Source organism: Pseudomonas sp. R45(2017) (genome assembly GCF_002112305.1).
GTDB lineage: Bacteria > Pseudomonadota > Gammaproteobacteria > Pseudomonadales > Pseudomonadaceae > Aquipseudomonas > Aquipseudomonas paraglycinae.
Genome location: NZ_NEHH01000002.1, coordinates 285,240 through 515,925 on the forward strand (window position 1 = coordinate 285,240; position 230,686 = coordinate 515,925).

The 230,686-nt window shown below is 59.7% G+C and carries 171 protein-coding genes, 1 tRNA gene and 5 pseudogenes (2 of these 177 only partly in view); 64 read left to right on the top strand and 113 right to left on the bottom strand.

The window, feature by feature from the left end; genetic code table 11:
- Nucleotides 1–33: the end of a tyrosine recombinase XerC gene (gene xerC, locus CAF74_RS05635; protein ID WP_139832893.1), read on the top strand. Its footprint begins 858 nt before the window's first position; the window shows 33 of its 891 coding nt (coding positions 859–891); its start codon lies beyond the left edge, outside the window; its stop codon occupies nucleotides 31–33.
- A 14-nt stretch (nucleotides 34–47) separates the two neighbouring features.
- Here xerC and CAF74_RS05640 read toward each other — a convergent pair whose 3' ends face one another.
- The 5 genes from CAF74_RS05640 to CAF74_RS05665 all read right to left on the bottom strand — a co-directional run bounded on the left by CAF74_RS05640 (nucleotide 48) and on the right by CAF74_RS05665 (nucleotide 6,313).
- Nucleotides 48–599 (bottom strand): membrane integrity-associated transporter subunit PqiC, encoded by a 552-nt coding sequence (locus CAF74_RS05640; RefSeq protein WP_085745604.1) that lies wholly within the window; start codon nucleotides 597–599, stop codon nucleotides 48–50.
- Between the two features lie 16 nt (nucleotides 600–615).
- Nucleotides 616–2,271 (bottom strand): intermembrane transport protein PqiB, encoded by a 1,656-nt coding sequence (locus CAF74_RS05645; protein WP_085745605.1) that lies wholly within the window; start codon nucleotides 2,269–2,271, stop codon nucleotides 616–618.
- A gap of 112 nt (nucleotides 2,272–2,383) precedes the next feature.
- Nucleotides 2,384–3,685, bottom strand: a complete 1,302-nt coding sequence (locus CAF74_RS05650; protein ID WP_085745606.1) for an FAD-binding oxidoreductase — start codon at nucleotides 3,683–3,685, stop codon at nucleotides 2,384–2,386.
- Nucleotides 3,682–4,770 carry a polyamine ABC transporter substrate-binding protein gene (locus tag CAF74_RS05655; RefSeq protein ID WP_085745607.1) on the bottom strand — a complete coding sequence of 363 codons (1,089 nt, stop codon included), beginning with the start codon at nucleotides 4,768–4,770 and terminating at the stop codon, nucleotides 3,682–3,684. The genes CAF74_RS05650 and CAF74_RS05655 overlap by 4 nt, the downstream gene beginning before the upstream one ends.
- A 184-nt stretch (nucleotides 4,771–4,954) precedes the next feature.
- Nucleotides 4,955–6,313, bottom strand: a complete 1,359-nt coding sequence (locus CAF74_RS05665; RefSeq protein ID WP_007951306.1) for a glutamine synthetase family protein — start codon at nucleotides 6,311–6,313, stop codon at nucleotides 4,955–4,957.
- A gap of 162 nt (nucleotides 6,314–6,475) precedes the next feature.
- Here CAF74_RS05665 and CAF74_RS05670 point away from each other — a divergent pair, with 162 nt between their 5' ends.
- Entirely contained in the window at nucleotides 6,476–7,384 is a 909-nt protein-coding gene (locus CAF74_RS05670; protein WP_085745609.1) for a helix-turn-helix domain-containing protein, read from the top strand.
- 114 nt (nucleotides 7,385–7,498) lie between these two features.
- Here CAF74_RS05670 and CAF74_RS05675 read toward each other — a convergent pair whose 3' ends face one another.
- From CAF74_RS05675 to rfaH, 15 genes are all read right to left on the bottom strand, one after another.
- The gene (locus tag CAF74_RS05675) at nucleotides 7,499–8,548 is read right to left on the bottom strand and encodes an acyltransferase (protein WP_085745610.1); all 1,050 of its coding nucleotides are present in this window, start codon (nucleotides 8,546–8,548) and stop codon (nucleotides 7,499–7,501) included.
- 90 nt (nucleotides 8,549–8,638) lie between these two features.
- On the bottom strand, nucleotides 8,639–10,117 hold the full coding sequence (locus CAF74_RS05680) for a family 16 glycosylhydrolase (protein WP_085745611.1): 1,479 nt from the start codon (nucleotides 10,115–10,117) through the stop codon (nucleotides 8,639–8,641).
- Nucleotides 10,117–11,172 (bottom strand): UDP-glucose 4-epimerase GalE, encoded by a 1,056-nt coding sequence (galE, locus tag CAF74_RS05685; protein WP_085745612.1) that lies wholly within the window; start codon nucleotides 11,170–11,172, stop codon nucleotides 10,117–10,119. Before galE ends, CAF74_RS05680 begins: the two co-directional genes overlap by 1 nt.
- A 29-nt stretch (nucleotides 11,173–11,201) precedes the next feature.
- On the bottom strand, nucleotides 11,202–12,620 hold the full coding sequence (locus tag CAF74_RS05690; RefSeq protein WP_085745613.1) for an oligosaccharide flippase family protein: 1,419 nt from the start codon (nucleotides 12,618–12,620) through the stop codon (nucleotides 11,202–11,204).
- Nucleotides 12,621–12,633: 13 nt separating this feature from the next.
- On the bottom strand, nucleotides 12,634–13,587 hold the full coding sequence (locus tag CAF74_RS05695; protein WP_085745614.1) for a glycosyltransferase family A protein: 954 nt from the start codon (nucleotides 13,585–13,587) through the stop codon (nucleotides 12,634–12,636).
- A 16-nt stretch (nucleotides 13,588–13,603) separates the two neighbouring features.
- Nucleotides 13,604–14,917 carry an O-antigen ligase gene (locus tag CAF74_RS05700; RefSeq protein ID WP_085745615.1) on the bottom strand — a complete coding sequence of 438 codons (1,314 nt, stop codon included), beginning with the start codon at nucleotides 14,915–14,917 and terminating at the stop codon, nucleotides 13,604–13,606.
- Nucleotides 14,914–16,026, bottom strand: a complete 1,113-nt coding sequence (locus tag CAF74_RS05705) for a glycosyltransferase (protein ID WP_085745616.1) — start codon at nucleotides 16,024–16,026, stop codon at nucleotides 14,914–14,916. Before CAF74_RS05705 ends, CAF74_RS05700 begins: the two co-directional genes overlap by 4 nt.
- Entirely contained in the window at nucleotides 16,023–17,099 is a 1,077-nt protein-coding gene (locus tag CAF74_RS05710) for a glycosyltransferase (protein WP_085745855.1), read from the bottom strand. The genes CAF74_RS05705 and CAF74_RS05710 overlap by 4 nt, the downstream gene beginning before the upstream one ends.
- 2 nt (nucleotides 17,100–17,101) lie before the next feature.
- Nucleotides 17,102–17,806: a WecB/TagA/CpsF family glycosyltransferase gene (locus tag CAF74_RS05715; RefSeq protein ID WP_085745617.1), complete on the bottom strand. Its 705-nt coding sequence runs from the start codon at nucleotides 17,804–17,806 to the stop codon at nucleotides 17,102–17,104.
- Between the two features lie 13 nt (nucleotides 17,807–17,819).
- Nucleotides 17,820–19,160, bottom strand: a complete 1,341-nt coding sequence (locus tag CAF74_RS05720; RefSeq protein WP_085745618.1) for a UDP-glucose/GDP-mannose dehydrogenase family protein — start codon at nucleotides 19,158–19,160, stop codon at nucleotides 17,820–17,822.
- A gap of 70 nt (nucleotides 19,161–19,230) precedes the next feature.
- Nucleotides 19,231–20,622 carry an undecaprenyl-phosphate glucose phosphotransferase gene (locus tag CAF74_RS05725; RefSeq protein WP_085745619.1) on the bottom strand — a complete coding sequence of 464 codons (1,392 nt, stop codon included), beginning with the start codon at nucleotides 20,620–20,622 and terminating at the stop codon, nucleotides 19,231–19,233.
- Between the two features lie 148 nt (nucleotides 20,623–20,770).
- Nucleotides 20,771–23,083, bottom strand: coding sequence for a Wzz/FepE/Etk N-terminal domain-containing protein (locus tag CAF74_RS05730; RefSeq protein ID WP_085745620.1), 2,313 nt, complete (start codon nucleotides 23,081–23,083; stop codon nucleotides 20,771–20,773).
- A gap of 2 nt (nucleotides 23,084–23,085) precedes the next feature.
- Complete coding sequence (locus CAF74_RS05735) at nucleotides 23,086–23,619, bottom strand: polysaccharide biosynthesis/export family protein (protein WP_085745621.1); 534 nt, start codon at nucleotides 23,617–23,619, stop codon at nucleotides 23,086–23,088.
- A gap of 12 nt (nucleotides 23,620–23,631) precedes the next feature.
- Nucleotides 23,632–24,792 (bottom strand): outer membrane beta-barrel protein, encoded by a 1,161-nt coding sequence (locus CAF74_RS05740; RefSeq protein ID WP_039768571.1) that lies wholly within the window; start codon nucleotides 24,790–24,792, stop codon nucleotides 23,632–23,634.
- A gap of 37 nt (nucleotides 24,793–24,829) precedes the next feature.
- Complete coding sequence (rfaH, locus tag CAF74_RS05745) at nucleotides 24,830–25,366, bottom strand: transcription/translation regulatory transformer protein RfaH (RefSeq protein WP_085745622.1); 537 nt, start codon at nucleotides 25,364–25,366, stop codon at nucleotides 24,830–24,832.
- A gap of 604 nt (nucleotides 25,367–25,970) precedes the next feature.
- Here rfaH and CAF74_RS05750 point away from each other — a divergent pair.
- Nucleotides 25,971–26,948: an NAD-dependent epimerase gene (locus tag CAF74_RS05750; RefSeq protein WP_085745623.1), complete on the top strand. Its 978-nt coding sequence runs from the start codon at nucleotides 25,971–25,973 to the stop codon at nucleotides 26,946–26,948.
- Between the two features lie 27 nt (nucleotides 26,949–26,975).
- Here CAF74_RS05750 and CAF74_RS05755 read toward each other — a convergent pair whose 3' ends face one another.
- From CAF74_RS05755 to CAF74_RS05785, 8 genes are all read right to left on the bottom strand, one after another.
- Nucleotides 26,976–27,431, bottom strand: a complete 456-nt coding sequence (locus CAF74_RS05755) for a TspO/MBR family protein (RefSeq protein ID WP_085745856.1) — start codon at nucleotides 27,429–27,431, stop codon at nucleotides 26,976–26,978.
- 58 nt (nucleotides 27,432–27,489) lie between these two features.
- On the bottom strand, nucleotides 27,490–30,435 hold the full coding sequence (locus CAF74_RS05760; RefSeq protein WP_139832889.1) for a hybrid sensor histidine kinase/response regulator: 2,946 nt from the start codon (nucleotides 30,433–30,435) through the stop codon (nucleotides 27,490–27,492).
- 163 nt (nucleotides 30,436–30,598) lie between these two features.
- A complete protein-coding gene (locus CAF74_RS05765; protein ID WP_085745624.1) occupies nucleotides 30,599–32,137 on the bottom strand; it encodes a cryptochrome/photolyase family protein in 1,539 nt (512 codons plus the stop codon).
- A gap of 8 nt (nucleotides 32,138–32,145) precedes the next feature.
- Nucleotides 32,146–32,688: a DUF3833 domain-containing protein gene (locus CAF74_RS05770; protein WP_085745625.1), complete on the bottom strand. Its 543-nt coding sequence runs from the start codon at nucleotides 32,686–32,688 to the stop codon at nucleotides 32,146–32,148.
- 376 nt (nucleotides 32,689–33,064) lie between these two features.
- A complete protein-coding gene (locus CAF74_RS29215) occupies nucleotides 33,065–33,226 on the bottom strand; it encodes a hypothetical protein (protein WP_176240472.1) in 162 nt (53 codons plus the stop codon).
- Between the two features lie 101 nt (nucleotides 33,227–33,327).
- Nucleotides 33,328–34,329 carry an NAD(P)H-quinone oxidoreductase gene (locus tag CAF74_RS05775; protein ID WP_085745626.1) on the bottom strand — a complete coding sequence of 334 codons (1,002 nt, stop codon included), beginning with the start codon at nucleotides 34,327–34,329 and terminating at the stop codon, nucleotides 33,328–33,330.
- Nucleotides 34,326–34,664, bottom strand: a complete 339-nt coding sequence (locus tag CAF74_RS05780; protein ID WP_085745627.1) for a carboxymuconolactone decarboxylase family protein — start codon at nucleotides 34,662–34,664, stop codon at nucleotides 34,326–34,328. The genes CAF74_RS05775 and CAF74_RS05780 overlap by 4 nt, the downstream gene beginning before the upstream one ends.
- A 10-nt stretch (nucleotides 34,665–34,674) precedes the next feature.
- On the bottom strand, nucleotides 34,675–36,111 hold the full coding sequence (locus CAF74_RS05785; protein WP_085745628.1) for an NAD-dependent succinate-semialdehyde dehydrogenase: 1,437 nt from the start codon (nucleotides 36,109–36,111) through the stop codon (nucleotides 34,675–34,677).
- Between the two features lie 192 nt (nucleotides 36,112–36,303).
- Between CAF74_RS05785 and CAF74_RS05790 the strand changes: the two genes are divergently transcribed.
- Nucleotides 36,304–37,230, top strand: coding sequence for a LysR family transcriptional regulator (locus tag CAF74_RS05790; RefSeq protein ID WP_085745629.1), 927 nt, complete (start codon nucleotides 36,304–36,306; stop codon nucleotides 37,228–37,230).
- A 122-nt stretch (nucleotides 37,231–37,352) separates the two neighbouring features.
- On the opposite strand, the gene CAF74_RS05795 is transcribed toward CAF74_RS05790, so the two are convergent.
- The gene (locus tag CAF74_RS05795; RefSeq protein WP_085745630.1) at nucleotides 37,353–38,471 is read right to left on the bottom strand and encodes an SMP-30/gluconolactonase/LRE family protein; all 1,119 of its coding nucleotides are present in this window, start codon (nucleotides 38,469–38,471) and stop codon (nucleotides 37,353–37,355) included.
- A gap of 240 nt (nucleotides 38,472–38,711) precedes the next feature.
- On the opposite strand from CAF74_RS05795, the gene CAF74_RS05800 reads away from it, so the two are divergent.
- The 3 genes from CAF74_RS05800 to CAF74_RS05810 are packed head-to-tail and all read left to right on the top strand — an operon-like array spanning nucleotide 38,712 to nucleotide 41,799.
- Nucleotides 38,712–39,533, top strand: coding sequence for an ABC transporter substrate-binding protein (locus tag CAF74_RS05800; protein WP_085745631.1), 822 nt, complete (start codon nucleotides 38,712–38,714; stop codon nucleotides 39,531–39,533).
- Nucleotides 39,530–40,375 carry an amino acid ABC transporter permease gene (locus CAF74_RS05805; protein WP_085745632.1) on the top strand — a complete coding sequence of 282 codons (846 nt, stop codon included), beginning with the start codon at nucleotides 39,530–39,532 and terminating at the stop codon, nucleotides 40,373–40,375. The genes CAF74_RS05800 and CAF74_RS05805 overlap by 4 nt, the downstream gene beginning before the upstream one ends.
- Before the next feature lie 35 nt (nucleotides 40,376–40,410).
- Complete coding sequence (locus tag CAF74_RS05810) at nucleotides 40,411–41,799, top strand: LLM class flavin-dependent oxidoreductase (protein WP_085745633.1); 1,389 nt, start codon at nucleotides 40,411–40,413, stop codon at nucleotides 41,797–41,799.
- A gap of 2 nt (nucleotides 41,800–41,801) precedes the next feature.
- Here CAF74_RS05810 and CAF74_RS05815 read toward each other — a convergent pair whose 3' ends face one another.
- Nucleotides 41,802–42,509, bottom strand: a complete 708-nt coding sequence (locus CAF74_RS05815; protein WP_085745634.1) for a cupin domain-containing protein — start codon at nucleotides 42,507–42,509, stop codon at nucleotides 41,802–41,804.
- A 61-nt stretch (nucleotides 42,510–42,570) separates the two neighbouring features.
- Entirely contained in the window at nucleotides 42,571–43,425 is an 855-nt protein-coding gene (locus tag CAF74_RS05820) for a GNAT family N-acetyltransferase (RefSeq protein WP_085745635.1), read from the bottom strand.
- Between the two features lie 592 nt (nucleotides 43,426–44,017).
- Here CAF74_RS05820 and CAF74_RS05825 point away from each other — a divergent pair.
- From CAF74_RS05825 to CAF74_RS05880, 12 genes are all read left to right on the top strand, one after another.
- On the top strand, nucleotides 44,018–44,686 hold the full coding sequence (locus CAF74_RS05825) for a haloacid dehalogenase type II (RefSeq protein WP_039768553.1): 669 nt from the start codon (nucleotides 44,018–44,020) through the stop codon (nucleotides 44,684–44,686).
- Nucleotides 44,687–44,718: 32 nt separating this feature from the next.
- Complete coding sequence (locus tag CAF74_RS05830; protein ID WP_085745636.1) at nucleotides 44,719–45,993, top strand: FAD-binding oxidoreductase; 1,275 nt, start codon at nucleotides 44,719–44,721, stop codon at nucleotides 45,991–45,993.
- Between the two features lie 94 nt (nucleotides 45,994–46,087).
- Complete coding sequence (locus tag CAF74_RS05835) at nucleotides 46,088–47,725, top strand: ABC transporter substrate-binding protein (protein ID WP_085745637.1); 1,638 nt, start codon at nucleotides 46,088–46,090, stop codon at nucleotides 47,723–47,725.
- 47 nt (nucleotides 47,726–47,772) lie between these two features.
- Nucleotides 47,773–48,729, top strand: coding sequence for an ABC transporter permease (locus CAF74_RS05840; RefSeq protein ID WP_039768548.1), 957 nt, complete (start codon nucleotides 47,773–47,775; stop codon nucleotides 48,727–48,729).
- Nucleotides 48,726–49,601: an ABC transporter permease gene (locus CAF74_RS05845; protein ID WP_085603597.1), complete on the top strand. Its 876-nt coding sequence runs from the start codon at nucleotides 48,726–48,728 to the stop codon at nucleotides 49,599–49,601. Before CAF74_RS05840 ends, CAF74_RS05845 begins: the two co-directional genes overlap by 4 nt.
- A gap of 1 nt (nucleotide 49,602) precedes the next feature.
- On the top strand, nucleotides 49,603–51,444 hold the full coding sequence (locus CAF74_RS05850) for an ABC transporter ATP-binding protein (RefSeq protein WP_085745638.1): 1,842 nt from the start codon (nucleotides 49,603–49,605) through the stop codon (nucleotides 51,442–51,444).
- A complete protein-coding gene (locus tag CAF74_RS05855) occupies nucleotides 51,441–51,749 on the top strand; it encodes a (2Fe-2S)-binding protein (protein WP_085745639.1) in 309 nt (102 codons plus the stop codon). Before CAF74_RS05850 ends, CAF74_RS05855 begins: the two co-directional genes overlap by 4 nt.
- A complete protein-coding gene (locus tag CAF74_RS05860; protein WP_085745640.1) occupies nucleotides 51,731–53,107 on the top strand; it encodes an NAD(P)/FAD-dependent oxidoreductase in 1,377 nt (458 codons plus the stop codon). Before CAF74_RS05855 ends, CAF74_RS05860 begins: the two co-directional genes overlap by 19 nt.
- The gene (locus CAF74_RS05865) at nucleotides 53,104–54,258 is read left to right on the top strand and encodes an FAD-binding oxidoreductase (RefSeq protein ID WP_085745641.1); all 1,155 of its coding nucleotides are present in this window, start codon (nucleotides 53,104–53,106) and stop codon (nucleotides 54,256–54,258) included. Before CAF74_RS05860 ends, CAF74_RS05865 begins: the two co-directional genes overlap by 4 nt.
- The gene (gene argE, locus CAF74_RS05870) at nucleotides 54,255–55,412 is read left to right on the top strand and encodes an acetylornithine deacetylase (protein ID WP_085745642.1); all 1,158 of its coding nucleotides are present in this window, start codon (nucleotides 54,255–54,257) and stop codon (nucleotides 55,410–55,412) included. Before CAF74_RS05865 ends, argE begins: the two co-directional genes overlap by 4 nt.
- A gap of 123 nt (nucleotides 55,413–55,535) precedes the next feature.
- Entirely contained in the window at nucleotides 55,536–56,993 is a 1,458-nt protein-coding gene (locus CAF74_RS05875; protein ID WP_085745643.1) for an NAD-dependent succinate-semialdehyde dehydrogenase, read from the top strand.
- 27 nt (nucleotides 56,994–57,020) lie between these two features.
- Complete coding sequence (locus CAF74_RS05880) at nucleotides 57,021–58,100, top strand: tartrate dehydrogenase (protein WP_085745644.1); 1,080 nt, start codon at nucleotides 57,021–57,023, stop codon at nucleotides 58,098–58,100.
- 54 nt (nucleotides 58,101–58,154) lie between these two features.
- Here CAF74_RS05880 and CAF74_RS05885 read toward each other — a convergent pair whose 3' ends face one another.
- A complete protein-coding gene (locus CAF74_RS05885; protein ID WP_085745645.1) occupies nucleotides 58,155–59,081 on the bottom strand; it encodes a glyoxylate/hydroxypyruvate reductase A in 927 nt (308 codons plus the stop codon).
- A gap of 286 nt (nucleotides 59,082–59,367) precedes the next feature.
- Between CAF74_RS05885 and gabT the strand changes: the two genes are divergently transcribed.
- The 3 genes from gabT to CAF74_RS05900 all read left to right on the top strand — a co-directional run bounded on the left by gabT (nucleotide 59,368) and on the right by CAF74_RS05900 (nucleotide 61,947).
- Nucleotides 59,368–60,660 carry a 4-aminobutyrate--2-oxoglutarate transaminase gene (gabT, locus tag CAF74_RS05890; protein ID WP_085745646.1) on the top strand — a complete coding sequence of 431 codons (1,293 nt, stop codon included), beginning with the start codon at nucleotides 59,368–59,370 and terminating at the stop codon, nucleotides 60,658–60,660.
- 96 nt (nucleotides 60,661–60,756) lie between these two features.
- On the top strand, nucleotides 60,757–61,413 hold the full coding sequence (locus tag CAF74_RS05895; protein WP_085745647.1) for a 2-haloalkanoic acid dehalogenase: 657 nt from the start codon (nucleotides 60,757–60,759) through the stop codon (nucleotides 61,411–61,413).
- A 45-nt stretch (nucleotides 61,414–61,458) separates the two neighbouring features.
- Nucleotides 61,459–61,947, top strand: coding sequence for an Lrp/AsnC family transcriptional regulator (locus CAF74_RS05900; RefSeq protein ID WP_039768527.1), 489 nt, complete (start codon nucleotides 61,459–61,461; stop codon nucleotides 61,945–61,947).
- A gap of 61 nt (nucleotides 61,948–62,008) precedes the next feature.
- On the opposite strand, the gene CAF74_RS05905 is transcribed toward CAF74_RS05900, so the two are convergent.
- Complete coding sequence (locus CAF74_RS05905) at nucleotides 62,009–63,472, bottom strand: aldehyde dehydrogenase family protein (protein WP_085745648.1); 1,464 nt, start codon at nucleotides 63,470–63,472, stop codon at nucleotides 62,009–62,011.
- 228 nt (nucleotides 63,473–63,700) lie between these two features.
- Here CAF74_RS05905 and CAF74_RS05910 point away from each other — a divergent pair, with 228 nt between their 5' ends.
- Together CAF74_RS05910 and CAF74_RS05915 are read left to right on the top strand one after the other, a co-directional pair.
- Nucleotides 63,701–64,816, top strand: coding sequence for an aromatic ring-hydroxylating dioxygenase subunit alpha (locus CAF74_RS05910; RefSeq protein ID WP_085745649.1), 1,116 nt, complete (start codon nucleotides 63,701–63,703; stop codon nucleotides 64,814–64,816).
- Between the two features lie 97 nt (nucleotides 64,817–64,913).
- On the top strand, nucleotides 64,914–65,114 hold the full coding sequence (locus tag CAF74_RS05915) for a YbdD/YjiX family protein (RefSeq protein WP_085745650.1): 201 nt from the start codon (nucleotides 64,914–64,916) through the stop codon (nucleotides 65,112–65,114).
- A gap of 48 nt (nucleotides 65,115–65,162) precedes the next feature.
- On the opposite strand, the pseudogene CAF74_RS29585 reads toward CAF74_RS05915, so the two are convergent.
- Nucleotides 65,163–65,318: pseudogene (locus CAF74_RS29585) on the bottom strand (short-chain dehydrogenase); the annotation flags it as partial.
- On the opposite strand from CAF74_RS29585, the pseudogene CAF74_RS05920 reads away from it, so the two are divergent.
- Nucleotides 65,289–65,798, top strand: a pseudogene (locus tag CAF74_RS05920) (GlxA family transcriptional regulator); the annotation flags it as partial. The pseudogenes CAF74_RS29585 and CAF74_RS05920 sit on opposite strands and share 30 nt — an antisense overlap.
- Before the next feature lie 20 nt (nucleotides 65,799–65,818).
- Here CAF74_RS05920 and CAF74_RS05925 read toward each other — a convergent pair.
- The 4 genes from CAF74_RS05925 to CAF74_RS05940 form a co-directional block, all read right to left on the bottom strand.
- Nucleotides 65,819–66,841 carry a transketolase family protein gene (locus CAF74_RS05925; protein WP_085745651.1) on the bottom strand — a complete coding sequence of 341 codons (1,023 nt, stop codon included), beginning with the start codon at nucleotides 66,839–66,841 and terminating at the stop codon, nucleotides 65,819–65,821.
- Entirely contained in the window at nucleotides 66,838–67,686 is an 849-nt protein-coding gene (locus CAF74_RS05930) for a transketolase (protein WP_085646564.1), read from the bottom strand. Before CAF74_RS05930 ends, CAF74_RS05925 begins: the two co-directional genes overlap by 4 nt.
- 18 nt (nucleotides 67,687–67,704) lie before the next feature.
- The gene (locus CAF74_RS05935) at nucleotides 67,705–69,003 is read right to left on the bottom strand and encodes an MFS transporter (protein WP_064596576.1); all 1,299 of its coding nucleotides are present in this window, start codon (nucleotides 69,001–69,003) and stop codon (nucleotides 67,705–67,707) included.
- Between the two features lie 97 nt (nucleotides 69,004–69,100).
- Entirely contained in the window at nucleotides 69,101–69,850 is a 750-nt protein-coding gene (locus tag CAF74_RS05940) for an SDR family NAD(P)-dependent oxidoreductase (RefSeq protein ID WP_085745652.1), read from the bottom strand.
- Nucleotides 69,851–70,048: 198 nt separating this feature from the next.
- On the opposite strand from CAF74_RS05940, the gene CAF74_RS05945 reads away from it, so the two are divergent.
- On the top strand, nucleotides 70,049–70,963 hold the full coding sequence (locus CAF74_RS05945; protein WP_085745653.1) for a LysR substrate-binding domain-containing protein: 915 nt from the start codon (nucleotides 70,049–70,051) through the stop codon (nucleotides 70,961–70,963).
- A gap of 42 nt (nucleotides 70,964–71,005) precedes the next feature.
- On the opposite strand, the gene CAF74_RS05950 is transcribed toward CAF74_RS05945, so the two are convergent.
- On the bottom strand, nucleotides 71,006–71,920 hold the full coding sequence (locus CAF74_RS05950; protein ID WP_085745654.1) for a LysR family transcriptional regulator: 915 nt from the start codon (nucleotides 71,918–71,920) through the stop codon (nucleotides 71,006–71,008).
- A gap of 214 nt (nucleotides 71,921–72,134) precedes the next feature.
- Here CAF74_RS05950 and CAF74_RS05955 point away from each other — a divergent pair, with 214 nt between their 5' ends.
- From CAF74_RS05955 to CAF74_RS05965, 3 genes are all read left to right on the top strand, one after another.
- Nucleotides 72,135–73,475, top strand: coding sequence for a nucleobase:cation symporter-2 family protein (locus CAF74_RS05955; protein ID WP_085745655.1), 1,341 nt, complete (start codon nucleotides 72,135–72,137; stop codon nucleotides 73,473–73,475).
- Nucleotides 73,476–73,505: 30 nt separating this feature from the next.
- The gene (locus CAF74_RS05960; RefSeq protein WP_085745656.1) at nucleotides 73,506–74,015 is read left to right on the top strand and encodes a nucleoside deaminase; all 510 of its coding nucleotides are present in this window, start codon (nucleotides 73,506–73,508) and stop codon (nucleotides 74,013–74,015) included.
- A 133-nt stretch (nucleotides 74,016–74,148) separates the two neighbouring features.
- A complete protein-coding gene (locus CAF74_RS05965) occupies nucleotides 74,149–74,808 on the top strand; it encodes a carbonic anhydrase (protein ID WP_085745657.1) in 660 nt (219 codons plus the stop codon).
- Between the two features lie 390 nt (nucleotides 74,809–75,198).
- Here CAF74_RS05965 and CAF74_RS29365 read toward each other — a convergent pair whose 3' ends face one another.
- On the bottom strand, nucleotides 75,199–75,519 hold the full coding sequence (locus CAF74_RS29365) for a hypothetical protein (RefSeq protein ID WP_085745658.1): 321 nt from the start codon (nucleotides 75,517–75,519) through the stop codon (nucleotides 75,199–75,201).
- A 52-nt stretch (nucleotides 75,520–75,571) separates the two neighbouring features.
- Nucleotides 75,572–76,069 carry a short chain dehydrogenase gene (locus CAF74_RS05975; protein WP_085745659.1) on the bottom strand — a complete coding sequence of 166 codons (498 nt, stop codon included), beginning with the start codon at nucleotides 76,067–76,069 and terminating at the stop codon, nucleotides 75,572–75,574.
- A 150-nt stretch (nucleotides 76,070–76,219) separates the two neighbouring features.
- Between CAF74_RS05975 and CAF74_RS05980 the strand changes: the two genes are divergently transcribed.
- From CAF74_RS05980 to CAF74_RS05990, 3 genes are all read left to right on the top strand, one after another.
- Nucleotides 76,220–76,468 carry a hypothetical protein gene (locus CAF74_RS05980; protein WP_176240473.1) on the top strand — a complete coding sequence of 83 codons (249 nt, stop codon included), beginning with the start codon at nucleotides 76,220–76,222 and terminating at the stop codon, nucleotides 76,466–76,468.
- A 176-nt stretch (nucleotides 76,469–76,644) separates the two neighbouring features.
- Entirely contained in the window at nucleotides 76,645–77,574 is a 930-nt protein-coding gene (locus CAF74_RS05985) for a ZIP family metal transporter (RefSeq protein WP_085745661.1), read from the top strand.
- Between the two features lie 73 nt (nucleotides 77,575–77,647).
- Nucleotides 77,648–77,962, top strand: coding sequence for an alpha/beta fold hydrolase (locus CAF74_RS05990; RefSeq protein ID WP_256578346.1), 315 nt, complete (start codon nucleotides 77,648–77,650; stop codon nucleotides 77,960–77,962).
- Between the two features lie 121 nt (nucleotides 77,963–78,083).
- Here the strand turns inward: CAF74_RS05990 and CAF74_RS05995 are convergent, their stop codons facing one another.
- Nucleotides 78,084–78,986 carry a bestrophin family protein gene (locus CAF74_RS05995; RefSeq protein WP_039768508.1) on the bottom strand — a complete coding sequence of 301 codons (903 nt, stop codon included), beginning with the start codon at nucleotides 78,984–78,986 and terminating at the stop codon, nucleotides 78,084–78,086.
- A gap of 561 nt (nucleotides 78,987–79,547) precedes the next feature.
- On the opposite strand from CAF74_RS05995, the pseudogene CAF74_RS06000 reads away from it, so the two are divergent.
- The 4 genes and pseudogenes from CAF74_RS06000 (at nucleotide 79,548) to CAF74_RS06015 (ending at nucleotide 83,901) form a co-directional block, all read left to right on the top strand.
- Nucleotides 79,548–81,602 (top strand): annotated as a pseudogene (locus tag CAF74_RS06000) (ATP-binding cassette domain-containing protein).
- A gap of 87 nt (nucleotides 81,603–81,689) precedes the next feature.
- Nucleotides 81,690–82,667, top strand: a complete 978-nt coding sequence (locus CAF74_RS06005) for a glycine betaine ABC transporter substrate-binding protein (RefSeq protein WP_256578354.1) — start codon at nucleotides 81,690–81,692, stop codon at nucleotides 82,665–82,667.
- Nucleotides 82,664–83,590, top strand: a complete 927-nt coding sequence (locus tag CAF74_RS06010; protein WP_085745664.1) for a homocysteine S-methyltransferase family protein — start codon at nucleotides 82,664–82,666, stop codon at nucleotides 83,588–83,590. Before CAF74_RS06005 ends, CAF74_RS06010 begins: the two co-directional genes overlap by 4 nt.
- A gap of 38 nt (nucleotides 83,591–83,628) precedes the next feature.
- Complete coding sequence (locus CAF74_RS06015; RefSeq protein ID WP_256578355.1) at nucleotides 83,629–83,901, top strand: peptide-methionine (S)-S-oxide reductase; 273 nt, start codon at nucleotides 83,629–83,631, stop codon at nucleotides 83,899–83,901.
- 358 nt (nucleotides 83,902–84,259) lie between these two features.
- Here CAF74_RS06015 and CAF74_RS06020 read toward each other — a convergent pair whose 3' ends face one another.
- From CAF74_RS06020 to CAF74_RS06030, 3 genes are all read right to left on the bottom strand, one after another.
- On the bottom strand, nucleotides 84,260–85,162 hold the full coding sequence (locus tag CAF74_RS06020) for a transporter (RefSeq protein ID WP_085745858.1): 903 nt from the start codon (nucleotides 85,160–85,162) through the stop codon (nucleotides 84,260–84,262).
- Nucleotides 85,163–85,309: 147 nt separating this feature from the next.
- On the bottom strand, nucleotides 85,310–86,884 hold the full coding sequence (locus CAF74_RS06025; RefSeq protein ID WP_085745665.1) for an arylsulfatase: 1,575 nt from the start codon (nucleotides 86,882–86,884) through the stop codon (nucleotides 85,310–85,312).
- A gap of 204 nt (nucleotides 86,885–87,088) precedes the next feature.
- On the bottom strand, nucleotides 87,089–87,880 hold the full coding sequence (locus CAF74_RS06030; RefSeq protein ID WP_256578347.1) for a transporter: 792 nt from the start codon (nucleotides 87,878–87,880) through the stop codon (nucleotides 87,089–87,091).
- A 240-nt stretch (nucleotides 87,881–88,120) separates the two neighbouring features.
- On the opposite strand from CAF74_RS06030, the gene CAF74_RS06035 reads away from it, so the two are divergent.
- Entirely contained in the window at nucleotides 88,121–89,731 is a 1,611-nt protein-coding gene (locus CAF74_RS06035) for a mechanosensitive ion channel family protein (RefSeq protein ID WP_085745667.1), read from the top strand.
- A gap of 21 nt (nucleotides 89,732–89,752) precedes the next feature.
- A complete protein-coding gene (aspT, locus tag CAF74_RS06040; protein WP_085745668.1) occupies nucleotides 89,753–91,444 on the top strand; it encodes an aspartate-alanine antiporter in 1,692 nt (563 codons plus the stop codon).
- Nucleotides 91,445–91,453: 9 nt separating this feature from the next.
- Here the strand turns inward: aspT and CAF74_RS06045 are convergent, their stop codons facing one another.
- From CAF74_RS06045 to CAF74_RS06090, 10 genes and pseudogenes are all read right to left on the bottom strand, one after another.
- Nucleotides 91,454–93,550, bottom strand: coding sequence for an HlyD family efflux transporter periplasmic adaptor subunit (locus CAF74_RS06045; protein WP_085745669.1), 2,097 nt, complete (start codon nucleotides 93,548–93,550; stop codon nucleotides 91,454–91,456).
- Nucleotides 93,550–94,896 carry an efflux RND transporter periplasmic adaptor subunit gene (locus CAF74_RS06050; protein WP_176240474.1) on the bottom strand — a complete coding sequence of 449 codons (1,347 nt, stop codon included), beginning with the start codon at nucleotides 94,894–94,896 and terminating at the stop codon, nucleotides 93,550–93,552. The genes CAF74_RS06045 and CAF74_RS06050 overlap by 1 nt, the downstream gene beginning before the upstream one ends.
- Complete coding sequence (locus CAF74_RS06055; protein WP_085745670.1) at nucleotides 94,893–95,666, bottom strand: efflux RND transporter periplasmic adaptor subunit; 774 nt, start codon at nucleotides 95,664–95,666, stop codon at nucleotides 94,893–94,895. The genes CAF74_RS06050 and CAF74_RS06055 overlap by 4 nt, the downstream gene beginning before the upstream one ends.
- Nucleotides 95,647–97,185, bottom strand: coding sequence for a TolC family protein (locus CAF74_RS06060; RefSeq protein ID WP_085745671.1), 1,539 nt, complete (start codon nucleotides 97,183–97,185; stop codon nucleotides 95,647–95,649). Before CAF74_RS06060 ends, CAF74_RS06055 begins: the two co-directional genes overlap by 20 nt.
- Nucleotides 97,186–97,236: 51 nt before the next feature.
- Nucleotides 97,237–108,542, bottom strand: a pseudogene (locus CAF74_RS29590) (VCBS domain-containing protein).
- Nucleotides 108,543–108,699: 157 nt separating this feature from the next.
- Nucleotides 108,700–109,926: an OmpP1/FadL family transporter gene (locus tag CAF74_RS06070; RefSeq protein ID WP_240871907.1), complete on the bottom strand. Its 1,227-nt coding sequence runs from the start codon at nucleotides 109,924–109,926 to the stop codon at nucleotides 108,700–108,702.
- Nucleotides 109,927–110,043: 117 nt separating this feature from the next.
- Nucleotides 110,044–110,565, bottom strand: coding sequence for a membrane integrity-associated transporter subunit PqiC (locus CAF74_RS06075; protein WP_240871787.1), 522 nt, complete (start codon nucleotides 110,563–110,565; stop codon nucleotides 110,044–110,046).
- Nucleotides 110,566–110,615: 50 nt separating this feature from the next.
- Nucleotides 110,616–112,271 (bottom strand): intermembrane transport protein PqiB, encoded by a 1,656-nt coding sequence (locus tag CAF74_RS06080; protein WP_085745674.1) that lies wholly within the window; start codon nucleotides 112,269–112,271, stop codon nucleotides 110,616–110,618.
- Nucleotides 112,252–112,902: a paraquat-inducible protein A gene (locus CAF74_RS06085; RefSeq protein WP_085745675.1), complete on the bottom strand. Its 651-nt coding sequence runs from the start codon at nucleotides 112,900–112,902 to the stop codon at nucleotides 112,252–112,254. The genes CAF74_RS06080 and CAF74_RS06085 overlap by 20 nt, the downstream gene beginning before the upstream one ends.
- Nucleotides 112,899–113,495 carry a paraquat-inducible protein A gene (locus CAF74_RS06090; RefSeq protein WP_085745676.1) on the bottom strand — a complete coding sequence of 199 codons (597 nt, stop codon included), beginning with the start codon at nucleotides 113,493–113,495 and terminating at the stop codon, nucleotides 112,899–112,901. The genes CAF74_RS06085 and CAF74_RS06090 overlap by 4 nt, the downstream gene beginning before the upstream one ends.
- A 249-nt stretch (nucleotides 113,496–113,744) precedes the next feature.
- On the opposite strand from CAF74_RS06090, the gene CAF74_RS06095 reads away from it, so the two are divergent.
- Nucleotides 113,745–114,416 (top strand): DUF3313 domain-containing protein, encoded by a 672-nt coding sequence (locus tag CAF74_RS06095; protein ID WP_085745677.1) that lies wholly within the window; start codon nucleotides 113,745–113,747, stop codon nucleotides 114,414–114,416.
- A 32-nt stretch (nucleotides 114,417–114,448) separates the two neighbouring features.
- Here CAF74_RS06095 and CAF74_RS06100 read toward each other — a convergent pair whose 3' ends face one another.
- The 10 genes from CAF74_RS06100 to CAF74_RS06145 all read right to left on the bottom strand — a co-directional run bounded on the left by CAF74_RS06100 (nucleotide 114,449) and on the right by CAF74_RS06145 (nucleotide 127,520).
- On the bottom strand, nucleotides 114,449–115,078 hold the full coding sequence (locus tag CAF74_RS06100) for a hypothetical protein (protein ID WP_085745678.1): 630 nt from the start codon (nucleotides 115,076–115,078) through the stop codon (nucleotides 114,449–114,451).
- Nucleotides 115,079–115,176: 98 nt separating this feature from the next.
- Complete coding sequence (locus CAF74_RS06105; RefSeq protein WP_085745679.1) at nucleotides 115,177–117,534, bottom strand: tetratricopeptide repeat protein; 2,358 nt, start codon at nucleotides 117,532–117,534, stop codon at nucleotides 115,177–115,179.
- Between the two features lie 99 nt (nucleotides 117,535–117,633).
- Entirely contained in the window at nucleotides 117,634–120,138 is a 2,505-nt protein-coding gene (locus tag CAF74_RS06110) for a fused MFS/spermidine synthase (RefSeq protein ID WP_085745680.1), read from the bottom strand.
- Between the two features lie 79 nt (nucleotides 120,139–120,217).
- Nucleotides 120,218–121,234, bottom strand: coding sequence for an HAD family phosphatase (locus tag CAF74_RS06115; protein WP_085745681.1), 1,017 nt, complete (start codon nucleotides 121,232–121,234; stop codon nucleotides 120,218–120,220).
- Entirely contained in the window at nucleotides 121,231–122,547 is a 1,317-nt protein-coding gene (locus CAF74_RS06120; RefSeq protein ID WP_085745682.1) for a BatD family protein, read from the bottom strand. The genes CAF74_RS06115 and CAF74_RS06120 overlap by 4 nt, the downstream gene beginning before the upstream one ends.
- A complete protein-coding gene (locus CAF74_RS06125; protein ID WP_085745683.1) occupies nucleotides 122,544–124,124 on the bottom strand; it encodes a VWA domain-containing protein in 1,581 nt (526 codons plus the stop codon). Before CAF74_RS06125 ends, CAF74_RS06120 begins: the two co-directional genes overlap by 4 nt.
- Nucleotide 124,125: 1 nt before the next feature.
- Nucleotides 124,126–125,118 (bottom strand): VWA domain-containing protein, encoded by a 993-nt coding sequence (locus tag CAF74_RS06130; protein WP_085745684.1) that lies wholly within the window; start codon nucleotides 125,116–125,118, stop codon nucleotides 124,126–124,128.
- Nucleotides 125,105–125,611 (bottom strand): DUF4381 domain-containing protein, encoded by a 507-nt coding sequence (locus CAF74_RS06135; protein WP_085745685.1) that lies wholly within the window; start codon nucleotides 125,609–125,611, stop codon nucleotides 125,105–125,107. Before CAF74_RS06135 ends, CAF74_RS06130 begins: the two co-directional genes overlap by 14 nt.
- The gene (locus CAF74_RS06140; RefSeq protein WP_085745686.1) at nucleotides 125,608–126,543 is read right to left on the bottom strand and encodes a DUF58 domain-containing protein; all 936 of its coding nucleotides are present in this window, start codon (nucleotides 126,541–126,543) and stop codon (nucleotides 125,608–125,610) included. The genes CAF74_RS06135 and CAF74_RS06140 overlap by 4 nt, the downstream gene beginning before the upstream one ends.
- Nucleotides 126,540–127,520 carry a MoxR family ATPase gene (locus CAF74_RS06145; RefSeq protein WP_085745687.1) on the bottom strand — a complete coding sequence of 327 codons (981 nt, stop codon included), beginning with the start codon at nucleotides 127,518–127,520 and terminating at the stop codon, nucleotides 126,540–126,542. Before CAF74_RS06145 ends, CAF74_RS06140 begins: the two co-directional genes overlap by 4 nt.
- 446 nt (nucleotides 127,521–127,966) lie before the next feature.
- On the opposite strand from CAF74_RS06145, the gene CAF74_RS06150 reads away from it, so the two are divergent.
- Nucleotides 127,967–128,482: a cupin domain-containing protein gene (locus tag CAF74_RS06150; protein WP_085745688.1), complete on the top strand. Its 516-nt coding sequence runs from the start codon at nucleotides 127,967–127,969 to the stop codon at nucleotides 128,480–128,482.
- Nucleotides 128,483–128,681: 199 nt separating this feature from the next.
- On the opposite strand, the gene CAF74_RS06155 is transcribed toward CAF74_RS06150, so the two are convergent.
- Nucleotides 128,682–129,293, bottom strand: a complete 612-nt coding sequence (locus CAF74_RS06155; RefSeq protein WP_085745689.1) for a dTMP kinase — start codon at nucleotides 129,291–129,293, stop codon at nucleotides 128,682–128,684.
- A 148-nt stretch (nucleotides 129,294–129,441) separates the two neighbouring features.
- On the opposite strand from CAF74_RS06155, the gene CAF74_RS06160 reads away from it, so the two are divergent.
- From CAF74_RS06160 to CAF74_RS06170, 3 genes are all read left to right on the top strand, one after another.
- Entirely contained in the window at nucleotides 129,442–130,575 is a 1,134-nt protein-coding gene (locus CAF74_RS06160; protein WP_085745690.1) for an aminotransferase class V-fold PLP-dependent enzyme, read from the top strand.
- Nucleotides 130,576–130,846: 271 nt separating this feature from the next.
- Nucleotides 130,847–133,252, top strand: a complete 2,406-nt coding sequence (locus tag CAF74_RS06165; protein WP_085745691.1) for a glucose/quinate/shikimate family membrane-bound PQQ-dependent dehydrogenase — start codon at nucleotides 130,847–130,849, stop codon at nucleotides 133,250–133,252.
- Nucleotides 133,253–133,336: 84 nt separating this feature from the next.
- Complete coding sequence (locus CAF74_RS06170) at nucleotides 133,337–134,635, top strand: carbohydrate porin (protein WP_085745692.1); 1,299 nt, start codon at nucleotides 133,337–133,339, stop codon at nucleotides 134,633–134,635.
- Nucleotides 134,636–134,702: 67 nt separating this feature from the next.
- Here CAF74_RS06170 and CAF74_RS06175 read toward each other — a convergent pair whose 3' ends face one another.
- The gene (locus tag CAF74_RS06175) at nucleotides 134,703–136,898 is read right to left on the bottom strand and encodes an OsmC domain/YcaO domain-containing protein (RefSeq protein WP_085745693.1); all 2,196 of its coding nucleotides are present in this window, start codon (nucleotides 136,896–136,898) and stop codon (nucleotides 134,703–134,705) included.
- Nucleotides 136,899–137,075: 177 nt separating this feature from the next.
- Between CAF74_RS06175 and CAF74_RS06180 the strand changes: the two genes are divergently transcribed.
- Nucleotides 137,076–139,697 (top strand): EAL domain-containing protein, encoded by a 2,622-nt coding sequence (locus CAF74_RS06180; protein ID WP_085745694.1) that lies wholly within the window; start codon nucleotides 137,076–137,078, stop codon nucleotides 139,695–139,697.
- A gap of 99 nt (nucleotides 139,698–139,796) precedes the next feature.
- Complete coding sequence (locus CAF74_RS06185) at nucleotides 139,797–141,080, top strand: OprD family porin (RefSeq protein ID WP_256578351.1); 1,284 nt, start codon at nucleotides 139,797–139,799, stop codon at nucleotides 141,078–141,080.
- A gap of 150 nt (nucleotides 141,081–141,230) precedes the next feature.
- On the opposite strand, the gene CAF74_RS28930 is transcribed toward CAF74_RS06185, so the two are convergent.
- The 6 genes from CAF74_RS28930 to CAF74_RS06215 all read right to left on the bottom strand — a co-directional run bounded on the left by CAF74_RS28930 (nucleotide 141,231) and on the right by CAF74_RS06215 (nucleotide 149,738).
- The gene (locus CAF74_RS28930; protein ID WP_139832890.1) at nucleotides 141,231–145,058 is read right to left on the bottom strand and encodes a hypothetical protein; all 3,828 of its coding nucleotides are present in this window, start codon (nucleotides 145,056–145,058) and stop codon (nucleotides 141,231–141,233) included.
- 203 nt (nucleotides 145,059–145,261) lie between these two features.
- Nucleotides 145,262–145,357 (bottom strand) — tRNA-Sec (locus tag CAF74_RS06195).
- Nucleotides 145,358–145,363: 6 nt separating this feature from the next.
- Nucleotides 145,364–147,274: a selenocysteine-specific translation elongation factor gene (gene selB, locus CAF74_RS06200; RefSeq protein ID WP_085745697.1), complete on the bottom strand. Its 1,911-nt coding sequence runs from the start codon at nucleotides 147,272–147,274 to the stop codon at nucleotides 145,364–145,366.
- Nucleotides 147,271–148,677, bottom strand: a complete 1,407-nt coding sequence (selA, locus tag CAF74_RS06205; protein ID WP_085745698.1) for an L-seryl-tRNA(Sec) selenium transferase — start codon at nucleotides 148,675–148,677, stop codon at nucleotides 147,271–147,273. The genes selB and selA overlap by 4 nt, the downstream gene beginning before the upstream one ends.
- Nucleotides 148,678–148,728: 51 nt before the next feature.
- The gene (locus CAF74_RS06210) at nucleotides 148,729–149,409 is read right to left on the bottom strand and encodes a DUF3313 domain-containing protein (protein WP_085745699.1); all 681 of its coding nucleotides are present in this window, start codon (nucleotides 149,407–149,409) and stop codon (nucleotides 148,729–148,731) included.
- A 17-nt stretch (nucleotides 149,410–149,426) separates the two neighbouring features.
- Nucleotides 149,427–149,738 carry a hypothetical protein gene (locus tag CAF74_RS06215; RefSeq protein WP_085745700.1) on the bottom strand — a complete coding sequence of 104 codons (312 nt, stop codon included), beginning with the start codon at nucleotides 149,736–149,738 and terminating at the stop codon, nucleotides 149,427–149,429.
- Nucleotides 149,739–149,887: 149 nt separating this feature from the next.
- On the opposite strand from CAF74_RS06215, the gene CAF74_RS06220 reads away from it, so the two are divergent.
- Both CAF74_RS06220 and CAF74_RS06225 read left to right on the top strand, forming a co-directional pair.
- A complete protein-coding gene (locus CAF74_RS06220; protein WP_085745701.1) occupies nucleotides 149,888–150,613 on the top strand; it encodes a response regulator in 726 nt (241 codons plus the stop codon).
- The gene (locus CAF74_RS06225) at nucleotides 150,610–151,941 is read left to right on the top strand and encodes an ATP-binding protein (RefSeq protein ID WP_085745702.1); all 1,332 of its coding nucleotides are present in this window, start codon (nucleotides 150,610–150,612) and stop codon (nucleotides 151,939–151,941) included. The genes CAF74_RS06220 and CAF74_RS06225 overlap by 4 nt, the downstream gene beginning before the upstream one ends.
- A 3-nt stretch (nucleotides 151,942–151,944) precedes the next feature.
- Here the strand turns inward: CAF74_RS06225 and fdhE are convergent, their stop codons facing one another.
- The 4 genes from fdhE to fdnG are packed head-to-tail and all read right to left on the bottom strand — an operon-like array spanning nucleotide 151,945 to nucleotide 157,540.
- Nucleotides 151,945–152,871 carry a formate dehydrogenase accessory protein FdhE gene (fdhE, locus tag CAF74_RS06230; protein WP_085745703.1) on the bottom strand — a complete coding sequence of 309 codons (927 nt, stop codon included), beginning with the start codon at nucleotides 152,869–152,871 and terminating at the stop codon, nucleotides 151,945–151,947.
- A gap of 3 nt (nucleotides 152,872–152,874) precedes the next feature.
- The gene (locus CAF74_RS06235; protein ID WP_085745704.1) at nucleotides 152,875–153,528 is read right to left on the bottom strand and encodes a formate dehydrogenase subunit gamma; all 654 of its coding nucleotides are present in this window, start codon (nucleotides 153,526–153,528) and stop codon (nucleotides 152,875–152,877) included.
- Nucleotides 153,525–154,460 (bottom strand): formate dehydrogenase subunit beta, encoded by a 936-nt coding sequence (fdxH, locus tag CAF74_RS06240; RefSeq protein WP_085745705.1) that lies wholly within the window; start codon nucleotides 154,458–154,460, stop codon nucleotides 153,525–153,527. The genes CAF74_RS06235 and fdxH overlap by 4 nt, the downstream gene beginning before the upstream one ends.
- A gap of 14 nt (nucleotides 154,461–154,474) precedes the next feature.
- Complete coding sequence (gene fdnG, locus CAF74_RS06245) at nucleotides 154,475–157,540, bottom strand: formate dehydrogenase-N subunit alpha (protein WP_139832891.1); 3,066 nt, start codon at nucleotides 157,538–157,540, stop codon at nucleotides 154,475–154,477.
- Nucleotides 157,541–157,758: 218 nt separating this feature from the next.
- Between fdnG and CAF74_RS06255 the strand changes: the two genes are divergently transcribed.
- The 4 genes from CAF74_RS06255 (at nucleotide 157,759) to CAF74_RS06270 (ending at nucleotide 162,071) form a co-directional block, all read left to right on the top strand.
- Nucleotides 157,759–158,907, top strand: a complete 1,149-nt coding sequence (locus CAF74_RS06255) for a MalY/PatB family protein (RefSeq protein ID WP_085745707.1) — start codon at nucleotides 157,759–157,761, stop codon at nucleotides 158,905–158,907.
- Nucleotides 158,908–159,002: 95 nt separating this feature from the next.
- The gene (locus tag CAF74_RS06260) at nucleotides 159,003–159,860 is read left to right on the top strand and encodes an SDR family oxidoreductase (RefSeq protein ID WP_039768357.1); all 858 of its coding nucleotides are present in this window, start codon (nucleotides 159,003–159,005) and stop codon (nucleotides 159,858–159,860) included.
- A 90-nt stretch (nucleotides 159,861–159,950) separates the two neighbouring features.
- Nucleotides 159,951–160,562: a Yip1 family protein gene (locus tag CAF74_RS06265; protein WP_085745708.1), complete on the top strand. Its 612-nt coding sequence runs from the start codon at nucleotides 159,951–159,953 to the stop codon at nucleotides 160,560–160,562.
- A 45-nt stretch (nucleotides 160,563–160,607) separates the two neighbouring features.
- The gene (locus CAF74_RS06270) at nucleotides 160,608–162,071 is read left to right on the top strand and encodes a sodium:proton antiporter (RefSeq protein WP_085745709.1); all 1,464 of its coding nucleotides are present in this window, start codon (nucleotides 160,608–160,610) and stop codon (nucleotides 162,069–162,071) included.
- Here the strand turns inward: CAF74_RS06270 and CAF74_RS06275 are convergent.
- The 5 genes from CAF74_RS06275 to CAF74_RS06295 all read right to left on the bottom strand — a co-directional run bounded on the left by CAF74_RS06275 (nucleotide 161,970) and on the right by CAF74_RS06295 (nucleotide 169,625).
- Nucleotides 161,970–162,506: a hypothetical protein gene (locus CAF74_RS06275; protein WP_085745710.1), complete on the bottom strand. Its 537-nt coding sequence runs from the start codon at nucleotides 162,504–162,506 to the stop codon at nucleotides 161,970–161,972. The two genes, CAF74_RS06270 and CAF74_RS06275, sit on opposite strands and share 102 nt — an antisense overlap.
- Before the next feature lie 73 nt (nucleotides 162,507–162,579).
- Complete coding sequence (locus tag CAF74_RS06280; RefSeq protein WP_085745711.1) at nucleotides 162,580–164,499, bottom strand: PAS domain-containing sensor histidine kinase; 1,920 nt, start codon at nucleotides 164,497–164,499, stop codon at nucleotides 162,580–162,582.
- A gap of 100 nt (nucleotides 164,500–164,599) precedes the next feature.
- Complete coding sequence (locus tag CAF74_RS06285) at nucleotides 164,600–165,514, bottom strand: zeta toxin family protein (protein WP_085745712.1); 915 nt, start codon at nucleotides 165,512–165,514, stop codon at nucleotides 164,600–164,602.
- Between the two features lie 176 nt (nucleotides 165,515–165,690).
- Nucleotides 165,691–167,976 (bottom strand): ATP-dependent DNA helicase, encoded by a 2,286-nt coding sequence (locus CAF74_RS06290; RefSeq protein WP_085745713.1) that lies wholly within the window; start codon nucleotides 167,974–167,976, stop codon nucleotides 165,691–165,693.
- Nucleotides 167,973–169,625, bottom strand: a complete 1,653-nt coding sequence (locus tag CAF74_RS06295; protein ID WP_085745714.1) for a VRR-NUC domain-containing protein — start codon at nucleotides 169,623–169,625, stop codon at nucleotides 167,973–167,975. Before CAF74_RS06295 ends, CAF74_RS06290 begins: the two co-directional genes overlap by 4 nt.
- 196 nt (nucleotides 169,626–169,821) lie before the next feature.
- Here CAF74_RS06295 and CAF74_RS06300 point away from each other — a divergent pair, with 196 nt between their 5' ends.
- On the top strand, nucleotides 169,822–170,046 hold the full coding sequence (locus CAF74_RS06300) for a YgdI/YgdR family lipoprotein (RefSeq protein ID WP_007951417.1): 225 nt from the start codon (nucleotides 169,822–169,824) through the stop codon (nucleotides 170,044–170,046).
- 59 nt (nucleotides 170,047–170,105) lie between these two features.
- On the opposite strand, the gene CAF74_RS06305 is transcribed toward CAF74_RS06300, so the two are convergent.
- From CAF74_RS06305 to CAF74_RS06370, 14 genes are all read right to left on the bottom strand, one after another.
- On the bottom strand, nucleotides 170,106–170,480 hold the full coding sequence (locus CAF74_RS06305) for a hypothetical protein (protein WP_085745715.1): 375 nt from the start codon (nucleotides 170,478–170,480) through the stop codon (nucleotides 170,106–170,108).
- Between the two features lie 239 nt (nucleotides 170,481–170,719).
- Complete coding sequence (locus tag CAF74_RS06310; protein ID WP_085745716.1) at nucleotides 170,720–172,573, bottom strand: polyurethanase; 1,854 nt, start codon at nucleotides 172,571–172,573, stop codon at nucleotides 170,720–170,722.
- A 100-nt stretch (nucleotides 172,574–172,673) separates the two neighbouring features.
- Nucleotides 172,674–174,362 carry a polyurethanase gene (locus CAF74_RS06315; protein WP_085745717.1) on the bottom strand — a complete coding sequence of 563 codons (1,689 nt, stop codon included), beginning with the start codon at nucleotides 174,360–174,362 and terminating at the stop codon, nucleotides 172,674–172,676.
- Nucleotides 174,363–174,419: 57 nt separating this feature from the next.
- Nucleotides 174,420–177,506 carry an autotransporter serine protease gene (locus CAF74_RS06320; protein WP_085745718.1) on the bottom strand — a complete coding sequence of 1,029 codons (3,087 nt, stop codon included), beginning with the start codon at nucleotides 177,504–177,506 and terminating at the stop codon, nucleotides 174,420–174,422.
- A gap of 164 nt (nucleotides 177,507–177,670) precedes the next feature.
- Entirely contained in the window at nucleotides 177,671–180,622 is a 2,952-nt protein-coding gene (locus tag CAF74_RS06325; protein WP_085745719.1) for an autotransporter serine protease, read from the bottom strand.
- Between the two features lie 251 nt (nucleotides 180,623–180,873).
- The gene (locus tag CAF74_RS06330) at nucleotides 180,874–182,235 is read right to left on the bottom strand and encodes a TolC family outer membrane protein (RefSeq protein WP_085745720.1); all 1,362 of its coding nucleotides are present in this window, start codon (nucleotides 182,233–182,235) and stop codon (nucleotides 180,874–180,876) included.
- 2 nt (nucleotides 182,236–182,237) lie between these two features.
- A complete protein-coding gene (locus CAF74_RS06335; RefSeq protein WP_085603749.1) occupies nucleotides 182,238–183,587 on the bottom strand; it encodes an HlyD family type I secretion periplasmic adaptor subunit in 1,350 nt (449 codons plus the stop codon).
- Nucleotides 183,584–185,383, bottom strand: a complete 1,800-nt coding sequence (locus tag CAF74_RS06340; protein ID WP_085745721.1) for a type I secretion system permease/ATPase — start codon at nucleotides 185,381–185,383, stop codon at nucleotides 183,584–183,586. Before CAF74_RS06340 ends, CAF74_RS06335 begins: the two co-directional genes overlap by 4 nt.
- A 158-nt stretch (nucleotides 185,384–185,541) precedes the next feature.
- On the bottom strand, nucleotides 185,542–185,961 hold the full coding sequence (locus CAF74_RS06345) for an AprI/Inh family metalloprotease inhibitor (protein ID WP_176240478.1): 420 nt from the start codon (nucleotides 185,959–185,961) through the stop codon (nucleotides 185,542–185,544).
- A gap of 93 nt (nucleotides 185,962–186,054) precedes the next feature.
- Nucleotides 186,055–187,521, bottom strand: a complete 1,467-nt coding sequence (locus CAF74_RS06350) for a serralysin family metalloprotease (RefSeq protein WP_085745723.1) — start codon at nucleotides 187,519–187,521, stop codon at nucleotides 186,055–186,057.
- Between the two features lie 387 nt (nucleotides 187,522–187,908).
- Nucleotides 187,909–188,994, bottom strand: coding sequence for a polyamine ABC transporter substrate-binding protein (locus CAF74_RS06355; RefSeq protein ID WP_085745724.1), 1,086 nt, complete (start codon nucleotides 188,992–188,994; stop codon nucleotides 187,909–187,911).
- Between the two features lie 56 nt (nucleotides 188,995–189,050).
- Nucleotides 189,051–189,395, bottom strand: a complete 345-nt coding sequence (locus CAF74_RS06360; RefSeq protein ID WP_085745725.1) for a cupin domain-containing protein — start codon at nucleotides 189,393–189,395, stop codon at nucleotides 189,051–189,053.
- Nucleotides 189,396–189,424: 29 nt separating this feature from the next.
- Nucleotides 189,425–190,831 (bottom strand): FAD-binding oxidoreductase, encoded by a 1,407-nt coding sequence (locus tag CAF74_RS06365; protein WP_085745726.1) that lies wholly within the window; start codon nucleotides 190,829–190,831, stop codon nucleotides 189,425–189,427.
- Nucleotides 190,832–190,882: 51 nt separating this feature from the next.
- Nucleotides 190,883–191,698 (bottom strand): helix-turn-helix domain-containing protein, encoded by an 816-nt coding sequence (locus CAF74_RS06370; RefSeq protein ID WP_085745727.1) that lies wholly within the window; start codon nucleotides 191,696–191,698, stop codon nucleotides 190,883–190,885.
- A 263-nt stretch (nucleotides 191,699–191,961) separates the two neighbouring features.
- Here CAF74_RS06370 and CAF74_RS06375 point away from each other — a divergent pair, with 263 nt between their 5' ends.
- A complete protein-coding gene (locus CAF74_RS06375; protein ID WP_011334086.1) occupies nucleotides 191,962–192,234 on the top strand; it encodes a DUF1652 domain-containing protein in 273 nt (90 codons plus the stop codon).
- Nucleotides 192,235–192,291: 57 nt separating this feature from the next.
- On the opposite strand, the gene CAF74_RS06380 is transcribed toward CAF74_RS06375, so the two are convergent.
- Nucleotides 192,292–194,766: a UvrD-helicase domain-containing protein gene (locus CAF74_RS06380; RefSeq protein ID WP_085745728.1), complete on the bottom strand. Its 2,475-nt coding sequence runs from the start codon at nucleotides 194,764–194,766 to the stop codon at nucleotides 192,292–192,294.
- Nucleotides 194,767–195,044: 278 nt separating this feature from the next.
- Here CAF74_RS06380 and CAF74_RS06385 point away from each other — a divergent pair.
- Nucleotides 195,045–195,741 (top strand): annotated as a pseudogene (locus CAF74_RS06385) (pirin family protein).
- A gap of 61 nt (nucleotides 195,742–195,802) precedes the next feature.
- Here the strand turns inward: CAF74_RS06385 and pgm are convergent.
- The 4 genes from pgm to CAF74_RS06405 form a co-directional block, all read right to left on the bottom strand.
- A complete protein-coding gene (gene pgm / locus CAF74_RS06390) occupies nucleotides 195,803–197,449 on the bottom strand; it encodes a phosphoglucomutase (alpha-D-glucose-1,6-bisphosphate-dependent) (protein WP_085745729.1) in 1,647 nt (548 codons plus the stop codon).
- A 76-nt stretch (nucleotides 197,450–197,525) separates the two neighbouring features.
- On the bottom strand, nucleotides 197,526–198,956 hold the full coding sequence (locus CAF74_RS06395) for a PLP-dependent aminotransferase family protein (protein ID WP_085745730.1): 1,431 nt from the start codon (nucleotides 198,954–198,956) through the stop codon (nucleotides 197,526–197,528).
- Nucleotides 198,957–199,005: 49 nt separating this feature from the next.
- Nucleotides 199,006–200,454, bottom strand: a complete 1,449-nt coding sequence (locus CAF74_RS06400; protein WP_085745731.1) for a hypothetical protein — start codon at nucleotides 200,452–200,454, stop codon at nucleotides 199,006–199,008.
- A 547-nt stretch (nucleotides 200,455–201,001) separates the two neighbouring features.
- A complete protein-coding gene (locus tag CAF74_RS06405) occupies nucleotides 201,002–202,024 on the bottom strand; it encodes a zinc-dependent alcohol dehydrogenase family protein (protein ID WP_064381679.1) in 1,023 nt (340 codons plus the stop codon).
- A 270-nt stretch (nucleotides 202,025–202,294) separates the two neighbouring features.
- Between CAF74_RS06405 and CAF74_RS06410 the strand changes: the two genes are divergently transcribed.
- On the top strand, nucleotides 202,295–203,209 hold the full coding sequence (locus CAF74_RS06410) for a LysR family transcriptional regulator (RefSeq protein WP_074690647.1): 915 nt from the start codon (nucleotides 202,295–202,297) through the stop codon (nucleotides 203,207–203,209).
- Between the two features lie 58 nt (nucleotides 203,210–203,267).
- Here CAF74_RS06410 and CAF74_RS06415 read toward each other — a convergent pair whose 3' ends face one another.
- A complete protein-coding gene (locus CAF74_RS06415; RefSeq protein WP_085745732.1) occupies nucleotides 203,268–204,518 on the bottom strand; it encodes an MFS transporter in 1,251 nt (416 codons plus the stop codon).
- Between the two features lie 102 nt (nucleotides 204,519–204,620).
- Between CAF74_RS06415 and CAF74_RS06420 the strand changes: the two genes are divergently transcribed.
- Nucleotides 204,621–205,589 carry an AraC family transcriptional regulator gene (locus tag CAF74_RS06420; protein WP_085745860.1) on the top strand — a complete coding sequence of 323 codons (969 nt, stop codon included), beginning with the start codon at nucleotides 204,621–204,623 and terminating at the stop codon, nucleotides 205,587–205,589.
- A 37-nt stretch (nucleotides 205,590–205,626) separates the two neighbouring features.
- Here the strand turns inward: CAF74_RS06420 and CAF74_RS06425 are convergent, their stop codons facing one another.
- From CAF74_RS06425 to gcvA, 3 genes are all read right to left on the bottom strand, one after another.
- The gene (locus CAF74_RS06425; RefSeq protein ID WP_085745733.1) at nucleotides 205,627–206,388 is read right to left on the bottom strand and encodes an SDR family oxidoreductase; all 762 of its coding nucleotides are present in this window, start codon (nucleotides 206,386–206,388) and stop codon (nucleotides 205,627–205,629) included.
- A gap of 30 nt (nucleotides 206,389–206,418) precedes the next feature.
- Nucleotides 206,419–207,246, bottom strand: a complete 828-nt coding sequence (locus CAF74_RS06430; RefSeq protein WP_085745734.1) for a DMT family transporter — start codon at nucleotides 207,244–207,246, stop codon at nucleotides 206,419–206,421.
- Between the two features lie 75 nt (nucleotides 207,247–207,321).
- Complete coding sequence (gene gcvA / locus CAF74_RS06435) at nucleotides 207,322–208,227, bottom strand: transcriptional regulator GcvA (protein ID WP_085745735.1); 906 nt, start codon at nucleotides 208,225–208,227, stop codon at nucleotides 207,322–207,324.
- A gap of 429 nt (nucleotides 208,228–208,656) precedes the next feature.
- Between gcvA and mexE the strand changes: the two genes are divergently transcribed.
- From mexE to CAF74_RS06450, 3 genes are read left to right on the top strand one after another with little or no spacing between them, the layout of a single operon-like run.
- The gene (gene mexE, locus CAF74_RS06440) at nucleotides 208,657–209,910 is read left to right on the top strand and encodes a multidrug efflux RND transporter periplasmic adaptor subunit MexE (protein WP_085745736.1); all 1,254 of its coding nucleotides are present in this window, start codon (nucleotides 208,657–208,659) and stop codon (nucleotides 209,908–209,910) included.
- A gap of 15 nt (nucleotides 209,911–209,925) precedes the next feature.
- Nucleotides 209,926–213,117 (top strand): efflux RND transporter permease subunit, encoded by a 3,192-nt coding sequence (locus CAF74_RS06445; protein ID WP_085745737.1) that lies wholly within the window; start codon nucleotides 209,926–209,928, stop codon nucleotides 213,115–213,117.
- Complete coding sequence (locus CAF74_RS06450) at nucleotides 213,114–214,535, top strand: efflux transporter outer membrane subunit (protein WP_085745738.1); 1,422 nt, start codon at nucleotides 213,114–213,116, stop codon at nucleotides 214,533–214,535. Before CAF74_RS06445 ends, CAF74_RS06450 begins: the two co-directional genes overlap by 4 nt.
- Before the next feature lie 59 nt (nucleotides 214,536–214,594).
- Here the strand turns inward: CAF74_RS06450 and CAF74_RS06455 are convergent, their stop codons facing one another.
- The 3 genes from CAF74_RS06455 to CAF74_RS06465 are packed head-to-tail and all read right to left on the bottom strand — an operon-like array spanning nucleotide 214,595 to nucleotide 217,905.
- Nucleotides 214,595–215,575: an HlyD family secretion protein gene (locus CAF74_RS06455; RefSeq protein WP_085745739.1), complete on the bottom strand. Its 981-nt coding sequence runs from the start codon at nucleotides 215,573–215,575 to the stop codon at nucleotides 214,595–214,597.
- Nucleotides 215,576–215,579: 4 nt separating this feature from the next.
- Complete coding sequence (locus CAF74_RS06460; protein WP_085745740.1) at nucleotides 215,580–215,780, bottom strand: DUF1656 domain-containing protein; 201 nt, start codon at nucleotides 215,778–215,780, stop codon at nucleotides 215,580–215,582.
- Nucleotides 215,770–217,905, bottom strand: coding sequence for an FUSC family protein (locus tag CAF74_RS06465; RefSeq protein ID WP_085745741.1), 2,136 nt, complete (start codon nucleotides 217,903–217,905; stop codon nucleotides 215,770–215,772). The genes CAF74_RS06460 and CAF74_RS06465 overlap by 11 nt, the downstream gene beginning before the upstream one ends.
- Nucleotides 217,906–218,097: 192 nt before the next feature.
- Between CAF74_RS06465 and CAF74_RS06470 the strand changes: the two genes are divergently transcribed.
- From CAF74_RS06470 to CAF74_RS06480, 3 genes are all read left to right on the top strand, one after another.
- Nucleotides 218,098–219,153, top strand: a complete 1,056-nt coding sequence (locus CAF74_RS06470) for a tetratricopeptide repeat protein (RefSeq protein WP_085745742.1) — start codon at nucleotides 218,098–218,100, stop codon at nucleotides 219,151–219,153.
- A gap of 127 nt (nucleotides 219,154–219,280) precedes the next feature.
- The gene (locus CAF74_RS06475; RefSeq protein ID WP_085603805.1) at nucleotides 219,281–220,783 is read left to right on the top strand and encodes an ATPase domain-containing protein; all 1,503 of its coding nucleotides are present in this window, start codon (nucleotides 219,281–219,283) and stop codon (nucleotides 220,781–220,783) included.
- Nucleotides 220,780–222,450: an ATP-binding protein gene (locus CAF74_RS06480; protein ID WP_085745743.1), complete on the top strand. Its 1,671-nt coding sequence runs from the start codon at nucleotides 220,780–220,782 to the stop codon at nucleotides 222,448–222,450. The genes CAF74_RS06475 and CAF74_RS06480 overlap by 4 nt, the downstream gene beginning before the upstream one ends.
- Nucleotides 222,451–222,463: 13 nt before the next feature.
- Here CAF74_RS06480 and CAF74_RS06485 read toward each other — a convergent pair whose 3' ends face one another.
- Genes CAF74_RS06485 through CAF74_RS06505 form a run of 5 tightly spaced genes read right to left on the bottom strand, consistent with a single transcriptional unit; the run spans nucleotide 222,464 to nucleotide 229,008 of the window.
- Nucleotides 222,464–222,841, bottom strand: coding sequence for a response regulator (locus tag CAF74_RS06485; RefSeq protein WP_007954537.1), 378 nt, complete (start codon nucleotides 222,839–222,841; stop codon nucleotides 222,464–222,466).
- A 44-nt stretch (nucleotides 222,842–222,885) separates the two neighbouring features.
- On the bottom strand, nucleotides 222,886–224,100 hold the full coding sequence (locus tag CAF74_RS06490; protein ID WP_085603811.1) for a hybrid sensor histidine kinase/response regulator: 1,215 nt from the start codon (nucleotides 224,098–224,100) through the stop codon (nucleotides 222,886–222,888).
- Nucleotides 224,094–224,687, bottom strand: coding sequence for a chemotaxis protein CheB (locus CAF74_RS06495; RefSeq protein WP_085745744.1), 594 nt, complete (start codon nucleotides 224,685–224,687; stop codon nucleotides 224,094–224,096). Before CAF74_RS06495 ends, CAF74_RS06490 begins: the two co-directional genes overlap by 7 nt.
- A complete protein-coding gene (locus CAF74_RS06500; RefSeq protein ID WP_085603817.1) occupies nucleotides 224,684–225,517 on the bottom strand; it encodes a protein-glutamate O-methyltransferase CheR in 834 nt (277 codons plus the stop codon). Before CAF74_RS06500 ends, CAF74_RS06495 begins: the two co-directional genes overlap by 4 nt.
- Nucleotides 225,517–229,008 (bottom strand): response regulator, encoded by a 3,492-nt coding sequence (locus tag CAF74_RS06505; RefSeq protein ID WP_085745745.1) that lies wholly within the window; start codon nucleotides 229,006–229,008, stop codon nucleotides 225,517–225,519. The genes CAF74_RS06500 and CAF74_RS06505 overlap by 1 nt, the downstream gene beginning before the upstream one ends.
- A 265-nt stretch (nucleotides 229,009–229,273) precedes the next feature.
- Here CAF74_RS06505 and CAF74_RS06510 point away from each other — a divergent pair, with 265 nt between their 5' ends.
- Complete coding sequence (locus tag CAF74_RS06510; RefSeq protein ID WP_085745746.1) at nucleotides 229,274–229,639, top strand: response regulator; 366 nt, start codon at nucleotides 229,274–229,276, stop codon at nucleotides 229,637–229,639.
- A 165-nt stretch (nucleotides 229,640–229,804) separates the two neighbouring features.
- Nucleotides 229,805–230,686: the 5' portion of a glycosyltransferase gene (locus tag CAF74_RS06515; protein WP_085745747.1), read on the top strand. It continues 408 nt past the right edge of the window; the window shows 882 of its 1,290 coding nt (coding positions 1–882); its start codon is at nucleotides 229,805–229,807; the stop codon falls past the right edge of the window.

Sequence of the window (230,686 nt, forward strand, 5' to 3'; positions counted from 1 at the left end):
CGGCGCCGCGCGGTGGATCGTTTCGACTTGTAGACATCGCGTTTCGATCAGGAGGCGGGCGGGCAGCCGCGTGAGCCGGTGGAAGCCTGACTGATCAACGCAGCCAGGCGCTTGACGTTGTTCTGCTGGGCCACCACCAGATCATCGATGGTCGGCCCGGACGGGGTTTGCAGCAGCGAGCGGCAGGCGAGCAGGGTGTCGTCTCCGGCGTTGGCCTGGCGCAGGCGCCATTTGACGTCGATCAGCCCGTACTGCCCGGGAATCGAATCGAAGCGTTGCACATCAATGCGCACGGAGGTTTTGCGCGGCCCGCCGGCATTACTGAGCTGATCCACCAGCGCGCTGCGCAACTCATCGCTGAGGCTGGCGCCCCACCATTCGGTCTCAAGGATCGCCAGGCCGCTGTTGCCCTGGCGGATCACGATTTGCGGCCGGTCGACCTGCGGCGGCACGCTGATGCCTTCGATGGCGATTTCCGAACCGGCGCGGCCGGTCATCGGTTGCGTCGGTGTCAGGGTGTGAAAGCTGATCGGGGCGCTTTTACAGGCGCCCAGCAGCAGGCCGATCGCGAGCACGGTGAACTTCAGCGGTAAAGCCATGGGACAGCTCCTGTGCTCAATTGCGCGGCGGCCCTTTGAGGTCCAGCGGCGCGGCGTTGTCGGGGCGGCCGCGAATCAACGATTCCGGATGACGGCCCAGATAATCGGACAGTTCACGCAACGAACGCGACATGCGCCCAAGCTCGTCGAGAGTCTCGGTCAGTTGTTCGCGTTGCGGCGAATCTTCGGCCAGGGTCGAGCTGGCCGACTGCAGGGTCTTGCTCAGGTCGGCGAGGGTGTTCTGCACGCCGGGCAGGGTCCTGGCATTGAACTGGGTCAGGCCTTTGCGCAATTCCACGAGGTTGCTGTCGAGGTTGCCGGCAATCCGTTCCACCGGCAGTTTGTTGAGCTTGTCGATCATCGCTTCGAGTTTTTCCTGCAACTGTTCGAGGCTGCCGGGGACGGTCGGAACGCTGATCGGGCGGGCGGTCGGGTCGAACGCGACTTTTTCGGCTTTGGGGAAGAAATCCAGCGCGATATACAACTGCCCGGTCAGCAGGTTGCCGCTGCGGGCCTGGGCGCGCAGGCCGTTGTCGATAAAGGTGCCGATCAGGCGCACGGCGGCGGCTTCGTCGTCCGGATTGTGCTCGAGTACCTTAAGCATCTTGACGTGAGCCTGACCGAGGCGTTGCGGGTAGATCACGATGCCGACGTTGAGCGGGAAGCTGCGTTTTTTCGGATCGAAGTCCAGGTTGACGCTCACTACCCGGCCGATTTCGATGCCGAGAAACTCCACCGGTGCGCCGACTTTCAACCCGCGCAGGGCCTGATCGAAACGCAGGCTCAGGTATTGCGCCTTGCCGTTGGGCGGGGCGAGGGCGGTTTGCTGGTCGTCGAACAGGTCGTAAGTCCTTTCTTCGGCGGCGGCGACATCGTTGGGGCTGTACTCCGGCGCGCGGAAGGCGATGCCGCCCACCAGCAAGGTCGACAACGATTCGGTTTTCACCGCAAAACCGTTGGCGCCGACGTTGACGTCAATGCCGCTGGCGTTCCAGAACCGGGTGTTTTCCGTGACGTAGGCGTCGTTCGGTGCGTGGATGAACACCTCGATGTTCACCCCTTTGCCATCAGCGTCCAGCGCGTAGGCCACCACCTGGCCCACCGGGATCTTGCGGTAATAGACCGGCGAGCCGATATCCAGCGAGCCGAGGTCCGAGGCGTGCAGGTTGAAGCGTTTGCCCGGTTCGCCGTAGGTGATCGGCGGCGGGTTTTCCAGGCCTTTGAAGTGTTTTGCGCGCGAGTTCGACTGACCGATATCGGCGCCGATGTAGTCGCCGGACAGCAACGTGTCGATGCCCGAGACACCGCCCGCACCAATGCGTGGGCGAACGACCCAGAACTGCGAGTCTTCGCGGGTGAAGGTTTCGGCCTGCTTGGCCAGTTTGATCGTGGCGTTGACGCTTTTCTGGTCGTCGCTCAGTTCGACATCCGTGACCTGGCCGATCACTACGTTGCGGTATTTGACTTCGGTCTTGTTGGCGGTCAGGCCGCTGCCGGTCTTGAAGGTGACGGTGATGGTCGGGCCTTCCTGCATCAGGTTGTGCACCACCAGCGAGAGGCCCACCAGCACCGCGACGATCGGCACAATCCACACCAGCGAAATGCTGAAACGCCGGGTCTTGATCGGCGCGTGGCCGGGCGCTCGCGGTTGATCGGCGGCTGACGACTCCATCCATGACCTCCAGGGTGTGTGGGCACTGAGCGTCAGGAACGCAAAAGCACTTCATCAATATAGAAGTGCTTCGCGATAGAGCAAATGTGCAGGATGCTTTAACCGCGAAGCGTCATCCCAGCAGCTCCCGCAGGCGATACCAGAACATGCCCAGTGCCAGCAGTGGCGAACGCAGCGCCGGGCCGCCGGGGAAGGTCATGTGCGGCACATTGCTGAACACGTCCATGCCCTGACTGTGGCCGGCATGAATCGCTTCGCCCAGCAGCCTGGCGCACCAGTGGGTGACGTTCAGGCCGTGGCCGGAATAGCCCTGGGCGTAGAACACGTTCGGGTGCTGCTTCAAACGGCCGACCTGCGGGAAGCGGTTGGCGGTGATGCCGATTTTGCCGCCCCATTGATAGTCAATGCGCACATCCGCCAGTTGTGGAAACACCTTGAGCATCTTCGGTCGCATGTAGGCGGCGATGTCCGCCGGATCCCGTCCCGAGTAATGGCAGGCGCCGCCGAACAGCAAGCGCCGGTCCGCCGAAAGCCGATAGTAGTCGAGGCCGACTTTCTGGTCGCACAGCGCCAGATTTTGCGGAATCAGCTCGGCGGCGCGTTCCGGCGACAGCGGTTCGGTGGCGATGATGTAACTGCCGGCGGGCAGGACCTTGCCGCTGAGTTGCTGTTCGAGTTCTTCCAGGTGCGCGTTGCAGCCGAGCACCAGACTGCCGGCGCGCACGGTGCCGCTTGGGGTGCGTACTTGAACGGTCGCGCCATGGACGATTTCCAGCACCGGGCTCTGTTCGAAAATCCGCACCCCGAGGGACGCCGCCAGCCGCGCTTCACCCTGCACCAGGTCGAGCGGGTGCAAGTGGCCCGAACCCATGTCGATCAGGCCGCCCTTGTAGACACCCGCGTTCACCACTTGCTGACGAATCAGCTCAGGGGCAACCAGCCGCGTTTCATGGCGGTAACCCAGCTGCGCCAGGCTGTCCTGCTCGGCCTTGAAGGCGTCGAACTGCGCCGGCGTGTTCGCCAGCTCACAGAAACCCCAGCGCAGGTCGCACTCGATGGCGTTGTCGCTGATGCGCTGGCGCACCAGCTCCACCGAGTCGATCCCGGCCCGGTGCAGGTAGCGCACGCCTTCGGCGCCAACATGCCGCGAGAAGCCTTCGACGTCATGACCGATCCCGCGAATCAGTTGCCCGCCATTGCGCCCGCTGGCGCCCCAGCCGATGCGCCGGGCTTCGAGCAGAATTACCGAAAGCCCGCGCTGCGCCAGTTCAATGGCCGTGTTGAGGCCGGTGAAACCACCGCCGATTACGCAGACATCGGCGATCAGATCACCCGCCAGTTCCGGATAAGGTGTGCTGGCCCGGGCCGACGCGGCGTAATAGGAGTGGGCGTGTTCCTGGGTGTACTGATTCATTTGTTCGACTTCACTTTGCTCCAGGACCGGGTCATCAGACGCATGATCGACTGGGGCGGGGTAGAGGAGATGTAGAGCTTGTCGAGGACTTCCTGGGACGGATAGACCTCGGGATTGTTGACCAGCTCCGGATCCATGTATTGCTTGGCCGCCGGGTTCGGGTTGGCGTAACCCACCGAGGCGCTGACCTTGGCAATCACTTGCGGATCGAGCAGGTAATTGATGAAGGCGTGGGCTTCCTTGGTGTTGCCGGCGTCGGCGGGAATCGCCAACAGGTCGAACCACAGGTTCGCGCCTTCCTTGGGAATCGAGTAAGCGATGTTCACGCCGTTCTTGGCTTCCTTGGCGCGGTTGGCGGCCTGGAACACGTCGCCGGAATAACCGAAGGCCACGCAGATGTCGCCGTTGGCCAGATCGGACACGTATTTCGAGGAGTGGAAATAGGTGATGTACGGCCGGATGCTCAGCAGTTTCTCTTCGGCCTTCTTGTAGTCCTCGGGTTTCTCGCTGCGCGGGTCCATGCCCATGTAGTTGAGGATCGCCGGGAACACTTCATCGGCCGAGTCCATCATCGACACGCCGCACTGGGTGAGTTTCTTCAGGTTTTCCGGTTCGAACAGCACGGCCCAGGAATCGATGTGATCGATGCCCAGCACTTGCTTGACCTTGTCGACGTTGTAGCCGATGCCGTTTGTGCCCCACAGGTACGGCACCGAGTGCTGGTTGCCCGGATCATTCTTCTCGAGCAGGGCCAGCAGTTTCGGGTCGAGGTTTTTCCAGTTCGGCAGTTGCGAGCGGTCCAGTTTGAGGAAGGCGCCGGCCTTTACCTGACGGGCGAGGAAGTGGTTGGACGGCACCACCACGTCATACCCGGTACGCCCGGCGAGCAGTTTGCCTTCGAGGGTTTCGTTGGAGTCGAAGACGTCGTAGATCACCTTGATCCCGCTGGATGACTGGAAGTCGGCGAGGGTGGTTTCGCCGATGTAATCGGTCCAGTTGTAGACGCTGACCTGGGGTTGGGCGAAGGCACCGGCACTGCACGCCAGGGCCAGGGTGGCGGGAATCAGGTATTTCAACAGACGCATATCGACACCTCTTCGAATTATTGGATTTTTCAGGTGAGCACGGTCCTTGTGCTGATCGTTCCCACGCTCCGCGTGGGAATGCCTCAATGGACGCTCCGCGTCCGCTCTTGGGACGCAGAGCGTCCCGGGCTGCATTCCCACGCAGAGCGTGGGAACGATCGTGGGTTGGTTTTTGTTGTTTTAATCAGACGCTCAACAACAGGAACTCCCGCTCCCAGGAGCTGATCACGCGCTTGAAGTTTTCATGCTCGGCGCGTTTCACCGCGACGTAGCCGCGCACGAACTTGCTGCCCAGGTATTGCGCGACGGTGTCGCACTCTTCCATCTGGGTCAGGGCTTCTTCGATGGTGATCGGCAGGCGCAGGTTGCGGCGCTCGTAAGCCCGGCCTTCGACGGCGGCGCTCGGTTCGATGCCTTCGACCATGCCGATGTAGCCGCACAGCAGGCTCGCGGCGATGGCCAGATACGGGTTGGCGTCGGCGCCGGGCAGACGGTTTTCAACCCGCATCGCCTCAGGGCCGGAGGTCGGCACCCGCAGGCCGACGGTGCGGTTTTCTTCGCCCCATTCAACGTTGACCGGTGCCGAGGTGTCCGGCAGGAAGCGGCGGAACGAGTTCACGTTCGGCGCGAACATCGGCAGCACTTTCGGGATGTATTTCTGCAGGCCGCCGATGTGATGGCGGAACAGGTCACTCATGCTGCCGTCGGCATTGGCGAAAATCGGCTGGCCGCTGGCGATCTCGACCACGCTCTGGTGCAGGTGCATGGCGCTGCCGGGCTCATCGCCGATCGGCTTGGCCATGAAGGTCGCGGTCACGTTGTGTTTGAGCGCCGCCTCACGCAGGGTGCGTTTGAACACGGTGATCTGGTCGGCCAGATCCAGCGCGTCGCCGTGGCGGAAGTTGATTTCCATCTGCGCCGGGCCGTCTTCGTGGATCAGCGTGTCCAGGTCCAGGCCTTGCAGTTCGCACCAGTCGTAGACGTCTTCGAACAGCGGATCGAATTCGTTGGCGGCGTCGATGGAGAACGACTGACGACCGCTTTCGGCGCGACCGGAACGGCCCAGCGGTGCCTTGAGCGGCAAGTCCGGGTCTTCGCAGCGCTGGGTCAGGTAGAACTCCATTTCCGGCGCCACGATCGGCTTCCAGCCTTTGTCGGTGTACAGCTGCAGGACTTTCTTCAGCACGTTGCGCGGCGACAGTTCGATCGGGTTGCCGAACTTGTCGAAGGTGTCGTGAATGACGATGGCGGTCGGCTCGATGGCCCATGGAATCACGTACACCGCGTCGCTCACCGGCTTGCAGACCATGTCGATGTCGGCCGGGTCGAGCAGGTCATAGTAGATGTCGTCGTCGACAAAATCCCCGGTTACCGTTTGCAGCAGCACACTTTCCGGCAGGCGCATGCCTCGCTCATGCAGGAACTTGTTGGTCGGTGCGATCTTGCCGCGGGCGATGCCGGTCAGGTCGCTGACCACGCATTCCACTTCGGTAATCTTGTGATCTTTCAGCCACGTGAACAGCTGATCGAAAGGGGCATTCATAAAGACCTCGTCGTTGGTTTTGTTGACGCGGGGGAAAAGCGATTTCATCTTTCGCAGGCTTCCCCTGTGGCGCGTTGACGACTATCTTGGGCGGGCCTTGACGTTCCATCTATCCACTTTCAGCAGCACCAAAGCGCACCAAAAGAGTGCGCAAGGTTCCCCATGACGACGTGCAATCCGCTTCAGGTTCAAGCGTTCAACACCGCCGATGTCACCGAACAGATCCGCGCCACGCCGGGTTGGGTTCAGCATTACCAGCAGATGTCGCCGGGGCATTTCGCCGGGCAGATCCGTTATCTGGATTTGCAGGGTGTGGAGGTTTACGAAGAACAGATGAACACCCGGGTCGAGCAGAATTTCAGCGCGCCGGAAGGCTCGCTGGCGTTCTGTTTCGATCGCAGCGACAACGCGCTCTATCTGCTCAATGAAGAGAGCCGCAACATCTGGATCACCCCGGAGAACTATCAGGAAATCGCCGTGGTGTTCGGCCCGGAATTCGTCCAGCGCAACGGCCTGGACGTGGCCAGGCTGGAAGGTCTGTTCATGGCTCCGCTCAATGGCGCGCAGAATGGATTGTTCAGCCGCTGGTTAAGCTCCACTCTCACGAAGTTGTCGCAAACCCTTGATCAGCCAAGCAAAGAAGCGCTGACCCAGCAATTGCTCGAGGACTGCCTGTTCATACTCGACAACGCGAGCGTGTGCCTGGACGGTGGTGGCTTGCAGCGTCGCGCCGAAGAGCGAATCACCCTCAAACGCGTAGGGGAGTGGGCGGCGGATTCACCGGAAGAAACCCTCAATCTGCTGGAGCTGTCGCGGGTGGCCGGGGTTTCCCTGCGCCAATTGCAGCAGACCTTCAAGGCGTACACGGGGATGTCGCCGAGCCATTGGCTGCGTTTGCGCAGGCTCAACAGTGCGCGGCGGGAATTGCTCAAACGCTCGCCGGCAGACACGACGGTGGCGGAGGTCGCGATGAACTGGTCGTTCTGGCATTTGGGGCGTTTTTCAAGCAGTTACCGGGCGATGTTCAAGGAGTTGCCGAGCGAGACCTTGAAGCGCTCATCGTCGATGTGACGGGCACTCTGCACCACAAAAAAAAGACGGGAGAGGTTTCGGTATTCGCCGAAATCTCTCCCGTCTTTTTCATTTATCGATAGGCCGATGTTGCCAAGCCTGTTGCGCTACCGACTAACCAACTCTGAGACGCTTGAAGGAGGATGAAAGGGATCTTTTCATCAGTCTGGCCATCGGGGTTTCTATTTCTTTATGGATGACATGGGACGCACCTATCATCAAAGCGAGGGTGCCCCACAGCAGCACGTGAGGATTCACAGCCGGATAAGCCATATTGAAGATCATGAAGCCGATCATTTGATGCAGCAGGTAAAGCGGGTACGTCAGGGCGCCCAGTGCTGTCCAGTCGAACTTGCCCAAGGCTGCCGTTTTACGCGTCGAGATAAAAAGAAACGTCATGAAAAACAGGGCAATGACACCGCAGATAATCAAGGAATCGTATTCGGTCGAATATTTCAGTTCGATCGACTCGGCCCAGGTGATCGCGTTGAAGCTGGCCAATGCCTGAGCAGCTGCCAGCAGGGAAATACGGGATTTGGTAAAACCCTTGTCCCAGATGATGTAGAACGTCGCGCCAGCGATGAAATAGGCCGCGTAGTCGGTGATCAGGACCGAGCGCAGTTTTTCGAAAGCAAAGACTTCCGCTGCGGCCGAGATCAGCAGCCAGAGCACAAGGAAGTTTTCTATTTTCTCTATCTTCTTGAAGGCCAACAGGACGGCGATCATCAGGTAGAACTTTATTTCGACGAACAGTGACCAGTAGACCCCGTCGATGGGTGGGACACCGATCAGGTCGCCGAGGAATGTCATGTTGATCATGTATTGATAAAAATCAGCCGAAAATCTTGGCTGACCAATGGCCAGCGTGACGAGAAAAGTGATCGTGCAGCACACCCAGAAAGCCGGGCAGAGGCGGATGACGCGGGAAATGAAAAACGCTTTGAGATCGTTGTTCGAAGCCGTCATCAGGATCACGAATCCGCTGATCATGAAAAACAGTTCGACGCCCAGGTAACCGTATTTGGCAACGTCAGCCAATAGCGGATAGGGCATTACCGACATATCGCCCCTCGCATAGCCGCGAAACGCATAGTGAAAAAACACTACGGCGATCGCGGCGAGGAAGCGCAGCAAGTCCAGTTCGTTCAGTCGTCGCTTGTTCATGTACAGGCGCTCCAGACTCGTCAGCGCGGATCGATCACTGAGGACTGTGTCGTGTGACATCCGACTCAAGGCCAAAGCGGCGTAGGGTGCTCAAGGACTGCGTAGCCACATGCGGATGTAATCGACTTCGAACGTGGAGGGCAGGTCAGCATCGTCGACCACGCCGAACCATTTCCACATGGCCTCACTGTCAAAGACGATCTGCATGGGGTAGAAAAAGTGTTTGTTCTTCGACTCCCTGACCAGTACGCCATCGACGTACCAGCGCAGGGTGTCGGGCTGCCAGTCGAAGCCGTAGACATGAAAGTCGCCGGCCAGCCGCCAGGGGCTGGTCCAGGTGCTGCCGTCGGCGATATGTTCGGTGCTCTGTGGCGTGGCCCAGAGGTGGGCGTTCATGTTGTAGGCGCGGTCCGAGGCCGCCTCTTTGGTCTTGCCGCCGATTTCAAAGATATCGATTTCGGTGGCGTTGTCGGCCATGCCTGTCCACGCCAGCCAGAACGCGCTGGAAGCCGCAGAGTTCATGGGTTTGGCTCGTGTTTCGTAATAGCCGTAGAAGCCACGTTCGAGGGTACGAACCATCGCCGAGGTGTAATCCTTGAAACCTAGCTGCACGTATTTCGGCGGCAGGGTTTCCTTGCGAAAGACAATCTTCAGATAGCCGTTGCCGACGCTGGCATTGCGCTCGGTGAACAACGCCGGCTTGCGTCCCAGCGACTCGTTGCCGATAGCATTGTTGACGTGCCAGCGCGTGCGGTCGAGGGTGGTGCCATCGAACTCGTCGGACAGCGTGGTGTTGAGCAACCACCGGCCGGCATTGGCCTGATCGGACAACGGCAGATCCGGATTGATGTGGGACGGCAGAGCGTCCAGCGGGCCGACACGTGTCCAGGTATCGGCCTGAACCGGTATGGCCACGGACCACTTGTCCGCCAGGTACCGAAATACGCGCTGGCGCTCCGCGAGCGATGCAAACGGCCGGTCATACACCAGGACTTCGGCGATGTCGCCGCGAAAGTTTTCGGCATTGCCGACGGCATTGCGCCCCACGCCATACGGTCCCAGCGGGACGTCCTGCAGCTCAAGGACAGAAACCGTCGGCTCATAAGCACCGGTTTGCGGAAGGCTCACGGCGAAATTCGGCAGCACGTTATCGTTGCTGGCGGCCTGCGGTCGTGAACTGAACAAACGTTGCCAGGGATCGACCCCGGCCTGTTCCGGCAACCGCCGGGACACGATCAGTACAGTCGCAGGCCCTTTCGCCGTGCGCAGGGTCCGGCCGAGCAATCCAGAGTTGCCGCTCAAGCGCACCACCGAATGGCCATTGAGGCTGTTCTCCATCCGTTGTGGCGGCGAAGAAGCGCCATCGACGGTCGCGTCATTGGCCTTGCCTGACTTGTCGCTCCAGCGCTGGAGACGGTTCTGCGCATCCAGAGTCACTGTTGACGCATCCGCCGCGTCCAGCCACAACATGAGCCCGGTGGTCGGCACCGCAGGAGGTGCCTGCGCGGCGTTGCTGATCAGCGAAACTGAAAACAGCACGGCCAACAGACATTCTTTGAACATCGGCATCACTTCACCGCAATGGGTGCCGGAATCTTGAATGAAGATTGATATCCCTGCGGATTGCACGACTGCCAGCGCCAGGTATCGGTGATCATTTGTTCCAGGCCACGCAGCGCGCTCCAGCCCAGTTCGCGTCCTGCCTTGGCGGGATCGGCCCAGCACTTGGCGATGTCACCCGCGCGTCGAGGGACGAAACGGTAGGGAATGCTGATGCCGGTGATGTCTTCGAAGCTGTGGATGATTTGCAACACGCTGTAGCCAACGCCCGTTCCGAGGTTCCAGTAGTGAATGCCGTTGGCGTGCTGCAGCACCTGCAGGGCCTTGAGGTGACCGATGGCCAGGTCGACCACGTGGATGTAGTCGCGCACGCAGGTCCCGTCCACCGTGGGATAGTCGCTGCCGTACACCGTGAGTTCGGGTATCCGGCCTATGGCAACCTGGGTCAGGCACGGCAACAGGTTGTTGGGGCGGCCCCGCGGGTCTTCGCCGATCATTCCGCTTTCGTGGGCGCCGATCGGGTTGAAGTAACGCAACAATCCAATGCTCCAGCGCGGATCGGAGTTGCACAGATCCGTCAGCAACTCTTCGATCATCAGCTTGGTGCGGCCATAGGGATTGACCGGTTTGCCGGTGCCAAAATCTTCGGCAATCGGCGTGCGCGTCGGCTCCCCGTACACCGTGGCTGACGAGCTGAACACCAGCCGGAATACGTTATTGCGGGCCATCGCCTGACACAGGCCAAGCGTGCCGGCAACGTTGTTGACGTAGTAATCCAGCGGCTTGCGCACGCTTTCTTCGACGGATTTGAGACTGGCAAAGTGCACCACGGCCTCGATGTCGTGCCGGCTGAAGATATCGTCGAGCAGGACCGAGTCGCGAATATCGCCCTTGATGAAGTCGACGCGGGTCAGGGTCAGTTGCTCAAGGCGCCGGATGCACTCTCGACAGCTGTTGCACAGGTTGTCGAGCACCAGCACTTTGTGGCCGGCGTTAATCAGGGCTAGCACAGTATGCGAGCCGATGTAGCCGGCACCGCCAGTAATCAACGTGGTTTTGCGCATGGTGAGGCCTTCCTGTCTCAGGGCTGAACTCAGCGGGAGGTGAAAACCGATTTGAATTCCTGCGGCCAGTGCGGGTGCAGGGCGCTGTAACCCACGGCATAACTCAGTGCGCCGAGCACGACGCTGCCGATCAAATGCACGTAGCCCTGGAGACCCAGCTGCGGTAGCACCAGCAGCACGGTTGCAGCCATGACCAGGGAAGCGATCACGCTGCGGTAACTGGCTTCGAAAAAGCCGCGCCAGCTGTAGCCGATCGCCGTGTTCAGGCCGCGGATTTGCAACGGCGTGATGACCAGCATGCGCGCCAGCAGAGCGACGGCTGCGGCCATGCCGCCGTACAGGTTGCCGAGGGTGTAGACCAGCGCCAGGGCCAGCGCGGTGGTCAGCACTTCGGCCTTGATCGTGAGGTGGCTGCGGTTGACCGCCACCAGTGCGGTGGTGGCGTACATGGCGCTGTTGCCGATGGCGGCCGTGCAAGCCAGTACTTGCAGCAGCGGGATGGCCTCTGCCCATTTGGCGCCGAAGATCAACAGGATCAGGTCGTTTGCCGTGAGTGCGAGTCCGATGAACAGGGGCGTCAACACAAACCCGCTGACGGCGGTAGAATCGCCAACGATCCCGATCAATCGTCTGGGCTCTGCGCTGCGCCGGGAGAACGCCGGCAGCGCGTAGCTCAGCAAGCCGTTGTAGATTGCGGTGCGTGGCAGTTCGATGATGCGCATCGCCATGTTGAACATGCCGACAGCGTTCGCCCCGGCGGTGATGCCCAGCACCACGTTGACCCCGCGCTGCAGGGTTTGCGAGCTCAGTGCGTTGATGGCCACCGGTGCGCCTGACCTCAACAATTCACGCAGGATCGGACCATCGATGTAAAAAGGGATACGTCGCGGGTCGGCGCGCATCAACACAATGATCGACATCAATTCCATGATCAGCGCCTGGGCAATGACCGCCCACGCACCCAGTCCCCAAAGCGCAACAGCAATGCCACCGACTCCCCCCGCCACTTTGCCCAGCAATGTGCGCGACGCCAGCATCTTGAAGTTGCTGCTGCGGCGCATCTGCGCCACATAGACCCGCGCCATCATGGTGAACAGGATCTTTATCGAGGCTATCGCCGTCATCCATTGCAGCACCGGGTCGGGGGTGTACAGCATGACCGCGCCCGAAATGACGCCAATGCTCGCCAGACTGACCAGCACCGCCGCCCAGTAGGCGGTGCAGATGTGCTTGTCTTCCAGCCGCTCAAGCCGGACCAGCGGGTCTTCCAGCACCGACGAGTACACCAGACCGATCAGTTCGACGATGGCAATGATGACCGTGCCCACACCCAGCTCGGCAGGCGACAGCAGCCTGGCGTAGGCGACAAAGGTAATCATCGACAGCAGGATCAGGCCGAATTTCTCGGTGAAGATCCAGGTCAATGTCGTCAGACGGTGGTTGGCCATGGCGGATACCGTATCAATGAGCCGTGGTTGACGCCGTTGCCTTGCGCAAGGTTCTGGCGCGGGCATAGAGGTAGCGCAAGGTCGGTTTGCCGCTGGCGAAGATCAGGGCCTGCCAGGAGCAATCCAGCATTCGCCGGTACACGCCGAGGACCTGGTCATGCTCGCCGCGTCGGGAAAACGCCTCGAGAAAATCGGTGTGGTTGCCCAGCACGAAATCGATCCGCTGCTGCCGGGTCAACTGCGCGCCGTAGCGGGCGAGGTACACCTCGATGAAGCGGATTTTGTTCTGGTAGTACTTTTTCGGATTCGCGGTCATGTTGCCGCCATTGACCGTGCGCTCCAGCAACACCTCCGGCACCGTGTGGATCTCCCAATGCTCGGCGATCCGGGTCCACATGAAACGGTCTTCGGAATAACGCAGGCTGGCATCGAAGCCGCCCAGTTGCATGATCACGTCACGTTTGACCAGCGCGGTAGAGACGCCATTGACGACGTTGGCATGGATGAAATCGTAGAAGTGCCTGCCGTTCTTCAACCGGTCGTCCAGCTGGCGCCTGCCATCGCTGTAATTGACTTGTGCATAGCAGTCGATCAGCCCCACCGGCCGGCCCTGGCGGGTGAGTTCGTCATACAGTGCCAGCTGTAACTCCAACTTTCGCGGATGCCATTGGTCATCGGCATCGAGCATTGCCACAAACGTTTCTTCGGAGTGCCGCATCCCATGATTACGGGCGCTGGCCTGGCCTTCGTTGGGTTGCTGTAACAGCGTCAAGCGAAACGGCGCGACAAAGTCTCTGACCCGCTGTGGTCCGTCATCGGTGGACCCGTCGTCGATGACGATGACGTGATCGGGCAGTCGGGTTTGCCGGGCCAGGGAGGTCAGTGTCTGCTCGATGCTTTCGGCGCCGTTGTACATCGGAATGATGACGCACACTGAATCTGCTGAACGGGGAGCTTGGTTTGGCACGGTGATTCTCCTTGGGTTACGCGCGGGCGGAATCGCGCGGTAGTGCGCTGCCCGACGAACGCTGACGCAGCGCTGCCGGTGAGGATTCGGGATAGGTCGCGTGGTGGTGCCGGAAGGTCAGGGCCAGCGTGCAGAACACCAGGAACTCGGCGGAGCGGTAGTTGGGAATCACGTAGGCCACATAATTGGTGATGGCGAACAGGCCGATGATGACCAGCGCACTGGCGCGAAACCGGGCTGCCTGATTCGCCGTCACGGCGCGGTATTGCTTGAACAGTGCTTCACCCAACATCAGCGCCAGCGCCGTCAGCTGGATGAGGCCACCGTTGAGCAGGGTCTCCATGTAGCCGCTGTGGGCGTTGCCGATATAACCCCAGCGGGTGATGAACGCATCGGCATCAGGGCTGGACCAGAAGGCGCCGAAGCCGTAGCCCTTGAGAAACTGGCTGTCGATGAAAGGCGCGAGCAATTCCCAGATCAAGGTGCGATCGGTCAGTGACGGGTCGCGACCGGCCATTTCCAGCAGCACCGCAAAGTTGCTGTACAGAAACAGGCAAACCAGCAGGTAAAGCAGGGTGCATCCGAGGAACAGCAGCTGTGAGCGATTGATGCCCAGGCGGATCATTGTGAGGAAGTACCAGTAGCTGATCGTGCCGGAAATGATCAGCGCCACGCCGGTGGCTGACTGGGCAAGCAGGATCGCGACCAGCGAAAAGAACGAACAGAAGAGCGCCCAGCGATTGCGCTGCCGGATCATCGGCAGCAACAGCACGATGGCGATCGCGTTGAGCCGGGCGCCGGCATTCTTTTCAGCGAAAACGCCTTTGAATGCGCCGTCGCGAATCCCCCCGGAGAGAAACGCCACTTCAGGCATGACCACAGCGAGCAACAACCCGATCAGCGCCGCTATGCCGATGGCGCAACCGAGCATGAAGGTGATTTTTTCAAGGGAGTAGTTATAGGCAAGAAAACCGGCGAAAAACACCACGCCGAGCAGGGCGATGAACCGCTTGAGGCTGAGCATCGGGTCGTGGGACCAGCCGATCGACGCGATGACGCAGAGCAGAAAAACCAGCAGGAAGAAGTTGCTGCGATAAAAGGTTTTGCTGAGGAATACCTTGTTGCGGATGAAAAAGAACAGCGGCACCAGCAGCGTGATAAGGCCGCAGACCTGATTGGCGACGTTGCCTTCGAGGTCTTTATTGATGTCGCCAAAGCTCGCGGCACTGCCCAGACCGAGCACAAAAGTGATCACCTGTATGTAAAACAGGATCCCGAACACGGTGAAGGCGTCGCGTAACGTCGAATACCTGATCGTCAATGTGCTCATGATGACGGGCTCCCGATCAACGCTTTAAGGTAGGTCTGCACCGCGCTGGCACTCATGAATCGCGCGGCTGCATCGAGGCGTGACTGACGCTGCAGATCGCGCGGAATGGACAGTTGCTCGGCGATGGCCTGGGCCAGGGCGATTGGATCATCGACAGCGACAAGCGGCGCCACCACGCCGCCGCCGAGAATCTCCTGAGGGCCATGGGGGCAGCGGGTCGCCACCACCGGCGTACCCGTGGATAACGCCTCGACCAGCGCGTTGGGGCTGCCCTCGAAACGCGACGAGAGTACGAAGCAGTCGGCTGCTGCCACTTCTGTCAGGGGATCATCGGCATAGCCCGGCAGATCGAAGCGCTCCGCCACCCCCAGCTGTTTCGCCTGTTCTAGCAGTTCGGCCCGGAGGGCGCCTTCGCCAAAAATGATCAGGCGGGCATCGCGATCCGGCAGTGCGGCGAATGCTGTGATCAGCGTGTCGAAACCTTTTTGCGGTGCCAGGCGCCCCACGGCGACGATCACCGTGCCGGACTTTTCCAGCAGCCAGCGGTGGCGGGGCAGTCCCGGTGGCCTCTCGCGAAAGTCGTTGTCGAGCACCGGGTTGTCGGCAATGGTCACGTCCTGGCGTCGGGCGAGGGTGGTATCGACCAGGTCCTGAGCGACGCCGCGCGAAACGCAGATCACCGGATTGGGAATCAGCCGATACAGCAGCGGTGCCACCCGATATGCCATGCGCACCATGAAATCGGGGTTCACGTGCCGGTCATGGGAAAAGGCATTGCGCTCGCTGACGTGCAGCCGGGCCAGCGTGCCGGACAGGGCCGCCGCGACGATCGCCACCACGTTGACGTGGGTGAGGGCCGCCAGTTGGGCATCAAAGCGATTGGCACGCAGAAAACGCGTGAGTGCCGGCACTGCACGGACGCTGCGCGGACTGTGCAATTCAATCTTTTTCACGCGCGGGTCGAGATGCGCTGCGTGAAGGCCGCCGCCGGTGAGCATCAGCAATGTCACGTCATTGCCCGCATCCACCAGTGCCTTGGCGAGCCGCGCCATCATTTTTTCAGCACCGCCGGCGCTGAGGTCATGGAGGATGATCAGTAACTTTTTCATTGATTCCAGACCTGGTAATACGCCTGCGCCGCGTACTGACTGGTGTACGGGCGCAGGGTGGCAGTGAGCGTCTTTTCGCCGGGAGCGATGTGACCTGAGGTCAGGTTGCGCAGCATGCCGTCGGCCAGTGCCTGTACGTCGTCGACGATCACCAGTTGACCGAGTCGGCCATGGTCCAGCAGTTCTCTGGGCCCGGTCTCGCAATCGCAGGCCAGCACCGGGGTGCCCAGCGCCAAGGCCTCGATCAGCACGGTCGGCATGCCTTCCTGCAGGGAACTCAAAATGAACAGTCGGGCCTGCCTGAGCACGGGATAGGGATTGCTCATAAACCCGCTGAAGTGCACCCGTTGTGCGATACCCAATTGCCTGGCCTGGGTGACCAAGGCTTCGCGCAATGGGCCATCGCCGACGATCACCAGATCCGGCAGCGCCGCGCTGCGCAGCGCCAACGCGTAGGCATCGAGCAGCAGATGAAACCCTTTGGGTTCGACCAGACGCCCCAGACTCAGCCAGTAGTTGCGGGGCAAGTCGGCGGGCCGGGGCGCCCGGGCGGCTTGAAACAGTTGATCGGTGACGACCGCGTTGGGGCAATAACGGATGCGCTGCCGCCCCCAAGGCACGGCATCGGCAAGGGTCTGGCGCAACGCCGAGGACACCGTCACCACCTTGCCACTGCCACACAGGTACAAGGCGTAGAGCAGACGCAGGCTTGAGGGGCCGGTTTTCTGTTCGCTGCAGTCGAGGGTCGCATGGCGGCTGTAGATGACCTTGCAGGCACTGCCCAGGGTGGCGAACCACGTGCAGAGGTTGGCCTGCTCCTTGGCGGAAATGAGGTGGGTGACACCTTCACGCCGTATGAGCCGGCGCAGCAAAACGATGGACTTGAACAGGCCGACGAGGCCGCTGCCGCCACCGCTGAAGCATTGAATGTCCCGGGTGTCGGGCATGTCCGCGTTCATGACGAAAAAGCTCACGCGCCGGCCGTCCTTGAGAAACTGCTCGGACAACCGTTGCTGAACGCGCTCGACGCCACCGCCGGGCTTGAAATCCTTGAGGGTAAACAGGATGTGCATGGTCATTCCCCAACGCTGATGGCGACTTTGTGTCGAACGATCATGTTCAGCAGGTGCAGGAAGTTGCTCGGGTAATCGATGAGGTAGCGTTTGATCGTGTGGGGCTCGCGGTACATGCGATAGAACGCGCGCAAGTGCAGGCGATTGATCAGCGCCGGGTAGTACTGCCGCGTGGCCAAAGCTTCCTGGCGGATGAACCCGCCACAGCTGAAGGCGACCCCGCGAAAGCCTGCGCGCAGGGCATCCTGCTCGAACTGCTCTTGCCGTCCGGCGCCCAGGCCGACGATCAGAATGTCCGCTGCACTGCGACAGATGTCGTTCCGAATGCCTTCGGCCTGGGCGGCGTCGAAATAGCCGTTGTGATAGCCGGCGATGCTCAGTTGCGGATAAAGGCTTTTGATCTTGCTGATGAACAGGTCGAGTTCGGCTTGTCGGGCGCCGACGAAATAAACCCGTTTGCCCTGTTGCTCGGCGCTGCGCAGCACGACGTCGGCTATCGAGGTGAAGTCGAAACTGACCCGGCCAATCGGTCTGCCGGTGACGCGAGACATGAAGGTTGACATCAGCATGCCGTCGCAAAAATAGGCAACGCTGCTCGGGTTTTGCTCGAAAAAACTGCCGATCGAGGCAAAGTTGATGAAGGAATAGGCCTGGTTGGCCTCCAGCAATTTCGCCGAGTAGTGGCCGACTATCTCCAGTTTGAACATGGTGCGGCTCCTTTCAGAGAACTGAAGGGGTCTGCCGACCCACGGAGACGTAGGTGAAACCGCGTTTGCTCAAGCGCTGCGGATCGAACAGGTTGCGTCCGTCGAAAATCAACGGCTGTTTGAGCAACCGGCTGAGCTGGTCGAAGTCCGGTGCCCGAAACGATTGCCACTCGGTGACGATGATCAGGGCGTCGGCATTTTTCAGCGCCGCCTCTTTGGTGCCTGTCAGGGTCAGGTCATCGCGCGAGCCGTAAAGGCGCTGGGCCTCTTCCATGGCTTTCGGGTCAAACGCCTGCACGCTGGCGCCGGCTTGCCACAAGGCCTCCATCAGTACCCGGCTGGGGGCCTCGCGCATGTCGTCGGTATTGGGTTTGAAACTCAGCCCCCACAGGGCAAACGTCTTGCCGCGAAGGTGACCGTCGAAGTGATCGAATACTTTGCGATAGAGGCTGGCTTTCTGCTCCTGATTGCGCGCTTCCACGGCCTTGAGCACCCGGGCGTCGATGTCGACACCGTCGGCCGCCTGTATCAGCGCCTTCACGTCTTTGGGAAAACACGAGCCGCCGTAGCCCAGACCTGGGTAGATAAACTGGTAACCGATGCGCGGGTCGGCGCCGATGCCGTGGCGCACCTTTTCGATGTCGGCGCCGAGCCTTTCGGCGAGGCAGGCCATTTCGTTCATGAAGCTGATCTTGGTCGCCAGCATGCAGTTGGCGGCGTATTTGGTCAGCTCGGCGCTGCGAACATCCATGACGATGATTTTTTCGCGGCTGCGATTGAACGGTTCATACAGTTCGCGCATGACCTCCTCGGCACGCGGGCTGTCGGTGCCGATGATGATCCGGTCCGGGCGCATGCAGTCTTCGACCGCGCAGCCTTCCTTGAGAAATTCCGGGTTTGAAACTACGTCGAACGTCAGATCGCCGCGACCGTTGTCGGCCAGCACCTGCTCGATACACGCTCGAACTCGGTCCCCCGTACCGACGGGCACGGTGGATTTGTCGACGATGATCTGGTGCCGATCCATGTTCAGCGCGATGGTCTGCGCCACGCTCAGCACGTATTGGAGATCCGCCGAACCGTCTTCGTCGGGCGGTGTGCCGACGGCGATCAACAGCACATCGCCGTGGTGAACGGCGTCCACCAGGTCTGTGCCGAACCGCAGCCGGCCGCTTTGATAATTGTCGCGCACCAGACTCTTGAGGCCAGGCTCGTAGATCGGCAGCGTGCCCTCTTTCAGCGCCTCGACCCTGCCCGCGTCGACGTCGACGCAGAGCACGTTGTGCCCGACCTCGGCCAATGCAGCACCCTGGACAAGGCCTACGTAACCAATACCGAATACGCTCACATTCATGGTCGAACCTCAGGTCGTCGTGACGGTTATCAACGGTCGGGCAGGGGAGCGGCAGACGCGGGAAAGGGGCTCAGTAGATGTTTTTCGAGAACAGCGTGAAGGGGGTCTTGATAAGGATTTTGATGTCGAGCCACAGCGACCACTGGTTGATGTAGTTGAGGTCCTGGGCGACGCGCAGCTGCATCTTTTCCACGGTCTCGGTTTCGCCACGATGGCCGGTGATCTGGGCCAGCCCGGTGATGCCCGGCTTGAGGCGATGCCGGGCCATGTAGGCGCGCACCTTGCCGGTGTAATAAAGGTTGTGGGTGACGGCGTGCGGACGCGGGCCGACCAGGGCCATGCGGCCGGACAGCACATTGAACAGCTGTGGCAATTCGTCGATGGAACTGCGGCGCAGGAAACCACCGATCGGCGTCAGGCGGTCATCGTTGCGGGTGGCCTGTCGTACCTGCTGGTCGTCGTGGACGTGCATCGAGCGAAACTTCCAGACCTTGATCACTTCGCCGTTGCAGCCGTGACGGTTCTGCTTGAACAGCACCGGGCCGGCGGAGGTCAGCTTGACGGCTAAGGCCACCACCAACAGCACCGGGCTGAGCAGAATAATCGCCAGGGCGGCGAGGCTTCGCTCAAACAGATCCTTGCAAAACAGGCTGGCAGGGTGCGAGCTGATCAGGCTCTCGTTGAGGTAGATGGCCGGCATTCGCTCGATTTCCGAGATCGAATGGTTGAGCAACACCATGCTGCCGAAATCCGGGATCCACACCACGTCGACATTCATGTCCAGCAGGTCGATGTAGAGGGCTTCGATGGTGGCGGCATGGGCCATCGGCAGCACGATATAGACGCGGCGCACTTCCTGGCCCGTGATGATCTCGCGGATGGCGGAAACGTGGCCGAGCAACGGCAGAATGCTGGGGGCAGGGCCGCAGCTGTCCTCGGCGGCAATGAAGCCCAGCACCAGCGCGCGGTTCGGTCGGGACAGTTTTTTCGCCAGTTCATGGGCCGTCGGGCAGGTACCGATGATCACCGAACGGCGCCCGTTGCAGACCTTGCGCGAGTACAGGCGGGCCAGGTAATGCAGGGGCAGAAAGCTCAAGGCCTGAACCATGAAACCCAGCACCGCCCAGACCATGATCACCTGGCGTGAATAAATGGCGCTGGTCTGGGTGAAGAACGCAATCGCCGCCAGTACGGCCAGCAGGGTCAACCACCCGGCCAGCAACCTGCCAAGCCCGACCAGCAAACCATGGCGTTTGTGGTAGACCTGCATCACGCTGTATATCGGCACCGAGCCGAGCACCGTCAGAATGATCAGGATGCGGTATTCACTGGTCAGACTGCCGACGCGCCACTGCACGAGCAACATCAACAGCGCCGTCACCAGCGACAGCGCGCACAGCCACTGGCCCCAGAACGTCAGGCCTCGGCGGTGTGTCATGTGAGCGGTATAGAGCGAAGTCATGGGCTTAACCTCAAGGCAGCATTCATGCATCAGCGCGAATCGAGCAGGCACGGCGTGCCTCCCGATGGCTTTTCCGTAGCTCGGCGGAGGTGAAGCGAGTAGTGCGTTGGCAGAAGAGGGCGTAGCGGCGGGCGTATGCGCCCGATGGTTACCTGGGCGCGAAATCGTAGTTATAGAACGCCCGGGAATGGTGGTAGCCGTACTTGCGCGCCTTGCGCAGGTCGACCTGATTGAGCACCGTGCCAAAGACCGGCACATGGCTTTGTTGCAACATGGCAATCCCTCGCTGAACCTGGCTGATCGAGGTGCTGTCAGCCTTGACGACATAGATCACCGCATCGGAATGTCTGGCCAGCAACAGCGCGTCACTGATCATCTCCGCAGGGGGTGAGTCGATAATGATGTGGCGATACCTTGATCTGAGCGCCTCGAGCATGCGCGCCATGCGCGGCGAGCTGAGCAAATCCTGTGGCGGCGGCTGAACCGGGTTGAGCGGATCGCCAGGGGACGGCAGGCGTGGCGCAACGAACATATCCAGCGACGGTGGCAAGACCTTCCCGGCCGGCAGCATGTCCAGATTGCCCACTGAAACAATGCAGTCTTCAAGCCTGGCCGTGCCGGCAATGACATTCGCCAGTCCGGGGCTGTCCGGTGGGAAATCGAAGTTCAGCGACAGGGTTGGCTGACGCATGTCGGCATCGATCAGCAACACGCGTTCCAGCGGTGTCAGCGAACTGGCGAGGTTGGTGGCGATGGTGCTTTTGCCCTCGCCGGCAACCGTGGAGGTCACGAGCACCACTTGTGAGGGCTTTTCGCTGCTTTGCAGCATCAGCCAGGTACGCAGGTTGCGAATGGTCTCGGAAAAACGCGGGTTGTCGTTGTCTTCGAAAAGGCGCGCCAGTTGCCGGCGACTTTTTTTCACCACCAACGGCACGACGCTGAGCAGTGGAACATTCAACACGCTCTCGACCGTCTCATCGGTTTTGAAGGTATTGCTCAGACTCTCGAAGAGCAGTGCCAGCCCGACGCCGATGACCGCAGCGATCAGCCCGACGATCCCGACAATCAATGTCTTGCGGGGCTTGCTGGCGTCGACAGGCACAATGGCCGGGTCGACGATGCGCACTTTCGTCGAGTCCATGTCGGCGGTGGCCGTAGTTTCTTTCAGGCGGGTGACGAAGGTTTCATACAGTGCGCGCGTGCTGTCGACTTCACGCTGGAACTCGCGCAACTGGAACTCTTTGCGCGCGATGTCCTGGATTTGCGCCTTGTTGCTGTTGAAGGATTGACGCAGCGACGCTTCACTCGCGGTGGCGAGCTGGTATTGCCGCTCGATACCGGCCACCACTTGCTGCACCTGCAATTGCAGGCTGGTGGTGGCGGTGCGCAACTCGGTTTGTGCGGAAATCAGGCTGGGGTGCTTCGGACCATAGCGGCCCGCCAGTTCATCAACCTTGGCTTGAGCCACAGCGCGATCGGCCTGGAATTTCTGCACCAGGGGATTGCTCAAGACCGCAGGCACGCTGGAGAGCCGGCTCAGATCGCCGTTGCCCAGGGCCTTGGCCTGCCGGTACTCGCTCTCGGCTTCAGCACGGTTGCGCCGGGCGTCGACCATGCGGTTACCGGTCATTTCCAGTTCGTTGGCGCTGATGGTGGCAACACCGCCAACATCCACCAGCCCCTGCTCTTCGCGGTAACCCTGGAGCTTTTTCTCGGCCGCCCGCAGGTTGTCGCGCAGCTTGATCAGACGTGTGTTCATCCAGGCCGTGGTGGTTTGCGACGATTTCTCGCTGGTATCGAGCTGGCTGTCGGTAAAGCCCTGAGCCAGCGCGTTGGCCGCCGCCGCTGCGAGAACAGGGTCTGGCAACTCGACTTCGATTTCGAGCAACTGGCTTTTGCCAACGAACTTGACGCTGGTGTGCAGCATGAGGTTCTGCGTGACCTGGTTGAAAACGTCTGCTTCAGTGAGTGGCTCTTTCTTTTGCGGTAGATATCGACCTAGCCCCGGGATCCATTGATCAAGGTCCAGATCGGCCAGCCATTGGCGCGGAGCAAACCAGGGCTTTGGCTGCTGGCGCGGGTCGGTGACCGGGTGGGTGGTGAGACCGAGTTTTTTCACCGCGCGTTCGGCAAGGTCCCGCGATTGCAGGAGTGCCTGCTGGGTCTGCAGGTAATCAGTGCCGCTGCTGCCTGATTCCTTGACTTGCTGGAAGGACATCAGCGGAGGTGTCTTGTCGTTGAACAGCAGGGTGGTGCTGCCGATGTATTGCGGCGTGATGCTGGAAACTACGGCGGCCGCCAGTGCGCAGCTCAGCAGAACCAGCCAGCCGATGCTCCATTTGGCGCGCCAGATGACCCTCCACAGATTGAGCAGATCCAGGGTGTCCTTGTCTTCGCCGTGCTGAGGATGCAGATGCGCTTGAAGAGGACGTTCGACGTAGTTGCTTGGGCTGTTGTCCATGATCAGAAAAAGCCTTGTGCAATGGAAATGGTATCGCCGGGGGCGATCGTGGTGCTTCGCGTGATGTTGTCGGTCACGGTGGCGCCACCATCGCCGCGCAAGATGGTCACTCGCTTCATCGAGGCCCGTTCGGTCAGGCCACCGCCCAGCGCGATGGCCTTTTCCAGTGTCAGTCCGGGCACGAACGGATAGCTGCCGGGCTTTTTCACTTCGCCATTGATGTAGAACGAGCGGTATTCGATCTGGCTGAGACTGACTTTCGGGTCTATCAGATAACCCTGCTTGAGCCCGTCGACGATGATTTTCTCGACCTGACCGGGGGTCAGTCCCTTGGCGGATATTTCGCCGAGGAACGGGTAGGAAAAGGTGCCGGCATCACTGAGCCGGATCTTTTTCATGCTCAATTCCGGCTCACCGAAAACGATGATTCGCAACACGTCGCCGGCAGCGAGTTTGTATTGCGTATCGGGATCTGCCGCATAGGTGTGGGGCAAGAGAAACAACGCGAACAAAAGGACAAGTGTGCGAGTGTTCATGTCGAGACCCTCTTAAAGGCTGACGTTGAAGCTGATCTGGAACACGTTGCGGGTGAAGCTTTCATTGTCGGCATCGGAATCGTTGTCGCGGTACCGATAGCCCAGTTCGATATCCAGCCAACGGCGCATGGCGTACACCACGGCCAGGTTGTAGTCCTGAAGATTGTCGGTACGGCTTTGGCCTTCGTAGACATAACGCCCGTAACCGGCCTGGGCCACGGTAGTAATCCGTTCAGTCCAGCCGTGACGCCAGCCGACCTGGGTAAACGTCGACTTCACGGCATCCGCGCCGTCGTCACCCTCGGCGAGGGCCTGGCGAGCGACGAAGGTGAATGTCGAATAGGTCCGCGGTTTCCATTGCAGATCGACTTGCCATGTCGGGTTGTCGAGGTCTTTGGATTCACTGTTGTCGAAGTTCTTTTTCTCGTAACCGACGCGGACTTTACCCGTCGTGCGTGCCGTGAAATCCCATACGGCACCGGCCATGACGGCGTCGGATTTACTGCTGCGCGGGCTGTTGGCCTGCTGGTAATCAAAGTCGGTGTGGTTATATTCCACCAGACCCCGCGTGTTGCTGCCGATGCGGTGATACCAGGTGCTCGTCAGGGCAGTGGTATTGCGTTCCTTGTCGTCGTTGATGCCATCGGCGTTGTCGTAGCGCAGTTGTGCGTAACTGGCCCCGAGATCGATTTGGTTGTCAGCGCTTTTCGCCCCGAAGGTGTAGAGACCGCCCACCCGTTTGTTGTTGAGTTTGTCGTTGATGCCTTCGACTGCCGTCGATTCCGTGCGCTCCCATTTGCGGTATTCAGCGTCGAGCTTCAGACGATGCCGGTCAGTGAACTCCATGATGCTGTCCGCACGCACGCGTTGTGCCGTGTTCGAGGCATCCGACTCGTCGTGATAAATGTAGCGAGTGGGTTGCCAGATCAGTCGCGTGGCACTGTTGCGATCCTCGGCCTTGAGCTCGAAAGAAGGCGCCAGTTTGGTGACCATGGAGGACTGTTTGCTGTTTTCCAGTTCGCGAAAGTTGTCGTCATAACTTTCCGAAAACAGGAACGATGGCGTGAAGTCGAATCCATACACATCAATGGCTTGCGGATTGATGCTCCAGGCCATTTCGGGATAGAGACAGGCCATCATCAGTGCGACGGGGCATCGTGACTTCAAAGCCATGTTATAGCTCCTGAGCAAGGGCATATAAGGCAAGTCGTTAGTTGTAGGGGTGAAAACCGGCTTGTTGTCGTTCAATCACGCTGAGTGGCAGGCAGACCGGCTGCTCACGGTTGAGAAACTGCAGGAGGATCATCACGCGGTCGGTTCCGTGCAATCCGAGGAACACGCCCTCCAGTGGCGCGAGCGGGCCGCTGACGATCTGCAGATTCTCTCCGGGTTTCAGCGCTTCATCCGGCTCCGACAACGTTGATTCGAGGCAACGTGCACGCAGGTGTTCGATGACGTGCTCGGCCACTGTTGCGGGACCATGGTTGAATTCGACGAAACGACTGACTCCCCGAGTAGAGCGCAAGGGTGCCCAGTTGTCGTCACGACTGAGTTGGATGAACAAGTATCCGGGAAAGAGGGATTCCTGGACTCGCTGTCGTTTCCCGCGAATGACGCGTTCACTGACGAGTTGGGGGTGAAAGACCACGTAATTCTGTTGCAGCAGGTTGAGGTGGGCACGCTCATCCTGACGTGGCTTGCATTGTAAAAGGTACCAATTAGGTTGGTCCGAGCTGATGACTGGCATGCTTGTAAACTCTTTGATGATCGAAAGTTTATGGCAGGCAGAAGCTCTATTGAGGGCTAAGTAAGGGCAGTCAGCGGAAGTATTTTTTTTATTATGGGTTTGTGAAGTGTTTCAATGTTGAATCACAAAGTGTTTCATTGGTGTGCATCGAGCAGTGAAGTTTTGCTCTGTTATGCGGCACCTCTGGAGGAATTATCGGTTCAACTTTTTAGAAGGCAAAGCTACCGCACGGTCTGTTCATGCAGGCTTAAGGTTAGGTAACTAAGTAGTTGTCCCTGAAGCGACAGGGCGCGAGTAAGTGATTGCTCGCGCCCTGTAAAAAATCAACCTTGGTAGTTATCGGCCAGACTTTACGGTCTGTCAAACGTTAGCAGTCAAAAAACACGCCATCCATCCAGTAATGGTTCTACCGATGGATAACCAACTGTTTTTTAATGACTTATTCTTTTGGCTGAACGGTAGAAACTTTTTCTGCCTGTTATGGTCGCGACTATTATTTAGATCGAAAGCTTTCCCCACTATTGGGTGCTGTTATAAAGCCTGGACTGAATAAGTCATCCAGCGCTATAACTTATCGCCTGTCGGCTTGTGTGGAGCAGGGATTATGACCGTTCTTGTTACAGGCGCTGCGGGCTTTATCGGGTATCACGCGGTCAAACGATTGGTGCAGCAAGGCCAGGAAGTTGTCGGTATCGACAACCTTAACGATTACTACAGTGTGGATCTCAAACAGGCGCGGCTTGAACAGTTGAGCGGTCTGCAGAGTTTCAGTTTTGAAACACTGGATATTGTCGACAAGCCTGCCTTGATGGCGTTATTCAAAGCGCACGATTTCACCGAGGTGGTGCATTTGGCCGCTCAGGCGGGTGTGCGCTATTCGCTCGACAACCCGGATGCCTATGCGCAATCGAACCTGGTGGGGTTTCTGAATGTGCTGGAAGCCTGCCGACATTATCCGCCCGCGCATCTGGTCTACGCGTCGAGCAGCTCGGTATATGGGGCCAACAGCAAGTTGCCATACAGCGTCGATGATGCGGTCGAGCACCCTGTATCGCTTTATGCCGCCACCAAGCGAGCCAATGAGCTTCTCGCCGACAGCTACTGCCATCTTTACGGCTTGAAGGCCAGCGGCCTGCGCTTTTTCACGGTTTACGGGCCCTGGGGCAGGCCGGATATGGCGCTGTTCAAATTTACCGAAGCCATTCTTCAGGGACGACCGATCGACATCTACAACCAGGGTCAGATGGCGCGGGACTTTACTTACGTCGATGACGTTGTCGAAAGCATCGTCCGCCTGTGTCCGAAACCGCCAGCGCCGGAGAAGGAGGCGAGTGGCGTCAACCGGATTTTCAACCTGGGGCGCGGCAAACCGGTCGCGTTACTGGATTTCGTCGACTGCCTCGAGCAGGCACTGGGCATAAAAGCCCAGCGCAATCTGTTGCCGATGCAGGCAGGCGATGTCATCAAGACCTGGGCTGATGTTTCGGCATTGGAACAATGGATCGGGTTTTCTCCACGAGTGGAAGTTGCAGAGGGTGTGGCGCAGTTTGTGAGTTGGTATCGCCAGTACTATCGGATTTGAGCGGCGCTTTATGCTCCTGGACTACGGTCATGAGCCGAGACCCACCCGGTTGTTGCGCATGATCGAAAAATTAAGCGCTGCAGCGACACACAGCCAGGCCAGATAAGGAAACAGGATCAACCCGGTGATCACATCCAGGCGCAGGGCCAGGACCACCATCACGGCGACGACCAACCACAACAGCACGAGAATGATCATCGCGGCAACGATCCGCTGCGCACCGAAAAACACCGGCGTCCACAGCGTGTTCAGGGCAATCTGCGCCGCCCACAACGCCAGGACCATTTCGCTGCCGGGAATCATCGTCAAACGGTAACCGACCCAGGCCAGCAGTAGATAGATCGTCGTCCACGCCACCGGAAACACCCAGTTGGGTGGGGTGAACTTCGGTTTGTTGAGCTGCGCGTACCATTGGCCGGGCTTGAAAACCATGCCGGTGGTGGCCGCTGCACCGCAGGCGATCAGAAAAATCAGGAAATTCACCATTTATCACTCCTTGGCCGCAGCCAGTCTGCCTGGTTTATTCCGCCGCAGCGGTCGTTCATTCGGATCTTGAGCACATCAGTTCACTGACCCGCGCCACCAGCGTGTCGACCGCGAAAGGTTTGGTCAGCACCTGCATGCCGGGCCCCAACTGGCCGGCGCCGATCACTGCGTTTTCTGCGTATCCGGTAATGAAAAGTGTCGTCAGATTCGGCCGGATCTCTCTCCCGGCGTCTGCCAGTTGTCGGCCGTTCATGCCACCCGGCAGGCCGACGTCGGTGATCAGCAAGTCGATATGCACATTCGATTGCAGCACCTTCAGCCCGGCGACGCTGTCGCCTGCTTCGAGCAAGTTGTAGCCGAGATCGCCAAGCACTTCGGTCAACAAGGCTCGCACGGTCGGTTCATCGTCCACCACCAGAATGGTCTCGCTGGCCTTGGGTACTACCGCCGGCGCGTTATGCTTGTCATCGTGATTCTGCACGGGATCGCCACGGTGACGAGGCAGGTAGATGCACATCGTGGTGCCCCGATCGACCTGCGAGTGCACGCGCACCTGACCGCCGGACTGTTTGGCAAACCCGTAGATCATCGACAAGCCCAGCCCCGTGCCCTGGCCCAGCGGCTTGGTGGTAAAGAACGGGTCAAAGGCCTTGGCGATCACATCCGCCGACATGCCGGTGCCGGTATCGCTGACGCACAGGCACACATATTCACCCTCGGGCATATCCAGCGCGCCGGCGGTCTCGGCGTCCATGATGCGATTGGCCGTTTCGATGGTAATGCGTCCGCCGTCGGGCATCGCATCGCGGGCATTGATGCACAGGTTGAGCAATGCGTTTTCCAGCTGACTGGCATCCACCAGTGTCGGCCAGAGCACCGGCGAGCCAATGGTTTCCAGAAGAATGCTCGGGCCCACGGTGCGCTGGATCAGTTCGGTCATGCCGGTCATCAGCATGTTGACGTCGGTGGGTCGCGGATCGAGGGTCTGGCGTCTGGAGAACGCCAGCAGGCGGTGGGTGAGGGCGGCGGCACGCTTGACCGCGCCCTGTGCGGTGACCATGTATTTGTCGACTTCGCTCAACCGGCCCTGACTGATCCGCGTACTCATCAATTCCAGTGCACCGGAAACGCCGGCCAGCAAATTGTTGAAGTCATGAGCCAGGCCTCCGGTCAGTTGGCCGACCGCTTCCATCTTTTGCGACTGACGCAGTTTTTCCTCCGCTTGCATCAACTCGGCGGTGCGCGCTGACACCCGTTGTTCGAGTGTGTCGTTGAGCGCACGCAAGGCGGCGATAGCCCCGTCGCGCTCTGCCTCGACGGTGCGGCGTTCCTCGACGTCGATCAGTACGCCGGGGAAGCGCAGTGGTTTGTTGTCATCGGCACACTCAACGCGACCGTTGGCTTCGATCCACTGGTATCTGCCGTCCGCGCGGCGCACACGGTACTGATGGGAATAGGCGCCACCGCGGCCAATGGCTTCGTCGATCGCCGTGGTCAGTCCATCCCGATCGTCGGGGTGCACGCTGGTGATCACCTGTTCGAGGCTGAGGCCTTCGCGCCCCAGACTCGGGTCGAGGTTGAACACCTGGGCGAAGCCTTCGTCGATGGCAAAACGGTCGGTCAGCAGATCCCAGTGCCAGGTGCCGATAATGGCGCCGGCCGCGAGCGCCAGTTGCACGCGCTCGACGTTCTCCCGGGCGATCGCCTCACTGGCGCGCAAGCGCTCCTCGGCGTCGCGCCGTTCGGTGACGTCGTTGAACAGGATCGCGATCTGCCGGTCGGCCGGATCGCCGACCCGCACGGCACGCACATCGAACCAGCGTTCGAAGGTATTGGCGTAATTCTCGAAGTTCGCCGGCTCCCCGGTCTTGGCCACATGGCCGTAGGTTTCGAACCAGAAGCGCTCAAGATTGGGCGCGAATTCGGTCACCCATTTACCGCGCAGGTTGACCCCGCACTGGCGCTCGAACGCCGGGTTGGCTTCAACGAAGTAGTAGTCGACAGGCTCGTCGTTGGCGTCGAATTTGACTTTGACGATGGCAAACGCCGACTCGATGGTTTCCAGAATGGTGCTGAAACGCTCTTCACTCTCGCGCAACGCCGTTTCGGCACTGCGCGAGCGCGTGAGGTCAAGCATCGCGCCGATCATGCGTTCGGCCTTGCCGGATTGATTGCGGATCAAGTGACCTCGATCGAGCACCTCGGCATAGGAACCATCCTGACAGCAGAATCGATACTCGGCGCTCCATGTCGTGCCGTCGCCATCGATGGCGGCGCGGATCGATGTCAGCACCCGCGCCTGATCTTGAGGATGGATCCGCGCGAACCGCCAGTCGCCACTGGGATCAACGTTCTCCAGCGCGAAACCGTACGCCTGTTGCAACGCCTGGTTCCAGATGATCTGGTTGGTTTGCAGGTCCCAGTCCCACACCGCATCGCTGGTCGCCATGGCGGCCAGTCGATAGCGTTCCTTGGTTTCGATTATGGCGCGCCCGAACAGATGTTCCTGAGTACGGTCGCGGAGAATTTTCACGAAGCCCAAATGAGTCTGGTCTTCATCGTAGAGCGGCATCAGCTCGCCAGAGGCCCAGAATCGCTCGCCGTCCTTGCGCAAATGCCATCGCTCATCGTAGGCACGGCCTTCGACAAGGGCGCGCTGCATTTCCTGTTCGACCCGGCCGGCGGCGCGGTCCTCAGGTGTGAAAAAGCAGGCCGCGCTCTGGCCGCGAACCTCTTCGGCGGACCAGCCCAGCACGTTGGTCGCGCCGCAGTTCCATTCCGTGATGTATCCGCCAAGGTCAGTGACGACCATCGCGAAATCCACTGCACTCTCGAAAACCGCCCGCTGCCGCGCCTCACTACGAGCGAGCGCGGCCTGACTGGCTTGCAGTCGCGCCGTGATGTCGCGCTCATCGTCGGCTTCAGTGCTCTGCAAGGCGGCGCGTAATCGCTTGACCTCGGACTCGAGCGCTTCGCGACTAAGGTGTTTGAGGGTGTCCATCTCGCCTTCTTGGTTGAATTTTTCAGGGGCCGATTCAGAGTGTCGGGCATGCCCGACAGGTGCCGTCAATATCGGGAAGCGTTGTGGCTGCTGATCCGTTGACAGGTAGCTTCGTCGTTAAGTTTCACTGATGGAGCAAGGTCGTTTTGGGTGAACGCTGATTTCAAATCGATTCGCTGTCATCCAGGCGGGCCAGCAACGACTGGCCGCGTTGCCACAGTGCCTCTTGCTTGGCCTGCGGCATGCGGTCGAGGTTCCTGTACATCATGGCCATGCGCTGATTGCCGCGCAGCAGTTCGCCGTGGCGCATCAGGAAATGCCAATACAGCGAGTTGAACGGGCAGGCATTGTCCGCCGTGCTTTCGCTGACCTTGTACGCGCAACCGCGGCAGTAATCCGACATGCGATTGATGTACTGGCCGCTGGCGCAATAGGGTTTGGAACCGAGATAACCGCCATCGGCGTGCATGACCATGCCCAGCGTGTTGGGCAGCTCGACCCAATCAAAGGCGTCCATGTAGATCGCCAGATACCACTCGCAGATCTGGCTCGGCGCGATGCCGGCGAGCAGGGCGAAGTTGCCGGTGACCATCAGCCGCTGAATGTGATGCGCGTAGGCGTGTTGCAAGCTTTGCCCGATGGCATGGCGCATGCAGTTCATTTGCGTCTCGCCGGTCCAGTAGAACTCGGGCAGCGGCCGGGTGTTGCCAAACGAGTTGCCCAGTGCGTAATCAGGCATCTTCAGCCAGTACACGCCCCGCACGTATTCACGCCAGCCGATCAATTGCCGGATGAAGCCTTCGGCAGCATTGAGCGCAACGCTGCCGGACCAGTACGCCGACTCCACGTCGCTGCACAATTGGCGCAGATCCAGCAGGCCGATGTTGAGTGCTGCGCTGACGCGTGCGTGGAACAGGAACGGCTCATCACTGGCCATCGCGTCCTGGTAATCGCCAAACCCGGCCAGACCGTAATCGAGAAAGTACGCCCAAAGAGCCTGCGCATCGGCATGGGTGACGGGATAGTTGAAGTCATCGAGCGCACCGTAGTGCTGGCTGAAACGCGCCTTGACCAGTGCCAATACTTCGCTGGTGATTGCGTCGTTGCTGAAGCGCGCCGGGTAGGGTGCCTTCACGCCTTTGGGCAGGGCCTTGCGATTCTCGGCATCGAAGTTCCATGCGCCACCCACCGGCGAGCCGTCGCCATTGAGCAACAACCGGCTCTTGCGACGCATCTCCCGGTAGAAAAACTCCATTCGCAGTTGTTTCTTGCCCTTGGCCCAAGCGGCGAACTCTTCGCGACCGCACAGAAAACGCGTATCGGCGTGCCAGTGAATTGGCAAACCGCATTCCTTCATCGATTGCTCCAGCCGCCAGTCGCCACACTCGGTGACGTGCACTTCTTCGGCCTGCAACAGCGTTTGCCATCGATGTAATTCACCCGGCACCGAACCGCTGTTATCCGAATCATCCAGCCTGACGTATTCAACACGCACACCCTGATCCCGCAACGCCTGGGCGAAATGGCGCATGGCGCTGAAGATCAGGGCAATCTTCTGCGGGTGGTGGGGCACGTGGCTGGCTTCTTCCATGACCTCAACCAGCAACACCGTGTCGCGCTCGGCATCGAGTGCCTGTAAGGAAGCCAGGTCGAACGATAACTGGTCGCCCAGTACCAGGCACAAGCGGCGGGTAGTGTCCATTTTACGGTTCATTGGCTTGCTTCGGCGCCCTGGCGGCGGAAGAACAAGGTCACCTGGCCGACTTCCACACCGAACTTGGACATGCTGGTGCGGTTGATCAACGTGTCCTCGTCCATCAGGTACATCCAGTCGTCCATGCTCATTTCATAGGTCGAATCGTCGACCGGTACATTGAGACGATAACGCCAGTGAAATGTGTTGCCAGCCACCTGGCCTTGGGCAACCCCTACGACATCACCGGCGCGACCACTCCACCGTCCCTGGCCCTCGGGCGTCAATGTCCATACGCGGTGTTGGCGAGTACCGTCGCTATACAGAAAACGCTCGTCGAGAATCAGGTTGTTGCCTTCGCGACGGCTGACGATGTTGACTTCAAAGCGCTTGGTCACTTCGCCGCCGCGCTTCTGAAACATTCCCCAGGCCTTGACGGGCTGGCTGAAAAAACGCTGCAGATCGAGTGCCGGTTGTTGATCGGCATAGCGGGTGACATCCACGCTGGTGCAGCTTGCGATGCTGAGTAGCAGTGTCAGTAACAGCACTAATCGAGTCATTGCTTTACTCCCTGATGGCAGAGGGGGTCGAGGGACCGCGCTGGAGAGGGTTTCTTGTACGCCATGAAGCGCGCGTACAGGGTTGCGGCCGTCTAATTTCACTTTCCCGCTGCAGTGTTGCGCGGCATGGCGGATCAGTACCCAAAATAATTGTACGAATATGGTGATTCTGTATAGGTTTTGTTCACGATAGGCGGAAAAATGCCACCTGACAATCAAGTGGCAATTTTTTCGCGCAAATGCGCAGAACCGACATCACAAGCTGAAGGCTTGCCTGGGTAGCGGGGAGAGGGCGCGAATAGTGTTCACTGTGGTTTGCGGTGCTGTCGCCAGCAGGCGGAAAAAGGCCCGGATTCCTCCGGGCCCGTCATGCACATCAGTGCGAATCGGCCTCGCTCGCAGCCTCGGCAGCGGATCTTTCCCTGCGCCTCTGGGGCCAACTGTAGAACGCATGCACGGGATGAAGGACGGCGGTGAGTACGCCGAGCAGCAGGATGGTGAAAAGGATGATCAGTGGGATGCTTTCGTGCGAGAACATGGTGGGTTACTCCTGTAGTCACTATGTCGTAACCCGCAGACTAGACGCATCGAATCCTGTTTTCGATGAATGAATGTTCATCCTTGAACGCTTCGGGTGTGTTACGGCGAATCCTCCGGACGCATGGTCAGGATAATTTTTCCGACATTCTCTGAAGACTCCATTCGCCGGTGAGCATCGGCAGCCCGCGCCAGCGCAAATGTGCTGTCCACCACCGGTTCCAGGCTCCCTGCGCCGTCGAAGCGATCGAGCCAATGCTCACGGAAGCGCTGGATCATGGCGTGCTTTTCCGGTTGTGTGCGGGATTTCATCACCGTGCCGATGATTTGCAGATGCCGATAGAGGATGTGTTCGAGCTCCACGCTTACCTGGCCGCCACCGCCGAGAATCCCGACTTGCACCAGTCGGCCACCGTGAGCAAGCGAGGCAATGTTGCGTGCGAAGTAGGGTTCGCCGATGAAGTCGATGACAACATCGACCCCTCGACCCTCGGTCTTGTCGGCAATGACTTGGGCGAAGTCCTGGGTCTTGTAGTCAATCGCGACGTCAGCCCCCAGATGTTCGACACGCGATAACTTACAGCCCTCTGTGGTGGCATACACCGTGGCGCCGGTGGCGTAGGCCAGTTGCACGGCTGCGGAGCCGACACCGCCGGCCGCCGCATGAATCAACACCGAGTCGCCGGACTTGAGGCGAGCCAGGTGCATCATCGCTTCATGGGCGGTGACGAACACCTCCGGGATAGCCGCTGCGTGTACATAATCCAGTTGCGCGGGGATCGGCATGGCCATGCGGTAGTCGATGCGCGCCAGTTCGGCATAGGCGCCACCGCCAACGACGCCCATCACTCGGTCTCCTGCGGCGTAGCCGGTCACTTCGCTGCCTGTCTGGATCACCTCGCCAGCGATCTCCAGTCCGATGATCAGCGAGTCACCGAAATTCGGATGCCCATAACCACCGGTGCGATGGGTCAGGTCGGCACGGTTCACGCCAGCGGCGTAAACCCGCACCAGAAGGTCGGTGGGGCGGACTTCGGGGTTGGGCGCATCGACGAGTTCCAGGACATCTGCGGCGCCGAATTCTCTGATGTTGATCGCTTTCATAGCGGGTTCTTCTCCGAGTCGGAAAACGTGGCATTGGCGATGGCCGATGCAGTGATGGCGCCGGGAAAACCCACATAAAACGCCAGGTGGGTAATCGCTGCGGCAATTTCGTCCAGGCTGACGCCGTTGGTGATTGCCCGGCGCAAGTGAGCGGGCAATTCTTCTGAGTGACCGCCGGCGATCAACGCCGCCACGGTAATCAGGCTGCGGTCGCGGAGTGACAAGGCAGGATCGGCCCAGATCTGCGGATAAAGCGTTGCGTCGACGAAATCCGACAGCTTGGGCGTGAAGGCCCGGGCCGCTTCGCGAGGACTGCTGAAATTGATCGTGGACATGGGAGCTCCCTTAAACCTGACTGATGAATTTGTGGGTGAGGTAGTGCTCGATGCCTTCAACACCGCCTTCGGAGCCGTGACCACTTTCTTTCATGCCGCCGAACGGAAGCTCGGTGGCGACGATGCGGTACTGGTTTATCCCGATCATTCCGGCTTCCAGTCCGTCGGCCACGTCGATGGCTGTTCGTGCATTGGAAGTGAACGCATAGGCCGAAAGGCCATACGGCAATCGATTCGCTTCTTGCAGGCCGTCGGCCAGCTCGTCGAAAGGCATCAACACGGCGATGGGGCCGAAAGGTTCTTCGTGCATGATTCGGGCGTTCATGGGCACGTCTGCCAAAACGGTGGGCTGGAAGAAAAAGCCGTCTCCGGGAAGCGCCTCGCCACCGACCAAGACCCGTGCGCCTTTCTCGACGGCATCGGCTATCAATTGCTCCATCTTGACCAACTGCCTTGGGTTGGCGAGCGGTCCGACCTGAGTCTGTGGATCGAAGCCGTCGCCGATTTTCAGGGCTTTGGTGGCCGCGACGAAGTGATCGACAAACGCTTGATAGGCGCCACGCTGAACGATGAACCGGGTCGACGAGATGCACACCTGGCCGGTCCCGCGAAAGCGGTTCGCGACACCCTCTACCGCGGCTTTTTCGATGTCCGCATCTGCAAATACCAACACCGGGCCATGACCTCCCAGCTCAAGGGTAATGGGCTTCACGCCCTCGGCGGCGCGGGCCGAGAGCAACCTTCCAATGGGCACGGAGCCTGTGAATGTCACTTTTCGAATGATCGGAGAAGCAATGAGCTGGCTGGACACCTGATCCGGTACGCCGAAGACCACTTGCAGCACGCCTTTGGGCAGGCCTGCGTCGTCCAGCGCCCGTGCCAGGGCCAGCGCGGTGGAGGGACTTTCTTCTCCGGGTTTGAGAATCACGCTGCAACCCGCCGCCAGGGCCGCCGACAGTTTGCGGGCAGGCGTGATGGCCGGAAAATTCCACGGCGTGAAAGCTGCGACCGGGCCAATGGCCTGGCGTTTGACCAGTTGCAGTACACCGGGGCGGTTGGCAGGTACAACACGGCCGTCGATGCGCCGAGCGCTTTCGGCGAACCATTCGAAATACTCTGCGGCTCGCACCACTTCATCCATGCTTTCGCTCAGTGGCTTGCCTTCTTCCAGGGTCATCTGCGCTGCAATGTGCGGGGCTCGTTCCAGGATCAGATCGGCGGCGCGCTTGAGGATTTTCGCGCGCTGGTCCGGCACCGTCTGCCGCCATTGTTCGAAGCCCACTCGGGACACTTCCAGGGCGCGGTCGAGGTCGCCGGCAGTGGCGAGGGGAACACGTCCGATTTCACGCCCGGTCGCAGGGTTGACGACGGCTGCCGTAGAGCGACCTTGCGCATCGATCCATTCACCACCGATGAAAAGATAAAGCTGATCGTAGGAGTTGTTCATGGTGTGGCCTTTGGTTGGTTGTCAGGGACGGGCAAGCGCTCCGTGAAACCAAGTCTATGGAAGGTGAGTCGCTTGATTTAGCCGGCCACGAGGGAATCATTGTTGTCCCCAGAGGTAATATCGGGGGCCAGGGGGGAGGGTGTAGCATCCGCACTTGTCTCGAGCGGATTGCAGGTCTGAAGGACGATCAGGATGGATAAACTTTCAAATATGTCGGTGTACATAAAAGTGGTCGAGATGGGCAGTTTCACGGCCGTTGCGAACCATCTGGACTCCACTGTCGGCAATGTCTCACGCGCCGTCTCGGCACTTGAAAATGTGCTCGATGCGCGTCTGTTGCAACGATCTACCCGACGTCTTTCGGTGACCGACGCGGGTCGTCGGTTCTACGAGCGATGCATCAAGATCCTGGCTGACCTGGAAAGTGCAGAAGCCGAAGCGAGCAATGCAGCCTTGAAGCCCAGAGGAACCTTGCGCGTGCACTGCGTACCTGGACTCGCTCGGCACCTGGTGACCGGCGCAGTGCTGGCGTACCGCAATGAATTTCCGGACGTCACCGTGGATTTGATGCTCTCGCAACGCATGCCCAACCTGCTCGAGGACCAGTTGGATGTCTCGATCCTGATTGCTCGTACGCTGCCGGATTCAGCGTATGTCAGTCAGAAGATCGGCGTCAGTCATTGCGTACTGGCAGCGTCGCCCGAATATCTGGATCGACACGGAACCCCGACCACGCCTGACGAACTCAGCGCTCATCAATGCTTGCTGCTGGGAACGGTGGACTATGTGCGGGATGAGTGGCAGCTCAAGAGCAAAGCAGGTGACGCGACCTTCGTTCCCACCGGACCGAGCTTCAGCGTGAATGACATGGACGCGATGGCTATTGCCATTCGGGAAGGGGCCGGAATCGGCTTGTTGGCCGGATTTACTGCCATCGATGATTTGCGCTGCGGAAAACTGGTGCGGGTTCTGCCTGACTACCATACGTATGAGCGAAACGTGTATGCGGTCTACACGTCTCGACAGTTCGTCGATGCCAAGATCACACGCTTTATCGACAGTTTGAAGGACCGCGTCGGTAGTCAGCTGGCAGCAACGGCTCAGGAACTTATCGGTTGAAAGACCGCAGGCAGCCTCGTTGATTCAGGGATGGCGAGCGGGATTGAATGCCGCGCATCCCTGGCTGCGCGGCGAGATATTGTTTCGATACTCACGAAGCGACCGCGAGATGAACGGCGTTTTTACACAGCGAACGTAGTCCCGCGAGTATTCACAAAAAGCGAGTAGATCGAGTGACTGCTTGCCATGAACAGCCTGTTCCCTTCGCGCCCCCCGAAGCACAGGTTCGGGCAGCGCTCTGGCAGCGAAATATGGCCGATGGCCTTGCCCTGTGGATTGAAAACACGCACGCCGTCGAGTTTTTCCAGATCGGCCCTGGGATCACCATTGCCGCCCCAGCCGCACCACAGGTTGCCCGCTTCGTCGCACTTGATACCGTCGATTGCAGCGTAGTCCAGCCCCTCGATGTGCTTGCGGCGCTCGCCCAGTGCGCCGTCTTCCTTCACGGCAATGGCCCAGATCAGGCGATTGGGTTTGGCGCGACCTTCGACGACATACAGGGTTTTCTCGTCGGGAGAAAAGCACAGACCATTAGGGCCGTTAAGGTCGTCGATGACCCGGGTGACCTTTCTGCTCTCACCGTCGATGCGGTAAACGGCGTGGGGTTGGCTCGGGGTGATTTTGTGGCCTTCGTAATTGTTGCCGGTCTGGAATGGCGGATCGGTAAACCAGATTGATCCGTCACTTTTGCAGACGATGTCGTTGGGCGAGTTGAAGGGCTTGCCCTCGAAACTGTCGGCCAGCACGGTGGTCGTGCCGTTGTACTCGGTGCGAGTGATGCGGCGGCCTTCGCTGGTGGTGGTAGAGCCTTCGCAGACGATAAGCCGCCCTTGGCGATCCCGGCACATTCCGTTGGAGAAGTTCGAGTGCTCACGGTACACGGTGAAGGTCTCGGTGATTTCGTCCCAACGCATGATGCGATTATTAGGGATGTCGCTGACCAGCAAATAGCGGCCATCACCGACCCAGACCGGTCCTTCGGCCCAGCGCATGCCGGTGGCGAGTTTTTCCACACTGGCGTTGAAAATACGCAAGTCGAGGAAGCTGTCGTCGAGGATGTGAATCAGTGGATCCGGGTAGCGTTGACTCAACGGTTCGGTGGCTTCAGCGAGACTGGGCAGCAAGGCAGAGCCGGTAGCGAGCGTGGCGGAAACAGCGAGGGATTTTTTCAGGAAGCTGCGGCGGGTATTGCCCTTTACCTGTTCGAGGCTTTCAGGCTTGGCGGACAGGGATGAGTCCATGTAGCAATCTCCGTGGTTTTATTTTTGTAGGGAGGCGTACTAATAACCTGTGATAGGACATCGTACAAGTTAATCGTTTGCTTGCCCCTACAGAGCTTGGAGTGGAGCGCGCTTTGCTTAAGGGTGAGGTCTGGAATCCATATAGCCCAAGCGCAGCTTTTTATTCCCAAAACGAAGTTCATATTAATTTTATAGTGCGTTTTAATCTAATCAGGTTTTTCCTGATTGGAGCATTCGCACTTGAAGATCCCGACACATTTGACACTTGGCCTGGCGCTCGCCGTCAGTTGCGCTGCAGCATTTGCGGGGCCAACCCTTGATCGCGTGACGCAAAAAGGTGAACTCACCGGTGTCCTGATGGAGAGTTACCCGCCGTTCTCTTTTCTCAATGACCAGAACCAGCTCGACGGCTTCGATGTGGATGTCGCTAAAGCTGTGGCCGAACGGCTTGGGGTCAAGCTGAAACTTGAAACGCCTTCCTGGGACGTGATTGCCGCCGGGCACTGGAACGGTCGATACGACATCTGCGTGTGCTCGATGACGCCGAGCAAGGCGCGGGCCGAAGTGTTCGACTTTCCCGTGGAGTATTACCAGTCACCGGCGGTGATCGTGGTCAATGAAAAGGACAAGGACATTGCCACTGGCAAGGACTTGTCCGGCAAAAAAGTCGGTGTGATCAGTGCGTCGACTTATGAGGCCTATCTGAACAAGGATCTGGTCATTGAAGGCGCCGAGGACAAACCGTTGAGCTATCCGTTCGACAATGTCCAGATCGCGCCTTACGACAATGAAACCGTCGCCTTCCAGGATCTCGCACTGGGTACCGGCGTGCGCCTGGACGCCATGGTCACCAACCTGATCACCGCGCGTGAACGCATCGCTCAGGATCCGCGCTTCAAGATTGCCGGAGATCCACTGTATGCCGAACCGAACGTCGTGGCGGTCGAAAAAGGCGATGCGCAATGGAATGCGAAAGTCACCGAGGTCATCGCACAACTCAAGACTGACGGCACGCTGAGCAAAATATCCCGCAAGTGGATCGGTTCTGATATCAGCCAATGACAGCAATCAATCCGCATCCGGCCAAAGTGGCTGTCAGCCCGCAAAAGCAGCCGCCACTGACACGTCAGCTGTTCGGCTTTCGCACGCGCCTGTATCTGACGTGGGCGGCGCTGTCGGGTCTGGGCGTGTGGTTTTTCATGCGCTTCGATCTGAAGTTTTCGATCATTCTGGAGAAGTGGCCAAACCTGGTCGGCCTGCATTTGGGGCCGAACGGGTTCTTGCAGGGCGCTGCGCTGACGATATTTCTGTGTTTCTGCTCGATCTGGTTTTCGTTATTGCTGGGCTTTGTCACCGCGTTGGCCAGGCTGTCGAGCAGCGCCGTGGCGTTTGGTATCGCCAGCTTCTACGCCTCGTTCTTTCGCGGCACGCCGTTGTTGATCCAGATCCTGTTGATCTATCTGGGGCTGCCGCAGCTGGGCGTGGTGCCAGGCGCGATCAGCGCCGGGATCATCGCGCTGTCGCTCAACTACGGGGCTTATCTCAGTGAGATTTTTCGTGCCGGCATCCTCGCGGTTGCCCCGGGTCAGCGCGAAGCAGCCGCCGCACTGGGCCTGAGACCCGCCGCAACATTCATCCATATCATCCTGCCGCAAGCCATGCGCACGATCATTCCGCCGACCACCAGCCAGTTCATTTCGATGCTCAAGGACTCGTCCCTGATTTCGGTCATGGGTGTTTGGGAAGTGATGTTTCTGGCGCAGTCGTACGGGCGTTCGTCCTACCGTTACATTGAAATGCTGACCACCGCAGCCGCCATCTATTGGCTGTTATCTATCGGTCTCGAACTGATCCAGCATCGCCTCGAACGCCATTACGGCAGAGGCTTCAAGCATCAGCGCTGAGCCATTCCGTTGAATGATTTCTTGCAGGAACCAAGATGTCCGATCCTAAACCTCTGCTGTTTGCACTCTATGAACAAGCCAGCGTCGGGTGCGGCGGTGCGCCGAGTCTGTGGACGCACCCGGCTGACGAACGCCTGGCGATCAACTCGCTGGGCTACTGGTCAAACCTGGCGCGGATTGCTGATCAGGCGCACCTCGATATGTTGTTCTTTGGTGATGTGCTGGGCTTCTACGATGTGCTGGGTGGCAACGCCGATGCGGCAGTGAAATGGGCGGTGGAAGCACCGGCCAACGATCCGTTGATGATCATTCCGGCGTTGGCGGCCGTGACGGAAAACCTGGCATTTGGTGTCACGGTGACCACCAGTTATGAGCACCCGTTTACCCACGCCCGGCGCTTCAGCACGCTTGATCACCTCACCAATGGGCGAGTGGGCTGGAACATCGTCACCTCTTACCTGTCCAGCGCCGCCCGCAATTTCGGGCTGGAGCAAATGATCAAGCATGACGATCGCTATGAGCGCGCCGAAGAGTTTCTCGATGTGGTGTACAAACTGTGGGAAGGCAGTTGGGCCGATGACGCCGTGGTTGCCGACAAGGCCCGCCAGCTGTATGCCAGAGGCGACCGGGTGCGCCCGATCAATCACGAGGGGGCGCACTATCGCGTGGCCGGGCCGCACCTGACCGCTCCGTCTCCGCAGCGCACACCATTGCTGATTCAGGCGGGCTGGTCGGGACGCGGTCGAGAGTTCGCCGCCAAGCACGCGGAACTGATCTTCATCGCCAAATCCAACCCGCAGGAAATCCGTCAGGGCCTGGAAGACATCTGGGCCCAGGCTGAGGCGCGGGGGCGTCAACGTGAAGACGTGAAATCGTTGACGGTACTGCGCATCGTCACGGCCAAAACCGAAATCGAAGCCCAGCGCAAATACGACGAGTTGCAAAGCAACTATCACTTGCAGGCACAACTGGTCAGTTACGCCGGCGACACCGGCATCGACATCAGCCGCTACGCCGACAGCGATGCACTCTCGACGCACACCGAAGGCCTGACCTCTTATGTGATGCGCCCCGATGGCAGTGGCAAGCCGCTGACGGCGGGTGATGTGAAAAAGCGCTTCGCCAGCGTTACCCGTGGCAGCGACCTGATTCTCGTCGGAACACCGCAGCAAGTCGCCGATCGCATTGAAGAACACGCGCGAATTTCCGGCACCAGCGGCTACATGCTCAACCCGTTGATCAGCCCAGGCAGCCTTGAGGACTTTGTCGAACTGGTGATTCCCGAACTGCAAAAGCGTGGGCTGTACCGGACTCAACCGCAAAGCGGCACCTTCCGTTCGCGGTTACGGGCAGATCACTCCAGCCACCTGCCAGCCTCGGCCTATGGGGCTTCGTTCCGCTTCGACAAGGCGCTTCATGGCTGACGCTATTTGACCGCATACACTTTGCGTACATAGCGCGTGTTTTTCCACGCGCACGGTGCCCCGCGCGCAACAAACACGCTGTCGCCGGTATTGACGGTCACGCTCAAACCCTCAGGCGTCTGCAACGTTACGCTGCCTTCGATCAGGTACATCAACTCATTGAGCTTGTGCGGGCGACCGTGACGTTCATAGGGCGTCGAGTCCCACACGCCGACACGCAGATCGGTTGTGGCGTCTTCGAAGGCATTACGTGACCGGCATTGCGGTGTCGGACCGATCAGAATCTGTTGCTCCGGCGCGGCGGAGGGAGACAGGTGTGCCAGCGGGTCAAGCAACGTCAGGCCGGGTGTCGCGGCTCCGCTGGCCATGGCGCAAAACGCCCACCGGGTGCCGGTCTGTGCTTCGATCCGCACGTCCGTGCCCCGGCCGATGACCGCGCTGGCGCCGACGGCCAGTTCCAGCGTCCGCTCCCGGGTTTTCAACGTCACATGCCCCGCATGGACTACGATCACCTCGGTGTGCGGGAAATCCTCGATATCAAGGCTTGCGCCTGCTTCGACGATGCCTGCAGATATGCCGTCGCTCCCTGACCAGGCAACCTGACGTCCGGTCGGGAAAGGGTCTGCGGCGTTCAAGGGTTGCTGTTTGAAAGCGGTGTCGACGCGACTGCCATCGGCACGAGCCAACAGCATGATGCAAGGTTCGGACATACGGGTGAAGCTCCAGGTCTTGAGGGGATTTCTTGGGGGGCGACCAGCGCCAGCGCGATAGTCAGCCGATGGCTTGAGTGACCAGGGCAAACTGCCGAACGCCATTGTTTGCTTGCGGTGCTGCACCGCGGGACATTTGTGCCACGGTGTCTACTTTCTTCAGGCCGGCTGCTTCCAGCCAGTCGGAAAGGCCACAATCCGCTGGAATATCAATGCGCACAAAGGCATCCGGTATCCCGGCCAGCAATGTGGCGATCAGGTGTTGGGCTTGCTCAAGGTTTTCGGCGATCAGCGGGCCGATGCAACGACCGCGACCGAATGGGCGCAGCAGGGCGAAGGCCTGCAACTGACCGTCACGCACAATGCCCACCGAATGCTCGACGACGGCGAACAGATCGGTAAGCACCGCTCGCCGATCCAGTCCGCTCCCGGCATTGGCCAGTTCCAGCACCCGCGCATGATCCGACTCGCGCAATGGGCGGCATTCTTCACCGTCTGCCAATGGCCCGGGCACGGGGGCTTGCGCCTGGCCCTGGTGCTGCTGAATCCGGCCAAACTCGACAAAACCCTGACTGGCGTACAGCGGTGCGCCGGCCACGGTTGCATTCAATATCGCCGTGCTTGACTGGCAAGCCTGCAGCGCGTGTTCCATGAGCTTTCGCCCGATGCCCTGGCCCTGGTATTCGTCACTGACAATGACCAGGCCAATGGTCGTGAAATCACCTTGCGGGCAGGCAAACGCGGTGCCGATCAAACGCTCGCCATCGAGTACGACAAAGCCCTTGCTGACCCGTTGCAGCATGGCCCAGTCGTCAAGTCGATGGGGCCACTTCAATTGCACGGACAGTGCATGAGCCTTGGGCAGGTCGTCGGCAGTCATCGGCCGATAGACGTAGGAAGGGAGCGGGGTGGACATGGCGATTCTCCGATCAAGAGTGTGCGCTGGCGCCGGGTTTTGCGGCGAGGTGAAGCCTGTATCCCATCTAGATGAAAGCCTGACAAGGGGGCAGGGAATATTCGGCAGATTCCGCGAAGCACGGTCCCGAAGACCACACTTACTACTTAATCCGGGCCTTGTGTCGGCAGCAAATGCTTGGGCCTTTTTACCCTATAAAAGGCTTGTACCGAGTCTCGTCGCTCAGGCGCAGGATGTAGGTTCAATCGCCTCGATTCAGAACCGGGCTGACAGGCGCCGCAGCAACTGATGCCAAGGCTGCGATGGGGCGCAGTTTCTGCGGGCAAAGTCGCTGTCGGAAATCAAAAGCGCCAGATAAAGGCCCATAAGTGCGCATAAACAGGGGCTTTGCCCAAGGCTGGAGCGCACCGCAAAGTCTGCTGAGTGGAATGACCAAAACGGTGATTTGTATCGAACGGAGGTCGCTTTTAACGCCATCTGCTGATTTCACGGTGTTGTAATGACGGTGTGCTGCAGCGTTGCATCGCTACTGCGCAAACCAGGCAAGTGCTTGTAGCGCCATTGACCTCAACGAACTTCAGGAACGCACTCAATGAGCTTTCTTCGCCCCAAATTCATTACCTTCGACTGCTACGGAACGCTGACCAATTTCCACATGGGCACAATGACCCGCGAACTCTTCGCCGATCGCGTTCCCGCTGAGCAGATGGATCAGTTCGTCAAGGATTTCTCGGCCTATCGCCTGGATCAGGTCATGGGCGACTGGATGCCGTATGACGAGATTCTCAAGACCGCTCTGGCGCGTACCTGCAAGCGTTGGGGAATCGAATACCGCGAAGAAGGCCAGCTGTATTACGACGCCGTTCCGACCTGGGGCCCGCACCCGGACGTACCGGCCGGCCTGTCGAAAATCGCCGACAAGATTCCTCTGGTGATTTTCTCCAACGCCAGCAACAGCCAGATCATGTCCAACGTCGAAAAACTCGGCGCACCTTTTCACAAAGTCTTCACGGCCGAACAGGCACAAGCCTACAAACCTCGTCTGGCGGCGTTCGAGTACATGCTCGACAACCTCAACTGCGGCCCGGAAGACATCTTGCATGTGTCCTCCAGCTTCCGTTACGACCTGATGCCGGCCCACGACATGAAGATCAAGAACAAGGCCTTCGTCGCCCGTGGTCACGAAGTACCGGGCAACGCCTTCTACAGCTACCACCAGATCCCGGACATCGGCGGTCTGGCCGCACTGGTCGGCCTGTAACGACATCCTCATTGGCAAAGGCGGGATTGAACATGGGCAGTGAATCCTACTGGCTCGACAGCGCACCGGCCTTCACCGGCGCACAGCTCGGCGGTTTGCCCGGGCAAGTCGATGTGGCCATCGTCGGTGGCGGTTTCACCGGGCTGGCGGCGGCCCGGGCCCTGGCGCTCAAGGGCGCCAGTGTGGTGGTGCTGGAGGCCGGGCGGGTGATCGGCGAGGCTTCGGGACGCAATGGCGGGCAGTGCAACACGGGGGTGGCGCAGGATTACGCCAGCCTCAGCACCAGCCTCGGTGCCGACCGGGCGAAAGCCTATTACCAGGCTTACGAAAGTGCCGTGCAAAGCGTTGTGTCGCTGGTCGAGCAGGAGCAGATCGCCTGTGACCTGCTGCGCAACGGCAAGCTGAAACTGGCGGCAAAACCGTTGCACTACGAAGGCCTGGCCCGCACCTGCGAGCTGATCCGCAACGAAGTCGATGCCGATGTTGAATTGCTGTCTGCCGAACAGACCCGCACCGAAGTCAACTCTGCGCAGTTCCATGGCGGCCTGTTGCAGCGCAATGGCGTGCAGATGCACGTCGGGCGTTTCGGCATCGGTCTGGCAGAAGCGGCGGTGCGTCACGGTGCACTGATCCATGAGGGCACCTCGGTGCTCGACTGGAAAGCCCGGGCCGGCGGTTATCAGGTCAACACCAGCAAGGGTTCGCTGCACGCCGGGCAGGTTCTGCTGGCGACCGGTGCCTGTCAGCACGGTAGTCTGGGCTGGTATCGGCGGCGAATCGTACCGGTGGGCAGTTTCGTGATTGCCACCGAGGTCCTGCCGCGGGCGTTGATCGATCAGTTGCTGCCGGGGCGCCGCGCTTATGTCACCAGTCGAATGATCGGTAACTACTTCCGCCTGACCCCGGATAACCGTTTGCTGTTTGGCGGGCGCGCGCGGTTTGCCATGTCCGACAGTGTCAACGATGCCAAGAGCGGCAAGGTGCTGCAGGCGGCGATGGTCCAGATGTTCCCGCAACTGGCCGGCGTCAGGATCGATTACTGCTGGGGCGGCCTGGTAGACATGACCTCCGACCGTTTGCCGCGAGCCGGCCAGCACGGCGGCGTGTTCCACTCGATGGGTTACAGCGGCCACGGCGTGCAGATGTCGGTGCACATGGGGCAGGTGATGGCCGATGTGATGGCCGGCAATGCCGAGGCCAACCCCTGGCGTGAACTCGACTGGCCGGCGATCCCCGGGCATTTCGGCAAGCCGTGGTTCCTGCCTTTCGTGGGCGCCTATTACCGCTTTCAGGACTATTTGCATTGAGCTGATGCTGTGGCTTTACCGTCGTTTGCGTTTCCAGGACGTTCCGGCCAACCGGAACACTTGAGCCTTCTTAATTTCGACAGGTAGCACTGAAATGACTGATCACAAGAACGACTCACCTCTGATCTCGGGCGAAGCAAGCCTGCGGGTGTTCGAAGGCCTCAATCGCGGCATGTCACGCCGTCACGCGTTGCAAATGCTCGGTGTGGCCGGCGTAGCGGCTGCCGGCGCCGGCAGCCTGTTTGGTGCTGCCGGCAAACTGTTGGCCGACGATACGGCGACGCCGGGCAAAGGCAAGCCGGGTGGGCGGATACGTGTCGCCGGCATGTCCAGCTCCACGGCTGACACCCTCGACCCGGCCAAAGGTGCGCTGTCCACCGACTATGTGCGGCACTACATGTTCTACAACGGCCTGACCCGTTTCGACGCGCACCTGGTGCCGCAACTGGAACTGGCCGAGCGCATCGACAACACCGATGCGACCCTGTGGACGATCACCCTGCGCAAGGACGTGACGTTCCACAACGGCAAAACACTCAGCGCGGCCGACGTGGTGTTCTCGCTGTCACGACACAAGGATCCGCTGACCGGCTCCAAAGTCATGCCACTGATGGAGCAATTCGCCGAAATCAAGGCCACGGGGGCCAACGAAGTACAGATTCGCCTGACTGCACCGAACGCCGAATTGCCGTCGATTCTGGCCGTCTCGCATCTGCTGATCGTTCCCGAAGGCACCACTGACTTCAACCAGGGCATTGGTACCGGACCGTTCAAGGTCAAGGAGTTCAAACCGGGCGTACGTTCGGTGGCCGCACGCAACACCGGCTACTGGAAGCCTGGCCTGCCGTACCTCGACGAAATCGAATTCATTGCCATCGGCGACGAGCCGTCGCGGGTCAACGCGCTGCTGTCCGGCGACGTGCACATGATCAATGAGGTCAACCCGCGCTCCACCGACCGGATCAAGGCCAGCGCCAAACACCGGGTCGTTGATGCGCCGTCGGGCAACTACACTGATTTGATCATCCGTCAGGATCAGTTGCCCGGTCAGAACGCCGATTTCACCCAGGCGATGAAGTACCTGCTCGATCGCGAACAGATCAAGTCGGCGGTGTTTCGCGGCTTTGCCGTGGTCGGCAACGATCATCCGATCGCGCCCGGCTCGCGCTACTACAACAGCGACCTGCCGCAAACGGTCTACGACCCGGAAAAAGCCAAGTTCCTGCTGAAAAAAGCGGGCATGGAAAACATCAGCATGGAGCTGTTTGCGTCGCCTGCCGCAACGGGTTCCGTCGATATCGCAGTGCTGTTGCAGCAGTCGGCCAAACAGGCCGGGCTCAAACTCGACGTCAAGCGCCTGCCGAGCGACGGCTACTGGTCCAACCACTGGATGAAGCACCCGATCAGCTTCGGCAACATCAACCCACGTCCGAACGCCGACGTGATGTTCTCGCAGTTCTTCCAGTCGAAGGCGCCGTGGAACGAGTCCGGCTGGAAGAACGAGCAGTTCGACCAGTTGCTGATGCTCGCCCGCGGTGAAACCGACGATGCCAAGCGCGGCAAGATGTACGCGGACATGCAGACTCTGGTGCACGACCACTGTGGCATCGGCATACCGGTGTTCATCAGCAACATCGACGGCGTCGATCAACGGATCAAGGGCTACGGCAGCAACCCGCTCGGCGGCTTCATGGGTTACATGTTCGCCGAGCAGGTCTGGCTGGACGCTTGAACAGAGCCGTCGAAATGAACGGCAAGCCAGGTGCAGGAGGGTAGGCGATGAATAGCAGCACACTGTGGTTGATCGGTCGACGGCTGGGCGCCGCGATCGTGACTTTGTTGATCGTATCGATGGTCGTGTTCGCGATCACGGCGGTACTGCCTGGAGACGCGGCACAACAATCCCTTGGCCAGTTTGCCACCCCGGAACAGGTGGCGGCGCTGCGCCTGAAACTGGGACTCGATCAACCCGGTGTGGTGCGTTACCTGCACTGGTTGATGAGCCTGCTCAGTGGCGATATGGGCGTGTCGGTATCGAACGCGATGCCGGTTGTCGAGCTGATGGCCGGGCGTGTGCCCAACACCCTGATGCTGGCGGCCGCCACGGCGCTGGTGTCGGTGCCGGTGGCGCTGGTTCTCGGCATCGGCTCGGCGATGGGCCGGGGCGGGCGGATCGACAGTGTCCTGAGTTTCACCACCCTGGCCATGGTCGCGGTGCCGGAGTTTCTGGTGGCGACCCTTGCGGTGCTGATCTTTGCGGTAAACCTGGGCTGGTTGTCGGCGCTGTCCTATGCCAGTGACATCACTTCACCGTGGCAATTCATGCGCACCTACGCCTTGCCGGTGATGACGCTGTGCTGCGTGATCGTTGCGCAAATGGCGCGGATGACACGCGCGGCAGTGATCGACCAGCTCGACAGCCCCTACGTGGAAATGGCCCGGCTCAAAGGCGTCAGTCCGATGCGCATCGTACTGCGCCACGCTTTGCCCAATGCCATCGGGCCGATTGCCAATGCGATTGCGCTGAGCCTGTCGTATCTGCTCGGCGGGGTGGTGATTGTTGAAACCATCTTCAACTATCCCGGCATCGCCAGCCTGATGGTCGATGCCGTGACCAACCGTGACATGGCACTGGTGCAGGCCTGCACCATGTTGTTCTGTACGGCTTATCTGGGTCTGGTGCTGATTGCCGACCTGTGCGCGATTCTGTCCAATCCGAGGCTGAGAAACCAATGAACAATCTCATTGTGAAATCGACGCCTGCGGCCCCCGATCTGTCAGCCGGCAAGGTGTCTCACGGTCCCGTGTGGCTGGGACTCATCGGCGCGGCCATCTGCGTTATCTGGTTGCTGGTTGCGTTATTCGGCCCGTGGCTGGCGCCGCATCCGGTCGGCGAGGTGGTCTCGGGCAACGTGTTCGACAACATCAGCGCGGTGTACCCGTTCGGCACTGATTATCTGGGCCGCGACATGCTCAGCCGGGTGCTCGTCGGCGCGCGCTTCACCGTGGGCCTGGCGTTGATTGCGGCGGTGCTGGCCAGTGCGCTGGGCACCGGTTGCGCGCTGCTGTCGGTGGTGTCGCCGAAATGGCTGGACGAAGTGATCAGCCGCTTGATGGACGCCTTTATCTCGATCCCGAGCAAGATGCTCGCGTTGATCATGGTTTCGGCGTTCGGCTCTTCAGTGACCCTGCTGATCAGCACGGCAGTGTTGAGCTTCGCCCCGGGCGCGTTCCGTATCGCGCGCAGCATGGCGGTGAACATCGAAGCGCTGGAGTACGTGCAGGTCGCCCGAACCCGTGGCGAGCGGCGTTTGTACATTGCTTGCGTGGAGATCCTGCCGAACATGCTCAACCCGGTGCTGACTGACTTGGGCTTGCGGTTCGGTTTCATCGTGCTGCTGCTCAGCGGCATGAGTTTTCTCGGGCTGGGCGTGCAACCGCCGGATGCCGACCTCGGCTCGCTGGTGCGGGAAAACATCGGCGGCCTCAATCAGGGCGCCCCGGCCATCGTCATCCCGGCGCTGGCCATCGGCACCCTGACCATCGGCGTGAATCTGTTTATCGACAGATTGTCGTCGCGACGTAGTCGCCGCACGGGAGGCCATTGAAATGACCCAATTGATTCGAGTTGAAGACCTGCGCGTGGTCGCTTGCGGCGAGCACGGGGAAACCGAAATCGTCAAAGGCGTGAGCTTTGCCCTGGAACAAGGTGAAGTGCTGGCGTTGATCGGCGAATCGGGCTCGGGCAAGACCACAATTGCCCTCGCTCTGTTGGGGTACGCCCGACGGGGCTGTCGGTTGTCCGGCGGCGTGGTACAGGTCGGCGAGCACGACATGCTCGCGCTCAGCGAGCAGCAATTGCAGGGCCTGCGCGGTAATCGGGTGTCGTATATCGCGCAGAGCGCTGCGGCGGCTTTCAACCCGGCGAAGAAGCTGATCGACCAAGTGGTGGAGGGCGCCTTGATTCACGGCCTCGGCACCCGCGCCACCCTTGAGGCCAAGGCCATTGAGCTGTTCCGCGATTTGGCCCTGCCAGACCCGGATCACATCGGCCAGCGTTACCCGCATCAGGTGTCCGGCGGGCAACTGCAGCGGGTGATGGCGGCAATGGCGCTGATCAGTGATCCGTTGCTGGTCATCCTCGACGAACCGACCACGGCGCTCGATGTGACGACCCAGATCGACGTGTTGCGTGCGTTCAAGCGCGTGGTGCGTGACCGTGGCGCGACAGCGGTGTATGTGTCCCATGACCTGGCCGTGGTGGCGCAAATGGCGGATCAGATCGTCGTGCTCAATGGCGGTCAGATATACGAACAAAGCGCTACGGCGGCGCTCCTCAAAGGCCCGAGTCATGAATACACCCGCAGTCTGCTGGCGGCCGCGCGGCCGGACACGACGATCCGCCCACCTTGCGGAATTGCCGAAGAAACTCCGCTGCTGACCATTCGCGGCCTGACCGCCGGTTACGGCAACAAGAACACCCAGGGCATGCCGGCCATTCGTGTACTGGAAGACATTGATCTGACCGTGCGCCGGGGCCAGGCGATTGGTGTGATCGGCGAGTCGGGGTCGGGCAAGTCAACGCTGGCCCGCGTGGTGGCCGGCTTGCTGACGCCGGCATTGGGCGGGCTGACCTTTGACGGGCAACCGCTGGGCGGTTGTCTGTCCGAACGCAGCGACGAGCAATTCCGGCGAATCCAGATGGTGTTCCAGAACGCCGACACGGCGCTCAATCCGATGCACAGCATCAGCACGATTCTGAGTCGGCCGCTGAAGATGTATTTCAACCTCAAAGGCGCGGCGTTGCGCGAGCGTATCGGCGAATTGCTGGATCTGGTGCGCCTGCCGCGAGCCTTGGCCGAGCGTCGTCCGAGCGAGTTGTCCGGCGGGCAGAAACAGCGGGTGAACCTGGCGCGGGCACTGGCGGCCAAACCCGATCTGATCCTTTGCGATGAAGTGACCTCGGCGCTGGACACCGTGGTCGGTGCAGCGATTCTTGAATTGCTCCGCGACTTGCGTGAGCAGCTCGGCGTGTCCTACCTGTTCATCAGTCATGACATCTCCACCGTGCGCGCGCTGTGCGATGACGTGGTGGTGATGTACAGCGGCCACAAGGTTCAGGCCGGCAGCCGCCAGTCGTTTGCGCAGGCGCCGTTCCATCCCTACACCGATCTGTTGATTCACTCGGTGCCGGAGCTGCGCCAGGGCTGGCTGGAAACCTGCGGGACGACTTGCGGCGAACTGCCGCCCATCGGGCCCAAAGCCAATGTCGCCGAGCTGTGCACCTTCCTCAATCGCTGCCCGGTGCGCGTCGATGGCCTGTGCAACCGTACGGCACCCAACCGCCGAATCATCGACGGTGGCAGTGAAATTCTTTGCCACCACGACAGCGTCGAACTGCTGAAAACCCAGCGGGACGTGACCACCTTCAATCAGGGAGCCTATGCATGAGCGCTCGTTTTGTGAGACTGGCCGAGCAGGGCCGGGTGACCGTCGGGTTGACCGTGGATGGCGTGCCCATCAAGGCGTTGCAGGGCGACACACTGATGGTCGCATTGCTCACTCAGGGCGATGCGCTACGCCAGTCGGAATTCGATGCCGGTCGACGTGCCGGGTTCTGCCTGATGGGTGCCTGCCAGGATTGCTGGGTGTGGACGCGCAGCGGCGAACGTCTGCGTGCGTGCTCCAATGAAGTCCGTGAAGGGCTGGATCTCGTCACCACACAACCGGAGGCGACATGGCCACTGCACGGGTAGTTATCGTCGGCGCCGGCCCTGCGGGGATTCGCTGCGCCGAGACGTTGGTGAAGGCCGGCTTCAAACCGGTCCTGATCGATGAAAATCGCCGCGACGGCGGCCAGATCTATCGGCGCCAACCCGAAGGTTTCACCCGCGACTACCGCGCGCTGTACGGCACTGAAGCGGCCAAGGCGCGCGACCTGCACGAGAGTTTCGAGCGCTTGCGCCCACACATCGATTACCGGCCCGACACGCTGGTGTGGAATCTGGTGCCCAGGCAGTTGAGCTGCGTCAGTCAGGGTCACCATACGACGGTGGACTTCGACGCGTTGATCCTGTGCACCGGCGCCACGGACCGTTTGATGCCCATTGAAGGCTGGCAGCTGGCGGGCACCTACAGCCTCGGCGGGGCGCAAATCGCGCTCAAGTCGCAGGCGGTTTCCATCGGCCATCGCGTGGTGTTCATGGGCAGTGGTCCACTGCTGTATCTGGTGGCCAGCCAGTACGTGAAGGCCGGCGCCAACGTCGCCGCGGTGCTCGATACCTCGCCACTGAGCAAACGCATCGTCGCGCTGCCGAAGATGCTCGCGCGGCCCGGGGTGTTGCTCACCGGGATGAAGCTGTTGGCGCAGTTGTACCAGGCGAAAATACCGGTGCATCTGGGGATCAAGCCGGAGCTGATATCGGGAGATGCCACCCACGGCGTCAGTGGCGTGCGCGTGCGCTCAGCCAAGGGCGAAACCCTGGACATCGAGTGCGATGCCGTGGCCCTGGGGTATCACTTGCGTCCGGAAACCCAGCTGGCCGATCTGGCCGGGTGCCGCATGCGTTTTGATGAAGCGTCCGGCCAATGGTGGCTGGCGCTTGATGAAGAGGGCCGCACGTCGGTCAGCGGTGTGTATGCCGCCGGCGACGGCGCAAAGATCCGCGGTGCCGATGCGGCTGAACATGCCGGACGTCTGGTGGCGATGGCGCTGCTGGAGGATCAGCAACAACCGGTGGATGCCGGTTTGCGCGCAGAGCAACGGCGTGCACTGGCGGTGATGGATCAGTTCCGCCTCGGTCTGGCGCAGGCATTTCCCTGGCCCGCCGAACAGGCCGGGGCGTTGCCGGATTCGGCGATCGTCTGTCGCTGCGAGATGATCAGCGCGGGCGAACTGCGCCGTACGGTCAGTGAAAAAGGCGCGTGTGAAGTCAATCGGGCCAAGGCTTTCAGTCGGGTCGGCATGGGCCGCTGCCAGGGCCGCTACTGCTCGCAGGCCGGCGCCGAAGTGATTGCCGCCGCGGCCGGCGTCAATGTGCAGCAGGTCGGCCGTCAACGCGGTCAGGCCCCCGTCAAACCGTTACCGATGGTGATCATCGAGGAGCCGTCATGAACCCGCAGAAAAGTGATGTATTGATTATCGGCGGCGGCATCATGGGTGCGGCGTCAGCGTTTTTCCTGCGCCAGCGCGGGCACTCCGTGACGCTGCTCGAGCGCGACCTGATTGGCCAATACGCCAGCGGCGTCAACTTCGGCAACGTGCGGCGTCAGGGTCGTTATCTGGGGCAACTGGAGCTGGCCAACCGTTCCTTTGCGCTGTGGAAGCGCTTGCCGGAGCTGATTGACGACGATCTGGAGTTCATCGCCAGCGGCCACATGCGTGTGTGTTACCGCGAAGACGAAATTGCCGAGCTCGAGGCGTATGCCGCTGCACCGGAGGCGGCGCAACTGGATCTGCAGGTCTATCGCGGCACTGAACTGCACCGGCGCTTTCCGTTTCTGGGGCCGGACGTGAAGGGGGGCTCCTACGCACCGCACGACGGTCACGCCAACCCGCGTCTGGCGGCGCCGGCATTTGCCCGGGCGGCGCGGCGGATCGGTGCGCGTATCGAAGAACAGACCGAAGTGGCCCAGGTGCAGAAAACCGCAGGCGAGTTCAGCGTCACCACCACCGATGGCCGGCAATATCGCGCCGCACAACTGCTGATCACCGCCGGGGCCTGGGGCGAGAAACTGTCCGCGCAGTTCGGCGAACCGGTTCCGCTGGACACCCATGGCCCGCAGATGGCGGTGACGGAACCGGTGCCGTACGCCTTGCCGACGGTGATCGGCGTGTTCACCAAGATCCCTGAGGAAGTCATTTATTTCCGGCAGATTCCGCGCGGCAACATCATCATTGGCGGCGGCTATCGCAGCAAACCGGACATGCTCAATCGCCGCGCCTATGTCGAGCCGCGCAGCATCCTCAACCAGATCCGGCAAATGCGCCGACTGCTGCCGGGCGTCGGCAATCTGAACATCATCCGGGTCTGGAGCGGCATCGAAAGCTATCTGCCGGACTCGCTGCCGATCATGGGGCCAAGCGGTACGGTCGATGGCCTGTATTACGCGTTCGGCTTCTGTGGCCATGGCTTCCAGTTGGGGCCGGGCGTCGGTGACGTCATGGCTGAATTGATCAGTACCGGCAGTACCTCCACGTTGATTGAACCCTTTTCCATACGCCGGTTCGCCCCCTTGGCCGAACAACGGAGCAAAGCTTCATGAAACCCCGTGTACTGGAGATTCTCAAACGATTGATTGCGTTCGATACCGTGTCGTCGGAATCGAACATGGCGTTGATCGAGTACGTTCGCGAGCTGCTGCTGAGCAAGGGCATCGAGTCGCTGATCGTCAAGGACGAAAGCGGCAAGAAGGCCAATCTGTTTGCCAGTACCGGTCCGAAAGACCAACCGGGCATTCTGCTGTCCGGACACACCGACGTGGTGCCAGCAGCGGGGCAGGCGTGGACGGTTCCACCGTTCCAGGTGACGGAGCAGAACGGGCGGATTTACGGGCGCGGCAGTTGCGACATGAAAGGCTTTATCGCGCTGGCCATCGACGCGATGCTTGACGCTGCTGAACATTCCCTCAGCCGTCCGCTGCAACTGGCGCTGTCACACGACGAGGAAATCGGCTGCGTTGGCGTGCGGCGTTTGCTCGATGTGCTGCACCTGGCGCCGGTGCGGCCGTTCCTGTGCCTGATCGGCGAACCGACCAACATGCAGTTTGTGCTGGGGCACAAGGGCAAGGGCTCGTACCGCACCTATTGTCGGGGGCTGGAGGCGCATTCTTCGCTGGCGCCGCGCTCGATCAACGCGATCCACTTGGCCTGCGATTTCATTGCAGCGTTGCGTGAATCCCAGCGTCAACTGCAGGAGCAGGGCGCCCGGGATGCCGATTACGACGTGCCTTACACCACCGTGCACGTGGGCCAGATCGGCGGTGGCCGGGCGCTGAATATCGTGCCGAATCTGTGCACGGTGGATTTTGAAGTGCGCAATTTGCCGGCCGATGATCTGGAACAGATCCTCGCGCAGATGCAGGAGCGTGCCGAGGTGATCGTGCGCGAGGCGCAGAAGCTCTCGAGTGTGGCAGCCATCGAGATTGAAACGGTCAACGTCTATCCCGGACTGGACACCCATCCGAGCGTCGAAGCGGTACGGTTCCTGAAAAATTTCGCGGCGCCGGATACTGCGACGTCCAAGGTTTCGTTCGGTACGGAAGGCGGGTTGTTCAAGCAGCGTCTGGATGTGCCGGTGGTTGTCTGCGGGCCAGGTTCGATCGAGCAGGCGCACAAGCCCGACGAGTTTATCGAGATCAGTCAGATGGAAGCGGGGGAGCGCTTTCTGGAGGGTTTGCTCGGTTCGCTGAAACGATAGAAAACAGCAGTTCTGCTGTTCCACCGCCAATTTCAGCAGCCGACACTGTCCGCTACGCGCTTTCAGCATCCTCATCCGTCGAGTCTCCCTAGACTGGAATCTGTCTCGGATCAGGACTCGACCATGCTCAAGAATCGTTTGAAAGACCCCGGTCTTCTCGCAGAACTCGCTTATGTGAACGGCCAGTGGATCGGCGCCGATGACCGCGCGACCCTGGATGTCGTCGACCCGGCCAGCGGCGAATTGATCGGCCGCGTGCCCGCCATGCAAGGTGTGGAAACCCGACGCGCCATCGATGCCGCCGAGCGGGCCTGGCCCGCCTGGCGGGCACGACCGGCCGCCGAACGTGCGGCGCTGCTGGAACGTTGGTATCAGGCGATGATCGACAACCTCGACGATCTGGCGCTGATCATGACCTGCGAACAAGGCAAGCCGCTGAACGAAGCCGAAGGTGAAATCCGCTACGGCGCGGGTTTCGTCAAATGGTTTGCCGAAGAGGCTCGGCGGATTTACGGCGAAACCATGCCGGCGCCCAGCGGCGACCGCCGACTGTTGACCCTCAAGCAACCGGTGGGGGTCTGCGCGGCGATCACGCCCTGGAACTTCCCCAACGCAATGATTACCCGCAAGTGTGCACCGGCCCTGGCGGCGGGGTGCCCGATCATCGTCAAACCGTCGGATCTGACGCCGCTGTCAGCGCTGGCGTTGGCGGTGTTGGCTGAGCGCGTCGGCATTCCGGCCGGGGTGTTCAATGTGCTGACCGGTATGCCCGCCGGGATTGGCGAAGAGCTGACCGGCAACCCGACGGTGCGCAAGATTTCTTTCACCGGTTCCACAGCGGTGGGTCGTTTGCTGATGCGCCAGAGTGCCGAACACATCAAGCGATTGAGCCTGGAGCTCGGCGGCAACGCACCGTTCATTGTGTTTGACGACGCTGATCTTGAGCAGGCGATTACCGGGATCATGCTGAGCAAGTTTCGCAACGCCGGGCAGACCTGCGTCTGCGCCAACCGGATTCTGGTACAGAACGGCATTTACCCGCGTTTTGCCCAGCGTCTGGTCGAGGAAGTCGGCAAGCTCAAGGTCGGCAATGGCCTGCAAGACAACGTGACCATCGGCCCGCTGATCAACAAGGCGGCCGTGAGCAAGGTGGCCCGCCACATCGATGATGCCTTGAGTCAGGGCGCGCAGCTGCTTTGCGGCGGCGTTCCCGAGGGTGACAGTCAATTTGTGCAACCGACGGTGCTTGGCGATGCCCACGCCGGCATGCTCCTGGCCAACGAAGAAACCTTCGGCCCGGTCGCGCCGCTGATGCGGTTCACCGACGAAGCCGAAGCCTTGGCGCTGGCCAACGCCACGCCGTTTGGCCTCGGCGCGTATTACTTCACTCAAGATTTGCGTCGCTCATGGCGTTTCGGCGAAGCGCTGGAATTCGGCATGGTCGGCCTCAACACCGGAATCATCTCCATGGAAGTCGCGCCGTTCGGCGGCATCAAGCAATCGGGGCTGGGCCGTGAAGGCAGCAAATACGGTCTTGACGAATACCTTGAAGTCAAAGCCTTCCACATCGGCGGCTTGTAACTTCACAACAACGGGGAGCCACAACTGATGAGCAAGGTCTTCAAGATCGCCGCGATTGCCGGCGACGGGATTGGCAAGGAAGTGCTGCCCGAGGGGCTGCGGGTGCTGGAGCAGGCCGCGAAAAAATGGCAGCTGGACTTGAGCATTGAAGTGCTCGACTGGGCGCATTGCGATTACTACCTGGAACACGGGCAGATGATGCCCGAGGACTGGTTCGAACAGCTCAAGGGCTTCGACGCGATTTACTTCGGCGCCGTGGGCTGGCCGGAGAAAGTGCCGGACCATATTTCCCTGTGGGGGTCGCTGCTGAAATTCCGTCGCGACTTCGACCAGTACGTGAATATCCGCCCGGTGCGCTTGTTCCCCGGGGTGCCATGCCCGTTGGCCGGGCGCGAACCGGGGGACATCGATTTCGTGGTGATTCGCGAGAACACCGAAGGTGAATATTCATCGGTCGGCGGCAAGATGTTCGAAGGCACCGAGCATGAGTTCGTGCTGCAGGAATCGGTGTTCACCCGCCGGGGTGTCGACCGGATTCTCAAGTTCGCCTTCGACCTGGCCCAGACCCGGCCACGCAAGCGCCTGACCGCAGCGACCAAGTCCAACGGCATTTCGATCAGCATGCCTTATTGGGACGAGCGCACCGCGCTGATGGCTGCGCAGTACCCGCAGGTGACGTGGGACAAGCAGCACATCGATATCTTGTGCGCGCGCTTCGTTCTGCAACCGGATCGGTTCGATGTGGTGGTGGCGTCGAACCTGTTCGGCGACATCCTCTCCGACCTCGGGCCGGCGTGTGCCGGAACCATCGGCATTGCGCCGTCGGCCAACCTTGATCCGCAGCGACGTTTTCCGTCGCTGTTCGAGCCGGTGCATGGTTCGGCGCCGGACATCTATGGGCAGAACATCGCCAACCCGATTGCGATGATTTGGTCCGGGGCGCTGATGCTCGATTTCCTGGGCAACGGTGACGAGCGTTATCGCGCAGCACACGACGGGATCCTGCAGGCGATCGAGCGGGTGATCGCCGAGGGCCCGATCACCCCGGACCTGGGCGGGAAGGGCTCGACCCAGGATGTCGGCAGGGCCATCGCCGAGTTCCTCTGAAGCATCGTCATCCTCTGCACGAGTGAGCCTGCTCGCTCGTGCAGAGGGTCTGAATCAGTAACCTTTGCTGCGGTCGATCTGACCGCTCATGGACTCGCCGCGCTCGAAGCGGCGGATGTTTTCCAGCAGGACAGCAAATGCGCTTTCCGGCTGGGTCATCGCCGCGATATGCGGCGTCAGCAGAATCTGCGGATGGCCCCAGAAGGGATGATCCGCCGGCGCCGGTTCGTTCTGCACCACATCCAGCACCGCGCCGCTCAGTTGCCCGCTGTCCAGCGCCTGGAGCAAGTCTTCTTCCACCAGATGCCCACCGCGCCCCATGTTGATCAGGGCCGCGCCACGCGGTAATTGCCGAAACAACTCACGATTGAGAATGCCACGGGTCTGCTCGGTCAGCGGCAATACGCAAATCAAAATGTCGCACTGGCTCAGAAACGCCGGCAGTTGCTCGCGACCGGCAAAGCACTCGACGCCGGCAATCCGATGCGCACTGCGCGCCCAGCCCTTGAGGGCAAAGCCTAGTGGCTGCAAGGTGGCGAGAATCTGCTGCGCCTGAGTACCGAGGCCCATCACCCCCACCCGACGCTGATGCGCCGGCTGCAGCAGGTGCGCCTGCCAACACCGCGCGATCTGCTGCTGGCGATAGCGCAACATGTCCCGGTGCAAAGCGAGCACGGCAAAACTGGCGTACTCGCACATGCCTTGGGTGATCCCGGGATCGAGCAGGCGCACCACCGGAAGACTTGGCGGGATACGGCTCAGGTCCAGTTGATCGACGCCGGCCGACAACGCGAATAACACCTGCAGATTCGGCAGCACCGTCTGCAGATCTTCTGGCGCCTGCCACGCCGCCAGGTATTTGATGTCTGCGGGATCGCCGATGTCCGGCCAGGCGCGCCATTCGATGTCCGGGGCATGTTCGGCGAACAGTGCTTTCCACCGTTCGCCGCGCACGGGGTCAGCTTTGTAGAGCAGGGCCATGGTCAATTCCTGAGGAGGTTGAAGGTGCTCCCATCATCGCCCAACGCCAGAGCAGGATCTGTCGAAAGCAGCGCTGCGAACACTGCGCGCCACGTCATATACGCACGCGCCCGGCAGATTCGGCGGCCTGAAGGAATCTGCCGTTTGGCAGGGTGAAAACAGTCGATCCGGATTTCTCAGGGGCCAAGTTCGGCGTAGTTCGTTCCGCACAAGTCTTAATCTTAAGACCCTGTGTAACCACCTCCTGCATTCACTCCGGGCTGCCGGACTTACGAAGGGAAATGCCATGAACAGCCAAGTCGACCAAACGCCTCATTTACTCCGTCAGCGTGATCAGTTCGTGCCACGCGGACTGGTCACCGCTCATCCACTGGTGATTGATCGCGCCCAAGGGGCTGAATTGTGGGACGTGGACGGTCAGCGTTACCTGGATTTCGTCGGCGGCATCGGCGTGCTGAACATTGGCCATAACCATCCAAAAGTGGTTGCAGCGGTGCAGGCCCAATTGCAAAAAGTTTCGCACGCCTGTTTTCAGGTGGTGGCCTACAAGCCGTATCTGGATCTGGCCCAGCGTTTGTGCGAAATGATAGGCGGCGAGGAACACTACAAAGCGGCGTTCTTCACCTCCGGTGCCGAAGCCGTGGAGAACGCGGTCAAAATCGCCCGCGCTCACACCAACCGCTCTGCGGTGATCTCCTTCCGCGGCGGTTTCCATGGACGCACCTTGCTCGGCACCACGCTGACCGGCATGAGCCAGCCCTACAAACAGAACTTCGGGCCATTCGCGCCGGAGGTGTTTCATACGCCCTATCCAAATGCCTATCGCGGCGTTACTAGCGAAATGGCGCTCAAGGCGCTGGACGAGTTGCTCGCCACTCAGGTTGCGCCTGAGCGGGTTGCGGCGATCATCATTGAGCCTGTGCAGGGCGACGGTGGTTTCCTTGCGGCGCCGGCACAGTTTCTTCAGGCATTGCGCGAGTTGACCCACAAGCACGGCATCGTGCTGATCCTCGATGAAATCCAGACCGGATTCGGCCGCACCGGCAAGTGGTTCGGTTTCCAGCACGCCGGCATCCAGCCTGACCTGGTCACCGTCGCCAAGAGTCTGGCCGGGGGGCTACCGTTATCGGGCGTGGTCGGCAGAGCTGAAATCATGGATTCGCCACTGCCCGGAGGCCTCGGCGGCACCTACGGCGGCAATGCACTTTCCTGCGCCGCGGCCCTGGCGGTGATCGACGCTTACGAAGAAGAGAAACTGCTCGAACGTGGCGATGCATTGGGCAAGCGCTTGCGTGAAGGTTTGCTGCAGTTGCAGCGCCGTCACCCGCAAATCGGTGACGTACGTGGCACCGGTTTCATGCTGGCCATCGAGCTGATCAAGAACGATGAAGCGCGCTCCCCGGACGCTGATCTGAACCAGCGTGTGATTGATGAAGCGCGCAAAGGTGGCTTGCTGGTGATCAAGTGCGGCGTTTATCGCAACGTCCTGCGCTTCCTCGCGCCACTGGTGACGACCGAAGCGCAGATCGATGAAGCGTTGCAGATTCTGCAGGCTGCATTGGCACGGGTATTGAACTGATGTCCGCCGGGTTCAGCGGCGCGGTCGCTGGCCAGCGTCGCTGAACCTTTTTGGCGCACGGATTGATGAAACGCATCATCGGAGGCGGTGTACACCATGGGGCTGACTGATTATCGAGCACTGCTCATCGATTGCGACGAAGTCCTGGTTGACCGTGATTCGGGTGTCTGGACAGCGCTGCAGCCGTTGCTCGACAGCCGGGGCGGGCGCCCGGACAAGGAACAGGTGCTGGGCGAATTTCGCGAGGTGGTGCAGGGGCTCTATCCGCGCTTTGCCGAACTGGGCTTCAGTGGATTGCTGTGTTTTGCCCATCGCCAATTGGCCGAGCGCTGGAGCCTGAAAGCCAGTTGGGAGGAGGGCATGAGTTTCGCGCGCTCTGCTGCCAACTGGTCATTGTTCGAAGACGCGCCGGGAGCGATGCTGTACTTGCGCAAGTTTTATCGCCTGTTGGTGGTGGGCGACCGGGATGCCGAGGATCGCGCCGTGTTGTGCGAGCATCTGGGGATTGTGGCCGATGACTTTATTTCGCTGGCCAGCGATCCGCTGCGGGACGAGGACTGGTTGAATGCCAACGAGCTGAAGCCGGAGCACATTCTGCGGGTGACCCGACCCGCTGCGCGCGGCGTGGCGCTGACCGATGTGTGTCTGATCGGGCGCGAACGGGGCCAACAGCCGACCCCGTGTGCTGCGGATTATTGCATCAACAGCATGGCTGATCTGGTCGCACAGCATCAGCAGTGTTTACGGCGCTGATTTTGCTAGTAGATTGTCCTACAAATGGCAGTCAAGAGGTTCGCAATGGAAGGTTTAGTCAAACTGGACCGCATCGACATCAGTATCCTGGTTGAGTTGCAGAGGGACGGGCGCATGACCAATGTCAGCCTGGCCGATGCCGTGGGATTGTCGGCCAGCCCCTGTCTGCAACGGGTCAAACGGCTGGAATCGGCCGGGTACATTTCCAGCTACAAGGCACACCTGAACCTGGCGAAGATCACCGAATCGGTAACGGTCTTCACCGAAATCACCCTGAGTGACCACAAGCGCGAAGACTTCGCCAAGTTCGAGTCGAACATTCGGCTGGTGGATGAGGTGCTCGAGTGCCATTTGATCAGTGGTGGCTACGATTATCTGGTGCGCTTCATGACGCGCAGTATTCAGCACTATCAGGAAGTGATTGAAAGCCTGCTGGATAAAAACATCGGCATTTCCAAGTACTTCAGCTACATCGTTATCAAGTCCCCGGTGCTCAAGGACGGTGTGCCGTTGCGCAAGTTGTTGCGGCACTGAAGTTCCCTACATCCATCAGGTGCGAACCAACAGGGGACAGCTGACTGTCCCCCATTGTGTGCTAGCCACCAAAGCCCACGATGGCTTTGGTTTCAAGATATTCCTCAAAGCCGTAGACACCAAATTCACGACCGTTGCCCGATCGTTTGTAGCCACCGAACGGGGCCATGGGATTCCAGGCCGGGTGGTTGAGCAGTACTTGTCCTGCGCGGATGCGTGAGGCAACGGCGCGTGCCTGATCAAGGTCGCGGGATTGAACGTGAGCGCTCAGTCCATACACCGTGTCGTTGGCGATCGCGACAGCCTCATCGAGCGTTTCATAGGCAATGATGCACAGCACTGGCCCGAAGATTTCCTCCTGGGCAATGCGCATGCTCGAATCAACCTCGGAAAAGACAGTCGGTCGGGCATAGAAGCCCGTTTCATGACCAGGCACGCGGCCTGGTCCGCCGCAGACGAGTTTGGCCCCTTCATTCAGGCCCGATTCGATCATGGCTTGCACGCGCTTGAACTGAGCCTCATTGGCTATCGGACCGAGTACCGTTTCTTCAGATTGTGGATCCCCCACGATGATCGCGTTGGCGGTTGCAGCGGCCAGCGCCTCGACTTCCGCGAGCCGGTCCCTGGGTACGATCATTCTGGTCGGGGCGCTGCAGGATTGCCCGACGTTGCGAAACGCCGTCATCACGCCCAGTGGCACGACGTTGGCGAAGTCGGCATCGGGCAGCAGCACGTTGGGTGACTTGCCGCCCAGTTCCTGGGTGACGCGTTTCACTGTAGGAGCGGCCGCCTGTGCGACCAGCGCACCTGCGCGGTTTGATCCGGTGATCGAAATCATATCGATATCCGGGTGCGCAGCCATGGCGCCGCCGACCTCGGGGCCCGTGCCATTGACCAGGTTGAAGACACCCGGTGGCAGGCCGGCGTCATGCACCAGTTGGGCGAAAAGAAGGGCGCTCAACGGTGACAGTTCGCTGGGCTTCAGCACCACCGTGCATCCGGCCGCAATCGCTGGAGCCACCTTGGCGGTGATTTGATAAAGCGGCCAGTTCCAAGGGGTGATGAGACCGCAGACACCGATGGGTTCGCGTTCAATCGCGGTGCCGCCTTCAACCGTCTGGAAGCGATAGGTGGACAGCAGATCACGGGCAATCCGAACGTGTTCGGCCGCCAAAGGCACTTGCATCGCTCGGGCAAAACCGATGGCAGCACCCATTTCCTGAGAGAGCGCCTGCGCAAGCGGCTCTTTTCGCTCAAGGATCAGGTCGTAAATCTTGCCAAGAAAACCCGCGCGCGCTTCGGCGGAGGTCGCAGACCAGTGAGGAAACGCCACACGCGCCGCAGCGACGGCCCGATCAACGTCTGCAGCCGACCCGCTGGCGACCTCTGCAACTACGCTTTCAGTCGCCGGATTGACCACGGGCAAACTGCCAGGCGTTGCCGGCGAACACCAGCCACCATTGATATAAAACTGTCGAGACGTATGCGAATCCACGGCGTAGGTATTCGAAGATTGTGTTGTCATCCAACTAGCTCCTTAAAGGACTGATGGGGGCTGTTAACAGCAGGGGGGAGGGAGGGAAGAGCAGCGCCAGGGCACCGGTACATGCGGTGTCCTGTGGTTTGAATAAGCTAACAAAAGGGCTCAGTCGAAATATGCCGTTCTTGAAGTCGGCAAGGGATAATCTGCTGTATCTCAGGGGCGGACGTTGTCTCTGTTTTATCTTTCCAACCTGACAGGTCGCACGCATTCATGCTCACCAATCTCTGGTACGTCGTTCTTCCATCGTCGCAGTTGACTGACGGACTTATGCCGGTTCGTTTGCTCGGACAGCCTTTTGTTGCGTTCCGTGATGACGCTGGCGTCGCTCACGTGCTTTCGGATGTTTGCGTGCATCGCGGCGGATCGTTGTCGGGCGGCAGAAGGGTGGGCAACAGTGTGCAATGCCCCTATCACGGCTGGCGATTTGGGGCGGATGGGGTTTGCACGCATATACCTGCGCAGCCGGACCTGCGAATTCCCGCGAAGGCCCGCGTCGACGCCTATCCGACGCTGGAGCGTTACGGCTGGATCTGGGCATTTCTAGGAGACCTGCCTGAGCCTGAGCGTCCGCCGCTACCCACACTCGACTGGATCGACGATCCTGCCGTGCGGGTGGTATCAGGCCATTTTGACTGGGAGGCCAGTTGGGACCGGATTATTGAAAACGGCCTCGATTTTGCGCATGCACCGTTTGTTCATGGCTCAACTTTTGGCGATCCGGATCATCCCGAGATTGAATCGTTTGAAGTCGAAAGCGATGCGTGGAGCGGCAGCGCACAGATGCTCATGCGCAGGCCTGCGCGCAAAGGGATGTTACGGCGAAAATCATCCACCGAGTTTGTCAGTGTGGTCACTGTGCCGGGGTTTCATTTGTCTGGTCCGTGCACGACGCTAGAGCTTGAATTACCCAATGGATGGCGGATCTACATCGTCTCGGCGCATGTCCCGATTGACGCCAATCGCACGCGAACCTGGTGGATGATGGGCAGAACATTCCTGCGTTCCCGACTGCTTGATCGCAGGTTCATTGCCAGCAATATCCGTATTTTCGAGCAAGATCACGCGGTGCTGAAAAACGTTCGGCCCGAGCGCGTGCCGGACTCGTTTCAGCAGGAGGTTTCATTGAAATCCGATGCGCTGCAAATTGCCTTTCGCAGAGGCGTGCAGGCACTGGAACTGCGTGGCTGGCGAATCGATGAAGAACGTCTCGCGCGCACGTTTACGGGGCGTATGGCGTGCGCAGTTCCCAGCCCCGAACGTCGTCATGTTCGCGCTTGGGCGATTGAGCCCATTCCCTTGGTGGACGTTACCCACGAACGAGAATAGAGGGGTGTCGATCTGGCACTCAGACACATGCCAGATACAAATGCCTTGCAGAATGGGACGGCACATCTGCAACGCCAGTCCAGAAGGAAACGCGCAAATGAAGTTCAAGCTGAATCTCTTCAACAATTGGGTACGCCAGATGGCACGCTTGATGGTGGGCATGCCTGATTACGATAACTATGTGGCACTCCGAACCGCCAGTCATCCAGGCGAGCCGGTAATGACCTACAAAGAATTTTTCGAGGAGCGGCAAAAAGCCCGTTACGGCGGACGGCAATGCACGACGCGTTGCTGCTGATTGGGTCCTCAGCGCGCTCGTCGTCCATCGCCTTCAGATCTCCTCCTCTATGACTTTCTGGGCGACGGCCTTGATTTGCTGCGGGTCATTGATGTCCAGCTGGACGGTGTCGATTCCCGGATTGGCCCGAGCAATCTCATCCAGCAGGGCCTGGCGACGGCCCGCGATGATGACCTGATTGCCGCGCTGGACATGGCGTTGGGCATGGTGGAAAAGGATCTGGGCACGGACATGGCCCGGTCGGTGGCGCACAAACTGGTCATGCATCAACGGCGTTTGGGTGGGCAGTCCCAGCATTCGGAACTGCTTGCGCTTGCTCCAAAGTCGGACCGTATTCAAAGCGCGCTGGAGTATGCGCGCACGCACCTGGACCGCCCGCTCAGCGTGGAGGAACTTGCCGACGTCGTGCACTTGAGTCCCAGACAATTCACCCGGGTATTTACTGCCGAGACAGGCCAGTCACCGGCCAAGGCTGTTGAAAGCCTGCGTCTGGAGGCCGCTCGCGTGATGATCGAGCAAAGTCGTCACAGCCTGGATCGCGTGGCGAAGGAAACGGGGTTTCGAGACCGTCGCCACATGCGCGAAGTATTCATGCGAGGGTTTGGCGTTCCGCCGCAGGCAGTTCGACGGGATGCCAGGCGGATCGGCCAGGAGAATCCATCTGATCGGGGCGCTCATCCGTAAGCACCCCTATCAGCCAGCGGTCAAAGCCAGGACTTGATTTGCGCGCAGACGGCGTCGGTGGAAATGCCGTAGCGATCATGCAGTGTCGGCAGCGCGCCGGCGTCGAGGAAGGCGTCGGGCAACGCGATCTGCCTGAACGTCGGCGTCACTCCGTTGCGCAGCAGTACCCCGGCAACCGCTTCACCCAGCCCGCCAATAATCGAGCTGTTTTCTGCGGTAACCACCAGCCGGCCAGACTTGCGGGCCTCGGCGAGAATGGTCTGTTCATCCAGCGGTTTGATCGTCGGCACATGTAGCACGGCGACATCGACGCCATCAGTCTGCAGCGCCTTGGCGGCCTCCAATGCGCGCATGGTCATCAAACCGGTCGAGATGATCAGGACATCGTTGCCGGTGCGCAGGGTCTTGGCCTTGCCGATCTCGAATTGATACCCGTACTCATCCAGCACCAGCGGCACGTTGCCGCGCAGCAGCCGCATGTAGACCGGCCCCTGATGCGCGGCGATGGCGGGCACGGCCTGTTCGATTTCCAGTGCGTCACAAGGGTCGACGATCATCAGGTTGGGCATCGCCCGGAAGATCGCCAGGTCATCGGTGGCCTGGTGGCTGGGGCCGTAGCCGGTGGTGAGGCCGGGTAATCCGCAAACGATTTTGACGTTTAGGTTTTCCTCGGCGATCGCCATGCAGATGAAGTCATAGGCGCGGCGCGAGGCGAACACCGCATACGTGGTGGCGAACGGTACGAAGCCTTCGCGGGCCATGCCTGCGGCCGCACTCATGAGCAACTGTTCGGCCATGCCCATCTGATAGAAGCGCTCGGGATGGGCCTTGGCGAAAATGTGCAGGTCGGTGTACTTGGACAGGTCAGCGGAAAGGCCGACGATGTCCGGACGCTGATCTGCCAGTGCAGCCAATGCATGGCCAAAAGGTGCTGAGCGGGTGGCTTGGCCTTCAGAGGCAATCGAGGCAATCATCGCCGAGGTGGTCAGGCGCTTCTTGATCGGTTCGCCAGTCGAGGTCGGCGTGTTGGCGGCGTTGCTCATTGGTTTTTTCCTTCTTCAAGCGTGGTCAGTGCCAGATCCCATTCGTGTTCGTCGACGCGAATGAAATGGGTCTTTTCGCGGTTTTCGAGGAAGGGCACACCTTTGCCCATGGTGGTGTCGCAGATGATCACCCGTGGCTGAGCGCCGGGGTGGTGGCGGGCGGCATCGAAGGCTTCGACCAGTGCGTCCAGATCATTGCCGTCGACGCGCTGGGTGAACCATCCGAACGCTTTCCAGCGATCCACGATGGGTTCGAACGACAGGATCTCGCTGGAGTGGCCGTCTGCTTGCTGATTGTTGACGTCGACGATGGCGATCAGGTTGTCGAGCTTCCAGTGCGAGGCCGACATCACGGCTTCCCAGGTCGAACCTTCGTTCAGCTCGCCGTCCGACAGCAGGTTGTAGACGAACGATGTCGAGCCCTTGCGCTTGAGACCCAGGCAGGCCCCGACGGCGATGCCCAGCCCCTGACCCAGCGAACCACCGGTGATTTCCATGCCCGGCGTGTAGGCAGCCATGCCCGACATCGGCAGTCGGCTGTCATCCGAGCCGTAGGTTTCAAGCTCATCCAGCGGAATGATCTCGGCTTCGATCAGCGCCGCGTACAGCGCAATCGCGTAGTGACCGATCGACAGATAGAAACGATCACGCGGCTCCCACGCCGGGTCTTCGGGACGATAACTCAGCGCATGGAAGTAGGCGACCGCGAGCAGGTCGGCGGCACCGAGGGCCTGACCGACGTAGCCCTGGCCTTGCACCTGGCCCATGCGCAAGGCATGGCGGCGAATGTTGTGGGCGCGCTCGGCCAGCGTCTGGGGTGTTGTGAATGAAAGGTTGGCAGTCATGGTGAATTCTCCTGTGAATCAACGATTGACCAGAGCGGCGGGAATGCGCAGGACCAGCGAGGCGCCGATCAGCAATACGCCGGTGATCAGATACATGCCGATAGCGCTGGAGCCGGTGAGTGTGGTTATCCAGCCAATCAGGTAGGGCGAGCAGAAGCCGGCAAGGTTGGCGAAGCTGTTGACGGCGGCGATGCCGGCCGCGGCGGAGACACCACCGAGCAGCGTGGTCGGGAGCATCCAGAACAGCGAGGTCGCGGACAGGATGCCTGAAGCCGCCAGGCACAGACTGAGAATGGACAGCATCACATTGCCTCCCATCAGCGCCGCGAGGGTCAGGCCGATGGCCCCGGCGATCATCGGCACGATCAGGTGCCAGCGGCGTTCGCGATGTTTGTCGCCACTGCGTCCGACCAGCAACATGGCGGCGATGGCACAGAGGTACGGCAGGCTGGTCAGCAAGCCGATCTTCATCGGATCGGAGACCCCGGCATTACGCACAAGGGTCGGCAGCCAGAAGGTGATTGCGTACTGCCCCATCACCACACAGAAATAGATCCCCGCGAGCAGCCAGAGGCGACGGTCACGAATGAATTCGCCCACGGACGCATGCGTCACTTTCTGCTGGTCGTCCTCCGCCAGCTCACGAGCGATCAGGGCTTTTTCGTCGTCGTTGAGCCAACTGGCCTGATGCACGCCATCCTTGAGATAGCTGAGCACCAACAGTCCGACAACCACCGTAGGCACAGCCTCCAGCACAAACATCCATTGCCAGCCGGCCCAGCCGTGCATGCCGGCGAAGTGGTTCATGATCCAGCCGGAGAGCGGGCCGCCGACCATGCCCGACAATGGGATGGCGATGAACCACAACACCGTCATGCGCGCACGCCGGTAGGACGGAAACCAGTAGGTGAGGTACAGCAGCAGACCCGGCGCCAGGCCGGCTTCGGCAATGCCCAGCAGAAAGCGCAGGGCGTAGAACTGCCAGGCGGTTTCGACGAAGGCGAAGAGGGCGGAGACAATGCCCCAGGTGATCATGATGCGCGCAATCCAGACTCGCGCGCCGACCTTGTGCAGGATGATGTTGCTGGGCACTTCGCAGAGAAAGTAGCCGATGAAGAACATGCCGGCGCCCAGCCCGTAGACTGTTTCGCTGAGCGCCAGATCGTTCATCATTTGCAGTTTGGCAAAGCCGACGTTGACGCGATCGAGGTAGGCGCACAGGTAGCACAGCATCAGGAACGGCATCAGGCGCCATGCGGTTTTACGGTAGGCGTTGGAACGCACCGCCGAAACGGCTTCGAGCGACAGGGTAGTCATGATGGTCTGATCTCTTGTTTTTATTGACCGCCGGGCAAGAATGCCCGGCCGTATCATCGATCCAGAACCGCACGGGCCGCGAGGCCCGCCACGTGTGTCAGTGAATCAGCATGCCGCCGTTCACATCCAGGGTAATGCCGGTCAGATAGGAGGACAGGTCGCTGGCCAGGAACAGCGCCGCATTGGCCACATCCTGCGCCTCGCCCAGACGACCCAGCGGAATGCCGTCGATGATCGCGTGGCGGCGCTCGTCCTGCATCAGGCCGCCAGTAATGTCGGTGTGAATCAGGCCGGGAGCAATGGAGTTGACGCGTACGTTGTCCGGCCCCAGCTCACGCGCCATGGCCTTGGCCAGGCCCAGCACACCGGCCTTGGCGGCGCTGTAATGAGGCCCGCCAAAAATGCCGCCGCCGCGCTGCGCGGAAACCGAAGACATGCACACGATGCTGCCGCTGGCTTGCTGGCGCATGAGCGGAATCACCGCCTGGGACATCAGCAACGTACCGCGCAGGCTGACGTCCAGCACCTTGTCGTAATCACCGGGGCGGATATCGAGGGTTTTGAGGGGTTGGGTGATGCCGGCATTGTTGACCAGTATGTCGATCCGGCCGAAGTGTTCGATGATGGTGGCGACAGCCTGCTGCACCTGAGACTCGTCGGCGACGTTGGCAGCCAGGCCGAGATGACCCTCGCCCAAAGAGGCAGCGGCATCGCGGGCAGCGGATGCGTCCAGATCCAGAATCACCACCCGGGCGCCATGTTGAGCGAAGGTCGTAGCTGTCGCGCGGCCGATACCACGTGCGGAGGCAGCACCTGTGATGATCGCGACTTTGCCTTGAAGAAGCATGGGAGAAAACCTCTGATTGTTGTTATTGAGTCGGTCCGTGCAGAACCGATGACTCAGCTTGTCTCCCGTAACGACCCTGAGCAATAACGCAAACTTCACTGGATGCTGAAAAAAATTCAGCACTCGCCAACATGCGGTTGCGGTGTTTGAATAGCCGAACGCCCGGCCTCAGCCACTTGCAGCGGAATAACCATCATCATGAGTTCATCTGGCGAAGCACCGCCAATCCTGCCACCCCTGAAAGCCATTCAGGCCTTTGAGCAAACTGCGCGCTTTGGCAACGTCGCACGTGCGGCCGAAGTGCTGGACCTGACGCCCTCGGCAGTCAGTCACCAACTGGCCAAACTCGAGGCGATGATCGGGCGACAGCTATTCCTCAGAACGGCGAGGGGAGTGACGTTGACGCCCGTGGGCGAGCAATACCTGTCCGAGATATCCGGCATCCTGCACAGCCTGGCGGTGGCAACAGAGCGTGCGACCAGTGATGTCAGCCTAGACTGCCTGCGATTGCATTCGTCACCCAGCTTCGGCCTGTTGTGGCTGATGCCGCGCCTGGAACAGTTTCGCGAGAGCCATCCCGACATTCAGCTCAATCTCTCATGCTCCTATGAATCGCTGCACTTCAGTCGGGACAAGATCGACGTGGACATCCGCCACGGCATGCCGAACTGGCCAAGTTTCGAAGTGCGCACGTTGCGCAACGAAAAAATCGCAGTCCTCGCATCACCCAAGCTTCTGGAAAAACGCCCCATCCGCGCCGTCGCCGACTTGCTGGACTGCAACCTGATCCTGTCGGAAGCGACGCTGATCAAGTGGCCGCAACTGTTTGCTCAACACGGGCTGTCGCGCCCTGAACGCCCCTATACCTTGAGCTTTGACCGCTCCTACATGACCCTCGAGGCCGCCAGCCACGGTCTTGGTTTTGCACTGGAAAGCACGCTGCTGGCGCAGGACTACCTGGCGCGCGGCGAGTTGGTTGAAGTCATTCCCGGGCTGAGTGCCCCGATTACCGCGCACCACCTGGTTTTCCCGAGGGCGCATGCGGGGTTTCCCCGGGTGAGGCGTTTTCTGGAATGGATGCAGCGTGAGTTGGGGCATGACTTCAGTTACTGATGCTGGCGCGATCGGCGAGGTATTGGGCGTCATGCGCAAACCTCAAAGCGTGGTGGTCTGCCCGTTGCGATCCAGTTCATACACTTTGTTGCCCTGCAATTTCTCCTTCAACCACCGCTCCGCCTTACCCAGCGGCCGCTGCCGCGCCCAAAGCAAATCCACACCAATCTGCCAGTCCGTATGCGGGTACGCCGAGAGCAGCAATTCCACCAGCTCACCCTTGGCCAGTTCACGCTGTATGAGTTGGCGGGGCAGGGTGGCCCAGCCGAGTCCGGCGCGGACCATTTCCAATAACGCCAGATAGCTTTCAGCCTGCCACAACTGGGTCGAACGCAGGTATTCGCTGCTCGGCAGTTTGCTCGCGTGGGCGCTGAAGGCCAGGCGACGATGGACGTGCAGGTCCTCGAACGTGACGTTTTCAAGTTGCGCCAATGGGTGCCGAGGATGGCAGACGTGCAGCATGATCAGTTTGCCCAGTTGCTGGAACGCCAGCTCCTTGGGGTAGCCGGGCTGCGAGAACGCCACACCGAGTACCGCTTCGCCGCTGCTGACCAGTTCGCTGACGTCGCCATGGACCGGATGACGGATGATCAAGTCGACGAAGGGGAATGCTGCTTCGAAAGCTTTGAGCACCGGCATGATCGGGCCGTACGGCGTTTCAATGGCCAGTGTCAGGCTGGGTTCTACGTTGTCCGAGAGGCAGTCGGCGTGGGCTTCAAAGGTCATGCAGCGTTCGAGCACGGCTTCGGCCTGCACCAGTAATTTGTGGCCGCTGGCGGTGAGGGCAGGGCTGCGGTTGCTGCGATCGAACAGGTCGACGCCAAGGTCGGTTTCGAGGTTGGCAATCGCTGCGCTGATGGTCGATTGGGTCTTGCCCAGTTTGCGCCCGGCGGCGGAAAACGATCCGCTTTTGACCACTTGGACGAACATCTGCAGTTGATCGAGTGAGAAGCGCAAGCGTTGAACTCCCGGTTCGAAATGACGGTTTGGAGTGGCTAGCAGATGCCAGATTCGTGCCATCGGAAAAAGCGATGGTTGCTAATTTGTTTCATCGCAATAAACGTTCAAATATGGCCCCGCGTCAAAACGATCTCCGGGGCGGATCCTCCTTTCAAACGCCCCGAGCATGCCCGCTATCTCAACAGATGCCGCACTTTCAGGAGCGTGTGAAATGACCACACAACGCATTCATCCGGTGGACGAGGTTTTGCCACTGCGCCAGTTGTTCACGTTTGGCTTGCAGCATGTTCTGGTGATGTACGCGGGAGCGGTGGCGGTGCCGCTGATTCTTGGCAGTGCGATGGGGCTGACCTCGGCACAGGTGGTGTTGCTGATCAACGCGAACCTGTTGACCTCTGGTGTGGCGACGCTGATTCAAACCCTCGGTTTCTGGAAGTTCGGCGCCCGCCTGCCGCTGATTCAGGGCTGCTCGTTCATTGCCCTGGCGCCGATGATCATGATCGGCAAGGAGTTTGGCCTCAGTCAGATTTTCGGCGCGGTGATCGCGGCGGGTTTTCTCACCATTGCGCTGGCACCGGTGTTCAGCCGCTTGCTGCGGTTTTTTCCGCCGGTGGTGATTGGCAGCCTGATCACCATTATCGGCATCTCGCTGATGCCGGCCGCGGCGATCTGGCTGGGCGGTGGCAATCCCGATGCGGCCGATTTTGGCAATCCCGCAAACCTGTTGCTCGGTTTGGCCACGGTCAGTGTGACGCTGGTGATCTACGCCAAATTCAAGGGCTTCATCGGCAACCTCAGCGTGCTGATTGGCCTGTTTGTCGGCAGCCTGATCGCAGCGGCTTGCGGCATGACTCACTTCAATCGGGTCAGCGAAGCGGCGTGGCTTGAGCTGAGTGCGCCGATGGCGTTCGGCGCGCCGGAGTTCGCGCCGGTGCCGATTCTGATCATGACCCTGGCGATGCTGGTCATCATGGCCGAGACCACCGGCAACTGCCTGGCGATCGGCAAATTGACCGGAAAACCGACCACGCAACACACCCTCGGCAACGCATTTCGCGCCGACGGCTTGTCGACCATGCTCGGCGGTTTGTTCAACAGCTTTCCTTACAACGCCTTCACCCAGAACACCGGTTTGATTGCGCTTTCCAACGTGAAAAGCCGCTTCGTCGTGGCCGCTGCCGGGGCAATCATGGTGCTGATGGGCCTGTTCCCGAAACTCGGCGCGTTGATCGCCGCGGTGCCGACGCCGGTGCTCGGTGGCTGCGCGATTGTGATGTTCGGCATGACCACGGTGGCGGGGATTCAGGAACTGTCACGGGTGCAATTCGAGGGTACGCGCAACGGCATTATCGTCGCCGTGTCAGTGAGTGTCGGGGTGCTGCCGATGTCCTTTCCGGCGCTGTTCGAACACGTCGGCCCGACCCTGAAACTGGTGCTCGACAGTGGAATTTTCCTCGGAGCGATCACCGCCATCGTCCTCAACGTTCTGCTCAACGATGAAAAAAAATCGACCGAAACCATCGGCGCTACATCGGCTGAACTGGCCGACTGACTTTTGTTTTCCACTGCCCTGGAGTTACCCATGAATCAATTGACTGAACTCATCCCGGCTGGCATCAGCGCGCTTGATCTGAAACTACTGCGCCAGACCATCGCCTTGTCCGAGGCATCGAAGCAACGCGGTCGCCATCCGTTCGCGGCATTGGTGGCCGACCGCAACGGCAAGGTGATTGTCGAAGCGGGGAACAACTCGATGCCCCCGGAAGGTGATCCGACGCAGCACGCTGAGTTGGTGGCAGCGGCGGCAGCGGCAAAACTGCTGTCGCCGCAGGAGTTGGAACTGTGCACGCTGTACACCAGTGCCGAACCTTGCTGCATGTGCGCCGGCGCCGTGTATTGGACGGGGATCGGGCGGGTGGTCTATGCCTTGTCGGAGCATGCCTTGCTGGGTTTGACGGGGGACCACCCGGAGAACCCGACGTTCTCGCTGCCGTGCCGCGAAGTGTTCGCCAAGGGGCAACGCAAGGTCAGCGTGTTGGGGCCGATGTTGGAGGGGGAGGCCGCTGAAGCGCACAGAGGGTTTTGGTCCTGACAGGTTTGAAACGAAGCTTGAGCGGTGTGAGGTCGCGCACTCGCCTGCAACGTCTGCGATAATGACGCCCCACTGAGGCGCGAAGGCATCGAGTGCTCGTCTCGGCATCCGGAATCAGGCTTTGGAGGACTTTATGCGTGACATTATTGATGGCTTTCTGCGGTTTCAGCGCGAGGTGTATCCACAACGCGTCGAGCTTTTCAGGCAGCTCGCGACAGAGCAAAACCCAAAGGCGTTGTTTGTCACATGCTCGGACAGTCGTGTAGTGCCTGAACTGCTCACACAGCGTGAGCCGGGTGAGCTGTTCGTGATCCGCAACGCCGGCAACATTGTGCCGTCATATGGTCCTGAACCGGGTGGTGTTTCGGCTACCGTCGAATATGCGGTTGCAGTGCTCGGGGTACGGGACATTGTGATCTGCGGCCACTCGGATTGCGGAGCGATGGGCGCGATTTCACGCTGCACGTGTCTGGATCATCTTCCGGCAGTTGCCAACTGGCTTCGGCACTCTGACGCCGCGAAAGCGATCAACGCGGCGCATGAGTTCGATACGCCACGCGACAAGCTCGATGGCCTCGTTCGTGAAAACGTGATCGCACAACTGGCGAACCTGCGCACCCATCCATCGGTGGCGCTTGCGCTTGAGCAAGGACGCTTGAATTTGCATGGCTGGGTCTATGACATCGAGGCGGGCTGCATCGATGCGCTGGATGGTGCAACTCGGCGCTTCGTCAAGCTTTCCGATTCACCGACCACCGTTGCCGTTGCTGCGCGCGATGCTGGTCAGTTGTAACTCGCGGAAGGACTGCACGTCGCTGATGACGAGAATTCTCTAAGCATGCGTTGAGTCAAGGGCTGGGCACCTTATGCCAAGCCTGCGCTCGCGCTATGCGTTTTGCCCGAAGCAGAGGACTGCCGAGGCCGTCGCGGCAGTCCTTTGCCTCTTTGTCTCAACTTACTCCTGGAGTGAGATCCAACCGCTCGCCTGTGCAAGAGTGGCACTGCCGGCGCCAGTGGAGCCTGGCCAGGCTTGTAAGCGCTTTCCCTGTCCACCGCAGCGTTAACTTGGCTACGTCGTACAAATGCCAGAGGGCCAGCGGTTGTATTGGGTGCATCCAATGCCTCGGTTCGTCGATCATGAGCAACACTGGAACATCATCCGAATCGCACCTTACGCCGAGAGTTAATCAGGCTCTTGGAGCGAGCTGAACCATTCGGCATAAGGGGAGTTGACGACCAGCCGCCGGTTGAAGTCAGCGCTTCCATCAGCCCACCAGACAGGCCCCCGTTCCCCGAGGGCCACTTTGGCCATTTGTACCTTTTCCCGAGCGCGCTTGAGTTGCGACCCGTCTTGCGCACTCTTAGCGTTCTTGACCTCTCGTCGAGCGGCCATAAGCGCATCGACAAGACGCTGGCGCACATCTTCATCCAAAGACGGGTTGGAACATCGCCATAGCCGGCCTTTGACAACAAAGTAGCGACCGTCTGGTGTCACTGGATGCATTCCTGTCTCCGACCGTTCAAAGAGCACTTCTCCAAAAATTCAGCAAGGACGGCTATCTCGGTTTTCGGGCAGGAAGGCGATTGGCTTGTTTGACTCCAAGCAGTATTCCCAGTACTAGCGCGGCGCCTGCCGCCAGAAGTATTGGATATGGATGTTTACCTGACATCCGGACGCCCTCGACTCCGAGTTGATCGCTTGCCGGAGCAGGTCGATGTCGTGATGACGATGGAGTAAGACTGCTTGGACTGGCAGGGGAGTCGACATCTGCCCTGTACGGCATTTCGTTCAAGGGCAAACGCGCACCGTCCGCGAGAGTCAGGGTGAGGTCCTCGACAGTCCCGGCGAGTCGATCGGGAAACACCGGCTCACCCGTGGGATCAAGTTCATCGTAATAAAACTGCTTTCCTTCCAGCCAACCTATGGCCGTCATCAATTCCGGGCCAAGATAATATTTTCCGTCGAGGAAGAAACCCGGGAAATGTCGCGTGCGTTCGAGACTGTCTATGGTGTAGCGCTCGCCTGCCTTCATACCGGTTGCTGGGTCGATCATGATGAAATCCTCAGATTCGCTGGTGTTGCGATAGAGGACGGGGCCTGGCGCAACGTTCCATCGAGATTACCGAAAGGCTGTGCTTCGTCAGACCTTTTGAACCTAATTCGAAAACTGTTGCTCAACCGGGAAATGTACGGGGTGGGTGAAATGAATGCTTTCAAGAATCAACTGACGCTTGAGCAGGAATCCAGATTGAAAGCCCTGGATGCCTGGCATCGTGCATTGGAGAACCGAGCGTTACGCATGGAGTGTCCCGATGCCTATCACGAGGAACTATTGCGCCAGTCTGATGAGATGCATCGGTTGGGTATGTTGACCGATTCCGAATGGCGTGACCTGAGAAGGGAGGCAGATGCGGCCTATCTGCGTGCGGTCGCCGGTAAGGATTATCACTGAGGTCATTCAGCTCATGTCTATTGCCGACGAAGCCAGGGCGATGTCCGACCCAGACAGCAATCCGATCACGGGTGCGGACCTGGGGGCGGGTGTGAAAGGCGAACCACAACCTTAACGACGTGACCGCACGCCAAAGGGCGTGCGGTTTTTTCATCTCAAGACAACAGGAGGGTGCGATGTCCGAGCCGTTGACCTCATATGGCGCAACACTTCGCTCACGGTTTGTTCGGTTCTCAAAATCCGGATGGGGCGGGCTAGCCTTCTGGTCAATTCTGATTGGCGTGACGCTTTACTTGCTGATCAGCGGGTATGGTGCCTTCGTCGGCGCCAACAAACAAAATCTGCACTTTGCATTTCTCGGCGGCATGTCAGGCTTCGCTGCGACGGCCATAGGTGCGGTGGCAGCGATCGCGTTACGTGATATCGCCGCCAGAACGCAGGACATCATGCTGGGCTTCGCTGCCGGGATGATGCTGGCCGCCAGTTCGTTTTCGCTCATTCTTCCGGGTATCGAAGCCGCCCAGGAGCTCTGCGGTAACCAGCTGCTCGCAGCCTGTGTCGTCGTTGCAGGATTGGGATTGGGGGTAGCGCTGATGATCGGTCTGGATCGCTTCGTGCCTCACGAACATGAGAAAAGCGGTCGCCGTGGGCCCGAGGTGCAGCGCATCAATCGCGTATGGCTGTTTGTTCTGGCAATCACGCTGCATAACCTGCCGGAGGGGATGGCCATTGGAGTGAGCTTTGCCAATGGCGACATGAAGGTGGGATTGCCGCTAACCACTGCCATCGCCATTCAAGACATTCCCGAAGGCCTGGCTGTGGCCCTTGCGTTACGCGTGACCGGGATTTCAGCGCTTCGCGCTGCGCTTATTGCGGTGGGCTCAGGGTTGATGGAGCCCGTAGGCGCGATCGTCGGCTTGGGGATTTCGAGCAGCTTCGCATTGGGATATCCTATAGCGCTCGGTCTGGCGGCGGGCGCGATGATTTTTGTGGTGTCCCATGAGGTCATTCCCGAGACCCATCGCAATGGTCATGAGACACCTGCAACCTTGGGGTTGATGCTCGGTTTCGGGGTCATGATGTTTCTCGATACGGCTTTGGGTTGACCCCTTACCTCCCATCCCGCACAAGCAAGAAAGATCCGGCCATTCAGTTCAGACGCTGCTGCGGTTCGGTGTGATGAAAGGCATGCTCTCTGTTAATCCGCAAACCTACTATTTCCAGCTCGCAGCCTTGATCGGATGGACAAGCCTGCTTCGCTTGTCCCGGATGCTTCAACGCACGCTGATTCTTGCCGGCGACCGCGATCCGTTAATACAGGCGTACAACGGCCATATCCTGCGCCGCACAATCCGACATTCAGAACTTCGCGTTCTGGAGGGCGAGGGACATTTCTTTGTGGTGACCAGCGCTGGACGAACTGCCGCCCTGGTCCGCGAATTTCTTCGCCGCCATTATGACGATGAAGAGAAGGCGCCGAGGATCGCGAACTGAAACACCAAGGCTGGCCTGGAGCGCACACTGGTCAGTTAATCCGCTCGTCTCATCAATAGTCGCTCTGCACCTGATAAAGAAAAGGGGAGACCCGCTATCGCGCTGCTGCTAAAGCAGCGCCTCACGCGTGCTCTTCAAGCCTGCGCACATCACCCAACGAATCACGTTGCATCGACTGCAAGTTCTTTTCAATGGTTTCGCACAGTGCTTCCATTTGAATCTGGTGTTCGCTGTGGCGAAACGGGCTTTGCAGATCGGTGCCGATGCGTTCGATGGCCAGCAGCATGAATCCCACCACGGTCGACGCCAGCGGCGTAAACCAGCCCAGGGATTCGACCAGTCCCACCGGCACGATCAGGCAGAACAGCGAAATAAACAGCCGCGGAAAATAGACGTAAGGGTAGGGCAGCGGGGTATTGGCGATCCGCTCCATGCCGCCCTGACTGTTGGACAGGTCGACCAGCGTCGACTCGAGCCGCGCCAGGCGAATACTGTCCAGATGCCCGGCCTTGTATTCCTTGGCGAGCAAAGTCGCGGAGCCGGTGAGAATATCGTTGGCAAAGTTATTGGTCGTGCCACTGCGGGCGAACTCTTCGGCGGGAATAAACGCCCGCACCTCGTCAGGACAAGGCTGGCCTTGCAGATGCGCGGCGAGGCAGTTCACATACGCGACGTGGCGACGCAGCAGAGTGGATTTGACCGGATTCACCTCGCCGCCGGCGTCGTCCAGCAGCGTCAGCACCTGCCGGGCGAAGCTGCGGGAGTTGTTGATCATCGCCCCCCACAACGTCCGCGCTTCCCACCAGCGGTTGTAGGCGCTGCTGTTGCGAAAACTGATCAATACGATCAACGCCGAACCCAGCAAGGTCAGCGGCATCAGCGGCAGGTTCAGCTTGGCGTTGAGGAACAGCATGAAGTCGACGGTGACGGCGATGTCCCACAGCAGCAACCAGAACAGAGACCAGCCCACGTAGCCCAGGGTCTTGATGATCAGGCGGTATTTTTTGACGATGGCAGCTTTCAAACGGAAACCTCGTGGCGAGCAGTTTGCTTAAACGCTTAAGCTCGGACGATGCCTGGCACCGGCAGTTCCCTGGTGAAGCAGCCAACCGTCAGTCAATCTGCGAAGCCCGGCCATCCGAATGGGCGCGGAACACTCCATCAAAACCGGGCTGAGTCTGCTGCTGGACGTCAGCCCGTCGATGAGTCGATCAAGCGTTGACCGGCACGGCTTTGGACCTGCGATACAGGATCGTTATCGGTGTGCAGCACGTCCGGCCGTCGGCACGCAGCAAAACCACATCGCTTTAAAACGCACCTCCGGAAACCGGGCGGGAAAGCCTAAGCTCATTCCAAAAAGATATTTATTTAATCTTTTTAAGATCGTTTAGCTTTTAGCAAAGAAAACGTGCAGCGCCTCGCTTGCGGCGTTTTTTTGCCTCAGGCCAACCCTGTCCGCGGTCATCGCCCGAGGCTTTTGTCCATTTTTTACCCTGGAACGGCCACATATCTGGCCGTCAGCGGTTCGGTGCCGGGAGCCCTCGTGACACTTATTAAAACCTCTTTGGCAACGGTACAAGTCGACTTGCCTGAACGATTGGCCCCACCCACCGACGATAGCGCCGAGGAGGGCGATGTTGTCCTCGAACTGCGAGGCGTCACTAAAGCTTATCTGCGCAAGGGCGGATCGCCGTTGCCGGCTGTCAACCATGTCAGCTTGAAGGTCCGGCGCGGCGAAGTGCTGTGCCTGATGGGCACCTCCGGCAGCGGCAAATCGACCTTGCTTCGTCATATCAATCGTTTGATCGAACCCACCAGCGGTGAGGTCTTGATTGAAGGTCAGGCTATCAGCGGCCTGAGCCACAAAGCGTTGCGGGATTTGCGCTCGCGGCGAATCGGCATGGTGTTCCAGCATTTTGGTCTTTTGCCCCATCGCACGGTGCTGGACAACGTTGCGCTGCCTCTGGAGTTGCGCGGCGAATCCGAGGCCGTCCGGCACGCAGCGGCCACCCGACAGTTACAGGCGATGGGCCTTGAGGGATGGGGCGAGCATTATCCCCACGAGTTGTCCGGCGGTATGCAGCAAAGGGTCGGTCTTGCGCGGGCATTGGTGACTGATCCGGATATTCTCCTGATGGACGAGCCTTTCAGCGCACTGGATCCGACCATCCGGCGAGACCTGCAAAGGCATTTTCTGGCCTTGGTACGCGAGCGCGGGATCACCACGTTGCTGGTCACCCACGATCCTGCCGAAGCGGTCCGTCTCGCTGATCGGATAGCGGTATTGCGCCAGGGACGTCTGGTGCAGTCGGGCACCCCGAAACAGCTGCTCGAGACGCCGGCCGATGCTGAGGTCGCGGATTTTTTCCGCGATTGCCTTCCAGCCGCACCGGTATTGCACGATGCCGGTGGCGCGGTACGTCAGGTTCCCGAAACGGCACCGAAGGAGCAACCGGTTCAGCCGGGCTTGCGCGGCTGGTAAGCCTTGTTGCTCGGGCCGGCAGCGCTGGCGGCGCGGGGCCGAGGCGGGTTGTTCTGGCTCGGGTTCGCCGCAGAACTCGCGGCTCTGGCCACTGCGGTGCAAGGCATTGCGAGCGCATCCTGGATATCGGTCGTGGTGGGATTGGCCGTGCTGGCGGCCAGTCGTTTCACCGCGTATTCGCTGAGCCGTCAACCGGTGCGGCGCGCCGTTTCGAGTTGGGCGTTGCCGCTGGCGGTGCTGCTGGTCAGTCAGGCATTGGTGATCTGGCGCGTGTTGACGCCCGATACCACCCAGGCGTTCTTGCAGTTCCCGGCCAGCCGCCAGGCGCTGTTACTGACTGCACAGAGCGTGGATGACTTTATCGGTTGGTCACAGGTGACGTTCGAGAGCGCTTTTGTCGGCGTGATCGTTGCGGTTCGCACGGTCATTGAAGGAATCGAATCCCTGCTCGGTTGGCTGCCCTGGCCGGTTTGCGCGCTGGCGCTGGGATTGCTGGCCTGGCGCTCGGCGGGCCTGGCCCTGGCGCTCACCAGCAGCGCAGCGTTGTTGTATATCGGCCTGTTCGGGTTTTGGGAGCGGACAATTGCCACGCTGGCGCTGGTTGGTTCGTCGGTGCTGATCGCACTGGTGATCGGCGTACCCACCGGCATTTTGCTGGCGAAGCGGCCGTTTGCCCGCAGGCTGCTCACGCCCTTGCTGGATGTCATGCAGACCCTGCCGACCTTTGTCTACCTGATTCCCGCTGTGGCGTTCTTCTCGGTGGGCAAGACCCCGGCAGTCATTGCGACGGTGATTTTTGCCCTGGCACCGATGATTCGTCTGACGTCCCTGGGCATTCAGGAAGTCCCGAAGGATGCCGTGGAAGCGGCAATCGCCCATGGAGCGAACCCTTGGCAAACCCTGGTGAAGGTGCAACTGCCGCTGGCGCGAAGATCACTGTTGCTGGGGATCAATCAGACCATTGTCATGAGCCTGTCGATGGTGGTGGTTGCTGCCCTGATCGGCGCTGGAGGGTTGGGTTACGACGTTATGACGGCGTTGCGCAATATCAAGGGCGGCGAGGGCGTGCTGGCCGGCGTGGCGATCGTGCTGTGTGCATTGATCCCCGATCGAATCATTCAATCGAGCTTGCGCAAGCAAGACCATCTGCATAACTGAACTGTGAGACTTATCGTGGCAAAACATCTATTGCGTAACTTGAGTGCGGCTGCAGTGCTGGCCTCCCTGATCGTGCCGGCCAGCGTGATGGCCAAGGACAAAATTGTCATTGGCGAGCAGAACTGGACGGGGGCCATCGCCATTCAACACATTTTGGGTGAGGTGATCAAAAGTCGTCTGGACGGTGATGTGTCGTATCTGGCCGGGGACGTGCCGGTGCTTTTCAGTGCGGCGGCCAAGGGCGACGGTTCTGTGGATGTGCTGACGGACATCTGGCTGCCCAATCAGTCGGCGGCGTGGGCCAAGTACGTCACCGGCGGCACCCGCTCACTGGTGCCCAATGCTCACCCTTATGCCGGCGAACAAGGCTTCTACATTCCCGGTTATCTGCAAGACAAGTACGGCGTCAAATCGATCTACGACCTGAAAAAACCGGAAGTGGCCAAGCTCTTCGAGCCAGTGGGCGGCGGCAAGGCCGAACTGCTGGTGGGGCCGGCGGGCTGGGAGTCGACCTATATCGGCCAGATCAAGGCCAAGGATTACGGCTTCGCCGATAAATTCGAGTCCGTGTCGACGGAAGCCCCGGTGACCTACGCCAAACTGGCCTCGGCTTACAAGGCGCAACGCGGCGTGGTGTTCTACGCCTACACCCCTGACTGGATTTTCTCGGCCTATGATCTGCGTCGCCTGGAAGAACCCGCGTTCGATGGCTACGCCCAGGACAACAAAAAAGAAGATCCTCTCTACAAGGCGGATGGCTGCTGGAAATTTGTCAGCCCGACCGTCGATCCTGACTGGCTGAACAAGAGCCACATCACCTGCGCCTTCCCGGATGCCAAGGTGTACGTCCTGGCTTCCACCGCACTGCAAAAGCGCGCACCGAAAATTGCCGAGTTTCTGCACAATTTCGCCATCGACCCGGCACAGTTGAACGGACTGATCCAGAAGATCGAAAAGGAAAAACAGCCAGCAGACGTCGCCGCCAAGGCCTGGGTTCAAGCCAACCCTTCTACTGTTGACCAGTGGTTTGCAGGGCAGGCGCAGCAAGTGAGTTCAGCCCAATGACCAGAGCGAACGTACGTGTACTCGATGGTGGCATGGGGCGCGAGTTGAAGCGAATCGGCGCGCCGTTCCGTCAACCGGAATGGTCGGCCCTCGCACTGATCGAAGCGCCCGAGTATGTGCTGCAGGCGCATCAGGCGTTCGTGACAGCGGGCGCCCGGATCATCACCACCAACAGCTATGCGGTGGTGCCTTTTCATATTGGCGATGAGCGATTTGCCGAGCAGGGAAGAGCGCTGGCTGAGCGCGCCGGACGGCTGGCGCGGCAGGCCGCCGGCGAAAGTACCGATGCGGTCACCGTGGCCGGTTCGTTGCCGCCGGCGTTGGGGTCCTACCGGCCGGATCTGTTCGATCATCAGCGTTCAGTAGCGATCCACCGCGAACTGATTGCCGGATTGCGAACGCACGTCGATGTTTGGCTGGCCGAAACGCAAAGCTCCATTGCTGAAGTGCGGGCGGTGGCCGAAGCCCGCGGAACGGATCCCGCGCCACTTTGGGTATCATTCACGCTGTTGGACGAAGAGGGCCGGGAGCCGCGATTACGCTCAAACGAGGCCGTTGCCGATGCGGTTCGCGTGGCGGCCGAACTGGGGGCCAAGGCGGTGCTCTTCAATTGCAGCCAGCCGGAAGTGATGGCCGCGGCTTTGATTGAGGCACGCGCTGTGATTGAAAACCTGGATCATCCTGTCGAACTGGGGGTTTATGCCAATGCTTTCCCCCCTGTCAGTGCCAAAGCCGAGGCCAATAGCGATTTGTTGGACATTCGTCGTGACCTGGGCCCCGAGTCCTACCTGGACTGGTCGAAGTCATGGGTTGCCGCAGGGGCCAGCATTGTCGGCGGATGCTGTGGAATCGGTCCGGAGCATATCGCCCAGTTGCATTTGCACCTGCAGTATCTAAAGGGTGAGGAGGCCGCGCATGAGTGATTTTTCAGGCGACGTTCTGTCAGAGCAGGCGACATTGGGTGCCGGCTGTTTCTGGGGAGCGGAAGCTTCATTATCCCACGTCAATCGACCGGCAGGGTGCGTACGTCGGGGCGAAATACCGTTCCGCGCTGTTTTTCAACAGTGCCGAACAGGCCCGACTGGCGCTTGTCGCCAGGCAGCAACTGGACTCCAGTGGCCAGTTGGACAAGCCAGTGGCTACGGTGATCCTGCCACTGGGTGAGTTTCAAAGGGCAGATGAAGAACATCAGCGCCACCTTGAAAAGCACGGTGGCAGTGCCTGTTCCATTTGATGCATATGCAACGCTTTTGCCGTCAAAGAGGAGCAGGGTGAAGCTGTTCTTGATCGGCTGATTTCGTCACGGCGATCCCCTTTAACTGTCAAGTCGGCTCCAGGCAGCCGACGCGCGCTAGATTTTACAACGTGTGAAGTAGTAGAGAAGCTATAATTTGCTAGCCGTCCCATGGTGACTTATAAAATACCGCCCCAGTTCGGCCGATGAGGACGTAGTAATAGACTTTAATTACAGGATTGACGGGTTCTTACTTGGAATGGCATTGACATCCAGACCGTCGATACACATAAATTTTACTGAGTCATTTTCAATCTGACTCGTTCTTCACGTAATCGGTTGCCGAGAATAACTTTGCTTAAAAGAAAGCCAGCGTCAAATTGACCGCGAAACCGTTGCCCTCCGGCCTATTTTTGGTATCGAACTCCGGTACCCAGCGTGCACTGACATTCACTCTGGCATCATTGAATTTACCGGCCCAACCGATCACCGGGCCGGCTCCCACGGCGCGACCGCGATAGCCTCCGAATAACTCAGCAGTCTGGCCTTTGTCGTCGGTAACTTGCTGCACATACCCTCCGACGATGCCTGCGCTCCAGCCTTTGCCGAACCCCTGCGTCCAGAGTGCATCTAAGGTGAAAATGTTGCCATTGCGATAGTCGGTCGCATCGTTTTCGGTGTAAAACTCCAATCCGGAGGACAGCGTAATTTCGCCGCCCGAGCCGTCGAGGTGGGTGAAGGCTAAGGTGGGCATAAACGTGTAATTATTCTGGCCAGGATTGGCCAAGCGATTATCGTTATAGGCACCCGTCGGGAGGTAAACAGGAAGGGAAAAGGAGATGTGGTTTTGCGCGTCGAAGTGATAGCCGGCAGCGATGGGTGTCACGAGAATATCGGCAAACTGTGTTCCCGTGTCTTCTGCCCCCAGCACGCGACCCCGAGGCTGGGTAATGTCCACGGTTACATCGGTATATTGCATCGGCACGCCAATAGCCGATGCATAGTTCCATCGACCTTTTCCGGTATCCCATACATGGGTGAAATTGGCGATGGTATAGGACACTTTCATATCCAGATCCCCACCAATTCTGCCGACTATTGGCACGCCCTTATTGCCCTTGAGATCACCGTCGTACCAGATGCTGGTCAATGACATGATCCAGCCAGGTTCCGGTGGCACTACCCCCGCGTTGGAAAATACCTGTTGGCCCGTAATCGGACGCCCGACGCCACCCTCGGCCGCAAGTAGTACGGAACTCATTCCAAACGCAGGCGTGAATAACAAAAAGCTGGCAACTAAAGTCTTTCTTTCCACTGCTTTTCTTCCTTCAATCCATGATCAGTTGAGCTACTCGGTCCAGAAACCAAAACGTCCGCCATCAGGCGGACGCTTGGAAGGCAGCTTTTATTATTTTTGCTGTTTCATTTTCTCCTCGATTTTCTTGTCTACGTCAGCCCTGACCTGATCGATACTGAAACTGGCAGGGCGTTGGCTTGGCGGATAATCTACGAAGGTCTGCAGGAAAGCTGCGGCTTTACTGATGCCCTGAAAGATCAGGAAATCGTTCTTCGCTACCCAGTCGTAGTACTGATCGGAGACAACGTCGGCGCGCTCGTAAGGGTCCATGCGCAGATTGAAAATTTTAGGTACGCGCAGGCAGGTGAAAGGTTCGCTCCACACTTTGAATCCACCCGGTGCACGTTGTTCACAGAAGACGAACTTCCAGTTGTCGTAACGCATGGCTACCAAATCACCATCATCACTGAAGTAGTAGAAGTCGTTCCGTGCGCTCTTGTCAGTTTTACCGGTCAGAAAATCAAGCTGGTTGTAGCCGTCCAGATGAACCTTGAAGTTCTTTCCACCGACGTCAGCCCCCTTCAGCAGGCGTTCCTTGATATCGGTATCGCCCGTTGCGGCAAGCAATGTCGGAAACCAGTCCAAGCCGGACATCATCTGAGTAGAAACCGTGTCGGCCTTGATTTTTCCAGGCCAGCGCACAATCGCCGGCACGCGGTATGCACCCTCCCAGTTAGAGTTTTTCTCGTTACGGAACGGAGTCGTTGCAGCGTCCGGCCAAGACCATTGGTTCGGGCCGTTGTCAGTGGTGTAGACCACGATCGTGTTGTCGGCAATTTTCAGATCATCAACTGCTTTAAGCAGCTTGCCTACATCACCATCGTGTTCCAGCATGCCGTCAGCGTACTCATTGCCCGGCATGCCACTTTGGCCCCTCATCGACTCACGCACATGGGTGAATGCGTGCATACGCGTGGTGTTCATCCAGACGAAAAACGGTTTATCGGCCTTCGCTTGTTTGTCCATGAAGTTGATGGCGGCCTGAGTGGTCTCGTCATCGATGGTTTCCATACGCTTTTTGTTCAACGGCCCGGTATCTTCGATCTTGCCGTCGGCAAAGCTGTGGATTACGCCACGAGGAGAGGCAGCCTTGACGAAGGCCGCATCGTCTTTTGGCCACAGTTCGCGCTCGGGCTCTTCTTCGGCATTGAGGTGGTAGAGGTTGCCGAAGAACTCATCGAAGCCATGGTTGGTGGGAAGGTATTCGTCCTTATCGCCCAAATGGTTCTTGCCAAATTGTCCAGTCGCATAACCCTTTGCTTTCAGCGCTTGAGCGATCGTGACGTCCCTTGCTTGCAGCCCGACTGGAACACCCGGCATACCAACTTTGGAAAGTCCGGTACGCAGTGGTGATTGACCGGTGATGAATGTCGAACGCCCGGCGGTGCAACTGTTCTCCGCATAGTAGTCAGTGAACATCATGCCTTCTTTGGCAATCCGGTCGATGTTTGGCGTCTTATAGCCCACGACTCCATGGGAATAAGCACTGATGTTGGTCTGCCCAACGTCATCGCCAAAAATTACGAGGATGTTAGGTTTATCGGCGGCTGAAACGGCTGTAGACAACGTAATGAGCGAGGTCGCCACGATGGCGAATTTGGGTAACCACTTGCGTACGCTAGTCATAAGACTGGCTCCTTGGCCGGTGGGTCGCACAAATGCGACTTTTATGTCAGATGCGGTCCTGTTTATGCTGCGAATGCGGTGCGTAAGTTCAGCTGGGTCCAGAAATGAACAGCACAATTCGACAACCATAAGGACGATAGTCCAGCACTGGATATTTGCCCGATCTTGAGCCTCGCTTTTGGGATAAGCGGCACAAAACAATAGTCAACGCGGAAATAAAAAGGTGATTGCCGCGCGAAATCCCCACCCCTCAGGACCGTCTTCGGAACTATCGACCCAGTAACGTGGCCCGGCCTGGACTGTCAGCGGGTGGCCACCGATTTTCAACAATTGAGTAACCGTAAGATTGATCGGAACCGACCATTCTTTTTGCCGCCAGTTATAGGTGGACTCGCCATTAATGCCATACGTCGTGAATTGGCTCGTGGTGTAGGAAAGGAACGGTTGCAGGAAAGTTTGATTGACCTTGTCCTTGTCATCTGGCGGGCTACCTTCTAGCCCCCATAGGTGGTTGGCGAGGACTCCATGCGTCCAGCCATTGGCTTGCTTGAGCGCTACGATCGTAGGCCCGGCCGCCCATTGCTTGCTGCTCAGCAGTTCATCACTACCGGTTGGAATCAGCAGAGCAGGGCCCGCGCCGAGTATCCAGCCGCTGTCGGTGGATTTTTTTGGGGAAAAGAAAAAGCTCTGGGTAATGTCACCCACGCCGGACTTGTCGGCTGCGCCACCTGCAGCAAGACCATGTTGGTCGATCACTGGCAGGATGGTTCGGGAAATCAGGTTCCAGTTTTCGTTCAGGGTAAACGGTAGCACCGGTTGAATGTTGGTGACGCTTTGCATTCCTTTGCCGGTGGGACCTATCTTTTGATCCCAGTTGTATTGCACGGGCAGGCTGTACATTGCGGCGACGGGGTTGAGTGCTTGTTTGGCAAGTTCGGCGGAATCTTCTGCAAAGATCAAACCGCTGTGCAGTAACGCCAAGGTCAGCGGCAACATCAGTAGACTCGGCCTGGACATGATGATCTTCCTTGTATGTAACCAACCGGCAAATTTGCATCAACGCGTTTACCCCAGCCAGCGTAGTGGGCGAATTCCGATTCGTCGTCATGACCGCATATTTGTGGGCACCAAATGTGCGAAAAAAGCTGGGTGTTCATATCTGACAACCGTTCATCGCTGAACTACGCTGCGTTTTGTAGTTCACGAACTCATGCCTGATGCCTAAGGAACAGACGCATGCAGAACCGGTTTTCTGTGCTGATGATGATCGTTTTCAGCGTCGTCTGGTCTGCGCTCGTTTGGGCTGATGAGAATGGCGCGTCGGCTGAGCAGGCTGTTGAACTCAAGGTTGCGAACCGCAGTATCATGGTCTTTCGCGCTACATTGCTTGGGGAGGCACCAACGTCTCGAGTCAAGCGCGCAAAAGCAGTGATCAGCGAAGCATTGGAAGAAGCCGACGATCTTGCAGTCAGCATTGACTCTATTCAGGACAGTTACCTGATATTGCTGGGGACCAAGCGCGCGTTCATCGTTTCACCCAAAGACGTCGACAATCTCCAGTACCCCTCGGTGCAATTGGCAGCAGAGGCCGCTGCCGAGAAATTGCGTCAGGTTGTCGCGGAAACTGGCGAAGCCCGTAGTCTGAAACTTATGGTGCGGTCGCTTGGCGCAGTAGCGATTGCTACAGGCATTTACTTCGTGTTGCTCTGGGGAATTGCCTGGCTGCGCAAGAAATTGCTGCGCAAATTACCCGAGTTGATGCATCGCCATACACAAGCGCTGCGGGTAGGTCGCATTCAGTTAGTTGATGCCAATTACCTGTATTCGCTGGTCAATCGACTGTTTTGGCTCGTGCGCTGGCTGGTGATCCTGCTGCTGACTTACGAGTGGCTGGGTTTTGTCCTGTCACGCTTTCCCTACACCCGCCCTTGGGGCGAAAGCCTCAACAGTTACCTGGTTGAGGTCGCGAGCTATTTGCTTCAGGCCATCATCGACGCGGTTCCTGGACTTGTGATTGCCTTGGCAATCTTTTTCATGGCTCGAGGAGCAACTGTTTTCAGTCGGCGTGTGCTCAGACGCATGGCGACACCAGGAACATTCAGCTGGCTGAACCACGAGACCCTGCACCCGACCCAGCGACTCACCTCACTGGCGATTTGGCTATTCGCATTGGCAATGGCCTATCCGTATTTACCCGGGGCCGGTACCGACGCGTTTAAAGGACTGTCCGTGCTGATCGGTCTGATGATTTCTTTGGGCGCGACTAGCGTAGTCGGTCAGGCGGCAGCTGGACTGATCCTGACCTATACGCGCACCCTGCGACCCGGCGAGTTCGTGAGGATTGGCGAATATGAAGGTACGGTGACCGAGCTTGGCATGTTTACTACCAGTATTCGCACTGGTCTTGGAGAAGTACTCACCTTACCGAATTCGATGATCACCGGTGCTGTAACAAAAAACTACTCACGTACCGTCCAGGGTCCAGGGTATGTGGTAGATACCGTGGTAACCATCGGGTACGACACACCTTGGCGCCAGGTGGAAGGCATGTTGCTGGAGGCTGCGAGACGCACGCCCGGTGTAGTTGAAAATCCCCCCCCACAAGTTTTCCAGACGGCCTTGTCCGATTTTTATCCAGAGTACCGGCTCGTCGCTCAGGCGATTCCCAGCCAGCCGCGTCCGCGTGCCGAGCTGCTCAGTATGCTGCACGCAAATATTCAGGATGTGTTCAACGAGTACAGCGTGCAGATCATGTCGCCGCACTATCTGGGCGATCCGCAACAAGAGAAGTGGGTGCCGAAGGACCAGTGGTACACCGCACCGGCGCAACCACCGAAGAATCAGTGACCGTTGCAAGGAGTCCGCGACATGCTCGATTTCATTCTGCACGCGCTACGCACTGATCCGGAGATCGCCGTGTTCCTCGCGATTGCCCTGGGCGTGTTTGTCGGCCGGATTCACATCGGCAGTTTTCACCTCGGTTCCGTGGCTGGTGCGTTGCTGATGGGTCTGTTGATTGGGCAAATTGGTCTGGAAGTGCCGGCGGGGCTGAAATCGGTGTTTTTCGTGATGTTCATCTACGCCGTCGGCTTCAAGAGTGGTCCGGAGTTTTTCGGCAGCCTTAATCGCGGCACGATGAAACTGGTACTGCTATCGGTGGTGCTGTGTGCCACCGCCCTGGGTGCAATTCTGCTGATGTATGCGGTGTTCGATTTCGACGCCGGGTTTACTGCAGGACTTGGTGCTGGCGCGCTGACCGACACGGCGATCATGGGCACAGCGACTAGCGCAATCAACCAATTGACGATTGATGCCGCTGCCAAGGCGCAACTCAACAGTCACATGGCCATTGCCTACGCCATTACTTACCTGTTCGGCACTATTGGTTTGATCGTGTTTGTCGGCAGCATTGCGCCCAAGCTACTCGGGGTGAACCTGCGCGAATCGGCGCGCGAACTGGAGCTGGAACTGGGCATCGCCAAGGAAGAGGAGGCGATCACCGTGCCCTACACCCGCATCGTCGTTCGGGCTCACCAGGTGGCGAGCAATGGCCAAGCGGATGGCCAGCGCATCGTTGATTTTGAGAAGTTGCATGACTCATTGACCGTCGAGCGCGTGGTGCGGGCAGGACAGATCATCGAGCGCGATGAAAATTTCGTCCTCATGGCCGGCGATGTCCTTGGCGTGTATGCCTTGCGCGACGCGGTCGGCACGCTCAGCCATTGGGTTGGTCCGGAGATCGATCACCCTGAATCCTTGTCTTTTCCGACCCGCGAAGTGGACATCGTACTGACCTCGGCTGAGTTCGCCGACACAACCATTCATCAAGCCAGAGCCCGGTTGGGCATTGATGGGCGACTAGGGTGTTTCCTCAATACCATTACGCGACAGGGGTACGAACTGCCGTTGCTGCCCAACACGGTACTACGCCGGGGTGACGTGCTTACGTTGACCGGTCGCACCTCGAGTGTCGAAGCGTTGGCCAAACGTCTCGGGCGCATCCGAAAGAACAATTACAAAAGCGACATCGCTATGCACACTCTGGGAATGGTACTCGGCTCGCTGTTGGGATTGTTGTCGACCCACATCGGCATGATCCCGGTGGAGCTGGGCATTGGTGGCGGTGTGCTGGTCGCTGCTCTGGTGATTGGCTGGTATAACTCGCGCCACCCGGAAATCGGTGCACTGCCGCCAGCGGCGCAATGGGCTTTTTCCGAGTTCGGTCTGACTGCGTTCGGCGCAGTGGTGGGTTTGCTCGCCGGGCCGGCGGCGTTTGCTGCGATGAAAGAGCAAGGCTTGGCGTTATTGTTGTCCGGCGCGGTGGTGACGATTTTACCGCCGCTGGTGGCGCTGTATTTCGGCCGTTACGTGCTGCGCCTGCACCCAATGATTCTGTTTGGCGCGCTGGCCGGGGCACAGACCGAAGCGGCGTCGATGAACAAGATCATCGAGCAGTCCGGCAGCAACACGCCGGTGATTGGCTTCACGGTGTGCTACGCGATTTCCAATGTGCTATTGGCGGTGTGCGGGCCGATTATCGTGTTTGTCGCCGTCGGCTAACAGAACAAGTCAGAAACCACTTTCGCGCAGCAACACCGCCAGCACATGGGTCGCACCGTCGCCCAGCAAACTGCGCCGTTTGCCCTCGATCTTCAAATGCCCCCGTGTCTCGCGCAGATTCGGCACTGGCTCGTCCAGTTGAATCAACACCTGAAACAGCGCACTGCTGGGAATCAGCGAGTGTTCGGCATTGGTCGTCGGCACCGGGCCGCCGAAGCGTGAAGACAGCATTCGGTGCGCCAACTGACTGGCACGGGTGCTGCCGATCTGCATGACACGACCGAATCGCGGCGTGGTCTGGCCGTCCGGGTAAAAGCGCACGTGATCACCGGTGGATATGCGGTGTACCTGATCCTGTGCAACATACGCGTCGACCTGCCAACTGCGCGGATCGATCAGCATGCCCAGCGGCTCCTGCCTACCGATCCATTGCCCCGGCTTCCAGTCTGGATTGACGTCCAGCCACACGCCGGCAAACGGTGCCTGCAAGTTCAGCCGGGAGATTTCCGAGCGGGCGGCGCGGGCCTCTTCGAATTGCACGTTGAGGCGCTGGCGGGTCACGGCGTCTTCAGCAAGACCACCGGGGTCGGCGATCAGCCCAGACAGCCGAGCCTCGTAGCTACGAGCGCTCGCTTCGCTGGTTTGCAGACGCGAGGCGATGTCCGGCTCATCAAGGGTGATCAGGGTTTCCCCGGCCTTGACCGGGGCGTCCGGGTGAATCGATTGCAGGCGTGCCGGATAGGGCGCATACACACGCAACTGGTGTTCGGCACGGGCCACGCCGACCGCATCGATCTGCGTACGCCAGGGGATCGCCAGAACGACCAGAATCGTCAGCAGCACGGTATAAAACGCCACTTTGCGGCGGTTCGGAATCACCGTGCGGTTTTTCCACCAATGACCCAGCTCGCGCATTACCGGCATCGCGATAAACCACGACAGTTCGACCATGAACAGGAAAATCCCCAAAATCTTGAAGAAAAAAAGATAGACCGCCAGCGCTATCCCCAGAAACAGCATCAGCCGATACAGCCAGGTAATGATCGCGAAGGTCACCAGCAAACGTCGCTGACCGGTCGGAAATGTCTCTGGCCAATCTTCCTGCAAACCCAGCAGATTGCGCCGCAGCGTCACCCGCGCAAGCGCTGAGGCGCGTTCGTGCAGGTTGGGAAAATCCAGCAGGTCGGAGAGGATGAAGTAACCGTCGAAACGCATGAACGGACTGGCATTCAGCGCCAGTGACAGCAGCCAGCTGGTGGTCGCCAGATACAGCAGGGCATTGCGCAACGCGCCGGGATCGCACAACGCCCAACCCAGGGTCGACAACCCGGCCAGCGACAGTTCGGTAATAATCCCCGCCGAAGCAATCGCCAGGCGTTGCCGCGAGCGACCGAGTTTCCAGCTCTCGCCGGTGTCGGTGTAGAGCATCGGCCACATCACCACAAACGCTATGCCCATGTGTCCGACGCGCAGCCCCAGGCGCGTGGCGACCAGGGCATGGCCGAGTTCATGCAGGGTTTTCGCGACGATCAGCGCCAGGGCAAAACTGAACAAGCCTTCGGTGGAAAACGACTCGACCACGGCACTGGTGAACACGTCCCACTGCTGCAACACCAAGATGATCCCGAGCAGGCTTAGGCTCAGCACCGTAATCCCGGTCAGTGGATGAAACAGCCAACCCAGCATCCGCGCCAGGTATTGCAACGGTCGTTGCGGGCGCAGCAGCGGGATGCGGAAAAACAGGTAGTGGTGCAACCACCAGCGCCACGTCAGCCAACCGCCTTCTCCGCTTTTACTCTTCAGCCGCTCCAGCGCGGCAGGGCCGGCGCGCAACAACTGGTGTTGTTCGAGAAACTGGCGGAAGTCGAGCACCTGTTCGACATCCGGTTTCAGCGCAGTGTCCTCAGCGATCTGCTCGCTGATTTTGCGTGGCGACTGGCCCCAGCGCAGCAGGCATTCGAATTCCAGCCAGCCAATCCGGTAGAAGCGGTTGATCACCGTGTCCTGAATCACCCACGCCGGTTCGCCATTGCTGCCATGGGCCGCTTCGCTCAGGCGCAAGTCTTCGCGCAGGGGCGGCACGGGCAGATCGGCCGGATCGAGCATTACCAGCCACTCCAGGCACGTAGCGTCGCCAGCGGTCGGCGCAGCAGGTAATAACCGAGCATCACCCGCCCGCCGTAGATTTTCGCCGTGCCGTGCAGGCCGAGTCGCGCATGTTCCGGTGCGCCGTCGATGCTGGCGAGCAGGCGATAAGCGACCACACCTTCGTCGCTGGGCCGCGCCTGATAACTGGTTTCGAGGATCTGCCCCTTGAGCGGCGTCAGCGGGTACGCGGTGAGGAACAAGGTGACCTCGGCGCCCGGTTCCAAAGCGATCGCATCGGCGACGGCCAATTGAAGGAGCATTGCCGGTTGCGTCGGGTCGGCCACTTGCATGATGCGTTCGCCAGTCACCACCGGTTTGCCCAGCCAGTCGTTGGGGTCGCTGAACACGGCGACACCGCCGCGAGGAGACAGCACTTGCGTACGTTTCAGTTGCGCATGCACCGCCGCCAGTTCCGCCCGCCGTTGCTGAGCGCGACCGGTCAACAACGTTAGCTCACTCTTGCTTTGCGGGTTGTCGAACGCCCGTTGGCTGGCCGCCTGCAACTCTGCATCGGCGACCGCGACTTCCTTGCCGAGCACTTCGGCGCGGCTGCGAAGGGTGGTTTCATCCAGCGAGAACAGCGCTGTCCCGGCATCGACGGGTTGATTCGGACGCACCTGAATCTTTTCGATCACGCCATCAATCGGCGAGCTGATGATCTGCGCCTGCCGCGAGACGATTTCCGTCGGTGCCAATGCCGTTTGCCGCACCGGCAACAACAGCAGTACAGCGAGCACAATCGCTACCAGCAGCAGTTGCTTGCGATTCGGCCGCCAGCGACTGAAACGCTTGCGCCGGGTCAGCGCCGACCAGCAATACGCCCACGTCGCCACCAACCCTTTGAGGTGTTGCCACAACACGGCCGGCGGTTCCTGCTCCAGCAAGATGATCAACAGGCCCAATCGTTGATTGTCACGATCCTGCACCGGCACGCACCACAGCCCTGACGGCCACCATTCGTTCCAGCCTTCGGCAATGTCTGCTGGTGGATTGGCGCTGTCCTGAGCGATCCATACCGGCTCGGCGTCTGGCACCCGCGCCGCGACCCAGCGACTGGCGCGGCGCAGCCAGACCAGATACGGCGAATCCTCACTGGGCCGTGACAAGCCCGAGACATTGAGCAATTCCAGTGAGGATTCGCGCTGGGCGAATACCAGGGCCTGATGAAACTGCAGCAGCGGGTAGAGATCGTTGGCCATGCTGAACGCCAGGTTGTTCAGCGAGTCGGCGGCCATGGCTTTGTCTCGCAGCGCGTCGAGTTCGAGCAGCAGGTGAGGGTGCGGCAGCGGCTCATTCATCGTCATGGGCGTGCGTCTTGGTCGAAATGCGCGGTGCCGCTCATGCCAGCCATCAGGTCGGGGTACTTGTTGTCGAGCCGAGCTTCCAGTTCGACGGTTTGCGCCACCGCATCGACCCGAGAGTTGATACCGCTGACATGGGCCGGGTAGGTCTTGCCGGTTTCGTGGATGCTGACTTGCAGCGGCAAGCCGGGTTTGAGGTCTTTGAGCAGATTGGACGGCACGTTCAGGCGCACTTTCAGGGCACCATCGCTCACCAGATCGAACAGCGGCGTGCCCGCCGTGACGGTTTGATACGGTTTCACGTAAACCTTGGCCACACGTCCGGAAAACGGCGCAAGCACTTGGCAGTAACTGCTTTGAGCCGCGCCCATGGCCCGCGCGCCATCGGCCTTCTGCACTTCGGTGTTGGCCATCGAAACTTCGATATCGCCCACCGCGTTGAGCTGGCGCAATTGCTGTTTGGCCTGAAGGTTTTGTTTGGCCATGGCCAGTTCTGCCGCTGCAACTTTCGCGCGCGCTTCGGCCTCGTTGCAATTGAAGCGTGCGAGCAATTCGGCCTTGGCGACCGGTTCACCGAAACCGGCTTTCAATTCGCCCAATGTGCCGGCCATTTGGCTGGACAGGGTGGTTTCCAGTTCGGCGGCAAGCAGTACACGAATCGCACTGGCACTTTCCAGCGCCGGGGCTTGCGCATTGTCTTGAGCGTGGACGGACAGGATGAGACTGGCCAACAACAGGGCCCCAAAACGGGCCTCAAGGGCGATTTTGCGCATTCGGCGATCCTTGCGAAGTGGCAGCGAGCAGACGTTGTTGTTCTTGTTCATTCAAGGTGCGTTGGATTTCCCGGGCCAGTGTCTTGATGTCGTGTTGCGAGATTTCCTTGGGCAATACGTCGAGGCCAACCGAGTTGTACATCCGCCCCCATGCAGCTTGAGCACTGGAGAACGCCGCTTCACGCTGATAACGCGAGAGCAGATAACGGCCTTCAGAGCGGATTACTTCCAGTTCCGAGCCCAAAGCGCCGGTTTTCGCCGCTTGTGCGTAGTCGAGCAGGCTGCGATCGACGCGCAGGCTGTCTTCGGCAAACTCGACTTCCTGACGAGCCAGTTGATAGCGCAAGGTGCCGACGCGCACCTGCGTGAGAATTGCCATCGACAGCGCCACTCGGCGGGTGTCGTCGGTTTCGTTCTGAGATTTTTCTGCGGCGTTCAACGACGGCAATTGCAGCAGCCGAATGAGGTTCATCGACACTTGGAGACCGGTACTCATCCAGTCGTTGTTGTAAAGGTACTTGTTGGAGTCGTACTTGTAGCCAAAATCGACGCTGACGTTGGGCCACAGCTGCGCCTTGGCAATTTCCAGATCCTTTTGGTTAACGCGTTTGCGATACCACTCTTCCATGATTTCCGGGCGGTTTTCCAGCGACAACTGTTCCAGCCGCGCCATGCTCTGGCGAACTTCTGGCAGCGGTGGATCGGGCATGTCGGCGAGGATCATTTTCGAGCCAGGGGGCAGAGACATCAGCGCCGACAGCTCGGCCTGGGCGAATTCCAGATCCTGGCGGCGCACGGTCAGCAGATAGATCGAGTCGAGAAGGGCGCGTTGATAGGCGAGGATTTCCTGGCGCGGCAGCAAACCACGGGTTTCGGCTTCGCGGGCCGAGGTCAGGGCGGTATGGGTGCGCATCAGAAGTTTGTCGACTTCCGGCATCAAACGCTGGGCGCCGAGTGCGCGCCAATAGGCGTTGCGTACGTCCTGCAGAACGTTCTGCGCGACTTTGCGCCGGCGTTCTTCAGCCATCAGGATCTGATCGGATTTCTGTTGTGTGCGGTAATAGGCAACACCGAAATCCAGAAGGCTCCAACTCAAACCCAGGCCATAGACTTCACGATAACGTTCTTCCGAAGTCGATGGGCGCAAGCTGACCTGGCGGTCTTCGATGCCGATCGAGGTGCCACCGGAATCGTTATCACGTCCGGCATACCCGGCCGAGGCGACCAGCCGCGGGAGCATTTCATGGCTGGAGACATCGCGCAGGTCTGAAGCCAATGCGCTTTCCATGAGTTTGAGGCGGTAGTCCAGGTTGTATTTCAGCGCCCGCGCCGCCGCTTCGTAAAAGGTGATCGGCGTGGTTACCGGCTCTTGGCCTGAATACATGCGTGACTGGTCAGCGATGATGCGCTGGCGGTTTTCTTCATCGGTGGAGGGTTTGGGCTCCGTTGAAGAGCAAGCACTGAGCAACAGTGCAGAAGCGATGGCGGTAATGAGAAGCCGGGTCGCATGTATACGCATGTTCATTCCTTTGCATTCTTGGAATTTTTCAGTTCAGCGGCGTTATTGCGGCTAGCGCCGCTGCGCTGCATCACGCAATTGCGCGCTGAAGCCCTTGGCCCGTGGTTTTTCCTGTTGATTTTCAGCGTGTGCCGGACTGTGCGTCATATCCGCCGGGTTCAAGGTGAACAACGACGGATCGCTCAACAGCCCATCGGCACTCAACCCGGTACGGCCTTGACGCCCCTGAATCCACAGAAGATCCAGTTCGCTTTCCAGGCGACTGGTACGCACCGCTTGCTGGACGAATTGCCCCGGCACCAGCCCCAGCCCATTGCCCACCGACTCACTGGTGAACTCACCGACCGCTGCCAGACGCAGGTTGCTGCCATCGACGCCCCAGGCCGACAGCTCGGAGATTTGCGCCTCACGCTCAACCACTGGCGTGACGAAAACCGCCGGTTGTGGATCGGGGATGAGGAAGTTGCGGTTGAGGGTGTTCGGGTCGCGCTCGAAGTTGTTGCCACCCGGCGCCGGAATGAACGGCGTAGCGATGTCGAGGGTGATCGTCAGTTCAGCCTGATCGCTGGCGCCGTTACGGTCATTGATGGTGTAGGTGAACACGTCCCGCAGGATCTGCCCGAGACCGGCGGCGGCCAGCACCGCCGGGTTGTTCTGATCGATGGTGTAGGTGTAGCTGCCGTCGGCGTTCAATACCAGCGTGCCGTAGAGGCCAATGATCGACTGGCCGATCACACCCGCAGTCCCTGAACCCGCCTCGGCGCCAGTGCGGATCCCGACCACCACCAGGATGTCGTTGCCGTCAACGTCGCGGTCATTGGGCAACACGTTACCGGTGGTTTGCGGGGCAGGAGACTGGTCGCTGGCAAAACCGCTGTCGTTCTGCGCCAGCGGTGCGTCATTGGCGCCTTGAATAACCACGGTCAGCCGCGCATCCGAAGTCGCGCCGGCAGTGTCGACCATGCGATAGGTGAAGGTTTCGCTGAGGGTTTCACCTGCCGTGCGCAACGCCTGCACCACGGGATTATTGTTGTCGATAACGTAGGTGTAGGTGCCATCGGCATTCAGTGTCAGTTGCCCATAGAGGCCGATCAGCATTTGCCCGGCACCTGCTGACTGACCGGCCTGATTGCTGACGCTTTGCACCTGTTTGCTTTCGCCATTGACGACGCTGTCGACGTCGTTGTCGTTGTCCAGCACGTTGCCATTGGCGTTGCTGCCCGGCGTGCCGTTGTTGACACCCCCGGCTTCAACCGCCGTGGCGCTGTCATCAGTGGCGACCGGGGTGTCGTTGCGACCGTCGACAGTGATGCGCAATTCGGCGGTGCTGGTGGCGCCCCAGCGGTCGACGATGGTGTAGGTGAATACTTCATTCAGGGTCTGGCCGCTCTGGCGCAAGGCCTGGACGGCGGCCAGATTGTTGTCGACAGTGTAAGTGTAGCTGCCGTCGGCGTTGATCAGCAGGTCGCCATACAAGCCGCGCAACGACGTGCCGACGCTGCCCACTGTACCGATGTCGCTGACGGTGCCTGTGTGAATGCCGATCACCGACAGCGGATCACTCTCCGCGTCGGTATCGTTGTCCAGCACATTGCCGCCGGGGTTGAGTCCGGGTTGATCGTTGTTGGTGCCACCGGCTTCGATGGCGGTGGCCGTGTCGCCATTGGCCACCGGCGCCAGGTTGCGCCCACGAATGATGATGTGGATTTCCGCCAGATCGTTTTGCCCGCCACGGTCGCTGACCTGATAGGTGAAGCGCTCGTTGAGAAATTGCAGCGGGCCGAGGGCCTGAACCGCGGGATTGCTCGAGTCGAGGTTGTAGGTGAAGCTGCCATCGGCGCCGATGATCAATTGCCCGTAAAGGCCATTGATCAGTGTGCCGTTGCTGTTGTCGGTACCGGCCGTGACCCCGGTCAGACTGCCGCCAGCGTCTTCCGTGCCGAAACGAATGCCGGTGACCGTCTTGCTGTCCCCCTGGTCAACGTCGGTGTCATTGGGCAGCACGTTGCCGCTAGGGTTGACGCCGTTGCCCTTGCCGTTATCTGCCACGGCCAGGACGGTATCGTTGGCCGCGACCGGCGCATCCCAGGCACCGTCGATTCGGATGCTCAGTTGCGCGGTGTCGGTGGCCCCGGCGATGTCGCGCAGGCGGTAGGTGAAGGTTTCCACCAGCGAATCGCCGAGCTTCAGCGCCTGCACTGCCGCGAGGTTGTTATTGACCACGTAGTTGTAAGTGCCGTCGGTATTGAGGGTGAGGGTGCCGTACAAACCGTTGAAGGTTTGCGCGCCGACGACGTTGATAAAGGCGCCACCCGCCGCTTCGTTGCCCGTGCGGATACCGGTGACCAGTTTGGCGTCGTTGGCATCGACATCGTTGTCGTTGTTCAGCACATTTCCGCTTGGATTGACCCCGGGCGTGCCGTTGAACGTTCCACCGGCCTCGACCGCCACCGCGCTGTCGTCACTGGCGATCGGATTGTCGTTGGCCCCGCGCACGGTGATGGTCAGCGTCGCGCTGCTGGTGGCGCCGGCCAGGTCGCGGATCCGATAGGTAAAGGTTTCCGTGAGGGTGTCGGCATTGCTGCGCAGTGCCTGGACCTGCGGATTGAGGTTGTCGACCACGTAGCTGTAACTGCCATCGGCATTCAGGGTTAGAACGCCATAGGTGCCATTGAAACCGCTACCGATCAGGCCCACCGACGAGCCCTGACTGACGCCGATGACACTAAGCACTTCGCCGTTGCCGTCGACATCGCTGTCATTGCTCAACACATTGCCGGTCGGATCAGTACCCGGCGTAGTGTTGTTCAAGCCTCCGGCCTCAACAGCAGTGTTGCTGTCGTTCTGGGCGATCGGGGTGTCATTGCGCCCCTGAATCGTGATGTTCAGCGTCGCGCGATCGCTTGCGCCGGCGGCGTCGATCACCTCGTAGCTGAACGCATCGAGCAACGTATCGCCGGCGCGCAAGGCCTGCACGGCGGCCATGCTGTTGTCGAGGCGATAGCTGTAGCTGCCGTCGGCATTCAGTGTCAGCCAGCCGTATGTACCGCGCAGCTCAGTGCCCAAAGTGCCGGCAGTTCCGGTGCCGGACTCTGTACCGGTGCGCACCGAGGACACAGCGCGGGTTTCACCATAATCGTAATTGGGCAGGTCGCCGGGTACTTCGCCGCCGTCGACGTCGCTGTCGTTATCCAGCACGTTACCAGCAGGATCCTGACCGGGCTGGCTGTTGTTCAAACCACCGGCCTCAATGGCCACGCCTGAGTCGTCGTTGGCCCGTGGGTTGTCGTTCTGCCCGCGAATCAGCACGATGATTTCCGCGGTGTCGGTTTCTGGAGTGGCGCCGACGCCATCGCTGACGGTGTAGGTGAAACGCTCGGAAAGCAGATCCACGCTGCGGCGCAGGGCCTGAACGTCAGGGTTGCTGTTGTCGACCTCATAGACATAACTGCCGTCGGGGAAAATCGTCAGCGTGCCATACAGTCCGGCAATCACCGTACCGCCGACATTTACCGCGATCGGTGTTCCCGGATCGCCGCTCGCTCCGGACTTGATCAGCGTGACTGTCAAAGGGTCGCCATCGGGATCGGTGTCATTGGCCGTGACGTCGCCCGAAGGATTGACGCCCGGCGTCAGGTTGTTGATCCCGCCGGCTTCAGTGGCGATAGCGACGACGTTTTGCGCCACCGGTGGATCGTTGACGCCGTGCACGGTAATCACCAGTTGCGCGGTGTCGGTCAGGCCGGTGGTGTCGGTCACGCGGTAAGTGAAAAACTCGGTCAAAGTCTGCCCCGGCGCCAAGGCCTGGACCGCCGAATTGGTGCTATCGACGTCATAGAAAAACGAGCCATCTGCGCCGATGCGCAAGGTGCCGTAGAGGCCGACCACCACGGTGCCGTTGGCTGAGGTGGTACCGGTGGCCACGCCACTGAGCACGTCGACGGCCGGGTTGTAACTGGCTTCGCTTTTGTTGATTACACCATTGACCTGCAATTGGCTGCTCGGCCGGTCATTGGCGTCGACGTCCTGATCGACACCATTGCCACCGGGTTGGGTGATTGGCCCGGGGCGGCTGGGGAACTGAATCACGTTGCCGCTCGGATTGCTTTCCGAGGCGTTGCCATTAGTCGACGCGGCTTGTGCTGACGCCGCATCATCGCTGGCCACCGGGTTGTCGTTGGCGCCCTGGATGACGATGCGCAATTGCGCGACATCATCCAGACCGCCGGTATCGGTCAGGCGATAGCTGAAGAACTCGACCAATTGTTGACCGGCGCTGAGCCGCTGAACTGTTGCATTGCTGTTGTTGACCACATAGCTGTAGGTGCCATCGGGATTTATGGTCAAGGGCCGTAGAGCCCGGCAATGGCCGTTGCGCCGCTGACGGCAGTGAAATTGCCGGCGCCGGCTTCGGCGACCGCTCGGATACCGGTCACGGTGCGGGTTTCCCCGTTGGCCGCGCTGTCGACGTCCTGATCATTACTCAACACATTACCGGTGGCATCGCTGCCCGGCGTGCCGTTGTTAACCCCACCGGCCTCGATGGCCACTTCGTCATCGTCAATACCCTGCGGCGTGTCGTTGGCACCTTGAAGGGTGACGGTCAGTGTTGCTATCGAGGTGGCCCCGGCAAGGTCCGCGAGGACGTAATTGAAGTTGTCCTGCAAGGTCTGGCCCGACACGCGTAAGGCCTGCACGGCTGCGTTGTTGTTATCGACGACATATTGATAGGAGCCGTTGCTGCCAATCACCAACTGACCGTACAGGCCATTGATCACGGTGACGCCGAGTACTGGCGTCTGAATGCCGGCGCCAGGGCCGACCGACACCACATGCAGTTGATCGGCGTTGGTGGCGATGTCAACGTCGGTGTCGTTGCTCAGCACATTGCCGCGTGGGTCGATACCGGCGGAGGCGTTGTTGGTGCCGCCAGCCTCCAACGCCGTGGCGCTGTCGTTGACACCCACTGGGTTGTCATTCACCGCGTCGAGGATGATTTGCAGGCTGTCAGTGTCCGTCAGCGCATCTCCGGCCGTACCCGGGAGACCGTCGCCGTCGGCATCGCCGTAGTTGCCACGATCGTTGGTCAGCACGGTCAGGGTGTCGGTGCCATTGAAGTCGGTATTGCCCAGATAACGCAGGCTAGCCAGCGCGGTGTTGATGTCGGCGAGGTTGCCGGTCAGGGTCATGCTCGCGGTATTGGACCCGCTGACCGTGACACCCGGCACGGTCGCGCTGAGGAACAGTGTCCCGTGAGTAACCGTGAGAATAACGCTGATGGCGCGGTCGTTGACGTTCGGATCACGGTCGGCATCAGGATCAGCGACGCTGATACCGCCGATAGCCAGCACCACATCTTCCTGGCCATTTTGTGTGCCGGGGAGGGTGTTGACCGGGGCGTCGTTCTGTTCGACGTAACCGGCATTGGCACTTTGCGTATCGGCGTCGCCCAACGTGATAGTGATCTGGCCAAGGGTGCCGGCATCACTGTCAACCCGTACGCGCAGATCACCCACCGGTTGCGGATAACTGACCAGCCCCGCCGGCACGTCAATACGAAACACGCCCAGCGGCAAGACGCCGAAGTGGTACTGACCGTTGGCATCGGTCGTGGTGCTGAATTGCAGGTTGTCGGCGCTGGTGTCGAGGCGTCCGTCGGCCCCGGCCCAGGTCAGGGTCACGGTTTGCCCGCCCAGACCGGGGCCGTCTGGCGTAGCGCTGGCAGTCGGACTGGTAGTGTCGTTCCACAGGGCGCCGGTGATCACGCCGAGACCGGCGGTGTCGCGCAAAATGTACTGGTTCGGGCCGACGGCGCTGCCATCGCGTTCACCGGTGGTGGTGCCATCGACCCCGACGCTGTTGCCGCCCCAACTGGTGAAGTCTTCAGGCAGGCTGCTCCAGGTCAATGTCGCATTGCTGCTGGCGACAATGCTCGAGTTCGGCAGATCGACCGAATAGCGCACCTGAATCTGCGCGCCGACATCCAATTGATCGAAGTTGACGCTCAAACCGCCGCTGGTACTGAAGCTGATCCCCGCCGGCAGGTTGCCCGGGCCGTAACTGACGCCGTTGATGCTGACGCTGAGCAAGGTGTAATTGCTGCCGCCGGCAAAGCCGTCGCTGACGCGCGCATCGAACGCCGGCAGACCACCGTTCTGGATAAAGCTCAGTTGCACGGTAGCGTTGCCGGTGCTTCCGGCGGGATTGGGGTTGAACGCGACAATCTGCTTGTCGAGGCCGCTGAAGCTCGGCTCGACCACACGTTCGAACACCGTGTCACTGACCGCACGCCCGGCACCGTTGACGATTTCCCTTGCAGTCACCGCCAGTTGCGCGCCGGCAATGTTGGCGGCGATGTTGGTTACGCGCACGTTGAATTCGATCGAGATGCCTTCCAGATCATCGTCGTTTCCATTTCCGTTGACCACGTTACCGAGATTGAAAGTCACTACCTGGGTGCCATCGGGGTTGGTGACGACGGACAGCCGACTCGGGTCGAAAATGCCTTGCGGCGCCAGACCTGACAGGTCGGCGGTGATCGGCAGGGCTTCGGGGCTGTTTTCGTTGCCGTCGATGTTCAGCGTGCCACCGACGATCAGGTTGGCATCACTGATCAGCCCTCCGTTGGAGATGAACGCGATGCGCAAGGCATTGACCAGCGCGTCCGGCGAGATGAACTGCAAGCCGTTGGCCAGGGTGATCTGCACTTGATAGTTGGGGTTGTTGCCTTCTGGCACCAGCACCACCACGCGGTAGCGGATCACTTCGCCGACGGTCACCTGTTCGATGGCAGCGGTGGTGGGCGAGGGCGCGGCGGTGTCTGGCAAACCGCCGACACGGGAGATCTGAATGGCCTGCGCCACGGGAATCAGCAGAGTCGACAGGTTGCGGTAATCATTGAGGGTGCCGCCATTGAGCGCGCCGTCGACGCCGGTTCGTTCGCCACTATTGCCACCGTCGAGGCTGGTCCATTGCACGCTCGCCACGTTGGCAATATTCGACAGGGCCGCAGCGCTGGCGTTGACGATGCCGCTAAGCTGCAAAACGATGCTGCCGCCCTTGGCAATATCGATATTGGCGCCGCTGGCGGTGCGCAACTGGCCGCCGACGATTTCGAAGGCAACACCGCCGTTGTTGGTCGCACCGTTCTGATACAGCACGCCGACCAGCGTGACGTTGCTGAGTTGGGTCGGCAGGGTGTCGAGGAAAGTGATGTCGAACGCACTGAAGTCGGTGCTGCCGTTGCCGTTGCTAAGGGTGATATTGAAAGTCACCGTATCGCCCTGGTCATAACCGCCCAGACCCGAAGTCGAGGTGATGACCTGATTGATCTGCAGTGTCGGTTCGCGCAGGGTCACGGTGGGCTGACCGCCGCTCAGGGCAACGTTGCGGTCCAGCGCGACGGTACCGTTTGGCGTGTCACCATCCGGGTCACTGAAAATCAGTTGTGCGTTGTTCTGCAGTGAGACGTTGGCCTGGTTGGCAATGACGTTGCTGGCCACCAGTTGCAGACGAATCACGAAGGTGTTGTTACCGGTCTGGTTGTCCGTTGACACGCTCGAGACGCTGAAGGTCCAACGCCCATCCACACCGTCGCCCCCCAGTGCGCCGCCAATCCCGGCGAAACCGCTAACCAGTACGCTTCCAGCGAAATCCGCGCCGAGAGCGCCACTGCCGGCGCGGGTGGTGATGATCTGATAGCCGAGGCCACCGTTGAAACTGGTGTCCAGACGCATCCCCGGCGGGATCAGGTCTTCGATGCGCAGGTTTTGTGTGGTCCCTTCGGGCAAGGTGATCACGATGTCGTAGCGCATGCTTTCGCCGACCACCAGATCGCTGCCGTTGGTGTGACTGGCGCTGGAGTCGCCATTGTCCAGTGTACCGTCGGCAAAGACCTTGCTAATGACCGGCGCGGCAATCTGCTGGCTGGCCAGGTCTGTGAGGTCGGTGGGGGTGAAATCGCTGCCGCCGTTGACGCTGGCGTAATTGCTCAGAGTGGCGGTGGATTGCAGGCTACGGCTGGCCTCGATCGTCGCACTGACCACTACGTCATAACTGATTATCACAACGTTGGCACCGCTGGTATCGGCTGCCGTACCGCTGCGCCCTGCCAACAGACTGGCTTGGCCGCCGGCGTCAAGGAAGGTGATCTGATTGCCGCTGACGCTGTAGTCGGTACCGAGCACCAACAAGGTGCCGTCGCCGCGATAAATCTGCAGGTTGGCCGCCGCCAGACTGCCACCGACGAAGCTCAAGCCAGAGGGCAGGGTGATGCTGGTGCTGACGTCAAACGCGCCGCCACCACCGCTGTTCTCAATGGCCGTGACCAAACGCAAACGGTCGGCGCCGTCGATATTGCTGATGTTGCCGTCGACTGCCGAGAGGTCGGTGACACTGCCGTTGAACGGTTTGCCCGCGGTCCCTGGCGGATTCCAGCTACCGGAAGTACCGGTCACCGTGCCGTTGGAGCCGGACACCACGCCGTGCTTGATATTGAGCACCGGTTCGGCGACCGACACGATCGCAACGACGTCAGAGGAAATCAGCGTGCGGTCGGTGAGGGTGGTCTGCTGGCTCGATTGCGCGAGGACGTCAAGCGAACGCTGGTCGGCAAACGGCTGGTCCCCGACCCTGACCGTGAAGCGAATAACGATGCGGCTGCCGGTGGTGGTGTTGGTGGCAAAGCTGCCGAAATCGAACACCACCGAATTGCCGTCGGCGCTGGTGACGCTGACCACGCCACCGGCATTGGTATTGCCTGCGCCCAGCTCCCATTGGCCGACATCACTGCCCGAGCCCCAGGTAATCGCGCTGACGTTGAATAACGGCAGCGGCAGGTACGCGGTGAGTTTGAACTGCTCGTAATCGCCGGTGACCAGGTCGTAACTCAGCTCGAAGGTCACTTCATCGCCGGGGCGCAGTTCTCCGTTGCCCGGCGGTGCGCCGTTATTGACCTCGACCAGACTGATATCGACATTGCTGGTGGGAATAACGCTGGTGGTGGCGGAGCCGTCGGTTTCACTCTCGCCCGTCAGGTTGAAACGATCGACCAATAGCGTGCCGTCCACGGTAGCGGTGTTGCCCAGTTCGTCACCTTCGTTGATGTCCGGATGCGGGTTGCCTGAAGGCGGCTTGTAGGTCTGGCCGACGACGGCGGAATAGCTCAACACCGCAACCACGGCGCCCTGCAACGTGTCGTCAAAGGCCAGGTCACCGTTGAGCCAGCCGCGAATGTTGTTGAATGCATTACGCAGCGACTGGGCAATGTCGAACACCATTGACGTGCTGCCATCGGCGTTGTTCACCACGCTGGTGACCAGAGTAATGGTCTGCGCGACGCCGTTGATGGTCACCGTCAGGGTCGGCGTGCCGCTGAAGATCTGACCATCGCTGAGCTGGTCGCGGATGACCAGTTGGCCCTCATTGAAAAAGTCCTTGCCGAAGGCAAAGTAGTCGGAAATTGCCAGGTTCAGGGTGTATTGCAGGGTGTCGCCGGGGCTGATGCCGCTGTGGCCGATGTCGGTCTGCATCGTCGCGGTTTTCAGCAGCGTGATCGATTTGGCGATGAATTGCGTGCCTTGGCCGGTGCCGCTGAAATCAATGGTGGTGTTCGGCGCGGTGAGGTCGCGCGGATCCAGTGGCACCCATTGCCCGGAAGCGGTCGGCGGGCCAAGCGTTACGGTCACGGCGTCACCGGTCACCGGGTTGATCACGGGCTGGCCGTTGGCGTCGACTTCAGGGACGTAGAACGCAACCACGGTGTCGGTCTTGCCAGAAAGGCTGGCGTACTCGACGGTGAACGAATTGATATAAACGTCGTTGGCCGCAATCAGCACAGCGATTTGCGCCGCATTGGTCACCACAGTGCCGTCGTGCAGTGTGATCGAGGTCAGCCGGCCTCCAGCGCCGGGGGTAATCGAGTTGACCTGAATATTGTCTGGCAGGGGCTGAGTAACGACGACGTTGGTCAGCGTCTGGCCGGGCGCGGGCGTCGCCGACAGGGTTAGCGTCCGCACATAGTTGGGGCCGGTGGCAGTTTCACCTTCTGGAGTATTGATGGTTTCGCTGACGGTGATCACCGTCGGGTGCACGACGAAGGCAGCGGTGCCGGCCTGGATCAGGCTCGGATCATTGGTCGGGTTGTCCAGCGCGTCATTACCGAATTCGAAGCCGCCACTGGCGCGAATGGTCAGGTCAGGCGAACCGTTGGAAAACGCCGTGTCGGCAAGATTGCTCAAGCTGGCGGTAACCTGCACACCGATCACCGGCTGCTGGTTGGTGACGCTGGCGAAGGGCAACTCGATCACCACCAGTTTGTCGCCGGCGCGCATGCCGTAGGTGGCAGCGTTGATGATCAGGAGGTTGCCATTGGCGTCTTTCGCCAAGGGATGCGTAGCGTTGCCGTTGGCGTCGAACGTCACCACGTGACTGATCAGGTTTTGCCCCAGGTAGGTGGCTGAAATGAAATTGATGCCGTCGTCGCCATCCTTGCCGGTGACCGGTATCGCCAGATTGATGAATGGCGCGTAACCCACCTGGGTCGAGGTGTTGCTGAAGTTCACGGTAAAAGTGAAGCGGTCACCGAGCAGCACATCGCTGCCACCCGTGGACACCGTGGCGGTCGGTGCCGCATCGGCCAGCAAGCCGTCGAAATGGGCCATGGCGAGGCTGCTGATAGCAATGCTCTTATCGAGGTCACCAACCCGGGTTTCCAGGGTCCAGTCACCGCCGGACTTGCTGCTGCCGGTGTCGTTGCTGGAGGCGCCGACATCGGCGCCAGTCCAGCGCGCCAGCTCGCTGACCAGGGTTTGCCCGGCCGCACCGGCGCCCACATCGCAACCATAGAGCTGAATGTCCGCACCTTGGGTCAGATTGTTACGCCACTGTTCGAGGGTCTTGCCCAGCGAGTCGATGTTGTCTGAGGTGACGGTGCGGTTACCCAAGGTGAATTGTCCGGCGCCGCCATGGGACATGATCTGGATCGAATCGACCTTGCCCAGTTGTGCCAATGCCGCAGAGATCGCCGCCAGACCGTCTTCGCCGACATTCACCACAATCGCTGTGACATTGTCCGGCAACTGCGCGACCAGTTGATCCCTATTTTCAATGCGGCTGTCGATCACCAACAAACTGCGCGCTGCAGACGGTGCTTGCTCGGTATCGGCCCGGCCTTCAGTGGGCGTTGCGTGAGGGACTTGAGCCTCTACCGCAGCCGGCTGGGCGGCAGGATCAGTGTGATGCTGCTCGACCGTCGCTGAGGCTGCAGCACCATCGAACAGGATCCTTGGCTCCAAAGCCAACGACTGACGCTGCGGACGCAGGTGTGCGCCGTAAAATACACCCCGTGAACCATTCATGATCGGCCCTCGTACTACGTGCTGAATCATTCCATTGAATGCCGACGCAGTGCGACGGACACATCAAGCGTAGGAGTAGCTGGCGTCTTTTACCAAGTCATCTGCGGTCATCTGTGCCTTTTTGGGACACACGGCACAGCCACTCTTACCGAGTGGTTTAAAACCGCCAGACCAAACCACCACCCAATACATGCAGCGCTGCGTTCTTATACTCGCCGGATACCGTGCCTCCGGAGCGTGATTTGGTCTGTTGCACGTCCATATCCCCCAGGTAGATCAGGGTGTAGCTCATGTGCACGTCCAGGTTTTCTTGCAGCGTGTAGTTGAATCCGGTTGCCAGACGCCATGTCTCATTCATGGGGTTATCGACAGTGCGATCCTTGTCGTCGACGGCGGAAGAGTCATAGGCGACGCCGATATTCCAGCGCAGCTTGGGGTTGATCTGGTTTTGCGCGCCGACGGAAACATGCCAAGTGTCCTTGTATTGCCGATCGGCAGTGCGCGCGGTCGATGCGGCATCGGTGTCAACCTCGACACCCAACTTGCCGAAATCACTCCAGTCTTGCCAGCCGAGGCTACCCAGCAATGTCCACTGAGGATCGAGCTGGTAAGAAATACTGGTGGTGACTGTCTGAGGAACATTCATGTCGATATTCAGTTGATCGACGTCAATACGGTTCAGCGCGACTCGAAGCAGAGGATTGGTGATGTTTTTCAACTCGGGCCGGTCTTCAAATTCCAGTTTGACCTTGCTGGTCCATGCAATCCCGAGCTTGGTCCTTTCGTTTAGTTTGTAAAGCAAACCGATATTCGCGCCCGTGCCCCAGTCGGTGTCTTTGTAACGTAACTGCCCATCGTCAGCGTTGCCCAGGCCCAGCACGTTGTTATTGACCGCTACTTCAGTGCGGAAGTAGCCCAGCATGAAGCGTGGTCCAAAGCCGATCGACAAATCATCAGAAATTTTATAGGCGTAGGTCGGCTGGAATGAAACGCCGATAATTGCAGACTCTTGAGTGAAATATCGTCCTGCCCAGTCGTCGTCATAGTCCAGTGCCAGACCGAAATTGCCATACATCCCGAAGCCGATAGTCGAACGATCATCAAGTTGATGGCTGACGAAAAAACTACTGCCCGGAAGATACTTCAGTGCATTGCCGCCCTCGTTGCCACTAAAGGTATTGTCTCCGTCACGGGAAAAACTCACGTCACCCAGGATCACTTGGGCATTGAAGTTGACCTGGGTGCCAGCCAACTGACTGATGCCGGCCGGGTTGTTCATCAGCACACTCGGGTCTGTGGCCAGCACTGCCGCCCCGGCGTTCGCAAGGCCCGTGCCCTCGTGGCCTGCTTCATAAATCATGATACCGCCCGCCTGGGCGGACATGCTGCTGAGCAACAAACTTGTAGCACCGAGAAGTGACAGGCCTTCGCGCAGGGCGTTTCTAATGGTGAGTTCCGATCCAGAGCGGCGCAAAATCGTGACGGACATGAGGGTCTCTCCTTACTGGGCGGCAGGGCAACCGTTACCGGGTTTGCTGGCAGTTCGGCCCACCAACGCTGCCAGTCGTTTGACGTTGTTTTGCTGGGCTGCTACCAGATCATCAATGCTGACACCGGATGCGGTTTGCAGGACGCTGCGACAATTCAGCGAAAATGCCCCGTCGGCACTCCGCAAGCGCCAATTAGCGTCCATGAGAGCGTATTGGCCAGGAACCGAATCGAAGCGTTGCACCTCCACGCGTAGTAGCACTTTTCCATTAACGCGGACGTTGTTGAGCTGATCACTCAGTGCACTGCGTAGCTCTTCGGAAAGACTGGCGGCCCACCATTGGGTTTCGAGGATTGCCAGCCCGCTGTCGCCTTGGCGAATCACGATCTGCGGCCTGTCGACTTGCGGCGGCACCGTCATGCTTTCGATCTGAATTTCGCCAACGACGCTGTAGGAGGGGCCCGCCGGTTGCGCCGGGGTCAAGGTGTGGAACGAGATTGGATCGCTGCGGCATGCTGCCAGCAGCAACAGCATGCTGGCCAATGCTGAAATACGTCCTGACTTCATCGGTTTCGCTCCTGCGCTTAGTTACGTGGCGGCCCTTTCAGGTCCAGTGGCGCGGCATTGGCGGGGCGTCCGCGAATCAGCGATTCGGGGTTGCGTCCCAAGTAATCTGAGAGTTCACGCAGAGAGCGCGACATGCGTCCGAGTTCATCAAGTGTTTCAGTCAGTTTTTCCCGCTGCGGCGAGTCTTCAGCCAGCGTCGCATTGGCCGACTGCAAGGTTTTGCTCATGTCGGCAAGCGTGCTCTGTACCCTCGGCAACGTTTTGGCATTGAACTGTGTAAGCCCTTTGCGCAGTTCGGTCAGGTTGCCATCAAGATTGCTGGCAATTCGCTCGACCGGCAGCTTGTTGATCTTGTCGACCATGGCCTGCAATTGCTCTTGCAGCAGTTCCAGGCTGCCAGGCACGGTGGGGATCGCAATCGGCCGTGCGTTGATGTCGAACGCCACCTTCGGCGCCTTTGGAAAGAAATCCAGCGCAATATATAACTGACCAGTGAGCAGGTTGCCGCTACGTGCTTGCGCTCGCAAACCGTTGCCGACAAAGGTGCTGAATATCCGTGCAGTCCCCGCTATGTCCTCCGGGTCGTGTTTCAGCACCTTCAGCAGTTTTGCGTGTGCCTGGCCCAGCCGTTGCGGATAAATCACGATGCCTACATTGACCGGAAAGCTGCGTTTGGCCTCATCAAAATCAAGATTGACCGAGACAACCTTGCCAATCTCGACACCGAGAAACTCGACCGGCGCGTCAACCTTGAGCCCGCGCATCGCCTGATCGAAACGCAAACTGAGGTATTGTGCCTTGCCATTGGGAGGGGCGAGGGCGGCTTCTTGATTCGCGAACAGTTCGAAGTTCTTGTCCTCGCCTGCGGCCGTGTCGTTCGGACTGAACTCGGGCGCCCGAAAAGCAATGCCACCCACCAGTAAGGTCGACAGTGATTCGGTTTTCAAAGCGAAACCGTTGGCACCTACATTTACGTCGATACCGCTGGCGTTCCAGAAACGAGTATTCTCGGTGACATAGGCGTCGTTCGGCGTATGAATGAACACTTCAATACTGACGCCTTTACCATCGGGGTCCAGCGCATAAGCCACGACTTGGCCCACCGGTATCTTGCGGTAGTAGACCGGGGAGCCGATGTCCAGGGAGCCGAGATCTTCGGTGTGCAGGGTAAAGCGTTTGCCCGGTTCGCCGTAGGTAATCGGAGGCGGATTTTCCAGCCCCTTGAACGTTTTTGCCCGCGTGTTTGACTGACCGATATCGGCGCCGATGTAGTCGCCGGAAAGCAGGGTGTCGATGCCGGACACGCCACCCGCGCCGATACGGGGTCGCACTACCCAGTATTTGGAGTCTTCGCGAGTGAAGCCTTCTGCCTGTTTGGCCAGTTTGATCGTGGCGTTCACGCTTTTCTGATCGTCGCTCAGACTGACATCCGAGACGTGTCCGATCACCACATTGCGGTACTTGACTTCGGTTTTGTTGGCGGTGAGTCCATCACCTGTTTTAAACGTCAGCGTGATGGTCGGCCCTTCCTGAAGAATGCTGTGAACCACCAGTGAAATGCCTACCAGCACTGCAATGATGGGTACTATCCAGACCAGCGAGACGCCGAATCGACGCGTCTTGAGCGGGGCCTGTCCCGGGGTATGCGGCTTGTCATTGGTGGATGACTTCATCCATGAACTCCCTGTCTTGCCGATTGTGTTGGTCCCAGATAAGGCGCGGGTCGAAACTCATCGCCGAGAGCATGGTGAAGACCACCACCAAGCCAAAAAACAGAATGCCGGCACGTGGTTCGATGTCGGCCAGTGCGTCGAACTTCACCAATGACGCGACCAGTGCCACGACGATGACGTCGAGCATCGACCAATACCCGATGACCTCAACGAACCGGTACAGACGGGAGCGTTCCTTGAGCGCCCATTGGCTGTCGCGCTGAACCGTGACCAGCAGCAGCGTGATCGCGACAAACTTGATACCGGGCACGGCGATACTTGCAATGAAGATGATCAGCGCGATATCCCAGGCTCCGGCCTCCCAGAACTCCAGCACGCCGCTCATGATAGTGCTGTCAGCGCCGTTGCCGACCATTTTGGTATTCATGACCGGCAGCAGATTGGCCGGAACATAGAACGCCAGCGCCGTGAACATATAGGCCCAGGTCCTCGTCAGCGAATCGGGCTTGCGGCGATGCAGGGGAGACCCGCAGCGTTCGCACTCATGGGGTTCGCCCGTCATGTCGCACGCCTGGCCGCAACTGTGGCAAAGACACAAGTTAAGGTCATTGGCATTGGGCGGCATGTTCATAGGATGTCCCACAGTTCGCGGATATCGCGCCCGGCAATGCGGATCATCATCAGGCTCAACACGGCGAGAGCAAACAGGCCAATACCCGGCAACACGTCCAGCAGCCCGGCAAGTTTGATCACCGCGACCATGGCCCCAAGAAGGCAGACTTCAAGCATGCTCCAGGGTCTAAGGGTTTCCAGCCATCGCATGCAGAAGCGGAAACCGGGGGAACGACGAGATTTCAGCGCAAAGCCCAGCACCCAAACCAGCAGCAGCAACTGGATAATCGGCGCAATGATCATGGCTACTGCGGCTACGAGTGCTATGAAAGTGATCGGTCCAAGGCTCAACGCCACGACAGAATCCCATAGCGTCGCACTGTTTTTCAGACCTTTGAGGCTGATGCTCATCACCGGATAAAAATTAGCGAAAATCCACACCACCAGCGCTGTGAGAGTGAGCGCCAAACGCTGCTCAATCGTCAGTCCGTTATAGCGCTGGAGCACGCCGCCGCAGCGCACGCACCAAGTCTTCTGATTCTTGATGAGCACGCTGCGCTCGTAAACACCGTCGCAGTGCTCGCAAATGATCCATCCCTTGTCATTTCCCATCGGGTACGCTCGGCGGACTTTAGAGACTGGAAAAACTTCAATGAGAATAGAAGTGCTTTAAGGTTCAGCAACTTTTTTTATTTCAGTATCTGATGAAAAGCACGAGATCTACTTCGATTGGCGATCAGGGCAAAAAGTTGAGCTATACATAAACGGCTCGTCTATTGGCTCATCAAAAGCCAGGACGTTTGCAGCCATGCATTGATCGAATGGGCTTCGCGAAATTTCGCACACCAGGGAGATTCAAGAATGAGAGCAACGCTTTTGATGGGGTCGGTATGTCTGGCTACGCTAGCCATGACCGGATGTTCAAGCAAGCTGACTCAGCCTGATGAGTACTCGGGTTTCCTCAAGGATTACAGCCGTTTGAAGGAGGAAAAATCCCCCTCGGGTGCAGCCGTGATGCGCTGGGTTGATCCCAAGCTCGATCTGAACAAATACTCGAGCGTTTACGTAGAGCCGAGCCAGCTTTACCCCAAACCACAACCTACCGACAAGATTCCGCAAAGCACACTCAACGGCATCACGTCCTACTACGACTCTGCACTCAAGCGTGAGCTGGGCAAGTCCCTGCCTTTGGCCAATGGCCCAGGCCCGGGCACCATCGTTGTGCGAGCGGCTATCACGGCTGTCAGCAGCAAGACTGAAGGGCTCAAGCCATACGAAGTGATTCCAATCGCGCTGGTCGCCGCTGCAGTGAGCACTGCGACTGGTATTCGTGACCAGGAAACTACGATCGCCACTGAAGCCGTATTTCTGGATGGCGGCAATAACGCGGTGATTGCTCAGGTTGTGCGCAAAGGCACTGGCCAGCCGCTGGAGAACGACAGCCAAATCATGAAAGCGACAGATGCGCGCAAGGTATTGGACGAGTGGGCGGCGGACCTTCACCAGTCGTACCTGAAGTTGAAAAACAAGTAACGTCGGACTGACTTGCTAACCCTTCTGTCCTGTCAACCATGATGAGGGGCAGGGCAGGTGGGCTGGCACTCAGGATTTGGCAACCAGGGTTGTATAGCTTCCAGGAGGCCACGACCTCCACGTCGCAAATTGGTGAGCAGCGTCAGCCATGTCAGCTCGGTAATGATCACATGTGATGCGGGAATCAAGCGCACTTCACCCGCAGTACCGCCAGCGGGACCACCATCAGGCATGTAGATCGTCAGGAGCTCGCCGACACTTTCGAGCACCAGACAGACGCGCCACCCTTCACCTTCCGCGATTAACCCGACCTTTGAGCCGTCGTCATTTTCCAGCCCGGCCATTCGACTCGCGGCGTCCTTGACCAGTTGATACCCGGGCAAATTGCCAAGGACCTTGTTTTCAATCGCGTCGATAGCACGCGACGCGGCTGTCGTCTTCGCCAGCAGGCCAGCCAAAAAACACAGCAGAATCAAACCCGCCAAGGTAGCCAGGCTTAGTAGCGTAACACCGGCGATGTCATAGCCGGAGAACATTGGCAAAAGCTTTTGCACCGGGCCTCGCAGAAGGTGAATGGCTTTTTCGATCAGCACGAAAATGAGAACCAGCGGCAGGATAAAGATCAGGCCACCGAGCACTGTAGTCTTGAAGAACTTGAACATAGCCCGCTCCTTCATGAATGGCTGTAGCGCGCAACTGTGATTGACTGGCCTGGAACCGGCCAGCCCCCTTCACCTTAGGCTACAAGTCGTAACCGCACTCATTTCAATGCCGGATCCGCAATATTCATTTTCTTCCAGGACTGCAAGACTACCTGTGCCTTGGGTTCCTGCCCGCTGTTGAGATACCACTCGATCAGCGATAGCCGCGCGTTGCGATTGGCAGGTTGCACCTTGAGCAAACGCTCCAGTTGCGCACAGGCTTCATCCACTTTGCCATTCTCGTGCAGAGCAACTGCCAGAACGTAACCGTACTGTGCATTCTGCGGCTCCAGTTGCGCAGCCTTGCTGAGGGATGGCATGGCCTCGGCGGTTTTTCCCGCGCGGATCAAGGACAGTCCGCGAGTATGGTGCAGCAACGCGGCGTCAGGGTGTTGTTTGAGGCTTTCATCAAGCAGGGCTTGGGCTTCCTGACTGCGGCTGTTGCCTTCCAGCCATTGCACAAGCGTGACCAAAGCGGGGTAGAAGTCCGGATCGCGCTTGATTGCCGTGCGCAGTAGCCCCTCTACTTCGCTGGAACGACCATTGGCTTGATAGAGCATCGCCAGGTTGAGGTTGGCTTCCGCGCGCTCCGCCAGACTCTTTTGCACGGCTTCGTACTCGGCAATTGCGGCGTCCCAGTTGGGCTGTGCCGGGCCAAGTCCGTTGCGAGCGACACTCAACAGATCCCGTGCCGCCACGATGCGCACAGCTTTGACCGAATCACCCAGTAGCGGCGTCAAAAGAGAGGTCCGCTCCGGCGGCGGGAGAAACGCGCTGACTGCGCGTACTGCGGCTTCACGGACTTGCGGCTCCGGATTTTTCAGGTCCTGCGTTGCCAGCTTCAACGCTTGATCACTCGGATACAGCGCCAGCTCCGCCAACAACGTCGCACGCTGAATAGCCGGTAGATTGCTGCGCTGCAACTGCTCGTATAACGCCTGCGCTGCACCGGGTTGGCCATTGCGAATCAGTCGCAGGCTTTCGTCGTAACGCGGCGCCTGCGGGGCAGTCGAGCTGTTCCACAGTTTGAATTGCGCGGTGATCTTGTCCCCGGCCTGGCCTTGGTGACAAGTCAAACAGGCGTCCTGAGTGCCGAGTTTTGCCGCGCGTTCCGGGTTGGGAATACTGAAGCTGTGGTCATGCCGGAAATCGTTACCCATATAGAACTTGCCGGGCATGTGGCAATCGACGCACTGTGAACCAGGCTGGCCCATGGCGTGGCGGGTGTGTTCAACCGAGTCGTAGTTTTTTGCCTGGAGGCCTTTACCATCGACACCTTCGACGGCGGTTTTCCCAGCGGTGTTATGGCATTGCAAGCACACTCCGTTACCCGGTGCTTTCAACTCGCTGCTATGCGGGTTATGACAATTGCTGCAGCGCACGCCTTTGTCGAACATTTTGCTTTGCAGGAACGAGCCATGTTCGAACACTTCATCCTTGATTTTGCCGTCCAGTGAGTACAGCTCGCGGGTGAGGGCGCTTGGCAGGTAATCGTCCATCAAACGCTTTCCTACGGTGTAGCCATCACCCAAGGGCGCGCGGCGAGCGTGGCAGCGGGCGCATGTCTCGATTTCGACGGTGGCGTTCTTGTCCTTAAGGTTGACGTCGAAACCAGCATGGATCAGATCTGTTTGCTTCGCTGTCCACTCAAGGTGGTTCGACGCCGGACCATGGCACGCCTGACAACCGACGCCAAGACTGTTCCAGTGACTGGCGAAAGTGTTGCTGGCGGCATCGAAGTTGCGCTTGAAACCGGTGGTGTGGCACTCAACGCACATGAAGTTGGCGTTCTGGCTCGGCTTGCTCCAGTGCAGTGGATTCTTGAAATTCACACCTTGGCCTGCGTAGAGATGAAACCAGCGATGCTTCTCGGTATCCCAGGCGACACCCAGTGCCTGCAAGCGACCTTCGCCGACCTCGATCAGGTATTGCTGGAGCGGCGCGATGCCGAAGGTGTAAGCGACTTTGAAATCGGCGTTCTTGCCATCGAGCCCCGGTGCATTGACCCAGAATTCGTCGCCCTTGCGCACGAAACGGGTGGTCTCGTTTTCGGCTTTGAAGGTGACGTTGTTAAAGTCACCCAGCATGGTTTCGGCGGTGGCCGGTTGCATGGCCAATTGGTGGTGTGAGCCTTGCCAATCCTTGGCCTGTTCACTGTGGCAACCCTGGCATTGTTGTTCATCGACCATCGTCGCCGGTTTGGCTGCGACCACCGGTACAGACTTGGCTGGTTGCACCACGGGGGCGCTGATCTCCACATACTTGCCCGACGCGGGTGCCGGGCTTAGCAGAAACCAACCGATTCCCGCCACGGCAGCCAGCAGCACGCCGATAGTGACGGGAAACAGGTAGCGAGAAATCGAGGTCGGTGCGGCGTCAGGCTGGTTCGGTGCGGCTCTGTTTTTATGCTTGGGCATTGCGACTTCCGTAGTCCAGGTCCATGTGCCTTCAGGCAAGTATCGAGCTAATGCAGCTTTAGCCTGCTGGCAGGCGAGTGTCAAATGTTCAACGGGTAATCACTGGCCGACGAACCAGCGAAAATACGGATTACCTCCGTCACCACTCATGACTTCCCGGATATCGCGTGCCCAGGCGTCTCGGTCACCGTCATAGGCATGCAGGCTGGCTCGATAAAACTGCATCAGGCGTTGGCGATGGGCTTCCATACGCTGGGTAAAACCTTCGTCACCATTTACCAGAGGCGGCGAAACGTGCAGGTCCAGCAATGCTGGAAGTACCCGGGTGATCTCCTTGGCGCGCACCCATGGTGCGTATTCTATGCGCGGCTGATCGTCTGTTACGGCAGGCGCGTCGGCGGCGAAACGCTCAAGACCGGCCCGGCCGGTGACCCAGGTTGACAGCAACGCTGCGGGCGAGCCAATGCCGACGTCTTGCAATGTGCTACGCACCGAATCTTGCTGAAAACGTTGGCTGATTTTTGTCACGTCCAGTTCGATTGGCTCCATCGACCCCACCAACAACATTTCATGAAATTCGCTGGTCCAGACATTCGCATAAGGAAATACATCGAGAAAACTGCGCACCAGTGAGCGCGAGTCTTCAATATTTTGTGTTGGCAAAGGCAACCATTGAGCGACCAGGCCATGTTTCTGCAAACGGCTGGCGGCCAATTGATAGAAGTCCCGGGAATACAAATTCACTACACCGGCGGCGGAGGGTGGTGGTGGTTCGAGCGTAATCAAGTCGTAGCTTTGCGGACTGCGCAGGAGCTCCTGACGGCCGTCGCGCAGACGCACATCGACACCAGGATCGCTGGCCGCGTTGAAATTTCCTTTGAATAATGGGGCGGCCTTGATCACGGAGGGCAGCAATTCCGCGACTACTCGATGCTCCAGCCCTGGATATTTGAGCAATGCACCTGCGGTGATTCCGGTACCGAAACCGATCACCAAAGCCGAGCGGGGCTCGCCATTGTGGATGAGCAACGGCAGCAACGCCTGAATGCGCATGTAGCGCAGTGACGGCATCGCGTCGCCGGTGTTTGAAACCCCCTGGATATAAAGGCGCTGGAATGCATTTTGTCCTTTACCTTGGGTGACCACCGCAACCGTACCGCCGCGCCCCTCTTCGTAGAATGCCAGCGTTCCATTGCGAGCGCCGGGTAACAAGCTCGCCAGCTTATCGACCGGCGTTAACAGTGCGAGTGCTACCGATACCAGGCCGAGTGCAACAACAGCCTGGCGCCGTCCTTTTTTCACGCCGTGTCCTTTGCGTACCGCCAGATAACCGATGGCCGCCGCGATGACCGCAAGCAGGCCCAAAGTACGCACAAGGCCAAGCAAGGGAATCAGCAAAAATCCGCAGAGCAGCACCCCGATGATCCCGCCAAGGGTGTTGAAGGCGACCACCGCACCGACATCTCGGCCAACTCGCCCATTGCCGACGCTCAGGCGTAACGCCAATGGAAATGCAGCTCCGAGCAACAGGGTCGGCAGAAACACAATGCTCAGTGCGGCAACTGCAAAACGGGCACTCATCCCCGCCAGTTCAGCGGCGCCCAATGCCAGCAGCCAAATCTCGGCCTGAGTCTGCGCCATCACCAACCAACGTCCGAGCAGAGCGATTTCCAGCAGCGCAATCAGCCCGGCGCCGACGATAAGCAAACCAAACACGCCCCATGGATCGCGGATCCGATCAACGCGGCGGGAGAGCAGGGCGCTCCCGAGAAACAGCCCGGCAAGATACGTCGCCAACACCACGGCAAATGCGTAGGTACGAGTACTCATGAATTGCACGATCGACTGCGACCACACCACTTCATAGCCCAGGGCCACACCGCCGGCTACTGCGTAGAGCCACAAGGCTGTGCGATCGGGGGATTGCTCGGAAAGGTGCTTGACCGCAGCAGCCTTCGTTACCGGCTGCTGATGCTGCCACCAGAGCGCGCCGGCGGCAGCCAGCAGATTGAACATGGCGGCGAATAGCGCGCTGCCCCTGACACCGAAGGTGGCAACCAGTACAAACGCGGCAAGCAGAGTACCGGCAATCGCGCCGAGGGTATTGGCTGCGTACAGTTGGCCGCCGGCCTTGCCCGGGGCTGATGCCAGGGATCGCACCAGCACGGGGAGCGTACCTCCCATCAGCAAAGCAGGGACGCCCACCAGAGCGAAGGGGAGTATCCATGCCAGCACGCCGACATACTGCTGCAGCCAGGCAAACACCGGGGCAGAAAGGCTAAGTGCGAACGTTGCGCCGACACCTAGTGCGGCAACCAGCACTTCCAGAATGGCGTAGAGCACGACAGGTTGATGCAGGCGATCTGCCCAGCGGCCGAACAGCCAGCCACCGAACGCCAGACCCGCGAAAAATGCGCTGATGCCCGTGGTGATGGCATAGACCTCAACACCAACCACCAATGACAACTGCTTGATCCAGAGCACTTGATAGATCAATGCCGCCGCACCGGATATGCACAGCAAAAGCGCGGGGACGATCAGGGCTATACGAGAGGGGCCAGCAACAGACATATCCGGGATTTCGCTAGTAACTCGTGAAGACATTGCACGACAGCCTTATTCCGATTCGAAAGTGCTTAACGTTACTCGGGCTTTACCGGGGGCCTGGAGGACAAAGCGCTTGTCACTGAGCAGGTTGGCCCGCATCGGCGGGATAGATACGCTTCCATTCTGTCGCCATATCGACAACCGTCCAGCCCCGCTGCCTGGCTTCATCAAGTGCCTTGTCCAGACGACCAATCTGCGACTGACGGTCATACGCCCATTCGCGTTTGGCATCGGTGTGATGTACCAGACCCATGAAGCGTTTGCCAGCGCCGGCAGCAGTCCATTGGAGCATCTGCAGGTCACCGTCTGAGTTGCCAAATGCCAGAATCGGGCGTCGGCCGATAATATTGTCGATGCTCACGGGTTTGCCCGGCCCGTCGTCGTTATGCGCCAACTTCGGGTTGCGCAGGATGGATGCCTTACCGTCCTTGAACTGGTACGACGTGTCGAACGTTGTGCCGATGACCTGCTCGGGCGGGATGCCGTAAACCTTTTCGGCGAAGGCGCGCATGAAGCCTGTGTCCCCACCAGAGACGATGTAGGTCTTGAAACCTTCGCTGCGCAGATAATCAAGCATCTCGAGCATCGGCTGGAAGATCATCTCGGTATAGGGTTTACCGGTCTTTGGATGTCGGGCCTGCGTCAGCCAAGTCTGGGCATAGTCATTGAATTCTTCTGTAGTCATGCCACTGTGCGTCGCACCGACGATTTTCAGCAACCCATCCATGCCGGTCGCAGCCAGCGCTTTATGGTCGTTTTCAAGCACAGCCTTGAAAGGCTGAGTGGTTTTCCATTCAGGGTGCTGCGCCGCCGTGCGTTTGACCTCGTCGAATGCGAATAACACTTCGAAATACGCCGGCTGCTCGCTCCACAAAGTGCCGTCATTATCGAATACAGCAATACGCTCGGCTGGTTTGACGAAATCCTTGCTCGTCTGGTCGGTTACCGACTGGACAAATTCGATGATGCTCTTTTTTGATGGGCCGTCATTCCACGAAGGCAGTGGCTCACCGGCTTGAACCAGATTTGGCAGCGCAATGAGCAACAGCAGGATCAGACCGAAACGACGGAGATGCAGATTCGGGAGACTCATGAGTAATCCTTGTCATGAACGGGGTTGAGCGGTCTCAAGGCTGGTTTCGGCAAGCCTTGTTTCTCTTTGGCCTGACTGTGCAGCTTAGCCAAGGATTGAGGAAGTTCACGCAACGCTTGGTCTTTATTGGTTTTTTCGCCATAAACGGCGCTTAACAGCGTTTGCATATGTGGGTCGAGTGCCGCGAGCTTCACGCCGAGTCGACCTCGGCGCAGCCACAGATATATAGCGGTCAGTTGAGGAGGCCGGCCTTCGACCTGCGGTCTGATTTGCCGCCAGGCGTAGTCGGCGGATTGCAATCGTGCCTGATGGCGCGCTTGCTGACGGGTTCGCAAGGCGCGGTAGCCACGAGTCAGCAATGGCCGGGCGAACCAGACGCCGGCGATCAGCAAGCTCACAAGTACCAGCCAGCTCAACCACCGGGTGGAAAGATGCAAGCGACTGTCTTGCCCGAGTTGCCTGAGGTCCTCTGCGATCGAAAACACAGGTTTGTAGGCATTGTTTGCGGTGGCCTCAAACGTCACCGCAGGAACTTGAGCGGTACGGACCTGATGGGTGCCGGAGTCCCACCATTTCACTTTGATAGCGGGCAACATGTGAGTGCCGGCGCTATCGATACGGTAACTGGCGCTGTCGATCCGTTCACCACCAAGCAAAAAGCCCCGCCCATCGTCCAGATTGCGTATCTGGGGTGTTTTCAGATAACGGCTCAGGCCGTCAACTGTGCCCAACGGTGGCACCGGCAGCGTCATGGCAAGGGCATTGTCGGCTTGTAGAGTCAACTGCCGAGTAATGCTGTCGCCGACTTTCAAGGGCGAGGCTGAATTGATTATGCGTTGGCTCAATCGCAGTCCCGTTGCAACCAGAGGTATTTCATCCGGCTCGAAGCCCGGCGGTTGGGCCGCGCTGAACTGTACTATTTGACTGGAGGCGCTCTGTTCCTCTGTCGCTTGCCCCGGTGTGGCGCGTACGGTCAGCGCCGGGATTGTGAATTCGCGGGCGACATTCGGTGTGATCAGATAGCGATAACGCATGCCGCTGAACGACTGGCCATCGAGCGTCTGATTGAGGTGCTCGGCCTGGCCATCGGGAGGTAATACCCGCGCGCCATCAAGTACCAGCTCAGGCAGGGTGGGAGCGCTGGTAAACCAGGTGTCTGTCAGGATGTCGAGTTGTAACTCCAACATCTCACCGACCATTGCACCATCGGCAGGCTGCAAATGGGTCCGGACCTTGAGTTGGGGCTCGGCAGCGAGGGCGCTTACGCTGCACAGCAAAAAGGAGGTCAACGCGAGTGAGGCGGTGAGTCTCATGGCGTGGCTCCTGCTTGGTCCTGCAAGCGGAATTTCTGCTTGAGAAACTTCGCAGGGGAGGTTGTCAGGTTTTGTAACCACAGAGCATCCGAGGTTGCCTGTTCGGTTTCAATCGTCTTGCTTTGGCCTTTTCCCGGTGCCTTGTCGAATTTGACCTGGTCCGGTTTGGTATCGGGGGCATTTTGCTCGGCGCTTTCGGTATCTTTCTGCAAAGCCTGCGCCAATGCGAGGTTAGCGCTGGCTTCTGGAAACTGCGGTTGCAGTTTCAATGCCTGAGAGTAAGCGGCAATAGCCTCATCGAACTTGAATCGGCGCACATAAATGTTGCCCAGATAAAAATAGGCTTGCGGCGTATCGAGGCGGGCGAATGATGTCAGCGCCAAGTCGTAATCGGCCGCTTTGTAGGCTGCGATACCTTTCCACAACGGGTCGGTAAACAGCTCTGCTGCCTGGGGGAAATGCTCATGTTCGAACGCCCACCGCCCTTGCTGATCCCGGGTGAGAAAAGCATCTGTCAGCGCGTTTGCCTGCGCCGGTGCGCTCGGCCATCCGAGCCCGATTGTCAGCAATAGCGCCGGCATCCAGTTGACACGCCACCCCTTGCGAACACTGAACAACGCCAGCAGTAGAAGCGGCCAGCACAACCAATAACCGGCATCCTTCCAGTGCAATACTCGCTGTTCTTCACTGGCACTACGAAAGTGTTGTTGAGCGTGTCCTTCGATCCAGTCCAGATCATCATTGGTAAGTGTCAGACTGCCCAGCGGTGCGTCCAGGGCAGCAGCCAAATCCTTGAGCGCGGCCGGATCAATACTGCCGATTACAGGGCGCCCGTCAGCTGCGGTACGAGGCTGGCCGTTGCTGTCGAGAATCACACTACCGTTTTCATTTCCGGCTGCCAGCACAAGAACCTGAAGCGAGCCGCCCTGCAACTGTTTGCCGAGGTTTTCTGACTGGGTGGTGTCGGCACCGTCGGTGATCAACAACAGGGTGCCAGGGGTTTTCTCAGCGTCCAGCAAGCGTTTCGCCTGTTCGATCACCGCCGCAACGTCCTTGCCTTGCTTTTCGATCAGTCCCGTATCTAGCGCCTGGATGAACGTGTCCAACAGTTCTGGGTCGTTCGTCGCAGGCAAGACCAGATGTGCGGTTCCTGCGTAGGCGATCAGTCCGGTGCGGGCGCCGGCTCTTCGCTGAATCAAGTCATGAAGTTTATGTTTGACCGCTTCCAGCCGCGTAGGCTGAATATCATTGGCATCCATCGACGGAGACAGATCGAGGGCGATGATCAACGGTGCACGATTTTCCAGAAAGTCCGGGCGATCCTGTTCCCAGGTCGGTCCGGCAGCAGCCACTGCGCCAAGCACCAGCAGGGCGCACAGTAAATGTACCGGCCGCAGTCGTTGACGGTCCTGTGGCGTGAGTAACAGATGTGGCAGCAAATGCTCTGCAATCTTGCCACGCAGGCTGCGCTGAAGATCGCGACTTTGGCGCCAGATCCACGGCAGCAGTGCTCCGAACGCAGCCAACAGAAGCCATGGCGGACGCAGGAAATGGAAGTCGCTGAGGTTTATGTCCATCTCACACCTCCTGACGCCGGCTCGAGTTGACCATACGGGGCCCGAGCAGCGCGGATATGTGATACAGAGCCAACAATACGAGCGCCGCCCCCATCGGCCAGAAGAACAACTCACGCTGGGATTGGTGGCTAAAAGTTTTGACCTGGTGCGGGGTGAGGCGGTCGAGTGTGCTGTACACCTGATCAAGCGCGGTGCGATCTTCGGCCCGAAAGAATTGGCCGCCTGTGGTTTTGGCAATACGCTCCAGCTCGCTCAGATTGACTTTGGCTTCGCCCGTAGCACCGGGATCGCCAATGCCGATTGTATGAATCATTACGCCCTTGGCACCGGCCATTTCCGCGGCGTGACCCGGCGTAATTGCACTACTGGTGTCGTTACCGTCGGTGAGCAGTATCAGGATTTTTTCCTGTTCCTGGGCTTTTTCCAGCATTTTGAGGCCAAGACCAATGGCATCGCCGATCGCGGTATTGGGCCCCGCCATGCCAATGCCAGTGTCGTTCAGCAACAGTGACAGGCTAGCGTGATCGAGTGTCAATGGCGCCTGAGGGTATGCGCCGCTGCCAAATACGATCAAACCGATGCGATCCTCCTTGCGTTTGTCGATAAACCCCTGCACGACGGCTTTGACCGCAGCGAGGCGATTGGTCTTTTGTCCATTAGCGTCAGTGAAGTCTTCGGTCTCCATTGACTGCGAAATATCGATGGCCAGCAGCAGATCCCGCACGGGTTGTTGTCGCTCGATAGGCTTTTCAATGAACACGGGGCGAGAGGCGGCAACCAGTAGCAGCGCCCATATCACCAGATTCAACAGCAATTGCCAGCGATTGCCGCGGCTGCCAGCAGATGACGGCGTCTCACCCACCGCGCGGCTCATTGCGTTGAAAAAGGGCACGCGCAAAGCACTTCGAGCTTCACGGTAGGCGGGCAGATAACGGTAAGTAACCCAAGGCAACGGCAAAAGAATCAGCAACCATGGATATTCAAGCTGCCACATGATGCCGCTCCACCCATAGTCTACAAGTATCAAATAATGCATCGCGCCGGGGGGCGGGGAGGGCGAGCAGGGTGGCGTCCGGGGCATAGGCCAGCGTCGCGAGTTGTTGCGCGAACTTCTCGGGGAGCGGCTGATCGACGTGGGCTTGAAGGAAAATCTGCCACTCAGAACTCTGCAACGCTGCAGCAGCGGCGCTCGAGGTAAGCGATCTTGGCCCCTGCATAGACAGTGCTACACGCTTGAGCAGTTCAGGCAGTTCCCGGAGCGCATACAACTCGTCACTATTGGTGCGCAACTGCTCCAGCTGTGCCAGCGCCTCGCGCCGGTAGCGATCACGACGCCATTGAATCAAGCGCCTGGTGCCAATGATCACGGCAGCCAGTAGTAAAGTCGCCAATAGCAACCACCAACCCCAGGTTTGCGGCGAATAGCTGACGGGCGGGGGCAGCGCCAACTCCTTGAGTTGCGCGACACTCGGAACGTTCGCGCTCATGGTCGTCCCCCCGGTTGTTTACCCAGCTCTGCCCGCAATTGAGTGAGCGACTCTTCGGCAGTACTGAACATCATCAACGGTACCTGGCTGCGGCGGAGCAGGGTGGCAACATCTTTGAGCCGTCCGCCGAGATAGTCACCCAGTGGTTGATGCACCTGACGGCGGCCCACCGCCAGCTCCACCTGTAATTCGCCTTGAGTCACCAACAACCTGCCGTCGGTTGGCAGATTTATCGCAATCGGGTCATAGACTTGCATGGCAATCACATCATTGTGTGCCGCCAGTTGCCGCATCAGTTGCAACGTACGCTCACCCGCACCTGCGAAGTCGCTGACGATGCATATCAAGTGGTCATGGCCGGCCAACGCCAGGCAACGCTGCAGAACCTTGTCGAGTTGATCGGCGTCTTCGGCATCGGGACTGGACGCATCAAGCTCCTGATTCTGCGCAGCGATACGACTGCATAATGCCTCCACTCGCTTGCGGCTGCGCAAGGGTGAAATGCTGTCGATACGGGAGTCGTTGAACACCAGACCACCCACTCGGTCGCCAGCGTTGAATACAATCCACGCAGCCAGCACCCCAAGTTCGGCAGCGACGACGGACTTGAAGCTGCGCTGAGAGCCGAAGAACATCGACATGCGTTGATCGACCAGAATCAGAGCAGGGCGGTCGCGTTCTTCTGTGAAAGTGCGCACCACAGGCTTGCCGGTACGCAACGAAGCCCGCCAGTCCAAATGCCGCAAATCGTCGCCGGGCTGGTAACGGCGCAATTCGTCAAAGTTCAGGCCTCTGCCACGCAAGCGCGAAGCATGATTGCCGGCGAGAATGCTGCCCTGAGGTTGACGCGCAGCAAAGCTGAGCCCTCGAGCCGGAAACTCCAACGCCATCAATTGGGCGAGAGATACATAGACAAACCCGTCACTGCTCATGCCGGAATAGCTACCTTGTCCAGTATCCGATCCAGCACTTGGTCAGCCGTCACTCCATCGGCCACTGCGTCATAGCTAAGCTGTATACGATGACGTAGCACCGGATGCACCACGGCGCGCACGTTATCCGGCGAGACGAAGTCCTGGCCTAGCAACCACGCATCGGCGCGGGCGCAGCGATCAAGGCCGATGCCACCACGCGGACTGGCGCCAATATTGATCCAGCGGCCCAGATCTTCGTCATAGTCAGCCGGATAGCGGGTGGCATTGATCAGGTCGATTAGATAACGGTCAATGGCGGGCGAAACATGTATGGCGCTGACTTCCTTACGCGCTGCGAAGATCACATCCTGGGCGAGCTCGAAGTTGTTCTTGGACGCTGTGTTCGAACCTTTGGTGAATTCTTCGTCGCGTAGCAGGCGCAGCACCTGACTTTCATTTTCAGCGCTGGGATAATCGAGCAAGACTTTCATCAGAAAACGATCCATTTGCGCTTCCGGCAGCGGGTAGGTGCCTTCCTGCTCAATGGGGTTTTGGGTCGCGACTACGATAAATAACTCTGGCAAAGGATGACTGTTGCCGGCTACGGTGATCTGTCGTTCCTCCATCGCTTCAAGCAACGCGGCCTGAACTTTGGCCGGTGCGCGATTGATCTCGTCTGCAAGAATCAGGTTGCCAAACAGCGGGCCCGGTTGGAAACGGATTTCATTGCGACCCTCGACCTGATGCAGTACCTCTGCACCAGTGATATCTGATGGCAACAGATCCGGCGTGAACTGAATGCGGCTCATCTTTGCATCAAGATGCTTGGATAGCGCCTTCACCGTGCGCGTCTTGGCCAACCCTGGAAGACTTTCTAGCAGCAAATGCCCGTTAGCCAGCAACCCCAGCAAAATCTGACGGATCACCTGATCCTGCCCGAGCACTGACTCAGAGATATTGGCCTGCAAAGCGTTGAGGTCGGTCAGTGCACTCATTCGAAATCCCTTATGAAATGGAGGCTCAAGGCTTGCGCATAAACGAATCGTCGCAGACAAAGATAGGCCAGGAATTTGATCAGCGCTTGTGTATCGGGAAAAAGTTGAGGCGATGATCCGACCCGATCGTAGTGAGGAGCTTCGGCAAGTTGGCGGATACGCTGGCGAGCGGGGCGTCGTTATCTACGCCGTCAACGCACAGGATCTGACCTGTGATAGAAAGAAAATACGTAGAGTGGCCGAGCTAAGAATTCCACTATGAGAGCACGGTGGTGGTACAAGGCTAAGTCTGGCACCGGAGGTTCAGGTGCGTAATCTTTATTTAAAAGCAGATGATTCAGATAAAATGTGGTTTCGAGCAGGGGACTTTGGGCCTCTTCTATAACTCAACTAAACGGTCATTTAGTCGAGTTATTACAGATCGTATTGAAACGATGGAGCAGGTCATGAATCCACGCCCGATTAATGCATCGAGCCTGATTGCGTCACTGGACCTTGAGCCTCACGTCGAAGGTGGTTTCTTTCGCAGAACCTACCGGGCCGATCATCGGGACATGCTCGAAACCGCTGGTGGGCCGCGTTATCTGATGACGTCGATCTACTACTTGCTGACTGCGGAATCGCCAGTGGGCCAGTTTCATTTCAACCATTCGGACATCCTGCATTATTTCCATCTGGGCGATGCCATTGAGTACAGCTTGATCCTTGAAGACGGTTCACTGCAGACGTTGGTGATGGGCAGCGATGTTCTAGCCGGACAACATTTGCAATTGCACGTACCGGGCGGAATCTGGAAAGCCTCCAGATTGCTGAATGGTTCGAACGGATTTGGTTTGATCAGCGAAGCGGTTTCACCAGGGTTTGATTTCGCGGATATGGAAATGGGAAATCGGCGGAAGCTCACAGCGCAGTATCCGCAGCATCGAGTGCTGATTGAAAAGCTGACGCGTGACGAGGATTGAGCGCAGCACGTTTCAAATGGAGAGATCTGCAGGCACCAAGGATCAGGTCCTTTGAGAGCGATGCTGGAGATTGAAATGGTGTGCGCAACCGGGCTGACTTCGTAATACTTTGTTACGTGTAATGTATATTATGTTAAATTATGTGTCTGGGCGGAACTTTATGAACTCCCGCCTAAAACCATCTGATCCACCTCGGCAATCAGTTGAACAATTCATAGATCTCAGAAACCAACTGCATCGTCGCATCCTCGACCGTTCCTTCATTACGGCACAAAACCCAACCATGATCGGCAGCTGCTTGCTCGAACATCTCCGTACACGCGACATGCTCTGCGTGCTTTTGAATCACAGTACCGCCCAGTCCTCTGGATCGTGCCGTTGCCCTGGCCCATGAAATATCCGGCGTGGTGACGACGCCGACATGCAGGTCAGGCACCTGCACGTTTTGCTCGATATTCAACTGGAGAATCTCTGCAAACGGGACGGTATGGCGAAACGCGGCGTCAGACGGATACCAGCGATCGATCAAGACAATGCTGCCCAGCGGCTGCTTAGTCAGCACGTGCCGGGAGATCCAGCTGCGGCTATCAGCAAAGCGCTGGCACACAGCCCACTCCAGATCCCGGGAGGGATTTCTGGCAATTTCGTTAACGAGGGCCATCGTGGCACCCCGGTACGGATCGCTTTTTCTCTCGCAAAGCCGGATGACTTTCTTGTTGTCGGCCCTCAGTACTGCCGTAACCGCTTCCAATAATGTGGTTTTGCCGGTTCCTTTTGGCCCATCCAGAGAAATAAACAGCGGACGATTCATTTTTCACACAACGATTGAGGCATTGATGACCACTCTATCCTCATTTCTGCAATTCGATCAGCTCATCCCTGCCCTTTGCCTAGACTTGCTTCCCAATGATGTTCGCCAGACCTTTCGACTGCCAGGGAATCACATAAGGAGCCACCCCATGTCAAAGCTATATCCCGGAATCGATCCTGAAGGGCTTATCGAGTACTCAGTGGTCTACACCGACCGCTCGTTGAACCACATGTCGCAGTCGTTTCAGGCCGTGATGAAGAACATTTCCCAGACCCTGAAACAGGTCTACAACGCCGAGGCCGTTGCGGTGGTTCCGGGCAGCGGCACATTCGGCATGGAAGCGGTGGCGCGACAGTTCGCCACCGGTCAGCAATGTCTGGTGATACGCAACGGCTGGTTCAGTTATCGCTGGAGCCAGATCCTTGACACCGGCAACATCCCGGCAGCCACGACGGTGCTGAAAGCCCGACCGGTAGAAACGGGTCGCCAGGCTGCCTACGCCCCGCCACCTCTGGACGAAGTGCTGGCAGCCATTGCGGCTTCGAGGCCGCAGATTGTCTTCGCCCCCCACGTTGAAACCTCATCAGGGATTATCCTGCCCGACGAGTACCTGCGGGCCGTCGGCGACGCCGTGCATGCGGTGGGTGGGCTGTTCGTGCTGGACTGCATCGCTTCCGGCACGCTTTGGGTTGATATGCACAAATGCGCCGTCGACCTGCTGATCAGCGCACCGCAAAAAGGCTGGAGCGCCTCCCCTTGCTGCGCTCTGGTGATGTTCAGTGCTCTGGCCCTCGAACGCATCGAGCAAACGCAAAGCAGCAGCTTCGCCTGCGACCTGAAAAAGTGGCTGCAGATCATGCAGGCCTACGAACAGGGCGGACATGCCTACCACGCGACCATGCCCAGCGATTCCCTCGCGCGGTTCAACGACGTAATGAAAGAGACGCAGGTCTACGGTTTCGACAAGGTCCGCGACGACCAGCAGGTTCTGGGTGACCGGGTGCGCGCCATGTTGGCCGGCAAAGGCTTTAAAAGCGTGGCCGCAGCCGGCTTTCAGGCGCCAGGCGTCGTGGTGAGCTACACCGATGATGCCGATATCAAAAACGGTAAGAAATTTGCCAGCCACGGCCTGCAGATCGCCGCTGGGGTGCCGCTGCAATGCGATGAACCGGCCGACTTCCAGACCTTTCGTATCGGTCTGTTCGGACTCGAAAAGCTGCACAACATCGAGCGGACGGTCAGCACCCTCGAGCGGGCACTGGATGAGCTGATGGTTAGCTAAGCTTTCATCTCGGCCGCAGCCAATACTGTTCCCGCAGATCCTGTCTGGCGGGAACCACCAGGCCGTGATCAACCTGTCATAAATTCCATATCTGCTGGCAAATAGAAGACTTTTCCACTGTTCCAATAGCACCTGAGGTGCCGCGAAGACAAGGCCAGCGTCGATCCGTCGCACCATTGAGCGCCAAAACCCCTTTCATTCTGATTTAGTGATTTAACTAGGTAGTTACCTAACTATATAATGCCCTCCTCATTTCAACGGGACATTCAACGTGAAGCAGAGTCAACGCCTCTCGGGCATATCAACATTCATTCTGGTCGGGCTGGGCGTGATCATCGCCCTGCTCGGCCTGGCACTGGCCGCTGGCGGTGTGAAATTGGTCAGCCTGGGAGGCTCCTGGTACTTCCTGGTGGGTGGTCTGGCGATGGCCATTTCCGGTCTGCTGATCGCACGTCGCAAGCCTGCCGGCGCCTGGCTGTTCGCGGCGTTTCTGCTGGGGACGGCGATCTGGGCAGTGATCGACGCAGGGCTGGTGTTCTGGCCGGTGTTCTCGCGTTTGTTCATGTTCAGTGCCGTGGGCCTGGTGGTCGCGCTGGTTTATCCGCTGCTTAAACGCGCCAATGGCGACGTTGCGGGTCGTGGAGCTTACGGCGTTGCCGCTGTTCTGGCGGTTGGACTCGCGGTAGCTGCCGGCAACATGTTCGTCGCACACCCGACCGTTGCCCCTACTGGCACCGGCCCGGGCCTGACGCCGGTCGAGCCGGAAAAAGCGCAGAAAGACTGGGCGCACTACGGTAATACCGAGGGTGGCAGCCGCTTCGCCGCGCTGGACCAGATCAATCGCAGCAACGTCGACAAGTTGAAAGTCGCGTGGACCTACCACACCGGCGACATCGCCGAGAGCGACGGCAACGGCGCCGAAGACCAGCTGACTCCGCTGCAGATCGGCAACAAAGTCTTCATCTGCACCCCGCACAACAACCTGATCGCACTCGATGCCGACACCGGTAAAGAAATCTGGAAAAACGCGATCAATGCTCAATCCAAAGTCTGGCAGCGTTGCCGTGGCATGGCCTATTTCGACGCCAGCGCCGCCGTCGCCAAACCGGCCAGTTCGCCGGTTACCGAGACCCCGGTCGCACCCGCCGCCAACTGCACGCGCCGTCTGCTGACCAACACCATCGACGCCCGCCTGATCGCAGTCGATGCCGACACCGGCGAGTTCTGCCAGGGTTTCGGCACCAACGGCCAGGTCGATCTGAAGGCCGGTCTGGGTGATGTCCCGGACAGCTACTATCAACTGTCCTCCGCGCCGCTGATGGCCGGCACCACCGTGGTGGTTGGCGGTCGCGTTGCCGACAACGTGCAGACCGACATGCCGGGCGGCGTGATCCGTGGTTTCGACGTGATGACCGGCGCCATGCGCTGGGCTTTCGACCCGGGCAACCCGCAGGATAAAAAGGCACCGGCCGATGGCAAAACCTATGTGCGCAGCACGCCGAACAGCTGGGCGCCGATGTCCTATGACCCAGCGACCAACACGATCTTCCTGCCGATGGGCAGTTCGTCCACCGATATCTATGGTGTCGAGCGCAGCAAACTGGATCACACCTACGGCGCTTCGATCCTGGCGCTGGACGCCAACAGCGGCGAAGAAAAGTGGGTCTACCAGACCGTGCACAACGACCTCTGGGACTTCGACCTGCCGATGCAGCCAAGCCTGATCGACTTCACCAAGGACGGTAAAACCGTGCCCGCGGTAGTCATCGGCACCAAGGCCGGGCAGATTTACGTGCTCGACCGCGCCACCGGCAAACCGCTGACCGACGTTAAAGAAGTACCGGTCAAGGCGGCCAACATTCCGAACGAACCTTACTCGCCGACCCAGCCGAAATCGGTGGGCATGCCGCAGATCGGTGCCCAGCACCTGACCGAGTCGGACATGTGGGGCGCCACGCCGTACGACCAGCTGCTTTGCCGCATCGATTTCAAATCGATGCGCTACGACGGGCTGTACACCGCGCCGGGCACTGACAAATCCCTGAGTTTCCCGGGTTCGCTGGGCGGCATGAACTGGGGCAGCATTTCCACTGACCCGGTGCACGGTTTCATCTTCGTCAACGACATGCGTCTGGGCCTGTGGATTCAGATGATCCCGTCGCAGAACAAAGGCCAGGCAACCTCCGGCGGTGAAGCGTTGAACACCGGTATGGGCGCCGTGCCGCTGAAAGGCACGCCTTACGCAGTGAACAAGAACCGCTTCCTGTCGGTTGCCGGCATTCCGTGCCAGGCCCCACCGTTCGGTACGCTGACCGCCATCGACATGAAAACCCAGAAAGTCGCCTGGCAAGTTCCGGTCGGCACTGTTGAAGACACAGGTCCCCTGGGCATCCGCATGCACCTGCCGATCAAGATCGGTCTGCCAACCCTCGGCGGCACCCTGTCGACCCAAGGTGGCCTGATTTTCATCGCCGGCACCCAGGACTTCTACCTGCGTGCGTTCAACAGCGCCAACGGTGAAGAAATCTGGAAAGCGCGTCTGCCGGTTGGCAGTCAGGGCGGCCCGATGACGTATGTGTCGCCGAAAACCGGCAAGCAATACGTGGTCATCACCGCCGGTGGTGCTCGCCAGTCGACCGACCGTGGCGACTACGTGATGGCGTACGCCCTGCCGTAAACCGCAGCGCCCTCCTTCACTTCACTTGTGCGCGGCACCTTCGGGTGCCGCGTCGTTTCATGTCCTTCGCTCTGGATTTCAGCAATGTCATTGGCTGTTCGCTTTTCTCACGCCGGCGTATTCACCGGCATGCTGTTCGGTCTCACCTGCGGCGCTGCCCTGCCCGCCCTCGCCGATACCGATTCGAACGTGTTCACCCGCAGCACCCTGACCGGCGACTGGGGCGGCCTGCGCCACCAGCTCGATAAAGACGGCATCAAGTTCACCGGCGATTACACCGGCGAAACCGCCTACAACGCCGACGGCGGCCTGCATCGCTCGGCGCGCTATTCGCAGAACATCAAGCTCGGCGCGCAGTTCGACCTGAGCAAACTGTACGGCGTCGATAACGCCGGCAAGATCCAACTGACCATCAACGACCGTCGCGGCAACAGTGCTTCTGAAGATCTGGTCGGCAACCGTTTGCCGATCCAGGAAAACTACGGCGGCCTCTACACCCGCCTGACCGAGCTGAGCTACGAGCGCAGCCTGTTTACCCCGGCACTGAACGTCAAACTCGGCTACATGGCCATGGGCAACGACCTCGGCGGGCTGGACAGCGGCATTCTCTGCAACTTCATGAACGCCGGTTTCTGCGGTCATCCGCTGAACATGTCCGGTGGCAGCGGCTGGACTAACTACCCCAACGCCCACCTCGGCGTACGGGTGAAATACGACCTCTCCCCTGCCTGGCAACTGCGCGTGGCCGCGTTCAATGTCGACCCGGAAAGCAACGGCAATTCCAGCCGCGCCTGGCACCTGGGCCCGAAACACACCACCGGCACGGTGGTGCCGATCGAGCTGGTCTACAAGCAGGCAGGCAAACTGCCCGGCGAGTACAAGGTCGGTTATTACTACGACAGCTCCGACGTTAAACGCATCGGCAGTGACAAGGAAGTGTCCGGACGCGGCGGCCATTACGTCCTGATCGACCAGGCCGTCTGGGCCTCGGACGCCTCTGAAGGTCGCAGCCTGCACGCCTTCGGCCAATATTCGGCGGCCAGCGAAGCAGCTTCGCCGTTCAGCAAGTGGTACGGCACCGGCCTGGTGCTGTACAAGCCTTTTGAGGGCCGTCCGCGCGACACCGTGGCGCTGGGCTATGGCCGCGCAGTACCGAACCCGCGCAGCCGCGATGTGCAGCAGGACGCCGCGCTGGACAATGGAGTAGCGTTTCCAAACCTGGACAGCGCCGAGCAATTGATCGAACTCGGTTACGGCTATCAGGCCACGCCTTGGCTGACGCTGCGCCCGAATATGCAGTACATCATCGAGCCGGGCGCGTTTTCCGGGAAGGACATCGACAATGCATTGGTGTTTGGATTGCAGGTGAAAGCTGCGCTCTGACGCCAAAGTTTGTCGACCACAAAAAAAGCACCCGAAGGTGCTTTTTTTGTGCGTGCCGCCAACGGAATCAACCCGCGAAGCTGGCCCGCGCTGCGTGCAGTTTCTTGTAGCTCTCGATCAGACGCAGATGGCGATCCAGCCCTTCCAGCTTCATGCTGGTCGGCGTCAGGCCGTAGAAGCGCACGCTGCCGTTGACCGAACCGATCGCCGCGTCCATGCGCTCGTCGCCGAACATGCGGCGGAAGTTGGCTTCGTAGTCTTCCAGCTCCAGATCCTCGTCCAGCTCCATTTCCAGCACCACGTTGACCGCTTGATAGAACAAGCCACGCTCGACGGTGTTGTCGTTGTATTGCAGGAACGCTTCGACCAGATCCTTGGCCTGCTCGTACTTCTGCAAGGCGAGGTAGATCTGCAAGCGCAGTTCAAGGATGGTCAACTTGCCCCATGGCGTGTTGTCGTCGAACTCGATGCCGATCAGCGTGGTGATGTCGGTGTAATCGTCCAGCTCGCTGTGTTCCAGGCCTTTGACCAGGTTGCGCAGACCGACTTTGCTGAGGTTGTGCAGGTTGAGGATGTCGGCACGGAATTGCAGCGCTTTGTTGGTGTTGTCCCAGATCAGGTCTTCTACCGGATAGATCTCCGAATAGTCCGGCACCAGAATGCGGCAAGCCTTGGCGCCGATGTGCTCGTAGACCGCCATGTAGACTTCCTTGCCCATGTCTTCAAGGATGCCGAACAGCGTCGCGGCCTCTTCGGCGTTGGAGTTTTCGCCGTTGCCGGAGAAATCCCACTCGACGAATTCGAAGTCGGCCTTGGCGCTGAAGAAACGCCACGACACCACACCACTGGAATCGATGAAGTGCTCGACGAAGTTGTTCGGTTCGGTCACGGCCTGGCCCGAGAAGGTCGGCTGCGGCAGATCGTTGAGGCCTTCAAAGCTGCGGCCCTGCAGCAACTCGGTAAGGCTGCGTTCCAGCGCCACTTCGAAGCTCGGGTGCGCGCCGAACGAGGCGAACACGCCGCCGGTGCGCGGGTTCATCAGCGTCACGCACATGACCGGGAACTCACCGCCCAGCGACGCGTCCTTGACCAGCACCGGGAAGCCCTGCTCTTCCAGCGCCTTGATTCCGGCGAGAATGCCCGGGTACTTCGCCAGCACCGCTTGCGGCACATCCGGCAGGGCCATTTCGCCTTCGAGGATTTCGCGTTTGACCGCCCGCTCGAAGATTTCCGACAGGCACTGCACCTGGGCTTCAGCCAGGGTGTTGCCGGCGCTCATGCCGTTGCTGAGAAACAGGTTTTCGATCAGGTTGGACGGGAAGTACACCACCTCGTTGTCCGACTGGCGCACGAACGGCAGCGAGCAGATGCCGCGCTGGGTGTTGCCGGAGTTGGTGTCGTACAGGTGCGAGCCGCGTAGTTCGCCGTCGCGGTTGTAAATGCCCAGGCAATATTCGTCGAGGATTTCCGCAGGCAACTCGTCTTTGGCGCCGGGCTTGAACCAGCGCTCGTCCGGGTAATGCACGAACTCGGCATTGGCGATCTCTTCGCCCCAGAACTGATCGTTGTAGAAGAAGTTGCAGTTCAGCCGCTCGATGAACTCGCCCAGCGCCGAGGCCAGCGCGCCCTCTTTGGTCGCGCCCTTGCCGTTGGTGAAGCACATCGGCGACTGCGCATCGCGGATGTGCAGCGACCAGACGTTGGGCACGATGTTGCGCCACGAAGCGATTTCGATCTTCATGCCCAGGTCGGCCAGAATCCCCGACATATTGGCGATGGTCTGTTCCAGCGGCAGGTCCTTGCCGGCAATGCAGGTGCCCGCGCCGGACGTGGACGCCGGCATCAGCAAGGCCTGGGCATCGGCGTCGAGGTTCTCGACTTCCTCGATCACGAACTCCGGCCCGGCCTGCACCACCTTCTTCACCGTGCAACGGTCGATCGAGCGCAGGATGCCCTGGCGATCCTTCTCGGAAATGTCCGCCGGCAGCTCGACCTGGATCTTGAAGATCTGGTTGTAGCGGTTTTCCGGATCGACAATGTTGTTCTGCGACAGACGAATGTTTTCGGTCGGGATATTGCGGGTGCTGCAGTACAACTTTACGAAGTAAGCCGCGCACAAGGCCGACGACGCCAGGAAATAGTCGAACGGACCCGGTGCAGAGCCATCGCCCTTGTAACGGATCGGTTGGTCGGCCACCACCGTGAAGTCATCGAACTTGGCTTCAAGTCGGAGGTTGTCGAGAAAATTGACCTTGATTTCCATGCGGGTTACCAGAATAGCGGGCTAAACAAATTGGCCGCCATTATCCGGCTTTTGAGCGTGAAGTCTTGTGCTTTTGCGCAACGGGGCCTGAGCGGTCAGACACCTTTGGCGAACTTCTGAACATCTCGAAGCTGAAGATGTTCTAGATTGAAGAAGTACCGGATCAAGGACGAGCAAATGGACATTTCCAGCCGTGCGACGTCGTTACCCACCCTGCAGGGTTCTGTCACCCGGCGCCTGGCCATTGCGGTGGGCGCGCTGTTTATTGCCGGCGTGATGGCGGCGACCACTGCGTTGCTCGGCATTGCCACTCAACTGGATGAGGATGACGTCAATGACGTGCGGTTCTATTCCGGCCGAGCGCTGGAAAACCGCATCACGGCATCGAAGAACTACATCACCAGTTACGCCTACTGGACGACAGCGTATGAACGTTTGAGCGGCACGGTCGACACGAACTGGGCGTATACCGAGCAGAACATGGGCAAGACCCTGTTTACCAGCGACGGCTATGACGGTCTGTTCGTGCTGGATCGGGAACGCACCAAATACGCCGTGGTTCGCGGGCAATTGCTCGATGCGCAACTGCCCCAGTTCCTGCAGCTTCCGGCGAACAGTCTGGTGGAGCAAGTGCAAAGTCAGCCCGACCTGACCAAGCCCGTCAGTAGTTATTCATTGTTCGAAGGCTGGCCGGCGCTGGTCACCGCGGCGGCGATCCTTCCCAACGATGAGCGCCCAGTGGGCGATCCCCAAAAGACTTCGGTACTGGTATTCGTCGACAAACTGACACCCACCAAGTTGCGCAAGATCGGCAGCGGGTATGGGCTGAACAATCTGTCGCTGGCACCGGACGACAGCATCGACCAGGGCCAGCCCCGCGTCCCGCTGGACAGCACCGGATACAGCCTCGTTGCGGATCTGGAGCGACCGGGCCTGCATCTGCTGTGGTCATTGTTGCCCACCCTCGGCTCCGCCTTGATTGTGTTGATGGCGCTGACGGCCTGGTTCTTTCGCCATGCATTGCGTTCCTCGCGCTATGTCGACAACAGTTTTGAAGCGATGCAGGCCTCGAATCAGGCACTGCTGGCGTCCAACCGCGCACTGGAAGCCAGCGAAGAGCGCTTCCGGGCGGTGGCCGAAGCCGCGTCCGACTGGATCTGGGAAGTGGATGAAGCGTTGTCCATCACCTATCTGTCGACCCGGTTCAGTGCGGTCACCGGCTATCCGCAGGCCCAATGGATCGGGAAACACATCGGGCACTTGCTTGTCTGCGACACCACGCCGCTGGATCTGTGGCTGAAAAAACTCGATCAGGAGAACAACGCCAGCGACCTGCGCTGCACCTACCGTGACCGCAAGGAACAACAGCGCCACTGCCGCCTCTCGGCCCGGCCCATCGTGGAAAGAGCGGCAGTCGTCGGCTATCGCGGCACGGCCAGCGACATCACCGATGAAGTCGCCGCCCATGCGCAGATCCAGCACCTGTCCTTGCATGACGCGCTGACGGGACTGCCCAACCGCAACAAACTGTCGCGCTATCTGGACGACGCTCTGCTGCTCAAGGAACACGCTCCGCCTGTGTCGCTGTTGATGATTGACCTGGACAATTTCAAGCCGATCAACGATTCGCTCGGCCACCCCGCCGGCGATGCTGTTTTGCAGGAGGTTGCCGGCCGACTGCGCGAATGCACGCGTGACCACGATATCGTCGCCCGTCTGGGCGGTGACGAGTTCGTCGTTGTGCTCTGCGGCATGGACACGCATCAGGAGATCGACAGGTTCTGCACACGCCTGATCGGCAGCCTGCATCAGCCCATCCTCTTCGAACAGCAACCGTTGCACATCGGCGCCAGTGTCGGCATCGCCCTGAGCCGGCGTCACGGGTACATCGCCAGCGAGCTGATCCGTTGCGCGGACATTGCGCTGTACCAGGCCAAATCCGAAGGCAAGAACACCTGGTGCTATTTCGAAGCGCACATGAGCGATCAGATCCAGACCCGTCGGCAGATGGAGGACGACCTTCGAAGGGCCCTGACGAACAATGAGTTCGTGCTGCACTATCAACCCCGATACAAAGTCGATGGCAAGCAGATCGTCTCGGTCGAGGCACTGGTGCGCTGGCAGCATCCTGCCAAAGGCTTGCTCGGGCCGGATTTGTTCATTCCGCTGGCCGAACAGACCGACCTGATTGTTCCCCTCGGTCGCTGGGTCCTGCGTGAGGCTTGTGAAACGGCACTGACCTGGCCGGCGGACATTCTCCTGTCGGTCAACCTGTCACCTGCGCAGTTTGCGATCAGCGATGTGGTCGAAGATGTACGCGAAGTGCTGGTCGGCACTCGCTTCCCGGCCAGCCGGCTGGAGCTGGAAATCACCGAGAACGTAATGCTCAACGACACGGACGGCGCGCTGACCACCATGACCGCGCTCAAGGAACTGGGGGTGCGCCTGAACATGGATGACTTCGGCACCGGTTATTCCTCCCTTGGCTATCTGCGGGCCTACCCGTTCGATGGCATCAAGATCGACAAACGCTTCATCGCGTCCATTAGCACCGGCGCCAATGATCGGGCGGTGGTACAGGCCATCATCGGACTGGGTAAAGCGATGGGGCTGACCGTGACCGCCGAAGGCGTCGAAACCGAGGAACAACTGGACATCCTGGGCAAGGATCAATGCAACGAAGTTCAGGGTTATTACATGAGTCGCCCGATCGACAAGGCGGCCTTCGCCAGTCTTCTGCAAACATCAAGAGTCGCTGTTGTCGATCCTTCCAGACAGCGAAAAGGCCGGGTGACCTGAGGACGCTGACTCAGCACATCCGCTCAATCGCGGCGCGACTGTTTGCTTCAGTATCCGGCGACTTCCATCACGGCCGGTCACTGACACATGAAAGGTTTCATGCAACCGCGTTTCGCCCTGGCACTGTTGTATTGCGCAATGACCGACTCGGCATTTGCCAGCGGATTTCTCGACGACGCCAAAACCGAAGTGCTCAGCCGCAACTTCTACCTGAGCAACGACTATCGCTCGCCCTCTCCGTCCGGGAAAAACTACAAACAGGAATGGGCTCAAGGGTTTATCGGCACTTTCGCATCCGGTTTCACGGATGGAACCATCGGCTTTGGCCTCGATGCTCATGCCTTTTATGGTTTGAAACTCGATGGCGGCAAAGGGCATTCCGGCACGGGACTGTTGCCGGTGGACAGTGATGGCCGTAGCGAAAGCGAATACTCCAGCGCGGGTGGTGCGCTGAAGCTCAAGGCCTCGAAAACCACCCTCGCCTTCGGTGAAATGACCGTGGAAACGCCGGTATTCGACACTTCGGACAAACGCCTGCAACCGGAATACGCCACGGGGTTTCTGCTCGACAGCCGCGAGATCGATAACGCGCGTCTTGTCGCCGGGCGTTTCACGGCGTTCAAGAATCAGGACAGCTCTTCCGGCAGAGGCGATTTTCAGGGCTATGGCGCCAGCACCCGGGGCGAAAGCATCAGTTTTGTCGGCACCGACCTGTTCAGCGACAGCCCGGTGGGCGGCGCGCTGTATGCGTCCGACCTGAGCGACACCTGGCGCCAGTACTACGCCAACCTGCATTTCAAACGGTCCGGTCTGTTGCTTGACGCCAACGTCTACCACACCCGCGACACCGGACAGGCGTTGGCCGGCGACATCGACAACACCGCGTTCAGCCTCTCGGGCAAATACACCTTTGGCGCGCATGCGGTGATGCTCGGCTGGCAACGCATCAATGGCGACACGCCGTTCGATTTTGTCGGCGGCGACTCAATCTACCTGGCCAACTCGATCAAATACGCCGACTTCAACGGCGCCCACGAGCGCTCCTGGCAAGCGCGCTACGACCTGGATCTCGGCGCCTTCGGCATTCCCGGGCTAAATTTCATGACCCGCTACGTCGCCGGCAGCCACATCGACGGCACCCACGCGCCCAAGGGCGGCGCCTATAACCCGTTCGACGCGGACAGCGGGCAATACCAGCCGCAGCAAGGGGACGGCGGCAAACATTGGGAACGCGACATCGATCTGCGCTACATCGTCCAGTCAGGTGCGGCCAAGGATCTGTCGGTGCAGCTGTCCCACGTTTCGCACCGGGCCAACAGCGCTCAGGCGGGTGATGACATTGACCGGATCTACGTGGTGATCCAGTACCCGCTGGGGTTTTGATTGGTCGCTGCAACGTGCAATAGTCCAGACGTTTACAGCGACATCATTACAAATGGACCCATTTCGCAAGGCCCGTCCGAGCAGCAAAAAAGCACTTGAGGCGCTTTATTACGAGTGGGTTGAAAGCCAGCTCCGGACGCCGCCTCAGTGCTAGTAAATCCAATGCTGTAATTTTTCACCAGCGTCTCCAGAGTCATACTCATACCCGAGTTTTAGCAGCGCAAGCCGATGGTCCTCAACTTCTTGCAGGTCTGCATCTGTACAACCGATTTCTTTGAACATATTTTGAATTGAATCACAGGTTGAAAAGTGCACTGGTGGATTACACCTGAAATCTGCCATGAAATTATGCAGCTCGGAATTTGCTATCTTTGTCCGAAGCTCAAAAATATCAACATCTTCAAACTTGGAAAATACTTCAGTTAGTTTTTTGTTTGTGTGGAATGCAGAGTTCATTAGACATATATCATCATGAAAAAACTTAAATAACCTTTCCTCGTATTTTTTCCCAACCCATCTCGGCACCTCAAAGAGATTGTCAAGTACTCGTTGTGCGTGAGATGCCATTATCAAAAACCATCCATCCAATAGCTCATTAGGCGCATGGTCCAACAGAATTCCCCATGCGCCTGGCATAAATCCACCATTCGTTTTAATTTTGTGCTCGAGTAATCTTTCAAAAATTTCCTGCGGATGGTTATCGGCTAGTTTTGCGACAAAGTCTGATATCCTAGTGTCATTTGACGCTAAGGTGATGTGTTCCCAAGCCTTCCTGAATAGATTGTGCTCTGGTTTTAGAGCAATAGATTCAATGATAGGCTCCCAGATCTCACTTCCTTGGTGGTGTAATCCGAGATGCCACAAAATCCCCGGATTTCCCATATAAATTTTCAATGCGTATTCTAGTGTTTTTGAATCAAAATTCTGCAGACTTCCAACAAGCGACATTTCTTTTGAGTGTGACATCAGATCAATCACATCTTGAGGCACTAAATTCCGCGTCACCGCCGCCGCGTGTAACCAGTACTGATCGTATCTACTCTCACCAAGATGGGTTAGCACCATTTGTTGGTCTGCTGTCGTAAGCAGGTCCCAGTTGTTTATAAGCTCTACGACAACTCTTATTTGAGCACCAGTACCATTTATTTTGAAAAGGCGCTCTAGTCTTGAAACGCGCGATTTAGGGGTCGTGATCGTACCTCTTATTAGCAACTCGGTGACAGCCATCGCGTAATCGCTTGGAATCACTCTTAGCGCTTCTCTTTCAAGCAGTCCAATCCAGCTATCAATGATACCTATAAAGTCAACTAAAGGAATGTGATCCAAGCTTTTTTCGACAGCCCCATACAGTCGAGCATCATTCAGGTTCGCACCTTCTGGCAATGTAGCCAGAAGGTTTGGAAGCAGACCGCCGAATAGATCCCAATGTAACTCGCGACCACGCGCTTGATGATCCATCTTCAACATGATTGCTATCATTGTCGAAGCGGACGCAGGGAGAGAAGCATACTTTCTCAACCCATCTAATAAATCGTCTTTCCGAACTTTATCGCATTTCTGCCAGGCACGTAGCACGCCTTCCAAAACTTCTTGAGCCACTGCAGGATGCTGATCAGAAAAAATCCTCCCCAATACTTCCTTGTCGTTATCCCGTACCTGATTGATCCATATCTTCGCAGCCTTTGCCCTAAGACTTCCCAAGTCATAGCCAAGAAATCTCAGTAAAACGGGTTTAGATAGTCTATTTGGGTGAGACTCTAAATAACAGACTGTCTTCCAGGCATCTTCCGCGCTGACAGTTGAGCTTGAGCCTACACTGAAAGCCGTGAAAAAATTTTCGATTTCTTCCCACTCGTAAGACTCGAAAAATCTTCCTTCTATTGTGTTGTTATCGCCCGCCGGCAAAGTTGCCTGGCCTCTTTCCCATAATACGTGAGACAAACTAAGAAATGAAACTTTGCTTACCCACTTTTTAAAGTCGGATCTTTTGCCTTCAGAAATATCCTCTATCGTATTTAGAAGGAATGAAAAGCAGGCATCTTTTGTGATGAGGTACCTGGAATCAAGCCCATCTATCGCCAAATCAATCAAGAGTTCCCTTCGATCAGGCGTTATGAGTACTTGGTAAATCCATCTCATTGCTACCGCTGCCGCTCTCGACGACTCGAACGATAAAGAAAACAAACTCCTTTCTGTTTGCGTTAATAATCTTTTAGCACTGGACGAAGTCGAACCGTTAGCAGATTGTTCGGCAGCCGAACGATAAAACTGATGTGAAAAATTGAATCGGTCAACGCCAGTTTCTACGATTATTCGACGACGCTCCAAAATCTCAAGTAGATCTTTGTTTTCAGAAGACAAACTTAAGTCATGATAATTTTCTGTTTCTCTTTCTGGCAACTCCCGCTGAGCTCCAAAACTAAGAGATACACCAAGATAACTCGCTACCGCGTACCGGTTTTCGGTTCCGTCTCCACCTAGTACATAGGTTAAATCCTGTAGTGAACAGGCATCGTCGTGTGATGTTGCTATAGCGAGCGCTTGCAATATAGGTCCGAGCCCTTCGGAAAGAAGTGCGAACGCCAAAGATTGTGAGTCCTCTCGTGCGAGCCTTATAGCCTCATCAATATCCGAGGGATCAAAAAGTCTGTAATGTGAGGCTGCCAAGTGCATCAAACATCCTGGCTCAATGTGTAGTGTACCATCCAGCAGAGATGCCAAAATATTATCGAATAGCGGATTCGGAATGGAAAACTGATGATGGAAAACCCGCCAGACCTCTGCTAAAAAATCGCAGTCATAAAGTCCTAAATCATGCCACACAAAAGTACCCAGCTTTGTGTTTTCAAGCCTAGCCGCCCCAGTGACTTGTAGCAATCTATCTTGTACTTGGGAAACAACCAGCTTTCTGGAGGGCGATAGCTGACGTGAAAGTTGCTGGATTTTAGAGAGTGTGCGGACGGGGTCATTGGTCAGGAGTACACCGCCCAAGGGATCGTCTAAAACTGCGAGACGCTCTCCAGGTGTTGTGTCCAACAAAAAACGTTCGATTTCTTCAAGATTGCTACTAAGCTTTAATTGATACCCTAACTCTTCAAACTCAGCGGCTACCCATCGGCCGGCGTTTGTCTTTCCGACTCTGGGCGAGCCAGACAACAGCAAAATGTTATTTTCCGATAGTTCACTCTTCCACGACTCTTCATTCCCTCGAAAAATATAATTTTGAGGACGAGTAATTTCCGGAAGGTTTTTATTCAGCTCGGCAAAAAGTGCAGGATAACAATCTCCCTTGTTGTCCTTGGCATTTTTAATTATTGCAGTTAGTCTATTGATAAGGATTTCGAATCTATCAGCGGGGACTCGGAGCTTGCGCAGTCTATTTTCGCAAGAATCCCGTAACCCATCATTCAAAACGTTCTCAAGTATTATAAGGCGAGCCAAATCGTTCCTGACTTTATCTATTTTTGCATTTTTCACGAATTTTTTTAGATGCTGCCCCCTTTCTTTGTCAAGACTTGACTCACTTGACTCGAGTAATTCTGCGTGATTCTTCAATTCACTTAAAAGGTCTCTAGCGACCTCTCTGGAAAGCTTTTTTACGTGAGGATCCCAAGATGCCATAGCCCCTTTGCAAAACTTAGAAACATTATCATTGCAGCGTGCGGAAGCGACGAATACAACCGACACATCCTGTTTGGCGCACAATCGCTCAATTAACATGTTACTGGATTTTCTTTCTTCAAAATGCGCCAGCCATGTTGCTAATTCGGTGAGCGTTAGATCCGCTTGGCTTCCCTTAACTTGCACCTCGATAACTTCTTTGCCGCTTAAAAAAGGCAATATGACCTTGGCATCTTCACTCGCCTCAGGCTCTATATATAGTTCGGCTTTTTCGAAGTTGTAGTATCGTAAAAAAATATCAACGCAAACCAAATCTTGAAAATCGTATTTTTTTGGCCCTACGGTTGCAATTGACATATTTCTCCCTGAAAGCCAAGCAAGAAAATTATTTTCTTGGCATCGCTAAAAAATAAAATTGTTTATATTCGATTTATTAAATTAAAAATTCATTTACGTATTGTGAGTTAACGGTACGCATTTACCCCGAAGGGAAGTCGATGACAATGGCGATCATTATGCCATCATCAAGACAAGGATCAGCGCCAAAATTGACCACAAAATGGCGGAAGGCAGCCGGAGTCGAACCTGCCCGGGAACGGATGCCGTCCCCAACCGGGTTTGAAGCCCGGCCGCGCCACCGGGCGCGATTGCCTTCCTTGAACTCAGTCCGCGCCGGGGTTGGCCAGCGCACTGTCGGAGCGGATTTGCCGGCCTTCGCCGACGCGCCGGGTCAGGCCCAGCCGATCGAAGTATTCGAGGATCTGAATACTGCGCTTGCGTCCCAAGCCTAGCGCATCGCGGAAGGCCGTGACTTCGATCTGCGGATTTTCTTCGGCCAGGCGCAGCAGCACCGCCGCCATTTGCCGCAGCGTGATGTCGGTGACAAACAGGTCGCGCACCACTTGATGCATCACGCCAAGGCGCGCCAGTTTGCGCAGCAGCAAACGCACGATCGCGTCTTCCTTGTCGACGAATTTCGCCACGTCGCGTACCCACGGCGGATCGAAACCAGCCTGCTCGAACAATGGCTGCAGCGCCTGCCACAGGGTTTCGTCGTCGGCGTTCAGGCGCACTTGATGGTCGGGCAAATGCAGCCACGGGCCGCTGGCGGCCAGTGAACCGGCGCCGAGCAGTTCTTCCAGCAGGCTGATAAAGGTCGCGCGTTCGAGGCTCAAACCGCTGAAACGCCGCAGACGGTCACGATCCGGGCCCATCTGATCGGGTTCCAGCTCATGAAAGCGCGCCAGTTGTTCCAGCAAGTTGAACTTGAGCATCCCCCAGCGCTGCGCATTGAACAGCACCGGCCCCTGACGGGTTTCGATCAGGCGGACGTTGTCCGGCAGCGTCCAGCCGTCACGCGGACGATTGAACTGACGTTCCAGACGCTGCGGATCGAGGCCGCTTGCGCTGTATTCCAGTAGCGTCGGCAACGCCTGTTCCAGCTCGGAGCTGATCGCCAGCACACGCAGTTGCGCCAGCCGTTCCGGACTGCGGCGCTGACGGGCCGGGGCGAAGGGATCGAGCACACGCCCGCCGCCGAGCGTTCGCTGGGCGCTGGCATCACGCAGGATCAGCGGATCGCCGTGGACGCCATGCACCGGAGCGTTCGTCAGCAGTTGCGCAAACATGCGCTCGCCGGGCGCCAGGCTTGAACCCTCCAGCAAGGCGACCCGCGCGATCACGTCCTGAGTGCCCAGATGCAGGTGCACCGGCTGGAAATGCTCGAAAACCCGCTCGCCCGGCAACAACCGGAATTCGATATCCAGCCGCTGGGTCGGCGCGTGCAGCCATTCGGCGAGCAACCATTGGCCGCGATGGATCTGCCCGAGTTCCAGACGATCCGCGCTGATGTTCAGGGCCACGCGCTGGCCGGCGAAGGCTTGTTCGGCGGCGTGATTCTGCGCGTGCAGGCCCCTGACCCGCACGGTTTTGCCCGCCGGGCCGAGGCTGAGTTTGTCACCCACGACGACCGAGCCCGAAAGCGCCGTCCCCGTCACCACGATCCCGGCGCCGGCGACACTGAACGCCCGGTCGATGGCCAGGCGAAAACCGCCTTCGCGACTGCGCTCCTCGCCTTCTATCTGCAGCAATGTCTGGCGCAGCGCATCGACGCCCTCGCCCGTCACGCTGGAAACCGTCAGCAACGGTGCTTCGGCATAGGGCCCGGGTGCCAGCAGGCTTTCAACCTGTCGGCGAACCTCTTCCACCCTGCCCGCCTCGACCCGATCACACTTGGTGATCGCCACCAGCGCCCGTGGAATGCCCAGCAGCTCGACAATCGCCAGATGCTCGCGGGTCTGCGGCATCACGCCGTCATCCGCCGCCAACACCAGCAATACCAGATCGATGCCCTGCGCGCCTGCGAGCATGTTGTGGGTGAATTTCTCGTGGCCCGGCACGTCGATGAAACCGGTCAGCCCGGCGCCGGGCGCCAGTTCTGCGTACACATAACCGAGGTCGATGGTCATCCCGCGCTCGCGTTCCTGCGGGCGGCGGTCGCCGGTTTGCCCGGTCAGCGCTTGCAGCAGTGACGTCTTGCCGTGGTCGATGTGCCCTGCCGTGCCGACGATCACGTTTGCAACTGCCCGAGTTGCGCCTGCCACGCCGGTTCATCGTCGAGTTGCCGCAGATCCAGCCACAACGCGTCGTCATCGATCCGCCCGAGCACCGGGATCGGCAAGGCGCGCAGCGCGGCTTCCAGATTCAGCAGGCAACGGCCGCGCAGGCGTTTCGATACTTGCGGGCGCAGGCACAGCGCTGCGCTTGGCAGGCGCGCCACCGGTTGGCTGCCGCTGCCGATCATGCCCAGCGCGGGCTCCGCCGTGACGGTCCAGCCCTCGCCCAGCAGTTCGGCCAAGGCCGGTTGCAGGCGTTCGGCTTGGGCCAGAATGTCGGCTTGTGGGCGGGTCAGCAGACGCAGGCTCGGCAAGCGTTCGGCCAGCCGATCCGGGTCGCGATAGAGCCCGAGCACCGCTTCGAGTGCGGCCAGCGTCAGTTTGTCGACCCGCAACGCGCGTTTCAGCGGGTTCTTCTTGATCTTCGCGATCAAGTCCTTGCGCCCGACAATGACCCCGGCCTGCGGCCCGCCCAGCAATTTGTCGCCGCTGAAGGTGACGATGTCGGCGCCATCGAGCAGCGCCTGACGTACCGTCGGCTCCGACGGCAGGCCCCAGCGAGTCAGATCCAGCAGGCTGCCGCTGCCGAGGTCTTCGAGCAGCGGCAGGCCATGTCGGTGGGCCAACGCCGCCAGTTCGGCGGTCGGCACCCGGGCGGTGAAACCTTCGATGCTGTAGTTGCTCGCGTGCACGCGCATGATCAGGCCGCTGCGCGGGCCGATCGCCGCTTCGTAGTCGCGGGCATGGGTACGATTGGTGGTGCCGACCTCGTGCAGGCGCACGCCAGCACGGCTCATGATGTCGGGGATGCGGAACGCGCCGCCGATCTCGATCAGCTCGCCCCGGGAAATGATGCCTTCCTTGCGCGCGCCGAGGCTGTTGAGGGTCAGCAGCACGGCGGCGGCATTGTTGTTGACCACGGTCACGGCTTCGGCGCCGGTCAGTTCGCGGATCAGGCCTTCGATCAGGTCGTCGCGGTCACCACGCTTGCCGCTGGCCAGGTCGAATTCCAGGTTCAAGGGATAGCGCGCCGCCAGTTGCGCGGCGTCGATGGCTTCTTCGGGCAGCAAGGCGCGGCCGAGGTTGGTGTGCAGCACGGTGCCGGTCAGGTTGAACACCCGGCGGACCTGGCTGCGCTGCTGCAGCGCCAGACGTTCGGCGACCCTTCCGGCCAGCGCTTCAGGGCTGATTTCAACGGCGGTCAGTTGCCCCGCCACCACGGCTTCGCGCAAGTCATCCAGTAACTGGCGAAACCCCGTCAACAGCGCCTCGCGCCCGTAACGCTCGGCCAAGGGCTGGCACGCGGGGTGGCGTAACAGGCTGTCAATCGACGGTAACCGCAGGGCAACACTTACGGACATCAGGCACTCCCGAAATCGAAATACGCCTGATGATGTTAGACCACCCTGCTTCTAGCGCAGCGCGGCTCGCTGAACCGGCACATAGGTTTGACTCAGGTCCGTCGCCCAGCCATCGAGTACGGCTTTCACGTTATCGGGCGTCATGACCTGTTTGTCGTTTTCCAGCGGCACGCCCTTGCCCTTGCGCACCACCTCGGCCACAACCTCCCCGGTCGAACCGTCCTCGAAGGACACTTCCGTGGCGATCTCACTGTCCCGGTCACGAATGCCGGTGGCGCTGCTCACCCCGGCCGCGACCAGTGTCACCGGCAGCCATTCATAAAAGCGCAGACCCTGAGTACTGGCGGCGACCTGGGTGATGGCCGGTTTGACGATCAGCGTGTCCGGGCCGGGCTTCGACGCCAGCGGCAGCACCTTGCCCAGCTCCAGCCTGAGGGCTGCGTCGTAATAATGGGTTACGCCCGACAAAGTACTTTGGGGAATGCGCTGAGAAGGCTCGAGCCATGGATAGAACTGGCTCGGCGCCAGGTAAACCTGGGTGTAACGCCCCCTCATCAGTGTCGGGCTGACCCAGCTCAGAATCTTGTGCCCCGAAGCGGTCTGCCCTTCCTTGAGCACGCTGTAATCCCGCAGAAACCCGGCCTGCGGCTCGGCCGGAAGCTTTTTGCTGCTGCACGCCGACAGGCTGAGGGTGGCGGCAAACAGCACGGCCAGTGAGCGATGGTTACTCATCGAGGGTGTTTCCTTTTTCAGGCGTGGACGTGGTTGTGCGGGGTGTTGTCGGAGCACTCGATGCGCAACTGGCCGTGGGTCATGATCCATTGGATGAATTCGGCGGTAGGAATCGTGTGCAGGTATTCGACCCAATGGGCCTCGGTCGGGCTGAACCGTTCGAAATAGCGGCGCAGGATCAACTGACTCTGATCGTTCGTCAGCCCCAGGCACGTCTCCTGGAACAGGATCGGCGTGTCGGGACCCGGTGCGGTGGTGCGCTGGGTCAGGATCAACGGACGCACGGCGCCATGGTCCCGGGTGATGTAGCCGCTGTTCATGTCCTTCATGTTGAGCCCCCTTGGTTGGAAAGCGTGCAGAGTGCCTGCGGATGTTTGCCCGACGATGTCCGGCTGATGTCCGCGCTGAAGGAATGTTGCAGGATTGAAATATATGACCGGCGCATCGAAATGGTTTTAGATGCGCTTCTTTTGGGTTCATGGATTGCGCAAACGTGAGCAGATTGCTGATCGTCGATGACGACGGGGAAATTCTGTCCTTGCTGAAGAAGTTCTTCGTTCAGCACGGCTATCAGGTCGATGTCGCCGCCCATGGCGAGGCCATGTGGGCGGCCATTGCGCAGGCACGGCCGGACACGATCATCCTCGACCTGATGCTCCCCGGTGAGGGTGGCCTGAGCCTGTGCCAGAAAGTCCGGGCGCAGATGGGCATCCCGATCATCATGCTCACGGCCATGGCCGAGCTGAGCGACCGGATCGTCGGCCTGGAATTGGGCGCCGACGACTACCTGACCAAGCCCTTCGCCCCGCAGGAGTTGCTGGCCCGGGTGCGCGCGCTGCAACGCCGGGTCGGTGAGCACACGCCGTCCGGCGCCGAGCCTTCACGCCCGGTCATGGCCTTCGCCGGTTGGCATCTGGACATCACCTGCCGCGAACTGCGCTCGCCCGAAGGCGTGATGATTCCGATGTCCGCCGGCGAATTCGACCTGTTGCTGGTGTTGCTCGAACATCCGCAACGCATCCTGACCCGCGAACAACTGATCGACCTGACCCACGGCCAGGGCCACGACGCCTATGACCGCAGCATCGACGTGCAGATCAGTCGGCTGCGGCGCAAGATCGAACCGGACAGCAAACGCCCGGACCTGATTCGTACCGTGCGCAACGGCGGCTACATGTTCACCGCCAAGGTCAGCCGCTCATGATCGGCCGGATGCTGCGGCGCGACACCCTCAGCCGGCGGATTGCCCTGACAATCGTCGCGGCCATGCTCGCGTCGCTGCTGCTCAATGCGCTGTTCGTTCAGGTCGCGGGGATCTGGGCCCGGCCGCCGATCGAGCGCACCGGGCTGCTGGAGCAGATCGCCGCCACCACCCGAGTGGTCGAGGCCGCGCCGGCAAACTTGCGCCCGCAACTGGCCAGTGCCGCCAGCAGCCCGATACTTGAGGTGTTGTGGAAACCCCGTCGAGCCGACTTCGGTCTGCCGGGGGACGGCGAACAGGTCGAAGCCGGAAAAGTGCCGGCGCTGCGGCAATTGCTTGGCGATAACCGACAGATCGATGTGTTCAACCCCGATGACTGGCCTGCCGGCAGCCCTCGCGCGCATTACATGGCGCTGGTGCGGCTGGCGGATGACAGCTGGCTGTCGTTCACGCCGCCGGAGCGCAGTTGGGGCTTGAGCCTGAACGTGCGGATTGCTGTGATCGTTGCCCTGGGGCTGGTCGCCACCCTGCTGGTCGCCTGGCTCGCCACGCGGCAACTGGCCCAGCCGTTGCAGCGCTTTGCCCATGCGGCGCGGCGTTTTGGCGGGGATCTGAAAGCGCCGCCGATCCACCTCGAAGGCCCCCATGAAATCCGTCAGGCCATCGTCGCCTTCAACACGATGCAGGCGCAGATCCAGCATTTCATCGGCGAACGCACGCACATGCTCGCCGCGATCTCCCACGATTTGCGCGCCCCGCTGACCCGGATGCGCCTGCGCAGCGAGTTCATGGAAGACCTCGACCATCAGGGCAAGCTGATCCGCGACATCGAGGAAATGCAATCGATGATCAACGCCGCCCTGGCGTTCTTCCGGGAAGACACCCATCTGGAGCAATCCACCGCGTTCGATCTGTCGGAGTTGCTGCAAACCATCGTCGATGACTACCGCGATCAGCACATCGACATCGACTTCAGCGGCCCGGCGCATGTGGTGTACGACGGCCGGCCGCTGGGCATCAAACGGGTCATCGTCAATCTGCTGGATAACGCCGTGAAATACGGACAACGCCCAAGCGTGGCGTTGAGCAGCGATGACACGTCGATCCGCATCGAGGTCATTGACGAAGGGCCGGGGATTCCCGAGGACGCGCTGGAGCGGGTGTTCGATCCGTTTTTCCGTCTCGAAACCTCGCGCAACCGCGACACTGGCGGGGTCGGGCTCGGTCTTTCGGCGGCCCGGGGAATCATTCGTGAACAGGGTGGCGAGTTGAGCCTGCGCAATCGCCGCAGTGGCGGCTTGCGCGCACGGGTTGAATTGCCGCATCGCTGAGGCTTATTCGTCGCCGGGCGCCAGCAACAGATTCGGCGCCAGCCGCTGATAACCGTCCTGAGCCAGGCGCATGTCGAGCAGCAGACTGGCCAGGTCCGCCGACAGCGCCTCGCCCTCCCCGTCGTTCTCCAGATACAGCAACTTCAAATAGCTGTTGCAGCCCGGACAGACCTCGGCGCGCAACGGCGCCTGATTGGCGGCGTGGCGATCATCCTCGAGGCTCAGGTATTCAAGCCCTTTGCTCTGCTCGCAATACACGCACTTGACCCGCACCACATGCCATTCACAGGCGCACAGTGAACACACCAGATAACGCAGGCCGTTGTGCTTGCCGCGATGGCGGATCACCCCGGCCATGGCCGGCGAGCCGCAGGCCGGGCACTGGCTGAGGCTGTCGCCGGGCGTCAGTTGCAGGTTTGGCGCACTGAGCAGCCAGTGACTCCACGCCGCTTGCAGCGCCGCTCCGAGGAACGGCACCAGCGCCGCCGGCACCAGCGAATATTGGCCGCTGACCAGCGCCACGGCCCAGGCGCGCAACTGGCCGGGGCTGGCGATGCGCAGCGTGGTCACGGCTTCGATCACGGCCGGTTGCTCGGGGGCGACATAACGCTGGAGCAAGGCTCCGAGATACAGTTGCCAGGTGTCCTCGCGAATCAGGGTGTCGGCGGCGAACGGCGGCATGCCGTGTTGCCGGCAGACCTCCAGCCGCTGTTGATCAAGCGGCGCGGTAGAGGGCGGATCATCGAGGATTTGCTGCTGGACACGGCACAAACCAGCAATCAGATGCAGGTATTCGGCCAGCGGATGCCCGTCGGCCAAACGCTCAAGACGCTGGGCCCGCAACATGAACAGGTTGTGCGGCGGCAGGTGCAGAAACGGCGGCGAACTGGCCGCCGCTTCGATTTCTCCGGGTTCGAGGATGGTTGGCAACTGTCAGCCCTTTTTCGTGACCGGTCGCTCTGGCGGATCCTTGCTGTCCACCTCGCGATACCAGAGTGCATGGTGTTTCCTGGCCCAGGCGCGGCTGACCCAGCCGTGCATCATTGCGTCCACCGAACCCTTGATCCAGATCCCGGCGTAGATGTGAACGATGATGCTCAGGATCAGCACAAACCCCGCCAGAGCGTGCAGCAACATCGCCCAGCGAATCGTGGTGATGCCGAAGTAATGACTGAAATACGCGCGCCAGATCACCAGTCCCGTGAACAACAATCCGAGCATGCACAGCAGTAAAGTCCAGAACAGCAGCTTTTGCCCGGCGTTGTATTTGCCCACCGCCGGCACGTTTTCCTCGTCGTTGACCAGCACCCGGTCGATGCGCCGCAGCCATTTCCAGTCGTTGTCGATGAAGAAGTTGGAACGCCAGAAGCGAAACACCAGGCCGAGGAAGAACACGAACATCAGCACGCCCATGAACGGGTGCAGGATCCGCGTCCATGGGCCGCCGCCGAACAGGTGGGTCAGCCAGAACATCGACGGATGGAACAGTGCCAGCCCCGACAGGCCGGCCATGAAGAACAGAATCGCCACCAGCCAGTGGTTGGTGCGCTGGTTGGCGGTGTAGCGCAGGATCGTCTTGTTGCTCATGGCCGGCCCTCCCCGCGTGGGTCGAAGGTGTGCACCGCCGGGTCGACGACGTGCACCGAGGTGTCGGGCGGTTCGGGATGTTCATCTTCTTCGACCCGGTTCGGGCCGATCCGCACGTAATGGAAGAACCCGGCCAGCACCGCCGCACCCATGGCCAGCAGGCCCAGCGGTTTGCTGATGCCTTTCCACAAGCCCACCAGCGGACTGATCTCGGGGTTGTCCGGCAGGCCGGCGTAGATTTTCGGGGTGTCGGCGTGGTGCAGCACGTACATGACGTGGGTACCGCCAACGCCTGCCGGGTCGTACAGGCCTGCGTTGTCGAAGCCACGGCTTTTCAGGTCGACGATGCGCTCGGCGGCGTGGGTCTTCATGTCGTCCTTGGTGCCGAACACGATGGCCCCGGTCGGGCAGGTTTTCACGCAGGCCGGTTCCAGCCCCACCGCCACCCGATCCGAACACAGCGTGCATTTGTAGGCCTTGTGGTCCTTCTGCGAAATGCGCGGGATGTTGAACGGGCAACCGGTGATGCAATAACCGCAGCCGATGCAGTGGTCCTGGTCGAAATCGACGATGCCGTTGGCGTGCTTGATGATCGCGCCAGGGCTGGGGCACGCCGCCAGGCATTCGGGCTCGGCGCAGTGCATGCAGCCGTCCTTGCGGATCAGCCATTCGAGGTTGCCGGCGTCGGTTTCGTGCTCGGTGAAGCGCATCAGCGTCCATGAATCGGCGCTCAGATCCTGCGGATTGTCGTAGGTGCCGTGGTTGTGGCCGACCTCGTCGCGCAGCTCGTTCCATTCCGAGCATGCGACCTGGCAAGCCTTGCAACCGATGCATTTGGTGGTGTCGATCAGCTTGGCCACCTGTTCCTGGCCGCGTATCGAAGGCGCCGGCGTGGTGGTGGCCGAGCGGGCAATGATGTCTTGGCTGGCCATCTAAAGATTCTCCATCAGAGCTTCTCCACGTTGACCAGGAATGACTTGGATTCCGGGGTCTGTGTATTGCCATCGCCGAGGAACGGCACCAGGGTGTTGGTCAGGTAACCGTGGCGCGTCAGGCCGGTGAAACCCCAGTGCAGCGGAATGCCGATCTGGTGCACCACCTGGTTGTTGACCTGCAACGGCCGGATCCTTTTGGTCACCACCGCCACCGCTTCAATGAACCCGCGTTTGCTGCTCACGCGCACCCGATCGCCGGCAGCGATGCCCTTCTCCTTGGCCAGCACTTCGCCGATTTCCACGAACTGCTCGGGTTGGGCAATCGCGTTCAACTTGCAGTGCTTGCTCCAGAAGTGGAAATGCTCGGTCAGCCGGTAGCTGGTCGCTGCATACGGGTAATCCTTGGCCACGCCGAGGCTGTCCCACACCGAATCGAAAATCCGCGCCGCCGGGTTGCTGGTGGCTTTCTTGTTTTCCGGATGCAGCGGGTTGATGCCGATCGGCGTTTCGAACGGCTCGTAGTGCTCGGGGAATGGCCCTTCGTTCATCTTGTCGACGGCGAAGAACCGCGCCACACCTTCGGGGTTCATGATGAACGGGTTCATCCCGGCTTCCGGCGGCACGTCGGCCTTGTAGTCCGGCACATCGGTGCCGCCCCAGGCCTTGCCGTTCCACCAGACCAGGCGTTTTTTCGGATCCCAGGGTTTGCCGGTGACGTCCGCCGAAGCGCGGTTGTACAGAATCCGTCGGTTGGCCGGCCAGGCCCATGCCCAGCCCTGATGCTGGTGCATGCCGTAAGGGTCGTTGTTGTCGCGACGGGCCATCTGGTTGCCGGCTTCGGTCCAGCTGCCGCAGAAGATCCAGCAGCCGGACGCGGTGCTGCCGTCATCCTTGAGCTGGGCGAACCCGGCCAGTTGCGAATTGCCCTTGATCGCCGCGCCGGTGGCGTCGGTGAAATCGGTGGTGGCGTAGCCGTTGATCTCTTTGGCGATCTCTTCCGGTGAGGGCTCTTCGGCAATCTTGTACGGCCACGACAGCTTCAACAGCGGATCGGCGAATTTGCCGCCCTCGGCCTGATAACGCTCACGCAGGCGCAGGAACAACGCACTCATGATGTGCACGTCGGTGCGCGCCTCGCCGGGGCCATCGGCGCCTTTCCAGTGCCATTGCAGCCAGCGGCTGCTGTTGACCAGCGAACCGTCCTCTTCGGCAAAACAGGTGGTCGGCAGGCGAATGACTTCGGTCTGGATGTCGGCGCTCTTCACATCGTTGTACGGCCCGACGTTTTCCCAGAACTGCGAGGTTTCGGTGGCCAGCGGGTCCATTACCACCAGCCATTTCAGTTTGGCCAGTGCCGCCATCACCCGGTTCTTGTCCGGCAACGCGGCGATCGGGTTGAAGCCCTGGCACATGTAGCCGTTGACCTTGCCCTGCCCCATCAGGTCGAACACCTTGAGGATGTCGTAGTTGGGGATGTCGAGCTTCGGCAAGTAGCTGTAGGCCCACTGGTTTTCGGCAGTGGCATTGGCGCCGTACCAGGCTTTCATCAGGCTGACGTGGAACTTGCTGTAGTTCTGCCAGTAGGACAATTGCCCCGGCCGCAACGGAACCTGGGTGCGTTTATGGATGTAGGCCGCGTAATCCTGCTCGGCGTCGGTCGGCAGGGTCAGGTAACCCGGCAGCGCGTTGGACAGCAGGCCAAGGTCTGTCAGGCCCTGAATGTTCGAGTGCCCGCGCAAGGCGTTGACCCCGCCGCCCGGCATGCCGACGTTGCCCAGCAACAGTTGCACCATCGCTGCGCTGCGTATTATCTGCGAGCCGATCGAGTGCTGGGTCCAGCCCAGCGCGTAGAGAATGGTCATGGTCTTGCCCGGTGCCGAGCAAGTAGCGATTTCCTCCCAGATCTTTTTCATCGCATCGACCGGCATGCCGCAGATCTGGCTCGCCAGGTCGATGTTGTAGCGGCTGTAATGCTGCTTCATCAGTTGATAGACGCAGCGCGGGTCCTGCAGGCTCGGGTCGACTTTGACGAAGCCGTCCTCGCCCAGTTCGTAACCCCAGGTGGATTTGTCGGTGTAACTGCGTTTGGCCGCGTCGTAACCGGTGAACAGTCCGTCCTCGAAGCCGAAACCGGCTTTGACGATAAACGACACGTCGGTGTAGTTGCGCACGTATTCGTGCTGGATCTTGTCCTCGGTCAACAGGTAATTGATCAGCCCGCCCATGAACGCGATGTCGCTGCCGGTGCGGATTGGCGCGTAGTAATCGGCTACGGACGCGGTCCGGGTAAACCTCGGATCGACCACAATCAGCCGCGCGGCGTTGTGCGCCTTGGCTTCGGTCACCCATTTGAAGCCGCAAGGATGGGCTTCTGCTGCGTTGCCACCCATCACCAGGATCAGATTCGCGTTGGCGATATCGGTCCAGGTGTTGGTCATGGCTCCACGGCCGTACGTCGGGGCAAGACTTGCCACCGTCGGGCCGTGTCAGACACGCGCCTGGTTATCGAACCCCAGCATGCCGAGACTGCGAACCACCTTGTGGGTGATGTAGCCCGCTTCGTTGGACGCTGCCGACGCTGCGAGGAAACCGGTGGTCAGCCAGCGATTGACCGTCTGGCCCTGGGCGTTCTGTTCGACGAAATTGGCGTCGCGGTCGGCCTTCATCAGGTCGGCGACGCGGTCGAGGGCTTCGTCCCAGGTGATCCGGGTCCATTCGCTGCTGCCGGGCTTGCGCACCTGCGGGTACTGCAAGCGGCCGGGGCTGTGAATGAAGTCCAAAAGGCCCGCGCCTTTCGGGCAGAGGGTGCCGCGGTTGACCGGATGGTCGGCGTCGCCCTCGATATGGATGATGTTTTGCGCAACGTTCTTCGCCGCGTCGCCCTGGCTGTACATGATCAAGCCGCAACCGACCGAGCAATACGGGCAGGTGTTGCGGGTTTCATGGGTGTGGGCAAGCTTGAAGTGGCGCACCTGCTCGGCGAAGGCCTGCGTCGGGGCCATGCCCAACGCGCCCAGGCTAGAGCCTGCAAGGCCGATACCGGCGACCTTGAAGAACTGACGACGGCTGAGATCCATCGTGCACTCCTGATCAGGTGGAACCCGGTACTGGTGCCGGGTTTGTTCTGGACAATCACGGTTGCGGCAGACGAGTGCCGACTTTTTCACTGTAGACAAAGCTCCCGCCGCTTGTGTGAAAACCGACCGTCGGCCATTCATCGGTCACAAGTTCGCGCCCACAGGGGATGGGGGTTTATCATCGCCGGCACGACCCATCTCCGCCTCAGAGACCGCGCATGACTTTCGATTTTGATCAGGTATTCGACCGCCACGACACCGGCAGCACCAAGTGGAGCCGCTATCCGGCCGACGTGTTGCCGATGTGGGTCGCTGACATGGATTTCGCCGCGCCGCCGGTGGTTATCGAGGCCCTGCAACAACGCCTGCTGCACCCGTTGGTGGGCTACAGCGTGGCCCAGGACAACCTACGTGAGGCCATCGTCGCCGACCTCTGGAACAAGTTCGCCTGGCGGGTCAAAACCCAAGAACTGATTTTCCTGCCGGGCGTGGAGTCGGGTTTCAACATGGCGCTCAAGGCTCTGGTGCAACCGCAGCAGAACGTCGTGGTGCAAACCCCGAATTACCCGCCGCTGCGCCATGCACCTGGCCATTGGGGCCTGAACAAGGTCGAGCTGGAATTCAACGCCCAGGCCGACGGCACCTACGCCACCCCGCTGGACGCACTGCGTGAATCCCTGACCGGTGGCGGCGCCCTGCTGCTGAGCAACCCTCACAACCCGATCGGCAAAGTCTTCGGCCGTGAAGAACTGCAAGCGGTAGCGGACACCTGCGTGGCGCAGGACGCCTGGATCATCTCCGACGAGATCCACGCCGAGCTGTGCTACGACGGTCGCGTCCACATTCCGACTGCGTCCCTGAGCCCGGAAATATCCCGCCGCACCATCACTTTGATGTCGGCGAGCAAGGCCTACAACATCGCCGGTCTCAAGACTTCGTTCATGATCATCCAGGACGCCGCCCTGCGCGAACGCGTCAACCACGCCCGTTGCGGCATGGTCGACAGCGTCAACCCGCTGGGCATGGAAGCCACCCGCGTGGCCTACAGCGAAGCCGGTCCGTGGCTAGAGGCGCTGAAGCAGTATCTGCAAGCCAACCGTGACTGGCTGGTGGACGCCGTGCGCAGCCGTTTGCCCGGCGTGACCCTCAATGTGCCGCAAGGCACGTATCTGGCCTGGCTCGATTGCTCGGCGCTGGATCTGGACGATCCGCAGAAGTTCTTCCTGGACCACGCCCGGGTCGGCCTCAGCCCGGGCCTGGATTTTGGCGACCACAGCCAGCAGTTCGTGCGCCTGAACTTCGGTTGCCCGCGTTCGATGCTCGAAGAAGGCATTGCGCGGATGGAGCGAGCCCTCGAGTCCCGGTAATCAAGTCAGGGCAAACCCGAGCGTCAATCCGATCGAACTCACCGCAGACGGGCCGGGTCAACCGGCCTACCTGTCCTGAGACCCGGAGATTGACGATGACCGACTATCCAAAACCCCCGTTCCCGAAACAGGCGCAGCCGGTTCCCGGCTCCCAGCGCAAGATGGAGCCCTACCCCGATTGCGGCGAGCAAAGCTACACCGGCTCCGGCCGGTTGGCCGGCAAGATCGCCCTGATCACCGGTGCCGACAGTGGCATCGGCCGTGCGGTGGCCATTGCCTTCGCCCGCGAAGGTGCCGATGTGGCGGTCGCCTATTTGAATGAACATGAAGATGCCAAGGAAACCGCGCGCTGGGTCGAACAGGCCGGTCGCCAGTGCCTGTTGCTGCCCGGTGACATTGCGCAGAAAGCCCAGTGCCAGGCGTTGGTGGATCAAACCGTCGAGCGCTTCGGCCGCATCGACGTGCTGGTCAACAACGCGGCTTTCCAGATGACCCACGAAACCTTCGAGGAGATTCCCGACGACGAATGGGTGATGACCTTCGACGTCAACATCACCGCGATCTTCCGTCTGTGCCAGGCTGCCATCAAACACATGGGACCTGGCTCCTCCATCATCAACACCAGTTCGATCAACTCGGACATGCCCAAGCCCACCCTGCTCGCCTACGCCACCACCAAAGGCGCCATCGCCAATTTCACCGGTGGTCTGGCGCAAATGCTCGGCCCGAGGGAAATCCGCGTGAATTGCGTGGCACCTGGGCCGATCTGGACGCCGCTGATCGTCTCGACCATGCCCGATGAGGAAGTGCAGCATTTTGGCGAGCAAACACCACTGGGGCGTCCCGGCCAGCCAGTGGAGGTCGCGCCGATCTACGTACTGCTGGCGTCTGATGAAGCCAGCTACATCACGGGCCAGCGCTATGGCGTGACCGGCGGCAAACCGATGCTCTGAACCACTTGCCAGAAAAAGTGAACCGCTGGACAAGGCGACCTCTCCATACCTTCATGGCCCGTTCGGGTTGCAAGAGATCAGGAGGTCGTCATGTCTGCGCCTATTATCAAACTCTTCACCCAGCCGAACTTTGCCTGGACTGACATCCGCCGCGAAGAAGAGGCCCACCCGCGTCATTACCTTGCTCACCTGCTGTTGCTCGCCCTCGTCCCGGCGGTGTGCCTGTTCATTGGCACCACGTATGTCGGCTGGAGCCTGGCAGTGGGTGAAACCGTGAGGCTCAGCAGTGCCAGCGCCTTGCAGCTGAGTGTCCTGCTCTATATCACCATCGTGGTCGGCGTGGCGATCATTGGCGGTTTCATCCGCTGGATGTCGCGCACCTTCGATGCGCGGCCGACGCTCAACCAGTGCATCGGTTTCGCGGCATACACCGTCACCCCGTTTTTCATCGCCGGGCTCGCCGGCCTGTATCCCAGCCGCTGGCTGGCGGTGCTGGTACTTGGCGCGGCGTCGATCTATTCGACGTTTCTGCTGTTCGTTGGCCTGCCGACTTTCATGCACGAGCGCAAGGAACAGGGTTTGCTGTATTCGGCCAGCGTCTGGGGTGTCGCGCTGCTGGTGCTGGTGACGTTTTTGGTGTCGATGATTCTGCTGTGGTTTAACGTGCTGACGCCGGAATACCTGCGCACGACTGCGGGTTAGGCCGGTTATGGGGCGGCATCGAACTGACCTTACGGGCCGCGCGTCATGAGCTTCATCATCTGGGTGGCGGTGCTCGGTGCCGTGCTGCTGACCCTGGCGCTGACATCGTCGTACCTGCGCTGGATGCCGGTGACGACCTCGGCTGTTTGCCTGCTGCTGGGTGTGGGCATCGGGCCGGCAGGGCTCGATCTGCTGAAACTGCCGCTGGACGAAGCCTCTTTGTGGATGGAGCACCTGACTGAAGTCGCGGTGCTGTTTTCCCTGTTCGTCTGCGGTTTGAAGTTGCGTTTGCCATTGCGCGACAAACGTTGGCGGATTGCATTCGGTCTGGCGGGTCCGGTGATGGTGCTGACGATCATCGGCGTCTGTCTGTTGCTGCATTTTGGCCTGGATCTGAATTGGGGCCCTTCGCTGTTGATCGGCGCGATTCTGGCTCCGACCGACCCGGTGCTCGCAGCGCTGGTACAGGTCAACGATGCGCGGGACGTCGACAGCGTGCGCTTCGGCCTGTCCGGCGAGGCCGGGCTCAACGACGGCGTTGCATTCCCCTTCGTGATCCTCGGGCTGTTGCTGCTGAACGGTGAAGGGTTTGCCGCCGAGTGGCCCGACTGGGTACTGCGCAGCCTTTTGTGGGCGGTTCCGGCCGGGTTGCTTTGTGGCTACTGGATGGGCCGTGGCATCGGTCGTCTGACCCTCTCGCTGCGCATCCGCAACGATGACAGCACTCTGAGCCCGAATGACTATCTTGCTCTAGCGTTGATTGCGCTGGCCTATGTGGTGGCTGAATCCATCGGTGGCTACGGTTTTCTGTCGGTATTCGCCGCCGGCCTCGGCTTGCGACAGGAGGAAGTCAAATCCACCGGCGCCCATCAACCACCCGCCGAACACATGGTGCAACCGGTTGTCGGTCATCAGAATGTCGAGCCGCAGCAGGCGGTGCACGGCGATACCGAGCGGCTGGAAGACAGCCAGGTGGCCGCCGGCATCATGATGGGCGACATGCTCGCCTTCGGCGGTCTGGTCGAGCGGGCGATGGAAGTGTTTCTGGTTACCCTGCTGGGCGTGGTGCTGGTCAGTCACTGGGACTGGCGGGCGCTGCTGGTCGGCGGCGTACTGTTCTGTGTCATTCGCCCTGCCTGCGTGGCTTTGATGCCGTGGGGATCGTTATTGGCTGGGCGCCAACGGTTATTGATCGGCTGGTTCGGCATTCGTGGCATCGGCAGTCTGTTCTACCTCTTCTATGCGCTGAACCATGGGCTGGGCGACAGCGTGGGCACGCTGTGTACCGACCTGACCCTGTCGGTGGTGGCGCTGAGCATTCTGCTGCACGGCATCAGCACCCAGCCGATTCTTGCCCGCTACGAGCGGCGTCAAAAACTGGGCAAACCCGAAGAGCACGGTGGTGCTTCAGCCTCCCGGGTTGGTCACCTGAATGTAGAAGGCATAACTGCCCAGCAACATCCAGAACGTGGCAAAGATCCACGGCGTTCGAATGGAAAACAGCAGTGACTTGCGATACCCCTTGTGGCTCGACTCCATTTCGCTGAACAGCGGCGATTCGTCATAAGCCAGACCCATCAGGGGTTCGCTGCGCAGCAATTCACTCTGCTTGAAATGCCAATGATCGATGATGTCGTAGGCGGCACGAATTCCCGGCCAGGCGTTGAGCGAACTGAGCAGACCGAGCAGGGCCAGGAATGGTGGCACCACCAGGGTGAACAACTTGCCCCACTCGGGGTTGAGGTTGGCCATGCAGGAGGCGAAGGCAATCACCAGAAACGATTGCGCGGCCAGGTAGGCATCGGTGCGGTTGGCCAGGATGCTGGTTTCGTACTGGATTTCCCGTCGATAGAAATCCAGCCGTTCCTTGGGTGAACCGAACATTTTGGCGTTATGTTCGTTGAGGGTCTCTTCGGCGGTCGGTTGGGTCAATATGCGTGGCACGATGGAACGCTCCGAAACAAAGCGTTTGGAGGCGCCACGTCTCGGACAAGTTCAGCCCGATTGTGCCTCCGGTTCACTTTATCGACTGGGCAATGATCTCCACCAGATTCAGCTGATTGAACGGTTTCGACAGTCGCGGCAAGCCCGCTGCAAAACCTTCGAGGCGCTCGGCATAACCGGTGGCGAGGATGATCGGCAGGTCCGGTTTGAGCAGGCGCACCGCATGAGCCAGTTGCGCGCCGCTCATCTGTGGCATGGCCATGTCGGTGATCATCAGGTCGATGACCTCGCCCTGATCGAACAGCTCCAGCGCCTGGGCACCGGAGGCGGCGCTGACCACCCGGTGGCCGAGGTCTTCCAGCAGCAGGACCGTGCTGGTGCGCACCAGACTGTCGTCGTCCACCACCAGCACGCTGAGGCGCGGCACCGTATCGGTGGACACCATCGGACCAAGCGGTTTGGCGACAACACCGTCGACGGCCACCGGCAACCACAGTTCAGCGGTGGTGCCCTGCCCCTTTGTACTTTTCAGAATGAAGCGGCCACCCAGTTGTTCGATGAAACCCTGGACCATCGACAATCCCAGACCGGTGCCCTTGCCCAAGCCCTTGGTGGTGAAAAACGGATCGCTCGCCGACGCCAGGGTGGCGGCGTCCATGCCTTCACCGGTATCGGTGACCCTCAGGCACACGTAGCGCCCAGCTGCCAGGCTTGTGTCGTTCTGTTCGAGCACCACTTCGGGCTCGGCACTGATCGTGACGTTGCCTCCTTCGGGCATGGCATCACGGGCATTGGTCGCCAGATTGAGCACCGCCAGTTCGAGTTGGTTGCTGTCGGCCAGCACCGCTTGCAGGTCTTCGGGAAACTGCGTTTCGATGCGGATCCCCGGCCCCAGTGAACTGCGCAACAGCCCGGTGATGCCCTGCACCAGTTTCGGGATTTCGATCGGTTCGGTCTTGAGCTCCTGACGCCGGGCAAAAGCCAGCATGCGCTGGGTCAGCGACACGCCGCGCAAGGCGCCCTGGGTGGCGTTCTCCAGCAGACGGCTGACTTTCGGGTCATCGCCCAGGCGTTTGCGCACGATTTCCAGGTTGCCGAGGATCACCGTCAGCAGATTGTTGAAGTCGTGGGCGATACCGCCGCTGAGTTGGCCGATAGCCTGCACTTTCTGCGCCTGGAACAGCGCTTCACGGGTTTTTTCCAGGGCCTGTTGCGCCTGGGTAGCCTCGGTGACGTCGCGGGTAATCTTGGCAAAACCGAGCAAAGTGCCGGTGTCGCCGCGAATCGCATCGACCACCACATGGGCCAGAAACCGCGTGCCGTCCTTGCGCAGGCGCCAGCTCTTGTTCTCGAAACGGCCCTCGCGCACCGCAGTTTCCAGGGCGCGCTGGGGTTCACCGGCGTCACGGTCTTCCGGGGTGTAGAACATCGAGAAATGCTTGCCGATGACCTCATCCGGCTTGTAACCCTTGATCCGCTGCGCGCCGGGATTCCAGTTGGTCACCCGGCCTTCGGGGCTGAGCATGTAGATCGCATAGTCGGTGACGCCCTGCACCAGCAGGCGAAACTGCTGTTCGCTCTGCTTGAGGGTTTCTTCGGCCATTTTGCGGTCGGTCAGGTCGCGGGTGATCTTGGCAAACCCGAGCAGTTGCCCGCCCGGGCTGAAAATCGGATCGATCACCACGTGGCACCAGAAATGCGTGCCGTCCTTGCGTACCCGCCAGCCTTCACCCTCGAACCGGCCTTCGCGGATCGCCGTGTCGAGTGCCCGCTGCGGCAAACCGTTGGCACGGTCTTCATCGGTGTAGAACCGGGAAAAGTGTTCGCCGAGGATCTCCGCCTCTTCATATCCCTTGAAGCGCTTGGCGCCGGAGTTCCAGCTGGTAATGATCCCCTCGGGGTCGATCATGTAGATCGCATAATCGACGACCGCATCGATCAGCAAACGAAAGCGCATGTCTTCGATTGCAGCGGACTTCTTGTTCTCGCTCATCAGGCTTGGCTCAAAGCAGGTTTTCAATGACTGGAGTATGCGTCAAACCGGCGGTTTGGAAAGCCGCAAAAGCATACCGGGCCAGGCAAGGGGCAGCAGCTCATCGCTGGACATATCTGATGATCCTTGCGTAAAGCGCATTGAAGAGGAAATCCGGTACCTGCGTCGCGTATTGCGTTGCCTTGGACAAGGCCAGGTGGCACTCCCTGACCATTTCATTACGCTCGTTTTCGCCATTGACCGATTTGCTGAAAATGCGCTCATAGGCCTCGTAACTGTAAGGCGTGGATGTCGAGGTAATGGAAAGCTTGTGCTGGGTGTCCAGGGTGTATGTGCTGTGCGCGCGCAGGATCCGATCCTGCAAGGCACCCAGCCCGCGCTCGTACAGGAAAATCTGCGAGCCGCTGATTTTTCTGGCCACCGACTCCAGTGTGTACAGCACCGCATGAGCATTACCCAGGCTGGATTTCAGCGCCGACGGTTTGACGAAACGCTCAAGCTCGCCCTTTTCGAGGCTTTTGAACCCACGTTGGACACCTGAAATAAAGGCAAAGGGATAGTTGCAGGCGACCACGTGCACTTCCAGCTGATAGCCGGCGCTGGCGGCGTATTCAGGCAAGGCGGCAAATTGAATGGTGTCGAATGCGCACTCCAGAATGATGTTGAGTTTTTCCCTGAAGGCTCTTTCGAAAATCTTCTGGCACAGATCGCGGACGAAAGTCTCTGTGTGTTCGTAGGCATGCAATACGCCGATTTTGATCATTTCCTCATATTGCGGATGCCTCTCCCGATACTGGGGAAGGTAGAGGCGAACATGGTTTTGATAGCGACCGGAAGGCAGCAGGCTTTTTTCCAGCAGGTAGGTTTTGCCCGAACTTTGCACGCCGGCAGTGACCAGCATCCGGGGTGTGGTCTCGGCTGTTACTGCGGAAAACAGCGTTGGGCTGAGGGTGTCGAAAGCGGCAGTGACCTGCTCTGGCGTGTAGGTGTAGTGGTAGGCAGCGGCGACAGACATGCAGTGATTTCCTTATCTCGTCTTGAGGGATACCGGTGGCCGGTCCTTTGACTAAAGACCGGTTTTCGGACTTCATCAAAGACAAGATATTTACAACGTATGTCACTGTTTTGTATGGGAATTAATCCTACAGTTAACGATGGAAATCACCCTGTTCAAATTCCCCGAAACGTACGTCAACCCGACAGGTTTCCTGCGCATTCACTCCCCTCCAGCGACCACCAGCGCGGCAGCAATTGGCGGATCCGGCTTTCGGCAAAGCGGTCATCGATCAGCATCACCACGCCGCGATCCTGCTGGGTGCGGATCACCCGTCCGGCGGCCTGCACCACTTTCTGCACGCCGGGGAACAGGTAGGTGTAGTCGTAACCGGCGCCGAAGATCGCGGCCATGCGCCGCTTCATCTGTTCATTGACCGGGTTGAGCTGGGCCAGCCCGAGGGTGGCGATGAATGCACCGATCAGCCGTGCGCCGGGCAGATCGATACCTTCACCGAACGCGCCGCCGAGCACGGCAAAACCGACGCCCTGGCTGTGGGCGGTGAATTGATCGAGAAAGTCCTGCCGCGCGCCTTCGGTCATGCCCCGGGATTGCTGCCAGCGGGTGATGTGCGGGTGCCGCTCGGCCAGCAGCTGCGCGACCTGTTGCAGGTAATCGAAACTGCTGAAGAACGCCAGATAGTTGCCCGGGCGTTCGCTGAACTGGCGGGCGATCAGCTCGACAATCGGTTCCAGCGACGCTTGCCGGTGCGTGAAACGCGTGGAAATCCGGCTGACGATCTGCACCTGCAACTGCTCGGCGCTAAATGGCGACTCGACATCGATCCAGACCGTGTCGGCAGGGGTGCCAAGCAAATCCGCGTAATAGTGGCGCGGGCTGAGGGTTGCGGAAAACAGCACGCTGCTGCGCGCCGCCGTCAGGCGCGGGCCGATGAACGCCGCCGGCACCACGTTGCGCAGACACAGTTGCGATAGCGGGCGTTTGCGCTCGAGGTCGCGCTTGCTGATGTCGAACAGGTAATGCGCGTCGAACAATTCTGCTACCCGGCCGAATTGCAGCATTTCGAAATAGAAATTCTGCAAGGCGCTGTCGAGCCCTTGCGGGTGATCGTTGAGGTAGTCGCCGATGCTCGCCGTGCAGGATGAGAGCGCCTGCAACAGTTTTTCCGGCGCCCTGTCGTAGGCCTGATACGGTGCCAACTGGTCATTGTGCAGGGCGTTCCATTCGCGGTTGACCCGCTGCAACGATTTTTTCAAGGCCTCGGGGGCGATTTTGCGCACGCTGCCCAGCGTCGCCTGATCGAGAGTGGCGCTGTACATCTGCCGTCCGCGCTCGACCAGGTTATGCGACTCGTCCACCAGCACTGCAACGTTCCATTGATTGAACTGAGCCAGACCGAACAGCAGCGCGCTGAAATCGAAGTAATAGTTGTAGTCCGCCACCACCACGTCGGCCCAGCGGGCCATTTCCTGGCTCAGGTAGTACGGACACACTGCGTGCTGCGCCGCGACGTCTCGCAGCGCGGCCTGATCCAGCAGACGTAGTTGGCTGGCGGCTTCGCGGGCAGCGGGCAAGCGGTCGTAAAAGCCCTGGGCCAACGGGCAGGATTCGCCGTGGCAAGCCTTGTCCGGGTGTTCGCAGGCCTTGTCCCGGGCGACCATTTCCAACACCCGCAGCGGCAAGGTTTCGCTGTGATCGAACAGCACTTGCGCCGCGTCCAGCGCCAGTTTGCGTCCGGGTGTCTTGGCGGTGAGGAAGTAGACCTTGTCCAGTTGCTGCGGCGCCAACGCCTTGAGCATCGGAAACAGGGTGCCGAGGGTCTTGCCGATCCCGGTCGGGGCCTGGGCCATCAGGCAGCGGCCGGTGCTGACGGCCTTGAACACCGATTCGGCGAGGTGACGCTGGCCGGGGCGAAATGCGGCATGGGGGAAACCCAGCTGCTGCGCCGCCCGGTTGCGCGCGTCGCGGTGGGCCATTTCCTGTTCGGCCCACGCCAGGAACAGACCGCATTGTTGTTCGAAGAACTGCCGCAGCGCATCGGCGCTGAACGCTTCGACCAGACAGGTTTCCTTTTCCGTGACGATGTCGAAGTACACCAGCGCCAGATTGATCTGCTCAAGTTGCAATCGACAGCACATCAACCAGCCGTAGATTTTCGCCTGGGCCCAATGCAGCGAACGGTGATTGGCCGGTTGCTTGCTCAAATCGCCGCGGTAGGTTTTGACTTCTTCCAGGCAGTTCTGCGTCGGGTCGTAGCCGTCCGCCCGGCCCTTGACCTTCAATGGCCCGAATGCGCCCTCCAGCGCCACTTCGCTCTGGTAGGCGTCGTTGCGCCGGGACGCCACGGTGCGATGCCCGGCAATCCCCTCCAGCGCGGTCGGTGACGGGGTGAAGCGCAGGTCGAGGTCACCGGTTTTCGCGGTGAATTCGCATAACGCCCGCACCGCGATGCTGTAGCTCAAGCGCCCTGCTCCGCCCATTGCACGTAACACACGGCGACCGGCATCCGGTGCGTGTTGCAGAACTCCAGCCAGCGCAATTGGTTGTCCTGCAAGCGATCGCCCGGGCCTTTGACTTCGATCATCCGGTAGGTCTTGTGCTGCGGCCAGAACTGGATCAGGTCGGGCATGCCGGCACGATTGGCCTTGATGTCCAGCAGCAGACGGCTGAACCAGTGCTTGAGGTGTTCGGCCGGCAGACAGGCCAGCGCCTGTTCCAACAAATCTTCATTGAGCGCACCCCAGAACACGAACGGCGACTGCACGCCCCATTTGGCGGCGAACCGCGCGCGGATGGTGTCGGCATAGCGGCCATCGTCGAGTTCGGCCAGACAGGCCTGAAACAGCTCGGCGCGACGGAACTGGAAGTCCTCGTTGAGCAGATCCACCGGCCCGCGCTGGAACGGGTGAAAGAACGCGCCCGGCAGCGGCGCGAAGATCGCCGGCCAGCACAGCAGGCCGAACAATGAATTGATCAGGCTGTTTTCCACGTAATGCACCGGGCCCGTTTCTTCATGCAGGTGCGCCTGAACGTGATACTCCACCGACAACGCCGGATCGAGACGCGGCAGGTGCAGATCCAGCCGCTCCACCAGGCCGGGTGCCGTGCGTTTGATCGGCGGTCCGCCGAGCTTGCGCCGCAGGCGCGGCAATATCCGTTGCAAGCCCTGCTGTTCGGTGGCGGTTTCCGGCGCCTGCTCGGCAATGACCGCCAGTTCCAGAGCCAACGCATACTCGGCGCTGCGCTCCAGCACGCGGATCATCCGCAATCGTGCGCCGGGATAGGCGCAGTCGCGATAGATCTTAAGGGCCAGGGCGAATTCGCCGAGGCGCTCGCAGTATTGGCCGATCTGGAACAACAGCTTGCCGCGCCGGCGTTGCAGCCACGGGTTGTCGAAATGCAGCGCCGCGACCTGTTCGACGATCGGCTCCAACGGCTCGCCGGCTTCGAAATACAGCTGGCAGTCGTGCAGAAACAGGCAGGCATCGACGTCGGCACGGCTGCGCAAACCCCGGGAATCGGCGCTGAACTCAACTTTTTCGTAGGTGAAGATGCCGAGGTCGGCGAGCACGAACTCCGACCAGTCCTGATAGAGGTTGCCGAAGAACATCAGGCGAAAACGGTCGCACAGGTCCATCAGCGTCAGGCTGAACAGCCGATCCGCCAGCGTTGGGCACCATTGTCGGAAAATGCGGGGCTCGGGGAATTGTTCGTGCAGCAGCGGCAGCCAGTCGACTTTCTTGCCCCGGGGCTGATCGATGGCCGGGCCAAAGGCTTGCAGGATCTCGGCCTTGAGCAGCACCTCGAACAGATCCGCCATCGACAGCGGCGCCTGTTCATCGAGCCAGCCCTGCTCCAGCAGTGGTTGCGCCGCCTCGGCGATGTCGCCGATTTCCGGATAATTCAGCTTGCCGGCGCGAAAATGCACGCCCTTGCGCATCACCATCCGCACCAGCAACCCCTGGGATCCGCGCGGCAGTGCCTTGAAGTCGCGGATGAAGCCGTGCTCCGCTTCGCTCATGACATCGGCGTAACGAAGCTCAAGCCAATCAAGCACCTGGCGGAAGTTGTTGAGGTAATAGAACGGATCTTCGAGGGGATTGGCAGTCACGGTGATTTCGGGGCCATGGCAAGCGAGTACTGGTTATGCGTACAGATACCAGCCTGCCCCGGCGGGCGCAAACGGAAAAAGATCAGTGGCACCTTCATTGCGGAATTTTTTCAGGTGGCCATCGAACTTTCTCCGGCGTAATGGCACCAACCGCGTTAGAGGCCGACAATGGTCGAAATGAACAGGAATGCTGCTTATGAAAATCAAGACTCTCGGGATCCCGTTGGCTGTTGCGGCCCTGCTGACGCTGGCCGGTTGCTCGACCCCGACGGTGGTCACCCTGCAGAACGGCACCCAGTACCTGACCGAGGACATGCCCGATACCAAAAACGAGGACGGTTTCTACGAGTTCAAGGATATTTCCGGCGCCAAGATCCGCGTGCGTGCCGACGAAGTGGCCACGGTGCGCAAGGAAGACTGACGGTTCCCCCATCAAAAAAAGGCTGCGTTCCTGGTGGAGCGCAGCCTTTTTTGCATTGATCAGCGGGGTAATGCCATGCCCGGGAGGGAACCGTCGCAGTTCAACGCGCGCTCGCCGCGCCGGACCATTTCTTCCTGCAAGCGCTGGCAGCGCTGACGTTCCTGCTGCGCCATGCGGTCGATGCTCAGGTTGCCGGTCATTTCCGGCTCATGGTCTTCGCCGATGCGAACGGTCACGAACGGTTGTTCGGGCTGGATATGAAAGCGGCTTTTCTCTTCGACGGGTTTGACGTCATCACTGTCGGCCGGTTTAGGCAGTTGATCGGTGGTGACGCCATAGCGGCTCAGAATCGAGCTGTGAGGCAGATCGGCCCAGGCATTGGCCGACAGCAGCGCCAGTCCCGCGATACCGATAAACCTCTTGAAACCTTTCACGTGTGAATCTCCTGTACTCGTTGGCGACCCTTACATGACGAACGTTGCCGTCATGGCTTTAGGCCGCATTTCCTGTTGGTGCAGGGATTGGAGTCAGGGAGTGGCTGGTGAGTCACTTTCAATACCGCGTTATCGTTCAATCGCGAGCAGGCTCGCTCCCACAAAAGGCCGGTACTCGGTCAAGAGTGGGAGCGATGTTCGACGTGCTCGCGAAGGCGCCCTTGCGGGCGCCACTAACGTCAGGCAATCACGATCCCGTCGCCACTCAGACTGTTCAACGCAACCCCGACCAGCGTGACCGAATCCGCGCCGAACTTCAGCACCGTATCCTGCCCCACCGCCGTGGCATGGGCGCGGAAGTCGTCGCCCGGCAACACGCCCTGCACGCCGAGGAACAGCAGTTTGTCGTTGGCGGTGTAACCCACCACGCGGTCCTGGCCGAACGCGCCGCTGAACAGGAAGGTATCCGCCCCGCCACCCGACTCCATCAGATCATTGCCGGCGCCGCCGACGAATACGTCGTTGCCCGTCCCGCCGATCAGATGGTCGTTGCCGTCCAGGCCGAGCAGCCAGTCACCGCTGGCCTTGGCCTTGAGGGTGTCGGCGGCGCCGGTGCCCTTCACGCTCGACTCGTACTGGGTGACGTTGTTGCCGACCTTCAGTCCGGTCGCCGTGACGGTGTGGGTGACGTCGTCCTTGAACAGGCCCCAGAGGAAACCTGGCTCCTTGGTGACGATGCTGCCGATGTCGCGGGTGATGCTGATCCCGCCGTTGGCATCGCGGATGTACAGGTTGCCGGCGCCGTCGTTGGCGAAGTCGAAGGTATTGACCGACTTCTGCAACTCCAGGGTGTTGTTGCCCGAGCCACCCAGCAGGATGTTGTAGCCCCCGCCGTCGCGGAACGTGTCGTTGCCGGCGCGGCCTTCCAGATAATCGTTGCCGCTGCCGCCCTGGATCAGGTCGTTGGCGTCGCTGCCGATGATGAAGGTGCTGCCCTTGTGGGTTTCGGCGTTGCGGTTCAGGTCCTGCACCCAGGTGTTGGCCCGCGCCGGATCCGACAGGTTGGCGACGATGATCGTCGAGTCCTTGCTGGTCAGGTCGTAGAACTTCGATTCGATCACCCGGTTCATGCCATCGCCATAAGCGGTCGGCAGGTGCGAGATCCAGGTCGGAATGTTGACGATCGAGAACGGCAGCACGTTCCACGCCGCCGAAGCGTAGTGGTCGTTGAAGCTGACGATGTTGTCGGTCGCCGACTCCTTGGGCGCGTCGTGCACGCCGAGCGAGGCGCCGGTGAAGGTCGAGCCGTCGAGCGCGCGGAACACCGGATCGTTTTCGTAGCCGACGTTGAGCACCTTGTCGTTGCTGCTCTGGGTCGGCGAGGCGTAGGCGATGTAGTTGGAGTCCTGGAAGAACCCGCCCCATTTGCTGGTGCTCAGGTCCGCCATGCTGTTGACCGCCAGCCCGCCGAGGCTGTGGCCGCTGACCAGCACGTCCTTGCCGGTCAGGCCGTTGGCCTTGGCGAACGCCACCACATCGTTCATCAGGTTGCCGAAGGCTTCGCCGACATAGTTCTTGGCGTAATCCTTGGGCCCGAATGCAGCGAGCAAGTCGTTGATCACGTCACCGATGGAATCGCCGATGAGGATTTCCCGTGGGCCGCTGGTGCCGCGAAAGGCGATGCCGATTTCCGTCAGATGGCCCTGAGCGTCGTATTTGCCGAGGATTTCCACCTGAGCGCTGGTGTAGCCGGCTTTTTCGCCGAAGAAGGTGCCGCGCGCATCGGTCTTGCCTTCGTAACCCAGTTGCGAGGCGGTGATCGGGGTCCAGCCGGCTTTTTTCACCGCGTCGAGTGCGGCTTTTTCCGAATCGGGGTTCCACGGAATGCCGGGGATCACGCCTTGGGAATCCGTGCCGCCGATCAGCGCGGTCACCAGCGTGGCCGGCAAGCCGAGGCCGAAGCCGTTGTGCTGATAACCGACGGCAAAGCCGTTATCGAGGTTGTGGTAGGAATACAGCGTAATAGCCATGGCGTCGCTGAACAGCGCCTTGGATTCCGCCGTACCGAAGTTCTTGTAGTCATACACACCCATTGCTGTTGCCTCTCTTTTTGTTGGAATTGTTCAGAGATAGCTCACAACCAGAACGCCCCTCCCGAGGCGCCCCGGAGCATTTCAGTACAACGTTCGTTTGTCAGGCGAAGACGAAACTCGAATCCGACAGGTTAGCCACACCGACCCCGACCAGCGTCACGGCAAAGTCGCCAATCTTCAGCACGGTATCGCTTCCGGACTGCGACGCGTGTTGCTTGTAGTCGTAGCCCTGCCCCGCGCCTTCGACGCCCATGAACACCAGTTTGTCGCTGCCTTGGTAGCCATTGATCGCGTCGAAGCCGAAGGCGCCGCTGAACAGGAAGGTGTTGTTGCCACCCACCGCGCTCATCACGTCGTTGCCGGCGCCGCCGACGAAGGTCACGTGGGCCTTGTCGCTTTGCAGGTGATCGTTGCCGCCCAGGCCGAACAGCCAGTCGCCGTCGGCGGTGGCCTTGAGGGTGTCGCCCATGGCGCCGCCGCTGAGCGAATGGTTGTACTGGGTCAGTTCGGCACCGTTGGCCAGGCCTTTGGCGGTGACGGTCCAGGTGATTTCCTTGCTGCCCCACCACGAACCCGACTCTTTGCTTACCAGCGCGCCGATGTCACGGGTCATGCTGATGCCGCCGTAGGCGTCACGCACGTACAGGGTGCCGTCGCCGTCGTTGGCGAAGCTGAAGTTCTGCAACGGTTTTTGCAGTTCGAAAGTGTTGTGGCCCTGGCCACCAAGCAGGATGTTGAAGCCGCCGTCGTCACGGAAACGGTCATCGCCGCCCAGGCCTTCGAGGAAGTCGTTGCCCGCCCCGCCCTTGAGCCAGTCACCGCTGTCGGTGCCGATGATGAACGTGCTGCCGGTGTGCGGCTCGCCGCTGCGGCCCAGATCCTCGACCCAGGTCTTGCCCCGCGACGCTTGCTCAAGGTTGGAGACGATGATCGTCGAGTCCTTGTGGGTCAGGCCGTAGAACTTCGACGCGATCACCCGATTCAGGCCGTCGGCATACCCCAGCGAGCTGTGGGCCGACCAGTTCAGCGGATTGGCGATGCTGAACGGCACCAGGTTCTGCGCGGTGGATGCGTAGTTGTCGTTGAAGTTGACGATGTTGTCGGTGGTCGAATCGTGCGGCTTGTCGTGCTTGCCCATCGACGCGGTACTGAACGTGGTGCCGTCGAGCACGCGGAACACCGGGTCGTTCTCGTAACCGATGTTCAGCACGTTGGTGCCGGTGCTGCTCTGGGTCGGCGAGGCGAACGAAATGTAGTTGGCGTCCTTGAAGAATCCGCCCCAATTGCTCGCGCTCAACTCCGCCACGCTGTTGACCCCGAGACCGCCGAGGCTGTGGCCGCTGACAAGTACGTCCTTGGCCGCAATGGCGTGGGCGACAGCGAACGCGGCCACCGATTTGAGCAGGTTGTCGAAGGCGTTTTTCGCGTACTGAGTGGCGTAGTCCGTCGGGCCGATGGCGGCCAGCAGGTTGTTTTTCATGTCGCCGAAGGTGTCGCTGTAACCCAGCCCGCCGGTGCCCCGGAAGGCCACGCCGATGCCGATCAGCTTGCCTGCGGCGTCGTATTTGCCGAGCACTTCGGCTTCGGCGCTGGTGAAGCCGTCCTTCTCGCCGAAGAACGTGCCCTGCGCCCCGACTTTGCCCTGATAGCCCAGCGCCGTGGCGCCGATCGGTTTCCAGCCGGTGCCGGGCAAAGCCTGCCCGGTCGGCGTGTAGGCATACAGCGTCAGGGCGATGGCGTCGCTGTACAGCGCTTTGCCGTCGGCGTTTTTGTAATCGAACAATCCCATGTTGTGCTCTCTCTTCCTTTCAAAAACGGCAGTTCTCGAAAGAACTGCCGCTACCCCTTAGAACTGCCAGTCCAGCGTCAGGCCCACACCGTGGTCCTTTTCGTTGGAGCCGATCAGCCCGTTATAGTCCAGGTTGACCCGGGCATCGTGATTGAGCGCCAGCCCGGCGCGCACGCCGACTACCGCTGCATCTCGATCCATCGACACACTTTGCACGGTGAACGCACTGTTGCCATTGACGAAGGCCAAGTGACTGTCGGAATCCACGCTGCTCAGATTGTGCTGCCAGCCCAGGCTTGCGCCCAGTTCCAGCTGGTGTTTCTCCGACAGGGCAAACGTGCGCTTGGCCCGCACACCGAGGGTCGACAACACCACATCGCGGTTGTCTTCACCACCCTTCAGTGCGGCGGCATCACCCTTCTCGGTGAAGCTGTCGCTGTTGAGGTGCACGTAGGCCAGATTGGCGAACGGCTCCAGATTCATCGGTTGCAGACCCAGGTCGTAGGCCGCTTCGGTGAACAATTGCGCGGTGGTCGCATCGCGCTTGGTTTTCTGTTTTCCGCTGACGCCAGCGAATTGCAGGTCGCGTTTGACGTCGATGCGATGCCAGCTGTAAGCCGCACCGGCGGTCAGACGCAACGCATCAATCTGATGCCCCAGGTACGCGCCCAGGTGATAGCTATCGACCGAGGCGGACGAATGCGTACCCTCGCCCATGCTCAACGAGCTGTCGCTATAACCAGTAACGAAACCGAGACGAGTATCTTCAGCGATCAAACCGTCGACACCGGCCAGCAGGCCGCCGATGGAACTGGTGGAATCGGCGTATTTCGACCCGCCATCGCTCTTGCCCCAGGCGCCCAGCACTTTGAGCCAGGCGTTGCTGCGGTCATCGGTCGGCGCACCGGCATCGAACAGATCGCGCTCACGCAGACGCTCGCCCACGGCATCGCGCAGGTAGCGACTGTCGTTGATCAGCAGCGTGCCGATGGCCGGGTGAATCTCGCCGGACAGCTGCTGGAAGGCATCCTGCGCAGCGGCCGCCGACGGCGACAGCAACAGGGTTTCGAACAACGCATTGCCGGCGCCGAGGCGTTCGGCGGCAGCACCGACCGCGCGCTGGTTCGGGGTCAGGCCGACACTGGCGAACGAGGCGCCGTTACGTCCAACCTCCAGTTGCACGCCACCTGATGAGTAATCGAGGGTGCCGCCGAGGAACGCATAGTTAGGCAGCACCTGACCAAAGCGCCCCTGAATCCCGCCTGCTGCCTGCAGGATGTTGAACTGACTGCCGAGCAGCGATTTCACGTCTTCGGTGGTCAACAGCGTCGGGCTGTTTTCCAGGGACAGACTGACGGTGGCGCCCTCAATCATGGCGGTGCCACCGGCGACGATCCGGTCGCTGCTGGTCGGCGACACTTCCACCGCATAGGTCGAACCCGGTGCGAAGGTCACGTCACCCGCCACGTTCAAGGTGCCGATGGAATTGCCCGGCGCCACGGTGCCGCCGCTGTTGGCGGTCAGCGCGGCGATCCGGCCGTTACCACCGAGGATGCCGCCGTCATTAACCGTCACCGCCGATTGCAGCGAGCCATTGATTGCCAGTCGGCCCTGATTGACCAGGGTCGGGCCGCTGTAGGTGTTGTTGCCGGTCAGCACCAGAGTGCCGATGCCTTGTTTGGTCAGACCACCATGGCCGGAGATGTTGTTGCGCCAGGTGTCGAGCCCGCAGGTGATGTCGTTGCACACGCGCTCGGTGGGTTTGCCCGCATCGATGATTGCGCCGATGCCCGGCAGATCGGCCACGAACTGGCCGGAACCGTAGGCGCCCTGGATGCGGAATTCTTCGGGGATGTCCTGCTCGGTGACGAACATCGCCGGGCCGTCGATGCCCTTGCGCAGGTTGATCATGCCCCAGCCATACAGGGCGTCGATGCCCGGTGCGCCGAGGTCGGTGGCCGTGGTGCGCAACACGCTGGCGACCTGATCGCCGGACATGTACGGGAAGCGCTCCATCAGCACCGCCATGGAGCCGGCCACGTGGGGCGCGGCCATCGAGGTGCCGTTGTAGTTCTTGTAGCCGGTGGTCAGGTTGTCGGCGTTGGTGCCTTCGATGATCGAGCTGTAGATCTGCGTGCCCGGTGCCGAGACGCAGAAACTGGCGGTGTAGCCGCAGCGCGAAGAGAACGTACTCATGATGTACGGATTGGCGCTGGCCTGATCCGGGTTCCTTTGCAATGCGGCGACGGTGATCCAGTTCGGCGCGATGTCCGGCACGAAGTAACCGAGGCCGGCGATGGCGTCCGGGTTGTTCAGGTTGTAGTCGTTGCCCGCCGCGAAGATCGTCACGATCCCGCTGCGTGCGGCGGCGATTGCACCGTCGTAGGCGCCGCCGGGTTTGGTGCCCAGCAGTGTGCGGATCTCGTTGAACTGCAGTTGCGCGTCGTTGACGGTGAAGTGCGGGTACGCCGGGTCACGGCCGCCGAGGTCGAAACGGTCGGTGATGCCGATGCCCCAGCTGTTGTTGATGATCCGCGCGCCGCTGGCGATCAGCGCATCCCAGCCGGCCTTGTACACCGCGCCGTCGTTGCCGCGCACGATGCCGTCTTCCGGGCCCGGGTCGCCGTTGTCGGCGCTGATGATCTGCGCGCCGAACGCCACGCCGTGCATCGGCCCGCCGTCACGGCTGCCGGCAGCGATACCGCCAACGTGGGTGCCGTGGGCGCCGAGTTTGCCGTCGGAACCGACCGAGGGCGAACCGTCATAGCGGAACGCGTCCCCCGCTTTGACCGGGATGTACGGGTCGGTGTATTCGCGGATCCCCGAGGTCACCAGGGTGATGACCTTGTTGCTGCCGGAAAACTCCGGGTGCGCGGCGTAGACCGGTTGGTCGAAAATTCCCAGTTTCACGCCTTTACCGGTGTAACCGGCGGCGTAGGCGTAATCCGCGCCGATGGCGCCCAGGCCCCAGTCGGCCTTGAACTCGGCACTGCGCCAACTGCCCGGATCCCCTGCCCGGCCGCTTTCCACGTAGGGCGCCGCGTGTGCGCTACCCCAGGTTGCCAGCGCGCAGAGCAAGGCGACGTTGAGAGTTTTCAGGCGAAAGCATCCACCCGATTGCGCGGGGGTGTTGTTGTTTTTCATCCAGCGACCTTCCTTAGTGATGTTGCGAAAAATCCGTGTGTTCAGCCCCGTGATCGTTCCCACGCTCCCGCGTGGGAACGCAGCCCGTGACGCTCCGCGTCACCGGACGCGGAGCGTCCCTAGAGGCATTCCCACGCAGAGCGTGGGAACGATCATCCGTGTGTCTAGAAATGCCAGTTCAGGCTCAGGCCCACGCCATGCTGCTTCTCGCGGCTGGCCAGTTGTCCGGTGTAATCGAGGTTCACCCGCACGTCGCGGGTCAGTGCCAGGCTGGCCTGCACGCCGACCAGTGCGGCGTCGCGCACCAGTGGCGAGCTTTCGACCGTGTACGGCGCGCTGCCGCTGGCAAAACGCAAATGCTGTTCGGAGTCGATGTCGGTCAGGCTGTGCTGCCAGCCCAGGTGTCCGCTCACTTGCAGCTTCTGCGCGGACGGCAGGTCGAAGGTCTTGATCGCCCGCACGCCGAGGGTGCTCAACACCGCGTCGCGCTGGTCGCCGCCGCTTTTCAGCGCGGCGGCGTCGCCCTTCTCGGTGAAGCCGTCGGTGTCGAGGTGCACGTAGGCCAGATTGGCGAACGGCTCCAGGGCCAGCGGTTGCAGGTTCAGTCGATAAGCCGCTTCGCCGAATACCTGAGTGGTGGCGGCATCGACCTTGGCTTTTTGCCTGGCGCTGACGTTGCCGTACTGCAAGTCGCGTTTCACATCGGCGCGATGCCAGCTGTAGGCCGCGCCGGTGCTCAGGCGCCAGGCGCCGATGTCGTGACCGGCGTAGGCGCCGAGGTGATAGCTGTCGACTTTGGCTGAGGAATGCGTGCCCGAGCCCATGCTCAGCGAGCTGTCGCTGTAACCGGTGACCAGACCGATGCGGGTCTGCTCGTCCAGCGCTCCGTCGACACCGGCCAGCAATCCACCGATTGAGGTGCTGTAACCGGCGGTGTCGTGGCGCGAATCGGTGCTGCTCCAGGCGCCGAGGGCCTTGATCCAGCCATTGCTTTGCGTGGCTTGGGCGTCGTGCAGGCGTAAACCGATGGCGTCGCGCAGTTGGCGGCTGTCGTTGATCAGCACGGAGCCGAGGGCCGGATAGATTTCACCGCTCAACTGCTGGAACGCTTGTTGCGCATCACTGGTGGTGGCCGACAACAGCAGACTTTCGTAAACGGAATTGCCCGCGCCCAGTCCTTCGACGGCAGTGGCCACAGAGCGTTGATTCGGTGTCTGGCCGACGCTGGCGAACGATGTTGCGTTGCGCTCGACATTCAAGCCGATGCCGTTGTCGCTGTAGGCCAGGCTGCCACCGATGAACAGGTAATCCGGCAGCACCGCACCGAACCGACCCTGAATGCCACCCGCCGCTTGCAGAATGTCGTACTGCCGGCCGAGCAGGCTTCTGGCCTCGGTGGTGCTGAGCAGCGTCGTACTGTTTTCCAGCGACAGGCTCACGGTGGCGCCGTTGATGGACGCAGTGCCGCCGGCAACGATGCGGTCGCTGCTGGTGGGAGATAACTCCACGGCGTAGGTCGAACCAGGCGCGAAGGTCACGTCACCCGCCACGTTCAACGTGCCGATGGAATTGCCCGGAGCCACGCGGCCGCCGCTATTGGCGGTCAACGCGCCGATCCGCCCGGAGCCACCGAGGGTGCCGCCGTCGTTGACGGTCACGGCCGAAGTCAGCGAACCGTTCACCGTCAGCAGACCGCCATTGACCGTGGTCGGCCCGCGATAGCTGTTGTTACCGGTCAGAACCAGTCGCCCGTCGCCGGACTTGATCAGACTGCCCTGATACACCCGACTGGCAGCCGCTGCATCGCGAGCCATGCCCACGGCGTAATCGGTCTGATCCTGTTGACTGGCGCCGGCCGGCACGCCGTTCTGCCAGCCTTTGTTTTGCAGGGTTTGCTGCCAGGCGCTGTGTTCGGCGAGGTCTTCGCCCTGGCGCTGGATCAGCGCCTTGTCGCTGATGTCATTGCTCCAGACATCGCTCTGCCCGGCTGCCAGGTTGGCGTCGAACGCTCCGAGCAATTGCCCCGGACCGCGCATCGCCCGGTACAGGTTGGCTACGCCCCAGCCGACTCGCTCGGTGGGCGCGTCGGTCACTGAACCGTCGAGCTGGGTAGCGGTGGTCAGCAGCACTTCGAGAGCCTGCTGGTTATTCATGTACGGATAGCGCTCCATCACCAGCGCCAGTGCGCCGGTGGCGTGCGGCGCGGCCATCGACGTGCCGGACTTGATCGCATAACCGCCGTCGGGAATGGTGCTGTCGATCTTCGCCCCCGGCGTGGTGATGCACCAGTATTTGGCGATGCCGCACTGGTTGTACTTCTGCTGATTGCTTTGATCGAGCCCGGAAACCGCCAGCCAGTGGCCTTCCAGATCCGGCTGGAAGTACGGCAGCGCCGAGCGCACGCTGGCATTCGGGTAGCCGCTATTGCCAGCGCTGAACACGTTGATCACGCCTCGACGGGAAACATCCACTGCCGCATCCAGCCAGGTGCCTTTGTTCCAGTGCTGGGCGTAAGCGGCGTGCAAGTCCGCGAGGGTTCGGTAGCTGACATCCGGTGGCTGGCTGCCCCAGCTGTTGTTGATCGCCCGCACACCGGCATCGGCCAGAGCGTCGTACACCGCTTTGAAGTAGCGCGGATCAGGATTGGGGCCGAACAGGAAACTGTCGTTCTTGTTGGTGTTGCCGACGTAGATCTGCGCGTTGTACGCCACGCCATGCATGCCGGTGCCATCGCGGGATGCGCCCATGGTGCCGACCACGTGGGTGCCGTGGGAGTCGTTGTTCGGGTTGAGGGTGCCGTTGACATTGAACAGCGAGCCGTCGATATAGCTGCCGCTGGCCAGTACCGGGTGATAGCGGTCACGGGCGAACTCGGGATGGGCGGCGTCGAAACCGGAGTCCAGCGCGCCGATTTTCACGCCCTTGCCAGTGATGCCGGTGGCGTAGGCCTGATCGGCCTGCATCCGGTCCAGGCCCCAGTCACGCAGGAACTCGGCGCTGCGCCAACTGGCCGGATCGCCGGGTTGTCCGGATTCCAGGTACTGCGCCTGAGCCTGGGTCGAAGAAATCACAAGCAGCAGGGTGCCGACCGAAACCGGCTTGATGCGTACGTCCATGTTCACCACTCACTTTTATTGTTTTATGCAGGTTGATTCTGCGGTGTTGCCCATTCCCCTCACCCCAGCCCTCTCCCCAAGGAGAGGGAGCTGATCGAGGTGTCTTGCGTCATACATCGACCTGAAAAACCGGGTCGATGCTGGATTCGGTGACGCCCGATCAGGTCGGTGTACGTCCAAAATATCCCCCGATCAGTCCCCTCTCCCTCCGGGAGAGGGTTAGGGTGAGGGCCGCTCTGAAGCCATGCACATCAACGTCGAGCCACCCCAAACGCCTCATCCACCCGCGCCAGATCCTGTTCGCTCAAGGTGCCCGCGTAGTAATGCAACTTCGTCCAGGCCATGAGGTAGTCATAGCGTGCCTGGGCCAAATCACGGCGGGTGGTAAATAGTTGTTGTTCGGCGTTCAGTGCGTCGAGGTTGGTTCGCTCGCCACCGAGAATGCTTTGCTTGGTCGACACGACCAGCGCTTCGGCCGAGGCCAGGGCCTTTTGATAGGCGCGCAGCTTGTTGACCCCGGACAGGCACGCACTGAACTGGCGACGCAATTCGATCAGCGTCTCACGGGTCTTGCCGTCCAGTTCGTATTCGGCCTGTTCCATGGTGCGGCTGGCCTGGCGGGTCGAGGCCGACACGCCGCCGCCGGCATACAACGGCACGCTGACTTCGAAACCGATGGTGTTGGTTTCGTAACGCTGGTTGTAGGTGTTGCCGCTTTCCGATTCGTTTTGGCGCATCGTGGCGTAAGCGCTGACTTTCGGCAGGTGCCCGGCGCGGTTGCGCTCGACTTCGTACCGCGCCACTTCCACCGCCTGACGCTGGGACGCGAGGTTCGGGTTGTTGCTGACTGCCAGTTCGTGCCAGGTGTCGTAGTTGGCCGGCATCAAGGCGAATGTCTGGAAATTCTGATCCAGCGGTGCCAGATCACTGATGTCCATCGCCGGCACGCCTACCAATGCGCCCAACTCCCGTAGCGCGGCGTCCTGCTCGTCGCGGGCCTCGATTTCCTCGGCGGTCGCCAGTTCGTAACGCGACTCGGCTTCGAGGATGTCGGTGCGAGTGCCCTCGCCCTGCTTGAACATGTGCTCGTTCTGCTGGAACTGTTGCTCGTACGCCTTCTTCTTGGCCTGCGCGATGTCGATCTGATCCTGGGCAAACAAAGCCTTGGTGTAGTTGTCCAGTACGCGAACCAGCAGTTCCTGGCTCTTGCCGCGAAAGTTTTCGTCGGCAAACAGCGACTGGGCCACGCCTTTGCGATACGCCGCGTAGGCTTCGTAGTCGAGCAGCGGTTGTTGCAGGGTCAGGCTCGAGCCGTAGCTGCTGTAGTTGCGGTCATCGGTGCGATTGCGTGCGCGTTCGTCAAGGGACGTGGCTTTCGACGAGTTGCGGCCCTTGTTGTAGTTGTAACCCAGTTTCGGCAACAGGCCGGCGCGGCCGATGGCGCGGTTTTCAAGGCCTGCGTCGCGTTCCTTGATCGCGCCGAGGAACACCGGGTCATTGCGCAACGCCTGTTCGTAGATCTCGAACGGCCCCATGGCCGCCATTGCACTGTTGCCCGCGAGCAGCGCGAACGCTGCCGCCAGCATGGAAAGCTTATTCATACAGCCGAACATCCTTATTCTTCGGTCAACGCGGAACCGGCGCGGTCGAGCAGCGGCTTGAACAGGTAGTTGAGGAGTGAACGTTCGCCAGTGCGCACGAACATTTCCGCCGGCATGCCGGGCTTGATCACCAGACCGTTGAGTTTTTCCATGGCCTGATCGCTGACGCTGCTGCGCAACACGTAGTACGGCACACCGGTTTTCTCGTCGACCATCTGGTCGGCGGAAATCAGGCTGACTTCGCCGGGCACTCGTGGCGTCTTGCTCTGGTTGAACGCGGTGAACAGGATGTCGACCGGCAGGTGCGTGCCGACCTTGTCGATCAGGTTGATCGGCAGGTGTCCTTCGACTTCCAGGCGCGTGCCTTGCGGGACGATTTCCAGCAGGGTTTCGCCCTGACGCACCACGGCGCCTTCGGTGTGCACGCCGAGGTTGACCGCCACGCCGTCGGCGGTAGCAAGGATTTCGCTGTGTTGCAGGTCGAAACCGGCGGAAGTCAGTTGCTCCGACAGCGTGACGCTTTTCAGTTGCGCGTCGGCCAGTTGGGTGCGGACTTCCTTCTGGTATTCCTCACCGTGCTGTTGCAGCTTCAGGCGGGACTCAAGAATGCCCTGCTCCACCCGGCCACTTTCGCCGGTGTTTTCGGCCAGTTGTTGCTGGACCTGCGACAACTGGCGCTGGTATTCCATCAAGCGGTTGCGCGGGATGTACCCGTTGTCAGCCAACGGTTGCAGGTTGCTCAACTGTTGTTGCAGCGAGTCAGCCTGCGCGTTGAGGTCAGTACGGGCGCGGCGCATGCCGGCCAGTTGCGCGGTGGCGCCTTCGATGCTGGCGCGCAGGGCGGCTTGCTCGCGGGAGAACGCTTCGCGGCGGCTGCTGAACAATTGCCGCTGGCCTTCCAGCACCAGTGCCAGGCGCGGATCGGCGTTATCGCTCAGCTCGGCCGGAAACGTCACTTGCTTGAGGTTGTCACGCTCGGCCTGCCAGCGCGCCAGGCTGGCCCAGGCCATGCGGTATTGCGCCTGCAACGACTGCACGTCGGCGGCGACCTGGGTCTGGTCGAGGCGGAACAGCGGCTGGCCCTGCTTAACAATTTCGCCCTCGCGCACCAGAATCCGGCTGACCACACCGCTGCTCATCGACTGTACGGCCTTGCGCTTGCCCGACACCACCACGGTGCCTTGCACCGGAATGCCTTGATCCAGCGGCGCCAATGCCGCCCAGGTGAAGAAACTGCCGGCACCGACCAGCGCCAGAATCCAGCCCATGCGGGCGAAGAATTTTGCATCGCGCTCCGGGCGTTCGGTGATGTACGCGTGTTCCATCGTCGCTTCGTTTTGCGTGTTCATGCTCGCGCTGCTCATACACCCGAATTCCTTGTCGTCGGCTGATACTGTCGGCTCATGCTGAGCCCGGCCGGTGCTTGCGCAGGTTTTTCATTGTGTTGTGATGGGTTGCCGGGCTGATTGCCGGGCTGGTTTGCGGACAGCGCCTTGAGCACATCGTGGCTCGGGCCGAAGGCTTGCAGGCGACCGTCGTTGAGCACCAGCAGCTTGTCGGCCTGGGCCAGCACCGAAGAACGGTGCGTCACCAGCACTACGGTGGTGCCCTGGGCCTTGAGCTGCACGATCGCGCTGGACAACGCGGCTTCGCCGACGGTGTCGAGGTTGGAATTCGGCTCGTCCAGCACCACCAGGCTCGGGTTGCCGTACAGTGCACGGGCCAGGGCCACGCGCTGTTTCTGGCCGCCGGACAGACCGCTGCCATCCTCGCCCAGTTGGGTGTCGTAGCCTTGCGGCATGCGCAGGATCAGTTCGTGCACGCCGGCCTGTTGCGCGGCGGCCACAACCTTTTGCGGATCGGCTTCACTGAAGCGGGCGATGTTCTCGGCGATGCTGCCGCTGAACAGCTCGATGTCCTGTGGCAGGTAGCCGATGTACGGGCCGAGCTGATCGCGGTTCCAGCGGTGGATGTCGGCGCCGTCCAGACGCACCGTGCCGCCAAGCGCCGGCCATACGCCGACCAGCACACGCGCCAGGGTCGACTTGCCGGAGCCGGAGGCACCGAGCACGCCCAACACTTCACCGGCCCCCAGGTTGAAATTGACCATATGCAGAGTTGCGGCGCGCTGGCCGGGAGGACCGGCGCTGACTTGTTCGAAGGTGATCTGGCCTTTCGGCGCCGGCAGCGCCATGGCGTCATCGCTCGGCGGGAAGGCCTGCAGCAACGCATCGAGGCGACGGTAAGCCAGCTTCGCCCCGCTCCACTGCTTCCACACGGCGATCAACTGGTCGATCGGGCTCAGTACCCGACCCATCAGGATCGAGCCGGCGATCATCATCCCGGCGGTCATATCACCCTTGATCACCAACAGTGCGCCAAGGCCCAGCACCAGCGATTGCAGGCACAGACGCAAGGTTTTGCTCAGCGAGCTGATGACTGCGCCAGTGTCGCTGGCCTGATTCTGCAGGCCAAGAAAGCGCGAATGCACCTGGAACCAACGCTTGCGCAAGGCACCGAGCATGCCCATGGCTTGAATGGTTTCGGCGTTGTGCAGGTGGCTGGTGGCCAACTGGCTGGATTTCTGCGAGTAGCCGGCAGCTTCGCCCAGCGGCTTTTTGGTCATGTATTCGTTCAGGCACGCCAGCGCGATCAGCAGTAGCGCACCCGCCGTGGCCAGCACGCCGAGCCAGACGTTGAACAGGTAAATCACGAACAGGTAGACCGGGAACCACGGCGCATCAAAGAATGCGAACAGCGCAGGCCCGGTGACGAACTGGCGAATGTGGGTCAGGTCGCCCAGGGACTGCCCGGCGTTACCCTCGCCCTTGAACAGGTTGCGCTCGAAGGCCGCCTGATAGACCCGCAGGTTGAATCGGCGCTCCAACTGGCTGCCGATGCGGATCACGATAAAACTGCGCACCACTTCCAGCAGACCGATGAAGGCGAAGAAACCGACGACCATCAGCGACAGCATCGCCAGGGTGGTTTCGTTCTGCGAAGACAGCACCCGGTCATAGACCTGGAGCATATATATGGAGGGCACCAGCATCAGCACGTTTATCAATGCGGTAAAACATCCGACGCTGATCAGAATGCTTTTATAGTCACCCAAGGCCTTGAATAAGGGAGCAGTGGCTGGGGCCTTCGCCATCTTCATTGATTCTTCCTGAAATGATTGAACCCGCCCAAAAGTGACGAGCGCTCAATTGTTATTTCGCTTACCTGCGAGAGATGACTTGCAAGTACCCGCTTACATTTTCATAACAACTTTTTCGAATACTTATAACTGTCGGGTACTTCTTTATATTCGCTGCGTTATTGCTCGACACGCTTGAGCGTCACGATCAGACCCGACTTCAAAGTACTGGAATAAAGTCCGTCATGTTGTCGGCCGAAAAAAAGAATTCTGGAGCCTTCCTTGCCAGTGATCGAAAGACCGTCCGGATCGGGAAACCAGCCGATGGCGTTTTCCTGTAGCCAGGCGCTCAGACAGTCGGCGCCGTGGCCCAGTGTCTGGTTCGGCTCAAGGTCGATCTGGCAGGTGTTGGAAGGTTTGTCTTGCAGTGCCTGTGCTTCGGGAGCGTCATGGGCGGCGGTCAGCGTCGCCTGCCAGTGCCCGGCGAATACCGATGTATCTTCGAGTCTGAGGCTGCTTGCCATGGTTGTTTCTCCAGAAATCATCAGCATCGGCATGAAACAGGTGACTGCCATGCGGGAAAAAGGGTTTCGAATCATAGGAAATTTCACTCCGGCGTGTAGCCTTGCGCACGTAGCGAGACGAAGCAAGCGAAGAAAGCGGCGCATAACGCACCGCTTTCCCGTGTTACATCACGCCACGATATCGCTGGTGGCCGCCTGGCCAACGGTGCTGACCTGGAAATCAGCCACGCCGTGCCCGGAGAAGTCCACCGACAACAGGCTGTTGCCGCCCGAGGACGTCAGAACCGCATCACCCGCCGCGCCGGTGAAGGCGCTGACGAAGTGCAGGCCTGCGCCCTTGGTGATACCGGTCAGGTCGATTTTGTCGAGACCGCTGACGAAATCGAGGATCTGATCGATCGCACCCGGCTTGGAATCAGAGCTGGCCGCGAACACAAAGGTGTCCGAACCTGCGCCGCCCCACAGCTTGTCGGCGCCACCGCCACCCCAGATGATGTCGTTGCCGGCACCGCCCTTGAGCTCGTTGGCCGCGCTGTTGCCGATCAGCAGGTCGTTGCCCGAGCCGCCGATCGCGTTCTCGATGGTGACGCCCTTGGCGATGGACACATTACCCACCAGGCCGCCAACGTCGGAGAACGAGGCTTCATTGAGGTTGATCTTCTGGTTCTGGGTGAAACCCGAGAAGTCGAAGGTGTCCTTGCCGCCCGCATCCCACACCGAGAACACCAGCTTGTCGGCCGACGACGAGGCGCTGAGGAAATCGCGACCGGCGTTGGAGTTGAAGCCGTAGGTGGTGTCACCGGTACGGGTGGTCAGGTTGGCGCCGTAGAGCTTCTGGATCGCTGCGATGTCATCCATCAGCGGACCGGAGGAATAAGCTTCCACGCCGCCCTTGCTGAAGTTCTGGCTGGTGTTGCTTTCGCTCCAGTAGCTCATGACGCTGTAGCCGCGGGTGTCTTGCCCGTAGGTCGCGTCATTGTAGGTCGGGTTGCCGTTGCCGGCGTTGTAGTCGCCCGGGTGCGCCAGGCCAAGGGTGTGGCCGATTTCGTGGGTCAGGGTCTGACGACCGTAGTTGTTCAGATCCGGATTTTTGTTTTGAGTGTAGCCACTGTTGATCAGGTACCACGACGTGCCGTCGTAACCGGCGCCAGTGCCTGGCAGATAAGCGAACGCTGCAGCGCCATCCTGGCCACCGCTGTAGTTACCGAAGGTCATGTGGCCGTCACCGCCCGAGGCTTTCTCGGTGAAGGTGACGTTGGCCACATCGGCCCAGGATTGCATGGCGAGCACGGCCTGGGCTTTCTGTTGAGCACTGAACTGACTGAACCCGGTGATCCCGTGCTTGTTCATCGTGCTGGACGATGCCGAAGTCAGGAACGTGTAGGTGAGTTCGATCTTGCCGCTGCCATCCTTGTCCTGGTAGGCAGCGCCGTCGCGCAGCAACTGGGTTGCGGCCTGGTCGACGGAAAAAGAGGGTTTGCCATTGACCGTGAGGTTGCCGCCACGATCGTACTGATGGCTGAAGCTATTGATCTGGTTATACGCCGTGCTGGTTGCCGCCAGTGGTTCCGGCGCCGCGCCCAGCTGGAAAGCCTGTTCGGCGGTATCAATAGCGTTAGCTTTTACTTTCGACATAAACACACTTCCTTGTTTAGCAATGGAACAGTTTTTGTCCGATAGCGACAACCTCTGGCGAGATTGTCCTATCACTCGCCCAATGAAGGCGTAAGAAACCTGACACAATTTGAAATCTAACGTCTAGCGTTTTTTTAAGATCAAATTGAACTGTTCCGGAAAACTCCCGTAAACAAAGCGCGTGCTGCCGAAAGAAGTTTGTAAGTGTGGTGAATTTGCCTAATTGTCTGACGATTTCTTATTTAAATATTAAATATCGGTAAGTTGTTTTTTGTTAGCAACGTCTCACTTTGCTGCACTTTATCGGTGCAATGCCAGTGGTTTGATATCAAGTTGATCCAACAGAACATATTCAGGCGAGGGCTGTACCGCCCTCGCCTGTTTTCTTCAGCTGCCAGTACGAATCTTGTTCCACACCCGCGTGCGAATCCGGTCGATATTCAGCGGCATCGCTTCCAGTGCGAACAGCTTGCCCATCATTTCCGGGCTCGGATAAACCTTGGTGTCGTTCTTGATCGCCGGGTCGATCAGGCTGTCGGCCTGTTCGTTGCCATTGGCGTAGTGCACGTAGTTGCTGATGCCGGCCATTACGTCGGGCTGCAGCAGGTAGTTCATGAACGCGTAGCCGGCCTTCTCGTCCGGTGCGTCGGCGGGCATGGCGACCATGTCGAACCAGATCGCGGCGCCTTCCTTGGGAATCTCGTAGCCGATTTCGATGCCGTTCTTCGCTTCCTTGGCGCGGTTTTCCGCCTGCAGGATGTCGCCGGAGAAACCGACCGCCACGCAAATATCGCCATTGGCCAGATCGCTGGTGTACTTCGAGGAATGGAAATAGCTGACATAAGGCCGCACTTTCATCAGCAGCGCTTCAGCTTTCTTGTAGTCCTCGGGATTCTTGCTGTGATGCGGCAGACCCAGGTAGTTGAGCGCCGCCGGCAGCAGTTCCGGGCCGTTGTCGAGGATCGCCACGCCGCATTTCTGCAGTTTTTCCATGTATTCGGGTTTGAAGATCAGATCCCAGGAGTCGACCGGCGCGTTGTCACCCAGCACGGCTTTGACCTTGGCGATGTTATAGCCGATGCCGGTGCTGCCCCACAGGTACGGAAAGCCGTGTTCGTTACCCGGATCGTTGGTCTGCAAGGCCTTGAGCAATACCGGGTTGAGGTTCTTCCAGTTCGGCAACTGGCTCTTGTCGAGCTTCTTCAGCGCCCCGCCTTCGATTTGCCGCGCCATGAAGTGGTTGGACGGAAACACCACGTCGTAACCGGATTTACCGGTCATCAACTTGCCGTCGAGAGTTTCGTTGCTGTCGTAGACGTCATAGGTGACGCCAATGCCGCTGGCCTTTTCGAAGTTCTTGGCGGTGTCCGGTGCTATGTAGTCGGACCAGTTGTAAACCTTGACCGTATCCGCCGCCTGAGCGAGGGAGACGGCGAGCATCAAGGCTGCGAGTGCGAGGGTCTTTCGGATCATGGATCGATTCCTGTATTGGCTATTGTTGTTGGCAGGCAATCAAAAGGATCAAAACGTCAGAAAATCAGGACATAGGTCTTGCGCACGGTTTCTTCGATGTCCCAGATCCCGAGCGTGTTGGCCGGCAACATCAGTGCGTCGCCACCTTGTATGTGCAGGGGTTCGCAGCCGTCGTCCGGGGTGAACGTGCAGCGACCGGAAATGAAATGGCAGAACTCCTGAGCGGTGATCTGACGGCGCCAGCGACCGGGGGTGCATTCCCAGACGCCGGTTTCGACGCCGTCGTCGCGCTCGACGCTGGTGGTCGAGGCAATCGCCACCGGCGTGCCGAGCGGCACGGCCACCGGGTTGGATTCTTCCAGCTGCAACGTGGCGGTGTTCTTGAATTGGGTGATGCTCATGGCGTTACCTGTCTGCTAGTAAACAACGATTAGTGCATGAAACCTTCCATGAACCCGGCCACCTGGCTGGCAAGCTTGCGCCGCCAGGGCGCAGTCGCCGGGTTGGCCAGGGTCTGGTCTTCGTGGACGAAGCTTTTGATGATCGCGTTGTAGCCGAGCCAGCGGCACGGTTCCGGCTCCCATGCCCGCAGCGCGTGGATCCCGCCGTCGGGCAGCACCCACGGCTGATGCGTCAGCTCGGTGTCGCGCTCGAGAATCAGATCCGCAAGCGTGCGCCCACCCAGATTGGAAGCGCCGACACCCTCCCCGCCATAGCCGCCGGACAGCGCGATGCCGTTGGCCCGATCACAGAGCATGTGCGGCTTGAAATGCCGGGACATGCCGAGGTTGCCGCCCCAGGCGTGGGTGATCTGGACGTTTTTCAGTTGCGGGAACAGCTCGCCGAACAGGTAGCGACGCAGGTCGACTTCATCACGGGTCAGGTCGAAGTTGTGGCGCAACTTGCCGGCGAACTGATAACCGCCACGGGCGCCGAAAATCAGACGGTTATCGGCACTACGCTGGCCGTAAGTGACCTGACGACTGAATTCGCTGAACGCCTGCCCCCGGCTGAGGCCGATTGCATCCCAGGTCGCGGCGGACAACGGCTCGGTGGCGACGATCAGGCTCTGCACCGGTAATTGATAACGGCCCAGCGGTGGCAGCGTGACGGAATAACCTTCGATGGCCGGGACAATCCAGCGACTGCGCACGCTGGCCTTGTCAGTACGCAGGCTGCCGGCCTGCCAATGGGTTACCGGGCTGTTTTCGTAGATCTTCACCCCCATGCTTTCAACGGTTCGCGCCAGGCCGCGCACGAGTTTCGCCGGGTGAATGGTCGCCACATGGGGCGCGAAGATGCCGCCGTAAGGTTTGGCGATGCGGATCTGCTGCGCCAATTGTTCGGGGCTTAGCCAGCGGTAATCGTCGTCGGTCAGGCCCTGAGCGTGGAGCTTTTTCAGGTAGTCGCGAAGACTGGTTTCCTGCTCGGGATAACGCGCGGCGCAGTACAGCACCCCGCCCTTGCGGTAATCGCAATCGATGCCTTCGCGTTCGAGGACGACTTCTACTTCATCAGGGATGCTGTGCAACAGATCGAACGAAGCGCGGCGTTGTTGTGGCGAGAGGCCCGCCAGCAGGCGATCCTCACCCAGCAGATTGCCCATCAACCAGCCGCCATTGCGACCGGACGCGCCAAACCCGGCGGTTTGCGCTTCGATGATGACGATGTTCAGGTTTGGCGCCTGTTGTTTCAGGTAGTACGCCGTCCACAGCCCGGTGTAACCGGCACCGATGATCGCCACGTCGACGTCCAGATCCTGCGCAAGCGACGGGCGCGCGATCAGCGGCTCGTCGAGTTGGTCCATCCACAAACTGATAGTGCGCCACGCCGGCATGCAAGACTCCGCCAATCCAGGTTTCGATGGCGTCGATCCTAGAGGCAGAACTCAGGGATTGTCTTGCGCGCGTGTCCGCAAAGAAATTTGCTTCGCGTAGGCCTTGGGCGACTGGCCGGTGTGCTGGCGAAAGCAGCTATAGAAAGCCGACAGCGAATTGAAACCGGCGGCGAAGGCCAGTTCATCGATGCGCAACGGCGGCGTGGCGTTGTCCAGCGACTGCAATAGATGTTGCAGACGCGCCTGATTGACGTAGCGGTAGAAACTTTGCCCCAGCACCTGATTGAGCAAATAGGAAATCTGATTGCGGCTGTACCCGCACTCCTTCGCCACCCGCTGCAGGTCGAGCTCGGGGTCGAGATAAGGCTGCTGACGCTGGAAATACTGCTGCAAGTCATCGGCCATGAAACTCAACTGGCGCGGCGACAGCCCCAGTCGACTCACCGCCGGACGCTGGCTGCTTGTCGTCGGGCTATCGGCCTGCTCGCGCACCAGCGAAGCATATTCGTTGACCCGCCAGATCTGCCCGTCCTTGACCGTGATCGCTTCGCTGGAGCGAAACGACACCAGCCCGTTGCCGCCGCGCAATGTCACTTCGTACTGAATGAATGCGGTATTGCCGTCGATGCGGATGCGGTCGCAATGCTCCAGCGCTTCGTCGGATTCGCGCGGCATGCTGACCCGCACGTACTCGCGCAACTCGTCGAGGCCGAGCACGCGGTTCTGGAAAAAATCGTTGTACTGGATGTCCGGGTGGTACAGCGCCATCACGCCATCCAGGTCCCGGTGTTTCCAGCACAGGTGATAGCGCATGACCGTTTCGGCCGTGGCCCGCGTCTGTTCCGGGCCGTCATCATCGGCGTGCATAAGGGACTCTTGGAAAAAGAACCGAGCTTGCCCAACTTCTGGCGTTGCATCAACAACCCGACCGTAATGGCACTTTGGCGACGATTGGGTGGATCGTGACTTACATCAAAAGAATCCTCGCAATCGCTAAATGAACTGAAAATTCTCACAGGAATTTCACATTCAGATGCTACTTTTAAAAGCAGTCACCGGTTGAGCCAATGAAGGCTCTTCCCACCTAACATGAGCAAACGGAAGCGCTCGATGAAGAAGGCGGGCAACACATGAACAAAGGGTCAAGCAAAGTCACGTTTCCCAATGCCTGCCAGCTCATGCGCTGGCATTTTCATCCCATGGGTTTCGAGGCGACCATGGATGCGCCGGGCAGTCTGGTCGCGCGCCTGTTCGATCGGGCCAGCGGCGAAACCCTGATCGCGATCGCCGGCATTCCCTGTGCCACGGTCATGAACGCGGCGGATGTGGAGCGAATAATCGAGGCCGTCGAGGACGAATTGGAGGCTTTTATTCCTCCAGAATCTCTCAAGAGTTACGCGTAACTAGCTGATTTAAAATAAAAAGCCCGCTTTGTGCGGGCTTTTTCATGGGCGTTGGATTCAGGCCGTTTTCTTTTCCGGACGATGATCGACGAAGAACGGTTTGCCTTTGGCGACCCGGTCCGAAGCCCGAGGCATGTTGACTGCCTGGGTGTCTTGCGGCTCGACGTACCAGTAGCAATGGCTGACTGCACGAGTGATACCGACGTAGGCCAGGCGCAGGATTTCGTCTTTTTGCGCACTGTCATAAGGCTCGCTGTCACCAGCCTTGCCCAGTCCGGCCATGCGATACACCTGATTCTTGTACGGCGAACTGGTCAGGTGCTGGCAATCGCCCAGCAGGAAGACCGCGTCGGCCTGCAGACCTTTGGCGCTGTGATAGGTCAGTTGTTTCAGGCGTCGGGACTCGTATGGCAAGCTCGAATCCACATTAACTACAGACTGAATATGCTGCTCTATCAACAACTTATCGCTGCTTTTTCGATAGAGCATCAGGATTGAATCGCCCTTTCGATAGTGTTCTGCAAGGCGCTGGCCGAGTGCCTGATCGTCGCGCTCCAGCACGTTGACCGGATGCAACAGCTTCTCTTCGCCGCTGGCCTTGGCCTTCTTGCCGGGAATCGCCGGTGCCGCACGAACGATGTGCTCCGCCGCGTCGATAATGTGCTGATGGCTGCGATAGTTTTCGCTAAGCATCACCCTCGTCGTGCTCGGCGACGGGAATTCCTTGTTGAATTCCATGAAGTAACTCGGCGAACTGCCGCGCCAGCCGTAGATCGATTGCCAGTCATCGCCTACGCAAAGCAGCGAGGATCGCTGTGCACCTCGTCCGACGTGCATGGCCGGCCCGCGACTGCGGATTTCCGAGAGGCTGGCGCGAATCCACGAGACGATTTGCGGTGAAACGTCCTGAAACTCGTCGATCATCAGGTGCGACATCGGCCGCAACAGCTCATCGCTGAGCAGTTTGAAGTTTTCCGGTGAATGCTCGCTGAACAGCGCGAACATGCGGTTGTAGGTCATGACCGGCGGTTTTTGATCCAGCAAATGGTCTTCCAACGCTCGCCAGAACAGGCTCAAGGCTTCGAAGAAAAACCGGTCCGGATCGTCCTTGGCGAAACTCATACGGCCAACGGCGTCCGGCACATCCAGGCCCAGGTTCTCGATGAAACCTGCGGCGGTGACAAAACAGTCGAGCAACGGCGCGGAAGCGAGCTCGCCCTTGACCTTGTAATCGAAGCCGGGACCGGCGCTGACATCGCCTGCCAGCGTGGCCAATAAACGCTTTGATGACTCGTAACTATCAAGCCAGATCAATGGTTTACGACAGAAAGCTTGAAACAGGGTGCGTTTGACTGCCCACTCCGCGCGTACCGTCAGCTTGGCGTTCGGACGGCAGACCTGCGGGTTTTCCCGAGGGTCGAAACCCAGAACGACCCAGGCGTCCAGGCTTGGAATGTAGCCGTGGCAATGGAACGAAGCACCGTTGATTTCGAAAGTCTCGCGGCTTGGTTCGATACCCTTGATCGGCCAGGCGCCGGCGCGGAGCCACATGTCCTCGATCATGTCGCACAGCTCTTCATCGCGCCGGGCCGCCAGCTCTGTCACTGCCACGCGCTTTTGCACGTCCGGGTGATCGCGTTCCAGCTCCTTGAGCTGCAAGGCGTGCCGGGACAATGGCTGGATCAGTTGCGCAAAGCGCGGGTCTTCCTTGTAGAGCCGGTGGTAGCAGGCGTTGAGCTGCTGGCGCTGTGCGTCGTTGATGCGCAGATCGAACGGATTGCTGTCGACGTCTTCATCCGCACCCGGCGCGCGCTGGCTGAGGTTTTCGAATGCCTGCAAGCGCTCGAATCCCGGCAGGCTGCGGACCATCGGCAGGATCCGCGAGTGAAAGGTGCGCACCAGATCCCGCGCGTCTTTCTGACTGAGTGCCCGGCCCCACAATGCGAACAGTTCGATCAGTTTGTTGATGAAGTCCTTGCGCGACTCGCGGGTGAAGGTCACCACGGTCATCGAATCGAGCTCAAAACCCAGGTAGTGAGTCAGCAGCAGGATCCGCAGCACCAGCGTGGTGGACTTGCCGGCTCCGGCGCCGGCAATCACCGAGGTTGACGGGGTATCGCTGAAAATCATTTTCCATTGCGCCACGCTTGGCTGGGCGTGGGCTGGCAGCAGGCGCGCGACATCGGCTTTCATGCGCTTCTTCAGTTCTGCGCTGAGCGGCAGACGCCAGTCGTCGAACAAGTGATTGTCGATACCCGGCGGGCGATGCTCGGTATTGCGACTGTCGCGGATCAACAAGACCTGGCGACCCTCCTCCAGCCCGTCAGCCCTGCCTTCCTTGTACCCGTAATCCACGCCGGCGGTATGCCCGCTGCGAAAGCCGTCGGCCTGACCGTGCAGCCACGAAGCCCGGTGCTGGGCGCGCAGTTGCGTCAGACCGTGGCCAAGAAAACGCGCCGCCAGGCGTTTGAACCAGGGCATCTCGGCCAAGGGACGAAGTTCGGGAGGAAGATCGGGGGTGTGTTGCGCCACGCTGACGGACTCCGGATGTGAGGCTGTTGAGGACTATGGTGTCTGCATTTGCTTTTTTGTTCTAGCGAAATGCTTACAGGTCATTGGTTTAGGCGATGAATTGAAGGTGGGATGAGACGGTTTCGAGCCTTTTTCATATCAACCGATTCGATTGGAATGCCGCAGTTTTTACGCTTTTTCTCGATGGTTGACTGATAGATGATGGCTACCATCAATCACCGGTCTCGCTTCGTGGCTCAGGCATCGCGCCCCATGACGAACCTTTTGAGGAGACGATCATGCTTGAACTCAGACCCTTCAGCTCGCTGGGCGGCGCCCATCACGGCTGGTTGGATGCCCATCACCATTTTTCGTTCGCCGAGTACTACGATCCGCAACGCATGAGCTGGGGGCAACCTGCGCGTGTGGAACGACGACATCATTGCCGCCGGCACGGGCTTCCCTACTCACCCGCACCGCGACATGGAAATCATCACGTACGTGCGTGAAGGTGCGATCAGCCACCAGGACAACCTGGGCAACAAGGGCCGCACCGAGGCTGGCGACGTGCAGGTCATGAGCGCCGGCACCGGAATCGCCCACAGCGAATACAACCTGGAAGCCACGGACACCAAGATCTTCCAGATCTGGATTCTGCCGACCGAAACCGGCGCACCGCCGTCCTGGGGCGCCAAACCGTTCCCGAAAGGCGACCGCGAAGGTTTCGTGACCCTCGCCAGCGGCAAGGACGGTGACGATCAAAGCCTGCGCATCCGCGCCGACGCGCGCTTGGTGGCGGCCAATATCAAGGCCGGGGAAACGGCTGAATACCGTCTCGATGCCGGGCGTCGTGCCTATCTGGTTCCGGCCACGGGCGTCATTGAAGTCAACGGCTTGCGCGCACAAGCTCGAGACGGTGTGGCGGTGGCTGATGAACAGGTGTTGACCGTCACGGCGCTGGAAGACAGCGAGATCGTGCTGGTGGATCTGGCCTGATCGGCGAATCGCGGGCACAAAAAAGGGCGACCTCAGGGTCGCCCTTTTTCGCAGTCTGGATTTATTGGGTGCTGATCGCACCGTCTACCAGGGTTTGTGCTTCAGCCACCAGTTGCTTGAGGTGGTCGTCGCCGATGAAGCTTTCGGCGTAGATCTTGTAGATGTCTTCAGTGCCCGACGGACGCGCAGCGAACCAGCCGTTTTCAGTCATCACTTTCAGACCGCCAATGGCCTGATCGTTGCCTGGAGCCTTGCTCAGAATGCTCTGGATCTTCTCGCCCGCCAGCTCGGTCGAGGTGACCTGCTCCGGCGACAGTTTGCTCAGCAGCGCTTTCTGTTCCGGATTGGCCTTGGCGTCGACACGCACCGAGAACGGCTCGCCCAGTTCATCGGTCAGCGCACGGTAGGCCTGGCTTGGGTCGCGACCGGTACGGGCAGTCATTTCAGCGGCCAACAGGGCTGGAATCAGACCGTCCTTGTCAGTGCTCCAGACACCGCCGTCCTTGCGCAGGAACGAGGCGCCGGCGCTTTCTTCGCCGCCAAAACCCAGCGAGCCGTCGAATAGACCATCGGCAAACCATTTGAAGCCGACCGGTACTTCGTACAGGCGACGGCCCAGACGCTTGGCCACGCGATCGATCAGACCGCTGCTGACCACGGTTTTACCCACGGCAGCATCGGCGCGCCATTGCGGACGGTTCTGGAACAGGTAGTCGATCGACACCGCCAGGTAGTTATTCGGTGCCAGCAGGCCGCCGGACGGTGTGACGATACCGTGGCGGTCGTGATCCGGATCGCAGGCGAAGGCCACGTCAAAGCGTTCCTTCAGACCGATCAGGCCTTGCATGGCATGGCTGGACGATGGGTCCATGCGGATCTGCCCGTCCCAGTCGACGGTCATGAAGCGGAACGTCGAATCGACTTCCTTGTTCACCACATCCAGGTCCAGACGATAGTGCTCGGCAATCGCCGACCAGTAGCGCACCCCTGCTCCGCCCAACGGATCGACGCCCAGGCGCAGTTTGGCCCCGCGAATGGCATCGAAGTCGATGACGTTGATCAGGTCGGCGACGTAGGTGTTGACGTAGTCGTGACGGTGGGTGGTTTCGGCCTTGAGCGCTTGCTCGTAGCTGATGCGTTTGACGCCGGCCAGTTTGTTGGCCAGCAGTTCGTTGGCCTTGGCTTCGATCCACTTGGTGATATGGGTGTCGGCCGGGCCGCCGTTGGTTGGGTTGTACTTGTAGCCGCCGCTTTGAGGCGGGTTATGCGACGGCGTAATGACGATGCCGTCGGCAAGGCCCGTGGTGCGACCACGGTTGTAGCAAAGAATGGCGTGGGAGACTGCCGGGGTGGGCGTGTATTCATCGCCTTCGGCGATCATTACGGTCACGCCGTTGGCCGCCAGCACTTCCAGGGCGCTGGCCCCGGCCGGGGTCGACAACGCATGGGTGTCGATACCGACGAACAGCGGCCCGGTGATGCCCTGGGCTTCGCGATACAGGCAGATCGCCTGGCTGATGGCCAGAACGTGCCACTCGTTGAAACTCAAATCAAAGGAACTGCCCCGGTGCCCGGAGGTGCCGAACGCGACGCGCTGGGTGGAAACCGAGGCGTCGGGTTGACCGGTGTAATACGCCGTAACCAGTCGCGGGATGTCGACCAACAGTTCTGCCGGTGCCGGTTTGCCCGCAAAAGGACTGAGTGTCATGCAAAACCTCTGAAATAGAGTGGTTCAGGAAATTACACCGGAGTTTACTGGCAGTTTGTCCGGAGTGCGATGGGGTCTATTGCGTACAAGCCGAGTGTTTGCGCGCATCTGTCCGCGGAGCCAGTCGCAACGCATCCCCAAGCAGTCCGACAAGTCTTAACAACTCGTGTTCCGTGCCACCGATCGCGCTCAAACGCATGTGCTGCGCGTGCAACCCTCTGAGGCTGAACAACTCCCCCGGAGCAATCAGCACGTGCTGCTTGAGCAACCGTTGAAACACGGCATCCATCACGACCGGGCGCGCAGAATGCAGCCAGATTGTTGCGCCGCCATCAGGTTCCACGATTTGCAGAAAGTCGCCCAGACGCTCACGTATCAAATCGATCCATTGCGTTCGGCGCTCTCTGAGCAAGTGCTTGAGCACTGGCAGATGCTGGTCGACCCGCCCGCTCGCATAGAGTCGGGCAATGGCTTTCTGTCGGATCGGTGACAGGCGGAACGAACGCAGCAGGAAGTGACGCTGCAGGTCCGCACGCCATTGCCGCGACAGGACAAAACCGTAAGGTGCTTCGACCCCGATGATTTTTTCGAACATGGAAAACACCAAAAGACGGTCGGGATCCACCAACTCGCGCAGCGGCTCCCCTTCGGCGTCGTCCAGTAAGTCGCCGTGGCAATCATTTTCCAGCAACCAGGTGCCATGACTCAGCAGCAAATGCGCAATGGCTTCACGGCTGGCCGGCGGGACACGACTACCGTGGGGCATGTTCAATCTGGAGGACAGCAGGATCAATCGCACCCGCTCGCTTTCAAGCAGTCTTTGGAGTTTCTGCGGATCGAATGCCCCGTCCGGCTGAAGCGGCAACTCGATCACCTGAACCTCGGCGGACTGGAAAAGGCGCAGGATCATCCAGTCACACGGCGATTCGATCACCACGGTTGCGTGGCGCAGCTCAAGGACGGCGATCAGGATTTCCAGCACTCCTCGCAGATCGGCACCGATGTAGACGTCTTCAGCGTGCCAGCAATGAGCGGCCGATGACGTGTAGCGGGCCGCCAGCAACGTGCGCAATTCCAGTTCTCCGCAAGGCTGGGCCGGCGTTTGCAGGTGCCGGGGATACTGGCGCAACAGCTCTCGTTCAAGCATCAGCAACGGGCGATCGAGGGGCTGGATCGACGCCGGCTCATCGGCGCTCAATACCTGCATGCCAGTGCACCTGGCATTGACGTACACCGTTTCCAGCAAATCACCGCCGCGTCCGGGCGGCATGACCGACGATGCAGGCTGCGCGAAGTATCCGGATTTGGCGACGGAATAGACCCGGCCTTCTTTCTCCAGTAGCGCGTAAGCATATTGAATAGTCGATATCGAAACGTTCAACCGCTCGGCCAGCTGCCTTAACGATGGCAGTCGAATCGCCCCTTGGTTGCCCGGCTCGCTGATCAGTTGCGTCAGGTAGCGATAGACCGCCTGGTAGGCAAAATCAGATTCTCTCGGCTCACTCATGAGCGTACGTCCGCAGAGGTGTCCGTGTGATCGGGCGACAAAATCCCATTCAACCTTCCGCCGAGCGGTCGCCCAGAGTGACCTCGTGCTCGGGTAACTCCTGAGCTTGTGCGACGTGTTCGCCCATCCGGACAGCCCCCATTGCATATAACCGGCAGATCAGTCGCAGGGGCAAACCGCTGACATCAGTCATCCATTGCAAGACCTGCTCCGGCGCGTGCAAACCCTGCATGGCGCGGTGCAGGTCCGGCATGGCGACCAGCATGCCGGGGTGACAAGTGCGCAGGAATCGCTCGAGACCGGCACCGGAATTGTTGAAGGGAGCGAACAACAGACAAACCAGTTGCGACTCATTGATACTGAAATTCTTTTGCAGGGACGACGTTGCCAGCGACCGATGCTCGGCGAGATCTTTGTCGAACGTGGCAACGAAGCGTTCGCAAATCTGCTCGGGCGTGTTCCTGCGGCGCATCGTGGCCAGGCATTGCTGCAGATAGTCCGATACGCCGGCCTCGTAGGTACTCCCTTCGATGTAACTGGCTTGCAGTCCCTTCAAATAGCCGCCGATCAAGGGATCAGCGCACTCGCCGGGGCGGGCTTCAAGCATCATCTCGTCAGCCTGAAACCCGAGAAAATCGCTGAGCAAGGGCCAGCGCTCCTCCATTTTGCCGACGACCATATCGTCGATCCCGATATAGCTGGTGCGACGACAGGCTTCGAACTCGCCGAGCGGACGCCACGGCACCCGATCGTCTTGCGAGTAGAGTTCGCGATAACAATCGCCGCCGATGTTGTCGAGCAGACTGAACAGTTCATCGAACCCGCCGCCCTTTCGCGACAGATCGCCCATGCCGACCTTGCGCACTGCGCGGTCCAGCCCATCGAGAAACTGCTCCTGACGGTGTGCGCTGTCGCTACTGATCAATGCATCGACACCGTTGTTCCATCGGGCGACCTGACCGTAGAACTCGGCGGTGGTCAAGTACTCGTCATCCCACAACGTCAGCTCCTCATTCCATCCACGACGATGCCCGACCATCAACAGGTCGATTCTGCCGGCTTCACGACCTTCATCGCAGACAGGTGTCAGATGGTTGAAAGGCAGAATTTCGCGATGATCGACCATCAACAGTTCGACCCTCGGATCGTCATGCAGAAACAGGGCGCTGAAACTGCGATGCAGATTGTGCAATGCCGAAGCCGGTAAGCCATTGCTCCGCAAGGTTGCGACCCGTAACTGGAACGTGGCCGGTGCACGCCCGGCAATGCTCAGCTGGGCAGCACGCAACAGGGCCAGGCTGTAGCTGCAATCTCGTGTGCCGGACTGAATCGTCATCACCTTGAATTCACCGATGCGATCCATACCACCGGCAGCGACCGCCAGCCGCTGGATCAACAGCTGCAATGCCGTGCGCTCGGCACGGGAAAAGAAACTCAGCAGTCGTTGCAATACTTGCTGGTAGACATAATTCATTGCCTGATCATGGATCGTGCTCATCAGTACTTCACCCGGTATCAAAGGTTTTATATCGCACGGACGCAAATGGCGGACGCACAATCATTCTTCATTAATTAATAGACGCTGAAATGCTAACACTTAAGCTTTTGTAGTTATTTGAAACAGTTGAGCGCGCGGCATTTTGAAATCACGAAGGGCGTGACCGAAAGCCCCGTAGTTTCTGGGCTCCTTGCAAGGTCGAACTTTCCTAGGAAACTTCTTACAAGCCCCTGCACATGATGAGCACAAGAAAAAAAGAAGGGATTACATGACACGCCTACAAACTTTAAACAAAAGTTTGAGATGCGCTGATAAACAGCAGATTGATACTGCACAGAACAAATAGAATGCACAGACATAGCTCATTCCTTGAGATGAAAGTAGTCATTCAATTATCAGGGTCTGGAGGGCAATTAGAAGATACAGATCGAGAGCAAAAACCAGTTCAGTTGCTGAACGTCCCCAGGCGTATGGCCCAGGGGCTTCTCGATATCTGAAGGATTAAACGCACAAGAGTCCGTGCGGCCACGGACTCTGATTGGAAGGGTCAGGCAGTTTCGATTTGCAGGGCAACCCGCTCGCGGCATGGGCATTCGTCCATGTAGCGGTGAGCTTCGACAAACTCGTTGAACGGAAACACACGAGTCTTGAGCGGCAGCAGCACACGGTCGGCAGTGAGCTGGTTGATATCACGCAAGGCACGCTGCAAGGCGACGTGATCCTGAATGATGCCGAGCTCCGGTTTGCCGGTGAAGTTGCCGATGCAATGCACGAAGAACTGAATGTTCTTCTGGAACGCTGCGCAGGCCGGGAACGGCGTCTGGTTGCCGCCCTGCAGGCCGTACAGCACCAGACTGCCACGGGGTGCCAGCACATCGCCGAGCAGCGACATCTGAGGCCCGCCGAGACCGTCGAACACCACGTCGACGCCGCGGTTGTCGGTGATCTTGTTGATCCGCATCAACAAGTCTTCTTCTTCAGTGACGATCACTTTCTCGGCACCGAGCGACAGCAGATACTCACGTTCCTCCGCCGTTTTGGTGGCAGCAATCACCCGTACACCCAGCGCCTTGCCCAACTGGACGAAGGACGGACCGGCACAGTGGCTGGCGTCGGTCACCAGGGCGAACTGCCCGGGTTTGACCCGTGCCAGATCAACGTAACCGAAATAGGCGATCAACAGCGGCGTGTAATGCACGCTGGCTTCAATCGGGCTGAGCACGTCCGGATAACGGGTCAGCGCGGTGCGCGGCAGAACGATCAGTTCGCCGTAGACCGGGTAATCGTTGGGGCTCTCGGCCGGGAAGCTGGCCACCTTGTCGCCCACGGCAAGATCTTCGACGCCGTCGCCGATCGCCGTGACCACGCCGGCCATTTCATGACCGAGGCCGGAAGGCAGACGCGCCTGGGACGACGCCAGATTCTGGCGCCAGAGCGTGTCATACCAGCTGATGCCGATCGCCTCGACACGCACCTGCACTTCGCCAGGACCTGGCTGAGCAGCCGCATGCTCTTCGCATTTGAGCACCTCGGCTGGACCAAACTTGTGAAAACGGATCGTGCGGGACATCGCAAACCTCGTCAAAGTAACCTCTAATGCCATGAACTCTATCTGGGCTTTCCAGCCAAGACTATCAGTGGCTATTAATAGTCGACATGCCTGTCATTGATTCCGCAGCATGGTCAGCATTGAAAAAATCCATGAAAAAACTGCTGCCGCCTTCTCAGTAAAGCTGAATTACCCGGTGCAGACTACCAGCCTTTCCCCGTAAGATTCATGCCGGCCATTGTTCTCATATGGTCGCTCTCGTCAAGCTTGATGACTCTGCCAGGACTCCAGATGAATCGTAATGACCTGCGTCGTGTCGACCTCAACCTGTTGATCGTGTTCGAAACGCTGATGCATGAGCGCAGCGTGACCCGTGCGGCGGAAAAGCTGTTTCTCGGCCAGCCGGCGATCAGCGCGGCGCTTTCGCGCCTGCGTGGCCTGTTCGACGATCCTTTGTTTGTGCGCACCGGGCGCAGCATGGAGCCTTCCGCCCGCGCGGTGGAAATCTTCGCCCTGCTCTCCCCGGCCCTGGACTCGATTTCGACAGCCGTCAGCCGCGCAGCGGAATTCGACCCCGCCACCAGCACTTCAGTATTTCGCATCGGCCTGTCGGACGACGTCGAATTTGCGTTGCTGCCAATGCTGCTCAAACGCCTGCGCGCCGAAGCACCCGGCATCGTGCTGGTGGTGCGCCGCGTCAACTACATCCTGATGCCCGGCCTGCTCGCCTCCGGCGAAATCTCCATCGGCGTCAGCTACACCACCGACCTGCCGGCCAACGCCAAACGCAAGGTCCTGCGCCGCAGCGCACCCAAATTGCTGCGCGCCGATACTGTGCCGGGACCGTTGAGTCTCGACGATTACTGCGCCCGACCGCATGCGCTGGTGTCGTTCGCCGGCGACCTCAGTGGTTTCGTCGATGAAGAGCTGGAAAAACTCGAACGTAAACGGCATGTGGTCCTGGCGGTGCCGCAGTTCAACGGACTGGGTACGCTGCTGGCGGGCACCGACATCGTCGCGACCGTCCCCGATTACACGGCGGAAGCGCTGACGGCGGCTGGTGGTCTTCGCGCGGAAGATCCACCGTTGCCGACACGCACTTTCGAGCTGCACATGGCGTGGCGTGGGTCGCAGGATAACGATCCGGGTGAGCGGTGGTTGCGGTCGCGGATTCAGATGTTTTTTGGGGACCCTGACAGTCTCTAGGCTTCTATTGGAATATCTCCTGATTACGGACGGACTTGAAGCGGTTTGGCAAACCGCATCAAAGGTGCAACGCAGGCTTGGCCTGGCGAACGCCATGGACAGAAGGCACGCGGACACGCAGCGCAATCAGTAACGCGGCCAGCAGCATCAGCACGGCAGCCGCTACGAACACGGCTGCACTTCCTCCGAGGTTGAACATCGCACCGCCAGCGGCCGCGCCCGTTGCAATGGCGGACTGCACAGAGGCCACCACCATGCCCCCGGCGCTTTCCGCCTGATCAGGTACCGCGTTGGCGACCCAGTTCGACCACGCCACCGGCACACCACCAAAGGCCAGACCCCAGATCGCCAGCAATACCGCCTGCCCCGGCACCGAGGCCGGCAACAGCACCAACGCCAGTGCTGCGACACCGACCAGCGCGGGCATCAACACCAGCGTCGCCAGCGGGTGGCGCTCCAGCAGCCTGCCGGTCAACAGCGTGCCGACGAAGTTCGCCGCACCGAACCCCAGCAGCATCAGCGACAACCCTTGCGGACCGATGCCGGTAGTCCCTTCAAGGAATGGCCGAACATAAGTGAACATCGCAAAGTGCCCGCTGTGCACCAGTACACAGCCGAACATGCCGATGGCGATGCCCGGACGCTGCAACACCTCGAAAACGGTGCGCAGTCTTGCCGGCCGGCGCGGCGCGAGGCGCGGCAGAGTGAGCGACTGGAAAGCCAGGGTCACCAGGCCTACCGCCGCCGCTGCAAAGAACGCGCAGCGCCAGCCATATAACCCGCCCAGATAACTGCCCAGCGGCACTGCCACCACCGTCCCAATGGCTATGCCGCTGAAAATGATCGACAACGCCCGAGGCAACAAGGCACTCGGCACCAAACGCATCGCTACCGCTGCCGCCATGCTCCAGAACCCGCCAAGGGCAATACCCAGCAAGATGCGCATCAACAACAGCACCGCGAAGCTGGAGGAAACGGCCACCAAAAGATTCGAGGCCACCATCAACGTGGAAAAACCCAGCAAAACCCAACGTCGGTCGATGCCGCGGGTCAGACCTGGCACCAACAAGCCCGCGAACAGCGCCACCACGGCTGTCACCGTTACCGCCTGGCCAGCCAGCGCTTCGGACACTCCCAGGTCGGTAGCCATCAGTGTCAACAAACTCGCCGGCAGGTATTCAGCGGTCAGTAATCCGAACACACCCATTGCCAACGAGAAGACGGCCATCCACGCGGGCGTCGCAGGTTCCAAGTCCGCGCCGACGCCTGAATGGCGGTCGGATACGGCGTTACATACACAGTCAGTCATTGCACAGATCTCCAAATGGTCATTGCGAGCCGAAGTCTAGGCGCCGAAAACCGGATGATCTATGATTCAAAGTCTCTACTTTTTGACCAAAACACCTGAATGATGCCTGCAGATCAGTTTGCTCTTTCCTCGGACCTCATCAACGAGCTGTTGCGCGGCATGCGCCTGCGTGGCGTTGAATACCGGCGTATCCAGGCGGGTCCAACGTTCGGATTGAGCTTCGCGGAAAAACCTGGGCACGCCTGGTTCCACTTCATGGCCGTCGGCAATGCGGTACTGCGAATGGAAGATGGCAGCACCTACGCACTGTGTGCTGGCAACGCCGTGTTCATCTCCCATGGCGCGGCCCATCAACTGTTTTCCCATCCGGATGCGCCTGTTCAAGACATCGACCGCCTAAGCGGCGAAACCTTGGGTGACACCGTCAGCGCGGTGGATACCGGAGCGGATGCCAGCCCAACGCCGAGCACTATCTTGTTCAGTGGTTGCATGGAGTTTGAACTGGGCAGTATCCATGGCCTTGGCCGGCTGATGCCGGGCCTGATGCTGATTGATGCCGGTGGCCAGCGTTATCCCGGGCTGGTGCCGATCCTGACCACCATGGAGCGCGAGGTCAGCGCCGCCCGTGTCGGCTTCGCCGGTATCCTCGCGCGGTTGGCCGACGTGGTGGCCGCCATGGTCGTTCGCGGCTGGGTTGAATGCGCCTGCGGCAATGCTTCCGGGCTGATCGCCGCCTTGCGCGATCCACGCTTGGCCGGTGCATTGCTTGCGCTCCACCAACAACCGGGCCGCGAATGGACCGTTGCGCAGTTGGCAGAGCACTGCAATACCTCGCGCTCTGTATTTGCGGAGCGCTTCCAGGTCACGATTGGCATGTCTCCGCTGCGCTACGTGACCGAACTGCGAATGCGGCTTGCAAGCCAGTGGCTGACGCTCGAAAGACTGCCGATTGAAGAGGTGGCGCAGCGTTTGGGCTATACCTCCCAGGCTGCTTTCAGTCGTGCATTCAAGCGTATTACGGGCAGGACACCGGGTTTGAGTCGCAAGGCGAGGCAACCGGCGGTTACTTGAGCTCGAGCGCAAGGAGTCGACGATCCGTGCCTCTGACTCATTTACCACCCGTTACGTCGAGGAATGTACCGGTAACAAATGATGCCTCTGCGCCAGCCAGCCATAAAATGGCCCGCGCCACTTCCTCCGGCTGCCCGCCTCGCCCCATCGGGATAGAGTCCTTTACCCGATCGACCCGCCCCGGCTCGCCGCCGCTGGCGTGCATATCGGTATAGATATGTCCGGGTCGAATACAGTTGACGCGTATTCCTTCCCGGGCGACCTCTTTGGCGAATCCGATGGTGAACGTTTCCAGCGCACCCTTTGATGCTGCGTAGTCGACATATTCATTCGGACTGCCCAGACGGGCCGAGGCCGACGACACATTGATCACCACGCCGCCCGCACCGCCGTGCCGCAGGGACATGCGCTTTACGGCCTGCTGGGCGCACAGTATCGGCCCGAGGGAGTTAACCGCAAAGATGCGTTGCATGCGCTCGAAGCCGAGGTCCTCCAGACGCGACTGTTGCGCCAGCACGCCAGCGTTATTGACCAGGACATCGATTCGCCCGAACGTGTGGTCGATCTCGGTAAAAAGACTCGCGACCTGCTCGGGATCGGCACTGTCGGCGCGCATCGCCAACGCCTTGCGCCCCATCGCTTCGATATCCGTCGCCACCGCCAGCGCGGCGGACTCATTGGCAACGTAACTGATCGCGACATCGTAGCCTTGGGCAGCAGCGAGTCGGGCGGTGGCGGCGCCTACTCCACGACTGCCACCCGTGATCAGAATCAGCGGAGCCTGCGAGACGTTGACCATGAAAACTACTCCTGAGCAAATAAAGCCGAATCAGCCGATGATGATCGCGCCGCTGGCGATCACCACACAGGCCAGCATCCGGCGGACGGTAAGTGTTTCACCGAGGAACAGGTAACCAAGCAACGCCGCGAACAGCACGCTGGTTTCGCGCAAGGCTGACACCGCGCCCAGCGGGGCTTCGTTCATCGCGTAGATAACGATTGCATAAGCAAGCAGAGAGACCAGCCCACCCATTGCCGCAGCGAACATTCCGGGCCGAATCGAAAACAGGCTGCGGGCATCGCGCAAACCGATGTAGACCACCGGCATCAGCACGCCCCACAAGGCGCTCATCCACACCGTGTAGGCCAGCGGTGCACCGGAAAGCCGCGCGCCAATGCCATCGACCACGCTATACGCCGCGATAAAGCAGCCGGTTCCCAATGCGTAAGGCAGGCTGGGCACCGACAGCCTGCGTCCCCGAAAAGCCAGCGAAATGATTCCGCCTGACACCAGCGCAATGCCAAGCAATTCGCCGGGGGTGATGGTTTCGCCGGCAAACAATGCGGCGCCCAGCGTGATCAACGCGGGCGAAGAACCGCGCGAAATCGGATAAATCTGCCCAAGATCGCCGACCCGGTAACTGCGCACCAGAAACAGGTTGTAGCCAACGTGCAGCAATGCCGACAGCAGTGCATATCCCCAGCTACGAGGTGCAGGCGCCACCATGAACATCGCGGCGACTGCACAGACTATGGCGATTGCGACGCACATCACCGTCATCGACCAAAGCCGATCGGCACCGCCGCGCAGCAGCGCGTTCCAGCTGGCGTGCAGCAGCGCGGCGAACAGGACAAGGAGGACGAGATGAGTAGGCATTGGCCATTTTAGGCAGCCCGAACGGCCGGATTACAGAGAAGACTCCTCACTGCGCCATGAGCGATTCTTCATACTTTAAGCGAGGTCGCCGCGCACTTTAAGTGCCTCGCTGAGTAACCACTCGCGAAAACTCACAATGTGCGGCTGTACCTCAACGCCCTTGGGACAAACGAAGTAGTAGGCAAGCGGTGACTGAAACGGCACATCGAACAGCCGCACCAGACGGCCATCGTCGATTTCCTTCTCGACATGCCCGCTGCGCACCAGAGCAATGCCATGGCCGAGCAAAGCCGCCTCGACCGTCATATTGGTATCGCCAAACCTGACGCTTTCCCGCAGCGGCAAAAACGCCAGCCCGACGGACTGGAACCACGCTTCCCATTTCGGCGCCAGTTCGGCACCGTCGCGAGCCAGCAGCGGCAACTGCAACAAGTCGGCGGGACTGCCAGGCATTCCGACGCGTTGCAGCAGTTCGGGACTGGCCACCGGGAAAACCTGCTCACCGAACAAAAACTGTGAATACAGCCCGGGATAGTCGCCCTTGCCCAAGCGGATCGCGACATCGGCTTCGCTGCTGGCGAAATGGATGACCTTGTCCGTGGTGTCCAGCGACACCAACAGTTCCGGGTGCTGGCGGGCCAGGTTCGGCAAGCGTGGCAGCAACCATTTCAACGCAAAGGAATAGGTCGTGCTGACGCTGAGCCGCACCCTGCCCTTTTGCTCACGCAAATCGGCCAGCGTCGCCGTAAGGGTCATGAAGAACTCGCGCACAATCGGCGCCAGCGTAGCGCCCGCAGGTGTGAGGCGTAACGACTTGCCCCGTTCAAACAGCTGCAAGCCCCAAAGTTCTTCCAGGTGTCGCAGTTGATGGCTGACCGCGCTCTGGGTCACATGCAGTTCCTGCGCGGCGGCGGTGAACGTCGGGTGCCGGGTGGATACTTCGAAAGCCCGCAAGGTCGCGGTCGGGGGTAGATCTCTCATAAACACAGGGTCCGGGAATGGCAAAACATCGAGGCATGAGTATCAGGTCATGTTAGAGCGAAATGTTGTGGGTTGCCTGTTCCGGGTAACAGGACTCTTGATGTTGGCGTATTGCTCCAGCAGCCAGGCGAGGTCTTTGTAAACAAGCGCCATATGCTCCGCAAGGATGTCGAGGCTCGGTAACTTCAGCGGAATATTTAATCGCCGCATAATCCTCACCGCGCAATTTCGCCTGCGACAGTTGCCGATCGCGCAACACAGAATTGTCATCAAGCCAATTGATAGCCTCCTAACGAAAGGTGCATGCTAGAGGGCTTTCCTCGGGCTTATATCATTCCGAATGATAGTTACCTTCGTGTCATTCGATTCGTTTGCCATCTACCCGCCGAGCATCATCCGCCCATCTTCAATACATTGGCGGATGCATCCATGGAACAATCACTCAAACATTTGCGCTTCCCGTTGGCTCTGTTGGCCGTGCTGGTGATGAGCGCCTGCGGCAAGACTCCGGAAACCGCCGCCACCATGCCTGCTGCCAAGGTCAGCGTGGCCAAGGTGCTGGAACAACCGGTCAACGAGTGGGACGAATTCACCGGGCGCCTCGAAGCGCCGGAAACCGTTGAAATCCGTCCGCGGGTCTCCGGCCAGATCGACGAAGTCGCCTTCACCGAAGGTGCTCTGGTCAAGAAAGGCGACCTGCTGTTCCAGATCGACCCGCGTCCGTTCCAGGCCGAGGTCCGCCGCCTCGAAGCCCTGGTTGCCCAGGCCCGCGCCAATGCCACCCGCAGTGAAAACGAAGCCGGTCGTGGCGAACGCCTGCGTGCCAGCAACGCGATCTCCGCTGAACTGGCCGACTCGCGCACCAGCGCTGCACAAGAAGCCCGTGCTGCTGTTGGCGCGCTGCAAGCGCAACTGGACCTGGCCAAACTGAACCTGAGCTTTACCCGCGTCACTGCGCCAATCAGTGGCCGCGTCAGCCGTGCCGAGATTACCGCCGGTAACTTGGTGACCGCCGACACCACCCCGCTGACCAGCGTTGTGTCCACCGACAAGGTCTACGCCTACTTCGACGCCGACGAGCGTGTATTCCTCAAATACACCCAACTCGCCCGTCAGGGTCAGCGCGGTGCAACCACTCCGGTGTACATGGGCCTGTCCAACGAAGACGGCAACCCGCACCTGGGCCAGATGAACTTCGTCGACAACCAGGTCAACCCGAAGACCGGCACCATCCGTGGTCGCGCCGTGTTCGACAACAGCGACGGCACCTACACCCCGGGTCTGTATGCACGCCTGAAACTGGTCGGCAGCGGCACTTACAACGCCATGCTGATCAACGACGAAGCGGTCGGTACCGACCTCGGCAAGAAGTTCGTGCTGGTGATGGATGGCGACAACAAGACCGCCTACCGCGCGGTCGAACTCGGGCCGAAGATCGAAGGCCTGCGTATCGTGCGCAGCGGCCTGAACAAGGACGACACGATCGTCGTCAAGGGTCTGCAACGGGTTCGTCCTGGCTCCCCGGTTTCGCCTGAAGTGATCCCCATGGCCAGCGAGCAAACCATTGCCGCTCTCGCTCAACAACGACAAGCGCTGGAAGCCAGCAACCTGCCCAAAGTCGCACCTGCCAAAGGCGCGCCGGGTTCGGTTGTGAAGCTGGCTGCTGCGACCCCACGCGGTTAAGGGACGACAACTCCGATGAATTTTTCCCAATTCTTCATTTCACGACCGATCTTCGCAGCGGTGCTGTCGCTGCTGATCCTGATCGCCGGTGCGATTTCGCTGTTCCAGTTGCCGATCAGCGAATACCCGGAAGTCGTGCCACCGACCGTGGTGGTGCGTGCCAACTTCCCGGGCGCCAACCCAAAAGTCATCGGTGAAACCGTGGCGGCTCCGCTGGAGCAAGCCATCACCGGCGTCGAGAACATGCTGTACATGTCCTCGCAGTCCACCGCTGACGGCAAGATCACCCTGACCATCACCTTCGCTCTGGGCACTGACCTGGACAACGCGCAGGTGCAGGTGCAGAACCGCGTGACCCGGACCGAGCCGAAACTTCCAGAAGAAGTGACGCGCATCGGTATCACCGTCGACAAGGCTTCGCCCGACCTGACCATGGTTGTGCACTTGACCTCGCCGGACAAACGCTACGACATGCTGTACCTGTCCAACTACGCGATTCTCAACATCAAGGATGAGCTCGCTCGCCTCGGTGGTGTCGGTGACGTGCAGTTGTTCGGTATGGGCGACTACTCGCTGCGGGTATGGCTCGACCCGAACAAGACCGCTTCGCGCAATCTGACCGCGACTGATGTGGTGACCGCGATTCGCGAACAGAACCGTCAGGTGGCCGCCGGCCAGTTGGGCGCGCCCCCTGCGCCGAATGCCCAGAGCTTCCAGCTGTCGGTCAACACTCAAGGCCGTCTGGTCTCCGAGGAAGAGTTCGAGAACATCATCATTCGCGCTGGCGATAACGGTGAAATCACTCGTCTGAAGGACATCGCCCGCGTCGAACTGGGTTCCAGCCAATATGCCCTGCGTTCGTTGCTGAACAACCAGCCGGCCGTAGCGATCCCGATCTTCCAGCGTCCTGGTTCCAATGCCATCGAAATCTCGAACGAAGTTCGCGGCAAGATGGAAGAACTGAAGAAAAGCTTCCCGCAAGGCATGGACTACAGCATCGTCTATGACCCGACGATCTTCGTGCGCGGCTCCATCGAAGCGGTGGTTCATACCCTCTTCGAAGCACTGATTCTCGTGGTACTGGTGGTGATTCTGTTCCTGCAGACCTGGCGCGCCTCGATCATTCCCTTGGTGGCGGTGCCGGTATCGTTGATCGGTACGTTTGCGGTGATGCACCTGTTCGGTTTCTCGCTCAACGCCCTGTCGCTGTTCGGCCTGGTACTGGCGATCGGTATCGTGGTGGACGACGCCATCGTGGTGGTCGAGAACGTCGAGCGGAACATTGAACTGGGGCTCAACCCCTTCGATGCGACCAAAAAGGCCATGGGCGAAGTGACCGGCCCGATCATTGCCACGGCGCTGGTGCTGTGTGCGGTGTTCGTACCGGCGGCATTCATCTCGGGCCTCACCGGTCAGTTCTACAAGCAGTTCGCTCTGACCATCGCCATTTCGACCGTGATCTCGGCTTTCAACTCGCTGACCCTGTCGCCAGCGCTGGCCGCTGTGTTGCTTAAAGGTCACGACGCACCGAAAGACCGTTTCTCGCGAGTGCTGGACAAGATCTTCGGTGGCTGGCTGTTCCGTCCGTTCAACCGTTTCTTCGACCGCGCCAGCCATGGCTACGTCGGCACCGTGCGCCGGGTCATCCGTGGCAGCGGCATCGCCCTCTTCCTGTACGCAGGCCTGATGGTGCTGACCTTCTTCGGTTTCTCCAGCACGCCGACCGGTTTCGTACCCGGCCAGGACAAGCAATACCTGGTGGCCTTCGCGCAACTGCCGGACGCCGCGAGCCTCGACCGCACCGAAGATGTGATCAAGCGCATGTCCGACCTGGCACTGAAACAGCCGGGCGTGGAAAGCGCCGTAGCGTTCCCGGGCCTGTCGATCAACGGCTTCACCAACAGCCCGAACGCCGGCATCGTGTTCGTGACCCTGAAACCGTTCGACGAGCGTAAAGACCCGAGCATGTCTGCCGGTGCGATTGCCGGTGCATTGAACGGCCAGTACGCCGGGATTCAGGAAGCCTACATGGCGATCTTCCCGCCGCCGCCGGTACAAGGTCTGGGCACCATTGGTGGTTTCCGCCTGCAAATCGAAGACCGGGGCAACCTGGGCTACGAAGAGCTGTACAAGGAAACCATGAACATTATTGCCAAGAGCCATAACGTTCCGGAACTGGCCAACCTGTTCACCAGCTACACCGTGAACGTGCCGCAGGTCGATGCCGCCATCGACCGGGAAAAAGCCAAGACCCACGGCGTGGCCGTCAGCGACATCTTCGACACCCTGCAGATCTACCTGGGTTCGCTGTATGCCAACGACTTCAACCGCTTCGGTCGTACCTATCAGGTCAACGTTCAGGCCGAGCAGCAGTTCCGCCTCGAATCCGACCAGATCGGCCAGCTGAAAGTACGCAACAACAAAGGCGAAATGATCCCGCTGGCGACCTTCATCAAGGTCAGCGACACCTCGGGCCCGGATCGCGTGATGCACTACAACGGCTTCATCACCGCTGAAATCAACGGTGCGGCAGCTCCGGGCTACAGCTCCGGCCAGGCCGAAAAAGCCATCGAGAAACTGCTCAAGGATGAACTTCCGAACGGCATGACCTACGAGTGGACCGACCTGACCTACCAGCAGATTCTGTCCGGCAACACTGCGCTGTTCGTGTTCCCGCTCTGCGTATTGCTGGCGTTCCTGGTACTCGCGGCTCAATACGAAAGCTGGAGCCTGCCACTGGCGGTGATCCTGATCGTACCGATGACCCTGCTGTCGGCCATCACCGGTGTGATCATTTCTGGTGGCGACAACAACATCTTCACCCAGATCGGCTTGATCGTACTGGTTGGCCTGGCGTGTAAGAACGCGATTCTGATCGTCGAGTTCGCCAAGGATAAGCAGGAAGAAGGCCTCGATCCGCTGGCCGCTGTACTGGAAGCCTGCCGTCTGCGTCTGCGGCCGATCCTGATGACCTCGTTCGCATTCATCATGGGTGTGGTGCCACTGGTGTTCTCCAGCGGTGCCGGTGCCGAGATGCGTCATGCCATGGGTGTGGCGGTGTTCTCCGGGATGCTCGGTGTGACCTTCTTCGGTCTGCTGCTGACCCCCGTGTTCTACGTGCTGATCCGCAACTTCGTGGAGCGCAGCGAAGCGCGCAAAGCGGCGAAGGCGAACAATCTTCAAAAGCCACTGGAGGCGCACCAATGAGTCTGAAAGTCTTCCTGCCGAGCCTGCTGGTGCTGGCCCTGAGTGCCTGCGCCGTCGGCCCTGACTACAAGACCCCGACGACGGAGGCGGCGAATATCACGTCCGCCACCGATGGCGCCGCCGGCCAGAAGAACTTCGACCGTTCGAAATTCGAAGGCATCTGGTGGCAGCAGTTCGACGATCCGATTCTCAACCAGTTGGTGACCCAATCGCTGCAAGGCAACCGTGAACTGCGCGTGGCATTCGCCCGCTGGAAAGCCGCCCGGGCAATCCGCGACGACGTCAGCAACGACGCAATGCCGACCATCACCAGCCGCGCCAGCAGCGACCTGGCCAAAGGTCAGATTCCGGGCCAGACCACCAAACGGGTCAACAGCGAACGCTACGACCTGGGTCTGGACATGGCGTGGGAGCTGGACCTGTTTGGACGCATCCAGCGCAATCTGGAAGCCAGCGACGCCGACCAGCAAGCGGCCGAAGCCGATCTGTATCAACTGCAAGTCACCATGATTGCCGAACTGGTGGACGCTTACGGTCAACTGCGCGGCGCCCAGCTTCGGGAAAAGATCGCCCTGGCCAACCTGAACAACCAGCAGGAGTCGCGCAAGATCACCATCAGCCTGCGTGACGCCGGCGTTGGCGATCAGCTCGATGTTGAACGGGCCGATGCCCGTCTGGCGTCGGTCGAAGCCAGCGTGCCGCAGTTGCAGGCGGAACAGGCCCGGCAGAAAAACCGCATCGCCACCCTGCTGGGTGAACGTCCGGACAAGCTGACCGTCGACCTGAGCCCGAAAGACCTGCCGGCGATTGCCAAGGCCTTGCCGATCGGTGATCCGGGCGAACTGCTGCAGCGTCGTCCGGACATCCTCAGCGCCGAACGCAGACTGGCTTCGGCCACGGCGCGTATCGGTGTGGCCAAGGCCGACCTGTTCCCACGGGTCAGCCTCAGCGGTTTCCTCGGCTGGACGGCCGGACGTGGTTCGCAGATCGGTTCCTCGGCGGCCAACGCCTGGGCACTGGGCCCGAGCATCACCTGGGCAGCGTTCGACCTCGGTAGCGTGCGGGCCCGTCTGCGCGGCGCCGATGCCGATGCCGAAGGCGCACTGGCGACCTACGAGCAGCAAGTATTGCTCGCGCTGGAAGAGTCGGAAAACGCCTTCAGCGATTACGGCAAACGTCAGCAACGGCTGATCTCGCTGATCCGCCAGAGCGAATCAAGCCGCAAGGCTGCCGACCTCGCCGAAATTCGCTACCGCGAAGGCACCACCGACTTCCTGGTGTTGCTCGACGCCCAGCGTGAACGTTTGAACGCCGAGGACAGTCAGGCCCAGGCCGAAGTGGATCTGTATCGCGGCATAGTCGCGATCTACAAGGCCCTCGGTGGCGGTTGGCAGCCAGAGGCGGTCGCCAGCAAGTAAAAGGTTTTTAAAGAGCTCCTTTGGTTGGCCGCAACCAACCAAATTTTTTGCCCCGCGTATCATTCGGTCGCGGGGCTTTTTTGTACCTGTCTTTCTCGGTTTTCCAGCACTGTGACCGTCGCCGTGGTGCCGGCTCTCAATCGATCCTTGCCTGCGTAATCAGGGTCGATGCCGATCCGCACCGGCACCCGTTGCGCCAGTTTCACCCAGGTGTAGCTGGGGTTGATGTTGGCCAGCAATCGACTTCCCGGGGCGTTTTCCCGGTCGGCAATGGCGAAGGCGATGCTTTGCACGGTGCCACCGAATTTTTCCCCGCTCATCAATTCGATCCGCACCCGATCACCCTCCTCGATCCTTGGCAGTTTGGTTTCCTCGAAATAGCCGCTGACATAAAAGGAGCCGCTGTCCACCAGTGCCAGCAGGGCGCTACCGGCCACCGCGTAATCCCCCTGACGGGTCAGCAGATTGGTGACGTAACCGCTGACCGGCGCTTCGACTCGGGTACGTTGCAGATCCAGTTCGGCCTGGGTCAATGCAGCTATCGCCAGTTGCACGTTGGCTTCAGCCAGACCGAGATTGGCCTGATTGCGCAACAGATCGGCCTGGGCAACCGCCACGTCAGTACTGGACTTCTCCCACTCCTCCCCGGAAATCGCGAACCCTTGCTTGAGCGTGCGTCGCCGGCGTTCTTCGCTCTGGCGCTGTTTGAGCAACGCTTCGCTGGCGACAATCGCCGCTTGCGACTGCCCGAGCGTGGCCTTTGAGACCTCCACCGAGCGTTTCGCATGCTCGACCGCGAGGCTGTAACGAGCCGGGTCGATCTCCAGCAACAACTGGCCCTTGTCGACATGCTGATTGTCCTGCACCGCCAGTGTGACGATGCGGCCCGAAACATCCGCCGACAGCGTCACCACATCCGCCCTCACCCGCGCATCCCGCGTCCACGGAGCTCGGGTGTAATGTTCCCAGGCAAACCAGCCAAGCACGATTGCCAGCAGCACCACTGCCAAGGTCGTCAATCGAGTGAGCAACGTCTTCAAGGTTTCAGGCTCCCATCAGCAAAATCAGTGTGGCGCACACGCAGGCGTACAAGGCGCCCTCGAACAGCGCCTCATGCCAGACAAAACGCAGGACGCCAAGCCGGCGCAAACCCCAGTCGAGCAGCAGAAAAACCGGTATGGCCAGCAACAAGGCCTGGGCGATAGGAGGCAAGTAAACGCCGCCGATCTCGAAATCAATGGGCAAGGACGGACGCTCCTTCAGAACGGTCGGGCTGCAAATGTTCGCCATGCCGCTCCAGAAACGACACCACGATCAACAGGGCCACTCGCATGCGAAACACCGACCATAGGTGTTCATGGGTGGCGACATGCAAGGCATCCAGCTCATCGCCGAGCGAATGCAGCGTAGTCAGCAACGGTGTCAGGCGCACATCCGGTCGGCCGGCGACGAAACGACCGGTCTGACGCAATGCCGTCGACAGCTGCCGACCAAAAGCGTCCGTGAGCAAGGCGTTGTTCTGTGCCTGTTGCCTCAGTTGGTGCATGGCCACGCCCAGCGCCACGCAGGCGAGACTGATTTCATACAGGCGCTGCATGTCCCGATCGTTGGCGGCGGGTAACACGCCCAGCATTGAAGTCAGGCGATCGACCATTCGACTTTCGAAGGCGAATTGCTCTTCGTCGGTAGCCGGGCTTTTTGTCAGTTGATAGACCTGCTCCCGCGCCTCGTTATAAAAGCGCCTGATTCGAAAGGCCGGGCGAAAAGGGAAGATCCAGGCGTAGACAATCAAAGCCAGCATCGCCGCACTGACATAGGCCCCGGCGAATTCGAACCATTGAATGGCGGTGTTCTGCCCGGTGCCGACGTTCTGCGGACCGAGCATCAGGAAACTCGACAGCCCCAGCCCCATGCCGATACCGGCGGTGGCCGGGCTGGACAGTCCGACCGCGATCACATACAGCAAAGGCGCGAGCAACAAGGCCAACATTTCGAAATCACTGATCGCCGGGACCAGCATGAACTGATAAAACGCCGAAACCACCAGGGCCAGTCCCAACCCTCGCGCGTAACTCTGCGCAGCAACCAACGGGCGCGGAAACGTCGCCATCAGCGAACACAGAATCCCCACCAGAATCATCCCGCCCCGCGCGCCGTCCCAGGCGGTTTCGATCCAGATCAGTCCGGCCACCAGTAACGCGCTGAATGCGCGGATGGCGTTCATCGTCGCGAGCGTGAAATCCAGGTGCAAGGGGCTGGACTGGCCACGGAACATACAGCTGGCCTCCCGGCCTTCCTGTATCGCATCGCTCAGTTCGAGAATCTGCTCCAGTTGCTGCAACAGCCGCGCCTGTTCCCAGCGCAATGCCCAGGCCAGCGAGCGCAGGGTTGCACTCATGTCTTCCGTCAGTTGTTCGGCCTTGTAGGCCAGCGCTTCGAATTGCTGTTGCAGCGCGACGAACTGGTGCCGCACCTCGGCTGGCAGTGAGCGTCCTTGCTGTGCCAGCTGATCAAGCAGTGCCAGCTCCTCGGCACGCAATTGCTGGATGTCCAGCGGCAGATCGCCCTCCCAGCGTTCGGTGAGCAGTTCCCGCTGGTGACGCAACGCGGTGAGGCGCGAGGTCAGCAGCATCAGCTGATTGCCCAGCAACAGCACCAGATTGTTGGCACTGCGCAGGCGTGGAGCATCGAAATACAAGTGCCGGCGCAGGCCTTCGAGGGCGCTGATCTCCCCCAGCAGCTGCATTTGCCGACGCTGAAAGTCCGCTTCGCTTTCTTCGGTGCGAAGCACAGCGGCGGCATGGGTAGCGGCGAGCTTGATCACCTGATCGACCTTCGCGAAATAGTTGCGTGATACCGCCTCGGGCCGCGCCGTCAGCAGGCTGACCACGCATACGCACGCCACCGCCAGCAAGGTTTCGGTAACCCGGGTCACCGCCAGCAGAAAGGTGCCGTCCTGATCCGGAATCGCCAGCAGCGCCACCACCACGGCGGTATACCCGCTCAACACGAACGCCTGGGAACTGGTGTAGCGCAGCAACGTGCCGCGCGCCGTGCACAGGGCCAGCCACAGCGCCAGGGTCGTGATGAACGGCAACGGCGCCTGGGGAAAGATCGCCATCAGCACCACCGCCACCACCGCGCCAAGGGTTGTCCCGATGATTTGCCCGAAGCTGCGTGCCAGCGCCATCCCGGCCAGTGGCTGGCTGATGATCACCACGGCCATGATCGACCACTTCGGCTGATCCAGGTCGAACAGGAACGCCAGGTACAAGGTCAGCAATCCGGCGGCAATGGTGCGTAAACCAAACAGCAGCACGGCCTGGCTGGGGTGGATCACCGCCTTGAAATAAACAAGCAGGGATTGCATGGGTAGCCTCTTCGAAACAACTTCTGCAAGCGTAGACACTGCATGGAGGGCATGACGGCAAACAGAGTCGACACAAGCTGTAGGTCGATTCAACGCCTGTAGTAGGCCATATCGGGCAGAGGGTTTGACTCACGGCGCGAGCTGACAGAAGCTTGCGACCTCCGCTACAAAACGAAAGTTTCGGAAATTCGCATGCCTCAGTCTCGCCGCTATTTGCTCATCAGCCTCGGCCTTGTGTTGGTCCTGCTCGTTGGCTGGCTGTCTTTTCGCAGCACAGTGCCGGTTGTGCCAGAAGCGATCAGGCATGGTTACAGTGAAGCGCTGGACGCCGCTCGTGCCGGCCAGCCGGGGGCCGCGCGGGTTCTGTATCAACAGCTGGGACGTCCGGATTTGTCCGCCAAGCGGCGGGTCTGGCTGCATGCCGAACTGCCCAACTACCCGAGTCCGCAAGCCTTGAAACTGGCGGATGCCGATCTGCAGCATGAATCTCCCGACGTGCGAATGGCAGCCATCAGGAGCGTGACCGGTCTGGTGCCCGGTGGCCAGCGCAGCCTGCTGCTCGGCCCGTTGCTCGAGGATGAAGATCAGAACGTTCGTTTTGCGGCAATCAACGCCCTGCTCGGCTTGTCGCCGGATCAACTGGGCCTGTATTTCGCCCCGCTCCAGCAAGGCATCGATGTGTGGGAGCAGGCGCTCAAGAGTCAGCCGGAAAGCGCCGCCAACTACGTGCAACTGGCGCGCCTGTATCTGCACAACGCCGAGTTGAAACAGGCACAGGAAGCGCTGGAACAGACCTTGCGTCTCGACCCCGGCAACCTGCCGGCGCTGGTGATGCAGATCGAAGTGCTCGATCGTCAGGGTCAGAGCGACGCCGCGCGACAATTGCTCGCCCGACAATTGAAGGCCCAGCCTGACTCGGCTTATCTGCAACATGCGCTGGGACTCTGGCTGCTGCACCACGATCAACGCGAGTACGCCCTGCTCGGTTTGTCCAAAGCCGTGGAGCTTGAGCCCGATAACAAGGACTATCGCTACGACCTCGCCACGACCCTGCACAGCGCCGAAGAACTGGAAGCGGCGCAAAAGCAGTTGCAGGAAATCGTCCAGCGTCATCCTGCCGATCGTAAGGCGCGGGTGTTGCTGATCAACTACTGGAAAGAAAGCGGTCAGTTGCAGAACGTGCAGATTCTGCTGGCGCAGCTCGAACAGATGAACCCGGACGATCCCTCTTTGCAGCAAGGCCTCTAGCGGCCTTCTCGACATCCCGCAAGAAAATCGGAACCGTCGTCACGGCAAAAGGTCAAGTAAACAGGCAGTGCCAAAACGGCGTCCGGCGCCCGCTGCCGCGTTTCCCCTAGTCATGAGAGGGCATTTTTTGTCTACATCGAACGCGTTGATCAGTGCAAAAGCCGCCACCGGCATCGAGGGTCTCGACGATATCCTGGCTGGTGGTTTGTCCCGCAGTCATGTTTTCTTGCTGGAGGGCGAGCCTGGAACCGGTAAAACCACAGTCGCGTTGCATTTTTTGCTGGCCGGTGCCCGTGCCGGCGAACGTTCGTTGTACATCACGCTGTCCGAAACCGAGCGCGAATTGCGCCAGGGCGCGGCGTCCCACGGTTGGGAACTGAACGAAAACATCGAAATTTTCGAGCTGACGCCGCCCGAAAGCCTGCTCAACGCCGAGCATCATCAGAGCCTTCTGTACTCCTCGGATCTTGAACTGGGCGAAGCGACCAAGCAGATTTTCGAAGTGGTCGAGCGGTTCAAACCCACGCGGGTCGTGCTCGACAGTCTCTCGGAAATCCGCCTGCTGGCGCAAAGCTCCCTGCGCTACCGTCGACAGATCCTGGCGATCAAGCATTACTTCGTGCGCTACGACGCCACGGTATTGCTGCTGGACGACCTGACCACCGAATCCCTCGACAAAACCGTTCACAGTGTCGCGCACGGCGTGATCCGCCTCGAAGAACTGACCCCCAACTATGGCGCCGAACGCCGTCGCGTGCGAGTGATCAAGTACCGAGGCCAGAAATACCGCGGAGGCTTCCATGACTTCACCATCATGGGCGATGGCGTGCACGTCTTCCCGCGTCTGGTGGCGGCGGAGCACCGGGGCGATTACCCGCGGTTGCAACTGTCCAGCGGCATCAAGGAAATGGACGCCCTGCTGGGTGGCGGTATCGAGACTGGCTCCAGCACGCTGATTCTGGGCCCGGCGGGGACCGGCAAATCCTTGATCACCATGATTTTCGCGGCAGCCGCCGTGGCGCGTGGTGAAAAGGCCGCGCTGTTCATTTTCGACGAAGAACTGGGCCTGCTGTTCGAGCGCATGAATAACATTGGCATCGACCTCAAGGCCCTGCAGGCCACCGGCAATCTGCTGATCGAACAGGTGGATGCTGCCGAGCTTTCTCCTGGCGAGTTTTCCCACCGGGTGCGACGCTGCGTCGATGAAGGTGACATCAAGACCGTTGTGATCGACAGCATCAACGGCTATCAGGCCGCGATGCCGGAAGAGAACGCGCTGGTATTGCACATGCACGAACTGTTGCTGTACCTGAACCGCAAGGGCGCCGCGACGTTCATGACCGTCGCCCAGCATGGACTGGTCGGCGACATGCAGGCCCCGGTAGACATTACCTACCTCGCCGACACAGTGATTCTGCTGCGTTATTTCGAAGCCCTCGGCAAGGTACGCCGGGCGATTTCGATCATCAAGAAACGTACCGGCAGCCATGAATCGACCATTCGTGAATACCGCATTTCCAAGCAAGGCATGACCATCGGTGAACCGCTGGAAGCCTTCCAGGGTGTGCTGCGCGGAGTCCCCACCTACCTCGGCGCGAGTAACCCGCTGCTCAAGGATGACAACTTGTGACCCTCACCGTACCGCTGTCGGAACGGGCGTTGATTCTTGCGCCCCAGGGTCGCGACAGCCAAGTGGCGCTGATGATCCTCAACGAGGCCGGATACGGTGGCCTGATCACGCCCGATCTGGCCACCCTGTGCACCGAACTCGAGCCTGGCGCCGGGCTGCTGCTGATCGCGGCCGAGGCCCTGAATGGTCCGGAACTCGAAGGCCTGCTGCTGTACCTGGAGCAACAACCGGCGTGGTCTGACTTGCCAATTGTCTTGCTCACCCATCACGGAGGATCCGAACAAGGGCCCTCGTCGCAGCTCAGCAAATTACTGGGCAACGTGACGTTCCTTGAACGCCCTTTTCATCCGGCAACGTTGGTCAGCCTCATTTCCACCGCCCTGCGCGGGCGACGACGACAATACGAAGCCCGCGATCGCCTGATCGATCTGAGCAATAGCGAACGGCGCCTGCAATCGACCCTCGAAACCCTCGAGCAACAAGTCGAAGAGCGCACCGCACAGCTGCGGCACAACGAGGAAGCCCTTCGACAGTCGCAGAAGATGGAAGCGGTCGGCCAGCTCACCGGCGGTATCGCCCACGACTTCAACAACATGCTGACCGGCATCATCGGCAGTCTTGAATTGCTACGCCGTCGGTTGGCCCGTGGCCGCCTGGATGATCTCGACAGCCTGATCGACCTCGGTGTGACTTCGGCCAACCGCGCCGCCGGCCTGACCCATCGGCTGCTGGCGTTTTCCCGTCGCCAGTCGCTGGACTCCAAAGCCGTGCATATGAACGATCTGGTGCAGTCGATGGGCGAGCTGCTGCAACGCAGCCTCAACGAAAGCATTCAGCTGGACATGCGTCTGCACGAAAAATTGTGGGTGGCCGAGGCCGACCCCAATCAATTGGAAAGCGCCCTGCTCAACCTTGTCATCAACGCGCGCGACGCAATGCCCGACGGCGGCAATCTGGTGGTCGAGACGAAGAATCAGGTGCTGGATCGCGACTACACCGCGACCTATAGCAATCTTGAGCCCGGTGATTACGTCGTATTGAGCGTGACTGACAATGGCTGCGGCATGCCGGAAAGTGTCATCAATCGCGCGTTCGACCCGTTTTTCACCACCAAGCCAATCGGCCAGGGCACGGGGCTGGGTCTGTCGATGATTTATGGCTTCAGCAAGCAATCCGGTGGTCATGTGTCGATCGACAGCAAAATCGATGAGGGCACCACAGTCAAACTCTATCTGCCGCGCTTCCAGGGTGAATCACTGCCTCACGCACCGGTTGACATGGAGCAGGCGCCGGACGCCGTGGAAGGCGAAACCGTATTGATTGTCGAGGACGACCCGGCCGTGCGCGTGCTGGTCAGTGCGGTATTGAGTGAATTGGGTTACAGGTTTGTCGAGGCCGGCGACGCTGACGGTGCCATGCCGATTCTGGATTCGGAGCAACGCATCGATCTGCTGATCAGTGACGTCGGCCTGCCGGGCATGAACGGTCGGCAGCTGGCGGAAATCGGCCGGCAATACCGGCCAGACTTGAAGGTCCTGTTCATCACCGGTTATGCCGAGCACGCGGCGGTGCGCGGCGGCTTCCTCGACTCTGGCATGCAGATGATCACCAAGCCGTTCACCTTCGATCTGTTGACGGCGAAGGTGCGGGAAATGATCAAGAGCTGAGGCGGTTGACGCCTCAGGCCAGCAGTTCCTGAATCTTCTCCTGCAACACATCCAGATCGAACGGTTTTTCCAGGATCGGTGCCCGACGAGTGATCGGGCTGCCGGTCTCGCGGATTTCCTGCGGATAGCCGCTGATGAAGATCACCTTCAGATCCGGGCGCAATTTGACGGCAGGCTCGGCGATCTGCACGCCGGAGATCCCGCCAGGCAGGCGGAAATCAGTAATCAACATGTCCAGATGCGGCTTGCTCGCCAGAATCTCGAACGCCTGCTCGCCGTTTTCGGCCTGCAATACGCGATAGCCCTGGCCTGACAAGTAATCGGTCAGGACCATCAGGATCACCGGTTCGTCCTCGACGACGAGTACTACATCTTGTGCATCTACGCTCATGGGAAGCCTTTGTTCGGTCAATAGCTGCTGATACGACCGTGTGGTCACTCAGAGGTTGCGTTTGTTTTGCCGTTTTCCTGGAGCGGCAGACAAACGCGAAACAGGGCGCCCTCGTTGATCTTGCTTTCGACGACGATGGAGCCGCCATGGGCGGCGACGATCTGCTCGGAAATGAACAGACCCAGCCCGAGGCCGGCCACCACCGTCTTGGCGGAGACCCGTTCGAACTGTTGAAAAATGCGTTTCTGGTTCTCCTCGCTGATGCCGATGCCCTGATCCTGAACTTCGACCCGAGCCTCATTGCCTTCGCGATAAACCCGAACCTGGATCGGACTTTTGCCGCCATAACGCAACGCGTTGGTCAGCAGGTTCGACACCACCTGCTCGATACGGAATTCATCCCACTGCCCTTCCACCGGCTCGGTCGCGGTGAAGCTGACTTCGGTCTCGGCAGCTTCGATCTGCTGGGCGAAATTCTCCAGCAGAGTGCCCACCAGTTGCGCGAGATCGAAGCGACTCGGTCGGATCGACAGCTTGCCGGTGCGGATCCGCGACACGTCGAGCATGTCCTCGATCAGCCGGATCAGGCTTTTGATCTGGCGCTCGTCGCGGTCGACCATGGCGTGCATCTTGTCGAGGGTGAACGCGGCGGCGTTGTCCCGGGCCAGGTGCATCTTGCGCAGTTGGGTCTCGAGGATCAGGCCGTTGAGCGGCGTGCGCACTTCGTGGGCGACGATCGACATGAAATCGTCACGCATGCGCACCGCCTGCTCCAGTTCGCCCTGGGTGCTTTGCAGTTGCTGCAGCAGCGCTTCCTGTTCGCGACGACTCTGCTCCAGGGCTTCGACCTGTTGCTTCATCGCCTTGCTCTGGCGGTACAGGTCGACGAAGACGTTGACCTTGCTCTTCACCGCATGGATATCCAGCGGCTTGTGCAGGAAGTCCACAGCACCGCTTTCATAGCCTTTGAACGCGTAATTGAGTTCACGGCCGGCGGCGCTGACGAAGATGATCGGGATGTTTTTGGTTTTCTCGGTACCACGCATCAGCTCGGCCAGCTCGAAGCCGTTCATGCCGGGCATCTGCACGTCGAGGATGGCCATGGCGAATTCGTGTTGCAGCAGCAGCGACAGTGCTTCGTCCGCCGACAATGCTTTGTAGACGGTGCGATCCTCACGTTTGATCAGCGCTTCGAGGGCCAGCAGGTTCTCGGGCAGATCGTCGACGATCAGCAGTTTTGCCTGGATATTACTCAGCATGCGATTCGTTCCAGCTCGACAAGCAGACGGCCGATGCCGTTTATGGGAAGGATGTAATCCGGTTGATGCGTTTTCAGTGCCGCGCGAGGCATGGTGGCGACCTGCGCCTCGTCGGGGTCCTGCACGATGGTCAGGCCGCCCAGGCGTTTGACTTGCGCCAGGCCCCGTGCGCCATCGTGGTTGGCGCCGGTCAGCAACACGGCGGCCAGCGCCGGCCCATAGGCATCGGCGGCGGATTCGAACAGAAAGTCGATCGAAGGCCGCGAATGATGCAGGCGGTCTTCAAGGCTCAGCGACAGGCTGAAATCCTGTTCTACCGACAAGTGATAACCCGGCGTCGCGAAATACACGGTGCCGGGGGTGATGTCCTGCTTGTCGATGGCCTCTGCGACCGGCAGCGCCACTCGCCGGGCAAACACCTCGGCGAGCTGGCTGCGGCGCTCTTCCGGCAAATGCAGGACGATGATGATCGGCAGACCGAACCCGGCACGCAGTGAACCAAGCAAGGTCAGCAAAGCCTCAACGCCACCGGCGGAAGCTCCGACCACAATCGCCCCGACACGAGGCAAATCCGCTGCACTGTTCATGATTTACGGTAGATCCGTTCTTGTTTCACCAGCGGTTCGAACTGGTTGGAGTAGCCGGAAAAATCCAAAGTTTCCTTGCTGCCCAAGACCAGGAATCCACGGTGGCACAATGATTCATGGAACAACCCGAACGCTCGATCCTGAAGTTTTTTATTGAAGTAAATCAACACGTTACGACACGAAATTAATTGAGTTTCGGAGAATACACTATCGGTCGCCAGGCTGTGATCGGCGAAGGTCACGTTCTCGCACAGGCTCTTGTCGAAAATCGCGTAGCCATAGGCTGCAGTGTAGTAGTCGGCGAACGAGCGCTGACCGCCGGCCTGCTGATAGTTGGCGGTGTAAGCGCGCACGTTTTCCATCGAAAAGATCCCCTGCTTGGCCTTGTCCAGCGAGCGCGGGTTGATGTCGGTGGCGTAGATGATCGTGCGGTCGAGCAGGCCTTCTTCGCGCAGCAGGATCGCCATCGAGTAGACCTCCTCGCCGGTGCTGCAGCCGGCGATCCAGATCTTGATCGACGGATAGGTCTTGAGCAGCGGCACTACTTCCTGACGGATCGCCAGGAAGTGCGACGGATCGCGGAACATCTCGCTGACCGGGATCGTCAGCAATTGCAGCAACTGCATGAACGCCGTCGGGTCGTGCAGGACTTTCTCCTGCAAGGCCGAGATGGTCGCGCACTCGAACTGGCTCAGCGCGTGTTGCACCCGGCGCTTGATCGAGGCGCCGGAGTAATCGCGAAAGTCATAGCTGTACTTGAGATAAATCGCCTCAATCAACAGCCGCAGTTCGATTTCACTGTTTCGTTCAACGGGATTACTACGTTCCACTAAATGCGTTCCATCTTCGGCAACCACACGCGAATCAGCGAGAACAGGCGATCCAGGTCAATGGGCTTGGCCAGGTAATCATTGGCGCCCGCCTGCAGGCAGCGCTCCTGATCGTCCTTCATGGCCTTGGCCGTCACCGCGATGATCGGCAGCTTGCGCCAGCGCGGATCCTTGCGGATTTCCATGGTGGCTTCGAAACCATCCATTTCCGGCATCATCACATCCATCAGCACCAGGTCGATGTCCTCGACTTCATTCAGTTTTTCAATCGCTTCACGGCCGTTACGGCCGATCACCACGACTGCACCCTTGGTTTCCAGCGCACTGGTCAGGGCGAAGATGTTGCGCACATCGTCGTCCACCAGCAGCACTTTGCGACCCTCGAAGACCTTGTCGCGGCTGCGGGCGGTCTTGAGCATCTTCTGCCGTTCATGGGACAACTGCGATTCGACTTTGTGCAGAAAGAGTGTGACCTCGTCCAGCAGGCGTTCCGGCGAGCGGGCGCCTTTGATGATGATCGAGCGCGAATACTTGCGCAGTTCGGCTTCTTCGTCGCGGGTCAGGTTGCGTCCTGTGTAGACAATGACCGGCGGGAACGAGCAGATATCCTCGGTCGACATGCGCTTGAGCAGGTCGTTGCCGAGCATGTCCGGCAGCTTCAGGTCGATGACCATGCAATCGAAGATCGTCGTGCGCAGCAGTTCCAGTGCGTCTTGCGCCAGGCCGACAGCAGTGATTTCGATGTCGTCATCACCGATCAGACGGGCGATGCTTTCGCGTTGCAGATCGTCGTCCTCCACCAGCAGCACGCGTTTGACCTTTTGGGTCAGCTTGGCCTCGAGACGGGCGAACACGTCCTTGAGCTCTTCGCGGGTAGTCGGCTTGACCGCATAACCGATGGCGCCCATGTGCATCGCCGCTTCGACGCGGTCTTCCACGGAAATCACGTGCACCGGGATGTGGCGGGTTTCGGCGTGTTCTTTCAGGCGTTGCAGAACGGTCAGGCCCGAATGATCCGGCAGGCGCATGTCCAGCAGGATCGCGTCCGGCACGAATTCTTTCGCCAGGTCGTAACCTTCATCGGCGCCGTGGGCGACCAGGCACTGATAGCCCAGTTCATGGGCCAGGTCGTAGAGGATGTGAGCGAAATTCGGCTCGTCTTCCACCACCAGAATGCAGCGGGTAGTGAACGGTGCCTTGTTGCGGTCGTCGTTGAAGCGCGGGATGTCTACGGGCGCCAAAGGCGAAACCGCTGCGACAGGCGCGATGACCGGCGCAGAGGCCGGCGGGCTGAAGGTCAGCGGTGCAACCGGCGTATCACCTGGTTCGTTGTATTGCTGCGGCAATACCAGCGTAAAGGTGCTGCCCTGCCCCGGCGCGCTGCTGACGCTGATCGAGCCACCCAGCAAGGTCGCCAGATCCCGGGAAATCGACAGGCCCAGGCCAGTGCCACCGTATTTGCGGTTGGTGGTGCCGTCGGCCTGGCGGAAGGCTTCGAAAATGCTTTCCTGCTGATCTTGCGCAATCCCGATCCCCGAGTCGCGCACAATGAAAGCGATGCGATCGTCCGGCTGGCCGGCGATGGTCAGGCTGACCGTGCCCTGCTCGGTGAATTTTACGGCGTTGGACAACAGGTTCTTGATTATCTGTTCCAGACGCTGGCGGTCGGTGAACAGAGTGATGGGCGCATCGGGCTGCAATTCGACGGTGAACGTCAGTTTCTTGTCCGCCGCCAACGGTTCGAACACGCTGCGCAGGCCATCGGCCAGGCGCGCGACACTGGTGTTTTCCGGCATCACTTCGAGTTTGCCGGCTTCCACCTTGGAAATATCGAGAATGTCGTTGATCAGGTTGAGCAGATCGTTGCCGGCGGAATAGATCGATTCGGCAAATTTGACCTGCTCGGCACTGAGGTTGTCCTGCGGGTTTTCTGCCAGCAGCTTGGCCAGGATCAGCGAACTGTTGAGCGGCGTGCGCAGCTCGTGGGACATGTTGGCGAGGAATTCGGATTTGTACTTGCTCGAACGCTGCAGCTCTTCGGCGCGTTCTTCGAGTTGTGCCTGGGCCTGATTGAGCTCGGTGTTCTTCTGATCCATGGCGTCGCGCTGCTCGGCCAGGGTCTGGGCCTGTTCGGCCAGTTGCTCGTTGGTCTGTTCCAGCTCGACTTGCTGGGTTTCCAGATGGGCCTGGGATTCCTTGAGAATGCGCGACTGCTCCTCCAACTCTTCATTGGCGGTTTTCAACTCTTCCTGCTGCACCTGCAACTCTTCATTGAGTTGCTGGGTTTCGGCCAGCACTTCCTGCAGACGCTGGCGATAGCGCGCCGCTTCGATGGACGTACCAATGTTGCCGGCGATCAGTTCCAGCAGCGCCACGTCGCGATCGGTGAGCGGACGCAGGAAACCGAGCTCGATCACACCGTTGACTCGTTCGTCATCACTGGTAGGCACCACCAGCACACTGTGCGGCAGGCCTTCACCCAAGCCGGAGCTGACCTTGAAGTAGTCGGAAGGCACCGAATCGAGACGAATCAGTCGAGCCTGCTGGGCGACCTGCCCGACAAGGCCTTCATCGCTGTAGATCACTTGATTCTGTTGTTCCTGTTCGCGGGAGAATCCGTAAGTCGCCACGCGTTTGAGGCCGCCATGTTCCTCGCGCACATACAACGCGGCCACGGCGGTGCCGAGGTACTGGGCGCAGAATTGCAGAATATTGCGCCCCAGCAGATTGACCGTCAGTTGCCCCAGCACTTGCTCGGCGAGCTGGGTCTGGCCGTTGCGCAACCAGGCTTGCTGTTCCAGACGTTTTGCACTGGCCTCTTGCGCCGCCAGGGTCGCGCCATAGCTTTGCGACAGGTTGACCAGATCGCGCCGACCGACATAGGCCAGCAGACCGCTGATGCCGGCCACGAACAGCAGATAAAGGCTAATGCTCCAGATCGTGGTGCGGCGCACGTCTTCGTTGCGTGAAGCTCGCAGCAACTGCTCGGTTTCAATTACATCTTCGAACTGTTTACGTATTTCGTCGGTCAGGCGCTTGCCCTTCCCCGCTTTGACCGCGGACTTGTAATCACCGCTCGCGCGTTGCAGATCGATCATCGACTGCGCATACGTCGCCCACTCGGTTTGCAGCGCCTGAAGACGACGCAGGCGGTCGGTTTGAGCCGGATTGTCGGCAGTCAGTTCAAGCAAGGTATTCAGTGCCACGGCGATGCGGGGCTTGGCCGTCTCGTACGGGTCGAGGAAGTGCTCGTCGCCGCTGAGCAGATACCCGCGCATGCCGGTTTCCAGATCCACGGTGAGTTTCACCGCTTCGTTGGCGTTATTGATCACCCGGTCGGTGTGTTCCACCCACTGAATCACGGACAACAAATAGGTGATCAATGAGATGAAAAACACCGCACTGATCACGCCGACGCCCAACGGCAAACTGACGTTGCGGCTCAAGAGTTTGCGAAACCGTTGCTCATCAACCGAAGACGGAGAGGACATGTGGCAGCCTTGTCGAACTGGTGAAAACCAGGGAGTTTGCCCCAAAACGGCACCATGGATCCATTTTTCTCACAGCTTTAGTACTGTTTTCCCACAATTGCCTGCGCCTAATCCAAGGCCAACGGTTATCCTTGCCCCCCCCCGTTTGCGCCTATTCTTTTTTGTATCCATTCGGGAACTTGTGGCTATGCGCCACTTACTCATGCAAGAGCCCGGCATTTTTGATCGACCGGTGCCCCGTCCCCCATTCTTGAGAGCCGCCATTATGTCCAGCCCTGTGTCCACCATCCTTGTAGTAGAAGACGATGCCATCGTGCGCATGCTGATCGTCGACGTGCTGGAGGAATTGGAGTTCAAGGTCCTGGAAGCGGACGGCAGCGAACAGGCGCTGGAAATCCTCAAGGACGTGAACCAGCACATCGACCTGATGATGACCGACGTCGGCCTGCCGATCATGGATGGCCGTCAACTGGCCACCGAAGCCCGCAACATTCGCCCCGCCCTGCCGATTCTGTTTGCCAGCGGTTATGCAGAAACGATTGAAGTACCGAAGGACATGCACGTAATCGGCAAGCCTTTTTCCATTGATCAACTGCGTGACAAGGTCAAATCCGTACTCGGGCAATCCTGAACGCGAGACTTCAATACCTGAATGACGCTGTCACGCGCCCTGCCGGTGGTCTTCTTGCTCGGTCTTGCCCGATGCACACCCAATAAAAACGGATCACCCGACACGTGGATTATGGTCTAATCCGCGCGCCTTTTTTCCGTCTCTTCGTTTCAGGAACCGTTTCTCATGAGTCAGCCCGCAACCAAAGTCCTCGTCATTGGTTACGTCTGGCCGGAACCCCGCTCCTCCGCTGCGAGCGGGCATGTGATGCAGATTCTCGAGACGTTCCTGCAACAGGGCTGGCAAATCACTTTTGCCAGCCCGGCCGGCACTGGCGAACACCGCGCCGACCTGACCGCGCTGGGCATCCGCGAAGTCCCGATCGAACTGAACAACAGCAGTTTCGACACATTCATCAGCGAACTGATGCCGGATATCGTGTTGTTCGACCAGTTCATGATCGAAGAACAATTCGGCTGGCGCGTGGAGAAACATTGCCCCGATGCCCTGCGGGTACTGGAAACCTCGGACCTGCAAAGCTTGCGGCATGCACGGCATCAGCGGTTGAAGGACCGGCTGAAGCTCAGCGATGACGCCAACGACTTCGCTGAGCTATTTGCCCCGGCGCTGGCTGAAGAGTTCGAGCTGATGGCGGACACCGATCTGGCCAAACGCGAGATCGCCGCCCTGTATCGCTGCGACCTGAACCTGATGATCTCGCAGGTGGAAATCGAGTTGCTGGTGCAGCAGTTCAAGCTGCCGCCCGAGCTGTTGCACTGGTGTCCCTTGATGGTCGAGCCACCAAGTACGCCAGCGAAACCCTTCGAGGAGCGCGCGCATTTCCTCAGTATCGGCAACTTCCGTCACGCGCCGAACTGGGACGCCGTGTTGTGGATGAAATCCACCGTCTGGCCGCTGATCCGCGAGCAACTGCCAAAAGCCCAATTACATCTGTACGGCGCCTACACGCCGCCCAAGGCAGCAGCACTGCACAATGCCGCGCAGGGTTTTCACATCATGAACTGGGCCGAGGATGCGTTGCAGGTCATGTCCGATGCGCGCATCTGC

Excerpts from the sequence above, each read along its gene's own strand:
- CAF74_RS05640 (WP_085745604.1), bottom strand. The coding sequence starts at position 599 with ATGGCTTTACCGCTGAAGTTCACCGTGCTCGCGATCGGCCTGCTGCTG.
- CAF74_RS05645 (WP_085745605.1), bottom strand. The coding sequence starts at position 2,271 with ATGGAGTCGTCAGCCGCCGATCAACCGCGAGCGCCCGGCCACGCGCCG.
- CAF74_RS05650 (WP_085745606.1), bottom strand. The coding sequence starts at position 3,685 with ATGAATCAGTACACCCAGGAACACGCCCACTCCTATTACGCCGCGTCG.
- CAF74_RS05655 (WP_085745607.1), bottom strand. The coding sequence starts at position 4,770 with ATGCGTCTGTTGAAATACCTGATTCCCGCCACCCTGGCCCTGGCGTGC.
- CAF74_RS05665 (WP_007951306.1), bottom strand. The coding sequence starts at position 6,313 with ATGAATGCCCCTTTCGATCAGCTGTTCACGTGGCTGAAAGATCACAAG.
- CAF74_RS05670 (WP_085745609.1), top strand. The coding sequence starts at position 6,476 with ATGACGACGTGCAATCCGCTTCAGGTTCAAGCGTTCAACACCGCCGAT.
- CAF74_RS05675 (WP_085745610.1), bottom strand. The coding sequence starts at position 8,548 with ATGAACAAGCGACGACTGAACGAACTGGACTTGCTGCGCTTCCTCGCC.
- CAF74_RS05680 (WP_085745611.1), bottom strand. The coding sequence starts at position 10,117 with ATGCCGATGTTCAAAGAATGTCTGTTGGCCGTGCTGTTTTCAGTTTCG.
- galE (WP_085745612.1), bottom strand. The coding sequence starts at position 11,172 with ATGCGCAAAACCACGTTGATTACTGGCGGTGCCGGCTACATCGGCTCG.
- CAF74_RS05690 (WP_085745613.1), bottom strand. The coding sequence starts at position 12,620 with ATGGCCAACCACCGTCTGACGACATTGACCTGGATCTTCACCGAGAAA.
- CAF74_RS05700 (WP_085745615.1), bottom strand. The coding sequence starts at position 14,917 with ATGAGCACATTGACGATCAGGTATTCGACGTTACGCGACGCCTTCACC.
- CAF74_RS05705 (WP_085745616.1), bottom strand. The coding sequence starts at position 16,026 with ATGAAAAAGTTACTGATCATCCTCCATGACCTCAGCGCCGGCGGTGCT.
- CAF74_RS05710 (WP_085745855.1), bottom strand. The coding sequence starts at position 17,099 with ATGCACATCCTGTTTACCCTCAAGGATTTCAAGCCCGGCGGTGGCGTC.
- CAF74_RS05715 (WP_085745617.1), bottom strand. The coding sequence starts at position 17,806 with ATGTTCAAACTGGAGATAGTCGGCCACTACTCGGCGAAATTGCTGGAG.
- CAF74_RS05720 (WP_085745618.1), bottom strand. The coding sequence starts at position 19,160 with ATGAATGTGAGCGTATTCGGTATTGGTTACGTAGGCCTTGTCCAGGGT.
- CAF74_RS05725 (WP_085745619.1), bottom strand. The coding sequence starts at position 20,622 with ATGACTTCGCTCTATACCGCTCACATGACACACCGCCGAGGCCTGACG.
- CAF74_RS05730 (WP_085745620.1), bottom strand. The coding sequence starts at position 23,083 with ATGGACAACAGCCCAAGCAACTACGTCGAACGTCCTCTTCAAGCGCAT.
- CAF74_RS05735 (WP_085745621.1), bottom strand. The coding sequence starts at position 23,619 with ATGAACACTCGCACACTTGTCCTTTTGTTCGCGTTGTTTCTCTTGCCC.
- CAF74_RS05740 (WP_039768571.1), bottom strand. The coding sequence starts at position 24,792 with ATGGCTTTGAAGTCACGATGCCCCGTCGCACTGATGATGGCCTGTCTC.
- rfaH (WP_085745622.1), bottom strand. The coding sequence starts at position 25,366 with ATGCCAGTCATCAGCTCGGACCAACCTAATTGGTACCTTTTACAATGC.
- CAF74_RS05750 (WP_085745623.1), top strand. The coding sequence starts at position 25,971 with ATGACCGTTCTTGTTACAGGCGCTGCGGGCTTTATCGGGTATCACGCG.
- CAF74_RS05760 (WP_139832889.1), bottom strand. The coding sequence starts at position 30,435 with ATGGACACCCTCAAACACCTTAGTCGCGAAGCGCTCGAGTCCGAGGTC.
- CAF74_RS05765 (WP_085745624.1), bottom strand. The coding sequence starts at position 32,137 with ATGGACACTACCCGCCGCTTGTGCCTGGTACTGGGCGACCAGTTATCG.
- CAF74_RS05770 (WP_085745625.1), bottom strand. The coding sequence starts at position 32,688 with ATGACTCGATTAGTGCTGTTACTGACACTGCTACTCAGCATCGCAAGC.
- CAF74_RS29215 (WP_176240472.1), bottom strand. The coding sequence starts at position 33,226 with ATGTTCTCGCACGAAAGCATCCCACTGATCATCCTTTTCACCATCCTG.
- CAF74_RS05775 (WP_085745626.1), bottom strand. The coding sequence starts at position 34,329 with ATGAAAGCGATCAACATCAGAGAATTCGGCGCCGCAGATGTCCTGGAA.
- CAF74_RS05780 (WP_085745627.1), bottom strand. The coding sequence starts at position 34,664 with ATGTCCACGATCAATTTCAGCAGTCCTCGCGAAGCGGCCCGGGCCTTC.
- CAF74_RS05785 (WP_085745628.1), bottom strand. The coding sequence starts at position 36,111 with ATGAACAACTCCTACGATCAGCTTTATCTTTTCATCGGTGGTGAATGG.
- CAF74_RS05790 (WP_085745629.1), top strand. The coding sequence starts at position 36,304 with ATGGATAAACTTTCAAATATGTCGGTGTACATAAAAGTGGTCGAGATG.
- CAF74_RS05795 (WP_085745630.1), bottom strand. The coding sequence starts at position 38,471 with ATGGACTCATCCCTGTCCGCCAAGCCTGAAAGCCTCGAACAGGTAAAG.
- CAF74_RS05805 (WP_085745632.1), top strand. The coding sequence starts at position 39,530 with ATGACAGCAATCAATCCGCATCCGGCCAAAGTGGCTGTCAGCCCGCAA.
- CAF74_RS05810 (WP_085745633.1), top strand. The coding sequence starts at position 40,411 with ATGTCCGATCCTAAACCTCTGCTGTTTGCACTCTATGAACAAGCCAGC.
- CAF74_RS05815 (WP_085745634.1), bottom strand. The coding sequence starts at position 42,509 with ATGTCCGAACCTTGCATCATGCTGTTGGCTCGTGCCGATGGCAGTCGC.
- CAF74_RS05820 (WP_085745635.1), bottom strand. The coding sequence starts at position 43,425 with ATGTCCACCCCGCTCCCTTCCTACGTCTATCGGCCGATGACTGCCGAC.
- CAF74_RS05825 (WP_039768553.1), top strand. The coding sequence starts at position 44,018 with ATGAGCTTTCTTCGCCCCAAATTCATTACCTTCGACTGCTACGGAACG.
- CAF74_RS05830 (WP_085745636.1), top strand. The coding sequence starts at position 44,719 with ATGGGCAGTGAATCCTACTGGCTCGACAGCGCACCGGCCTTCACCGGC.
- CAF74_RS05835 (WP_085745637.1), top strand. The coding sequence starts at position 46,088 with ATGACTGATCACAAGAACGACTCACCTCTGATCTCGGGCGAAGCAAGC.
- CAF74_RS05840 (WP_039768548.1), top strand. The coding sequence starts at position 47,773 with ATGAATAGCAGCACACTGTGGTTGATCGGTCGACGGCTGGGCGCCGCG.
- CAF74_RS05845 (WP_085603597.1), top strand. The coding sequence starts at position 48,726 with ATGAACAATCTCATTGTGAAATCGACGCCTGCGGCCCCCGATCTGTCA.
- CAF74_RS05850 (WP_085745638.1), top strand. The coding sequence starts at position 49,603 with ATGACCCAATTGATTCGAGTTGAAGACCTGCGCGTGGTCGCTTGCGGC.
- CAF74_RS05855 (WP_085745639.1), top strand. The coding sequence starts at position 51,441 with ATGAGCGCTCGTTTTGTGAGACTGGCCGAGCAGGGCCGGGTGACCGTC.
- CAF74_RS05860 (WP_085745640.1), top strand. The coding sequence starts at position 51,731 with ATGGCCACTGCACGGGTAGTTATCGTCGGCGCCGGCCCTGCGGGGATT.
- CAF74_RS05865 (WP_085745641.1), top strand. The coding sequence starts at position 53,104 with ATGAACCCGCAGAAAAGTGATGTATTGATTATCGGCGGCGGCATCATG.
- argE (WP_085745642.1), top strand. The coding sequence starts at position 54,255 with ATGAAACCCCGTGTACTGGAGATTCTCAAACGATTGATTGCGTTCGAT.
- CAF74_RS05875 (WP_085745643.1), top strand. The coding sequence starts at position 55,536 with ATGCTCAAGAATCGTTTGAAAGACCCCGGTCTTCTCGCAGAACTCGCT.
- CAF74_RS05880 (WP_085745644.1), top strand. The coding sequence starts at position 57,021 with ATGAGCAAGGTCTTCAAGATCGCCGCGATTGCCGGCGACGGGATTGGC.
- CAF74_RS05885 (WP_085745645.1), bottom strand. The coding sequence starts at position 59,081 with ATGGCCCTGCTCTACAAAGCTGACCCCGTGCGCGGCGAACGGTGGAAA.
- gabT (WP_085745646.1), top strand. The coding sequence starts at position 59,368 with ATGAACAGCCAAGTCGACCAAACGCCTCATTTACTCCGTCAGCGTGAT.
- CAF74_RS05895 (WP_085745647.1), top strand. The coding sequence starts at position 60,757 with ATGGGGCTGACTGATTATCGAGCACTGCTCATCGATTGCGACGAAGTC.
- CAF74_RS05900 (WP_039768527.1), top strand. The coding sequence starts at position 61,459 with ATGGAAGGTTTAGTCAAACTGGACCGCATCGACATCAGTATCCTGGTT.
- CAF74_RS05905 (WP_085745648.1), bottom strand. The coding sequence starts at position 63,472 with ATGACAACACAATCTTCGAATACCTACGCCGTGGATTCGCATACGTCT.
- CAF74_RS05910 (WP_085745649.1), top strand. The coding sequence starts at position 63,701 with ATGCTCACCAATCTCTGGTACGTCGTTCTTCCATCGTCGCAGTTGACT.
- CAF74_RS05915 (WP_085745650.1), top strand. The coding sequence starts at position 64,914 with ATGAAGTTCAAGCTGAATCTCTTCAACAATTGGGTACGCCAGATGGCA.
- CAF74_RS05925 (WP_085745651.1), bottom strand. The coding sequence starts at position 66,841 with ATGAGCAACGCCGCCAACACGCCGACCTCGACTGGCGAACCGATCAAG.
- CAF74_RS05930 (WP_085646564.1), bottom strand. The coding sequence starts at position 67,686 with ATGACTGCCAACCTTTCATTCACAACACCCCAGACGCTGGCCGAGCGC.
- CAF74_RS05935 (WP_064596576.1), bottom strand. The coding sequence starts at position 69,003 with ATGACTACCCTGTCGCTCGAAGCCGTTTCGGCGGTGCGTTCCAACGCC.
- CAF74_RS05940 (WP_085745652.1), bottom strand. The coding sequence starts at position 69,850 with ATGCTTCTTCAAGGCAAAGTCGCGATCATCACAGGTGCTGCCTCCGCA.
- CAF74_RS05945 (WP_085745653.1), top strand. The coding sequence starts at position 70,049 with ATGAGTTCATCTGGCGAAGCACCGCCAATCCTGCCACCCCTGAAAGCC.
- CAF74_RS05955 (WP_085745655.1), top strand. The coding sequence starts at position 72,135 with ATGACCACACAACGCATTCATCCGGTGGACGAGGTTTTGCCACTGCGC.
- CAF74_RS05960 (WP_085745656.1), top strand. The coding sequence starts at position 73,506 with ATGAATCAATTGACTGAACTCATCCCGGCTGGCATCAGCGCGCTTGAT.
- CAF74_RS05965 (WP_085745657.1), top strand. The coding sequence starts at position 74,149 with ATGCGTGACATTATTGATGGCTTTCTGCGGTTTCAGCGCGAGGTGTAT.
- CAF74_RS29365 (WP_085745658.1), bottom strand. The coding sequence starts at position 75,519 with ATGCATCCAGTGACACCAGACGGTCGCTACTTTGTTGTCAAAGGCCGG.
- CAF74_RS05975 (WP_085745659.1), bottom strand. The coding sequence starts at position 76,069 with ATGATCGACCCAGCAACCGGTATGAAGGCAGGCGAGCGCTACACCATA.
- CAF74_RS05980 (WP_176240473.1), top strand. The coding sequence starts at position 76,220 with ATGAATGCTTTCAAGAATCAACTGACGCTTGAGCAGGAATCCAGATTG.
- CAF74_RS05985 (WP_085745661.1), top strand. The coding sequence starts at position 76,645 with ATGTCCGAGCCGTTGACCTCATATGGCGCAACACTTCGCTCACGGTTT.
- CAF74_RS05990 (WP_256578346.1), top strand. The coding sequence starts at position 77,648 with ATGAAAGGCATGCTCTCTGTTAATCCGCAAACCTACTATTTCCAGCTC.
- CAF74_RS06005 (WP_256578354.1), top strand. The coding sequence starts at position 81,690 with ATGGCCAAGGACAAAATTGTCATTGGCGAGCAGAACTGGACGGGGGCC.
- CAF74_RS06010 (WP_085745664.1), top strand. The coding sequence starts at position 82,664 with ATGACCAGAGCGAACGTACGTGTACTCGATGGTGGCATGGGGCGCGAG.
- CAF74_RS06020 (WP_085745858.1), bottom strand. The coding sequence starts at position 85,162 with ATGAGTTCCGTACTACTTGCGGCCGAGGGTGGCGTCGGGCGTCCGATT.
- CAF74_RS06025 (WP_085745665.1), bottom strand. The coding sequence starts at position 86,884 with ATGACTAGCGTACGCAAGTGGTTACCCAAATTCGCCATCGTGGCGACC.
- CAF74_RS06030 (WP_256578347.1), bottom strand. The coding sequence starts at position 87,880 with ATGTTGCCGCTGACCTTGGCGTTACTGCACAGCGGTTTGATCTTTGCA.
- CAF74_RS06035 (WP_085745667.1), top strand. The coding sequence starts at position 88,121 with ATGCAGAACCGGTTTTCTGTGCTGATGATGATCGTTTTCAGCGTCGTC.
- aspT (WP_085745668.1), top strand. The coding sequence starts at position 89,753 with ATGCTCGATTTCATTCTGCACGCGCTACGCACTGATCCGGAGATCGCC.
- CAF74_RS06045 (WP_085745669.1), bottom strand. The coding sequence starts at position 93,550 with ATGCTCGATCCGGCCGATCTGCCCGTGCCGCCCCTGCGCGAAGACTTG.
- CAF74_RS06050 (WP_176240474.1), bottom strand. The coding sequence starts at position 94,896 with ATGACGATGAATGAGCCGCTGCCGCACCCTCACCTGCTGCTCGAACTC.
- CAF74_RS06055 (WP_085745670.1), bottom strand. The coding sequence starts at position 95,666 with ATGCGCAAAATCGCCCTTGAGGCCCGTTTTGGGGCCCTGTTGTTGGCC.
- CAF74_RS06060 (WP_085745671.1), bottom strand. The coding sequence starts at position 97,185 with ATGCGTATACATGCGACCCGGCTTCTCATTACCGCCATCGCTTCTGCA.
- CAF74_RS06070 (WP_240871907.1), bottom strand. The coding sequence starts at position 109,926 with ATGTCCGCCCAGGCGGGCGGTATCATGATTTATGAAGCAGGCCACGAG.
- CAF74_RS06075 (WP_240871787.1), bottom strand. The coding sequence starts at position 110,565 with ATGCTGTTGCTGCTGGCAGCATGCCGCAGCGATCCAATCTCGTTCCAC.
- CAF74_RS06080 (WP_085745674.1), bottom strand. The coding sequence starts at position 112,271 with ATGAAGTCATCCACCAATGACAAGCCGCATACCCCGGGACAGGCCCCG.
- CAF74_RS06085 (WP_085745675.1), bottom strand. The coding sequence starts at position 112,902 with ATGAACATGCCGCCCAATGCCAATGACCTTAACTTGTGTCTTTGCCAC.
- CAF74_RS06090 (WP_085745676.1), bottom strand. The coding sequence starts at position 113,495 with ATGGGAAATGACAAGGGATGGATCATTTGCGAGCACTGCGACGGTGTT.
- CAF74_RS06095 (WP_085745677.1), top strand. The coding sequence starts at position 113,745 with ATGAGAGCAACGCTTTTGATGGGGTCGGTATGTCTGGCTACGCTAGCC.
- CAF74_RS06100 (WP_085745678.1), bottom strand. The coding sequence starts at position 115,078 with ATGTTCAAGTTCTTCAAGACTACAGTGCTCGGTGGCCTGATCTTTATC.
- CAF74_RS06105 (WP_085745679.1), bottom strand. The coding sequence starts at position 117,534 with ATGCCCAAGCATAAAAACAGAGCCGCACCGAACCAGCCTGACGCCGCA.
- CAF74_RS06110 (WP_085745680.1), bottom strand. The coding sequence starts at position 120,138 with ATGTCTTCACGAGTTACTAGCGAAATCCCGGATATGTCTGTTGCTGGC.
- CAF74_RS06115 (WP_085745681.1), bottom strand. The coding sequence starts at position 121,234 with ATGAGTCTCCCGAATCTGCATCTCCGTCGTTTCGGTCTGATCCTGCTG.
- CAF74_RS06120 (WP_085745682.1), bottom strand. The coding sequence starts at position 122,547 with ATGAGACTCACCGCCTCACTCGCGTTGACCTCCTTTTTGCTGTGCAGC.
- CAF74_RS06125 (WP_085745683.1), bottom strand. The coding sequence starts at position 124,124 with ATGGACATAAACCTCAGCGACTTCCATTTCCTGCGTCCGCCATGGCTT.
- CAF74_RS06130 (WP_085745684.1), bottom strand. The coding sequence starts at position 125,118 with ATGTGGCAGCTTGAATATCCATGGTTGCTGATTCTTTTGCCGTTGCCT.
- CAF74_RS06135 (WP_085745685.1), bottom strand. The coding sequence starts at position 125,611 with ATGAGCGCGAACGTTCCGAGTGTCGCGCAACTCAAGGAGTTGGCGCTG.
- CAF74_RS06140 (WP_085745686.1), bottom strand. The coding sequence starts at position 126,543 with ATGAGCAGTGACGGGTTTGTCTATGTATCTCTCGCCCAATTGATGGCG.
- CAF74_RS06145 (WP_085745687.1), bottom strand. The coding sequence starts at position 127,520 with ATGAGTGCACTGACCGACCTCAACGCTTTGCAGGCCAATATCTCTGAG.
- CAF74_RS06150 (WP_085745688.1), top strand. The coding sequence starts at position 127,967 with ATGAATCCACGCCCGATTAATGCATCGAGCCTGATTGCGTCACTGGAC.
- CAF74_RS06155 (WP_085745689.1), bottom strand. The coding sequence starts at position 129,293 with ATGAATCGTCCGCTGTTTATTTCTCTGGATGGGCCAAAAGGAACCGGC.
- CAF74_RS06160 (WP_085745690.1), top strand. The coding sequence starts at position 129,442 with ATGTCAAAGCTATATCCCGGAATCGATCCTGAAGGGCTTATCGAGTAC.
- CAF74_RS06170 (WP_085745692.1), top strand. The coding sequence starts at position 133,337 with ATGTCATTGGCTGTTCGCTTTTCTCACGCCGGCGTATTCACCGGCATG.
- CAF74_RS06175 (WP_085745693.1), bottom strand. The coding sequence starts at position 136,898 with ATGGAAATCAAGGTCAATTTTCTCGACAACCTCCGACTTGAAGCCAAG.
- CAF74_RS06180 (WP_085745694.1), top strand. The coding sequence starts at position 137,076 with ATGGACATTTCCAGCCGTGCGACGTCGTTACCCACCCTGCAGGGTTCT.
- CAF74_RS06185 (WP_256578351.1), top strand. The coding sequence starts at position 139,797 with ATGCAACCGCGTTTCGCCCTGGCACTGTTGTATTGCGCAATGACCGAC.
- CAF74_RS28930 (WP_139832890.1), bottom strand. The coding sequence starts at position 145,058 with ATGTCAATTGCAACCGTAGGGCCAAAAAAATACGATTTTCAAGATTTG.
- selA (WP_085745698.1), bottom strand. The coding sequence starts at position 148,677 with ATGTCCGTAAGTGTTGCCCTGCGGTTACCGTCGATTGACAGCCTGTTA.
- CAF74_RS06210 (WP_085745699.1), bottom strand. The coding sequence starts at position 149,409 with ATGAGTAACCATCGCTCACTGGCCGTGCTGTTTGCCGCCACCCTCAGC.
- CAF74_RS06215 (WP_085745700.1), bottom strand. The coding sequence starts at position 149,738 with ATGAAGGACATGAACAGCGGCTACATCACCCGGGACCATGGCGCCGTG.
- CAF74_RS06220 (WP_085745701.1), top strand. The coding sequence starts at position 149,888 with ATGGATTGCGCAAACGTGAGCAGATTGCTGATCGTCGATGACGACGGG.
- CAF74_RS06225 (WP_085745702.1), top strand. The coding sequence starts at position 150,610 with ATGATCGGCCGGATGCTGCGGCGCGACACCCTCAGCCGGCGGATTGCC.
- CAF74_RS06235 (WP_085745704.1), bottom strand. The coding sequence starts at position 153,528 with ATGAGCAACAAGACGATCCTGCGCTACACCGCCAACCAGCGCACCAAC.
- fdxH (WP_085745705.1), bottom strand. The coding sequence starts at position 154,460 with ATGGCCAGCCAAGACATCATTGCCCGCTCGGCCACCACCACGCCGGCG.
- CAF74_RS06255 (WP_085745707.1), top strand. The coding sequence starts at position 157,759 with ATGACTTTCGATTTTGATCAGGTATTCGACCGCCACGACACCGGCAGC.
- CAF74_RS06260 (WP_039768357.1), top strand. The coding sequence starts at position 159,003 with ATGACCGACTATCCAAAACCCCCGTTCCCGAAACAGGCGCAGCCGGTT.
- CAF74_RS06265 (WP_085745708.1), top strand. The coding sequence starts at position 159,951 with ATGTCTGCGCCTATTATCAAACTCTTCACCCAGCCGAACTTTGCCTGG.
- CAF74_RS06270 (WP_085745709.1), top strand. The coding sequence starts at position 160,608 with ATGAGCTTCATCATCTGGGTGGCGGTGCTCGGTGCCGTGCTGCTGACC.
- CAF74_RS06280 (WP_085745711.1), bottom strand. The coding sequence starts at position 164,499 with ATGAGCGAGAACAAGAAGTCCGCTGCAATCGAAGACATGCGCTTTCGT.
- CAF74_RS06285 (WP_085745712.1), bottom strand. The coding sequence starts at position 165,514 with ATGTCTGTCGCCGCTGCCTACCACTACACCTACACGCCAGAGCAGGTC.
- CAF74_RS06300 (WP_007951417.1), top strand. The coding sequence starts at position 169,822 with ATGAAAATCAAGACTCTCGGGATCCCGTTGGCTGTTGCGGCCCTGCTG.
- CAF74_RS06310 (WP_085745716.1), bottom strand. The coding sequence starts at position 172,573 with ATGGGTGTGTATGACTACAAGAACTTCGGTACGGCGGAATCCAAGGCG.
- CAF74_RS06315 (WP_085745717.1), bottom strand. The coding sequence starts at position 174,362 with ATGGGATTGTTCGATTACAAAAACGCCGACGGCAAAGCGCTGTACAGC.
- CAF74_RS06320 (WP_085745718.1), bottom strand. The coding sequence starts at position 177,506 with ATGAAAAACAACAACACCCCCGCGCAATCGGGTGGATGCTTTCGCCTG.
- CAF74_RS06325 (WP_085745719.1), bottom strand. The coding sequence starts at position 180,622 with ATGGACGTACGCATCAAGCCGGTTTCGGTCGGCACCCTGCTGCTTGTG.
- CAF74_RS06330 (WP_085745720.1), bottom strand. The coding sequence starts at position 182,235 with ATGTTCGGCTGTATGAATAAGCTTTCCATGCTGGCGGCAGCGTTCGCG.
- CAF74_RS06335 (WP_085603749.1), bottom strand. The coding sequence starts at position 183,587 with ATGAGCAGCGCGAGCATGAACACGCAAAACGAAGCGACGATGGAACAC.
- CAF74_RS06340 (WP_085745721.1), bottom strand. The coding sequence starts at position 185,383 with ATGAAGATGGCGAAGGCCCCAGCCACTGCTCCCTTATTCAAGGCCTTG.
- CAF74_RS06345 (WP_176240478.1), bottom strand. The coding sequence starts at position 185,961 with ATGATTCGAAACCCTTTTTCCCGCATGGCAGTCACCTGTTTCATGCCG.
- CAF74_RS06350 (WP_085745723.1), bottom strand. The coding sequence starts at position 187,521 with ATGTCGAAAGTAAAAGCTAACGCTATTGATACCGCCGAACAGGCTTTC.
- CAF74_RS06355 (WP_085745724.1), bottom strand. The coding sequence starts at position 188,994 with ATGATCCGAAAGACCCTCGCACTCGCAGCCTTGATGCTCGCCGTCTCC.
- CAF74_RS06360 (WP_085745725.1), bottom strand. The coding sequence starts at position 189,395 with ATGAGCATCACCCAATTCAAGAACACCGCCACGTTGCAGCTGGAAGAA.
- CAF74_RS06365 (WP_085745726.1), bottom strand. The coding sequence starts at position 190,831 with ATGCCGGCGTGGCGCACTATCAGTTTGTGGATGGACCAACTCGACGAG.
- CAF74_RS06370 (WP_085745727.1), bottom strand. The coding sequence starts at position 191,698 with ATGCACGCCGATGATGACGGCCCGGAACAGACGCGGGCCACGGCCGAA.
- CAF74_RS06375 (WP_011334086.1), top strand. The coding sequence starts at position 191,962 with ATGAACAAAGGGTCAAGCAAAGTCACGTTTCCCAATGCCTGCCAGCTC.
- pgm (WP_085745729.1), bottom strand. The coding sequence starts at position 197,449 with ATGACACTCAGTCCTTTTGCGGGCAAACCGGCACCGGCAGAACTGTTG.
- CAF74_RS06395 (WP_085745730.1), bottom strand. The coding sequence starts at position 198,956 with ATGAGTGAGCCGAGAGAATCTGATTTTGCCTACCAGGCGGTCTATCGC.
- CAF74_RS06400 (WP_085745731.1), bottom strand. The coding sequence starts at position 200,454 with ATGAGCACGATCCATGATCAGGCAATGAATTATGTCTACCAGCAAGTA.
- CAF74_RS06405 (WP_064381679.1), bottom strand. The coding sequence starts at position 202,024 with ATGTCCCGCACGATCCGTTTTCACAAGTTTGGTCCAGCCGAGGTGCTC.
- CAF74_RS06410 (WP_074690647.1), top strand. The coding sequence starts at position 202,295 with ATGAATCGTAATGACCTGCGTCGTGTCGACCTCAACCTGTTGATCGTG.
- CAF74_RS06415 (WP_085745732.1), bottom strand. The coding sequence starts at position 204,518 with ATGACTGACTGTGTATGTAACGCCGTATCCGACCGCCATTCAGGCGTC.
- CAF74_RS06420 (WP_085745860.1), top strand. The coding sequence starts at position 204,621 with ATGCCTGCAGATCAGTTTGCTCTTTCCTCGGACCTCATCAACGAGCTG.
- CAF74_RS06425 (WP_085745733.1), bottom strand. The coding sequence starts at position 206,388 with ATGGTCAACGTCTCGCAGGCTCCGCTGATTCTGATCACGGGTGGCAGT.
- CAF74_RS06430 (WP_085745734.1), bottom strand. The coding sequence starts at position 207,246 with ATGCCTACTCATCTCGTCCTCCTTGTCCTGTTCGCCGCGCTGCTGCAC.
- gcvA (WP_085745735.1), bottom strand. The coding sequence starts at position 208,227 with ATGAGAGATCTACCCCCGACCGCGACCTTGCGGGCTTTCGAAGTATCC.
- mexE (WP_085745736.1), top strand. The coding sequence starts at position 208,657 with ATGGAACAATCACTCAAACATTTGCGCTTCCCGTTGGCTCTGTTGGCC.
- CAF74_RS06445 (WP_085745737.1), top strand. The coding sequence starts at position 209,926 with ATGAATTTTTCCCAATTCTTCATTTCACGACCGATCTTCGCAGCGGTG.
- CAF74_RS06450 (WP_085745738.1), top strand. The coding sequence starts at position 213,114 with ATGAGTCTGAAAGTCTTCCTGCCGAGCCTGCTGGTGCTGGCCCTGAGT.
- CAF74_RS06465 (WP_085745741.1), bottom strand. The coding sequence starts at position 217,905 with ATGCAATCCCTGCTTGTTTATTTCAAGGCGGTGATCCACCCCAGCCAG.
- CAF74_RS06470 (WP_085745742.1), top strand. The coding sequence starts at position 218,098 with ATGCCTCAGTCTCGCCGCTATTTGCTCATCAGCCTCGGCCTTGTGTTG.
- CAF74_RS06485 (WP_007954537.1), bottom strand. The coding sequence starts at position 222,841 with ATGAGCGTAGATGCACAAGATGTAGTACTCGTCGTCGAGGACGAACCG.
- CAF74_RS06490 (WP_085603811.1), bottom strand. The coding sequence starts at position 224,100 with ATGCTGAGTAATATCCAGGCAAAACTGCTGATCGTCGACGATCTGCCC.
- CAF74_RS06495 (WP_085745744.1), bottom strand. The coding sequence starts at position 224,687 with ATGAACAGTGCAGCGGATTTGCCTCGTGTCGGGGCGATTGTGGTCGGA.
- CAF74_RS06505 (WP_085745745.1), bottom strand. The coding sequence starts at position 229,008 with ATGTCCTCTCCGTCTTCGGTTGATGAGCAACGGTTTCGCAAACTCTTG.
- CAF74_RS06510 (WP_085745746.1), top strand. The coding sequence starts at position 229,274 with ATGTCCAGCCCTGTGTCCACCATCCTTGTAGTAGAAGACGATGCCATC.